General features: G+C 37.5%; 223 protein-coding genes, 11 pseudogenes and 1 riboswitch (1 of these 235 cut by a window edge). Of the genes and pseudogenes, 115 read left to right on the plus strand and 119 right to left on the minus strand.

What is annotated here, in order from left to right:
• Positions 1–672, minus strand: a pseudogene (locus AC5WOE_RS07240) (BclA C-terminal domain-containing protein); the annotation flags it as partial.
• A 142-nt stretch (positions 673–814) separates the two neighbouring features.
• On the minus strand, positions 815–1,726 hold the full coding sequence (gene rnz / locus AC5WOE_RS07245) for a ribonuclease Z (protein ID WP_496049876.1): 912 nt from the start codon (positions 1,724–1,726) through the stop codon (positions 815–817).
• A 102-nt stretch (positions 1,727–1,828) separates the two neighbouring features.
• On the opposite strand from rnz, the gene AC5WOE_RS07250 reads away from it, so the two are divergent.
• Entirely contained in the window at positions 1,829–2,233 is a 405-nt protein-coding gene (locus AC5WOE_RS07250) for an SdpI family protein (RefSeq protein WP_496049877.1), read from the plus strand.
• A 38-nt stretch (positions 2,234–2,271) separates the two neighbouring features.
• Here AC5WOE_RS07250 and AC5WOE_RS07255 read toward each other — a convergent pair whose 3' ends face one another.
• Both AC5WOE_RS07255 and AC5WOE_RS07260 read right to left on the minus strand, forming a co-directional pair.
• Entirely contained in the window at positions 2,272–3,504 is a 1,233-nt protein-coding gene (locus AC5WOE_RS07255) for a cytochrome P450 family protein (RefSeq protein ID WP_496052244.1), read from the minus strand.
• A 204-nt stretch (positions 3,505–3,708) separates the two neighbouring features.
• Positions 3,709–5,100 carry a UbiD family decarboxylase gene (locus tag AC5WOE_RS07260; protein WP_496049879.1) on the minus strand — a complete coding sequence of 464 codons (1,392 nt, stop codon included), beginning with the start codon at positions 5,098–5,100 and terminating at the stop codon, positions 3,709–3,711.
• A gap of 178 nt (positions 5,101–5,278) precedes the next feature.
• On the opposite strand from AC5WOE_RS07260, the gene AC5WOE_RS07265 reads away from it, so the two are divergent.
• Positions 5,279–7,921, plus strand: a complete 2,643-nt coding sequence (locus AC5WOE_RS07265; RefSeq protein WP_496049880.1) for a phosphoenolpyruvate synthase — start codon at positions 5,279–5,281, stop codon at positions 7,919–7,921.
• 109 nt (positions 7,922–8,030) lie between these two features.
• On the opposite strand, the gene AC5WOE_RS07270 is transcribed toward AC5WOE_RS07265, so the two are convergent.
• Positions 8,031–8,354, minus strand: coding sequence for a hypothetical protein (locus tag AC5WOE_RS07270; RefSeq protein WP_496049881.1), 324 nt, complete (start codon positions 8,352–8,354; stop codon positions 8,031–8,033).
• Positions 8,355–8,829: 475 nt separating this feature from the next.
• Here AC5WOE_RS07270 and miaB point away from each other — a divergent pair, with 475 nt between their 5' ends.
• The 14 genes from miaB to glnA all read left to right on the plus strand — a co-directional run bounded on the left by miaB (position 8,830) and on the right by glnA (position 24,260).
• Positions 8,830–10,302, plus strand: a complete 1,473-nt coding sequence (gene miaB / locus AC5WOE_RS07275; protein ID WP_496049882.1) for a tRNA (N6-isopentenyl adenosine(37)-C2)-methylthiotransferase MiaB — start codon at positions 8,830–8,832, stop codon at positions 10,300–10,302.
• A gap of 15 nt (positions 10,303–10,317) precedes the next feature.
• Positions 10,318–10,746 (plus strand): YlbF/YmcA family competence regulator, encoded by a 429-nt coding sequence (locus AC5WOE_RS07280; RefSeq protein ID WP_496052245.1) that lies wholly within the window; start codon positions 10,318–10,320, stop codon positions 10,744–10,746.
• A 213-nt stretch (positions 10,747–10,959) separates the two neighbouring features.
• Complete coding sequence (gene cotE / locus AC5WOE_RS07285; protein ID WP_496049884.1) at positions 10,960–11,535, plus strand: outer spore coat protein CotE; 576 nt, start codon at positions 10,960–10,962, stop codon at positions 11,533–11,535.
• Between the two features lie 168 nt (positions 11,536–11,703).
• Positions 11,704–13,068, plus strand: coding sequence for a putative amidoligase domain-containing protein (locus AC5WOE_RS07290; RefSeq protein ID WP_496049885.1), 1,365 nt, complete (start codon positions 11,704–11,706; stop codon positions 13,066–13,068).
• Positions 13,069–13,176: 108 nt separating this feature from the next.
• Positions 13,177–15,756: a DNA mismatch repair protein MutS gene (gene mutS, locus AC5WOE_RS07295; protein WP_496052246.1), complete on the plus strand. Its 2,580-nt coding sequence runs from the start codon at positions 13,177–13,179 to the stop codon at positions 15,754–15,756.
• Between the two features lie 12 nt (positions 15,757–15,768).
• The gene (gene mutL / locus AC5WOE_RS07300; RefSeq protein WP_496052247.1) at positions 15,769–17,592 is read left to right on the plus strand and encodes a DNA mismatch repair endonuclease MutL; all 1,824 of its coding nucleotides are present in this window, start codon (positions 15,769–15,771) and stop codon (positions 17,590–17,592) included.
• The gene (locus tag AC5WOE_RS07305) at positions 17,593–18,366 is read left to right on the plus strand and encodes a class I SAM-dependent methyltransferase (protein ID WP_496049888.1); all 774 of its coding nucleotides are present in this window, start codon (positions 17,593–17,595) and stop codon (positions 18,364–18,366) included.
• Positions 18,363–19,292 carry a tRNA (adenosine(37)-N6)-dimethylallyltransferase MiaA gene (miaA, locus tag AC5WOE_RS07310; protein WP_496049889.1) on the plus strand — a complete coding sequence of 310 codons (930 nt, stop codon included), beginning with the start codon at positions 18,363–18,365 and terminating at the stop codon, positions 19,290–19,292. The genes AC5WOE_RS07305 and miaA overlap by 4 nt, the downstream gene beginning before the upstream one ends.
• A 34-nt stretch (positions 19,293–19,326) precedes the next feature.
• Entirely contained in the window at positions 19,327–19,578 is a 252-nt protein-coding gene (gene hfq, locus AC5WOE_RS07315) for an RNA chaperone Hfq (protein ID WP_240876902.1), read from the plus strand.
• Positions 19,579–19,679: 101 nt separating this feature from the next.
• On the plus strand, positions 19,680–20,618 hold the full coding sequence (locus AC5WOE_RS07320) for an AAA family ATPase (RefSeq protein WP_496049890.1): 939 nt from the start codon (positions 19,680–19,682) through the stop codon (positions 20,616–20,618).
• Between the two features lie 48 nt (positions 20,619–20,666).
• Positions 20,667–21,896 (plus strand): methionine gamma-lyase family protein, encoded by a 1,230-nt coding sequence (locus AC5WOE_RS07325; RefSeq protein ID WP_496049891.1) that lies wholly within the window; start codon positions 20,667–20,669, stop codon positions 21,894–21,896.
• A gap of 21 nt (positions 21,897–21,917) precedes the next feature.
• Positions 21,918–22,409, plus strand: coding sequence for a DUF456 domain-containing protein (locus AC5WOE_RS07330; RefSeq protein ID WP_496049892.1), 492 nt, complete (start codon positions 21,918–21,920; stop codon positions 22,407–22,409).
• 105 nt (positions 22,410–22,514) lie between these two features.
• Positions 22,515–22,898: a MerR family transcriptional regulator gene (locus tag AC5WOE_RS07335; protein ID WP_496049893.1), complete on the plus strand. Its 384-nt coding sequence runs from the start codon at positions 22,515–22,517 to the stop codon at positions 22,896–22,898.
• Between the two features lie 24 nt (positions 22,899–22,922).
• A complete protein-coding gene (gene glnA, locus AC5WOE_RS07340) occupies positions 22,923–24,260 on the plus strand; it encodes a type I glutamate--ammonia ligase (protein ID WP_496049894.1) in 1,338 nt (445 codons plus the stop codon).
• A 65-nt stretch (positions 24,261–24,325) separates the two neighbouring features.
• Here glnA and AC5WOE_RS07345 read toward each other — a convergent pair whose 3' ends face one another.
• The 3 genes from AC5WOE_RS07345 to AC5WOE_RS07355 all read right to left on the minus strand — a co-directional run bounded on the left by AC5WOE_RS07345 (position 24,326) and on the right by AC5WOE_RS07355 (position 27,398).
• Positions 24,326–25,618, minus strand: coding sequence for an arsenic transporter (locus AC5WOE_RS07345; RefSeq protein ID WP_496049895.1), 1,293 nt, complete (start codon positions 25,616–25,618; stop codon positions 24,326–24,328).
• Between the two features lie 218 nt (positions 25,619–25,836).
• A complete protein-coding gene (locus AC5WOE_RS07350; protein WP_496052248.1) occupies positions 25,837–26,481 on the minus strand; it encodes a YjgB family protein in 645 nt (214 codons plus the stop codon).
• 35 nt (positions 26,482–26,516) lie between these two features.
• The gene (locus AC5WOE_RS07355; protein WP_496052249.1) at positions 26,517–27,398 is read right to left on the minus strand and encodes an NAD(P)-dependent oxidoreductase; all 882 of its coding nucleotides are present in this window, start codon (positions 27,396–27,398) and stop codon (positions 26,517–26,519) included.
• A gap of 252 nt (positions 27,399–27,650) precedes the next feature.
• On the opposite strand from AC5WOE_RS07355, the gene AC5WOE_RS07360 reads away from it, so the two are divergent.
• Positions 27,651–28,628, plus strand: a complete 978-nt coding sequence (locus AC5WOE_RS07360; RefSeq protein WP_496052250.1) for a hypothetical protein — start codon at positions 27,651–27,653, stop codon at positions 28,626–28,628.
• 35 nt (positions 28,629–28,663) lie between these two features.
• Here AC5WOE_RS07360 and AC5WOE_RS07365 read toward each other — a convergent pair whose 3' ends face one another.
• The 4 genes from AC5WOE_RS07365 to AC5WOE_RS07380 form a co-directional block, all read right to left on the minus strand.
• Complete coding sequence (locus tag AC5WOE_RS07365) at positions 28,664–29,602, minus strand: magnesium transporter CorA family protein (protein WP_496049899.1); 939 nt, start codon at positions 29,600–29,602, stop codon at positions 28,664–28,666.
• Positions 29,603–29,808: 206 nt separating this feature from the next.
• Positions 29,809–29,973: riboswitch (M-box (ykoK) riboswitch) on the minus strand.
• A 366-nt stretch (positions 29,974–30,339) separates the two neighbouring features.
• A complete protein-coding gene (locus tag AC5WOE_RS07370; RefSeq protein ID WP_496049900.1) occupies positions 30,340–31,545 on the minus strand; it encodes a glycoside hydrolase family 3 N-terminal domain-containing protein in 1,206 nt (401 codons plus the stop codon).
• Positions 31,546–31,987: 442 nt separating this feature from the next.
• Positions 31,988–33,106 carry an o-succinylbenzoate synthase gene (gene menC, locus AC5WOE_RS07375; protein ID WP_496052489.1) on the minus strand — a complete coding sequence of 373 codons (1,119 nt, stop codon included), beginning with the start codon at positions 33,104–33,106 and terminating at the stop codon, positions 31,988–31,990.
• Positions 33,107–33,111: 5 nt separating this feature from the next.
• Positions 33,112–33,951: a GNAT family N-acetyltransferase gene (locus tag AC5WOE_RS07380; protein ID WP_496052251.1), complete on the minus strand. Its 840-nt coding sequence runs from the start codon at positions 33,949–33,951 to the stop codon at positions 33,112–33,114.
• Between the two features lie 469 nt (positions 33,952–34,420).
• Here AC5WOE_RS07380 and AC5WOE_RS07385 point away from each other — a divergent pair, with 469 nt between their 5' ends.
• Positions 34,421–34,603: a hypothetical protein gene (locus AC5WOE_RS07385; RefSeq protein WP_496052252.1), complete on the plus strand. Its 183-nt coding sequence runs from the start codon at positions 34,421–34,423 to the stop codon at positions 34,601–34,603.
• Positions 34,604–34,696: 93 nt separating this feature from the next.
• Positions 34,697–35,551 carry a sulfurtransferase gene (locus AC5WOE_RS07390; RefSeq protein ID WP_496052253.1) on the plus strand — a complete coding sequence of 285 codons (855 nt, stop codon included), beginning with the start codon at positions 34,697–34,699 and terminating at the stop codon, positions 35,549–35,551.
• 1,745 nt (positions 35,552–37,296) lie between these two features.
• On the opposite strand, the gene AC5WOE_RS07395 is transcribed toward AC5WOE_RS07390, so the two are convergent.
• A complete protein-coding gene (locus AC5WOE_RS07395; RefSeq protein WP_496052254.1) occupies positions 37,297–37,506 on the minus strand; it encodes a hypothetical protein in 210 nt (69 codons plus the stop codon).
• 195 nt (positions 37,507–37,701) lie between these two features.
• Positions 37,702–38,963: pseudogene (locus AC5WOE_RS07400) on the minus strand (Tn3 family transposase); the annotation flags it as partial.
• 396 nt (positions 38,964–39,359) lie between these two features.
• Between AC5WOE_RS07400 and AC5WOE_RS07405 the strand changes: the two are divergent.
• The 3 genes and pseudogenes from AC5WOE_RS07405 to AC5WOE_RS07415 form a co-directional block, all read left to right on the plus strand.
• Positions 39,360–39,920, plus strand: a complete 561-nt coding sequence (locus AC5WOE_RS07405) for a hypothetical protein (protein ID WP_496052255.1) — start codon at positions 39,360–39,362, stop codon at positions 39,918–39,920.
• Positions 39,921–40,050: 130 nt separating this feature from the next.
• Positions 40,051–40,380 (plus strand): recombinase family protein, encoded by a 330-nt coding sequence (locus AC5WOE_RS07410; protein ID WP_496049975.1) that lies wholly within the window; start codon positions 40,051–40,053, stop codon positions 40,378–40,380.
• An 89-nt stretch (positions 40,381–40,469) separates the two neighbouring features.
• Positions 40,470–40,553, plus strand: a pseudogene (locus tag AC5WOE_RS07415) (helix-turn-helix domain-containing protein); the annotation flags it as partial.
• A 752-nt stretch (positions 40,554–41,305) separates the two neighbouring features.
• On the opposite strand, the gene AC5WOE_RS07420 reads toward AC5WOE_RS07415, so the two are convergent.
• The 3 genes from AC5WOE_RS07420 to AC5WOE_RS07430 form a co-directional block, all read right to left on the minus strand.
• Positions 41,306–41,500, minus strand: a complete 195-nt coding sequence (locus AC5WOE_RS07420; RefSeq protein WP_496052490.1) for a beta/gamma crystallin-related protein — start codon at positions 41,498–41,500, stop codon at positions 41,306–41,308.
• A 603-nt stretch (positions 41,501–42,103) separates the two neighbouring features.
• Positions 42,104–42,634: a DUF4309 domain-containing protein gene (locus AC5WOE_RS07425; RefSeq protein ID WP_496049903.1), complete on the minus strand. Its 531-nt coding sequence runs from the start codon at positions 42,632–42,634 to the stop codon at positions 42,104–42,106.
• A gap of 221 nt (positions 42,635–42,855) precedes the next feature.
• Complete coding sequence (locus AC5WOE_RS07430; protein WP_496052256.1) at positions 42,856–43,401, minus strand: TetR/AcrR family transcriptional regulator; 546 nt, start codon at positions 43,399–43,401, stop codon at positions 42,856–42,858.
• Between the two features lie 184 nt (positions 43,402–43,585).
• On the opposite strand from AC5WOE_RS07430, the pseudogene AC5WOE_RS07435 reads away from it, so the two are divergent.
• The 4 genes and pseudogenes from AC5WOE_RS07435 to AC5WOE_RS07450 form a co-directional block, all read left to right on the plus strand.
• Positions 43,586–43,786 (plus strand): annotated as a pseudogene (locus AC5WOE_RS07435) (NAD(P)H-binding protein); the annotation flags it as partial.
• Between the two features lie 67 nt (positions 43,787–43,853).
• Positions 43,854–44,588 (plus strand): annotated as a pseudogene (locus AC5WOE_RS07440) (SDR family oxidoreductase).
• Positions 44,589–44,662: 74 nt separating this feature from the next.
• Positions 44,663–45,493, plus strand: a complete 831-nt coding sequence (locus tag AC5WOE_RS07445) for an SDR family oxidoreductase (RefSeq protein WP_496052257.1) — start codon at positions 44,663–44,665, stop codon at positions 45,491–45,493.
• Between the two features lie 68 nt (positions 45,494–45,561).
• Entirely contained in the window at positions 45,562–45,969 is a 408-nt protein-coding gene (locus AC5WOE_RS07450; protein ID WP_496049907.1) for a cupin domain-containing protein, read from the plus strand.
• A 10-nt stretch (positions 45,970–45,979) separates the two neighbouring features.
• Here the strand turns inward: AC5WOE_RS07450 and AC5WOE_RS07455 are convergent, their stop codons facing one another.
• Positions 45,980–46,384, minus strand: coding sequence for a helix-turn-helix domain-containing protein (locus tag AC5WOE_RS07455; protein WP_496052258.1), 405 nt, complete (start codon positions 46,382–46,384; stop codon positions 45,980–45,982).
• Positions 46,385–46,525: 141 nt separating this feature from the next.
• Between AC5WOE_RS07455 and AC5WOE_RS07460 the strand changes: the two genes are divergently transcribed.
• Positions 46,526–46,771, plus strand: a complete 246-nt coding sequence (locus AC5WOE_RS07460) for a hypothetical protein (RefSeq protein ID WP_496049909.1) — start codon at positions 46,526–46,528, stop codon at positions 46,769–46,771.
• 192 nt (positions 46,772–46,963) lie between these two features.
• On the opposite strand, the gene AC5WOE_RS07465 is transcribed toward AC5WOE_RS07460, so the two are convergent.
• Positions 46,964–47,605: a YczE/YyaS/YitT family protein gene (locus tag AC5WOE_RS07465; RefSeq protein ID WP_496049910.1), complete on the minus strand. Its 642-nt coding sequence runs from the start codon at positions 47,603–47,605 to the stop codon at positions 46,964–46,966.
• A 1,130-nt stretch (positions 47,606–48,735) separates the two neighbouring features.
• Between AC5WOE_RS07465 and AC5WOE_RS07470 the strand changes: the two genes are divergently transcribed.
• A complete protein-coding gene (locus AC5WOE_RS07470; protein ID WP_496052259.1) occupies positions 48,736–48,924 on the plus strand; it encodes a hypothetical protein in 189 nt (62 codons plus the stop codon).
• Positions 48,925–49,202: 278 nt separating this feature from the next.
• Here AC5WOE_RS07470 and AC5WOE_RS07475 read toward each other — a convergent pair whose 3' ends face one another.
• Positions 49,203–50,093, minus strand: a complete 891-nt coding sequence (locus tag AC5WOE_RS07475; protein WP_496052260.1) for a metallophosphoesterase — start codon at positions 50,091–50,093, stop codon at positions 49,203–49,205.
• Positions 50,094–50,325: 232 nt separating this feature from the next.
• On the minus strand, positions 50,326–51,489 hold the full coding sequence (locus AC5WOE_RS07480; protein ID WP_496052261.1) for an iron-containing alcohol dehydrogenase: 1,164 nt from the start codon (positions 51,487–51,489) through the stop codon (positions 50,326–50,328).
• Between the two features lie 166 nt (positions 51,490–51,655).
• Between AC5WOE_RS07480 and AC5WOE_RS07485 the strand changes: the two genes are divergently transcribed.
• The 3 genes from AC5WOE_RS07485 to AC5WOE_RS07495 all read left to right on the plus strand — a co-directional run bounded on the left by AC5WOE_RS07485 (position 51,656) and on the right by AC5WOE_RS07495 (position 55,122).
• Entirely contained in the window at positions 51,656–52,021 is a 366-nt protein-coding gene (locus AC5WOE_RS07485; protein WP_496049913.1) for an ArsR/SmtB family transcription factor, read from the plus strand.
• The gene (locus tag AC5WOE_RS07490) at positions 52,014–54,113 is read left to right on the plus strand and encodes a heavy metal translocating P-type ATPase (RefSeq protein WP_496052262.1); all 2,100 of its coding nucleotides are present in this window, start codon (positions 52,014–52,016) and stop codon (positions 54,111–54,113) included. The genes AC5WOE_RS07485 and AC5WOE_RS07490 overlap by 8 nt, the downstream gene beginning before the upstream one ends.
• A gap of 100 nt (positions 54,114–54,213) precedes the next feature.
• Positions 54,214–55,122, plus strand: a complete 909-nt coding sequence (locus tag AC5WOE_RS07495; protein WP_496052263.1) for a cation diffusion facilitator family transporter — start codon at positions 54,214–54,216, stop codon at positions 55,120–55,122.
• A 31-nt stretch (positions 55,123–55,153) separates the two neighbouring features.
• Here the strand turns inward: AC5WOE_RS07495 and AC5WOE_RS07500 are convergent, their stop codons facing one another.
• Positions 55,154–56,314 carry a CapA family protein gene (locus AC5WOE_RS07500; RefSeq protein WP_496052264.1) on the minus strand — a complete coding sequence of 387 codons (1,161 nt, stop codon included), beginning with the start codon at positions 56,312–56,314 and terminating at the stop codon, positions 55,154–55,156.
• Positions 56,315–56,445: 131 nt separating this feature from the next.
• On the opposite strand from AC5WOE_RS07500, the gene asnS reads away from it, so the two are divergent.
• Both asnS and AC5WOE_RS07510 read left to right on the plus strand, forming a co-directional pair.
• Positions 56,446–57,735 (plus strand): asparagine--tRNA ligase, encoded by a 1,290-nt coding sequence (asnS, locus tag AC5WOE_RS07505; RefSeq protein WP_496049917.1) that lies wholly within the window; start codon positions 56,446–56,448, stop codon positions 57,733–57,735.
• A gap of 28 nt (positions 57,736–57,763) precedes the next feature.
• Positions 57,764–58,459, plus strand: coding sequence for a DnaD domain-containing protein (locus AC5WOE_RS07510; protein WP_496049918.1), 696 nt, complete (start codon positions 57,764–57,766; stop codon positions 58,457–58,459).
• Between the two features lie 43 nt (positions 58,460–58,502).
• On the opposite strand, the gene AC5WOE_RS07515 is transcribed toward AC5WOE_RS07510, so the two are convergent.
• Positions 58,503–59,165, minus strand: a complete 663-nt coding sequence (locus tag AC5WOE_RS07515) for a hypothetical protein (protein WP_496052265.1) — start codon at positions 59,163–59,165, stop codon at positions 58,503–58,505.
• Positions 59,166–59,497: 332 nt separating this feature from the next.
• On the opposite strand from AC5WOE_RS07515, the gene AC5WOE_RS07520 reads away from it, so the two are divergent.
• The 4 genes from AC5WOE_RS07520 to AC5WOE_RS07535 all read left to right on the plus strand — a co-directional run bounded on the left by AC5WOE_RS07520 (position 59,498) and on the right by AC5WOE_RS07535 (position 61,226).
• The gene (locus AC5WOE_RS07520; protein ID WP_496049920.1) at positions 59,498–60,109 is read left to right on the plus strand and encodes a histidine phosphatase family protein; all 612 of its coding nucleotides are present in this window, start codon (positions 59,498–59,500) and stop codon (positions 60,107–60,109) included.
• Complete coding sequence (locus tag AC5WOE_RS07525) at positions 60,106–60,528, plus strand: NUDIX hydrolase (RefSeq protein WP_496049976.1); 423 nt, start codon at positions 60,106–60,108, stop codon at positions 60,526–60,528. The genes AC5WOE_RS07520 and AC5WOE_RS07525 overlap by 4 nt, the downstream gene beginning before the upstream one ends.
• A 489-nt stretch (positions 60,529–61,017) precedes the next feature.
• Positions 61,018–61,071: a hypothetical protein gene (locus AC5WOE_RS07530; protein WP_496052491.1), complete on the plus strand. Its 54-nt coding sequence runs from the start codon at positions 61,018–61,020 to the stop codon at positions 61,069–61,071.
• A gap of 23 nt (positions 61,072–61,094) precedes the next feature.
• The gene (locus AC5WOE_RS07535) at positions 61,095–61,226 is read left to right on the plus strand and encodes a MerR family transcriptional regulator (RefSeq protein WP_496049978.1); all 132 of its coding nucleotides are present in this window, start codon (positions 61,095–61,097) and stop codon (positions 61,224–61,226) included.
• A gap of 166 nt (positions 61,227–61,392) precedes the next feature.
• Here AC5WOE_RS07535 and AC5WOE_RS07540 read toward each other — a convergent pair whose 3' ends face one another.
• Positions 61,393–62,454, minus strand: coding sequence for an acyltransferase (locus AC5WOE_RS07540; protein WP_496049921.1), 1,062 nt, complete (start codon positions 62,452–62,454; stop codon positions 61,393–61,395).
• Positions 62,455–62,783: 329 nt separating this feature from the next.
• Here AC5WOE_RS07540 and AC5WOE_RS07545 point away from each other — a divergent pair, with 329 nt between their 5' ends.
• Positions 62,784–64,613 (plus strand): ABC transporter ATP-binding protein, encoded by a 1,830-nt coding sequence (locus tag AC5WOE_RS07545; protein WP_496052266.1) that lies wholly within the window; start codon positions 62,784–62,786, stop codon positions 64,611–64,613.
• Positions 64,614–64,759: 146 nt separating this feature from the next.
• Here AC5WOE_RS07545 and AC5WOE_RS07550 read toward each other — a convergent pair whose 3' ends face one another.
• The gene (locus tag AC5WOE_RS07550) at positions 64,760–65,263 is read right to left on the minus strand and encodes a DUF4309 domain-containing protein (RefSeq protein ID WP_496049923.1); all 504 of its coding nucleotides are present in this window, start codon (positions 65,261–65,263) and stop codon (positions 64,760–64,762) included.
• 518 nt (positions 65,264–65,781) lie between these two features.
• Here AC5WOE_RS07550 and AC5WOE_RS07555 point away from each other — a divergent pair.
• Positions 65,782–66,471: a GH25 family lysozyme gene (locus AC5WOE_RS07555; RefSeq protein WP_496052267.1), complete on the plus strand. Its 690-nt coding sequence runs from the start codon at positions 65,782–65,784 to the stop codon at positions 66,469–66,471.
• Here AC5WOE_RS07555 and ytaF read toward each other — a convergent pair whose 3' ends face one another.
• A complete protein-coding gene (gene ytaF / locus AC5WOE_RS07560) occupies positions 66,472–67,080 on the minus strand; it encodes a sporulation membrane protein YtaF (protein WP_496049925.1) in 609 nt (202 codons plus the stop codon).
• Between the two features lie 146 nt (positions 67,081–67,226).
• Here ytaF and AC5WOE_RS07565 point away from each other — a divergent pair, with 146 nt between their 5' ends.
• Entirely contained in the window at positions 67,227–67,817 is a 591-nt protein-coding gene (locus tag AC5WOE_RS07565; RefSeq protein ID WP_496052268.1) for a YczE/YyaS/YitT family protein, read from the plus strand.
• Between the two features lie 99 nt (positions 67,818–67,916).
• Complete coding sequence (locus AC5WOE_RS07570; protein ID WP_496049927.1) at positions 67,917–68,453, plus strand: NADPH-dependent FMN reductase; 537 nt, start codon at positions 67,917–67,919, stop codon at positions 68,451–68,453.
• A gap of 111 nt (positions 68,454–68,564) precedes the next feature.
• On the opposite strand, the gene AC5WOE_RS07575 is transcribed toward AC5WOE_RS07570, so the two are convergent.
• Positions 68,565–69,458, minus strand: coding sequence for a LysR family transcriptional regulator (locus AC5WOE_RS07575; RefSeq protein ID WP_496052269.1), 894 nt, complete (start codon positions 69,456–69,458; stop codon positions 68,565–68,567).
• A 202-nt stretch (positions 69,459–69,660) separates the two neighbouring features.
• Here AC5WOE_RS07575 and AC5WOE_RS07580 point away from each other — a divergent pair, with 202 nt between their 5' ends.
• A complete protein-coding gene (locus tag AC5WOE_RS07580; RefSeq protein ID WP_496052270.1) occupies positions 69,661–70,821 on the plus strand; it encodes an MFS transporter in 1,161 nt (386 codons plus the stop codon).
• 73 nt (positions 70,822–70,894) lie between these two features.
• Complete coding sequence (locus AC5WOE_RS07585) at positions 70,895–72,094, plus strand: cytochrome P450 family protein (RefSeq protein ID WP_496049930.1); 1,200 nt, start codon at positions 70,895–70,897, stop codon at positions 72,092–72,094.
• Positions 72,095–72,155: 61 nt separating this feature from the next.
• Here AC5WOE_RS07585 and AC5WOE_RS07590 read toward each other — a convergent pair whose 3' ends face one another.
• Positions 72,156–73,163, minus strand: coding sequence for a UDP-N-acetylmuramoyl-tripeptide--D-alanyl-D-alanine ligase (locus AC5WOE_RS07590; RefSeq protein ID WP_496052271.1), 1,008 nt, complete (start codon positions 73,161–73,163; stop codon positions 72,156–72,158).
• Positions 73,144–74,682: a recombinase family protein gene (locus AC5WOE_RS07595; protein ID WP_496052272.1), complete on the minus strand. Its 1,539-nt coding sequence runs from the start codon at positions 74,680–74,682 to the stop codon at positions 73,144–73,146. The genes AC5WOE_RS07590 and AC5WOE_RS07595 overlap by 20 nt, the downstream gene beginning before the upstream one ends.
• Before the next feature lie 83 nt (positions 74,683–74,765).
• Between AC5WOE_RS07595 and AC5WOE_RS07600 the strand changes: the two genes are divergently transcribed.
• The 6 genes and pseudogenes from AC5WOE_RS07600 (at position 74,766) to AC5WOE_RS07625 (ending at position 79,438) form a co-directional block, all read left to right on the plus strand.
• Positions 74,766–74,921 (plus strand): hypothetical protein, encoded by a 156-nt coding sequence (locus AC5WOE_RS07600; protein ID WP_496049933.1) that lies wholly within the window; start codon positions 74,766–74,768, stop codon positions 74,919–74,921.
• Positions 74,922–76,298: 1,377 nt separating this feature from the next.
• Positions 76,299–77,012, plus strand: a complete 714-nt coding sequence (locus AC5WOE_RS07605) for a 2OG-Fe(II) oxygenase (RefSeq protein ID WP_496049934.1) — start codon at positions 76,299–76,301, stop codon at positions 77,010–77,012.
• Between the two features lie 88 nt (positions 77,013–77,100).
• A complete protein-coding gene (locus tag AC5WOE_RS07610) occupies positions 77,101–77,721 on the plus strand; it encodes a bifunctional transcriptional activator/DNA repair enzyme AdaA (RefSeq protein WP_496052273.1) in 621 nt (206 codons plus the stop codon).
• Position 77,722: 1 nt separating this feature from the next.
• Positions 77,723–78,257 (plus strand): annotated as a pseudogene (adaB, locus tag AC5WOE_RS07615) (methylated-DNA--[protein]-cysteine S-methyltransferase).
• Positions 78,258–78,293: 36 nt separating this feature from the next.
• On the plus strand, positions 78,294–79,112 hold the full coding sequence (locus AC5WOE_RS07620; RefSeq protein ID WP_496052274.1) for an SPL family radical SAM protein: 819 nt from the start codon (positions 78,294–78,296) through the stop codon (positions 79,110–79,112).
• 20 nt (positions 79,113–79,132) lie between these two features.
• Positions 79,133–79,438, plus strand: coding sequence for an Ada metal-binding domain-containing protein (locus AC5WOE_RS07625; protein WP_496049938.1), 306 nt, complete (start codon positions 79,133–79,135; stop codon positions 79,436–79,438).
• A 131-nt stretch (positions 79,439–79,569) separates the two neighbouring features.
• Here the strand turns inward: AC5WOE_RS07625 and AC5WOE_RS07630 are convergent.
• Together AC5WOE_RS07630 and AC5WOE_RS07635 are read right to left on the minus strand one after the other, a co-directional pair.
• Positions 79,570–80,251: pseudogene (locus AC5WOE_RS07630) on the minus strand (DNA alkylation repair protein).
• A gap of 1,963 nt (positions 80,252–82,214) precedes the next feature.
• Positions 82,215–82,646: a hypothetical protein gene (locus AC5WOE_RS07635; RefSeq protein ID WP_496049940.1), complete on the minus strand. Its 432-nt coding sequence runs from the start codon at positions 82,644–82,646 to the stop codon at positions 82,215–82,217.
• A 170-nt stretch (positions 82,647–82,816) separates the two neighbouring features.
• Between AC5WOE_RS07635 and AC5WOE_RS07640 the strand changes: the two genes are divergently transcribed.
• The 3 genes from AC5WOE_RS07640 (at position 82,817) to AC5WOE_RS07650 (ending at position 84,764) form a co-directional block, all read left to right on the plus strand.
• A complete protein-coding gene (locus AC5WOE_RS07640; RefSeq protein ID WP_496049941.1) occupies positions 82,817–83,668 on the plus strand; it encodes a cytochrome c oxidase assembly protein in 852 nt (283 codons plus the stop codon).
• Between the two features lie 12 nt (positions 83,669–83,680).
• The gene (locus tag AC5WOE_RS07645) at positions 83,681–84,007 is read left to right on the plus strand and encodes a c-type cytochrome (RefSeq protein WP_496049942.1); all 327 of its coding nucleotides are present in this window, start codon (positions 83,681–83,683) and stop codon (positions 84,005–84,007) included.
• A 109-nt stretch (positions 84,008–84,116) separates the two neighbouring features.
• Positions 84,117–84,764, plus strand: a complete 648-nt coding sequence (locus tag AC5WOE_RS07650) for a TetR/AcrR family transcriptional regulator (protein WP_496049943.1) — start codon at positions 84,117–84,119, stop codon at positions 84,762–84,764.
• A gap of 17 nt (positions 84,765–84,781) precedes the next feature.
• Here the strand turns inward: AC5WOE_RS07650 and AC5WOE_RS07655 are convergent, their stop codons facing one another.
• The 5 genes from AC5WOE_RS07655 to AC5WOE_RS07675 form a co-directional block, all read right to left on the minus strand.
• Positions 84,782–85,336 carry a GNAT family N-acetyltransferase gene (locus AC5WOE_RS07655; protein WP_496049944.1) on the minus strand — a complete coding sequence of 185 codons (555 nt, stop codon included), beginning with the start codon at positions 85,334–85,336 and terminating at the stop codon, positions 84,782–84,784.
• A gap of 49 nt (positions 85,337–85,385) precedes the next feature.
• Complete coding sequence (locus tag AC5WOE_RS07660; RefSeq protein ID WP_496049945.1) at positions 85,386–86,216, minus strand: aldo/keto reductase; 831 nt, start codon at positions 86,214–86,216, stop codon at positions 85,386–85,388.
• Positions 86,217–86,230: 14 nt separating this feature from the next.
• Positions 86,231–86,716, minus strand: coding sequence for a DinB family protein (locus AC5WOE_RS07665; RefSeq protein WP_496052275.1), 486 nt, complete (start codon positions 86,714–86,716; stop codon positions 86,231–86,233).
• A 94-nt stretch (positions 86,717–86,810) separates the two neighbouring features.
• A complete protein-coding gene (locus tag AC5WOE_RS07670; RefSeq protein WP_496052276.1) occupies positions 86,811–87,719 on the minus strand; it encodes a DMT family transporter in 909 nt (302 codons plus the stop codon).
• Positions 87,720–87,880: 161 nt separating this feature from the next.
• A complete protein-coding gene (locus AC5WOE_RS07675; RefSeq protein WP_496052277.1) occupies positions 87,881–88,720 on the minus strand; it encodes a helix-turn-helix transcriptional regulator in 840 nt (279 codons plus the stop codon).
• Positions 88,721–88,855: 135 nt separating this feature from the next.
• Here AC5WOE_RS07675 and fabF point away from each other — a divergent pair, with 135 nt between their 5' ends.
• Positions 88,856–90,091, plus strand: coding sequence for a beta-ketoacyl-ACP synthase II (gene fabF, locus AC5WOE_RS07680; protein ID WP_496052278.1), 1,236 nt, complete (start codon positions 88,856–88,858; stop codon positions 90,089–90,091).
• A gap of 145 nt (positions 90,092–90,236) precedes the next feature.
• On the opposite strand, the gene AC5WOE_RS07685 is transcribed toward fabF, so the two are convergent.
• Positions 90,237–90,677, minus strand: a complete 441-nt coding sequence (locus tag AC5WOE_RS07685) for a hypothetical protein (protein ID WP_496052279.1) — start codon at positions 90,675–90,677, stop codon at positions 90,237–90,239.
• A gap of 287 nt (positions 90,678–90,964) precedes the next feature.
• Here AC5WOE_RS07685 and AC5WOE_RS07690 point away from each other — a divergent pair, with 287 nt between their 5' ends.
• The gene (locus tag AC5WOE_RS07690; protein WP_496052280.1) at positions 90,965–92,206 is read left to right on the plus strand and encodes an LOG family protein; all 1,242 of its coding nucleotides are present in this window, start codon (positions 90,965–90,967) and stop codon (positions 92,204–92,206) included.
• Between the two features lie 166 nt (positions 92,207–92,372).
• On the plus strand, positions 92,373–92,693 hold the full coding sequence (locus tag AC5WOE_RS07695; protein WP_496052281.1) for a winged helix-turn-helix transcriptional regulator: 321 nt from the start codon (positions 92,373–92,375) through the stop codon (positions 92,691–92,693).
• Here the strand turns inward: AC5WOE_RS07695 and AC5WOE_RS07700 are convergent.
• Positions 92,690–93,229 (minus strand): NAD(P)H-dependent oxidoreductase, encoded by a 540-nt coding sequence (locus AC5WOE_RS07700; RefSeq protein WP_496051564.1) that lies wholly within the window; start codon positions 93,227–93,229, stop codon positions 92,690–92,692. The genes AC5WOE_RS07695 and AC5WOE_RS07700 overlap by 4 nt on opposite strands.
• 503 nt (positions 93,230–93,732) lie before the next feature.
• Between AC5WOE_RS07700 and AC5WOE_RS07705 the strand changes: the two genes are divergently transcribed.
• The 3 genes from AC5WOE_RS07705 (at position 93,733) to AC5WOE_RS07715 (ending at position 95,811) form a co-directional block, all read left to right on the plus strand.
• Positions 93,733–94,584, plus strand: coding sequence for a class I SAM-dependent methyltransferase (locus tag AC5WOE_RS07705; RefSeq protein WP_496052282.1), 852 nt, complete (start codon positions 93,733–93,735; stop codon positions 94,582–94,584).
• A gap of 64 nt (positions 94,585–94,648) precedes the next feature.
• Positions 94,649–95,308, plus strand: coding sequence for a hypothetical protein (locus AC5WOE_RS07710; protein ID WP_496052283.1), 660 nt, complete (start codon positions 94,649–94,651; stop codon positions 95,306–95,308).
• A 209-nt stretch (positions 95,309–95,517) separates the two neighbouring features.
• Complete coding sequence (locus AC5WOE_RS07715) at positions 95,518–95,811, plus strand: Tn3 family transposase (protein ID WP_496051567.1); 294 nt, start codon at positions 95,518–95,520, stop codon at positions 95,809–95,811.
• 52 nt (positions 95,812–95,863) lie between these two features.
• On the opposite strand, the gene AC5WOE_RS07720 is transcribed toward AC5WOE_RS07715, so the two are convergent.
• A complete protein-coding gene (locus tag AC5WOE_RS07720) occupies positions 95,864–97,096 on the minus strand; it encodes a hypothetical protein (RefSeq protein ID WP_496052284.1) in 1,233 nt (410 codons plus the stop codon).
• 303 nt (positions 97,097–97,399) lie between these two features.
• The gene (locus AC5WOE_RS07725) at positions 97,400–97,756 is read right to left on the minus strand and encodes a hypothetical protein (RefSeq protein WP_496052285.1); all 357 of its coding nucleotides are present in this window, start codon (positions 97,754–97,756) and stop codon (positions 97,400–97,402) included.
• 27 nt (positions 97,757–97,783) lie between these two features.
• Between AC5WOE_RS07725 and AC5WOE_RS07730 the strand changes: the two are divergent.
• The 10 genes and pseudogenes from AC5WOE_RS07730 to AC5WOE_RS07775 all read left to right on the plus strand — a co-directional run.
• Positions 97,784–98,203, plus strand: a pseudogene (locus tag AC5WOE_RS07730) (recombinase family protein); the annotation flags it as partial.
• A gap of 32 nt (positions 98,204–98,235) precedes the next feature.
• On the plus strand, positions 98,236–101,187 hold the full coding sequence (locus AC5WOE_RS07735; protein WP_496052286.1) for a Tn3 family transposase: 2,952 nt from the start codon (positions 98,236–98,238) through the stop codon (positions 101,185–101,187).
• A gap of 130 nt (positions 101,188–101,317) precedes the next feature.
• Positions 101,318–101,677 (plus strand): hypothetical protein, encoded by a 360-nt coding sequence (locus AC5WOE_RS07740; RefSeq protein WP_496052287.1) that lies wholly within the window; start codon positions 101,318–101,320, stop codon positions 101,675–101,677.
• Between the two features lie 524 nt (positions 101,678–102,201).
• Positions 102,202–102,663 carry a DUF2269 family protein gene (locus tag AC5WOE_RS07745; protein ID WP_496052288.1) on the plus strand — a complete coding sequence of 154 codons (462 nt, stop codon included), beginning with the start codon at positions 102,202–102,204 and terminating at the stop codon, positions 102,661–102,663.
• 239 nt (positions 102,664–102,902) lie between these two features.
• Positions 102,903–103,340: an Rrf2 family transcriptional regulator gene (locus AC5WOE_RS07750; RefSeq protein ID WP_496052289.1), complete on the plus strand. Its 438-nt coding sequence runs from the start codon at positions 102,903–102,905 to the stop codon at positions 103,338–103,340.
• Between the two features lie 77 nt (positions 103,341–103,417).
• Positions 103,418–104,116: a DsbA family oxidoreductase gene (locus AC5WOE_RS07755; protein WP_496052290.1), complete on the plus strand. Its 699-nt coding sequence runs from the start codon at positions 103,418–103,420 to the stop codon at positions 104,114–104,116.
• Between the two features lie 131 nt (positions 104,117–104,247).
• Positions 104,248–105,114, plus strand: a complete 867-nt coding sequence (locus AC5WOE_RS07760; RefSeq protein ID WP_496052291.1) for an SDR family oxidoreductase — start codon at positions 104,248–104,250, stop codon at positions 105,112–105,114.
• Between the two features lie 329 nt (positions 105,115–105,443).
• A complete protein-coding gene (locus AC5WOE_RS07765) occupies positions 105,444–105,941 on the plus strand; it encodes a GNAT family N-acetyltransferase (RefSeq protein WP_496052292.1) in 498 nt (165 codons plus the stop codon).
• 227 nt (positions 105,942–106,168) lie between these two features.
• A complete protein-coding gene (locus AC5WOE_RS07770; RefSeq protein ID WP_496052293.1) occupies positions 106,169–106,333 on the plus strand; it encodes a hypothetical protein in 165 nt (54 codons plus the stop codon).
• 115 nt (positions 106,334–106,448) lie between these two features.
• The gene (locus AC5WOE_RS07775) at positions 106,449–107,006 is read left to right on the plus strand and encodes a DUF1697 domain-containing protein (RefSeq protein ID WP_496052294.1); all 558 of its coding nucleotides are present in this window, start codon (positions 106,449–106,451) and stop codon (positions 107,004–107,006) included.
• A gap of 159 nt (positions 107,007–107,165) precedes the next feature.
• Here the strand turns inward: AC5WOE_RS07775 and AC5WOE_RS07780 are convergent, their stop codons facing one another.
• Complete coding sequence (locus AC5WOE_RS07780; protein ID WP_496050442.1) at positions 107,166–107,609, minus strand: MarR family winged helix-turn-helix transcriptional regulator; 444 nt, start codon at positions 107,607–107,609, stop codon at positions 107,166–107,168.
• A 117-nt stretch (positions 107,610–107,726) separates the two neighbouring features.
• On the opposite strand from AC5WOE_RS07780, the gene AC5WOE_RS07785 reads away from it, so the two are divergent.
• The 4 genes from AC5WOE_RS07785 (at position 107,727) to AC5WOE_RS07800 (ending at position 112,608) form a co-directional block, all read left to right on the plus strand.
• On the plus strand, positions 107,727–108,314 hold the full coding sequence (locus AC5WOE_RS07785; RefSeq protein WP_496052295.1) for an NAD(P)H-dependent oxidoreductase: 588 nt from the start codon (positions 107,727–107,729) through the stop codon (positions 108,312–108,314).
• A 113-nt stretch (positions 108,315–108,427) separates the two neighbouring features.
• Positions 108,428–109,165 carry a formylglycine-generating enzyme family protein gene (locus AC5WOE_RS07790; RefSeq protein WP_496052296.1) on the plus strand — a complete coding sequence of 246 codons (738 nt, stop codon included), beginning with the start codon at positions 108,428–108,430 and terminating at the stop codon, positions 109,163–109,165.
• A gap of 424 nt (positions 109,166–109,589) precedes the next feature.
• Entirely contained in the window at positions 109,590–111,152 is a 1,563-nt protein-coding gene (locus tag AC5WOE_RS07795) for a Vga family ABC-F type ribosomal protection protein (protein WP_496052297.1), read from the plus strand.
• A gap of 229 nt (positions 111,153–111,381) precedes the next feature.
• Positions 111,382–112,608, plus strand: coding sequence for an epoxide hydrolase family protein (locus AC5WOE_RS07800; RefSeq protein WP_496052298.1), 1,227 nt, complete (start codon positions 111,382–111,384; stop codon positions 112,606–112,608).
• Between the two features lie 334 nt (positions 112,609–112,942).
• Here the strand turns inward: AC5WOE_RS07800 and AC5WOE_RS07805 are convergent, their stop codons facing one another.
• The 3 genes from AC5WOE_RS07805 to AC5WOE_RS07815 form a co-directional block, all read right to left on the minus strand.
• Entirely contained in the window at positions 112,943–113,512 is a 570-nt protein-coding gene (locus AC5WOE_RS07805; RefSeq protein WP_496050447.1) for a GNAT family N-acetyltransferase, read from the minus strand.
• Positions 113,513–113,585: 73 nt separating this feature from the next.
• A complete protein-coding gene (locus AC5WOE_RS07810) occupies positions 113,586–113,915 on the minus strand; it encodes a transcriptional regulator (RefSeq protein WP_496050448.1) in 330 nt (109 codons plus the stop codon).
• A gap of 77 nt (positions 113,916–113,992) precedes the next feature.
• Complete coding sequence (locus AC5WOE_RS07815; protein WP_496050449.1) at positions 113,993–114,175, minus strand: DUF896 domain-containing protein; 183 nt, start codon at positions 114,173–114,175, stop codon at positions 113,993–113,995.
• 58 nt (positions 114,176–114,233) lie between these two features.
• Here AC5WOE_RS07815 and AC5WOE_RS07820 point away from each other — a divergent pair, with 58 nt between their 5' ends.
• From AC5WOE_RS07820 to AC5WOE_RS07835, 4 genes are all read left to right on the plus strand, one after another.
• Entirely contained in the window at positions 114,234–114,893 is a 660-nt protein-coding gene (locus tag AC5WOE_RS07820; protein WP_496050450.1) for a YneB family resolvase-like protein, read from the plus strand.
• A complete protein-coding gene (locus AC5WOE_RS07825; RefSeq protein WP_496050451.1) occupies positions 114,886–115,950 on the plus strand; it encodes a M42 family metallopeptidase in 1,065 nt (354 codons plus the stop codon). Before AC5WOE_RS07820 ends, AC5WOE_RS07825 begins: the two co-directional genes overlap by 8 nt.
• 278 nt (positions 115,951–116,228) lie before the next feature.
• Positions 116,229–116,774: a flavodoxin family protein gene (locus AC5WOE_RS07830; protein ID WP_496050452.1), complete on the plus strand. Its 546-nt coding sequence runs from the start codon at positions 116,229–116,231 to the stop codon at positions 116,772–116,774.
• 106 nt (positions 116,775–116,880) lie between these two features.
• Positions 116,881–117,063, plus strand: coding sequence for a hypothetical protein (locus AC5WOE_RS07835; RefSeq protein WP_496050453.1), 183 nt, complete (start codon positions 116,881–116,883; stop codon positions 117,061–117,063).
• Positions 117,064–117,207: 144 nt separating this feature from the next.
• Here AC5WOE_RS07835 and AC5WOE_RS07840 read toward each other — a convergent pair whose 3' ends face one another.
• On the minus strand, positions 117,208–118,485 hold the full coding sequence (locus tag AC5WOE_RS07840; RefSeq protein WP_496050454.1) for a helix-turn-helix domain-containing protein: 1,278 nt from the start codon (positions 118,483–118,485) through the stop codon (positions 117,208–117,210).
• Between the two features lie 351 nt (positions 118,486–118,836).
• Here AC5WOE_RS07840 and AC5WOE_RS07845 point away from each other — a divergent pair, with 351 nt between their 5' ends.
• On the plus strand, positions 118,837–119,616 hold the full coding sequence (locus AC5WOE_RS07845) for an SMI1/KNR4 family protein (RefSeq protein WP_496052299.1): 780 nt from the start codon (positions 118,837–118,839) through the stop codon (positions 119,614–119,616).
• A 348-nt stretch (positions 119,617–119,964) separates the two neighbouring features.
• Here the strand turns inward: AC5WOE_RS07845 and AC5WOE_RS07850 are convergent, their stop codons facing one another.
• Positions 119,965–120,219 carry a hypothetical protein gene (locus tag AC5WOE_RS07850; protein ID WP_496052300.1) on the minus strand — a complete coding sequence of 85 codons (255 nt, stop codon included), beginning with the start codon at positions 120,217–120,219 and terminating at the stop codon, positions 119,965–119,967.
• A gap of 290 nt (positions 120,220–120,509) precedes the next feature.
• On the opposite strand from AC5WOE_RS07850, the gene AC5WOE_RS07855 reads away from it, so the two are divergent.
• The 6 genes from AC5WOE_RS07855 (at position 120,510) to AC5WOE_RS07880 (ending at position 124,724) form a co-directional block, all read left to right on the plus strand.
• Positions 120,510–121,694, plus strand: a complete 1,185-nt coding sequence (locus AC5WOE_RS07855; RefSeq protein ID WP_496052301.1) for an MFS transporter — start codon at positions 120,510–120,512, stop codon at positions 121,692–121,694.
• An 87-nt stretch (positions 121,695–121,781) separates the two neighbouring features.
• Positions 121,782–122,207: an SRPBCC family protein gene (locus AC5WOE_RS07860; RefSeq protein ID WP_496050458.1), complete on the plus strand. Its 426-nt coding sequence runs from the start codon at positions 121,782–121,784 to the stop codon at positions 122,205–122,207.
• Entirely contained in the window at positions 122,204–122,530 is a 327-nt protein-coding gene (locus AC5WOE_RS07865) for an ArsR/SmtB family transcription factor (RefSeq protein WP_496052492.1), read from the plus strand. Before AC5WOE_RS07860 ends, AC5WOE_RS07865 begins: the two co-directional genes overlap by 4 nt.
• Positions 122,531–122,685: 155 nt before the next feature.
• Complete coding sequence (locus tag AC5WOE_RS07870) at positions 122,686–123,267, plus strand: bifunctional transcriptional activator/DNA repair enzyme AdaA (RefSeq protein WP_496050459.1); 582 nt, start codon at positions 122,686–122,688, stop codon at positions 123,265–123,267.
• Positions 123,257–123,823: a methylated-DNA--[protein]-cysteine S-methyltransferase gene (locus AC5WOE_RS07875; RefSeq protein ID WP_496050460.1), complete on the plus strand. Its 567-nt coding sequence runs from the start codon at positions 123,257–123,259 to the stop codon at positions 123,821–123,823. Before AC5WOE_RS07870 ends, AC5WOE_RS07875 begins: the two co-directional genes overlap by 11 nt.
• On the plus strand, positions 123,783–124,724 hold the full coding sequence (locus AC5WOE_RS07880) for a DNA-3-methyladenine glycosylase family protein (protein ID WP_496052302.1): 942 nt from the start codon (positions 123,783–123,785) through the stop codon (positions 124,722–124,724). The genes AC5WOE_RS07875 and AC5WOE_RS07880 overlap by 41 nt, the downstream gene beginning before the upstream one ends.
• 102 nt (positions 124,725–124,826) lie before the next feature.
• On the opposite strand, the gene AC5WOE_RS07885 is transcribed toward AC5WOE_RS07880, so the two are convergent.
• From AC5WOE_RS07885 to AC5WOE_RS07895, 3 genes are all read right to left on the minus strand, one after another.
• Positions 124,827–126,416 (minus strand): M4 family metallopeptidase, encoded by a 1,590-nt coding sequence (locus AC5WOE_RS07885; protein ID WP_496052303.1) that lies wholly within the window; start codon positions 126,414–126,416, stop codon positions 124,827–124,829.
• Positions 126,417–126,570: 154 nt separating this feature from the next.
• Complete coding sequence (locus AC5WOE_RS07890) at positions 126,571–126,948, minus strand: DUF4383 domain-containing protein (RefSeq protein WP_496050463.1); 378 nt, start codon at positions 126,946–126,948, stop codon at positions 126,571–126,573.
• Positions 126,949–127,085: 137 nt separating this feature from the next.
• Complete coding sequence (locus AC5WOE_RS07895; protein WP_496052304.1) at positions 127,086–127,910, minus strand: cupredoxin domain-containing protein; 825 nt, start codon at positions 127,908–127,910, stop codon at positions 127,086–127,088.
• 162 nt (positions 127,911–128,072) lie between these two features.
• Between AC5WOE_RS07895 and AC5WOE_RS07900 the strand changes: the two genes are divergently transcribed.
• From AC5WOE_RS07900 to AC5WOE_RS07915, 4 genes are all read left to right on the plus strand, one after another.
• On the plus strand, positions 128,073–128,882 hold the full coding sequence (locus AC5WOE_RS07900) for an MBL fold metallo-hydrolase (protein WP_496050466.1): 810 nt from the start codon (positions 128,073–128,075) through the stop codon (positions 128,880–128,882).
• A gap of 121 nt (positions 128,883–129,003) precedes the next feature.
• Complete coding sequence (locus AC5WOE_RS07905) at positions 129,004–130,524, plus strand: MDR family MFS transporter (RefSeq protein WP_496052305.1); 1,521 nt, start codon at positions 129,004–129,006, stop codon at positions 130,522–130,524.
• 843 nt (positions 130,525–131,367) lie between these two features.
• A complete protein-coding gene (gene trhO / locus AC5WOE_RS07910) occupies positions 131,368–132,276 on the plus strand; it encodes an oxygen-dependent tRNA uridine(34) hydroxylase TrhO (protein ID WP_496052306.1) in 909 nt (302 codons plus the stop codon).
• A 133-nt stretch (positions 132,277–132,409) separates the two neighbouring features.
• Entirely contained in the window at positions 132,410–133,168 is a 759-nt protein-coding gene (locus AC5WOE_RS07915) for an MBL fold metallo-hydrolase (protein ID WP_496052307.1), read from the plus strand.
• On the opposite strand, the gene AC5WOE_RS07920 is transcribed toward AC5WOE_RS07915, so the two are convergent.
• The gene (locus tag AC5WOE_RS07920) at positions 133,165–133,920 is read right to left on the minus strand and encodes a hypothetical protein (protein ID WP_496050471.1); all 756 of its coding nucleotides are present in this window, start codon (positions 133,918–133,920) and stop codon (positions 133,165–133,167) included. The genes AC5WOE_RS07915 and AC5WOE_RS07920 overlap by 4 nt on opposite strands.
• Positions 133,921–134,227: 307 nt before the next feature.
• Between AC5WOE_RS07920 and AC5WOE_RS07925 the strand changes: the two genes are divergently transcribed.
• From AC5WOE_RS07925 to AC5WOE_RS07935, 3 genes are all read left to right on the plus strand, one after another.
• A complete protein-coding gene (locus AC5WOE_RS07925; RefSeq protein WP_496050472.1) occupies positions 134,228–135,268 on the plus strand; it encodes a tyrosine-type recombinase/integrase in 1,041 nt (346 codons plus the stop codon).
• 93 nt (positions 135,269–135,361) lie between these two features.
• Complete coding sequence (gene lexA, locus AC5WOE_RS07930) at positions 135,362–135,985, plus strand: transcriptional repressor LexA (RefSeq protein WP_496050473.1); 624 nt, start codon at positions 135,362–135,364, stop codon at positions 135,983–135,985.
• Entirely contained in the window at positions 135,985–136,638 is a 654-nt protein-coding gene (locus AC5WOE_RS07935) for an oxidoreductase (RefSeq protein WP_496052308.1), read from the plus strand. Before lexA ends, AC5WOE_RS07935 begins: the two co-directional genes overlap by 1 nt.
• A gap of 29 nt (positions 136,639–136,667) precedes the next feature.
• Here the strand turns inward: AC5WOE_RS07935 and AC5WOE_RS07940 are convergent, their stop codons facing one another.
• Entirely contained in the window at positions 136,668–137,084 is a 417-nt protein-coding gene (locus AC5WOE_RS07940) for a VOC family protein (protein ID WP_496050475.1), read from the minus strand.
• 148 nt (positions 137,085–137,232) lie between these two features.
• Here AC5WOE_RS07940 and AC5WOE_RS07945 point away from each other — a divergent pair, with 148 nt between their 5' ends.
• Together AC5WOE_RS07945 and AC5WOE_RS07950 are read left to right on the plus strand one after the other, a co-directional pair.
• Entirely contained in the window at positions 137,233–138,096 is an 864-nt protein-coding gene (locus tag AC5WOE_RS07945; protein ID WP_496052309.1) for an SDR family oxidoreductase, read from the plus strand.
• Between the two features lie 254 nt (positions 138,097–138,350).
• On the plus strand, positions 138,351–138,557 hold the full coding sequence (locus AC5WOE_RS07950; protein WP_496050477.1) for a hypothetical protein: 207 nt from the start codon (positions 138,351–138,353) through the stop codon (positions 138,555–138,557).
• 478 nt (positions 138,558–139,035) lie between these two features.
• On the opposite strand, the gene AC5WOE_RS07955 is transcribed toward AC5WOE_RS07950, so the two are convergent.
• From AC5WOE_RS07955 to AC5WOE_RS07980, 6 genes are all read right to left on the minus strand, one after another.
• On the minus strand, positions 139,036–140,226 hold the full coding sequence (locus AC5WOE_RS07955) for a pyridoxal phosphate-dependent aminotransferase (protein WP_496050478.1): 1,191 nt from the start codon (positions 140,224–140,226) through the stop codon (positions 139,036–139,038).
• A gap of 53 nt (positions 140,227–140,279) precedes the next feature.
• Positions 140,280–141,482, minus strand: a complete 1,203-nt coding sequence (locus AC5WOE_RS07960; RefSeq protein ID WP_496050479.1) for an acetate/propionate family kinase — start codon at positions 141,480–141,482, stop codon at positions 140,280–140,282.
• Positions 141,479–141,877, minus strand: coding sequence for a protein-tyrosine phosphatase family protein (locus AC5WOE_RS07965; protein ID WP_496052310.1), 399 nt, complete (start codon positions 141,875–141,877; stop codon positions 141,479–141,481). Before AC5WOE_RS07965 ends, AC5WOE_RS07960 begins: the two co-directional genes overlap by 4 nt.
• A 262-nt stretch (positions 141,878–142,139) precedes the next feature.
• Positions 142,140–143,015 (minus strand): 3-hydroxyacyl-CoA dehydrogenase family protein, encoded by an 876-nt coding sequence (locus tag AC5WOE_RS07970; RefSeq protein WP_496052311.1) that lies wholly within the window; start codon positions 143,013–143,015, stop codon positions 142,140–142,142.
• 17 nt (positions 143,016–143,032) lie between these two features.
• The gene (locus AC5WOE_RS07975; RefSeq protein ID WP_496050482.1) at positions 143,033–144,517 is read right to left on the minus strand and encodes an AAA family ATPase; all 1,485 of its coding nucleotides are present in this window, start codon (positions 144,515–144,517) and stop codon (positions 143,033–143,035) included.
• A gap of 1 nt (position 144,518) precedes the next feature.
• Positions 144,519–145,028 carry a hypothetical protein gene (locus AC5WOE_RS07980; protein ID WP_496050483.1) on the minus strand — a complete coding sequence of 170 codons (510 nt, stop codon included), beginning with the start codon at positions 145,026–145,028 and terminating at the stop codon, positions 144,519–144,521.
• A gap of 196 nt (positions 145,029–145,224) precedes the next feature.
• Between AC5WOE_RS07980 and AC5WOE_RS07985 the strand changes: the two genes are divergently transcribed.
• Complete coding sequence (locus tag AC5WOE_RS07985; protein WP_496050484.1) at positions 145,225–145,404, plus strand: hypothetical protein; 180 nt, start codon at positions 145,225–145,227, stop codon at positions 145,402–145,404.
• Positions 145,405–146,013: 609 nt separating this feature from the next.
• Positions 146,014–147,153 (plus strand): FxsB family cyclophane-forming radical SAM/SPASM peptide maturase, encoded by a 1,140-nt coding sequence (locus AC5WOE_RS07990; protein WP_496052312.1) that lies wholly within the window; start codon positions 146,014–146,016, stop codon positions 147,151–147,153.
• Positions 147,154–148,229: 1,076 nt separating this feature from the next.
• On the opposite strand, the gene AC5WOE_RS07995 is transcribed toward AC5WOE_RS07990, so the two are convergent.
• From AC5WOE_RS07995 to AC5WOE_RS08010, 4 genes are all read right to left on the minus strand, one after another.
• The gene (locus AC5WOE_RS07995) at positions 148,230–148,967 is read right to left on the minus strand and encodes an SDR family NAD(P)-dependent oxidoreductase (RefSeq protein WP_496052313.1); all 738 of its coding nucleotides are present in this window, start codon (positions 148,965–148,967) and stop codon (positions 148,230–148,232) included.
• A 242-nt stretch (positions 148,968–149,209) separates the two neighbouring features.
• A complete protein-coding gene (locus AC5WOE_RS08000) occupies positions 149,210–149,710 on the minus strand; it encodes an ArsR/SmtB family transcription factor (RefSeq protein WP_496052314.1) in 501 nt (166 codons plus the stop codon).
• 449 nt (positions 149,711–150,159) lie between these two features.
• Positions 150,160–150,315: a type II toxin-antitoxin system antitoxin gene (locus AC5WOE_RS08005; protein ID WP_496050488.1), complete on the minus strand. Its 156-nt coding sequence runs from the start codon at positions 150,313–150,315 to the stop codon at positions 150,160–150,162.
• A 13-nt stretch (positions 150,316–150,328) separates the two neighbouring features.
• On the minus strand, positions 150,329–151,192 hold the full coding sequence (locus AC5WOE_RS08010) for an SPFH domain-containing protein (protein ID WP_496050489.1): 864 nt from the start codon (positions 151,190–151,192) through the stop codon (positions 150,329–150,331).
• A gap of 346 nt (positions 151,193–151,538) precedes the next feature.
• Between AC5WOE_RS08010 and AC5WOE_RS08015 the strand changes: the two genes are divergently transcribed.
• The 3 genes and pseudogenes from AC5WOE_RS08015 to AC5WOE_RS08025 form a co-directional block, all read left to right on the plus strand.
• On the plus strand, positions 151,539–152,123 hold the full coding sequence (locus AC5WOE_RS08015; RefSeq protein WP_496052315.1) for a TetR/AcrR family transcriptional regulator: 585 nt from the start codon (positions 151,539–151,541) through the stop codon (positions 152,121–152,123).
• Between the two features lie 123 nt (positions 152,124–152,246).
• Positions 152,247–152,801 (plus strand): DUF6022 family protein, encoded by a 555-nt coding sequence (locus AC5WOE_RS08020; RefSeq protein ID WP_496052316.1) that lies wholly within the window; start codon positions 152,247–152,249, stop codon positions 152,799–152,801.
• A gap of 12 nt (positions 152,802–152,813) precedes the next feature.
• Positions 152,814–153,011, plus strand: a pseudogene (locus AC5WOE_RS08025) (VOC family protein); the annotation flags it as partial.
• Positions 153,012–153,425: 414 nt separating this feature from the next.
• Here AC5WOE_RS08025 and AC5WOE_RS08030 read toward each other — a convergent pair.
• A complete protein-coding gene (locus AC5WOE_RS08030) occupies positions 153,426–154,241 on the minus strand; it encodes a hypothetical protein (RefSeq protein ID WP_496050492.1) in 816 nt (271 codons plus the stop codon).
• An 82-nt stretch (positions 154,242–154,323) separates the two neighbouring features.
• Here AC5WOE_RS08030 and AC5WOE_RS08035 point away from each other — a divergent pair.
• Positions 154,324–154,623: pseudogene (locus tag AC5WOE_RS08035) on the plus strand (Tn3 family transposase); the annotation flags it as partial.
• A gap of 130 nt (positions 154,624–154,753) precedes the next feature.
• Here AC5WOE_RS08035 and AC5WOE_RS08040 read toward each other — a convergent pair.
• Both AC5WOE_RS08040 and AC5WOE_RS08045 read right to left on the minus strand, forming a co-directional pair.
• Positions 154,754–155,703, minus strand: a pseudogene (locus AC5WOE_RS08040) (Tn3 family transposase); the annotation flags it as partial.
• A gap of 457 nt (positions 155,704–156,160) precedes the next feature.
• A complete protein-coding gene (locus tag AC5WOE_RS08045; RefSeq protein WP_496050493.1) occupies positions 156,161–157,903 on the minus strand; it encodes a DUF4145 domain-containing protein in 1,743 nt (580 codons plus the stop codon).
• Between the two features lie 476 nt (positions 157,904–158,379).
• Here AC5WOE_RS08045 and AC5WOE_RS08050 point away from each other — a divergent pair, with 476 nt between their 5' ends.
• Positions 158,380–159,363 (plus strand): hypothetical protein, encoded by a 984-nt coding sequence (locus AC5WOE_RS08050; RefSeq protein ID WP_496052317.1) that lies wholly within the window; start codon positions 158,380–158,382, stop codon positions 159,361–159,363.
• 318 nt (positions 159,364–159,681) lie between these two features.
• Here AC5WOE_RS08050 and AC5WOE_RS08055 read toward each other — a convergent pair whose 3' ends face one another.
• On the minus strand, positions 159,682–160,728 hold the full coding sequence (locus AC5WOE_RS08055; RefSeq protein ID WP_496052318.1) for a tyrosine-type recombinase/integrase: 1,047 nt from the start codon (positions 160,726–160,728) through the stop codon (positions 159,682–159,684).
• A gap of 229 nt (positions 160,729–160,957) precedes the next feature.
• Here AC5WOE_RS08055 and AC5WOE_RS08060 point away from each other — a divergent pair, with 229 nt between their 5' ends.
• Both AC5WOE_RS08060 and AC5WOE_RS08065 read left to right on the plus strand, forming a co-directional pair.
• Complete coding sequence (locus tag AC5WOE_RS08060; protein WP_496052319.1) at positions 160,958–161,509, plus strand: DUF6932 family protein; 552 nt, start codon at positions 160,958–160,960, stop codon at positions 161,507–161,509.
• Positions 161,510–161,514: 5 nt separating this feature from the next.
• Entirely contained in the window at positions 161,515–162,039 is a 525-nt protein-coding gene (locus AC5WOE_RS08065; protein WP_496052320.1) for a helix-turn-helix domain-containing protein, read from the plus strand.
• Between the two features lie 727 nt (positions 162,040–162,766).
• Here the strand turns inward: AC5WOE_RS08065 and AC5WOE_RS08070 are convergent.
• The 6 genes from AC5WOE_RS08070 to AC5WOE_RS08095 form a co-directional block, all read right to left on the minus strand.
• Positions 162,767–162,982, minus strand: a complete 216-nt coding sequence (locus AC5WOE_RS08070; protein WP_496052321.1) for a hypothetical protein — start codon at positions 162,980–162,982, stop codon at positions 162,767–162,769.
• Positions 162,983–163,285: 303 nt separating this feature from the next.
• A complete protein-coding gene (locus tag AC5WOE_RS08075) occupies positions 163,286–168,904 on the minus strand; it encodes a DNRLRE domain-containing protein (RefSeq protein WP_496052322.1) in 5,619 nt (1,872 codons plus the stop codon).
• A 237-nt stretch (positions 168,905–169,141) separates the two neighbouring features.
• Positions 169,142–169,330 (minus strand): trypsin-like serine protease, encoded by a 189-nt coding sequence (locus tag AC5WOE_RS08080; protein ID WP_496052493.1) that lies wholly within the window; start codon positions 169,328–169,330, stop codon positions 169,142–169,144.
• Positions 169,267–169,740 (minus strand): hypothetical protein, encoded by a 474-nt coding sequence (locus AC5WOE_RS08085; RefSeq protein ID WP_496052323.1) that lies wholly within the window; start codon positions 169,738–169,740, stop codon positions 169,267–169,269. Before AC5WOE_RS08085 ends, AC5WOE_RS08080 begins: the two co-directional genes overlap by 64 nt.
• 269 nt (positions 169,741–170,009) lie before the next feature.
• Positions 170,010–170,498, minus strand: a complete 489-nt coding sequence (locus AC5WOE_RS08090; RefSeq protein WP_496052324.1) for a hypothetical protein — start codon at positions 170,496–170,498, stop codon at positions 170,010–170,012.
• Between the two features lie 339 nt (positions 170,499–170,837).
• Positions 170,838–171,383 (minus strand): GNAT family N-acetyltransferase, encoded by a 546-nt coding sequence (locus AC5WOE_RS08095; protein WP_496050495.1) that lies wholly within the window; start codon positions 171,381–171,383, stop codon positions 170,838–170,840.
• Positions 171,384–171,674: 291 nt separating this feature from the next.
• Here AC5WOE_RS08095 and AC5WOE_RS08100 point away from each other — a divergent pair, with 291 nt between their 5' ends.
• Positions 171,675–172,454: a tyrosine-type recombinase/integrase gene (locus AC5WOE_RS08100; protein WP_496052325.1), complete on the plus strand. Its 780-nt coding sequence runs from the start codon at positions 171,675–171,677 to the stop codon at positions 172,452–172,454.
• Here AC5WOE_RS08100 and AC5WOE_RS08105 read toward each other — a convergent pair.
• The 5 genes from AC5WOE_RS08105 to ligD form a co-directional block, all read right to left on the minus strand.
• Positions 172,414–173,061: a DUF4158 domain-containing protein gene (locus AC5WOE_RS08105; RefSeq protein WP_496052326.1), complete on the minus strand. Its 648-nt coding sequence runs from the start codon at positions 173,059–173,061 to the stop codon at positions 172,414–172,416. The two genes, AC5WOE_RS08100 and AC5WOE_RS08105, sit on opposite strands and share 41 nt — an antisense overlap.
• Positions 173,062–173,118: 57 nt before the next feature.
• On the minus strand, positions 173,119–173,670 hold the full coding sequence (locus tag AC5WOE_RS08110; RefSeq protein WP_496052494.1) for a recombinase family protein: 552 nt from the start codon (positions 173,668–173,670) through the stop codon (positions 173,119–173,121).
• A gap of 338 nt (positions 173,671–174,008) precedes the next feature.
• Positions 174,009–175,301 carry an amidohydrolase gene (locus AC5WOE_RS08115; protein ID WP_496050498.1) on the minus strand — a complete coding sequence of 431 codons (1,293 nt, stop codon included), beginning with the start codon at positions 175,299–175,301 and terminating at the stop codon, positions 174,009–174,011.
• 10 nt (positions 175,302–175,311) lie between these two features.
• The gene (locus AC5WOE_RS08120) at positions 175,312–176,811 is read right to left on the minus strand and encodes a DUF6056 family protein (RefSeq protein WP_496052327.1); all 1,500 of its coding nucleotides are present in this window, start codon (positions 176,809–176,811) and stop codon (positions 175,312–175,314) included.
• Positions 176,812–176,896: 85 nt separating this feature from the next.
• The gene (gene ligD / locus AC5WOE_RS08125; protein WP_496050500.1) at positions 176,897–177,778 is read right to left on the minus strand and encodes a non-homologous end-joining DNA ligase; all 882 of its coding nucleotides are present in this window, start codon (positions 177,776–177,778) and stop codon (positions 176,897–176,899) included.
• Between the two features lie 86 nt (positions 177,779–177,864).
• On the opposite strand from ligD, the gene AC5WOE_RS08130 reads away from it, so the two are divergent.
• Complete coding sequence (locus tag AC5WOE_RS08130; protein ID WP_496050501.1) at positions 177,865–178,059, plus strand: hypothetical protein; 195 nt, start codon at positions 177,865–177,867, stop codon at positions 178,057–178,059.
• A gap of 26 nt (positions 178,060–178,085) precedes the next feature.
• On the opposite strand, the gene AC5WOE_RS08135 is transcribed toward AC5WOE_RS08130, so the two are convergent.
• The 7 genes from AC5WOE_RS08135 to AC5WOE_RS08165 form a co-directional block, all read right to left on the minus strand.
• Positions 178,086–178,994 carry an ATP-dependent DNA ligase gene (locus AC5WOE_RS08135; protein ID WP_496052328.1) on the minus strand — a complete coding sequence of 303 codons (909 nt, stop codon included), beginning with the start codon at positions 178,992–178,994 and terminating at the stop codon, positions 178,086–178,088.
• Between the two features lie 3 nt (positions 178,995–178,997).
• Positions 178,998–180,116 (minus strand): GerAB/ArcD/ProY family transporter, encoded by a 1,119-nt coding sequence (locus tag AC5WOE_RS08140; RefSeq protein ID WP_496052329.1) that lies wholly within the window; start codon positions 180,114–180,116, stop codon positions 178,998–179,000.
• An 18-nt stretch (positions 180,117–180,134) separates the two neighbouring features.
• Positions 180,135–181,241, minus strand: a complete 1,107-nt coding sequence (locus tag AC5WOE_RS08145; RefSeq protein WP_496052330.1) for a GerAB/ArcD/ProY family transporter — start codon at positions 181,239–181,241, stop codon at positions 180,135–180,137.
• A 199-nt stretch (positions 181,242–181,440) separates the two neighbouring features.
• Positions 181,441–182,631: a Ger(x)C family spore germination protein gene (locus AC5WOE_RS08150; protein ID WP_496052331.1), complete on the minus strand. Its 1,191-nt coding sequence runs from the start codon at positions 182,629–182,631 to the stop codon at positions 181,441–181,443.
• On the minus strand, positions 182,631–184,142 hold the full coding sequence (locus tag AC5WOE_RS08155) for a spore germination protein (RefSeq protein ID WP_496050734.1): 1,512 nt from the start codon (positions 184,140–184,142) through the stop codon (positions 182,631–182,633). The genes AC5WOE_RS08150 and AC5WOE_RS08155 overlap by 1 nt, the downstream gene beginning before the upstream one ends.
• 658 nt (positions 184,143–184,800) lie before the next feature.
• Positions 184,801–186,006 carry an MFS transporter gene (locus AC5WOE_RS08160; RefSeq protein ID WP_496052332.1) on the minus strand — a complete coding sequence of 402 codons (1,206 nt, stop codon included), beginning with the start codon at positions 186,004–186,006 and terminating at the stop codon, positions 184,801–184,803.
• Positions 186,007–186,633: 627 nt separating this feature from the next.
• On the minus strand, positions 186,634–187,737 hold the full coding sequence (locus AC5WOE_RS08165) for a GerAB/ArcD/ProY family transporter (RefSeq protein ID WP_496052333.1): 1,104 nt from the start codon (positions 187,735–187,737) through the stop codon (positions 186,634–186,636).
• A gap of 654 nt (positions 187,738–188,391) precedes the next feature.
• On the opposite strand from AC5WOE_RS08165, the gene AC5WOE_RS08170 reads away from it, so the two are divergent.
• Both AC5WOE_RS08170 and AC5WOE_RS08175 read left to right on the plus strand, forming a co-directional pair.
• Complete coding sequence (locus AC5WOE_RS08170) at positions 188,392–189,906, plus strand: spore germination protein (RefSeq protein ID WP_496052334.1); 1,515 nt, start codon at positions 188,392–188,394, stop codon at positions 189,904–189,906.
• A 1-nt stretch (position 189,907) separates the two neighbouring features.
• Entirely contained in the window at positions 189,908–191,101 is a 1,194-nt protein-coding gene (locus AC5WOE_RS08175; protein ID WP_496052335.1) for a Ger(x)C family spore germination protein, read from the plus strand.
• A gap of 373 nt (positions 191,102–191,474) precedes the next feature.
• Here AC5WOE_RS08175 and AC5WOE_RS08180 read toward each other — a convergent pair whose 3' ends face one another.
• Entirely contained in the window at positions 191,475–191,666 is a 192-nt protein-coding gene (locus AC5WOE_RS08180) for a hypothetical protein (RefSeq protein ID WP_496050510.1), read from the minus strand.
• 261 nt (positions 191,667–191,927) lie between these two features.
• Here AC5WOE_RS08180 and AC5WOE_RS08185 point away from each other — a divergent pair, with 261 nt between their 5' ends.
• The gene (locus tag AC5WOE_RS08185; protein WP_496050511.1) at positions 191,928–192,101 is read left to right on the plus strand and encodes a hypothetical protein; all 174 of its coding nucleotides are present in this window, start codon (positions 191,928–191,930) and stop codon (positions 192,099–192,101) included.
• A 42-nt stretch (positions 192,102–192,143) separates the two neighbouring features.
• Here AC5WOE_RS08185 and AC5WOE_RS08190 read toward each other — a convergent pair whose 3' ends face one another.
• The 4 genes from AC5WOE_RS08190 to trxB form a co-directional block, all read right to left on the minus strand.
• Positions 192,144–192,518, minus strand: a complete 375-nt coding sequence (locus AC5WOE_RS08190; RefSeq protein ID WP_496050512.1) for a group I truncated hemoglobin — start codon at positions 192,516–192,518, stop codon at positions 192,144–192,146.
• Positions 192,519–192,640: 122 nt separating this feature from the next.
• Positions 192,641–193,675 (minus strand): ribonucleotide-diphosphate reductase subunit beta, encoded by a 1,035-nt coding sequence (locus AC5WOE_RS08195; RefSeq protein ID WP_496050513.1) that lies wholly within the window; start codon positions 193,673–193,675, stop codon positions 192,641–192,643.
• Between the two features lie 16 nt (positions 193,676–193,691).
• The gene (locus tag AC5WOE_RS08200) at positions 193,692–195,896 is read right to left on the minus strand and encodes a ribonucleoside-diphosphate reductase subunit alpha (protein WP_496052336.1); all 2,205 of its coding nucleotides are present in this window, start codon (positions 195,894–195,896) and stop codon (positions 193,692–193,694) included.
• 245 nt (positions 195,897–196,141) lie between these two features.
• Positions 196,142–197,086: a thioredoxin-disulfide reductase gene (gene trxB / locus AC5WOE_RS08205; RefSeq protein ID WP_496050515.1), complete on the minus strand. Its 945-nt coding sequence runs from the start codon at positions 197,084–197,086 to the stop codon at positions 196,142–196,144.
• A gap of 279 nt (positions 197,087–197,365) precedes the next feature.
• On the opposite strand from trxB, the gene AC5WOE_RS08210 reads away from it, so the two are divergent.
• Both AC5WOE_RS08210 and AC5WOE_RS08215 read left to right on the plus strand, forming a co-directional pair.
• On the plus strand, positions 197,366–198,136 hold the full coding sequence (locus tag AC5WOE_RS08210; RefSeq protein WP_496052337.1) for an alpha/beta fold hydrolase: 771 nt from the start codon (positions 197,366–197,368) through the stop codon (positions 198,134–198,136).
• Positions 198,137–198,163: 27 nt separating this feature from the next.
• Complete coding sequence (locus AC5WOE_RS08215; protein ID WP_496050517.1) at positions 198,164–198,361, plus strand: CDGSH iron-sulfur domain-containing protein; 198 nt, start codon at positions 198,164–198,166, stop codon at positions 198,359–198,361.
• A 38-nt stretch (positions 198,362–198,399) separates the two neighbouring features.
• Here the strand turns inward: AC5WOE_RS08215 and AC5WOE_RS08220 are convergent, their stop codons facing one another.
• A complete protein-coding gene (locus tag AC5WOE_RS08220; RefSeq protein ID WP_496050518.1) occupies positions 198,400–198,804 on the minus strand; it encodes a GNAT family N-acetyltransferase in 405 nt (134 codons plus the stop codon).
• 105 nt (positions 198,805–198,909) lie between these two features.
• Here AC5WOE_RS08220 and AC5WOE_RS08225 point away from each other — a divergent pair, with 105 nt between their 5' ends.
• Positions 198,910–199,242 (plus strand): hypothetical protein, encoded by a 333-nt coding sequence (locus AC5WOE_RS08225; protein ID WP_496050519.1) that lies wholly within the window; start codon positions 198,910–198,912, stop codon positions 199,240–199,242.
• 220 nt (positions 199,243–199,462) lie between these two features.
• A complete protein-coding gene (locus AC5WOE_RS08230) occupies positions 199,463–199,984 on the plus strand; it encodes a Pycsar system effector family protein (RefSeq protein WP_496050520.1) in 522 nt (173 codons plus the stop codon).
• Positions 199,985–200,054: 70 nt separating this feature from the next.
• On the opposite strand, the gene ku is transcribed toward AC5WOE_RS08230, so the two are convergent.
• Both ku and AC5WOE_RS08240 read right to left on the minus strand, forming a co-directional pair.
• Positions 200,055–200,858 (minus strand): non-homologous end joining protein Ku, encoded by an 804-nt coding sequence (ku, locus tag AC5WOE_RS08235; RefSeq protein WP_496050521.1) that lies wholly within the window; start codon positions 200,856–200,858, stop codon positions 200,055–200,057.
• Between the two features lie 13 nt (positions 200,859–200,871).
• Positions 200,872–202,248, minus strand: coding sequence for a tetratricopeptide repeat protein (locus AC5WOE_RS08240; protein ID WP_496050522.1), 1,377 nt, complete (start codon positions 202,246–202,248; stop codon positions 200,872–200,874).
• Positions 202,249–202,385: 137 nt separating this feature from the next.
• Here AC5WOE_RS08240 and AC5WOE_RS08245 point away from each other — a divergent pair, with 137 nt between their 5' ends.
• Positions 202,386–203,348, plus strand: a complete 963-nt coding sequence (locus AC5WOE_RS08245; RefSeq protein WP_496050523.1) for a helix-turn-helix transcriptional regulator — start codon at positions 202,386–202,388, stop codon at positions 203,346–203,348.
• Positions 203,349–203,358: 10 nt separating this feature from the next.
• Positions 203,359–203,853: a GNAT family N-acetyltransferase gene (locus AC5WOE_RS08250; protein WP_496050524.1), complete on the plus strand. Its 495-nt coding sequence runs from the start codon at positions 203,359–203,361 to the stop codon at positions 203,851–203,853.
• Between the two features lie 39 nt (positions 203,854–203,892).
• Here AC5WOE_RS08250 and AC5WOE_RS08255 read toward each other — a convergent pair whose 3' ends face one another.
• The 14 genes from AC5WOE_RS08255 to AC5WOE_RS08320 all read right to left on the minus strand — a co-directional run bounded on the left by AC5WOE_RS08255 (position 203,893) and on the right by AC5WOE_RS08320 (position 215,384).
• Positions 203,893–204,633 carry an SDR family oxidoreductase gene (locus AC5WOE_RS08255; protein WP_496050525.1) on the minus strand — a complete coding sequence of 247 codons (741 nt, stop codon included), beginning with the start codon at positions 204,631–204,633 and terminating at the stop codon, positions 203,893–203,895.
• A 143-nt stretch (positions 204,634–204,776) separates the two neighbouring features.
• A complete protein-coding gene (locus AC5WOE_RS08260; protein ID WP_496050526.1) occupies positions 204,777–205,388 on the minus strand; it encodes an alpha/beta hydrolase in 612 nt (203 codons plus the stop codon).
• Complete coding sequence (locus tag AC5WOE_RS08265) at positions 205,385–206,335, minus strand: ring-cleaving dioxygenase (RefSeq protein WP_496050527.1); 951 nt, start codon at positions 206,333–206,335, stop codon at positions 205,385–205,387. The genes AC5WOE_RS08260 and AC5WOE_RS08265 overlap by 4 nt, the downstream gene beginning before the upstream one ends.
• Positions 206,336–206,443: 108 nt before the next feature.
• Positions 206,444–206,884, minus strand: coding sequence for a MarR family winged helix-turn-helix transcriptional regulator (locus AC5WOE_RS08270; protein ID WP_496052338.1), 441 nt, complete (start codon positions 206,882–206,884; stop codon positions 206,444–206,446).
• 281 nt (positions 206,885–207,165) lie between these two features.
• Complete coding sequence (gene panD / locus AC5WOE_RS08275; protein WP_496050529.1) at positions 207,166–207,549, minus strand: aspartate 1-decarboxylase; 384 nt, start codon at positions 207,547–207,549, stop codon at positions 207,166–207,168.
• Positions 207,494–208,408 (minus strand): pantoate--beta-alanine ligase, encoded by a 915-nt coding sequence (gene panC / locus AC5WOE_RS08280; protein ID WP_496052339.1) that lies wholly within the window; start codon positions 208,406–208,408, stop codon positions 207,494–207,496. Before panC ends, panD begins: the two co-directional genes overlap by 56 nt.
• Complete coding sequence (gene panB / locus AC5WOE_RS08285) at positions 208,395–209,246, minus strand: 3-methyl-2-oxobutanoate hydroxymethyltransferase (protein ID WP_496050531.1); 852 nt, start codon at positions 209,244–209,246, stop codon at positions 208,395–208,397. The genes panC and panB overlap by 14 nt, the downstream gene beginning before the upstream one ends.
• Positions 209,247–209,622: 376 nt before the next feature.
• On the minus strand, positions 209,623–210,093 hold the full coding sequence (locus AC5WOE_RS08290; protein WP_496052340.1) for a hypothetical protein: 471 nt from the start codon (positions 210,091–210,093) through the stop codon (positions 209,623–209,625).
• 135 nt (positions 210,094–210,228) lie between these two features.
• On the minus strand, positions 210,229–211,203 hold the full coding sequence (locus AC5WOE_RS08295) for a biotin--[acetyl-CoA-carboxylase] ligase (RefSeq protein ID WP_496052341.1): 975 nt from the start codon (positions 211,201–211,203) through the stop codon (positions 210,229–210,231).
• On the minus strand, positions 211,181–212,422 hold the full coding sequence (locus AC5WOE_RS08300; protein WP_496052342.1) for a CCA tRNA nucleotidyltransferase: 1,242 nt from the start codon (positions 212,420–212,422) through the stop codon (positions 211,181–211,183). Before AC5WOE_RS08300 ends, AC5WOE_RS08295 begins: the two co-directional genes overlap by 23 nt.
• Positions 212,423–213,544: an N-acetyl-alpha-D-glucosaminyl L-malate synthase BshA gene (bshA, locus tag AC5WOE_RS08305; protein WP_496050535.1), complete on the minus strand. Its 1,122-nt coding sequence runs from the start codon at positions 213,542–213,544 to the stop codon at positions 212,423–212,425. It abuts the gene before it with no gap.
• A gap of 12 nt (positions 213,545–213,556) precedes the next feature.
• On the minus strand, positions 213,557–214,255 hold the full coding sequence (gene bshB1, locus AC5WOE_RS08310) for a bacillithiol biosynthesis deacetylase BshB1 (RefSeq protein WP_496050536.1): 699 nt from the start codon (positions 214,253–214,255) through the stop codon (positions 213,557–213,559).
• A gap of 10 nt (positions 214,256–214,265) precedes the next feature.
• Entirely contained in the window at positions 214,266–215,045 is a 780-nt protein-coding gene (dapB, locus tag AC5WOE_RS08315; protein WP_496052343.1) for a 4-hydroxy-tetrahydrodipicolinate reductase, read from the minus strand.
• A 15-nt stretch (positions 215,046–215,060) separates the two neighbouring features.
• Positions 215,061–215,384 carry a nucleotide pyrophosphohydrolase gene (locus tag AC5WOE_RS08320; protein WP_496050538.1) on the minus strand — a complete coding sequence of 108 codons (324 nt, stop codon included), beginning with the start codon at positions 215,382–215,384 and terminating at the stop codon, positions 215,061–215,063.
• A 123-nt stretch (positions 215,385–215,507) separates the two neighbouring features.
• Here AC5WOE_RS08320 and AC5WOE_RS08325 point away from each other — a divergent pair, with 123 nt between their 5' ends.
• Positions 215,508–216,359, plus strand: coding sequence for a YitT family protein (locus AC5WOE_RS08325; protein ID WP_496050539.1), 852 nt, complete (start codon positions 215,508–215,510; stop codon positions 216,357–216,359).
• Positions 216,360–216,393: 34 nt separating this feature from the next.
• Here the strand turns inward: AC5WOE_RS08325 and AC5WOE_RS08330 are convergent, their stop codons facing one another.
• From AC5WOE_RS08330 to AC5WOE_RS08390, 13 genes are all read right to left on the minus strand, one after another.
• The gene (locus tag AC5WOE_RS08330) at positions 216,394–217,080 is read right to left on the minus strand and encodes a sporulation protein YpjB (RefSeq protein WP_496050540.1); all 687 of its coding nucleotides are present in this window, start codon (positions 217,078–217,080) and stop codon (positions 216,394–216,396) included.
• A 129-nt stretch (positions 217,081–217,209) separates the two neighbouring features.
• Positions 217,210–217,836: a DUF1405 domain-containing protein gene (locus AC5WOE_RS08335; protein ID WP_496050541.1), complete on the minus strand. Its 627-nt coding sequence runs from the start codon at positions 217,834–217,836 to the stop codon at positions 217,210–217,212.
• A gap of 64 nt (positions 217,837–217,900) precedes the next feature.
• Positions 217,901–218,695 carry a c-type cytochrome gene (locus AC5WOE_RS08340; RefSeq protein WP_496050542.1) on the minus strand — a complete coding sequence of 265 codons (795 nt, stop codon included), beginning with the start codon at positions 218,693–218,695 and terminating at the stop codon, positions 217,901–217,903.
• Between the two features lie 24 nt (positions 218,696–218,719).
• Positions 218,720–219,391: a menaquinol-cytochrome c reductase cytochrome b subunit gene (gene qcrB / locus AC5WOE_RS08345; RefSeq protein ID WP_496050735.1), complete on the minus strand. Its 672-nt coding sequence runs from the start codon at positions 219,389–219,391 to the stop codon at positions 218,720–218,722.
• Between the two features lie 29 nt (positions 219,392–219,420).
• Positions 219,421–219,912: a QcrA and Rieske domain-containing protein gene (locus AC5WOE_RS08350; protein WP_496052344.1), complete on the minus strand. Its 492-nt coding sequence runs from the start codon at positions 219,910–219,912 to the stop codon at positions 219,421–219,423.
• A gap of 173 nt (positions 219,913–220,085) precedes the next feature.
• Positions 220,086–220,511: a DUF2487 family protein gene (locus AC5WOE_RS08355; RefSeq protein ID WP_496052345.1), complete on the minus strand. Its 426-nt coding sequence runs from the start codon at positions 220,509–220,511 to the stop codon at positions 220,086–220,088.
• Between the two features lie 58 nt (positions 220,512–220,569).
• Complete coding sequence (locus AC5WOE_RS08360; protein ID WP_496050545.1) at positions 220,570–221,118, minus strand: ReoY family proteolytic degradation factor; 549 nt, start codon at positions 221,116–221,118, stop codon at positions 220,570–220,572.
• A gap of 55 nt (positions 221,119–221,173) precedes the next feature.
• Entirely contained in the window at positions 221,174–222,298 is a 1,125-nt protein-coding gene (locus tag AC5WOE_RS08365) for a hypothetical protein (RefSeq protein WP_496050546.1), read from the minus strand.
• 283 nt (positions 222,299–222,581) lie between these two features.
• Complete coding sequence (locus AC5WOE_RS08370; protein ID WP_496050547.1) at positions 222,582–223,451, minus strand: agmatinase family protein; 870 nt, start codon at positions 223,449–223,451, stop codon at positions 222,582–222,584.
• 16 nt (positions 223,452–223,467) lie between these two features.
• Positions 223,468–224,256, minus strand: a complete 789-nt coding sequence (locus AC5WOE_RS08375) for an ABC transporter permease (RefSeq protein ID WP_496052346.1) — start codon at positions 224,254–224,256, stop codon at positions 223,468–223,470.
• Positions 224,246–225,076, minus strand: coding sequence for an ABC transporter permease (locus tag AC5WOE_RS08380; RefSeq protein ID WP_496050549.1), 831 nt, complete (start codon positions 225,074–225,076; stop codon positions 224,246–224,248). The genes AC5WOE_RS08375 and AC5WOE_RS08380 overlap by 11 nt, the downstream gene beginning before the upstream one ends.
• Positions 225,073–226,185 carry an ABC transporter ATP-binding protein gene (locus AC5WOE_RS08385; RefSeq protein ID WP_496050550.1) on the minus strand — a complete coding sequence of 371 codons (1,113 nt, stop codon included), beginning with the start codon at positions 226,183–226,185 and terminating at the stop codon, positions 225,073–225,075. The genes AC5WOE_RS08380 and AC5WOE_RS08385 overlap by 4 nt, the downstream gene beginning before the upstream one ends.
• Positions 226,161–227,210 carry an ABC transporter substrate-binding protein gene (locus AC5WOE_RS08390; RefSeq protein ID WP_496050551.1) on the minus strand — a complete coding sequence of 350 codons (1,050 nt, stop codon included), beginning with the start codon at positions 227,208–227,210 and terminating at the stop codon, positions 226,161–226,163. Before AC5WOE_RS08390 ends, AC5WOE_RS08385 begins: the two co-directional genes overlap by 25 nt.
• Before the next feature lie 387 nt (positions 227,211–227,597).
• On the opposite strand from AC5WOE_RS08390, the gene AC5WOE_RS08395 reads away from it, so the two are divergent.
• Positions 227,598–228,338 carry an IclR family transcriptional regulator gene (locus AC5WOE_RS08395; RefSeq protein ID WP_496050552.1) on the plus strand — a complete coding sequence of 247 codons (741 nt, stop codon included), beginning with the start codon at positions 227,598–227,600 and terminating at the stop codon, positions 228,336–228,338.
• A gap of 55 nt (positions 228,339–228,393) precedes the next feature.
• Positions 228,394–230,022, plus strand: a complete 1,629-nt coding sequence (locus tag AC5WOE_RS08400; RefSeq protein ID WP_496052347.1) for a M20/M25/M40 family metallo-hydrolase — start codon at positions 228,394–228,396, stop codon at positions 230,020–230,022.
• Positions 230,023–230,060: 38 nt separating this feature from the next.
• Here the strand turns inward: AC5WOE_RS08400 and aroA are convergent, their stop codons facing one another.
• A protein-coding gene (gene aroA, locus AC5WOE_RS08405; RefSeq protein ID WP_496052348.1) for a 3-phosphoshikimate 1-carboxyvinyltransferase crosses the window boundary here: on the minus strand, positions 230,061–230,686 show its 3' portion. It continues 658 nt past the right edge of the window; 626 of the gene's 1,284 nt are visible here — the last part of the coding sequence; the start codon falls outside the window, past its right edge — the gene reads right to left on this strand; it ends in the stop codon at positions 230,061–230,063.

The raw sequence follows: 230,686 nt of genomic DNA on the forward strand, positions 1-230,686 counted from the left end.
GGTATTCCCGGTAGCGCCAGTATTCCCGGTAGCGCCAGTATTCCCGGTAGCGCCGGTATTCCCGGTAGCGCCGGTATTCCCGGTAGCGCCAGTATTCCCGGTAGCGCCGGTATTCCCGGTAGCGCCAGTGGCCCCGGTAGCGCCGGTATTCCCGGTAACGCCAGTGTTCCCGGTAGCGCCAGTATTCCCGGTAACGCCAGTATTCCCGGTAACGCCAGTATTCCCGGTAACGCCAGTATTCCCGGTAACGCCAGTATTTCCGGTAGCGCCGGTATTCCCGGTAGTGCCAGTAACTCCAGTATCTCCGGTGGCACCGGTATTTCCGGTAGCGCCAGTATTTCCGGTAGCGCCAGTATTTCCAGTAGCGCCAGTATTCCCGGTAGCGCCAGTATTCCCAGTAGCGCCAGTGGTCCCGGTAGCCCCAGTGGTCCCGGTAGCCCCAGTAGCCCCAGTAGCGCCAGTAGACCCAGTTCCAGTGGCCCCGGTGGCACCAGTAACACCTCTTGGTCCTATTGGTCCAGTAGCGCCAGTGGGGCCCTTTGGACCGATACAACAAGGGAAGTTAAAAGGTTGACAAAGAGAATTACAATTTCCAAATGGATCTGTACTATCTTTATTTATCCATGAATCAAATGCTGTTGCCCATTCATCCGTTTTTTTTCTGTTCGATATAACAATCAACCCTCTTTCTACTAAAAAAAGTCTTTAATAAAGTATATGGAAATCAGAGGAGGGTTGATAGAAATATGCACAGTTATCTAAACCTATTTTTGATAGGAAGGTTGGGTTAATAGTAACAGAATCTTTAAATCTATTAAATTTCATAGAATTGGTGTTCATTTGCTATTTGGGCATTTGGAAAGATACTTCTCACTTCTTCTATCAAATGTTCTTCCATTACTTCATGGTAACGAGGACTCAAGTGGTTAATGATCAGTCGTTTTGCTCCAGCTTCTTGGGCGATAGAGGCAGCCTCAGTAGTTGTAGAATGAAAGTATTGGGATGCCTTATCTTGTAATTCATGAAGTTGTGTAGCTTCATGAATTAATAGATCAGCATTTTTAGCTAATGTGATACTATTTTCACAGGGTAGCGTATCTCCTAATATCGTAACAATTTTACCTGGTGTAGGAGCATCAATGAATTGTTTCCCATCTATTTGTCTGCCGTCTGGTAAAATGACTAGTTCTCCACGTTTTATTTTTTGAAAAATGGGGCCGGGTTTTACCCCTTGAGCCAGTAGTTTTTTGGTATTCAGTTTGCCAGGCTTATCATTCTCTTCTAAACGAAATCCAAAACACGTAATTCTGTGTTCAAGTTGTTTAATGTGAATCGTAAAATGTTTTTCAGCCAAAGTCATCTCATCCATTATTTCTACATAGGCAATTGGATGACTTAAATGAGTTTCACTTATGGAAAGAGTAGTTTCTATAAATTCTTTGATTCCTCTAGGTCCGTAAATGGTGAGTGGAGACTCAGTTTGAAAAGAACGTGTACTGAGTAATCCAGGTAAACCATAAATATGATCTCCATGCAAGTGAGTAATAAATATTCGACTGATTCGGCTCAATTTAATAGGAGATTTCATAATTTGATGTTGAGTTGCTTCACCACAATCAAATAACCAAATATCGCCATTGTATTCGGGTAAGAAGAGTGCTAAGGAAGATACATTTCGGAAATTTGTGGGTACTCCTGCACTTGTTCCTAAAAAGTAAAGTTTCATAAGAAATTTCCTTTTCGTTTTTATCTTTATTTCGAGCTTGTAAACAGATAAAGATATTGTAACAAAAGCCTTATCCGATTTGCCAATAGTATGTTTTTGTACTTGCAAGATGACCTGTCTATTGTTTCATTATTGATGGTTTTGTTTTTTGTATCTATTTCTTTTATTATCTTACTAGCCACAATGGGATTTCCAATTTCGATTGTTACCTGTACAGGGGGATTATTAGGTCTTTTGTTTTTAGTACTTGGAAACTATATGAGACAAATTAGGCAAAATTATATATTTGGAATAAGGACTCCATGGTCTATTGCTTCCGAACAAAATTGGAGAAAAACGCATCAGTTGGGGTCTGTATTATTTGCAGTGGATGGGTTTTTGTTTTTGATAGGAGCAGGTTTTTCAGCATATTGGTGGATGATTATAGGAATAGGTTTTTTGATGTTTACAGTGGTCATTCTCTATGTCTACTCTTACTTGCTCTATAAACAAGAAGAAAAAAGATAAGAACGGAAGCATCGTCTTCCGTTCTTCCTTTTCGGCAGTTAGAAGGTTATAGGTAGGTTTTCCAATGAACGAAGAGTGCTTGTTTGATAATGAAGTTGGTCCATTTTCGTATTCAATCGTAGATGAGGTAATCGACGAAGCAAGGTTTCATATGCGATTTTTCCCTCTAAACGTGCCAATGGAGCACCCAAACAGTGATGGATACCTGTACTAAAAGCTAGGTGTTCCGTTTCATCTCGTGCAATGTTTAATTCATTAGGTTTTGTATACTTGCTGGGATCTAGATTCGTAGAAGCTATGGAAATAAGGATATTATCTCCTCTCTGAATGTTCTGTTCATGAAGTACTATATCTTCTCCGGCAATACGATTGATAATCATAACAGGTCCAGTATAGCGTAATAGTTCTTCCACAGCAGTGGGAAGTAGGGAAGGATTGTTACGCAGCAAATCCATTTGCTCCGGATGTTGTATGAGTGCTAGCATCCCATTTGAGATCAAATTAACAGTAGTTTCATGACCAGCAGTGATGAGTAACCAGATAGTAGAAATTAATTCATTCTCACTTAATTTTTCTCCTTCTTCATGTGCTTTTATTAAGCTGCTAATTACATCATCATTTGGGTTTTTGCGTTTCTCGCTTATTAATGTTTTGATGTAGCCAATAAACTCCTCTAATGTAGCGGCAACCAATCCTGCTTGTTTTGGATCTAAAGAAGCTTTTCCGATTTTTTGAGTCCATTCTCGAAACTGATTTCGGTCATTTTTGGGGATTCCTAGCATCTCAGAAATGACTAAAATAGGCAATGGATAAGCAAAATCTTCGATGAGATCCATTTTTTTCTTATCCATTACCTTGTCCAATAACTCATCTGCTATTTCCTGTATACGGGGTGTAAGATTATTGATCATTCGTGGAGTAAATGCTTTCGATACCAATCTACGTAGGCGAGTATGATCTGGGGGATCAACAGTAAGCATATTTGGCATCGTTCTCAACCATTCTACTAATACACTTACAGAAGCATTTTCTTGGTGTTTTTCTTGTTCTGTTTGCTGAGGCTGAAATTTTCGCATATCTTTTAGAAAACGTTTGTCTTTCAGTATGCTAAGAGCATCATTGTAACGATGTACAAGCCAGGCTTTTCCCATGCCAAAGAAATCATCAATAGGAATAAGTGTTTTCTTTTGAAATTGTATTTTCTCGTGAAATTTAGCGAAATTCTCCATGTATTCTGGAGAGATAAAATCATTACTTGTGATTTTATCCATATCCATCCTTCTTTCTTTTTAATGATAACCATTTGATTGGAAACTGCTCAGCTTATTGACTATATGGTCAATAGGCTTTTGGTTTTATTTTATCTCATATTGACCACTTGGTCAATCGGGTGGGGAGGAAAGGCTAAAATTTTTTAATATTAACAGGATAGAGGTCTTGGAATAAAAAACGGAAGGTTTAAATCATCTCCCGTTTTACTTTATTTCATATTTGTCCAAATCTATTTGTTGGAGTTGTATTCGGTGGAACTTTCGAGGTCGTGGAAATGGTGCAGTAGCATCGATACCAATTTTTGTTACAGTTCCACCTAATGTCATTGGATTTAATTCATGTCCGATCGCTTCTGGAATGACAATGATATCTTTCACGGGATCATGTCTGGTTGCGATTGCCCATTCTACATCAATTGGATCATAAATATTTACATCTTCATCAACAATTGTCACACGTCTTAAAGAAGGAAAAGAGGCAAATGCAGCTAAGATGGCATTTTTTTGCACTCCTTCGGTATTTTTCTTTATTTGCAAAACAGCATGGTAAAACCCACAACCTCCATAAGTTAAAAACACTGCTTGGACACTTGGTACTAGTCGGTTGACATTTCGAAAAATACTCGCTTCAGCCATAAGGCCTACGGCATTATATACTTCCCTACCTGGAATAATGGTATGGAAAATAGGTTCTAGTCGCTTTGTAACCGCTTTAACATGTACCACCCAGCGTCGATCTTTTTTTGCATAGTAGTCAGTTACCTCAGCTGCCGGTCCTTCCCACTCTCGAATTTCTGGTAAAATTTCACCTTCAATGACATACTGCGCATCCGCGATTCCTTCTACAGATACGGTTTGAGATTGTAGAAGAGCTAGGGGCTCTCCTAATATGGTACTGGCTATACCTAATTCATCTTTATCTAGCGATGCGGCATTGCTTGGTGTTACAGCAGCTATATGTACTGCAGGACTTACTCCATTATTTATTGTTATTTCCAATGGTTTTCCCATTTGTTCTGCTCGTTCATAGTAATCACGGAGGTGCCTGCCCATATCCAACTGCATCGTCAATCGATTTGGTCCTGTTACCATAAAACGATGAATGGAAGCGTTACGTATTCCTGATTCCGGATCTTTGGCTATGACAACACTAGATGTGAGATAAGGACCACCTTCTTCTAATCCTTGTATAGGAATAGGGAGTATATTTAAGAGGTCAATGTCTTGAGTATAAACTGCTTCATTTGCAGGTCCTGATGAATGAGTTACAGGAGAAACAGGATTTTGTTGCCATTGTTCGATTGCATCAGCCATCAAAAATGGAAGTTTTTCGGATTTCGTTTGGAACAATCGAGCCAATGCATCTCGATTCCAATAAAGGCCAGTAAATACAGGAGCAATATAAGGGATTACTTTTTCAAAAAGAAGAGCGTTTGTTCCTTCTAATTTTTTTGCGACGCCAGCCATTTCATGAATACGATTTACAGATGTTTTGACCGTAGAAAGAAGTCCTTCTTGTTTCAAAAAACGAATAATACCTTGTAAATCTCCAAGTCCACGACTTGCAAAATCCCAATGATTTGTAGATTTGTGCATAGTATCCCTTCTCTTAAAAAGAATATAAATATACTTAATTATAAACGAGATATATTTGAACAGATAGAAAAGACTCTGAAAGGAATAAGTTAGCAATAAAAAGTGAGTACTCACTTTACTTTATGGGTGATTTGAGCTAGAGTAAAGAAAAGACATTGCTTTTTTTGGAGGGAAGTCCATGTGTGTGAATATCTTATTTTTTGCACAGATTAATGCCAGAAATAGTGGAGAAGTGGGAGGAAAAGGGGCTAATTTGGGAGATTTATTTGCAGCTGGTTTTTCTGTACCTGATGGCTTTTGTGTAACTACTTTTGCTTATCAATCCATCATTGAATCGAGCTCTGAAATGGAAGAACTGCTTAAGGAGTGCACAAAAGTAAATGCAAATAATCTTGATGATATTAAAGATTTAGGAAAACGAATCCGTGAGCATATAGAGAGTTTAGAAATTCCAAGTATTCTCCAAAAAGACATCATAAACGCTTGGAAATCTATTGGGAATAACTATACCTACGCGGTTAGGTCTAGTGCTACAGCTGAAGATTTACCATCTGCATCATTTGCAGGACAGCAAGATACGTATTTGAATATTCAAGGAGAACAGCCCTTATTAGATGCCATTCGCAAGTGTTGGGCTTCTTTATTTACAGACCGCGCCATTGCTTATCGGGCGAGAAATGGATTTGATCACCGCCAAGTGTATTTATCTGTAGTCATACAGCGTATGGTACAACCAGAGATTTCTGGGATTCTTTTTACTGCTGATCCTGTTAGTGGAAACCGATTGGTGACTTCTATTGATGCAAGCTATGGATTAGGAGAAGCCCTAGTATCGGGATTAGTTACAGCAGATTTATATAAGGTAAAAGCAGGCGAAATCATATCAAAGAAAATTTCAGCCAAAAAAATAATGATCGAATCGCTTGAAGATGGGGGGACGAAAAAGAGCGATATTCCAGAGGAAAAGCAGAAGAAACAAGTATTATCCGATACTCAGATTTTGTCCCTTGCTGAGCTAGGAAGCCGAATAGAACAGCATTTTGGATTCCCTCAAGATATAGAGTTCTGTGTAGAAGATGGAAAGTTTTTTGTGGTTCAAAGTAGACCGATTACATCTTTATATCCCATGCCAAAGATAGAATCCGAGACATTACGTGTCTTTTTATCTTTTGGACATATTCAAATGATGACATCACCAATGAAGCCTTTGGGCATATCTATTTTTCAAACGCTTTTCCCATTTGGTAAAGAACCAGCAAGTACAACAAGCAAGTACATTTTGCCGGCAGGTGGAAGGCTGTTTGTTGATCCATCAGATATACTTCGATATCCACTCGCTAAAAAAATTATCCCTAAAATTTTATCCAATATGGACAATAGGATGAGCCTTGCTCTACAAGAGGTGATTAATCGCCCAGATTTTAAAAATGTACCACTTTCTAAAGAAATCGGCAAAGCAGTTAGAAAAAATATTACTCCAGTAGTCACAGAGGTTTATCAAAATGTATTTCGAAGAGACCCTTTTTTGGCAAAAAAACGAGTAGAGACATATATGCAAGAACAACATACGAGATGGAAAGAATCTTTTACAAGGTTAGAAGGGTTCGAACAGTTAGAAAAAATGCAGGAATTATTATCCACTTCTTTGTTATCCATTTTTCAAAATCTGTTTCCCTTCATCGCTCCATTTCTTTTTACAGCTGGCTTATTAAAGAAATATCTTCGTGATTGGGTTCAAGATGATCAAGCCTTACAAAAACTGAGCCAATCTTATGATGGAAATATTTCAAGTGAGATGGGACTGGCAATCGGAGATTTAGCCGACCAATTGCGAGTATTGCCTGATGTAGTGCAATATTTACAAACTGCTGATGACTCTAGTTTTTTGGACGGATTAGATAAAATAGCTGGTGGAAAACAGTTTCAACAGGTGTTTCATGATTTTCTAGATAAATTTGGACAAAGATGTCCTGGTGAGATTGATATTACTAATCCTAGATGGAGAGAGAAGCCAACTCTATTAGTTCCAGCAATTTTGGGGCACATGAGGAGTGTAAAAGCTGGTGAACATAGAAAAAAATTCCAATTAGGGGCAGAGCAAGCAAAAGAAACAGAAATAAGGGTTCTTCAACAATTGAGACGTCATCCAATTCGGTATCGAATCATGAAGAGACTGATAAAATTATACCGTAACTTAGGAGCGCTTCGCGAACACCATAAATATTTCCTTATTACCATACTAGATGAATGTAAAAAAGTGATCATGAAGCAAGCAGATAACTTAGTTGCGAAAAAAGTGATCATGAACCGCGAAGATGTGTATTATTTATCGCTTCCTGAAATCATTCGACTAGCAAAAGGAGAAGAGATAGAAGATTTGTCCCAAATCTTAAAAAATCGAAAAGAAGCATATATTTTGCAGCAGAAATGGACTCCTCCACGAGTGATGACTAGTGAAGGTGAAATAATTACCCCAACATCAAGGTCGGAAGATTTTCCGAAGAATTCCTTAATTGGTACTCCGGTATCGGCTGGTGTTGTACAAGGGAAGGCTCGAATCGTGTATAGACCAGAAGAAGCACAGTTACATGAAGGAGAAATATTGGTAGCACCCTTTACCGATCCAGGATGGACTCCTTTGTTCCAATCTGCTATCGCATTGGTGACGGAAGTAGGCGGATTGATGACACATGGGTCAGTAGTTGCAAGAGAATATGGTATTCCTGCGGTCGTTGGCGTCGAAGATGCACTGAAGAAAATTAAAAATGGTCAAATCATACGTGTGGATGGGACACAAGGGTTTGTAGAAATTATAGAATGAGATTATGGTTAGCCCCTTATTTTCTTAATGATTTTAGGAAATAAGGGTGTTTTTATTTGCAACATAGGCGCCCCCCAACCTATGGGTTGGGGAGCTATCGCCCAAGTACTCAGAGTGAATCACCCTTCACACTGAGAATCCTCTCCTCATCGAAGCGGATCTCGGTTTCGAAGTGGCAGAACCAGTCCTCCTTCGTGACAAGTGTGATGAGTCCTTCTTCTACGATGGCCATTTCGTACTTGCCTTTTCGAGTGGACTCCCTCCTGACAGGGATGCCGAAGATTCGCTTCTCTGGAACGGTGATCTCGTACTCCACACCTACGAGTACGATTCCTGTGTCAGAAGGGTACTTGTAGGTGTACTCCAGACTCACTTCTTTGGGGAGGATGAGCTCAACTTCTGAGATTGTGCTCGGGAGATTGTCAGCAATCATGGATTATTCCTCTCTATTGCTTGTATTAAGTATATCGGATTATATTTTAATATGCGAGAAAATTTTTAATAAACGAGTTTGTTATTTAAATCAAAAAACGGGAATGAATAACTATTGTTTGATCCATCATCTAGAAAGAGAGCAAAAACTTTTTCCAAAGGCAAGTAGGGTCATACGATCTTATGAAAAAAGTGAGATTGTGATTATTATTTCCTATATTTAGTAGGAAAAGGCTGAGTAATTTAAAAAAGATAAGTATAATTTTGTCATTTATTCATTGAAAGGATTGGTATTTTAGCAAAAATAGTAGGAGATAAGAAAAACGTAATATGTTCTTGTTTTTTTAATATTATTATCATAAACAAGTTTGCAATCCAAACTATTTGAAGAAAAAGCATATATCCGATATAATAATCAAGTTACGACGCTGAAATCATTAATCTAATAGATATTTCATATAGAAAGGGTGGAGGCCGTGAGTGGAAAAGATTACAGTCAGTATTTTATTGCTCCTGATCTAAAAGAAGCAAAAAAACGGGGCAAAGAAGACATCCAAGTCTTGCAATTTGATCAGATACCACAAGAGATGCAAGGTATTGGATCAGGTAAGAAGTACATGATTGAAACATATGGCTGTCAAATGAATGTCCATGATAGTGAGACCATTGCCGGGATACTGGAACAAATGGCATATACACGAACTGCATCTCATCAAGATGCAGATATTATTTTATTAAACACTTGTGCAATCCGAGAGAATGCAGAAGATAAGGTGTTTGGGCATATTGGCAGTCTGAAAGCATTAAAAACCGAGAAACCGGAGCTCATTTTGGGCGTCTGTGGATGTATGTCACAAGAAGAATCTGTTGTTTCACGTATCTTGCAAAAGCATCAGCACGTGGATTTAATTTTCGGTACTCATAATATACATCGTTTACCATATCTTTTGTATAATGCATTGATGTCTAAAGAAATGGTAGTGGAAGTATGGTCCAAAGAAGGCGATGTCATTGAAAACATGCCAAAAGTGCGTGCAGATGGACTTCGAGCATGGGTTAATATTATGTATGGATGCGACAAATTTTGTACGTATTGTATTGTACCATACACTCGAGGAAAAGAACGCAGTCGTCGACCTGAAGATGTATTAAATGAGATTCGCAACTTGGCGCGTCTTGGCTATCAAGAGATCACCTTGCTCGGGCAAAACGTCAATGCTTATGGAAAAGACTTTCATGATACCACCTATCGTTTTGGGGATCTGATGGATGATGTGAGAAAGATTGGCATCCCTAGGGTGCGTTTTACCACTAGTCACCCTAGAGATTTCGATGATCATTTGATTGAAGTATTGGCCAAAAAAGGGAATTTAGTGGAACATATCCATCTTCCAGTTCAATCGGGAAGCAGTGAAGTGTTAAAATTAATGGCAAGAAAGTATGATAGAGAACGTTATTTGGAATTAGTGGCGAAATTGAAAAAAGCTATCCCTGATGTTGTGCTTACTACTGATATTATTGTTGGATTTCCTGGAGAAACAGAAAAGCAGTTTGCTGAAACCATTTCTCTGGTAAAAGAGGTGGAGTATGATATGGCATTTACATTCATTTACTCACCTAGAGATGGCACTCCAGCGGCAAAAATGAAAGATGATGTTCCAATGGAAGTAAAGAAACGCCGTCTCGCTGAATTGAATGATGTGTTAAATGAGATGAGTAAGAAGAAAAATGCTCTATTACAAGGTCAAGTTGTAGAAGTTCTAGTGGAAGGAGAAAGCAAAAAAAATCCAGATGTGCTCTCTGGTAGAACCAGAACGAATAAATTAGTTAATTTTGTTGGACCGAAACATCTGATCGGCAAAATGGTTTATGTGTCTATTGAAAAAGCACAAACATGGACATTGAAAGGCAAATGGGTGGAAGAGATATCTAAATCTCCAGTAGCATAAGGTGGGGTGGATAAGATGATAGAACATTCAGTTTTGAAATCTGCTGAGTTTTTCGCTGAAAAAGTACGTACAAGTTCTGAAGTAGAGCGATTTCATATAGCGGAGCAACAAGTCAATGATAGTCAATCCGTACAAAACTTGATTGAGACAATAAAGAAGAAACAAAAAGAATTGGTACATGCCAAACATTATGAGAAAACAGTGTACAGGATGCAAGTAGAAAAAGAATTGGATGAACTGAATGATAAACTGGATCATATGCCTATTGTGTTGGAGTATCAGCAACGGCAAGTAGAGTTAAATGAGTTACTACAAATGATCCAACAAGTAATTGCTCAAACGGTTTCCGGAAAACTAGAAGTGGAAACAGGCGGTGTCGTCGCAAGTGGCTGTGGTAGTGGCGGTGCTTGCGGTTGTGGAAACAAACATAAAAAAACAGGTTAAATCAAGCAGGTAGGAAATTTCCTATCTGTTTTTTTATTAGAAAAGAAAAGACAATTTGCGCATTTGTATCATTTTTTTCTTATTTTTGCGTAATACATGTTATAAGATCAAAATCATTTGTACGGCTTTAAAAAAAGTCTATGGGTTTTTAGCACCCAAGGCAGATGCCCTGCATACATTGGTTTTGAAAGACCGTTGGAGGAGGGAATTTAGGTGCCAAATACAGATAGAGTAGTGGAATATCGTCAGGTTATTACGAAAGCGATAGTTGGGAAAGGGCGCAAATTTTCGCAAGTTACTCATTCTATTGAAACGCCTGACCATGTCCACAATGTTTTAGGCGCATGGGTTATTAATCATCAGTACGAATCTGCAAAAGTTGGAGAAGCAATTGAAGTACAGGGTAGCTATGATGTGAATATTTGGTATTCCACAAAAGGAAACACCAAAACAGATGTGATGAAAGAGACAGTAAAGTATGTGGAACAAGTTCCACTGAGTTATTTTGACCCGCATACGAGAGAATTAAGTGTTTCTGTAAGTGCTGCAGCTACACAAACACCAAATTGTGTAGAGGCATCCATCTCATCCAATAACGATGCGATAATCGTTCGTGTAGAAAAAGAGTTTGCAGTTGAACTTGTAGGTGAAACCAAAATTACGGTTGCCTGTTATCCAGCAGAATATGCAGAGATTGATGATAAAGATTTTGTTTTCCAATCCCAAAATGGGGAAGAAGGATTTGAAGAATTAGATCCAGACTTGATCATTGATGATTTAGAAGATTAATCCCCCCAAAAAGTTTCCCCTTTTTGGGGGTACCAGAGAAGGCGGAGGAAGAGGCCTTCTTTTCTTTTTCGTGGGCAAATTTCGGCAAGATAAAACAAAGCTTTCTTAATAACCTATTTACCTGTTACTACATAAGCTAAGGGTAGTGGCAAAGAAGGGGGAAGGTTGATGAGAGCCGTTACCCTGCGGGAAGAATATGAGAAAAAACAGGGACTATCATTGTCAGATGAACAAGGTAAATTATTTGCTACTATAAAACTTAATGAGCACATCACGTTAAATCCAGCTCAACAAGTTGAACGAGTAGCAGATGAGGCGACAAGAAAACGGGTTTTACGAGCACATGGTATTCTTGTTCAAGACCGAGGCTTTATTATAAGACAATATATCGTATATGTGTGTCAGACCAAAGTTCTATTTATGTACTGCTCAAAATCAGAAGGTCAATGGTTACAAAAAAGACCGGCTCAGGTAAGTTATCAACGAGTTCCGATAACTGTGGAAAAATCAAAAGAAGTGCAAAATGTCCAGAATATGTCGATAAGAGCCGTATATGCACTAGGTCTTGATTACGCAGTTGTAATTTGTGGAGTAGCCTCTGGTAAAAATATTGTAATTCGAAAAGTAAATCCAAGCCCAAAACTCGGTCCACCAATGTTAGATGCCTATGAAAAAGAATTTAAACAACATAAAGAAAAGTCACGCACAACCATATCTGCTGATGAATTGATGATTGGTGCCGATCCTGAATTTGTAATGCGTTCTCAAAATGGAAATATTATACTTGCATCTAAATATTTTCCGTTGCGGGGAAGAGTAGGTTGTGATGCCATTTGGTTAGGGCAAAACCGTTCTCACAAGCCATTGGTAGAAGTAAGGCCACGACCCTCGACAGATCCACGGGTCTTGGTAGAACGCATATACCATTGTTTGTCCTATGCTGCTAGGAAAGTTGCTCATATACCATGCAGCTGGTTAGCTGGTGCTATGCCATTTGCTGGTTTTCCTATGGGAGGTCATATTCATTTTAGTGGAATAGAACCTAATTTTGAAATGCTTCGTGCACTTGATAATTATTTGACCCTTCCTCTTATGATGGCTGAAGATCAAAAAGGAATTAGCAGAAGGCCAAAATATGGTTATTTAGGTGACTATCGAATCAAAAGTCATGGTGGATTTGAGTACCGTACTCCCCCCAGTTGGTTGGTATCTCCTACACTTACTAAAGGTGTTATAGCTGTAGCTAAACTTATCATATTGAATCACCAAAAATTAACTCTCAATCCACTCAGTAATCCTGATCTTCAAATTGCTTATTATAAAGGGGAAAAAGATTCTTTTCGATTTTGGACATCATTACTTATACAAGAATTGAAAGACTTAGATGATTACTCACAATACGAAAAATACTTAGATCCTTATTTTGAATATTTACAGAGCGGGAAGAATTGGGATGAATCCCGTGATTTTCGTAGAGCATGGAGACTTCCGCCATATCGGGAAGGATTTAAGAGAAATCAACCAAATCCTTGATGCAAGTTGGGCATCAAGGATATTTCTAATTCATTATGTTTTATGCCATAACTGCTGTGCTTTTTTATGATACACTAAAGAGAAATTTATTGGTTGGAGGACTTACGATTGGCTAGATATACACCCATGATTGAGCAGTATCTTTCTATAAAAAATAAAAACCAAGATGCTTTTTTGTTTTTTCGATTAGGAGATTTTTATGAATTATTTTTTGAAGATGCTGAAAAAGCTTCGAAAATCTTAGAGATAACATTAACTGCTCGAGATGGTGGAGCAAGTGAAAAGATTCCTATGTGTGGAGTTCCTTTTCACTCCGCTTCTGCATACATAGAAAAGTTAGTAGCAGCAGGGCACAGAGTTGCAATTTGTGAGCAAGTAGAGAATCCAAAGCAGGCAAAAGGTGTTGTGAGACGAGAAGTGGTTCGTGTCATTACTCCAGGGACTGTAATGGAAGAAAATATGCTGTTAGCAACAGAAAATCATTTTTTGACAGCTTTGTATCAAGAGGAACATAGTTATGGAATAGCTGCTGTGGATCTTTCTACTGGAGAGTGTTTTTTAAGCGAGTTACACCAGGCATTGCCAGCTGTTTTAAATGAAATTGCAACTTTTGAACCCAAAGAATTAGTAGTGGTTCATGAGCTGGCTGCAAATTCGTTACTGCATGAGGAATGTAAACGTTTAGGCATTGTAGTCAGTGAATTTGATGATGTAGATTCTGCTTCATCGTTGGAGGAACAATTTCCGAATGTGTATGAAGTTTGTAATACTTCTTTGCTGCTTGGAACATTGCACTATGTCTATCAATATTTATTACAAACCCAAAAACGATCCTTGGGCCATCTTAAGCGATTGAGGCGTTATCATGCTCATTCTTATATGTTATTGGATGAGGTCGCTCGCCGGAATCTGGAATTAACGAGATCTCTTCAGAATGAGAAACGAACAGGTTCTTTACTAGCCCATTTGGATCATACAGCAACAGCAATGGGGAGTCGCATGTTGAAGCAATGGCTGGATAAACCTTTACTTTCTAAACAGGAAATTACACATCGGCAAAATATTGTTTCTCAGTTTATAGACGAGATGATTTTGTTAGAAGAGTTAACCGATCATTTAAAAAGGGTATATGATTTAGAACGGTTAGCAGCCCGTGTCTCATTTGGATCAGCTTCACCACGTGATCTTTATCAATTAAGAAAATCACTGGAGGAAATACCTACGATCAAGGAAAAACTTGCATCTTTTTCATCTGACGTTTTACATCGTTTAGCGGATAGTCTTGATCCTTGTCAAGATGTACAAGCACTTATTGCATCCGCTATTGTCGATGAGCCTCCTATTTCCTTAAAAGATGGAGGAATCATTCGTGAAGGATATCATGAAGAGCTGGACGAGCTTCGTCATATTCAGAGCAATGGGAAGGGTTGGATTGCCAAATTAGAACAACAAGAACGGAAACGCACTGGCATCAAATCGTTAAAAGTAGGTTATAATCGTATCTTTGGTTACTATTTAGAGATTACCAAATCAAATCTCCATCTTGTACCAGAAGAAGGATACATTCGTAAACAGACGTTAGCAAATGCAGAAAGATTTATAACAGCTGATTTGAAAGAACAAGAACAGCTTATTTTACATGCAAACGAAAGATCACTAGAATTAGAGATGGAAACGTTAAAGCAGGTAAGAGATACAATTGCTAATGAAGTTGTACGTTTACAGAATTTAGCTGCAAAAATAGCAGAAATCGATGTTCTACATGCATATGCTGCTGTTTCTATCCGCTACCAATATACTCGCCCTATTATTACAGATAGTGATCGGTTTTATGTTCAAAAAGGCAGACATCCTGTAGTAGAGGCAGCTCAATTTGATAACTATGTATCAAACGATATTCATATGGATTCTGACACGAGACAAGTGCTAATGATAACAGGTCCTAATATGGCTGGGAAGAGCACCTATATGAGACAAGTAGCACTTATCGCTATAATGGCTCAAATTGGATGTTTTGTACCTTCTGATAAGGCAGAGATAGGTTTGATCGACCGGATCTTTACTCGTATCGGAGCTTCTGACGATTTGGCACAAGGTCATAGTACCTTTATGGTGGAAATGATGGAAACATGTGAAGCATTACAAGAAGCAACTCCTAAAAGCTTAATTCTTTTGGATGAGGTAGGACGTGGTACTTCTACTTATGATGGGATGGCTTTGGCTCATGCAATAGTAGAATATGTTCACGAGAAAGTAGGAGCAAAAACGCTTTTTTCCACTCACTATCATGAACTTACCAAATTAGAATCAGAACTTCCCAAATTGAAAAATGTACATGCCAAATGTGTGGAGAAAGATGGGAAAGTAGTATTTTTGCATCGGATTGTTTCAGGAGGGGCAGATCGTAGTTATGGAATACATGTAGCGGAATTAGCAGGACTTCCTGTTCCTGTTATCGAGCGAGCTAAAGAAATTCTTACTCATTTAGAAGAAACGAACACAGCTGAAGCTGAAGTTGCAGTAACCAAAGAAGAAGAACCTCTCACTTTATTTTCATTTCTACCAGAAATTAGCCCGATTGAAGAAGAAGTGACCAATGAATTGCGAGCTTGGGATCTATTGGAGCATACACCTATGGAATCTTTACAGTTTTTACAAACGTTGCAACAAAAATTGAAGTCGAAGTAGGAGGGTTGGAACTTGGCTACGATTCAAATCCTGAGTGATCATTTAGCGAATCAGATTGCTGCTGGTGAAGTAGTAGAACGCCCTGCTTCTGTAGTAAAAGAATTAGTAGAAAATGCGATCGATGCTGACGCGACGAAGATCGAAGTGGATTTGGTTGAGGGTGGAATTACTTCCATTCGGATATCGGATAATGGTATTGGTATGAGCATGGAAGATGCAAAACTTGCCTTTGAACGGCATGCTACCAGTAAAATCCGAAATGAGAGAGATTTATCAACTATTCGTACCTTAGGTTTTCGGGGAGAAGCGCTTCCTAGTATTGCTTCTGTAGCGAGAGTAGAATTAGTCACATCCTCAAATGATTTAGAACTAGCTACCACTATTCAAATAGATGGTGGTAGCAAACGAGAAGCAGCTTCCACTTCAAGAGTAAAAGGAACGGATGTAATAGTTCGCGATTTATTTTACAATACACCTGCACGCTTAAAATATTTAAAAACGATTAGTACAGAAATTAGCCATGTAGCAGACGTAATAGGTAGATTAGCTTTGGCTCATCCTACCATTTCTTTTCACCTCCAACATCAGGGTAGAGAACTATTCAGAAGTACAGGAGATGGAAAACTACTCCATGCCATATTTGCTCTGTATGGAAAACAAGTTGCGGCACAAATGGTAGAAATAAAAGCCGAGGACAGCGATTTTAAATTATCTGGATACATCGGTAAACCAGAAGTGACAAGAGCAAGTAGAAAAGCGATTACACTGTTGTTAAACGGAAGATATGTTCGTAGTATTCCTTTGACTAATACCATTCTAACTGCTTATGGAACACTGCTACCTATAGGAAGATATCCCATTGGTGTATTTCAGATTGAGATGGACCCAAAACTCGTGGATGTAAATGTCCATCCTGCAAAATTAGAAGTAAGATTAAGTAAAGAAAAAGAACTTGCTCAGCTTATGACGAAAGCGATTAAATCTGCTTTTCAACAAAAAACATTAATTCCCATAGCCACTCAACCAAAACAAACTATTTTTCCACCAAAACCCAACGTTGAGCAAATGGAATTGTCTCATGAGCAACCGTATCAAAAGATAGAAATCAAACAGCCTTCACCTATCATACGAGAGACTAGTTCTCTTATTTTACCAAAAGAAAAAGTAGTAGAGGTTGAAGAATATCTTCTATCACCTCAATTAGAGAGTCCCTCAAACGAACTAAAACAACTAGAGGTAAAATCAAACCGTGTTCCACTGCCTGATTTATTGCCATTGGCACAAGTACATGGAACATACATCGTAGCTCAATCAGCAAATGGGATGTACTTGATTGACCAACATGCTGCACAAGAGAGGATTTATTATGAGCAGTTTTTAGCGAAAATGAAGAAAGAAGATCATCACGTTCAGCCTTTGTTAGTTCCATTGACAATAGAATGCACCTCAAGTGAAGCACTTTTATTAGAAAGCTATTTAGAAGAGCTCAAAGATTGGGGTTTAGATCTTGAGCCTTTTGGTGGTAATACGTTTTTATTGCGCAGCTATCCAGATTGGTTTCCTTCCGTTGAAATCCACTCATTACTGTCAGAAATTATTGAGTGGTTAAGGAAACATGGTCAGGTAAACACAACGGAGTTACGAGACGCTTCTGCGAAATTAATGGCATGTAAAGCTGCGATAAAGGCGAATCGCCATCTACGGGTGGATGAAATGGAAGCATTGCTCGGAACGCTTGCGACATGCGAAACCCCTTATACATGCCCACATGGTCGACCTATTCTAGTCCATTTTTCTACCTATGAATTGGAGAAAATGTTTAAGCGGGTGATGTAAATGATTGTAGTCACTACTTCGCATGAACCATCTATAAAGGAAAAAGAAAAGGCAGTAGCGATTGCAGATTCCTTATCTGTTCCTTATGTAGATAGAGATCGTGCGAGTTTGGATAAGATGCATATACAATATGAAGTTGATGGTGTATTAATTGTTACTAAACAAGGATTGCGTTACGAAAGTAGTGGTTATCCATCATTTTTTTTTCACCCAAATTTGTCTGTTGTTCGTTTGAAACAATGGTCAAAAGGCGAAAATGATGCTATGGTGCGAGCTGCGAATCTCTTAGAAGGAGATCAAGTGCTGGATTGTACACTTGGAATGGGAGCAGATGCGATTGTTTCGTCTTTTGTGACAGGTTCTAGTGGGAAAGTGGTGGGTCTAGAAAGCGAACCATTACTAGCTTGTATGGTAAAGGAAGGTCTAAAAAATTATTGTAGTGGAAGACCTGCCGTAGATGAAGCAATGCGAAGAATTGAAGTAATTAATTGCAATTATCGATCCTATCTTGCTAAAAGTAAGAGTGACTCTTTTGATGTGGTCGTATTTGACCCTATGTTTCGTAAAACCGTATATGGATCAAAAGCGATGCAGATGTTAAAACCACTAGCTAATCCGACAGCTGTAGATGAAGAATCAGTTGCACATGCAGTACGAGTTGCTCGTAGGCGGGTTCTGCTAAAAGAGAGGAAAAATAGCAGCGAATTTGTTAGACTTGGTTTTAAGGTGATTCATCAATCTTCAAGTTATGCATGGGGGGTGATTGACCCATGAAACCTGATTTGTTGGTTATTGTTGGACCTACAGGGGTTGGAAAGACAGCCTTGAGCTTAAGTCTAGCAAAATCGTTTCATGGAGAGATTATTTCTGGAGATTCCATGCAAGTATATCAGGGAATGGACATTGGAACAGCAAAGGCTAGTCAAGAAGAGCAAGACTTAGTTCCTCATCATCTGATCGACCTGCTTCAACCAGACGAATCCTTTTCGGTTCAACAATATCAAGCAATTGCAAGACAGAAGATTGTAGAGATACAAAATCGTAATCATCTGCCTATTTTAGTTGGTGGAACAGGACTATATATAGAAGCAGTCATCTTTGAGTATCAAATGGCCAAAGTCACTGAAAATCCAGCTATTCGTCAGGAACTAACTTCGTTAGCAAGTAAACATGGAAACGAATTTTTGCATCAGCGTTTACAACAAGTTGATCCCATTCATGCCAGAAAACTTCATCCTAATGATCTGCGAAGGATCATCCGAGCGCTAGAAGTTTATCAGCTGACAGGGAAGCCTTTATCCGAACAACAACACCGAAGTGCTTCTCCATTTGAAGTTTTATGGATTGGGTTGACAATGCCGCGCACAGAGCTATACGATCAGATTAATCGCAGAGTTGATCAAATGCTCCAAATGGGTCTAGAGCATGAAGTAAGACAATTGCTTGCTACTGGGCGATTTGAACATCATACTGCATCTCAAGCAATTGGTTACAAAGAGATGATTCAATACATAAAGGGTAATATTTCTTATGAAGAGGCAGTATCCTCGATTAAACAGGGTAGCCGAAGATACGCGAAACGGCAGCTTTCCTGGTTCCGTCGCATACCCGAGATTCATTGGTTTGATAAAACAGATGTACATGCGTTCATAGAAATTAACCATTTAGTAGCAGGAAAGTTTCCATCTTACAGAGAATAGGTATCAGATAAGAAGATATGGGAGGTACCACACATTGAAACAATCAATAAATATTCAAGATACATTTTTAAACCAAATTCGCAAAGAATCCGTTCCGGTAACTATATTTTTAGTTAATGGATTTCAACTCCGTGGTTTGATCCGGGGATTTGATAATTTTACAATTGTGATAGATAGTGACGGTAAACAACAAATGGTATATAAGCATGCGATATCTACATTTACCCCTGCTAGACCAGTTTCCCTCATGTCAGCAGATGAGGCTAAAGAAGAACAAAACGCTTAAGCATGGTATGAAAAAGTCCCTTATAAGGGACTTTTTCTTTTTCACCCTTTCTAGGCACTTGCGTATAGTGGAGTGTGGTGAGATGGAAAGGGGAATGATGTATGAGTAGAAAAGTTTTATTGGAGGAGACCAAAAGACGCATTCAAATTGTATTTGACCGAGATGTGGAGCCTACTCCAGCAGATTGGGAAAAAGAACATCAATCACTGACAAAGTGCCTTCATTCCCTGAGACATTTAATCGGTTTAACAGAGATCAGGTCATTTGTGGAAGAGATATATGCTTGGCTGGAAATTGGAGAAAGGCGTAAAAATGCTGGATTGACTCAGGAGCAACAGGTACTTCACATGGTGTTTACAGGAAATCCAGGTACAGGAAAAACGACCGTTGCGAGGATTATCGGCGAGCTCTTTCAAGAGATGGGAGTGCTTACTCGAGGGCATGTTATTGAGGTAGAACGTGCTGATCTCGTTGGGGAATACATTGGCCATACAGCTCAAAAAACGAGAGAACATGTGAAACAAGCATTAGGCGGAATACTATTTATTGATGAAGCATATGCACTTTCTCGTGGAGGAGAAAAAGATTTTGGCAAAGAGGCAATTGATACATTAGTTAAGTCGATGGAAGATTATAAAAATGAATTTGTCCTTATTCTTGCAGGATATTCGCATGAGATGGAGGCATTTATCCGCTCCAATCCAGGATTGCCATCCCGATTTCCTATCCATCTGAAATTCCCTGATTTCTCAATAATGGAATTATTGGAAATTGCCGACTTAATGGTAAAACAGAGAGAATATGTATTTTCAGCAGCTGCAAAAGAGAAAATACGTCAGTTGCTTCAAAGGGAAGCAGAACGAAAAAATCACACGTTTGGGAATGCTAGATTTATCCGGAATTTAGTAGAACAGGCAATACGACTACATGCTGTTCGATTGCTGAAGAAAAAAGAGGCTGATCGTCATAGTTTGATGACTATTTTACCGGAGGATATCTTACTTGAATCCATTGGACGAAAAAATCATTCTTCATGGTAGAATAGAGTTGTATAGAAAAATGATTCTAAGTAGAAAAGATGATAGTGTATGTCAAAAGTTAAAACGCAGCAAAAAACAATTTCTAAAATTGCCCCTATCCTTGAACAGATTGAAGAAAGAGTCGAAAGACATCAAGCAAAACTCTTAGCTGCATTTCAAAAACATAAGGTGAGTGAAACTCATTTACAATCGTCGACTGGATATGGGTATGATGATATGGGTCGAGAAACATTGGAACGAATTGTTGCTGATTTATTTGGGGGAGATTCAGCTTTGGTGCGGCCAAATATCGTTTCAGGTACGCATGCAATAGCTGCATGTCTCTATGGTGTACTCCGTCCAGGGGATGAGTGGATTTCACTTACAGGGAGACCTTACGATACCTTATTTCAAATTATCGGCTCTCCTGATGATGGGACAGGCTCTCTTGCAGATCTAGGTGTGCACTATCATGAGATTGGATTAACAGACGGGCATAAGGTGGATTGGACTAAATTTCAACAAAAAGTAACTAGTAAGACAAAACTAGTAGCAATCCAACGCTCTAGAGGATACTCCAATCGCCCATCTTTCACGATTGCAGAAATCACAAAAATGATCACTCAAGTACGCCGGATTTTACCAAATGCAATCATATTTGTTGATAATTGTTATGGCGAATTTGTGGAAGATCAAGAGCCACTGCATGTGGGAGCTGATTTGATCGCTGGTTCCTTGATTAAAAATCTGGGTGGTGGTTTAGCTAAATCAGGTGGATACATAGTTGGTCGTAAATCGCTGGTAGAGTTAGCTGCATCTCGACTAGTTGCTCCTGGACTTGGGGTAGAAGTTGGCGCTACTTATGGTTATTTAGCTGATTATTATCAAGGATTATTTCTAGCGCCACATGTAGTTGGAGAGGCATTAAAAGGGATGGTTTTTGCATCAGCTCTTTTTGAAGATGAGGGTTATACTGTTTCTCCTACTTATCAAGATAAGAGAACGGATATTATTCAACAGATTCAATTAGGTAAGCCAGAAAAGCTTGTGTCTTTTTGCCAAGCCATTCAAGCTGCATCCCCGATAAATGCATACGTACGGCCTGAACCTTGTGATATGCCAGGTTATAAAGATCCCGTAATTATGGCAGCGGGAACCTTTGTGCAAGGAGCGAGTATTGAGCTGTCTGCTGATGGGCCCCTTCGTGAACCATATACGGTTTATTTACAAGGCGGTTTGACTTTTGCACATGTAAAAGTCGCTTTAAAACAAGCTTTACATTCGTTAAATCAAATATAAAAACTGGATAGGAGAAACGTAATGAGTGTTGCAGATGTTTTTTGGTGGGTTGTCATTGTTTTTTTATTTTTACTAGCATATGGAGGGTTATTCCTTCCAGCATTACCTGATGTACCGTTTATATTTGCAGGTTTCCTTGTTTATCACTTTCTCATTAATGATGGAAAATTAGGTTGGTTTTTTTGGTCCATTACGCTTGTGGCAACGATTGCTTTGTTTTTAATCGAGTACTTTGCCGGCGGGTATGCTGCTTCAAAAGTAGGAGGGTCAAAGTGGTCCATACCGGTTGCTGCCTTAGGTGTAATTGTATTTATGTGGCTTCCAGCAGGATTTCTTATCGGGCCGATCATTACGGTATTTCTTCTTGAATTGGTTTTTATGCGCAGAACACCAGCAGACGCCTTAAGAATATCGATCAGCACTTTAATCGGATTTCTCGGTGGAATGATAGTCAAGTTTTTCTTGATGACTGCAATGATTATCTGGTTCTTAGCCTTAGTATTCTTCTTTTAGAACGCCGAATGGCGTTCTTTTTTTAGGGGGATGTCAGCTTTGTTGACACAAATTTGACAGCGAATATGACATCACCCTATAATGTTTCTCGAAGGAGGCGTTAGCGTGAATGATGATATCCGACGAAACATGTCGTTGTTTCCGATAAGCATCGTGAGTAAATTAACTGAGTTAACCGCGCGCCAAATTCGTTATTATGAAAAACATGGTTTGGTTAGTCCTGCTAGAACGGAAGGTAACCAACGTCTCTTTTCATTTCACGATGTCGATATGCTCCTCAAAATCAAAATACAACTAGAGAAAGGCTATAACTTGACGAGTATCAAGAATATGCTTTTACCTAAGGAGCAAGATAAACTGAAAGAGAAGGGAAAGAAAGAGCTCACTGATCAAGAATTACGTCGTATGTTACATAGGGAATTGTTCTCTGGTGACAAACATAAGACACCGCTTACACAAGGAGAATTATCTCGATTCTTCCGCCCATAATATTTTGAAGGGAGCCGTTTTTACATGGCCAAGCAACTAACGAAGGACGATATTTTACGAATTGCATCAGAGGAGAATGTACAGTATATCCGACTACAATTTACTGATCTGTTAGGGACCATTAAAAATGTTGAAATTCCGCTTAGCCAACTAGAGAAGGCACTTGATAACAAAATGATGTTTGATGGTTCTTCTATCGAAGGCTTCGTTCGTATCGAAGAATCAGATATGTATCTATATCCTGATTATAATTCTTGGGTCATTTATCCTTGGGAATCTGATAATGGTAAAATCGCTGGATTAACTTGTGATATATACAATCCAGATGGCACACCATTTGATGGAGATCCACGTGGTATCTTGAAAAAAGTAATGGAAGAAGCAAAAGAACTCGGTTTTACTTCTTTCAATGTTGGCCCTGAACCAGAATTTTTCTTATTTAAAACCGATGAAAAAGGGAACCCAACTCTTGATTTAAATGACCAAGGTGGATATTTTGACCTTGCACCGCTTGATCTTGGAGAAAACTGTCGTCGAGATATCGTGTTAACACTGGAGCAAATGGGCTTTGAAATTGAAGCTTCCCACCATGAAGTAGCACCAGGTCAACATGAAATTGACTTTAAATATGGTGATGCTGTTACAACAGCTGACAACATCCAAATCTTTAAACTTGTTGTAAAAAATGTCGCACGTAAATATGGTTTACATGCAACTTTCATGCCAAAACCTCTATTTGGTGTAAATGGTTCCGGTATGCACTGCCACCAATCTCTATTCCGTGGAAATGAAAATGCTTTCTATGATGAAAGCGATGAGCTAGGTCTAAGTGAAACTGCAAGACATTACTTAGCAGGTATCTTGACACACGCTCGCAACTTTACTGCTATCACCAATCCATTGGTGAATTCCTACAAACGACTCGTACCAGGTTATGAAGCACCTTGTTATGTTGCTTGGTCTCCTAAAAACCGTAGTCCATTAGTACGTGTACCAGCTTCTCGTGGACTTAGCACCCGTATTGAAGTACGCAGCCCAGATCCATCTGCAAATCCTTATTTAGCATTAGCAGTAATGCTAAAAGCTGGTCTGGATGGTATTAAAAATAAACTTGCTCTTGTGCCTCATACAGATCGTAATATTTATGTGATGGATGAGTCCGAGCGTAAAGATGCAGGGATCGATAACTTACCAGCTAGCATCATCGATGCAGTTAAAGCATTGCAAAGCGATCCAGTTATTTGTGAAGCTCTAGGAGAGCATGCATTAGCACACTTTGTTGAAGCAAAACGCATCGAATGGGATTTATTCCGTACAACCGTTCACGATTGGGAACGCGATCAGTACATTTCACTTTATTAATATCACCAAAACCCCTACTTGCTGTAGACCACAAGTAGGGGTTTTTGCATAAGTGAAAGTTTTAGTTATTGAAGCAAGATTAACCAAAGGTATAGTCCTGTCAATGTAAGAAATAACGTTGGAACAGTAAGTAGGAAGCCAATTTTAAAATAATATCCCCAACTGATACGCACATCTTTCTGTGCGAGAATATGAAGCCAAATGAGTGTCGCTAAAGAGCCGATCGGAGTTATTTTTGGACCGAGATCTGATCCTATTACATTTGCATAGATAAGAGCTTCTCGCATGATACCATGTGTAGGTGTTGCATGTATGGCTAAAGCATTGATCATCAAAGTGGGTAAGTTGTTCATGATGGAAGAGAGGACAGCAGATAAAAATCCTGTCCCTAAGGTAGCAATGTATAAACCACAGTTTGTGAGCCAGGTGATAAATTGACTAAGTTCGTCTGTGAGGCCTGCATTTTTTAAACCATAAACTACCACATACATGCCAATAGAGAAAATAACCACAGACCAAGGAGCGTTTTTCATAATTTTTTTGATTTGAATGGATTTCCTTTTTAGTGAGGCGATAATCAAAATAATAGCAGCTAAACTCACTACAAAAGAAACAGGAATTTCAAAGTATTCACTAATAAAATATCCTCCAAACAATAAGAACAGGGTAAACCAAGTTAGTCGAAATAGTATTAGGTCTTTAATCGCTTCTTTTGGTTGTTTTAGCTGGGATATATCATAGTTTTGTGGGATACTTTTTCGAAAGTAGAGAAACAGTACAATTAAACTTGCACCTATCGAGAATAAATTAGGTATTAACATTCGACTTGCATATGCTACAAATCCAATGTGAAAATAATCGGAGGAGACGATATTTGTTAAGTTGCTAATGATGAATGGAAGAGATGAAGTATCTGCAATAAAGCCACTAGCCATCACAAACGCTAAGACCATTTTGGCTTCAAAATTCAAAATGCGAACCATTGCTAATACGATGGGAGTTAGGATAAGAGCAGTGCCATCGTTCGTAAAAAGTGCAGATACGATAGCACCTAGTAAGATCACATAGAGAAACATCCTTCTTCCGTTTCCCTTAGCTAAACGAGCCATATGGAGAGCAGACCATTCAAAAAAACCGATCTCATCCATGATCAATGAAACTAAGATAATTGCTACAAATGCAAATGTTGCATTCCATACAATCCCTGTTACTGTACCTATATCCTCTAGGCTAACGATGCCAAGTAGCAGTGCTAAGATAGCTCCTGCACTAGCAGACCAACCTATGGATAAACGAAATGGTTGCCAAATCACGAATGTTAATGTAAGAACAAAAACGAAAAATGCTAAGAAAGCCATATATCAATCTCCTTCAAAGAATGGGGTTTAATAGGAAAGTATGGTTTGTTTCGATAGGTACAGGTGAATGGTTTGAGTATATATTTTTATTATACAGAATTATTATAATAAAAATTAGAATATGAATTCTATTGTAAGGACAATTTATTGGAGAGCTATCATCTTCCTCCAAATACTCCTCGTATAAGGCTGGAAAAAAGAAAAAGTGAGGAACAGCCTCACTTTTTCTTTTTGTTCTCTTCTTTTTTTTTGTCGTCTTCTTTTTGTTTCTTGTACGCCCCTTCTGAATAGACCGAAGAATGATGTATAGTTGGATCATCTTTATTGAGGAAGTAGATCAATTTTAATTTATATCCATTTACATGGTAGATATAAATAGATTCGCCGGTATGGTGGGTAATCTCATTTGGTTCGCCTAAAATATTTACTACTTCAGAACGAGTTATCTCCATTAATTTTGGGTCATGGGAACGAACATCATAAATTAGATCCTTTCTGCCTACTCCAAAATCCAAATTGCGTTTGCTATAAATGTAGTAAGGGAAATCTTTGCTTTTTGCGTTAGGCTCTCCATATTCTTTTTTGACATCTGTCAGCGTGTTTTTACCTGCTGCAAAATCACTACCTATTACCTTACCTGATCCAGCAAGAGCTAATGATTGCAACAAGTATTTCTGATGCTCTGGATCAATTTTTTTGGGGATGTTCTCAGGTATGGTTGTTGTTGATGTTGTTTCCTCAAGGGTTTGTGATGTTTCCCGAGTGTTGTTTTCATTTTTCTTTGGCGATGCGAAAATGAAGTCACAGCCATTTAATAAGAAAAAAACAAGAACTGATATACCAATCAGACGAACAAACTTCATTTCATTGCCTCCATAACATCATGTATGTAGGATTTTTATAACTGATTTGCAAGCAATTTGTACAAAGCTTGTGTACCACTGTTTTCTTCGCCTTTTTCCGCTAGTTCTTCATATAATGACTTTGTTAGTTCTAATCCTGGTGTACGTATTCCCATCTCTTTGGCAGAATCCAATGCAATGTTCATATCTTTGATAAAGTGTTTGACAAAAAAACCTGGAGAGTAGTCTTCTGCTATAATCCGTGGACCCAAATTGCTTAAAGACCAGCTTCCAGCTGATCCCGCAGAGATGCTTTTTAAAACTTGTGTTGGATTTAAACCAGCATTTACTGCATACAGAATCGCTTCGCAAACTGCCATCATGCCAGATGCAATTGCAATTTGGTTACTCATTTTGGTATGTTGTCCAGCACCTGCTGTCCCTTGCAGGATTACGTTGGAACCCATGGTGTGTAAGATAGGGGATACAGTTTTGAATGCTGCTTCCTCTCCACCGGCCATAATGGTCAATGTGCCGTTTTTGGCGCCGATATCTCCACCTGACACTGGTGCATCGAGTGCAAAAATGCCGGTTTCTTTCGCTGCTTGATAGATTTTTTTTGCCAATGATGGGGTAGAAGTGGTCATGTCAATGACATAAGTACCAGCATCCGCATTTGCCAGAATTCCAGATAGACCAAAATAGGTCGCCTCTACGTCTTTGGGATAACCGATCATCGTAATAATAACATCTGCTTCTTTCGCAACGTCTGCGACGGTATCTTTCCAAATAGCTCCCATTTGTACAAGTTCATCTGTTTTTTCTTTTGTACGATTGTAAACCAAGAGGGAATAGCCAGCTTGAATAAGATGAGTAGCCATCGACTTTCCCATCACACCTGTTCCAATAAATCCAATAGTAGTGTTTTTATTTAGCATGTATATTGCAGCTCCTTTGCTGGTATAAGAATAATTTACATGTAGGAAAGACAGGAAGCAAGGGGAAGGGGGAGTTCTTCTGTTTTCATTCGAGATTATAATTTAATTTTGTAAAAATTAAAGAATTTCGGGGGATTATGTCGAAAATTAGAAAGCGGATTATAGAATAAATGGATATAACTTTCATTTATCTTGGTCTGCAGAATGAAGAGATATAATTGTATTTTTTCGAAGAACAACTGAGGTGAAGAAATGAGAAAATTGGTTTTTTTATTATCTTTTTTATTGTTAGGAGGAATGGTGGGGTGTAGTGATAATCCTACCCAAGCAGATGAAGCAAATGGACATACGCCAACAGAAGTTGCGGTACGATATCTAACAGCGTGGATTGAGAATAATACACGTAGACAAATGGAGTTAGCAACACCAACACTGCAAGAAAAAATACAAAAGAGTACGGAAGATAGATACCTATATTATTCTCCATACAAGTTGCAATTTGGACCAGAAAACAGGGATCAATTAGATGAAAATTATCAATTGGAAGAGTTTAAACTCAATGATTCAGCCTATTTTTACCGATTTTCTGGTGCGTTTAAGAGTGGAGATACATTGAAAGATAGACTATTAAAAGTAACTCTTTATAAAGGAGATTGGAAGGTCGAGGAAACAGACGCAAAAGATAATTTTCAGGAAAATGAAGGAAAGATGGAGCCAGTAATTATAAAAGAGCCAGATAAAGAGCCTATATTTCAAGAGCAAATAGCAGAGGACTATAAAGAAGATGTAAGTAAAGGTAAGTTAGCTAAAAAGCAAGATGAAAATTATTTTGTATCAGATGGTGAAGTGCTTAAGGGCTATTCTCCTGCTGATGTAGCACTTCTTTATCATGTTCTTCATGATAATGGTGACTTTTTCCGTTTGAATAAAATAATTACACAAGAAGAAAGGGACAAACTTAATAAAGAATACTCCTGGGATTGGTCTTATACAAAGGAAAAAAGTGAACTTCAATCTTTTTACGAGAATGAAATGGATGAAAAAGATTCTGTAGAGGAAATAAAAAAAGACAATAATACATATTTCTATATTGTGGATTCCATTAATTATGTTATAGTGAAAAAAGAAAATGGCGAATGGAAAGCCCAAAATGGCAGGCCAGGCTATACATCACCTAAATGGGACGATTTAGAAAAAAGAGTAGTATTTACTCAGTTAATCATCCCCTGAATATCAAAAAGCTGACCAAATAGGTCAGCTTTTTCTCATAAATACCGCTTTTTCCAAAATACAAACGTAGTAATGCTGGACAATAAAACGGAAGCAATCATAATGACAGCAAAAGCATGTGGGGAGTGTTGAAATGGGATGGGGATATTCATTCCATATACACTCGCGATCATAATCGGGAAAGTCAAAATAATGGTTAAAGATGTTAAGATTTTCATCACGTTATTCACATTGTTAGAGATAACAGAAGCAAAAGTATCCATTAAGCCACTGACAATAGGAGTATAGATTTCTGCCATTTCAATCGCCTGTCTATTTTCGATGATGACATCTTCTAGTAATTCTTGGTCTTGATCATAGAGTCGTAAATGTTGGCCACGTGATATTTTTTGAGTCACCACTTGATTCGTTTTTAATGAAGTGGTGAAGTAGACCAAGCTTTTTTGTAAATTTAGTAGAGAAAAGAGTTCTTGATTTTTTAAGGATTGCCGAAGTTCTTTTTCAATTTCATTCGTTTTTCGGTTAATCTGTTTTAAATATGCTAGGTAGTATGTTGATACTGCATTTAAAAGCTGTAGGACAAAACGTGTTTTCATAAAGGTAAAAAAGTTTTTAACTTTTTTACGTGTGAAATCTTCTAAAATTGGTGTTTCTTTTAGACAAACAGTAATCAAGAAGTCTCTTGTAACGATAATTCCGAGAGGGATAGTAATAAATTTTTCTCTTTTGGTGCCATTTGGTGTCATGATGGGCAAATCTATAATAATAAGGGTGCCTTCATCTTCTTTTTCAATCCGTGATTTTTCTTCTGGGTCTAATGGATCTTTGATGAAATAATCCGGGATTTGAGCAGCTAATACTACATCATTGATTTCTTGCTCAGTTGGATTGATTAAATGAATCCAGGTACCTTTGACGAATTGGTTGACAAGTGCAAGTTGACCTTGCGTGTTGGAACGATACACTTTTAGCATGGATGTTCACCTCTGTTTCACCACATCCAAGTAAAAAGGGAATCACTCTTACTTGGACGCGTGTAATGTTGTTTAACGATCGACGTATCTCCTATAGCCGGATCATCGGTAAGAATGATCCCCACCTCCCTTGATGGATGTAAACAGAAAAACCTTCCACTCAATGAGCGAAGGTTTTAACAGCACAGAAAAAATGCGCAGCCGACAAAACCTACCTCTCGTTGAGTTTTAGCACTGTATAGCATAGGCTTATGCCAGCTACGTTAAGAAAGACCTTAAGCCGATCTTTCCTGTTCTACCCATTGGCGTCTTTCGACATTTTTGGGCAGTAGCTTCTCTCTATACAGGAGCCTCACCTAACGGTAAGTTAATTTTTATTTCCTTCTATACTATACGCGCATCATAGCTGATGCGTCAAATGTTTTCTTCAATAAAGGCTTATTTTTAGAATTTTGTACACATCTTGTTTTTCAAAGTCCTACAGAAATATAACTCCTTATGGAATTTAGAGGAGAGAATGGAAGGATTATAAAAGAGTTGATTTTCCATGAAATGTGTAAACATTGACTTATTTATTGTGCGATTCGGAAGGTTTGAAAAACAACTCAATTGGTATTCGATGAGTTTAGGGTCGTCGTCGAAGGGACTGGTTCATAGAATCCCAGAGGACTGTTGATACGCTGCATGGCCACATAAAATAAAAGGCAACTAAAAAATTAGTCACCTTTATCTTTTCATCAGTTTGTAAATGTAGCTACTACCCTACGTATGGATTTGTTTAGTTCTATTAAATCGGGAGTAGGGATAGTTTGCCGATCTGTAAGTTTGTATTTTTGTTTTAATAGTAAGATACGAAGTACACTTTCATCAATCCGCTTTTCCGTAATCCAACCACTGGCAATACTCTTTTTCAGTGAGGAGATGACTTTTGTCACATTATCGTATCCATGAGCAACAAGTAAAATATCGCTACCTGCCTTTATGGCTTGAACCGCAGCTTTACCAATTCCATAATGTTTGGCGATTGCCCCCATTGTGAGATCATCTGTTATCACAACACCCCTGAAACCAAGTGTATCACGAAGTTGATCGGTAATGATTACTTTAGAAAGCGAAGCAGGGAATTTGCTATCTATTTTTGGAAACAAAATATGTGCAATCATCGCCACATCTGCCCCATTGTGGATTGCACTTTTAAAAGGAACCCACTCAAAAGATTTAAGTTGACTCAAATCCTTATACACAATAGGTAATTCTAGATGGGAGTCAACAGATGTATCGCCATGTCCTGGAAAATGTTTTACTACTGAAATAATGCCCTCTTGCTGTATTCCTTGCATCACCTTTATTCCTGTACGAGACACAACATCTGCAGTTGGGCCATAAGAACGTACTCCAATCACCGGATTGTTTGGATTACTGTTAATATCTAATATAGGAGCATAGTCGACATTCATTCCCATTGCTTTGCATGCTTTTCCTAGATATCGACCAATTTTCAACACATTGGTTGAGCTATTCGACTTTCCAATCACCGAAGCGTTTGGGAATTTTTCTAATTTTGGCAACCGACTTACTTTGCCTCCTTCTTGGTCAACTGAAACAATTAACGATGTTGGATTTCTTCGGTTCCAAGATTTAAGCTGATTCACATATGTAACCAAACCTTTTGGAGTTGTTATATTATTTTTATAGAAAATAACGCCACCCACATACTGTCCCTGAATCATTTTCTTGGTTTGTAAACTTGCTGTATTCCCTTCCATTCCAGCAATAATTAGCTCTCCAAGCTTTTGATCCAATGACATATTTTTTAGTTGTTTTAATGTTTTTTGTTGAGCTATGGTAGCACTAGATTGTGGTTTGACCTTTTCGGTTTCACTATGCTGGAGTTCTTCCGTATGGGATGATGGAGTTGTGTTCTCACCTTTTCGAGTACTCATACAACCTGTAACAAGGCTACATAATACAGTGAATAATGTTATTCTTACTATATTTTTTAAGATGATTCCTCACTCCTTTCTTATTCATGCTTCTATTATGTCCTTGAAAGATAGATGATATTTTAACTGTAGAAACTGAAAAACCATGTATTGTAGCAAGAGAAACAATAGAAGAACTCCGAGGAGCGGTGGGAATGAACTGTTTTCCACGAAAATGAAGATGAATATTTTACTTTGAAGGATTAGTATAACGATACATGGTTATATATTTCAAATTAGTTCCTGTGAAGGATCTTCCTTAGAAATAGCAAAATCCCGTTACCTTCAGTTACGGGATTTTCTTTTTGCGGGAAGGGATTATTCTGTTAATTTAGTAATATTATTTACTTTTTATGATCAACTAATAATTGTTATTTTTCTATGCTTGGGCCTTCAAGACGTATTAACTGATAGAAGAAGTATAAGTTTTACTGTATAAGGTGCATTCTTGGATTCGCTCTAAATTTGGTTCATAACCAATCCCAGGACGATTGGGAACAGTGATTGTACCATTTTGAGCCGTAACTTCAGGATCAATAAGGTCCTGTTCCCAATAACGGGAAGAAGCAGCAGTGTCACCAGGTAAGGTGAAATTGGAAAGGGTAGTAATAGCAATGTTATGAGCACGGCCAATTCCGGATTCTAACATACCACCACACCAAACGGGGATTTGATTTGCTTCGCAGAAATCATGAATTTTTTTCGCCTCTGTTAATCCGCCAACTCTTCCAATCTTAATATTAATGATTTTACAACTTCCAAGTTGCAATGCTTTTCTAGCATCCTCTACGGAATGGATGCTTTCATCCAAACAAATAGGTGTGTTTAGATACTTTTGTAAAGTAGCGTGATCCACAATGTCGTCATGTGCTAATGGTTGTTCGATCATGGTGAGGTGAAAAGCATCTAGTTGTTTTAAATGCTCTATATCATGAAGCGTATAAGCAGTATTGGCATCTGCCATCAATGGAATATCAGGAAACTGTTTTCGGATTGCTGAAAGAGGTTCAATATCCCATCCAGGTTGAATTTTTACTTTGATTCGTTTATATCCTTCATTGATATAATTCGTTACTAATTTTATTAATTGCGGGATGGTATCTTGGATTCCAATGCTGATTCCTACATCAATTTGTTTTTTCTTCCCGTCAAGCGCTTCTGCCAAGGGAATTCCTTTTTGTTTGGCAAAAAGATCCCAAACTGCACCTTCAAGTGCTGCTTTTGCCATATAGTTTCCTCGAATATGTGCAAATCGTGTCGTCACTTCATCTGGATGCTCGATGGGTCTTTCCAGGAGGTGAGGAATGAGAAAATCATTCATAATGCTCCAGTTGGATTGGACCGTTTCTTCCTTATAATAGGGATCAATAGCGGCTACAGATTCTGCCCATCCTGAAATCCTATTTGCAGAACGAATTTCCACTAGAACAAAATCCTTATCATATTCTGTTCCTAAACTGGTTGTAAAAGGAGATAATAATTGCATTTTCATATGACGCAAAACGATATATTTGATATGGATCATTTTTACCACCCCGGTTGTTTGGATAATACGTAGTAATGTACAGTGCTTTGTGACATATCTTTTTTGATAAATCCATCTACTTGCCAGTCATGTTGGAAATAATGCATAAAAATTTCTCTCGTTTTCAAACGCCAATCTTTTGCTAAACCAATATCTGCTTTTTTTAATGTCTGAAAAGATGCTGGCACAGGGACAACTAGGGATTTAGTCGCGTTTGTTTGGTTAAAATCGATCGATTCAATAATAGGATAATTATCTTTGGTTTGGTTGATATGTAAGATAGGGATAGTTAATTTTTCACTAATCTGTAAAGATACCTGTTTTGCTTTTTGAGAAACAGAGTCATTTTTGATCCACCATTGCACCGTGAATCGATCGCTAGGTAATCCGCTATTTAGAGAGTCAGTCATGTCACCATAAAAATTAGGATAATAGGTTTTACAGATCGCCCCTAGTTTCTGTATGTTTAAATATCCATTTGCTGTTTCCAGTGGATCATAGGTCCAAGTGATAAAATCATAGCCTTTACGTAATGCTTCTTCTCGTTGGCGCCATTTGAATCTAGCACCGATCCCAGTGCTGCGATAGGCATTCACTATTCCCATGCTATGAGAGCAGAGATAGACCTTTTTCCCATCAAAACCAGCAAAACTATATTGAAATCCGATGAGTTTTTCCCCATCAAATGCCCCTAAAATAAGACCGCCGTGTTTGGCAGCTGTTGCTGTTTGATGTACGGGAATGGGGTCATCACCATCCCATATCTTAGCTTCTAAATCCCGTACTTGTTTTAATTCTTCTGCTGAAGTTAAAACTCGTATTTTGAGATCCGTAACATGCATAGAAGCAAACCTCCTATGGGTATTTGTCTTCCTTTAGCGTTTTTAAGAAGTTTTCTGTCTTTGGTGAATGGTAACATCTTTCCCCCATTTCTCTCATTTAATCAAAATGACGAGAGTCATTCAAAAAATTAAACAAAAAATTAACTAGGTACTATCAAGATTTTAGCGTTCGGAAAAATAGAAATTTTATAGGTACCGCTTAGATTGTAGAGTTTTCCCCTCTTACCTAGGGAGAATTTTCGAATAAACGATTTGTAAAGACTGTAATAACTAAGATAATATATCATTTGTACTTATCTTCATATTTTTGAAGTTAGTAGTTGATTATAGTGCGTATTTTAGCTAAATTTCGAACGGAGAAAGAAATTTCTATCCCTTATAATCTTAATTACCTTATTAGCAGCTACCTATACCAATGCTTAAGCCTTTCTAAACCTGATCTTTCTAAATGGTTACATTAGAGGAAATCATGCATAACAAGCGTAGTTACAAACCATTAGCCTTCTCCAATCTTCAATTTGTGAAAAAAAGGTTTCAACCAAACTACCAATTAGTTAGCGGAGAAGCAACATTGCAAATCAGTTCCATGAAGGAAGATATTTGTATTGGACCTCCAAGATCGATGGAAAGGTGTTCTGTGTCTTCATTTTAAATTTTTCCAATTAAATGAGACTGCATGATTCATGATAGTGATATACAAATGCTAAAATAAACAGAAGAAAGAATAGGAAGAGATGTGTTAATAATGCGAAGTCATATTGTTTCTATGGAATGGGTAAACGGGCATTTAAATGATCCTAAAATTCTTTTGGTTGATTGTCGTTTTGTACTTGGAAAAATGCACAATGAATTAAAAAAAGAAAACAAAAGATTTATCCCAGGTTCTATCTATTTAGATTTGGAACAAGATTTATCTTCTCCAGTCCAAGAACATGGGGGAAGACATCCTTTGCCATCTATACATATACTGACTGAAAAATTATCGTATGCTGGAATTAATAATGATAAACATGTCATTGCATATGATGACCAAGATGGAGCAATGGCATCTAGGTTGTGGTGGATTCTCACTTACCTTGGACATCAGAGAGTCTCTGTCATGAATGGTAATTTCAGTGATTGGAAAAAATCTGGATATCCATTGACCGATAAACTTGTAAAACGCCATGCTGCTAGCTTTGTTTCTAATATACAAGAAGATTTGCTCATAAATATGGAAGAAGTGAGACAGAAGCTATTTTATTCCGATACCATCTTGATCGATTCTAGAGAAAAAATTCGCTATACAGGAGAATCAGAGCCAATTGACTCCATTGCTGGACATATTCCTAGCGCACACCATTATTTCTGGAAAGATGTAAGGGAAGGTGGGAAATTCCTAGAATGCGATCTAATCCAAGAACATTTCAGTGAAATACCAAAAGATAAAGAAGTCGTAGTATATTGTGGCTCTGGTGTAACCGCAACGCTAAATGTATTAGCGTTAAAAGAAGCAGGATGGAAAGATGTAAAGCTTTATGTAGGAAGTTGGAGTGATTGGATTTCGTACCCGGAAAATCCAATTGAAACAGGAAATCCGAAGAAAAAGAAAACATCTTGACTCATTGAAAAAAGAAACGATTCTTTTTGGAATCGTTTCTTTTCCTAATACAGGGAGATACATGTAAAAATAAGATGCGACATGAGGCCGCATCAGTAGCTGTGGGACATTTTGATTCTGCTCCCAGTTCCCTAACGAAACATGCGTTTAGAGTAATCTAAGGGTTTGGAGCTTTTGGGACAATGAAGCCGCATCAATACGATGGTGTTTAAATCCCGTGAGGGTTGAATGACTGCCAGCACCAAGGCGGTCATGTGCTAGGGATAGATGGTATGGTTAACAAAAGTGAAAATGAGGTCTGCACAGCTCGCTGGGATTTTCTATTCAGATACTTATATCAGTTGAGGTAACATCACCTTATGGATGTGTTGGGTAAAATTCCCTCAATCCCAAAATCAGAGACGGACGTATGATCGTCTTTTTTAATTTTTTTCGTTACCGTGGTAAATAGAAGTCGATAACGCCATTTTCACACTTTAGATATTTTTGGCATTACCAGATGTAAAAACGACGTTCAGAACGGCGTATATTAGATATTTTACACACATATGTTGCAGAAATCATCCGAGTATGTCGAATACTAAGAATTATTTATAGATATATCAAAAAAGTATTTTTCTATGTTACTATTGTAGAGTAAATGTAGGCAAGTTCGAAACCACCCAGAAAAGGACACAACTGTGACCGCTGTGATCACCGAAAGTCAGCAGCAGGAAACCGCAGAGCAGGATGGAGTGACGGGAACGACCCTTCTGGAGGCTCCCCGAACCCTTCGTCCGTGCGCGGAGACCTGCAGTTGCAACGTGAATGTGGCGAATTGCCCTACGCCGGGCTGCCCCATCATATGATCAAGTAGGGGCAGGTGACCGGCCGGAACTGTCTTCGGATAGTCTGGCCGGTCAGTCGTTAACAAGGAAATATGTATAGATAAGGTCATCCCAATGGGTGGCTTTTTTATTTTGTATAAGGAGCGATCACCATGCTCAAAAACAGGAGCCAAAATAAAAATCAGAGATCGAAAGGGGACCATTGTCGATGTTAACAGGGTTACCAAGTGTTATCAGGTGATGTACAGCGAGAAACAAGGGGAGCTTGTTCCGTTCGAGGATGTGAGGTCGCCATTCCATCTATGGAAAACTGACGACCCCCTTCATCTATATAGAATATATTTGCATACGAGCCGGGCAGTTGTGAAGTCTCATCGCAGAGGCGAGAATCTCACACATACTGCTCGGTATCCCTGTTCAATTAGATATTGTCAGAGACAAGATGGACATGAGTTATTCATCCCTTCCTGCGCATAAATGGCACGCAGGAACCGTCCTCCTGTTCTTTTTTTCTATGGATTGGGCAGGTGAATTACCACAGAATGCGCATGTAGACCTAGTCCCCTTCTTGTTCTTGGTCTTGGACATTCATTCTTCTTCACAAGGTTGAAAGGCGGTTGTAAATTATCATATCAATTTTTGAGGAGAATGAAAGTAGAGCCGGGAAGGTTCAGAAAAGGAAGAAAGAAAAAGCCGCCGGTTGTATGAGGAGATTTGATAAGTTCATTAGACATTATTCATTTTTAAGAACTTTACGCCAAGCAAAACCAGCAAACGTGCAACCAAGTGCAATCTAACCAATAAATGGAATTTATCTGACGGACTAGAGTGCGAACCATTTCATTAGGACTAAAATCAGGTGCCCCCTTGCACGTTCACAAGGGGGCTTTTCTGACCATCTCAGCGTGGATGCGTCACTCAGCTAGTGGCGTCGCCACCCACCTGAGTGACGCGTCCGTTACCGCTGACCTTGGCCACCTGGGTGACCTTATGACCAGAACGGGAGTTTGCCACCTGAGTGACCTCACCGTCGCCGTCAATCTCAGCGATCTGGGTGACATCGCCCTCCTTGTTGATCGAGGTGGTAGCGGTGCCATTCCCACGCAGAAGATTGATGAGCCATCGCATGATTTTCCCTCGATTCGAACTCACTGAAAAGGTCATGGAGTACTCGAATGAGTAAACCTATTGCAAATTATATACCATACACTGCATTTTTGCCCATCCCCTCGAAAAGGGTGAATAAGGGGGTCGTTCGAGATAAGTCCAAAAGCGGCACGATAGATAGAAAAAATTGTAAAAAAGCCGCAGAGGCCCTTTCCATCAAGCACTTCCCAACTCTAATTTTAATTTACCATCAAAAGGTTGGGGTTGTTTTTCCAAATCAATGACATAATCACCAAATCGTTTAATATGTTCGGTCAGATAAGGACTCAATGCACTTATATCTTCTGGGTTTACCGGATTCCCTTCTTTTCTTAACTGTTGTATCACTTCTTTTAAATTCACAACATTTTGAAAAATAATGGCGTTTGCAACCAAGTCTCCATAGTTGATGATTTTCTCTTGTTGTTCAGGGTCATTGTTGGCAATAATTCCAAAACCACCAAAGCATAACCATTGGAAAAACCGTTATAAGCTTCTGCTTTGTTTGTTGCTGTTGTGATCGTACAAAGATGGATATCTGCAATGTATTGGAGCAAGAAAATGGTACGAATCAAACGTCCTAGTTCCTGAAATGCCTGATAGAGTTTGTTTTTTTTGCTGTAGTTTCCTAGCTTTCGTAACAACATGGCAGAAGAAATCTTTCCATGTTTGATGGAGAGAACCACACGGAAAAGATCTTTCCAAAGCAATTGGATTAAATCCCAATCGATCGACTCACTAAAAGAGAGAGTCGATGTGTCTATACTTCGTTTCCGGGCTTGGACGAAAGAAGGTAAGTTTTTTGAAATTCCGAATTTGTGGCATGAGTTTGATACCTAGTAGATGAGATAGACCAAATACAGGTGTCGATTGCCCTTGCGTGTCTGCATGAAGAGTATCTGGTTGCACATCGGATTCGTTTTTTAGTAACTCATCTAAAATATAAACGGCTTCCTATACCCAACAAGGAATAAAATGACTGAACAAGGCGATGTAATTATCTGCAAGGTGATGGTAGGCAATTGCCCCATAAATGCCATACCGAATATGATATTCGGCTCAGAGATTCTCTTCATAAACGTTATAGGGAGTGCCATCAGCAGCGGCGGATTTTCCTGTTCCCCACAACTTGGGTAAAGTCAAAGCCGTGATGGTAATGGTTGATGATGTCCTTCATTGCTTGATCAATCTTTTTTTTTGGTAATATGCCTTTGATTGGTATAAGAGAGAACATTTCCGGTTACATCCTCCTGCATATGTCTAACAGCTTGGAAAGGTCCTAAATTGCATCCGTACGCAAAGGTAGTTAAGATATACCGTTCACGGGGATTTTTTAACTTTGGATCAGAGCTAAATGCTGGATAAAAATGACAAAACCAATTTACCCAGTGTTCTACATTGCATAGAATATCCATTAGATTTCTTTCGGGAAGTCGTTTTTAGTAACTTGTTATACTCCGTTTCTTTACTTTTTTTAATACTAATTTCCTGCTTCGTTGATACTAACATGCTCATTATCCGGTTTCAAAGTCCGTCAGAAGGAAATGAGGGGCTTGTTTTTATATGTATGTACGTTTATACGAAACAGTAAGAATTGTATAAGATCATGCTCAAACAGGAGCCAAAATCAAAATCAGAGATTGCACAGGGACCATTGTGGATGTAAATAGGGTCACTACGTGTTATCAAGTGATGTACAGCAAGAAAAAAGGGGAGCTGGTGCCGTTTGAGGATGTGAAAAAAGTTACCATGTGTTTAGTGATATCTGCTATGCTCAAAGTAGAACAAATAGTCAAAATTTATAAAATTTATTTAAGTTTAAGGAGAAAATCATATTGATCGACGAACGGTTTGTAATACTCGGTGCTGTATTACAGTTTATTGGCTCCATGAGTTATCTAATAGATACTTTAAAAGGTAAGACTCAACCAAACAAAGTTACTTGGGCTTTATGGGTACTCGCTCCATTCATTGCATTTAGCTCCGAAATTAATCAAGGTGTGGGTTTGCCAGCACTGATGACTTTTATGGTGGGTTTTGGTCCATTCCTCATATTCTTGGCATCGTTTGTTAACCGTAAATCTTCATGGAAATTGACAGGTTTGGATATTATCTGTGGTGGACTTTCCATTTTCGGTATCATCTTATGGAAAGTAACAGGAAGTGGTAATTTGGCCATTCTTTTTAGCCTTTTGGCAGATGGGCTGGCAGGTGTCCCTACAGTGATGAAATCGTATAAGAATCCAGAAAGTGAAATTTGGCATGTCTTTTTTTTTGCTATGGTCAATGCGATTATTACCTTACTAGTCATAGATATCTGGAATTTCGCTCACTATGCATTTCCTCTTTATATTTTCGCACTTTGTCCTTGTACTTGTCATACTGATCAAGTTTAAAGTAGGTACAAGGTATAAACCTTAAACAAAGATGGATCAGAAATAACGATAAGTGCTAGGCGTTTAAAAAGGTACCACATTCTGGTTCTCATTACGTAACAAAAACGAACAAAATTTAGACAGACAAGAAATTCAACTTCGAGAAGCTGGTTGCGATAAGGTATTTTGGGAAAAAATCAGTGGAACAAATAAGCATAGACCTGAATTAGATCGAATGTTGGAACAGTTAAGAGAAGGTGATACCGTTATTGTTCCAGACCTAACTCGATTATCCAGTAACCTTAGAGACATGATTGAGTTGGTTAATTTATTCGGAGAAAAGGGTTGCCATTTCATTAGTCTAATAGAAGGCTGGAATTTTAATTTAGGAACAGCAATGGGGAATATGCAGCTTCATCTTTTTGGGATGTTGGCACAATATGAACGGGATCTGATTGCAGAGCGTACCAAGAGGGACTAAGGTCAGCAGCAAAGAAAGGACGTTTCCCAGGAAGACCACAAACAGATAGCGATAAAGTCAAATATGCCAGTTTTCTTTTAGAACAAGGGAATATGACTATGCAAGAAATAGCTGATAAAGAAGGAGTTTCCCGAATGACTTTGTATCGAAAACTGAAAGACGGTCAATCATGACCAGTGGTATTTAATGGAACCATAAAATAGGAATTATCTGATGAACTGGAACAGAAACTGTCTCACTATCTCATAAAAAATTAGGTACCCCTCACTCTTCCCAGAGTGAGGGGTACTGGACTGGAGATTTCGAACGCTAACTGGCTGTCAGCGATTCAGGAGAGCTCCACTTGCTAACAGGATTAACAACTGTCTAGCAAATCATCCAGGTTGAACAGCTCGAAATCAGTCATGACTCGATAGAGTTCATTAGACTTATCAGAACTGCTCATTTGGTAAAGCCGTGTCCCTTACAACAATGGATACATAATCGACACCTCTCGCAGAAGACAGTGAATAGTGGTATTCTCCCACAGTTTCTGCAAATAAGCGTCCTACCTGGAGGCATGTTGCTCCTTTCACTATTGTTTGGAACCCTACAAACTAAATTTTAACATTATTTTCTCTATTGTAAAACAGGGTAATCTAAGTTGGGGTAGAACCAGCATCCGTGCAACGAAGTGCAATCTGTCCAATAAATGGAAATTATCGGAAGGACTAGAGCATGAACCGTTTCATTAGGACTAAAATCAGGTGTCCCCTTGTACGTTCACAAGGAGGCACCTGAGTGACCTCACCGTCATCTGGGTGACAGCGTCCTCCTTGTTGATCGAGGTGGTAGCGGTGCCATTCCCAGGCAGAAGATTGATGAGCTGTCGCATGATTTCCCTCGATACAACTCACTGAACAGGTCATGTTTTCTATGTTGCTATTTATTTTATATGGAGTGAGGAAACAACATCATTCCATGATCCGTTGCCTAGTTTTATCATGGTGAAATCAGAGTATTTTCCTGGTTTCAGTTTCAATTTCTGTCCTTTGTAATTGATGTGTTCGTATAACACAACACTATCAACATCGGATACTTTAGCAGATGACGCAACATCATTCCAATTTTTTTGCCGAATTGCAAGATGACTAGTATCCGATCAAAGAACCATAATTTAACCATTGAGCATAAAAAACGCCACTTGTGTAAGTGGCTCTACAAATACAAATAGGAGTACATAACGATCTACCTAGCATTACGATGAGTCGATAGATGTTTGGTTATGATCGAAAGACCATAACAACCAAAACATCTATCGCCCATTCGTAATGGTTTGGTCAATCAAGCAAGATACTCTGTCAGAAACAATCTTTTGGTTATTTTCAACAGAGTATCTTGCTTGATCTTCGCTCACCACATATACACCTTACGGCATATATGGTTGGGCTTAATCGTTATGTACTCTTGACTATATGGTGTCCTAAATCGGAATCATCATGCACAGATACATATATTTTCCAGTGTGGCCCCTCAATGTGCGAATCGTTCACACGTCACCTATTGACTATCTACTGGCCCTGCGCTTTCGGTTACACTGGGCCTATTACAATTTTCGGGTAGATCAGGCTCCTCACGGTGCCTGATCTACCCGAAAAACTAACCAACTACTTGTTCGATAAGCAGTTGGTTAGTTTTTTCTATTAGTTGCTGGAATGACTAAATTTTGAATATATTATAGGAGCTAATGAATAGTAATTTCAATACGGCTACCGAAAATGAATGTAATTTTATTATTACCAGCTTTGTAAATAAGCTCATCTCCATCTTCATATTGCCCTGCTTCATCAGGTTTTCCTAATGCTTTTTGTACCTCTTGTTTGGTGATATCTTGAAGTCTTTCATCTGCACTGTAGAGTTCGACTACTTTGTTATTTTTTAATACAAAATATGCTTTCCGGCTCTCATAATACATTTGATCGACACTTTTTTCATCTTCAGTTCCCCATTTTTTGTTAATTTCACCCCGTAAGGAACCAAGACCAAATCCGTCACTATTGATAGTTTTACCTTCTATAGCTAGTTGTTTTACTTGTTGAATAAGTTGTTGCGTATTTAATTTAGGATTTGATTCTTCTGTACTCGATGGAGGAGAAGTAGATAGAGATGATTTGGATGTATTATTATTGGTTGAATCTGTTGTGCATCCTATGAGAGATAACATTGATAGAATTGCCAGCGCCAAAAAGAAAGGACGAAAAGAAGATTTTGCCATTTTTTAATTGCTCCTTATAATTATTGTTTTGCTTTTTTAGTATAAAAGACAAAACATTAGCTAAAAAGTGCAAAAAGAAATAAATTATTTCCTCTTTTTCTATCTTATAAGGGAAGTAGCGTATATCTAGGTGTGTCGGTACTCCCCCTTAATTTAAGTAACATGTTATAAATTGCGTTTTAAATGCCCTTAGGAGCAGTGTGCAACACTGCTCTGTTTTTTTATAAATTCCTATCTAATAAAATCCCTACTTGTTCTGCCATTTCACGGGCCGTATAAGGCATTCCATTATTAAACCACCATTCTACTAGCCCTACGTAAGAGGTGACAATAAATTGAAGAATAACTTCTTCCTTTATTCCTTGATTTTTCCCTTTTGCTGCATCCACTTCATCTTTAAATTCTTCGATGAGAAATTCTAGGAACTGACTACGAAATGAAGGAGCTCCTTTACTCGCTAACATCGTGGAAAAGAATAAATAATGACCTTCAAGGTATTCGAACCACGGGAGATTTGCATCTATATATTCCAATTCAGATGACGATTCACATATTTCTCGTAGTTTGTCAATATGTTCTGCAATGAGCTTATCCAGTAAATCATATTTATCCAAATAATGAAGATAGATAGTTCCCCGACTAACATTTGCCCTGTCGGAAATATCTTGTAACGTAATTTCATCAAAACTTTTCTCGGACATCAATTCAATAACTGCTTTTTTTATGGCTTCTTGGCTTTTGGCTATTCTTCTATCCACTTTAGACATTGTAAATCTCCAGCTTTCCTAAAGATATTTAACAATTTTATTAGGTTTGTTCATTACTTAACAAATCGTGTTGAATTGACCATTGTAAGTATTTTGTATCTGTTTATAATTATAGACAGATGTCCATTAATTGATCAATGTTTATTTTGTAAGGGTATCTGGATAAAGAAAGGATTGTGTTGAATCCTCTGAACTCGACTATACAATTTTGAGACTAGGCTGGTTTACCTATGAGGATGAAATCGATCATGAGATAACTCAGAAAGGCGAACCATTTAAAGGGCATGTTATATCTCGAAAGAGTGTTGCTGAGGTGATTGTTAAATTAGCAGTAACGCCAGGATTGAAAGCTCTTCGCAGTTTAGGGGTCAACAAACCAGTGTAATCTGGGGGATTATCCATCCCTTATTGCTTGAAGAAATCAAGGTATTTTTAAGAAAGGGTGTTCTAATATGTCAAATATAAAAGATAAAGTTGTCATCATTACAGGCGCTGTGGGATTGGAGAGGCTACTGTAAAGGAACTTGCTTCGAAAGGTGCGAAGTTGGCGCTAGCAGCTTGTCGTGAGGAACGTTTAAAGCAATTACAAGAAGAAATCAAGAACAATGGTGGTCAAGCCATTTATAAAGTGGTAGATGTGACTTCGCATGAACAAATGGAACAACTGGCTGAGTTAGCTCTAAACGAGTTTGGAAAAATTGATGTTTTGGTCAATAATGCCGGAGTCATGCCGCATTCCTTCCTTTACAAGAAAAAAATTGATGATTGGAACAAGATGATTGATGTAAACATTAAGGGAGTTCTTTATGGAATCGCAGCTGTACTTCCAACAATGAGAGAACAAAAATCAGGGCATATCATTAATCTTTCATCTGTCAGGACACTTTGTTGGAGCTGGAAGCACTGTCTATGCCGGAACCAAGTTTGCTGTACGTGCTATTTCAGAGGGTCTTCGTAAAGAAGAAGCTGGAAACAATATTCGTTCCACTATTATCTCGCCTGGAGCAGTTACGACTGAATTGACAAATTCGATTACAGATATGGATCTGAAACCAGGAATCGATAAAATTTATGAAGGTGCAATTGATGCTGAATCAATAGCTCGTGCCATTGATTTTGCTATTGAACAACCTTCCGATGTAGCAGTTAACGAAATGATTATCCGTCCTACATCACAAGAACAGTAATTCATTATAATTTGTTCATTAATGGACAAATTAAGCCAACTGCGGATTATAAATTAAATTAAGGAGGACATGCAATGAAAGACGTTATACTTTTGACAGGTGCAGGACAGATTGGAATGGCGATAGCTAGAAGAATCGGTTTTGGTAAGAAAATTATTATTGGTGATAAGAATCTAGATAATGCCAAAACTATTTCGAAAATTATGAAAGATACCGGATTTGATGTGGTACCTGTCGAAACGGACATTTCTTCCAGAGAATCTATTTTAAATTTGATTGCAGAAGGTCAGAAGTATGGTGAAATCACTGTTCTTATCAATGCAGCCGGCGTGTCACCTAGTCAGGCACCTATTGAAACCATTTTGAAGGTGGATTTGTACGGAACTTCAGTATTGCTGGAGGAAGTAGGAAAGGTCATAGCTTATGGAGGCGTAGGTGTGACAATTTCCAGTCAGTCTGGACACAGAATGCCTCAATTGGGAGTTGAAATTGATGAACAGCTAGCAACGACACCGACTGAAGAACTCCTTAGTTTGGAAATTCTTCGTCCAGAAAATATCAAGGATACGTTGCATGCTTATCAAATGGCGAAACGGTGTAATGTGAAGCGCGTTATGTTTGAATCTATTCGTTGGGGGGAAAGAAACGCTCGCATCAATTCCATTTCTCCGGGGATTATCGTAACGCCATTGGCTATAGACGAGTTCAATGGTCCAAGAGGAGAGTTCTATAAGAATATGTTTGCCAAGTGCCCTGCCGGACGACCAGGAACAGCTGATGAGGTTGCAAATGTTGCGGAGCTGCTGATGATGCCGCAGGGAGTTTTCATCACCGGAACTGATTTCCTAATTGACGGTGGAGCTACGGCTTCTTATTTTTACGGACCACTAAAATCAGCTGAATAATATAATCGTTCGACTGTTGAAGTAGGTTAATAATAAAAAATAAAGCTATTGGAGGAATTAAATTAAATATGACAAAACATGAGGAAGTAAAAAATGGTGTTATTTTTCCAGTAGGCGAAAAAAATGAAGCATTTGCACAATTTTTCGTAGGACAAAGTTATCTTAAAGGATTAGTTTCTGATCCTAAAGTAAATGTTGGTGTGGGGAATGTTACCTTTGAACCAGGATGCCGAAATAACTGGCATATTCACCGTAGTGGATTTCAAATTTTACTTGTAACTGGCGGCGAAGGTTGGTATCAAGAAGAGGGAAAAACAGCTCAGTTTTTAAAAGCTGGTGATGTGATAGTCACTTATGATGGTGTGAAACACTGGCATGGTGCTACAAAAGATAGCTGGTTTGAACACATTGCAATCACTGCAGGAATTCCGGAATGGTCAGAACCTGTTGATGATGAATGGTATAACAAGTTATAAAACTTTTGCATCAAATTAATTGATTCGATGTGTTAGTCACTTTAAAAAGATACATTGTGACTTTATGGGAAAATTCAAACCTGAAGTGATTGTGATGACCATAACCAAGTGTTATTAGAATTAATTGCTGGAGTTGCTGAAAGTAAGAATGCAACTCATAATACTGAGGTGGATAATCCTCGTTTGAAATAATTGTTAACCGGTCTATTCTTAACACTTGGAGGATTCGATTCAACTTCGTTGTTCCAATATCCTGATATTCAAATTTTTCATCCTTTGAAATCTTCATCTGAGAAACACCCAATTTCTCGGTCAGCTGTTCTTGGGTAATACCTCTGTAGACACGCATTTTTTTCAAAAAAGATCCCAATTGACTCATCGTAACGGTTTCTTGATCAAAATCACCCTGTTTCATACATTTCAATGTCATATTTTAAAGAGTAATAAATTTTGTTAATAGCCATGAGTGAAATATCAATTTTTGTTTGATCATACCCTTGATTAGTCAAATTTTCTGTAATATATCTCCTTTTTTATAAAATTCGAGAAATACATCTTGATAATACGACCGTTTGGAACCGTTCGGCTAAAAAAGCCGATGCCCTTTGTCGAAAAGGGAGCGATGCGTGCAACTACAGTTGATGAAGCAGTTTCAACAAGCACAGTAGTAGTCACCTGTGTGTTCGATTACAAAGCATTGAAAGAAATCCTTAATCCTGTAAGAGCCTGCCTCTCTGATCGAGTTATCATCAATCTCACTTCTGGGATATCGGAAGAAGCGCGTGAGATGGCCCTAGGATAGCCTTCCATAGCGGAGATTGTGGATTGTTGAATGGATTTACCGGTGGTGGATTTCACTTTGGAGGCTAGTTCTGTCTGTTTCCATCCTAAATCCAATCGACGATGGAGAATCACTCTTCACAGAGTAACTTTCTATAAAATCCTTTACACTAAACCTCATTTAACACTTGAAAAACATTGTTCACTTTGCATTCTAATCGCTTAACTTCGTGCCGTACGTTTTAGCCATCATTCGTTCCCACAGAGGGATAAACTGTTTGATCAAAGGTCCAATAGTCAGTGCTGTTAGCAGTGTACCGATAGAAACTGGTCCTCCAAACAAAAAGCCCAGCAATGTGACTGTGCATTCAATTCCGATTCGGGTTTTGCTGATGCTCCAGCCCATTCGTTCATGTAAGACCAACATAAAGCTATCGCGTGGTCCTGCCCCGATTCGTGGTGAGATGTACATACCCGTACCGAATGTATAAATAAGCAAACCAGCAGTAAACAAGAAGATTTGTTCGATGATGGTCTCTCCAGAAGGAAGCCATTTTAACCACATGAATAAGTCTATAAACACGCCAAAGAAAAACATGTTTAAAAACATACCTATATTTGGCTTGATTTTACCAATGAAATAAGTCGCGAGTATGATGATGGCTCCCATGATTTGCGACCACATCCCGATGGTAAGTCCAAACGTCTTTTGTAATCCGATATGCAGTGTGTCCCATGGAGCAACACCTAAATTAGCTTCAATCATCATGCCGATTCCATATCCCATGACTGCCAATCCGAGCATGAACATACCATAGCGAACCAACATTGGATGAAGCAAAAACTTTTTTTTCATAATGAATTTCCCCTTCATGAATATCTTTTCTAAAGGTGTAGGGAGGTGATTGAGCAAATACTATTTCTGTTTTTAAATGAATGGTGAGCTGCTTTCTTCTGTTGAAGTATTTTGTTACTTGTTGAACTGTCACAAGGGGAATGATACTTTTTGTACAGGACAATCGCTTTTTGTATGGAATTATTTTAGTTTTAAATTATCTATGCTATTTTTATATAAGGAAGGTTACTTGTCAACATATTTTGGATAATTTAACGTATGGGAAAATAGGATTTTAAAGGTACTATATGGATTGTAAAAGTAGTGGGATTATAGATGATAAGGATTGGCCAAAAAATTAATGGTATTTCAATGTGCGATTTGCAAGAACTGATGCGATGAAGATGAAAACAAATATGTCATGATAAATGGCTGCTTTGTATGTGTGGAATGTGAACAGCAGATGGAGAAGAACAGGTTGAAGGGGAAAACAGACATGAGTGAAGATATGGAGTTCTTTAAGTGCTCTGTGAATTTGTAAAGTTTGCTAGGTATTTTTCTGTAAGAGTGACACCATGATGTAAGTACTGTTATCGCCAGTGACCACACAGAGAGATTCCCCGATGAAAGAGCAGAATTCAGATGTTGTCAGCCTCATTCTTTCGTCAAAGGTGCTGGTTCATTGGAGCTTGAACCCTTGAGGCGACAAACCCAAAAAGCCCATTAGAGTGAGATGTAGATGTATCCCAAGCTTCCATATGGGAAATATTCGGTAATTCTTACAATAAGAAAAATGTTTTTTTGAATAAAATCAAATTATAATAGAATTAACAAAAAGGGATGTCAGAATATGCATTTGTGTGATATTTTTCTAGTTATTTTTTTAGCCTTTGTTTTTGGATATTTGGCTTATTGTGCTTATATTGCGTATAAAACTCTAGAAAACAAAAGCCGATTTAAAGGGTACAATTACTCTCCTCGATCCCAAAGGACGACTACAGTTCGAATGATTCGTATAATAATGATTATTCTGATTAATTTTTGTGCTACACTCGAAAAAACTGATTTAGCTATATCTCCTGAACTACTTAAAGTTGGGGTGTTCCGACAAATTTGTTAAGTCAACTCTACTCCAAAGGAAGTGAAAAAAATTGATTATGGGTGTATTATTTGCTAGTTTTCTTCTGATTTTTCTTATTTGGACAAATGTAGAGAAGCATTCAAAAGCTTCCGTTATTCTTTCTAAGATATCAATCGGAGTCGCTTTGTTGTTTATTATTGGAACTATATTTTTTACCATTATCGCCATTTTTTTGTTCCGATTAGATCCTTTGACTTAATACACTTCTAGTTGACCATAGATGAAGTTTGGTATGCCATGAAGAGCACACCGAATGAGTATTTGCTTTTGATAATGATAAAGCTGGCGCAAAAGCAGTTAAAGTACTTATACTAGAGAAAATTCTTTATGGAAAAGAAGTAATCATCATCATAGATGAATGTTTGCTATGACTAGAGTAATGGATTAGAGCACGGTGCTCTGCTGATAGGTTACGATCAAGGGTAAATATATTTATGCAAAAGATGCGTACTTCTCTGCTTTTCGTATTATTTCTCCTCAGTTTGCAGTACATTTTAATGTAATTATCGTAAGTTCAGGTTTACAATGAAAACGGATAGGCACGCGAGTTAGTCCAATACCTCTTGTCGTATAAACTTGATAGTGGCTATCTTTAACTCTATTTAAACCATAGGGGTATTTTTGTGAATATGGAGGCGTATAAAGAGCTCCTATTAGAGGGATTCGGACTTGTCCGCCATGGCTATGTCCAGATAGTTGTAAATCGATAGGATAGTGATAAAATTCATCTGCGAAATCCGGCTCATGGGATAGAAGGATAGTGCAAGAATCTTTTGGAATACCACGTAATGCTTTCTGTATGTCTGCCTCTCCAACCCAAGGATCATCAATTCCAGCGATATAAAGGTTATCGGTATGTCTATTTATTGATATATGTTCATTTAGCAAAAGTTGAAATCCGGCTTTTTTCAAAACACGTTTAACGGATAGCTGATTGGACCAATTATCGTGATTTCCTAAAACAGCATACTTTCCATAAGGAGCTTCTACTTGAGACAATAGCTTTGTCGTTTTTATGATCTTACTTGGAGCTTCATCAAATAAGTCGCCTGTGAAGCAGATACAGTCAGGTACTTCATTTTGAATAGCGTAGATGAGGGGAGATAGATCGTCTATCTCAAGATGAAAGCCCAAGTGTAGATCACTAAAGTGACAGATGGTAAAATTATGAAAACTGGTGGGCAAGTGTGGAAGAGTAATATCGATTTTGGTTGTTTCCAATTGATATGGTTCAATCCATCGGGAGTATGCACCTGTCAAAGTAGGAATACCTATTACTCCTGCTATATAATAAAAACTTCGTTTGATAAAGTCTCTACGATTAATATTTTGATTTGTTGTTTTGTGTATGGTGGGTTTTAGATTCATTTTCCTGCTTGACCTCGCTTTAGTAGATACTACTATAGGTTATGAATGTTACACGGGTATTACGTCATAAAATCCCAAAATAGTAGCTGTTAGCAGGAAATTAGGAATACTCGGATTAAGTGGAATTTATCAATCAACGAAATAAAGAGATGCTACTGTTAACCAACAAATATCTCTCGACATTTTTGGGGATAGTAGCATCTCTTTACTAATTAGATAATTGTATTTTTCTTTACAAACACATTTTTAGAATTTCGTACACATTTTGCTGGGTAACGGGTTTAAAACGTCCTGTGGTGCCATTTGGCGCAGCTTTTTGGGCCATATCTTGTAGTCGTTCTTCATTAATTTCATAATCTGCTAGATGACTCGGTGCTCCAATACTGTTCCAATAAGCACGGAGTTTTTCGATACCTTCTAGGGCTATTTCAAGATCGGATTTATTGGCAGGATTAACTCCGAAGACACGAATTGCCAGTTGTTTCATTTTCGGAGCAGTAGAATCTAGATTGTATTTAATCCAATTCGGGAAGATGATGGCAAGTCCACCGCCATGAGGAATATCGTAGATAGCTGAAACTGCGTGTTCAATCTGATGTGTTCCCCAATCTCCTATCATCCCCATACTGAGTGTTCCGTTTAAAGCCATTGTACCGCAGTAAAGAATCGATTCTCTGGCCTCGTAATCTTCTGGATTCTCGATTGCTTTTGGTGCTGCTTCCATTACGGTGCGTAGGATTGCTTCTGAAAATCCTTCATTTAATGGAACATTAGGTGAATCGCTAAAATATTGTTCCAATACGTGTGACATGATGTCTACAACACCATAAACGGTTTGATTTTGTGGCACAGAGAAAGTATGTACTGGATCGAGAATGGAGAACCGTGGAAATACATGAGGAGAACCCCAGCCTATTTTTTCTTGTGTTTCCCAATTGGTGATGACTGATCCTGCATTCATCTCCGAACCAGTTGCAGCAAGTGTTAAGACAGTACCGAATGGTAATGCATCTGCGGCATGTGTTTTTTTTGTGATGATATCCCATATATTACCATCAAATTTAGCACCTGCGGCGATCGCTTTTGTCCCGTCGATGACACTGCCTCCACCAACAGCTAAAATAAAATCAATTTTTTCGCTTTTACATATATCAATACCCTTTTGTACAGTGGAAAGTCTTGGGTTTGGCTCTACTCCGCTCAGTTCAAAAACAGAAGCATCGATTTTTGCTAATTGTTCTTGTACTTGGTCATAGAGACCATTTCGTTTGATACTACCTCCACCATAGACAAGCAGTACCTTTGTACCATAAGTTTTTATTTCATTAGATAGATGAGATAATTGACCACGACCAAAAATTAATGTGGTAGGGTTTTGGTAAATAAATGGTTCCATTTATGTTGGTCACCTCTTTCATTTATATGGGTTAATTATATCGTACCCAGGAAGGGAACAAAAATAAACGATAACTCATAATTTATTCAAAAGTTCGTTTGACCGTATACAAAGAAGGAGATTACAATAATATTCAAACAAGTATTTGAATGAAGGGGTCATTTGATTGGATAACGATGTTTGTTCTACTCCTTGTGTAGAAAGTGAAAAAGTAAAAGAGATTTCTGAACGGCTAAAACAGGAGGATTTTGAAGGAACAACAGAATTGTATCGGGCATTGGCAGATGAAAATAGGTTGAAAATTGCTTATGCACTGCTTTTAGAGGAGGAGTTATGTGTATGTGAGATTGCAAATGCAATAGGGACTTCTGTTGCTACAGCTTCCCATCATCTACGTTTTCTTCGTAAAAAAGGCTTAGCAAAACATCGCAAGTTAGGAAAGATGGTGTATTATTCGCTAGATGATGATCATGTGAAACAAATGGTGGAAATAGCTTTTATCCATCGAAAAGAGGGAAGATGTAATGGGTAGAGATGAGCAAGTAGCAGTATACCGAATAGAAGGATTGAGTTGTTCTTCTTGCGCCAAAAAGTTTGAAGATAATGTCAACCGAATTTCAACCGTTTCAGAAGCAAAAGTTAACTTCGGAGCTGCTACCCTAACCGTATGCGGGATTGCAACGATTCGAGACTTAGAAAAAGCAGGGTCCTTTGACCATTTACAATTGGTTCCCAGACATGAAGAATTTGAAAAAAAAGCTTGGTATCGACAAAGACAATACCAACAGCTTCTCCTATCTATTATTTTTTTACTCAGCGGATTTATTACTCATATGATAGATGGGGAGCAAAATCAGTTTGGCATCTTATTCTATATTTTAGCTGCATTGGTTGGAGGAAGTACACTTTTTGTTGAAGGTCTTAAAAATTTCATTCAGCTGCGATTTGATATGACCACTTTAATGACCATAGCAATTCTGGGTGCTTTTGCTATAGGGGAATGGAGTGAAGGTGCTACTGTTGTTATTTTATTTGCAATAAGTGAAACGCTAGAACGTTTTTCTCTTGATCGAGCAAGAAAATCTATTCGATCATTGGTTGATTTGTCACCAAAAGAAGCATGGATAAAAAAAGATGGAGAAGAAAAGTGTGTCCCTATTCTTGATGTAAAAGTAGGAGATATTTGTGTTATTAAGGCAGGACAAAAAATAGCAATTGATGGTAAAGTCATCAAAGGAGTTTCATCTATTAATCAATCTGCGATAACTGGTGAGTCTATTCCAGTAGTCAAACAATTAGGGGACGAGGTATTCGCTGGAACGTTAAATGAAGAAGGATATCTAGAGGTAGAAGTGACCAAAAAAGCAACGGACACTACTTTATCAAAAATTATACAGTTAGTAGAAGAAGCCCAAGCAAATCGTGCACCATCACAGGCGTTTATTGATCAATTTGCAAAATATTATACACCAGCGATTTTAGTTCTCGCTATCTTATTAGCAGTTGTTCCCCCTCTATTTCAAGGAGATTGGCTTACTTGGATTTATCGAGGATTAACAGTACTGGTGGTTGGTTGTCCCTGTGCATTGGTAATTTCCACACCTGTTGCCATCGTTACATCGATTGGAAATGCGGCTAGAAATGGTGTGCTTATCAAAGGTGGAGTATATTTAGAAGAATTAAGTACCATACAAACGGTAGCTTTTGATAAAACTGGTACATTGACTCGAGGAAAACCAGAGGTTACGGACTATCTATCGTTTAGTAATAGGGATGAAAGATCGGTTCTTGAAATCGCCACTACTTTAGAAAGTGGTTCTACACATCCTCTCGCTGCTTCTATTACCCGTTATGCGAATGAACATCATATCATTCCAAAAGAAAATATAGAATCCTTTCAATCCCATACGGGAAGAGGGGTTGAGGGAAGCCTTTATGGGATACGGCATTTCATAGGAAGTCCTTCTTGGTTTGAGAATAAATTGACACCAGAAGTCATCTCAAAAATTTCTTCTTATCAACAACAGGGGAAAACGGTGGTGTTATTAGGTACAGAAAATGAAATTTTGGGTGGATTTGCCATTGCAGATCAAGTCAGAGAGAAGAGCAAACAGGTGATCCAAGCATTAAATCAAGTTGGTGTTGGACATATTGTTATGCTTACTGGAGATAACGAGCAAACTGCCAGAGGAATTGCACATCATTTGGGAATAAAGGAGGTTAAATCAGATTTAATGCCAGAAGGCAAACAAAAATATCTCAAAAGTTTGCGAGATACAGGTAAATCTGTAGCTATGGTGGGAGATGGAGTAAATGATGCCCCAGCATTAGCAGTATCGCATGTAGGAATTGCAATGGGTGGGGCTGGTTCAGATACTGCTCTAGAAACGGCAGATATGGTATTGATGGCAGACGATTTAGAAAAGCTGCCCTTTGTTATTCGTTTAAGCCGATTTACCAAGCGGATAATTGGACAGAATATTACGGTGGCATTAGGTTTAAAATTACTTGCATTGCTTCTCATTATACCAGGGATGCTTACTCTATGGTTAGCGGTGTTTGCCGACATGGGTGCAACTGTTCTGGTTACCTTCAATGCACTTCGTCTCTTACGTGGGAAATAGTTGATTTCCTAACCGAACTTCTAGTATATAACCTCTACTTTTTAGGAAGCATTTTCAACTGATTTGACTGAGAGAGATGAAAATGAAAGAGGTTTAATCAATGAAACTGGCATGGAAATCAAGTATATTTGCAATTTGGGTGAGTTTGATTAGCAATGTATTGTTAGCAATTGTTAAATTTATCGTTGGTATGTATACAAGGAGCCAAGTTCTTATAGCAGATGCACTTCATAATGCTGGTGATGTTATTGCAACAGTCGCTACTTTGACTTCTTCCATGGTTTCCAAGAAGCCTGCTGATGAAGATCATCCTTATGGACACGGTAAAGCTGAAGTAATCGCTTCATTTATTGTGGCAATTATCCTGGCTGTAGCTACTTGTTATATGGTATATCACTCTATTGTTGCATTATTTGAGCAGGCTGTTAAAACCAGTTTGATTGCTTTAGTTGCTGCATTTGTTTCCTTTGTTTGGAAACAAGGTTTGTATCTGTACTGTATTCAATTAGGGAAATCGTCGAACAGTAAAAGCTTAATCGCTACTGCGAAAGACCATTTAGCAGATGTCTATGCATCTCTTGCTGCAATAGTAGGTATTGGAGCCGGATTGTTGGGAGATGCCTTTTCTATACAAGTATTGCAATTTGGTGATCCGATTGCGGGCATTATTGTATCATATTTTGTTTTGAAGTTAGCATATGGAATGGCAAAAGAATCAATTGGTATTTTAATGGAACAAAATGTACCAATGAATGAGTTATCTCATTTTCATCATATCGTCGAGAAAATTCCTGAAGTAAAACGAATCGATCGAATCCGTGCCAGAGATCTTGGTCATTATATTATTGTGGATATAAGAGTGAGTGTGCCAAATCATTTGACTGTGAAAGAAGGTCATGATGTCAGTAGAAGAATCAAAGCATCAATTATTAAAGAAAATCCAAAAGTGGAAGAAGTTTTAGTTCATTTAAATCCTTGGTTTTCAGATACTCCTGAATCTCAAAAATAAGCGATAAAAAGAGCTGCGTTTGCAGCTCTTTTTATCGCTTAGGTGCTAGTATGGGAAAGCTATCTTTCTTGGTTATAATAGACTTTACGTCATTCCAAGACGTCTCCCATTTATTTTTGGTCAGCCCTGGATATGCTTTTAAGTTTCCAGCGGTTTTGGTAGGTAAAGGTACAACTGTGTACTCTGTTTTACCGCTTTTTTTGTATTTGTTGACCAAAGTAGGTAGAAAAGAAGTGTTTGTGAGTTTTATTTTTCCTGTCTTTGCATCTTTCATGATGTCTAAATAGACGATAACACCTTCGTCCGTATAAGGTCTAGACTGATTAGAAATAAAGTTTCCCATCGAATATACAACAAGTTTTTCTTGACCATTTACCATCAATTTCTCTATTTGTTGCTGAACATGGGGATGGCTTCCGAGTATTACATCTGCTCCAGCTTGAAGTACTTTTAAAGCTGTCTTTTTTTGTTTTTCATTTGGATTTCGTTGAAATTCTGTTCCCCAGTGCAAAGAGACAATTACATATTCCGCACCTTGTTGTTTTAGTTGTTTGATATCTTTAGCAATTTTAATGGGATCAATCAGGTTCACGAGATAAGGTTTCCCCTTAGGAACAGAACCATTTGTGCGTTCTGTATAAGCGAGAAACCCTAATTTTATTCCGTTTTTTTCCACTATAACACCTTTACGCTCTTGTTCTGACGGTGCTGTTCCTGTAAGCAGGAACCCATTCTTTTTAATGGTAGAGAAAGTGCGTATAATACCTTTTTCACCTGTATCATTTGCATGATTGTTCGCAGTAGTGAGAATATCTACTCCAGAATATTTTAAGGCATCTAAAATTTGATCAGGTGCATTAAAATTTGGATATCCACTGTATTTTTTGCGGGTTCCAGCCAAAGTCATTTCAAAATTAGCAATTGTTAGATCGGAATTTGATAGGTATGGTTGTACTGCTTTAAAAAACTTACGGAAGTTATAACCGCTGGTTGTTTTTCCAGATTGAATTTGTGAGTCATGCATGATCACATCTCCAATCGCTGCAATTGTTACTTTAGCAGGTGGAGGTGGTGTTGGCTTCTTTTGTTTCTGCTCGTCGGTGTTATGTACGTGCACCAATTTACATGCAGATAAAAGGAGAAATAAGGCCAATATGGATACAATTACGATGGATCTTTTCAGCAGAATCACACTCCAAAAATATTGCTATTACTGTTATACGATATTCTATCAGAAAAAGAGCAAAATTTGTCCCGTTGTTGTCTGTTTGTGAAAATAGTATAATTAGGCTTAATGTAATGAATCGGATGGAGGATTGTTGGATGTTAACAACTATTGCAAATCTACATAAGCATATAGATGAAGAAGTAAAAATGGGAGTTTGGATGTATAATCGCCGTTCCAGTGGGAAAATTCAATTTTTACAATTGAGAGACGGCTCAGGTACAGTCCAAGGTGTTTTGGTGAAAAGTCAAGCTGATGCTTCAATCTGGGAAGAGGCAAAGAATTTGACTCAAGAGAGTTCCCTATATGTCTGGGGAAAAGTGAGAAAAGACGATCGTGCACCATCAGGTTTTGAATTAGATGTTACGAATATTGAGGTTATACATATTGCGGAAGAATACCCCATCGCCAAAAAAGAACATGGTGTTGATTTTTTATTAGACCATCGACATCTGTGGATTCGTTCAGAAAGACAGCGAGCAATTTTAAAAATACGTGCCCAGATCATACAATCTATACAGTTTTTTCTGGATTCAGATGGATTTAGCCTAGTCGACCCCCCTGTATTAACGCCTTCTTCTTGTGAAGGAACTACCAATTTGTTCCACACGAAATATTTTGATGAAGATGCGTACCTTACCCAAAGTGGCCAGTTATATATGGAAGCTGCTGCTATGGCGTTGGGACGAGTATATTCTTTTGGTCCTACTTTCCGTGCAGAAAAATCCAAAACACGCCGACATCTTATTGAGTTTTGGATGATTGAGCCCGAAATGGCTTTTGTGGATCATGAGGGGAACTTGGAAGTACAAGAGAAGCTGGTGACACATGTTGTGCAATCTGTGCTAGCAAATTGCAAGCTGGAATTAAAGGTACTAGGAAGAGATATCAGCAAGTTAGAAAATATCAAAGCTCCTTTCCCTCGCATTACGTATGATGAAGCAGTTGAGAGGCTACAAAAGGCAGGGGTAGATTTTACTTGGGGAGATGATTTTGGTGCTCCTCACGAAACATTATTGGCAGAACAGTTTGATCGTCCTGTTTTTATTACGGAATACCCAACTAATATCAAAGCATTTTATATGAAACCGAACCCAAATCGACCAGAAGTAGTACTGTGTGCAGATATGATTGCACCAGAAGGTTATGGAGAGATAATTGGCGGTAGTCAACGTATCGATGACCCTGAACTTTTGGAGGAGCGTTTCAAAGAACATGATCTTTCTGCACAAGATTATGCATGGTATTTGGATCTGAGAAAATATGGGTCTGTTCCACATTCCGGCTTTGGATTGGGATTAGAGAGAACAGTGGCCTGGATATGTGGATTGGAACATGTAAGGGAAACCATTCCTTTCCCACGTATGCTCAATCGCATGTATCCATAAATTGATTTTATCGACAAGGGGTTTGCAAATGAAGGGAAACAACGATAAGATGCGTACCACTTTGGTACAGCTTCTCCAAAAGGGTACGATAACGTTACCAGTTGCTTTGTTTACTCAATATAAACGCCTTGGTTTACGAGAGACAGAGGTTCTATTGTTAACACAGCTCCTTATTTTTCAAGAAAAAGAGAAAATCGCAGCACCGACTTTTCAAGAGCTTTCACAACGAATGAATCTAACCATACAAGAAATAGCAGATATGGTGGCTAAATTATCGAAAGATGGCTGGGTTGGCATTGGTTCAAGGGGAGAAAAAGGATATGATCTCTCCTTGATATATAAAAGACTTGTTTCTATGCTCGAAGAAGAGGATGAAGAGGTAGTACAAGTAGATTCAAACGAGCACTATCAAACCTTATTTCATTTGATAGAGCAGGAGTTTGGAAGACCTCTTTCTCCAAATGAATGTGAGCATATCATTAAATGGCTAGATGAAGATTTTTATCCTGAAGATTTGATTGAAGCAGCTCTCAGGGAAACTGTTTATTGTGATAAATTATCCATTCGGTATATGGATCGAATCTTAATGGAATGGGAAAGGCACCAAATTCATACTGTGGAACAAGCTATGGAGTTTTCAAAACGATTTAGACAACAGGAAGTTCCAGCTAAACCAAAACGTTCCACTTCTGAGTTTACTTTTTACAATTGGTTAGAAGGTTAACGCGATAAACCCTCCATAAACTTTTTATGGAGGGTTTATCGCGTTATTCAAAAATATCTCCAAACCATTTAGCTGTAGGTTTCCATACATGGTAATGCCACCAGCGGAATGGAGGGGCAATGATATGAAGGTATACCCAACGAGATGGTATCCATATTAGGTGCAAACTTATCCACTTTAGAGGAATCCATATTAAGTTAACTGTAATCCACTTTAGTGGTATCCAGAGTACATAGTACACTGCTTGCCCAAGCATTCGAAAAATCCAAGAAATAGCTGCACTCACCCAACGGGTAACTACAACGATTATTTCATACCATATCCAGCGTAGAATAGCGTAAATTCCGTGTTTCCAAAGCCACGTAACTGGAAAAATAATGAGGTAATATAAGATCGGATATAAAATGTGTTTCCAAAGCCAAACAAATAAATATCGCCATATAAACATGGCAATGGGAGATATCACGTAGTTCCATAACCAATTCATTGGCAACCAAATGACATAATACAAAGGATAGCCAATGATATATTTTATTAGGAATGTAAGAACTGGTTCCAGTATGTTCACCCATAGCCATTGACTAGGGATAGATAGAAGGTAAATCCATATCCATTCCAAGATTTTATAAATCAAATAAAATGGAAAATAAATCACAAATACTATGCCTCGTACGAGAGCTTTCAGCCCTTTCCCTATTTCCTCCATGCGTTCCTCCTTTGATGACTATTTATTGCTTTTTGGATTTTTGTGAAAAAAATATGCGGAAGTATTTAACTATGATAATAGAAAAAAGTTCATCCGAACAGGTAATTTAAAGGGATAAATGTAATAAATAGGATTTTATCCTCTTGTAGATATTTTTAATTGGGATTATTTCGAGTTGAAAGGTAGATGTTCTATTTACTTGTGAATTGCTGTTGTTTGTCTAAGTAATTAGATTAACGAAAAATATTATTCTGTTACTATTTGTTATTTAATATTATTCTGTCAAATTGTAAAATAGGAATGAATATGGATTAAGGAGGTACGGTTTCGTTTTGAATACCACACTGTTTTTTGTAAGGTCAGGAGAAACTGAATGGAATATAAAACAACAAATGCAAGGAAGGAAAGATTCACCGCTCACATCTGTTGGGATAGAGCAGGCGAAAACGCTGGCACAGCGTCTAGAACATATTCATTTTCATGGTATTTACTCAAGTGAGAGTAAAAGAGCTTGTGATGCCGCTTCTTATATATTACATAATCGTAAAATCAAGTTAAAACGAACAAATGATTTAATGGAAATGTCATTTGGTGATTGGGAAGGTCGTACCTTAAGTGATATACAACTTAATTACCCAGATGAATATCATTTATTTTGGAAAAAACCAAATGAGTATGAAGCAAAAGAAAGTAAGGGAGAAACTTTTATAGATGTGCAAGAAAGAGTGATCCCGTTTGTTCAAATTGTTGTAGAAAGACACGTAGGAGAAACTATTTTGCTTGTAACGGATACATGTGTAATTAAAACACTTTTCAATTTTTATTCAGGTGGAGACCTTTCGACATTGTGGGATAGTCCTAATTATGATAATACTAGTTCTTTCATTTTAGAATTTACTCCAAATGAAGTACATCTATCTTTTGAAGGAGAGCGATTAGGATAAGACAAAGAAAAGCAGTTGGAGCAATAGTTACCCAAAATAACGATGTGTTACTGGTTCATAAAGTAAGGTTGATGGATAGGATAAAAGGTTCAAAGGAAATAAAAGGGTATTGGGATTTTCCAAAAGGGGGAGCTTTGGAACAAGAACTCACATTAGAAGAATCCCTACAAAGAGAATTGTCAGAGGAAATCGGTTCAACTGATTTTACGATTGCAAAACAATTCTTTACACCAATTACTTTTCGTTTTTCTAAGGAGACAGCAGAGTCAATTGGTTATCAAAGACAGGAAACTACTATGTTTCATGTGCTTTTTCATGGTGATCGAACTGACTTAAAACCATTAGATAAAGAAATATCAGAAATCAAGTTTTTACCATCAGAACTTATAGTAGTATTTTATTTTAGTGTTCATACATAGTTTTATAAAATGGAAATACAACAATAAGAAAAAGAGGGAAGGAGTCCATCACTTTAGGTGAGGGCTTTTTTCCTTTTTACTGACCAAGATGAGAGAGATTGATGGAAAAAATGCACCTATAAATCCATCATTGACTGGGGCTAATTATTACTCTAGGGGATGGTAAATTAACGCATATTTGTTCAGAAAAAGGATGGAATTGGATATTTATCATTGATTTCTAATTTATTATATGCAAACAAGTTTGCAATAAAAACTTAATTTCCGATATAAACCATACTACAATAAAAGCGTTTCCAATTATACTGTACAAAAAAATATAGAAAGTGCAGTGAGATTAGATAAGTCATCAGAGCTATCTCTTAGGAGGTGGCTTTTTTATTGCAAAAAACGTTTGATCTAGAGTTAACTCTAGGCTCTATACTGAAGCAGGAACTATGAGGTGAGTAGATGGGTTTTACCATTGATTAGATCGCAGAAAACATAGGTTTGTCTATCCATACCTTGCGATATTATGAAAAAGAAGGCATTATGCCCATGTGAAATGAAACGAGAGTGGTAACCGTATTTATGAACCTGAAGATGTTGAAGTTCTTAAGTTTATTTGTTGTTTGAAGGAAACCGGTATGCGAGTAAAAGAAATTAAGAAATTTGTCTCTCTTCTTGTGATGGGAGACGAGCCAATGAGGATAGGGTAACCTTACTAATCAGGCAAAAGGAAAATGTTCAATCACAAGTAGATCAGTTACTATCTTACATTCAAATGTTAGATGGGAAAGTAGAGTTATATCAATCGATATTAGGAAGTAGTAGAAAAGAAAAACGAGTATAAGATAACCCTTATACTCGTTTTTTCCTATTTTGTTAGCTCGATTCCGTTTGGGTATTCAAGTTTTTTATTTGATTTTTTACTTTTGGAATCGGGATAACGTATTGATAATAGGGTACCTTTTCAAACAGTTTCAAGGAAAGGATACTGACTAGTAAATAAAAGAGAAACGTAAAGAAAATAGACGTTGGATTCCAAAAGAATTTTGGCATAAAAGTAGCGTAATAGATAAAGAGAGGATGCATTACATAGATCCCCATCGAGTACTCCCCGATAAAAGTTAACGTCTTATCTACAGCTTTCCACTGCCTGACTATTGGATATATCCCTATTAGTACTATGAAAAGAAGAGGGACACTGATCATATTTTCTAGCCGATATTCAGCAATTGTTTGGATACGGTAAAACGACCAAAGCCCATCCGCCATAACCAAGGAAGCAAGAACAAGATTTGTTTTCGGATGGGATTGTATCCAGTCTCGTATTGGTATCCAATACTGTGCGAGATATCCTCCTAAAATAAAATAATAGATCCAATTAAAGAGATATACTTTTTCCCAATGGAAATAGAGGGGCACTATTTTCAAGAAAATAAGTTGAACAAAGATCGAACTAACTAACATGATGTTCCATTGTTTTTTGCTATTTGACCATCTCTGAAAGAGGGGAAATACCAAATAAAATTGCAATATTAATGAAAAAAACCACAGATGATAGAATCCATTTCCAAGGTAGATCATGGAGTAAAAATAATCGATCGAAAATGTAAAATTACTATATCCGTTATAGAGTGCAGTAATGATTTGATAGAAAATGGTAAAGGCAACAAAAGGAATGATTACTTTACTCGTTCTTGATTTCCAGTAATGTTTTGCATCAAAACCTTTTTGTTTTTTGTGGTAGAACAACAGAAAACCACTAATCATAATAAACAAGTTAATTCCATAGCGACTGATCTGGTTGAAAAAGGAAGTGTACCATACATGGTGTTGATCGTGAATGTAATAATAGGAACCTGTTACATGGATGACTAGGATCATAAGGCAAGAGATGGCTCTGATCATATGAATCTCATAGAGGTAATTACTTTTCTGCAACAGACACACACCTTTTTACAATATTCACTTCTAACAAAAGGAAATAACAACTTCTTTTGTATGATTGAATGAGTTAGTTACGAACCTAACATATTATGAATAAATAGACAAATAGATTTGTAAAATCATTTCATCATGAAAAGGTGTGAAAATAGGAGTATAAAGAAGAAAATAGAGGATTTTTTGATTTTCATTTGGAATGTGAATATATTTTTAAAATCGAAATAAAGGGCAGAAGAGTGAAATTTAACCGAATTGAAATTAACCTCAAGAGAACATTACATGTATACTTGTAAGTAAGTGTTCCAACTATGGGCCAAGGAGTCTAAGTGAAGAGTCTCAAACAGTTCTTCCGAAGTACAACAAGGCAACTAGCTTGGCAGCTTGTGAAAAAACGAAAGCGGATTGTTTTCCTTCTGCTAGTGTGCGTAATTGTCGATTCACTGCTCGACCTCGTGTACCCCTTTGCTATGCAGCAATTGATCGATGGGGCTGGAGAAAAGCAGAATTATGGGAACATGACCATCATCTGGATTTTGATTTTCATGTTCTATGGTACGATCAATAAATTTTTTTTGACCATTGAGAAACAATGGAGAGAAGAACTTACTACAGATGTAGACATGGGTCTGCAAGGGTTTCTTTGGGAAAAGTTTCAGGATGTGTCTTTCCTCAAGATCTTTGCTCAAAAAGATCTTGAGGAGAAGACAAGCGGAAATTCTGATGAGTGTGAAACGAGAAACGAACACCAACTAGCTGGCAGTCTAGTAAGTTGGACCGACGAGGTCTCCCAATTTGTCTCTACTTTCTTCCCAGAACTGCTGACTAGCTTGCTCAGCTTCATCGCTTTGTGGTCGATGTGGAAGATGAACCCCTTGATTACCTGTATGTGTATTGCGGGTTTGGGGACGATGGGGCTGGTAGGATTTGTACTGAAAAAGTACACTCAGTTGAACAGACAGCTATTTCGATATCAGACCAAGCTTACAGGACAGACAGTAGAGTTTGTTCGACAGCTCCCTCTTTTTCAGCTATTTGGAGCTGGGAAGCGTGAAAAAGAGGCTTTTGACCGTGGTCGCATGGAATATCAGGTTCTCCGGGTTAAGACAATGTGGACAGCATTCAAGGGAATTACACTCGTTTCCAGTTTGTCAAACATGGTAATGAGTGGGATGGTTCTTCTCATTGGAATGTTCTATCTCCACATTCTGACGCTTGGTCAAGCGTTTCAATTCCTTTCTTACACCTCCATGTTCGAAATTGGGGTACAGTTTTTCTTTAGCAGTTTTGTCTCTGTATCGGAACTGACTCCCAGTTTGGAGCGTTGCGATGAGTTCCTTCATGAAGAAGAGATCGAAACTGTACCAAATGCGAAGCCTCTCGAAAGAGTAGAGACTATTGAGTTTGTGAATGTGACAGCTGCATATCCTGGTAGTAATAAGCCAGTGATTCGCAATGTCACCTTCACCATTCACTACGGTGAGAAGATTGCTCTCGTAGGTGAGTCGGGTAGTGGAAAGACTACCTTGATTTATCTGCTTGCTAGGCTAATCGAACCGATGTCAGGTGAAATTCGGATCAATGGTCTTTCGATCAAGGAATACTCCTTGGAGTCACTATGGGAGAAGTTTGCTTTTTGTCTCCAGGAAACAAGAATGCTCGACCGTTCGCTAGTCGATAATCTGAAAATTGCAGATCCTGATGCAACCGATGAAAAACTCCTTGAGACGCTTGCCTGTGCAGGTTTCAAGGTGAGGGACAGACGTTTCCTAGCGAAAACGGTTAGAGGCTCTGGCGGCGAGAAGCAACGCTTTAATGTTGCCCGAATGCTATTGAGGAAGTTTGCAGAGGTATTCATCTTCGATGAGTTTACGTCTGCACTTGATCCAATTATCGAAAGTCAGGTGAGGAAGAATCTCAAGAAACGACTCAAGGGAAAGACACAGATCATCATCGCTCACCGTTACTCCACGATTCGAGATGTGGATCGTGTGATTGTGATGGCCGATGGAGAGATTGTGCAGATCGGCACCCTTCCAGAACTTCTCAAGCAAAGGAAGGGGTTGTTCTACAAGCTCTGGAAAGAGCAAATGGGAAGGCTTACCGTGATCCAGATCATTCTTACTTCATTGGCACGGAAGCTGTTCCTGAATAAATGAACAGGTAAATAGGCTTGATTAGAACACTGTTCGGATCGCCGTAACCTGTTTCCGCCCCCGCTGGTGTTAATCAGTGGGGGCGAACACATTTATCACAATGGAAAAAAGCGATTCAAATATGAATCGCTTGATAAGATGAAACCTATTTAGTCGACAATAACATCGACATTTGTGCCAAATACAAAACGCAGAGTATGTTTACCAGCTTTGTAATAGACTTCAGTTCCATCTTCATAATGTTTCACTTTATTTGGTTTTCCTAGTGCTTGTCTCACTTCTTTTTCTGTAATGTTTTGAAATTTTCTATCCAAACTATCAACAGAGGTTACTTTATTTGCTTTTAGTTCAAACTGTATTTTTCTTTTTACATAAAACAATGTGTTTGCATCAGATTCTTCAGGTTTACCCCATTTTTTTACGATTGCGCTTCGAGTAGAGCCAAGGCCAAAGGATTCACTATTGATAACTTTTCCTTCCGTAGCTAATTGCTTCGTTTGTTTAATTAATTTTTGATGGTTCTGTTGTTGTGTATTTTGTTGGTGGGTGGATGTGATAGGGGATGCATAGGCATAGCTGATTTGAGATATGCCAGCTAATAGAGTTCCAACTGTGAAAGTAGTGGCAACAATAGTTTTAATTGATTTGTTCATGATATGAAAACCTCCAAAGAAGTGAATAGGCTTGATACAATACTTATTATAAAGATGTGAGAAAATAGAAAAAGGGTAAAAATAGGAGAGCAATTTTCCGCTTTTTTGAAAAGAAAATGTTTATTGTTCAAACTATTTTTCCATCCAATAATCAGTGTTATGTAACCTTTGACATTTCACGAATAAGAGTAATAGGTTACTTCATTTTATTCATAATATTTAAACTATTATCCGCCGATTGCTTGGCTACCGCGTCAGAAAGGTTTCTAGGTGAACTTAGGGAAGGTTAACCCTAAGAGTTGAATTCGGCCTTAAAGACCTTGTTGTAAGCAGAAGAATGATTTTAATATTTTGATTTACCGAAACGCTGGAATCGAGATGGGATTTAAATTGGAAACATTTAAAATGGATAAATAAAGATCTATCTTTCACTTTGTGTGCATGCAAAAAATAGCATTCGAAAGTAGAGGTATAATGCATCTAGATGAAATAAAATTTGAGAAGTTTGGAGGAAGAAAATGATTCGCTATCTAAGCATCTTTGTCCTATTCATCATAGGATTTGGAATTAGTGAGTACTATGGTGTTATCTGGCATAACTCTATTTTTACGGTAGGTTATGAAGTGAAAGGATTGGATGTATCTCATCATCAAGGAAAGATTGATTGGAAGCAGGTAAAGGAGGTGGGGAAATATAATTTTGTCTTTATAAAAGCAACAGAAGGCAAGGATTATGTAGACGATCGATTTATTTATAACTGGAAAGAAGCTAAAAAGCAAAAGATTCTAACTGGTGCCTATCATTTTTTTTCGATGCAGAGCAGTGGAACGGAGCAAGCAACTCATTTCAAGAATATTGTGCCTGCCCAGTCGAATAGTTTGCCTCCAGTGATTGATGTAGAGATAGCTCTCTATCATGACAAAAAGAAAGTAAGAGAAAATTTGCAGGCAATGCTTAAGGAATTGGAAAAAACATATCATAAAAAGCCAATTGTTTATGTAACATATGCAACCTATCATACATACATGGAACATTACTTTGAAGATTATCACATATGGATTCGAGACATTTGGAAATATCCCTCGATAGATAAGGGTAAATGGATACTATGGCAATATCACAATCGAGGGCATGTCGATGGTATAGCAAGTTTTGTAGATATAAATGTATACAATGGTGAACTCACAGAATTACAGCATTTAAAGTGATTACATAAAGATTTCCCATAATCCCATACCAAGAAGTAACATTCCTGCTATAGAGCTGGCAAATTTACTAAGCCAAGAATACGATAAACGAAATCCCATATGAACTCCGATCATCATCGTACAAAAGGACATACATCCTACTGCTAATCCAGACCACAAAGGGGATACACCAGTGATTCCTCCGCCAATTCCAACTCCAAAGCAATTTAAGGAAAGAGCGAAGCCTAATAGGAAAGATTCTGTTGATGAGATGACTTTGTTATTATCTGTATCTGCTCTTTCTGGATTATCTAAAATTTGTTGAAGATAGTTCCCTTGTTCTGTTTTTTGATGGGATTTCATGATCCGTTGCCAGTCGTTCCATATTGTCCATGCTCCTAAAGCAAAAAGGATTGTTCCACCTCCTATATGTGCTATATTCGGATCAATATAAGCACCAATCAAACTTCCGACCGTTACCGAAAAATAAGTAATCATCGCCCCGATCATGGCGATGATTATATTAGATTTTATGGGAATCTTAGTAGCTTGCACACCATAAGCAACACCGACACCAAGGTTATCTAAATTTGCAGCAACTCCAATCAACATAATGGTTAACCATTGCATATCCAACACCTCCTGGGTTTCTGGACATTTGTATCAGGATATGCAATGGTTAATAAAAGTTGAAAGGCAAAATATGGTACAGTTTGTTCTTCGTTATGCTTGTCATTCATATAATGTGTCATCAAATAAAAATGGATGGATGAGCTATGCTGTTTGTACAATTTATTTTTGGTTTATTGATCAAAACGTTTGGACTAGCTCTAATTATTCGCTCCCATTTGGGTACTGGTGCATGGGAAGCATTTTATATTGGCTTGTCGAAAAATACGGGACTATCCATCGGTTTTTGGATTATTATGGTTGGATTTCTACTTATCTGGTGTAATGCTTGGTTATGGAGACGAAAACCGACCTACTCTTCTTTTGTTACCATTGCTATTGTAGGTTTATTTATTGATTGGTGGTTAGGTTGGTTAGAAATAGCACCCTATAGTCTTCTTTCACAAATGGCAATGTTTTGGATTGGTTTATTCATAGCTGCAATGGGAGCATCTCTTTACTTACTATCTAATTTTTCACCAACACCTATTGATCAGTTGATGTTAGCATTGTCTCATCGATTTCAAGTTTCCCTTATGTCTGCTAAAACAATCGGTGAACTCTTTGCCCTAGTATTTGCCCTTGTTTTTCATGGATCAATTGGACTGGGAACGGTTATATTCACCCTTCTCTTTGGTCCGCTTATTCAATTTTTTATGACCGGATGGAAAAAAATAAGCAATAACCGTGCAGGGTGAATATAAAACCCGTGTTTTATTAAAAAAATTACAAATTATAAACTCTGAAAAATAGTATATAATAATTATGCTTGTATTTTTTGTGAGGAGGCAGTATTAATGCTGAAGATTGGTATCATATTAGGGAGTACAAGACCAGGTAGAGTAAGTCCACAAGTTGGGAACTGGATAAAGGAAATCGCGGATAAGCGTGGAGATGCAAGTTATGAAATCGTAGATATAGCGGATTATAAATTACCCTTTTTTGGTGAGCCTGGAGGCGAAAAGCAGACAGAAGCATGGACCAATAAATTGGATAGTTTGGATGGCTTTGTATTTGTGACTCCTGAATACAATCACAGCATAACTGGTGCATTAAAAAATGCATTGGATTTAGCCCGTGACGAATGGAATAACAAGGCAGCAGGGATAGTTAGTTATGGATCAACTGGAGGTGCTCGAGCAGCGGAGCATTTAAGAGGGATACTTGGTGAATTATTCGTAGCAGATGTAAAAACGCACCCAACTCTATCTCTATTTACCGACTTTGAAAATTTCAGTGTCTTTACACCAGCTGAACTTCATTTGACCAATATCTCTCTGATGCTGGATCAAGTAGTTGCTTGGAGCGGTGCATTAAAAACGCTTCGTTCATGATATATCAGAGGTCGTGGTATCAATCACGATCTCTTTCTTTTGTTGAAAGGAATACTCTGTTAAATGAAGGTAAACCCTTATTAATTAAGGAAAGACAGATGCTATCCTTCTTTAATTAGTAAGGGTTTTTACTTTTTCTTGCTTTTGATAGTAATGAATCAGAAATTCTTGAAATTTATGTGCGGATTTAGATAAATATCGATCTTTCATCCAGACAAGTTGGAAGGTGCGTTTACATACAGGTTCCTCAATAGGTAATAAGATGATTTCAGGATGGGTAACGGCTTGAGTTAAGAAAGCAACACCAATTTCTTTTTGTACAAAGCTGCTAACTGCTGATAATTCTTCCACTTCGCAAACAGTTTGCGGTGTGAATTCGGCTTCCTTACAATAATTGTCCGTGATTTGTCGAAAGTGGTTTCTGGTAGGTAAGCTAATAAAGTCTTCTTCTGCAAATTCAGCGAGACGAACACGTGACCGATTTGCAAGTTTGTGAGATTTGGGGACTCCCAGAAATATTTCTTCCGTAACAAAAGGGTAGCAAATTAAAGCATTGTTATCTATTGGCAGAGATGTGATGTAAAAATCAATGTCTCCATTTTGCAAAAATGTTTGGTTTTGTATTTCGGAGTATGTTTGTTTAATTAGTAGTTTATTATCTGGAAACATGGTTAAAAAAGATCGGACTAACTCTGCATCACATTGGTGATCGGTAGAAGCTAATATCACTCGTCCTTGAATTAGATTGGCTTGATCTGCTATTTGTTGTTTTCCTTCCTCAAGTGCTGTTAATGCAATTTCCACTTGTTTTAAAAAGATTTGTCCATATTCATTTAGGCGAATTTGACGTTTTTGTCGGTCGAATAAAGGGACTCCTAAATCATTTTCTAATCTAGCGATTGTTTTGCTTAGGGCGGGTTGAGCAATACGGAGTTCTTCTGCTGCGCGTGTAAGATGACCAAGTTGTGCAACTTTGCGAAAATATTGAAGCTGTAGCAGCTCCATAGTGTTCACCTCATTCATATACCAAATGGAATGTATCTATATATAAATATATATTTTAATTTATTCTTTTTTCATTGTACCATATAAGCAATCAACAAGTTGTATAAACAGGAGCGAAATAAAATGAAAAAGTATGTTTCATTTTAGGATTCATTCAAACAATATTATTAAGAATATTATAAAAATAATAAGGGTGGTTAGAATGAAAAATTTATCTATTTATTTATTGGCAATTGGCACCTTTTTAACAGGTACTTCAGAAATGATTGTAGCTGGAATTGTAAATATTATCGCAAAAGATCTTCATATAACCGTTGCCTTAGCAGGTCAGTTGGTAACAGCATTCTCGCTTGCTTTTGCGGTAGGTACACCCATAATCGTCACGATCACTTCACGTATGGAAAGAAAAAAAGTATTGCTAGGTTCACTTGGTTTATTTTTAGTTGGTAACCTGATATCTAGTTTTCCTCTTCCTTATTTTATTTTGTTGGCAGCAAGGGTGATTCTGGGAGCAAGTGCAGGTGTATTCATCGTTGTAGCAATGAGTGTGGCCAGTAAATTGGTCTCAGCAGACAAAATCGGAAATGCCATAAGCACTGTTTCTCTTGGATTTGGAACAGCTTTAGTGTTAGGTGTACCAGCAGGAGTAGCCTTAGCAGGGTGGCTGGGCTGGAAGTCGATCTTTATTCTGTTGGCAGTTTTTAGTCTCCTTATTATGATTCCATTGACAAAATTGATACCTTCTCTAGAAGGAGATGAGCCTATTTCTATTCGACAACAACTGTCTATCTTGAAAAATGGCAAGATTTTCAATGGATTACTCATTTTCTTCTTTTTGATCGCTGGTTATGGTTCAAGCTATACGTATTTAACCCCTTTTTTACAAGAAAATCTTCATCTTGATATGAATACGATTAGTTTGAGCATGTTGGTTTTTGGGATCTTTTCTATCATAGGAACTCGATTTGGTGGGTATGGCTCAGATAAATGGGGAACATCGGTAACTATTATCTACAGTGTCTTATTTCATGCTGTTTTCTTAATTACTTTACCTCTCTTTACGGATTCTTTATATGTAACCTTAATTTTAGCAGCATTGTGGGTTGGTGTTTCCAATATAACGATTCCTTCTTTGCAAACGTATTTTATCCAGCAGTCTCCACAGTCCTCGGAACTCGCATTGAGTGCAAGTTCTTCTATGGCGCAATTAGGACTAGCTACAGGTGCTGGAGCAGGAGGTTTGTTAGTAAACGCTTTTGGCACAGTTTCTTATAATCCTTGGTTTAGTGCCCTTGCTGTCATATTGGCTTTTATAGTAACAATATATATGTTTTCTTCCCAGTCAAAAGTTGTATCGCAATAAGATAAGAAATGCGCAAATTTAGTGGTTTCGTTATAATTTCAATATCAGGAAAAGTAAAAATAGGGGGAATAGAATGGGTATTAATATTTTTTCATCAGATTTCAAAGTGAAATCACATCTAGCCTATGCGAAGATGAGAAAAGAACAACCGATTTATCCAATTACACTACCAGGTGGACTTCGAGGTTGGTTAGTAACCAAATATAGACATGCACAAGAGATAATGAATGATCCTCATTTTATAAAAGATCCGCATATCTTTCCTGAACAAAATAATTATCAATTTTTTCCTGATGACTATCGAGAATTTTTTATGAGTCATTTATTGAACACTGATTTGCCGGATCATACCCAGTTGCGTAGATTTGTTCAACCTACTTTTACTCCACAAGCTATCAATCGACAAAAACAAATGATTGAAGAGCTTGCCACTAAACTAATTGATGACATAGAGAAACAAGGCAAAGAATTTTGTTTGATTAAAGATTTTGCATTTCCTCTGCCATTTCTTGTTATAGCCCAAATGTTAGGTATCCCGAGTAAGGATATGCGGGATTTTCAAAAATGGTCCAATATCATGATAGAGGCCATCAATGATCCAGCAGCTATGAAAGCAGGAGAACCCTATTATAAGCTCTTCTTTTCTTATCTGAAAAAATTAGTAGCGATCAAAACAGCCACACCTGAAGAAGATCTTATATCAGCATGGATTCAAGCTAGAGACGAAGGAGAAAAATTATCTCAAGATCAGTTATTCGGGATGATCCTTTTACTCATTTTAGCTGGTCATGAAACGACTGTTAATCTAATTGGGAATAGTATACTTGCTTTGATGCAATACCGAGAACAATGGGATGAACTAATACAAGATAATAAGTTGATTCCTTCTGCTATGGAAGAAGTGCTTCGCTTTTATAGTCCGATTGAGATAGCTACTGCACGATGGGCTAAAGAAGATATAGAATTTGAAGGACAACAGATTCGCCAAGGAGATACGGTCTTTATCGTATTAGCCTCTATAAACCGAGACGAAGAATTGGTATCTGATGGAAATATTTTTAATATCCATCGAAAACCGGTAAAACATATGGCTTTTGGACACGGGATTCATTATTGTCTTGGTGCACCGCTTGCTCGATTAGAGGGAGAAATCGCCCTAAAAGTATTAGTAAACCGTATGCCAAACTTGTCATTGACAATTACAGAAGAACAACTTTCCTATCGTCCGGGGTTTTTATTAAGAGGATTAGTAGGATTACCGGTTCGCTATTAATAAAACTCTTTTTCTTCAGTCTGAATAACCCAACTACGTTCCATAGTTGGGTTATTGTTTTTTAACGCAATGTTTGGACAACCTTTTCTAAATGTAACTTTCTCGAGGCTTTGAAATATACTACTGCATTGGAAGGGACTCTATTTTTTATATGTGTAATCATTGGTGTGTGACGATAGTATGAGAATACTTTATTTGGATTCATGCCATTACGGATAGCACTCAACGCTATTTTTCTTCCTAATATTCCAATCGTAATCAATTGATCAATATTTAATTTTGCGACATACTGACCAATGGAGGCATGAGATTTGTCAGAAATATTCCCGAGCTCCAGCATGTCACCCAGTACAGCAATTTTTGGTCGCTTATATGAGATTTGCTGTAATACATTTAATCCAGCTTTCATAGCAGTTGGATTTGCGTTCCAGGCATCATTGATAAGCGTACGACCTTTTTTGGAAGATAGTACTTGTAATCTCATCTTTGGTGTTCGAAAACGTGCCAACCCACGTTGGATATTGGTTAAAGATATCCCCATGCTTGTAGCAACACCAATTGCAGCTAACGCATTATAGACATTATGTTTTCCATAAGTAGGGATGAAGATGTTTGCTTTTTTGGATTGAATGATCACATCAAATTGAATCCCTTTTGCAGAGTATTTGATGTTTTCTCCTCGAATATAAACATTATCACTCAGGCCGAATGTTCGTATTTTTGCTTTCGTTCGTTTTAGATCGAGACGTTTGGAACGTTCATCATCTGCATTGATGTATAAAACCCCACCAGAACGCACACCTTCCACTAACTCTTGTTTTGCTTTTACCACACGATAGAGCCCACCTAAACTGCCAGCATGGGCTTCGCCCACATTGGTGACAACTCCAATATGCGGTTTTACGATATTACACTGCCGTCGAATATTATTTAAACTTTTCATACCAATTTCAAGTAAAAGTAAGTTGTGTTGATCATTTAGGCGAATAAGGTAATTTGGTAAAAAGGAAAATGTATTAACGTTCCCTTTATGCCAATAAATAATAACACTAAATTTTCGGATAAACAACCAGGGTAAATTGGTCGTTTCGTTGATGTTCTTCTTTTTTATATGTACATTTTTCGAGTACGCTTTTTAGTAAGGAATTTTTTTGTGCTGGATCATCTAATTGATCGTAAATTTCCAACACATGCTTCACACGAGGGATGATATCTTTTTTTGCTTTTAGTCGTTCTTTTTCTTTCGATAGTTCATTCGTGGTCTTTAGTATCGTTGAATGTACTTCAATGATTCGATTAGCAACATGTTGTGATCGTTCTAGATAGGTATCCTCATCATAAATCCCACGCTCTAATAGATCATGTAATCGACCTTTTTGGGATTCCAAGTTCTTTAATTCTTGATTCAAATTATTTAGTGTCGTTTCTTTTAGTTCCAAAATAGAACTTTCGTTATGTGGCTGGTCGGATGAATTCCATTTTAACTCGTATTGTTCTAACCACTGATGAAGTACTGAAATTACCCTATCCTCCACATGAGAAAAACGTGTACTTCTGTTTTTGCATTGCTTCCTCTTATAACAATAGATGTGGGGGGGCTGCTTCGAAAATGTTTTTAATGTCATCGATGATCCACAGTTTTCACATTCAATCAGTCCAGCCAATGGATTTGCAATCTTATTCGAAGACTTGTGGGGGACATGACTCCTATTCTTTAGGATATTCTGTGTTTTTTTGTACATTTCCATTGAAATGATGGGTTCATGTTTACCTTCTACATCAATCCAGTCTTCTTGTGGTCTTTTAACAGAGCCTAGTTTGTTATTCTTTGTTTGAGAAGATTGTGTTTTTTTCCATTGTATCCGGCCAGCATATGCAGCATTTTTTAAGATGTTTCTCACCAAGTATCCATTCCATAACTTATCTTCATAAGTTCGTATTCCCTGGGCATTCAATACATCAGCAATTCTACTTGATCCCAGTCGCTCATTAGGATCATCATTTGTATATAATTCAAAAATCATTTTCACAATTGGAGCTGTTTCTTCATTTGGAACTAAATAACGACTATTCGTATCTTCTTTCACTTTGTAACCATAAGGTGGACGAGTTGCAATAAAGTTTCCTTCCTCAGCTGATCGGATACGTCCACCTTGTAGACGACGAGTAATAATTTTTAATTCCTTTCGAGCCATAAAAGCTTCGAATTCCGAGTATTCTTCATCCCATTCATCATGAAGATCATAGCTTTTACGTGGTGTAATTATCTTTGTATTGGAATTTCGAAACGTTTCTAAGATTAGACCTTGTTCCTTCATGTTTCCACGCCCTAGACGGTCCATGTCCATAACCAGAACAGCTTCATATTTTTCCGCTTCAATTTCTTTTAGCAATTCCATCATCTCTGGGCGATGGAGGAGGCTTTCTCCTGATGCGATTTCCTGTCTGATTTTAACGATATTTAGATTTTGCTGTTCCGCTACTTGCAGTAATGCCTTTTTATGTTTTGCGAGGGTTTCTCCTTCGCCTCGTGCTTCTGCTTCAATATCACTTCTCGATTTCCGGAGGTAAATAGCTACTCGTTCCATTAAGAAAATTCACACCTTTTGAATGATAAATAATGAGATTGTCCTCAGGATGGGATTGCATACGATTTACAGAGGTGATCCATATGCAAGATCATCAATATAGCCAAGTATATCAGATAGGAGGTACAACGATATATGTTGTTGCCCCGCAAATTACGGATGAAGAGAGAATAAAAAGATTAGAAGAAATAAAGAAACAAATATGGTTATTATGGATGAATATGATATCAGAAAAATAAAAGCGATCTTGTTTATTAATATCACTATAAAAGGATTTTCTCATTCATTCAAGTTGGTACAAACTGAATATAAAGACAGCAAAAGGGAGATGGTTAAATCACTGTTACTGGTTCAATTACTCTAACTTCCCATATTGAAATAGATATTATCACGATTAGGAAGCAGAGAAGACCGCATAGAAGGTTGCCGACAAGATCCAAGGGAAGGGGAAGGACGGCAAGTGATCCCCCGGCACAGTGGTGCTAGGTGTTCGTAGTAATATTAGCGGATACTGAGCGTCCGTCGTGTTTTAATCAAAATAAGAGTTGTTATTGTTTATAGAGGTGCATGGATGAAAGAGTGGGCAAGGTTATTTTATAAAGGGAAAGCATGGCGCAACAGTTGTTATGCTTATTTTGTTTCGATATCGTTGATAGATCATGTTTCAATATAAATTAGGTGCTGGGTGGTGAACGAATGCTCACCACCCAGCGTATGTCAGAGAGGGATTCGAGTTTTATTTCTCATTCCCCTGAGTGTTGTCCTCGGAAGTACCGCTGGAGTGCCCCTCCTCGTTGTCCCTTTCATGGGACAACTTAGACGGATGTACCCGTCCGATGGAGATGGCACCAAGACCCTTGGTCTCTTCCTCTGACATTTGTGGTCTCCTTTCTGTTCGGTAACAGACCACATGTTGATAATAAAGAAAAGAATGTATATATACAAGTTAATATATTGTAAAAGTTTAGATTGGAACGATAGGAATACTTGAAGATAATGAACTTGATATCCTATACATTTCTCCAGAGGGCATGAAAAGAGTATTCCGAGAACATACAAAGCAGTTTTTTCATCCATGTTATGATGCTGATAAAAAATTTTATATTTACAACAAACCTCATCGAGCGGAAGACAACAATAGTCACACTCCTGAGTAGTTTGAAGCGCTGGAAAAATCGCTTCAAACAGATGCCAAAACCATTTGGATCGGTTACAAAAAGCTCCTGTGAATGCCGATACTCCAGGAATCATCAAGACAATTAATCGATTGAATGAAATTCGCGCTTTAGGTGCGGAGCAGTGGAAATTCTAAACTGGTTTATATTACAAACATGGGTGTTGTACATAGAAATAACTTTAGTAATCAGGACTGGCATATACTTCTATCAACAACTCTAGTAAAAACAACCTTTGTGTGTTTTTACTAGAGTTGTTGTTTTTATGTATGGATCTTTTCGAGGAAGTTGACCTAACCGAAAACCCTAGAAGTATTTATCACATAATAATCTTTACTAATTTTGTTATCTTGCTATTACATTCTAAAAGCCTTATTTTTTCTTATTTATGGGGTTATAGTGTTAGTTATCAAGAATATTGCTAAATAGGAGATGATAAAAATGGTCCAAGATATAAAAACACGTGTCAAAAGCTTAAATTGGGATTCAATTCAAAACGAATTAGATGATCAAGGATTTGCAAAGCTTTCAGCGATTTTAACAAAAGAGGAATGCGACTCCATCATGGAACTTTATAGTGTGGAAGAGTCATACAGAGCGACAATCAATATGACGAGATATCGCTTTGGGAATGGGGAGTACAAATATTTTTCCTATCCATTACCTGACATCATTCAAAGTTTAAGAGAGTCCTTTTATCCAGAGTTGGCCAAAACAGCAAATCGATGGTTGGGTTATTTAAAGAAATCAGAACAGTTTCCGGATCATCTTCAAGATTTTTTGAAAACATGTGAAGAATATGAACAAACCAGACCGACACCCTTAATTTTAAAATATGAAACAGGTGGGTTTAATTGTTTGCACCAAGATTTATATGGAGAGGTGTTTTTCCCATTTCAAGTAGTATTTGTAATAAATCAACGAGATAAAGACTATACGGGTGGTGAGTCTTTATTAGTGGAACAAATTCCTCGTGCTCAGAGCAGGGGACATGTGATTACTTTAGAACAAGGCAGTGCGCTTATCTTTCCTACTAACCATAGACCTGCTCTTGGCAAAAAAGGATATTACAAAAATAAGGTTCGTCATGGAGTAAGTACAGTTATTTCTGGAGAACGATATGGTCTTGGAATCATTTTTCATGATTCCAAGTAGGTATTAAATTTCAATATCTTGCTATTTTATTCCTAGAATCATCCATTTTGAATTTATAGGGGATATACTGTAAGGAGAGGTGAAGTAAGTGCCGGACAGTACTAATAATAAATACCAAGAGAGTCTTGATTATGGAATTTCGAATGACGCGAAAATCATGACAGACGATAAGTGGCAAGCAATTATAGATAATGATGCATCGTACAATGATCAATTTTTCTATGCTGTAAAAACCACGGGGATTTTCTGTAAACCATCTTGCAAATCCCGTGTTCCAAAAAAAGAAAATGTATGTATTTTTCAAAGCGCAGAACAAGCTCTCCATGCAAATTTTCGCCCTTGTAAACGTTGCAAGCCTACTAATGAGAAATTGCCTGATAGTGAGTGGGTTGCTCTTATCACTGAATACATTGATAAAAATTTTACAGAAAAATTAACTCTAGAAACGTTAGCATATATTGCTCACGGGAGCCCCTATCATTTGCATCGAACGTTTAAAAAAATTAAAGGCATCACACCAGTTGAATATATCCAACAGGTTAGATTAAACGCTGCTAAAGAGTATTTGGTTCACACAAATAAAGCGATTGGGGATATCGCCATATGTGTAGGTATGCCTAACACGCCCTATTTTATTACTTTATTTAAAAAGAAAACCGGACATCCACCAGCGCAATTTCGTCAAATGAGTAAAATGGAGGAAATGTAAAATGGAATCAAAGAATAAACCAACCCTTTATTGGTCTTTGCTAAAGTTTAAGGATTTGAATTTTTATATTGCATCAACATCTAAGGGACTTGTGTTTGTTGGTTCACAGAACAAACCATTCGAGGAATTGTCTGAATGGGCTAAGAAACACTTTACGGGAAGTCCTCTTGTTGAAGATGGTGAAAAAGCTTGAACCCTATGCAGATGAAATTACCCAGTATCTAAAAGGAAAACGGAAAACCTTCACTGTTCCATTTAATTACAATGGGACAGCATTCCAGCTTGCAGTTTGGAATGCACTTTGTGAAATTCCGTACGGACAGACTAAGTCTTATTCAGACATTGCAAATTATATAAATAAACCAGCAGCTGTTCGAGCTGTAGGTGCGGCGATTGGGGCTAATCCAGTATTAATTACTGTTCCCTGTCATCGTGTAGTAGGAAAGAATGGATCATTAACCGGCTATCGTGGTGGATTAGAAATGAAGACACTGCTTTTGGATTTGGAAAGACAAGCATTATCCAACAAGGAGTGATTATTGCCTTACAATGAATGGAAAGGAGGTTCCGTCATGAAAAGTGAATTGTTCTATAAAAACCCAAAAACCATTCTTAATAAAGGTACAGGCTTTCTTTCTGGGTATACTCATTCACTAAATCCTTATACAGGTTGTTCGTTTGGGTGTTCATATTGTTATGTACGCCAAATGCCTGTATCCCTCTTTCGAGAAGGGGAATGGGGAGATTGGGTTGATGTTAAAAACGGAGCTGCGAATTTATTAAGCAAGGAGCTTCATCGCGCCAAAGCCAAAGGGAAAGTAACCATATTTATGTCATCAAGTACAGACCCATATCAACCCATAGAGCATAAAGAAAAAGTGACGCGATCTTTACTAGAGGTTATGATAGAAGATCCCCCTGACTTTTTATTAGTACAGACAAGAAGCCCACTTGTAAGTCGAGATATCGATTTGCTGCAGCATTTAAAAGATAAAGTCCGGGTAAGTATGACGATTGAAACGGATTCGGAAACGATGCGTAAACATTTTACTCCAAAGGCACCTCCTATTCAGGCACGCTTTAAGACATTGGTAAAATTAGTGGATGCGAAAATACCGACCCAAGTGGCGATAGCACCCATATTACCGAGTGGGGACTATTTTCCTGAGAAATTGAAGACATTCGTCGATCGGATATGTATTGACGACTACTTTATGGGCGATGGCAGTGGAGGAAAACGCACAAAAAAACTTGGAATTGAAAAAAAATATGCACAACTTGGTTTAGAAGAATGGTATGGGCCGCAAGCTATTAGAAAAGTATATAAGAGATTTATAGGTGTCTTTCCGGAAAATCAGATTTATGTGAGCCAGACAGGGTTTGAGCCGTAAATATTACAGGATGTGATTACATGTGTAAAAAAAATGCGGAAGGTGCTGAAAATGGAAATGAAAAAAAGACATTTACACTGCTAGGTCCCGATATGCGTCCATATCAAAGTAATACACCAGGTATTTTTGGTGGGTATCGACGGGGGAAATTATATGGTAAATTAGATTGTCCTTCAACACTTCGAACTATAGCAAAAGGTGGATACGTGAAACATCGCGTGTTTTTTGCCGATGAACAGGCGGCTATATCAGCAGGTTTCAGGCCATGTGCAGTTTGCATGCCTGAAAAATATGCACAATGGAAGAAAGAGAAAAGAAAAAGATAAGAGAAATAATGAAATTGTATAAAACACGTGACAAAAAGTTCAGGTTTTTGTAAATAGAATCGCAATGATACACTAACGTACACATTTCATATGCCAACTTGTATCAATTTCATTGCCCTCTTTTTACTTTCTTATCCTCGTTTCATACTGCGGATGAGATTTTTTGTTTCTTTATCCACACGATTAGATTCCGTAATTTTTTGCAAGGCTTTATTATATGTAAAATCATCAAATGTGTTGTTTCTCAAATATTCCATTGTCGAATCGGGAAACTTCACATAACTGATGGAGACAGCCCATGCAACCGCCATTTTTGCATAAAACCCTTCATTCTTTACACAATCCAGGAGATTCAGCACTCTGTCGATGTATTCAGTCTCGATATAAAAGACCAGGAGCATAACCACTCCAAATCGTATCTCATATTCTTTCTTTGAAGATAGATAGGGCTGTAAAAACTCCCATACACACTCTTTATTTTCCTTTGTAAATTTTAGACCTGTACAAAAGCTATCACATACCGACCAATTATCAATTTTTGGCACGAACGAAGCCACATAAGACAGGAGTTCTTCAATATCCGTCTTAACATAGCCAATGACCATACCTTGCAGCATGATTTCCTCAAAATATTCATCTTTTGCAGTTTCAAGGTAAGTTCGCCAGTCCCCCTTTGCAATTTTTTTTGCTATTTTACGAAGCTCTGGGCCGAACACCTAATACATTGTTAATAGTAGGTATAAGTGCGGCCGAAAATTTCTGATAGTCTGTATCAATGAGTTCAAAGATTTGTTTTCTAATTGGATTTTCCATTGTTACACTCCTGTTAGCTTGAATTCGGTAACTTTATGAGCTAAGCTTTGTTGTTATTCTAACAGTTATACTATAACTGATTCTTTTTTGAAAAAGCCAAGAAATGAATATAACAGCAAGATATCGAAATATTATTGATGCAGCAATAACACTTAGTAATTGACCGGTGAAAATGTTCCTCTTGCAAATGTATTCATTTTCTTGTCGGAATCCCTTAATGTTGTAAATCCACATTTTCCTTATTTAGTTGCTCTTGCCAACTGTTTCAGTTTGGTAGGAGAGAGATATTTTTGCAATGTCTGTGAAAATAAATGAAATTCTTCTTTGGTGGATAGATTCATAAAAAACACGCCATCCTTTCCTTTTTTAAATCATTAAAGAAAGAATAGTGTGTTTTTTTGTTTTGGGTGAATGTTCTATTTTATATTAATCGAGCTTTTTAGACTGGGAATCATTCCAAAATTGATTTGGATCCGGCCACTCGCAGACGGAGGGTCTTCTACACCCTCTGCAGTGATGTAGACCGATACATCATTATTCTGCAAAATCTAGCAATTGCCAGACGTCTTAATTGACAGGTACTCTACCCTCCACCCATCCAATATAACTATAGTATACGAAAACAAGAATTTTCAAGTTAATTATTTATGAATTCTAAAAATACATATGACAATGGGAAGTGTGATGCTCTGAACTAGACATCTAGTAGGATAGCTAGTTTACTTTTCTTAGCTTGATAGAACCAGCAAACGGCTACTGAGGGGAAACGGAATCATATTATGGAATCTATCTGATGACATAAAAAAAGAGGGGATTATCCCTCTTTTTCACACTCTCTAAGTTTGTAGCTCGGTAAATATAAGGTTCAAACTTTCTTCTGTCGTGTTCCATTCGTTTGGGCTCAGGATAATTTTTTCGATGGTAAGCACTCCCTTTTTTAGATTTATCAACATTTTTCACTTTCTAAATTTGTAACTCAGCCACTTTAAGACTAAGATTATCTTCCGTTGTGTTCCATTCGTTTGGGGTTTGGGTAGTTATAGTGATTATCTTTCCGGTAGGAAACACTCCCTCTTATAAGTTTACCAACATTTCTATTATATCATTTATTCAAAACAGTTAATATTTTTCTGGGTAAATCCTGTATTTTTGCATTTCTTCTCGAAAAGGTGTAATATCGAATTTTCAGAAATTGGTTATTTTTTCCTAACTCCTTATCTTGGGATGATGAATATGAATAGAGGCTATTTGATTTTTGCAATAAGCTTGATCTTCCTTTTCTAGGCGATGACTATGTCAAACAGGGTTACGGAACCGACTCACGGATTGAGAGGTCGCGCTGGAAAATAATCTCAGTCACCAAAGGATGAATGATAGTTCTTATTTAGGACATCATAAAGTCAAGAGTACATAACGATTAAGCCCAACCATATATACCTTCATAAGGTGTATATGAGGTGAGCGAAGATCATGTAAGATATTCAACAGATATCTTGCATGATTGACCGAATCATTTCGAATGGGCGATAGACTGTTTGGCTATGGTTTTCAACCATAACCAAACATCTATCGACTCATCGTAATGCTAGGTAGATCGTTATGTACTCCTATTTGTATTTGTAGAGCTATTACACCAATTGTCGTTTTTTATACGACTTAAATTTGCAGTAGCTCAGTTAGGCAGATGGCATATGCGAGCTGGACAGGTACAAGTTGAAAACATAAGGAATGTATTACTTTCATATATAGATATACGACTTAGTTAAAAAGATGAGCCCTACCGACTACCGAAAGACGAAACACCGAAACGTTTCGGTAAATCGATGCCTCCAAGAGCTGAGGGTTGGAAGTTTACCATTTGAGTTAGGTAATTTTTCACGAATTCCTCAGGTGATCATCCAAATGGATTTGAGGAGATTTGAAGTTCCTCAATTTTTTATTTAATTTGGTATAAAGTGAATGATTATGTATTTAGATTACCATCAGTTCGAACCATACGAAAGTGCTGACGTAGTATGGATGCTACCATAGCGGTAGTCGTTGATTTTCCCGCACTTCCAGTTATACCAATTACTTTTGGATGGAATTGTTTCCAGTTCCACAAAGCCATTTTCCAGTAGGCTGCATAGGGGTCTTTTGCTCGTATTATAGCTACACTTGCAGGGATACCTTTTGCACTGAAATGATTAGGAATAACAACAGCAGCTGGTCGTACTTTTTGAATTGCTGCTAGTTGTTTTTCCCACTTACTCTGTTTGGTGTAAACATAGATTTGATGGGATTTCAATGAACGAAATCTGGCAAAGTTTATTTCATGAATAGGTAAGTTCGGTTTACCAGACAGTAATTTTCCTTTCATGATGTTTACAGCTTTTCCGAGAGTAGTAGCCCTCACTTTTCTCCCTCCCATATTTCTCTCTTCTGCGCTATCTTATTCGATCAAGTGAAAAGTGGAGATGGGTAAGTACCCAAATTGTTGAGAAAGTTTAACAATGGATCATGGCATTTAGAGATAACAGGTGTTAAGATAGAAAACGATGTATGATGAAGAGAGGAGGAGTCCTTATGAGTGGTTCCCAATTCTTTCAGATTTTTTTATATGCAAATAACTGGGATATTGTTTTAAATTTGGTTTTCATTGCGATTGCATTGGTATATATTTTATTGACTGGTCCATTGGTAAAGTTTATTTCAGGAGCAACACCAGTTTCTGGACTCCATCGTTTTTCTTTTATCGTGGGACTTATGTTTTACTACTTTGCTGAAGGTAGTCCTCTGACCTTGTTGTCGCACGAATTGTTCAGTATGCATATGGCGCAGATGACGATTTTATACATCGTAATGCCGCCCTTATTGTTACTCGGTATTCCAGGATGGTTCGTTCGTCCATTGTTAAAAATAAAAGTTTTTCGGTCTTTGTTGACTTTCTTTACGAAACCTTTAATTATCTTGTTTATTTTCAATGGTCTTCTTTCTGTGTATCATGTGCCAGCTGTCTTTGATATGATTATGGAGAACCATCTATATCATAATATTGCTCACACCATTTTACTTATCACCGCATTGTGCATGTGGTGGCCTATTATTTGTCCTGTAGAAGAGATGGATAAAATAAAACCATTACACAAATTGGCCTACATTTTTGCAAATGGAGTTTTACTGACACCAGCTTGTGCATTAATTATGTTTGCTGATACCACAATCTATCCCATGTACAGTCAGGTTTCACCATTTTCGATCATGACACCCCTGCAAGATCAGCAAACTGGTGGCGTGATCATGAAGATTACACAGGAAGTGGTTTACATTACAGCAATTGCTCTTGTCTTTTCCAGATGGTTTCGCATCCAGCGGGCACAAGATGAAAAAGAGTTAGCAGAATGGAAAAAAAGTCAACTTGCTACAGACAAACCGTAAGGAGAGAAAGTTTTGAAAAAAAGATGGCTCCTCATTCCAATCGTTTCCCTATTTTTACTATTTGCTGCTTGTAGCACTTCAAACAACAAATCTGAGACACCGAAAACAACTCAGCAGTTATCTGCAGAAGAGACTCTCTTTCAAAATCATTGTTCTACTTGCCATGGTGGAAATTTAGAAGGTGGATATGGTCCAGCACTACAACATGTGGGGAAAACATATTCTAAGGAACAAATTTTAACGATAATGAAAAATGGTAAAGGCAGTATGCCTTCCCAATCGTTTATACCAAAAGCAGATCAAGAAAAATTAGCAGCATGGCTATCCAATAAAAAATAGACACATACAGTGTCTATTTTTTATTGGATGTTTGCAATTGATGAATCTTTCAGTTGTTATGATATTATCATGAAGATGAAAATGTGTAACGGAGTAGGTGAACAGCAGTATGGATAGATGGATGCAAGATTTAGCGGAAGACCAAAAAAAATTGACGGAAAAGCAGCAAAATATATTAGAAGCAGCAATTCATCTGTTTGCAGAAAAAGGATACAATGGCACGACTACTAGTGAGATAGCAAAGTTCGCAGGTGTTGCAGAGGCAACCATTTTTAAACATTATCGTACCAAAAAAGGACTGCTCCTTCGATTAGTTATTCCCGTAATCTCAAAGTTTGCTAGCCCCTTTATTTTAAATACACTTGTAGAGATTTTAGAACAAGAAAAGCCAATTGAAGAGATTTTGCAAGACTTGATCGAAGATCGAACGGAATTAGTGGAAAAAAATTGGAAGACGATACGAATTGTATTAATCGAAAGTTTATTTCATCCTGATATTCGTGAAGCATTAAAAGAAAATGTGGGGAAGCATGTTATTGATATTGTTAGTCAAAAAATAAACCGTTTAAAAGCAATTGGAAAGATAAGAGATGATCTACCTAATCGTGTCTTGATAAGGGGTATTATGTCTTCTGTATTCGGTTATTTATTGGCTAAAAATGCAGTTCCAGATATTTTATCAGCAGGTAATGAAGATGAAGAATTAAAGTGGACAGTCGAACTGATGTTACATGGTATAAAAGGAGAAAACAAGTAGAGTCAAAAAAAGCAATTCTACTTGTTTTTTATGAGATTCCAAGTTTCTGTTGTGATTGCGAATATCTCATGATCTTCCCATATCCCAAAAATCTGTACATGATATTTGGACAAACCTTCATTTAGGAATCCATTTTTTTCTAACACTCGGATAGATCCTTTATTATGGGGCATGACTCCTGCTTGTACACGATGGAGACCTACTTCTTCAAAAGCAAATTGCAGAGCAAGTTTGATTGCTAATGTCATGTAACCTTTGCCTTGCATACCCTCTGCTATGGAGTAACCAATAGTACAATTTTGCCACGAAGCCCGCACAATGTTACTCAATGTTAGTCTGCCGATAAGTTGATGGTCGTAAAGGAATATACCAAATCCATAGGATCGATCATTTTCCCAGTCGTTTATTTCGGTTTTAATCTTTTCCAGTTGTCCTTCTATAAGATAGTAAGATTCGGGTCGTATGGGGTTATATGGTTCCAAGAATGCTCGATTTTCTTGCCAATAGTGATAAAGGGAATCTACATCTTTTACGTTTAGGGGACGAATATAAAGACCGTTTGTTTGTAGCATTCATATCACCTTGTTTTGGCTTTTTTAATGAAAATTATTTTCGTTTATTTTAGTACTCAAAGTTATCAGGGTCTTTACCTGCCCGAAGGTTCTCATTAAGTGAATTGATTTGCTCCATATCTTCAGCAGTTAGAGAAAAATCAAAAATATTAGCATTTTCGATCAGGCGTTCTTTTTTAGTAGTCTTAGGTATAGTAATTACGCCATTTTGTAAATCCCATCGTAAAATGACTTGTGCAATGGTTCTGTGATGTTTTGCTGCAATTTCTCTCAAGGTGGGTTCGTCCTGAAGTCTACCTCTCATCAAAGGAGACCAAGCTTCTAATTGAATACTTTCTTGCTGGCAAAAAGCTCGTATTTTCTCTTGGGATAGCTTGGGATGGTATTCTACTTGGTTTACCATAGGTTTTATCGTTCCGATACCCATTACATCTTGTAGGTGATGAATGTGAAAGTTACTTACTCCAATCGCTCTGACTTTTCCTTCTTGGTATAGTTTTTCTAACGCTTTCCAAGTATCTTTGTAAAAATTAGGGACAGGCCAATGGATTAAATAGAGATCTAAATAATTTAATCCAAGGCGTTTTAGACTCGCATCAAAAGCTGCAAGTGTAGATTCATAACCTTGGTCTGTATTCCATACTTTTGAAGTAATGAATAGGTCTTCACGTGAAATAGTAGCTGTCTTTATTGCTTCCCCCAAACTGCTTTCATTTTTATAAAGAGAAGCAGTGTCAAAACTTCGATAGCCCAGTTCAATTGCGGTATGCACTGTAGAAATCAATTCTGCTCCTTCTTGAATTTTATAAACCCCTAAGCCAAACCATGGCATTTTTACTCCATTATGTAAAGTAGTAGTAGAGTGGATATCTTTTATCATTTAGCTGTATCTCCTTAAGGCAAATGTAGGTTTGTCTTTACTTCATTAATTTGTTCCAAATGCCTTTTTTCATGTAATCCTACAAACTCTACCCATTGATGAAAACTCATAGCTTCTCCCAACACTGGATGTCTCATTGATTTTTGTGCAAGTTGATCAGCAGTTAATCCTTCTATGAATAACTCAAAAACATGACGTGAATTGTTTAATTTTTTTCGCAGTGAGTGCAATGTTCGAAACTCATCACTGATTGGAATTGGATATACAAGTTTCCGAGAGCGGTCTAGGGTTAATTGAACGGGTTTTACGATTGGTTTTTCTGTTTTCATTTGAAGGTGCTGTGTCATTTTTTTGGTGATGGTGTCTTCAGTTAAATAAAGATGCTCCAGTATTTGAGCAATGCTCCATCTGTCAGATGATTCTTGTTGATTGATTTGTTTGTCTGTTAAATACATGATGGTATTCCAAATATCGTTGCGAATTTCATTATGTTTAAACAAATTAATCCCCCCTTTATATTTATATTATACAACTGATACTCTGATAGGATTTATTAAAAACACCTTTCCACAACTGGTTTGGTGTAGAAAGGTGTTATTTTGTTTCGCTTAAGGATGTAGAAGAAATAGTAGGATCTTTTTTTGTTTTCCAAGGAATTTCTGCTAGAAGTATTCCAAGAATAATAATAGAACAACCAAATAGCTCTTCATTTGATAAAGTGATACCATTTACATAGTAGTCACCTATTGCTGCAAATACTGGCTCGAGGGTGAAAATGATTGCAACACGTGCAGAAGAGACTTTTTTCTGGACGATTGTTTGTGCTACAAAAGCGTAAACTGTTGCAAGAGCAGATGTAATTAGAATAGCTGTCCAAACAACTGGTTTTCCTATTAAAGCAATTTTTACGGATTCAAAGAAAAAAGATGAAATTCCACTAAGAACAGTGACAGTTATAAGTTGCCAAATGACAAAAGTGTAAGTTCCTACTTTGTTTGTAAAGTGGCCGGTGAGAGCAATTTGGATTGCAAAAGCCAAAGCACATCCTAAAGCAAGTACATCACCCATATTCATTCCTACGATCGATCCTGAAAGAAAATAAAGACCGATAACAGAACAGATGACTCCGATTAAAGTAGGTATTTTTATACGGTGTCGAAAAAATAGGAGTGCGACAAAAGGAACGAAAGCGACATTCATTCCTGTGAAAAATCCAGATTTACCTGATGTGGTGTAAAGCAGACTGAATGTTTGCAAGGCAAATCCAAGGAATAGAAAAAATCCGATCAATGCCCCACTCTTTATAGCTGCCCAGTTCCAGATGTTTTCTTTCACAAAGAGCTTATTGATGAGCCATAACAAAAGGAAGGCAACAAAAAAGCGAATAGCTAGAAAAGAGTAAGGAGGGATTTCTTTGATGGCATTCTGAACCACCACAAAAGTGACTCCCCAAAAAAATGTAACAGAAATCAGAATGAACTCAGGTAAAAAGCGTTTAGACACTTTTCCACCTCCTTCACAAAACTCATACTAAAATAACATAAATAAATATGTTTTGTATATTCAAAATAAAATTTTGTATTTTTAGTATTTATGAGATAATTTCTTCTGGTTGAGATGAAAAGAAAGCATGAAAACACAAGAGGCGAAAGAGTGGCCTCTTTTTATTCATTCAATATCCTCTGTACAATTTGTTCCATCTTTTTTACTGTATTTTTATCAGATGGAGTAAACACGCTACAACGGATGTCAGAGTTTTCTTTTATATCTAAAGAAGTGAGATCAAATAGCATTTTCCCCATTTTTGCGTGACGAAATTCAATAAATACTTCAGGAGATGAACTGACATCATTTTGGTGCCAAAAAGATTGAAAGTCTGCATTTTCAAGAGACAATTTGTTAATGAATTCATTGTACCAAGGGTCACCCATATACTTCCCATAGTAAGAACGAAACAGTGCTAAAAATCCACGTGCAAAGTCCGGCCAATTAACAGCTAACTGTCGTAATTCTCTGCGGGTAAATAGTAACCAGATCATATTACGTTCTTCTTGTGGTACTTGGTCAAAATTAAGAAAGACCCCAGCAGCAGCTTGATTCCACTCAATAATATTACATCTACTGTCTGAGACGATTGTGGGAAAATGGCGTAGTTCTTGAAGGATAGCCTTCATACCACTGCTAATTTCGGGCGTTTTTTCACTATTTGGTACAGTTGGTTGATCTAAAGCCAACATGAACAAATATTTTTTTTCTTCTTCGTTCAGTTGTAGGGCAGAAGATATACTGTTTAATACAGAAGAGGTAAGGGTAATATTTCTTCCTTGCTCAAACCATGTATACCATGTTGTACTTATGCCAGCTAATTGGGCAACTTCCTCTCTTCTTAGACCAGGCGTTCTCCTACGTCCGATAGCAGGCAGTCCGACTTCGTTGGGTTGTAACTTAGCTCGATGTGTCTTTAAAAACTCGGATAAGGCTTTTAATCGAGTATCTTCATTCATATCTCTAAGATCTCCTTTTTAGCAGGTAGATTTTCTGTATGCTAGCATTTATTATACTAGGATAACCTATAACTTGTAATAGGATAATGATCTGTGTCATTCTAAAAGAAAATATAGTGAAATGAGTGAAGAATGATGGGGAGAGTTGTTATTACAGGTATGGGGGTCATATCTCCAGTGGGAAACGATGTAAATACATTTTGGGATCGTATTCGCCATGGAATATCCGGTATATCTACTATTGATACATTTGATACAGCATCATTTTCCACTAAGATAGCCGGTTTGGTTCGTGATTTTGATGCAGCAAGTATTGTAGGAAAAAAAGAAGCTCGGAAGATGGATCGATTTTGTCAATTTGCTGTTGCAGCATCAAAACAAGCCATTGACGATGCTGGTCTCATTTTCGAAGAGGAAAATAGGGATCGAATTGGTGTTTACATTGGTTCGGGTATTGGAGGAATTCAAACGATTTTAGAAAATCACCGTACCATGTTAGATCGTGGACCATCGCGTGTAAATCCCGCTCTTGTACCAATGATGATAGCAAATATGGCTAGCGCTCAAGTAAGCATACTGTTTGGGTTGAAAGGCCCGACCATGGCGCATGTTTCTGCTTGTGCGACTAGCAATAATGCGATTGGAGAAGCTTTTAAGTTAATTCAAAGGGGAGGAGCTGATGTGGTAATTGCTGGGGGAGCAGAAGCAGCTATCACGGATCTAGCACTTGCAGGCTTTGGTAATGCTAGAGCATTATCTACGAGAAATGATGAACCTACTCGTGCTAGCAGGCCTTTTGATCGAGATCGAGATGGATTTGTAGCTTCTGAAGGTGCCGGAATTTTGGTATTGGAATCTTTCGAACATGCAGTGAAAAGGGGTGCCACCATCCATGCAGAAGTAATAGGTTATGGCTCTACTTCTGATGCGTATCATATGGTTGCTACTGATGAAGAAGGATTAGGTGCTTATCAGGCAATGAAAGAAGCAGTTGAAGATGCTAACATTTCTATTGAAGAAATTGACTACATCAATGCACATGCCACAAGTACACCTGTAGGAGATCAATCTGAAACGATTGCAATCAAGAAATTGTTAGGAAAACGTGCTTTTGAAGTTCCAGTCAGTGCAATAAAATCAATGGTTGGTCATATGTTAGGGGCAGCAGGTGGGATAGAGGCTATAGCCTTAGTAAAAACGATCCAAGAGAACATTATTCCACCAACTATAAATTTGAATAATCCTAGTCCGGAATGTGATTTAGATTATGTTCCAAATGAAGCGCGAGAACAACTAGTAGATATCGGGATCTCCAATTCAATAGGTTTTGGCGGACATAATGCAGTTTTAGTTTTGAAGAAGTTAAAATAAGGAGTTTTCATTCACGGTTTAATACCAAAATCTTTTTAATTGGTTTAAATCGTGTTTTTTTATAAATAGGTTGCTCCCCTTGTAAGAAAACATATCAATAAAAACATGTCGTAACACAAGGGAAGAGTAACACAAGCAGATCAAATTAGTCAGAAATTTGTCTACTTTGAATGGTTTGGTCGAACTGATAGGAAAGCACAGGCCTCCTTGCAAAAGTCAACTCGGCAGAAATGGCGCCGAATACATAATCCTGATGCTTGACGACGACAAACGTCGGAAAATAAATGCGTTTTTCCAACATGTCCATATACAGGAGACTTGTCCAAATGGTGAGATTCGGAAAGATACGTACTGTCGCAATTTTATCGGCTACCCAAGAATGTTCGTCCTTCTGGTTGATGTATTTAGCTGATACTTCCAAGCTATCGTGAAGATCAGTGAACATGAGTTTAGGACGCGAATCGTTCAAGCGGCCTTTTTTGTATGCATACTTGCCTTCAGAACGCCAGAGGTTTTCGCATTGTTGGGTACGAAGGGAACCGGGAATAAGAGTAATCCCATTGTTCACTTGAATAGGAGTACTCATAGCTTTCTTGCCAAAGCTGACCGTCTTGATCGCTACAGGCTGAGTAGTTGAACCTACCAAGTTTTCTTGCATTGATTTCCGTTCTTTGATCTGACTTGTGTGACTGAATATGTACTTTATTATATACGATGATGAACTATGAATAAGTAAATCTTCTGTTAAGGGGGGAATGATAACACAGATACCTGTTAATAAATGAACATGAATTTATGGTGCATAAAACTTTATTGGTAAATCAAACTAATTAATAGGATTTATTCTAAATGTCATAAGAAGGGTTGTTCCGTATGAATGAAATTGAACTGAATGGCACGATTTTTTATGAACCAACCACAAATCAATGGACGGCTTCTGGTACAGGTTGGTGGATTGAAAAAACGGACAATCATATGGCCAAGATTACGTTTGAAGAGCCAATTACCTTTGATTCTGGACAAATATCAAAAACAAAAAGTTATAGTCTTTTTATCAGCAATATTAATAAAAATGGGGACGTAGAGACTTATCACGTAGATGAAAACGGTTTTATCATTACTTGGAAGAATTATTCCAATGAGACCTGCATTGCTTCTTTTCAAGTAGTAGGAGTAAAAGCATGTTTCGTTCCAAATGACAGAAATTTGGGCACACAAGAGAGCGTAGCTGATATTTATGCTGCTGAACTTTTATTTAGTTATGAGGCTAAATATGGTGTAATAACTCTTATGGGTTCTGGTACGATTTCATGCAAAGAAATCGCGGAAGAAAAGTTAGGTATATTAGGTTGTCATGCAGACGAAGTGAAGAAAGCACTCGAAAAGGAAAACCATCCGCTTACGAGAAAACTAATGCAGGATCAGTTAAACCAGACAAATATGAGGATGGATCGTCACAAAAAAATGATTGAAAAGAGCGCTAAATACTGGGATTCTGCGCTCAAATTTGGTGAGTTATGGGGACGCTATTCTGCAAATGAACAGGAGAGTGTGCTTGGTGGTTGTTATGTACCGTTATGCACGGGTGGAGGACCTGGAATCATGCGGGCAGCTGCCCAAGGAGCAAGAAATCAAGATGCACATGTTATAGGAATTGATTGTCAGTTTGGAGTAGATAACTTCTTTAATCTCAAAGATACTTACTCTATCCATACCAATCAGCGTCTACGGCTTAATAATTTTTCTATCCGAGAGGGAGTTCTTATTAATTACTCTCATGTTATCCTGTTTTGGCCAGGTGGATTTGGAACTGCATGGGAAGTTTTTGAAACGCTTTCCAAAATACAAACCAATCACCTTCGAAAGCATCGAACAAAGGCAATATTTGTTCATCCGGAGTACTGGGAGCCTGTTTTCAAATGTATTGATAGTATGCGGGAACATGGTTCGATTAACAGTTATGGTGATCGAATTAAAATTCCCGGCGTAGATGATCAATTACCAGAAGAGGCTTACATTGCGGAAGTCGCTAATGGTCCAGTAGAAGCTTTCGCAAAAACAAGGTCATTTGTGGAGGAACTTTATCAAAAGAATCAGCTGACATTGAAAGAATGAAGGAATGGTCTTAGCATCGAATTTGTTTGCAAAAAGAATCAACAGAAGAGTTGATTCTTTTTGCATGAGAGGCAAGTTTACAATTAGCAAGAACCGGATTCATATAATCTCCTGTTTACACTTTTTAATCAAGTTGCTAGTATAAGCATGCAAAGGAGATGGAAACATGGTATCAAAAAACTATCGGTATCCAGTAGAGTACACCTTAAAACTAATCGGAGGAAAATGGAAACTGCTAATTTTATTTATTTTATTGGAAGAAGGAACAAAAAGGTTCAGTGAATTCCACAAGATCATAGATGGCATCACTCAAGGAGTGCTAACTACCCAATTGCGAGAATTAGAGAATGACGGATTAGTTGAACGAAAAACATATGCTTCTGTACCACCAAAAGTTGAATATTCCCTTTCTCCTTTAGGTAAAACGTTATATCCTATTTTAAAGGGTATGTGTGATTGGGGAAGCAAACAGTTGAACCAAAATTAGTGAATCAGTTCTTCTAAGGACTCAGCTATATGTTTTTTGTATTTCTTGGCTTGATTTTGTAGATACTCATCACTGCCTCTACTGGCATTGTATGTGATAAACGACGGTAAAAAGGTTCCATTACAGCGCATAATTGTCGCTTGGATTGGTTTGATTAATTCACTTATCGAAAACCAATTATGTCCGCCGGCTCGATATGAATTCTCTGATCCGCCTGTTGTTATAGCAAGAATAAATTCTTTCCCTTTTAAATTATCTCCTCCTGGACCATATGCCCATCCAAACTGCATGACATCATCAAACCATTTTTTTAAAAGCGGTGGGCAACTGTACCAATAAAATGGAAATTGAAAAACAATGCGATCGAACTCTAATAATAGTTGTTGTTCTTTTTCTATATCTATTATCCAATTTGGATATTCTTGATAGAGATCACGAATAAATATATTTGATTCTTTTGATATTTCTGTCTTCAAAATTTGATTAGCACGAGATTCACCTAAGTCGGGATGTGCGACGATCACCATTATTTTCATGTTTTTCATCCTTTTTCGGTTGGTATAAGAACTCATTGATGATTATGACAGGTTTATAGTTGAAAGATAAGTACTTATATTTTTCGGAGTTAGTATGGTACAGCGTACTAATGCTAGAAATGTAGTCTGAAAGTAAAAATGAATCAAAATGTAGAGAGGAATTTTGAAGTAATAGTTGTCTTCGATCATATTTTAAAAATGGAATGAAGTATCATATATCTGTACTCACAATAAATGAAAACTAGTTTCTTTCGCAAACTAAAACCATGAACGCAGGAGTATTTTTTAATTTTTATGATAAGAAAATCCAAACAGCTTGGGAGAAAATGGAGGGAAGTTCATTTAAAAGAAGCTAGAATACAACACATAGATAATCAACATAATAAGAAGAAAATTTCAGAATCTGTTATATGTAAGGGAATTTATTAAAATAAAAACAAGGTTAACATGGATCAAAAAAACATTGAAAAGTGAGTGATTCGCTCGAAAGGAGAAAGAACAGTATGCATGATAATACTGAACCAGATCACACAGCAGTTCGAGTTGCGTTGTGGCGAGCATTGCATATAGAGGTCGATTCACCACCGTATGTATTCAAAGACGAGATCGGCCTGCAATTGGCAGATCCGGGAAATGGATGGCGTCAACGTCCTGACATGGATCCAGAGAGCACTAGTGGCTTCCGAGCATCGATCGTGGCCCGGGCTCGCTTTATTGAGGAACTGGTCATCGAACAGCTTAAGAAAGGAGTCACTCAGTATGTCATCCTCGGCGCTGGTCTCGACACTTTTGCTCAGCGCAGACCAGAGATAGCCTCTCAAATGCAGATTTTTGAGGTTGACCAGCCTAGTATGCTGGCTTGGAAGAAGCAGCGCCTGAATGTACTCGATTTTGACATCCCCAAGTGGTTACGACTCGTTCCAGTCGATTTCGAGGCTGGCTGGTCCTGGTGGGAACAGCTAAAGATTTCAGGATTCGATGCAAGTCGCCCAGCTGTTGTTGCCTCTACTGGTGTAACCCAGTACCTCACCAAAGATGCGATCGCTGCCACACTGCTCCAAGTTGCAACACTTACCCCCGGCTCCGCATTAGCCATGACGTTCCTGCTACCATCTGAGCTTACTGAGTCCAAGTTGCAGCCTAGTGTTGAGGAGGCGAAGAAGGGAGCGCGAGCAAGCGGCACGCCTTTTGTTAGCTTTTTCAGACCGTCAGAGATGCTGACATTGGCCCGCGAGGCAGGTTTCCAAGAAGTCCAGTACGTGTCATCGGCAGATCTTAACCAGCGCTACTTTACTGGACGAACGGATGGTCTGTGGTTGCCAAAGGGAGAGGAATTCTTGGTAGCTAATACCTAGAATTCAAGTTTTCAATAGACTTTATTACTAGTGGTATAAAGTAGACTTAAAGCAGGTATCTAGCATGCAGAAGAAGAAAATAGAGGTAGGGTTCATCTACTCCCTTAATCTATTAAAAAGGATGTTAGAAGATATGATCTATAATCTATTTGAAAAAGATAAAGAGGAAGATACAATTGAGTCCCGATTGAAAAGACTAGAACTTGATATAGAAGAAGCAATAAATGAAATTAATCCAGACGAAAATATAAATTTCTTAACAAAATTGAGCGATGATCTTTTCTCTATTTCTTGGAAACTAGATAATATCCTAGATGAAATTGAAGACTATAAAGAGACCGTAGAATGGAAAATGAGATCACTTCATGACGCTTACTATCTAGTAACCGAGTTAGGGGTTGAAGATTTAAATATTGAAACATGGAAAAGACAAGTAATTAGCAATCTAAAAATAGTAAATAAATTAGATAAACTTAAGGATCATGTTTTCAATTTAGAGAATGAGCTGGAACTTGGCAGTGGCTTCAACAGAATATTATCCCGAATAGAAGATTGTCTTGATTCAGACTATGAGTCCGATTTCGAAGTAGTTGAAAATAATGCTATAGAGGCAAAGAAATGTTTAAAAGTGATCCTTGAAGCATTACATCCTGTTATTAAGGATGAGAAGCTCAAAAGGTTACAAGATAGAGCATCAAAATTAGGGATACAGTTGGACAAATAATGGGAAGCTTTCAAGAGATGCATCAATGCTTGAAAAAGCTTCTAAAATAAAGAAGAGTCCCTGAATTTTGAGAACTTCTCTTTTATTTATGATGAATAGTAAATAAGTAGATTTCTCACACCGAGCTTTTCCGAGATGGTATACAGCATGGAGTTAGGGGTTAGAGCAAGCAATGGAGTTTATAAAAGCCGATCAAAACGCGAAATCAAATGGTTATTTTTTGGGGGAAGGTGTCACTGCGGAGAATGATGAGAGAAACAACGGAAGATAATTATGTCAACCAATTAGCAGAAAACTGCTTAATCTTCTATAATGTATTTGCCTTGTCCTTTATCTTGCACGAATACCAGCCGAACGGAAATAAAAGCGATGAAGAACTCTTAGGAGTTTTAAGTCCTAATATTGTGGCTCATCTCAATCGGTTTGGAAAATACCAACTAGATCTGAAGCGTCAACCATCTGACTTCATTTCGATGTTCCTAAGACCTCAATATAAATATTGATCCCACTCTAATTCAGCGCTAAGGCGTCGAATTAGAGTGGGTAGCCTCACGTTTACCGATAGGGATACCGATATGTGAGAGCCAGAGATACGGTGCAGAGTAACGCGCCCAGCAATAGGGCTGACGTCAAACCCAGCCACTGCCCGATACCGAACCCAAGGAACGCGGAAATCAGCTGGACGATGGTATCCTGTGACTTCTTTGCCGCTACATACAGCGACGAATTGTTTGTCAGTTGTCTTGCCTTACGGGCCATCCAAATTGGAGCCGTACGACCAAGCACGATGAAGGGAACAGCTACTATCAGAAGTACGCTTTGGGAAGTACTAAGTCCCAGTGCGCTCAAACCGTAGCCTACGACAGCCATACTATGACTCCAGAAAAGCCATCTGTGTACACTCCGCCACCAACTTGGAGTGGGCTCCATTGTTTTCAGTTCCGTCTTCTGGAGCAGATGGATACTGATGAGTGGCGTACACACAGGTACGACTGACAACAGAATCAAAGAACCCCAGCCTTGCATCGCTGAAAGGATCAGAACCGATCCAAAGATGGAAGACGAGATCGGAGCTCCAATTCCGAGGAGTTCGAGTCGAACGGCATTATCGGTACGCCATGTCGTTTTCTCTTTCTTTTGTTTTTTCTCTTTCTTTTGCTCTAGAGTTGTCTCTTTCATCTGCTTGATCGGCACGAGGAGGAGTACAGTGATGACAGCGGGGATGGTTACCCACAGCCAAATCTGCTGGTGTCGTACCAAGAAGAAACCCAGTGCCGTGAGGGATCCCGCCACAAGGCCTCGAATAAGTCCTGACCAGTTGTCGACCTGGAGGCCATCGTCTCCTTCGTTACCCCTCTGTTTCCTCAGCTCCAACCACCAGGCACCAATAGCAACAACCGCCCAAGAGGTTGGCAAGGTGGTAAACGCCTTTGCGTAGAAACCCCAGATCCAGTCCTTTTGTACCAAAACCCCAGTGATCGGATAGGAGAAGATCCACACAATAACTCCCCAGATGATCACCTTTTTCGGACCATAGCGGTTGATGATCCAAGTAGCGCTCGTGGTTCCTGCCAGTTGGAGACCCAGCTGAAAGATCGGCAGAGCTACAACATGACCACCATGTCCTTGCTCCATCAGGATTGCTGGCAGCACTTGATGGATGATCGTTCCCGTTGGAGACAAAAAGAAGGTGAGAGCTAGCAGTGCCCTAGGAGTGGGCGTCCAATACCAACTCCGATGAAATTTCTGAGAAGTCTGCTTGACCCCTCTGAATAATTTCCTGATCATTGTCTCTCTTTCGTGAGACTGGCCAAGCTTATTGAAGGGAGGACCCTTTTGTTCTTCCAGACTCCTCAATTAAGCTTATTAAGTTGCCCTATCTATAGGAAACTATATTCTCTAGATCCAGTCAACAGAGAAAGATGAACCATTTTTCCAGAAACCCTATGTTTCTGAATACAATAGAGACCCCTCGATCTGCAAATAGATTCCGTACCCTGTCCTCAACAGGTGGAAGCGGGTAAATCTAAAAAACGCCAATCTCCTCAATTGGCGTTTTGATCTTTTATTTAAAAAGTTGTGCTTCATGTATTATTCCATTCGCATAGATTCTATGTCATCGTTCCAAGCATCCCCAACATAAGGAACTTCCCCACAAAAAACTGTGCTTTTACCTCCATAATATTGATCTTCATACACCCTAATACAATTTGTCCCAGCACCATTAAAATCATTTACTATAATAGAAGATACTTCGTTATCCCACCAGCCTAGTGAATAATAACCTCCTGAGTCGACACAACCATAATGTCTCCACTCTCCTTCATAATTAGCATGTTCATACAAAGTAACATCAACACACCCGGCTTTTGTGGTGTTATTACTTGATTTAATGACATTGGCTGCGCTTACAGGACTGAATCCAAGTGATAATGTCAAAGCCATCAAAAAACAAACAGTCATCCATTTTTTTATGTTTCGGATCTCACCCGACTCTCTCGTTCGACGAAAGATTTGCTAGAAATTGCGGAACTGATTGCAAAGAAAGGGGCAAATCTCAAAAGTCTAAAAGAATCATGGCTAGATACCACCTCGGCTCATGGGAAAATGCTCTTTACTCTCTTTGCTGGAATGGCCCAATTTGAACGAGATTTGATCGCAGAGAGAACCAAAGAAGGAATTATTGCTGCTAGACAAAGAGGGAAAAATCCAGGTAGACCTCCTGTTGATTCAGAAAAAATTAAATACGCTTTATATCTAGTTGATCAAGGATCTACGATCACCGAAGCCGCTGAAAAAGCAGGGATTTCAAGGATGACACTATACCGTAGAGCCAAAGATGAGCAAGAGTTTTCAAGAGTAGCAAAGATAACTGATGAAAAGCTGTACCTGTAAATAAACCTTAATACTTCTTGAGAGGATACATCATGAAGAGACAATGGGAATTAGATGAACTGATTGAGCATTTTACATTAATAGAGCCTGAGAGACAGTTGGTAGAAAACAAATATTCCAATTCTAGACTTGGTTTTGCTGTTCTGATGAAGTTTTTTCAGCATGAAGCCAGATTTCCAGCTAAACCTACTGATATTCCAAAAGCAATGATTGATTTTATCGCCAAGCAACTGAAAATTCCTTCAGCGATGTTTGATCACTATTCTTGGAGTTCCAGAACCTTGACGAGTCATCGGAGCGAGATTCGTAAATTATATGGATTCCGTGAAGGAACACTCCAGGATGAGAAAGAGGTTACGCATTGGTTGCAGGAGAAAGTATGGGACTATGCTGGGGAGTTTGAACCTTTAAAAGAAGCTTTCTATGTTGAATATAGACGTAGAAAAATAGAGCCGCCTACCAATGACAGGGTTGAGCGAATGGTCAAATCTGCTCTTTGGAATCAAGAACAGCAATTTTACCAAGATACCTATCAAAAGCTTTCTCCTACTTGCCTCTCCCATATGGATGCCCTGATGGAATCTTGGGTAGACATGGAGAACGATGAGACAGGGGATGAGAAAGAGGATAAAAACAAAATCACCTTTCGCAAGATTACACTCGGACCAGGTCGAGTAAGCAAAGATACGTTATTTCTGGAAATCAAAAAGTGGAAAACACTACATATGCTGGAGCTTCCAGAGGATCTATTCCACTCCATCCCACCCAAAATAGTAAAACGATATCGATTACGTGCTGTTTCTGAAGAAAAAAGAGAGCTGCGTAGACATCAACCAGCAGTTCGGTATACACTACTAGCCGCCCTCTTTTGGTCTCGCATTAAGGAGATCACGGACAGCCTCATCGAACTTTTAATCACGCTGATCCATAAGATTGATGCCCGTGCGGAGAAAAAGGTCAATAAAGAACTCATTCTAGAGGTAAAGAAAGTACATAGCAAAAATGACATTCTGATTTCCTTATTAGAAGCGGCATTACAAAATCCAGATGGAATTATAAAAGATACCCTATTTTCTGTAGTGGACACAAACACCTTAGAAAGTATCATTACCGAATTGAAATATAAGAAGTCGATCTATCAAGAAAAAGTATATTGGAAAATACGAAGCTCCTATAGTAGTTCGTATCGATCAGCAGTGACAGAATTGCTAAAAACCTTGGATTTTCGTTCGAATAATCAACATCATCAGCCTCTTATTGAAGCCATTCAGTTGATTCGCAATTATGCAGGTTCTCCTACCGTCAATTTTTCTCTTGATGACGATATTCCTACCAGTAAAGATATCATCCCTGTAAAATGGAGAGAGCACGTCATGGATACCGATTCCAAAGGAAATGAGAAAATCAATCGGATGAATTATGAAATCTGTGTTCTTCATGCTCTGAAAGATAAATTAAAATGTCGCGAAATTTGGGTAACAGGTGCAGATCGTTACCGAAATCCAGACCATCACCTTCCATCTGATTTTTCGAAACGACGGGAAGAACATTATGCTGTATTAAAACTTCCTTTGAACGTAGAAGAAAAGATCACGGAGTTACAAGAGGAGATGCATGAGAAGCTAACCATGCTAGATCAAGGGCTTCCTAAAAATGAAAAGGTATCGATTTCGGAATACAGAGGTGGGTGGATCTCCGTTGCAGATAGTGACATACAACCTGAACCCAAGCGATTAGCTTATCTCAAACAGGAGATTGCCAATCGTTGGTGGATGACCAATCTCACTGATATTTTGAAAGAAGCGGATTTACGGGTCGGTTTTACGGATCTCTTTCAAACGTTAGCTACTTATGAACGGCTGGATCGAAAAACTATTCAAAAACGGTTACTTCTTTGTCTTTTCGGATTAGGGACGAACACAGGCTTGAAACGGGTTTCTGCTGGCAATGCCGATGTGACCTATAAAGACTTGCTATACATCAAACGAAAATATATCTACAAAGATAACATAAAGGCAGCGAATGAACACCTCGTAAATGCCATTTTATCGGACCGACGGGAAGAGATTTGGGGGAAAGGAACAACTTCTTGCGCATCTGACTCTACCAGAGTGGCAGCATATGATCAAAATCTACGAACCCAATGGAACCCACGTCAACGGGGACCAGGAATCTCTGTCTATTGGCATGTGGAGAATAAGTCCATGTGTATTCATTCGTCTGTCAATACACCCAATTCTTCTGAAGTCGCTGCGATGCTTCATGGATTGCTGAATCATAACACCAATAAAGAAGTCGATCGAAACTTTGTCGATACCCATGGGCAAAGTGAAGTGGGTTTTGCTTTTTGCTATCTGCTTGGTTTTAAACTCATGCCACGACTAAAAAACATTCATTCCCAGAAACTGTACCGGCCGAAGACTGGAGTCCATTATCCTCATTTACAACCCGTTCTTGTACAAAAGCCCATTGATTGGGATTTAATTCGCAGGCAGTATGATGAAATGGTAAAATATGCAACTGCTTTACGGTTAAACGTAGCAGACACGGAGGCTATCTTAAAGCAATTTTCGAAAAACAGCTCCCATCCTACCTACAAAGCTTTACAGGAGTTGGGGAAAGTAATAAAAACGATCTTTTTATGCGAATACCTACATGTGGAAGAAGTGCGTATCGAAGTCCATGCTGGACTAAACGTCGTGGAAAACTGGCATTCAGGTGGTGACTTTATCTTTTACGGAAAAGGGGGAGAAATCCAAAAAAATCAACCTCAAGAGCAGGAAATTGCCATCCTAAGTCTTCACTTACTGCAAAATTGCTTAGTCTATATCAATACGCTCAAAATCCAACATGTCCTGCAAGAAAAAGAATGGGCGGATCAGATGGCAGCAGAAGACTATCGGGCTCTTACTCCTCTTATTTACAACCATATCAATCCATACGGTGAATTTCGCATGGATCTGGATCAAAGACTGGCTCTATAGGGAGATACCGTTTATTAATTCTGGCATGGTTGGATCACCTAATGGATTTAATACGTATCTTGTTAAATTGTGAACACATTGATATATTGAAATTAGTAATGTTGGTACCTCAACCCATGGGAAGGTCATGATGACCCAGACCACGCAGACCGTCAACACCACTCCGATCGAGATCAAGAAGGAGGGTGGTCAGCTGAACCTCGAACAGGGAACGGGCACCGCTTCCTTCGGGAAGTTCGTCTCTTCCCAGCTCGCTCCTGTTGTCCAGTCGTACCAGACCGAGTACTTCATGGTCATCGTACAGGCGTACCCGCGCCGGTTCATGGTGTTCCCTCTGGACGCCAGAGAAGCCAAGCACTTCTGCGTGATCAACTCCGCTGCACCCAACTACCGTAGCGAGAAGATCGAATTCGGGAAGTGGCTCCAGTTCGGGAAGGACGGCTACCTGCGCTGGCTCCCGGAGGACGGGAATGGACCGGTAGTGGTCTGACGCGTCTCTGGCTTCTTCCTGTGGAAGAAGGAGGTATCAACCTCGCTCCACTCTTAGAGTGGAGTCCAAATTATAAAGTTCTTTCATTCACATATACAAAACGACTTGAGATGTCTATTAAGAACTTAAGTCGTTTTCCATTTATTGGTCAAATTGCGTTTGGTGACACGGATGCTGGTTCTACCCCATAATAACTCCTCCTATTTTTGTAACATTCCTAATACTGTCTATATTTTACCATAAATGTAATATAAAGTTTCTTGCGAATTATATAGCATGCTTTATATTTACAAACCGATAGTCTGTATATATAATTGCCATATAAGTACTCATGTATGAAGGATGTTTGGCTATCGAATGTGACACTCTATTTCAGTAAGAAAACAATCTTTTAAAATGTATGAATGAAAATCGCTCATGAGTGATTTATTAAAAGCTTAATCAAGATGAGAATATATAGTTATGATCAAATTTTTTTATTGCATTCGTACTTCTAGCGGGCTAACGGAAGGGATATGAGTGAAATGACATTATGGTTATTTATTCACTTAGCTGGAGTGGTATTATCAGTCGGTAATATAATTGTTACTGCATTTTGGAAAATACGAGCAGATTATCAAAAAGATCCAACTCTTATTCATCATAGCGTTAAAAACGTGATGCTTGCTGACTATGTGTTTACCCTTCCAGGTATTATTCTAATTCTGGTATCAGGCTTAATTATGGCAGTAAAATCAGGTATGCCAATGACTGGATTCAATTGGTTAACCTTATCAATGATTCTATTTGGAATTACAGGATTCTTATGGCTTTTTATTCTAATACCAGTACAACGAAAAATGATTAAACAGAGTTCGAAATGGGTTGAAAATGGACAAATAGGAGCAGAATATCAAAAATTATCATATCTTTGGGCCGTCATTGGAGTTATTGCAACTATTTTACCTGTTATGATTATGTATTTTATGATAACGAAACCTTTTTAAAAAATAAATTTCTAAAAAAAGCTATTTAAATTGTAATATGCTTTCATTCTCCTAATTTACAAACTATTATTTTTTTAAACAAATGATCTTTTGGGAAAAAGGAAAGAATATTGCTTTTTGGCTTGGCTGCTATAATAATGGAAAAGGACTTGAGAACTCAGAAACAACTTTCTTCCTGTATCCTCTTGACTTTCCCCTCCAGTTGTAACTATAATTGTTACAACTGGAGGGTGTCCGTAATGAAAATTAGCAGCAGATTTTCCATAGCGGTTCATATTCTTTCATTACTGGCTACTGCCAAGAATGCGCACCATACGTCGGAATGGATTGCCGATAGTGTCGGCACAAATCCAGTTGTCATTCGAAGAATACTTGGACAATTAAAGAGAGCAGGATTGGCAGGAGTACGAGCAGGCACGGGAGGGGCTTTTTTGCTTAAGGGGTTAGAAGAAATTACGTTATTGGATGTTTATCGAGCGGTGGAAGTAATGGAGGAAGGGGAGCTCTTTCACATCCATGAACAACCGAATCCAGACTGTCCAGTTGGTGCAAACATTCAAAGCGTTCTCGAACTGATCCTAAGACGGGCTCAAAATGCAATGGAATCGATCTTAGCTGAAATCACGATGCATGAATTAGTTTTTGAGCTTAACGAGCAGATAAAAAAGCAAACATGAGCCGATTTTTTTTGGAACTGTTGTAACAATTTGAATTACAACACCGTGTTTGAAATAACGGAAAGGATGTAGCTAGAATGAAAATTGAAATTTGTTCCGATTTTGCTTGCCCTTTTTGTTACATTGGAAAAAAACGGTTCGATGCTGCCCTTGATCAGTTTGTGTACAAAGATGATGTAGAAGTTATTTTTCGAAACTTTGAGCTCGATCCGAATGCCCCAAGAGATGTGGATCATGATGTGCATGATATGTTAGCCACTAAATATGGCATGAGCCGGAAACAAGCAATAGAGATGAACCGAAATCTCGAAGTGCAAGCGAAGGAAGTTGGGCTTAGATTCGAGTTTGACACTATGATATTGACGAATACATTTGATGCTCATAGGTTGGCACACTATGCCACTAGTCAAGGCAAAATGAACGAAATGGCACAAGAGTTGTTTCATGCCTACTTTACCGACTCTCAGCATTTAGGTGATCATGAGACGTTAGCTGAATTAGCGGTGAGGGTCGGGTTGGACCGTGATGAAGCTCTCAGGATAATCGTAAATGGTGTTTATTCCGATGAAGTGCGCGAAGATGAAAAAGAAGCAAGCCAGCTTGGTATCAATGGTGTGCCATTTTTCGTCATCAGCCGTAAATATGTCGTATCTGGTGCACAGTCTACTGATATGTTTCTCCGTGCTTTATATACTGTTTGGAAGGAATCGCAGGCGCAGAACGATAACGATATGGAGAGTGAATCTACGTCATCCACTTGTGCTGATGGTACTTGAACACTATCTGCTAAGCCTAAGAAGTAATGTCGAATTAGCAAAAAGCTCCCATTGAAGAGCTTTTATTATATATCTTTGTTGTAACATGTTTTATTACAACGATAAATAACGATTATATAGGAGGAAACATGATGAAAATTTTAGTAACTGGTGCAACAGGGAAATTAGGGTCGAAAGTAGTGGACATTTTATTGAAAAATGTACCAGAAAACCAACTGGCTGTCAGTGTCCGAAATCCAGATAAAGCAGAAGGATTCCGTAATAAAGGCGTTGGGGTTCGACAAGGTGATTTTGATCGTCCGGAAACGTTGGATGCAGCTTTTGCTGGAATTGATAGGATTTTGATCATTTCCGCAGATGGGGAAAATGAAATCCGAATTCGTCAGCATAGAAATGCTGTAAAAGCAGCAGCTCGTGCGAACATCGGTTTTATTGCGTATACAAGCATTGCAAATGCAGCTGAAAGCAAAAATTTTATGGCTCCACCTCATCGAGCTACGGAAAGGGAAATTCTCAAAACCGGTATTCCATACGCTTTCTTGCGCAACAATTGGTATTTAGAAAATGAAATATCGAGTATTCAAGGTGTATTAGCAGGGGCACCTTGGGTGACTTCAGCGGGATCTGGGAAGGTGGGCTGGGCTCTCCAGCAAGAATATGCAGAAGCTGCTGCAGCTGTACTTACAGAAAACGGTCATGAGAACAAGATCTACGAATTGTCTGGCAAACTACTTACTCAAGAAGAATTGGTGTCAGCACTTGGTATTGTTCTGAATAAAGAAGTACCTTTTCAGCAAGTCGACGATTTTACCTATGTTGATATCATGAAAAACGTAGGTGTACCAGACTTCGTTGTTCCAATTCTCGTCGGAATCCAACAAGGAATTCGCGAAGGAACATTGGAAGTGGAAAGTACAGACTTCGAAAAACTGCTTGGTAGACCACTAACACCGATCCAGACAGCTCTAAGTCGACTTGTTCAATCCACAAGAAAATGAAAGTAAGGTGCGAGGTACGAAAGAAGCATCAAGCCATCGGATTGGCTCAAGTATTCTAATTATATGCTGCAAATAGTGTAGCACATTGATATAAAGGCAGGACACCTAGTTGGGGTTCTGTCTTTTTAATATAAAAAAAATAAGGCGTGAAATCATGAAATGAACAGAAGAAAAGCCTTTTTACCGGTTATGATATGGGCATAGTGGTATATTAGGGTATCATTCTAGGTTATTTAGTTTTTTTGATTTTCAAATATCATTGTCCAAGTATTCGTTTGTTTTAACCTCCGAATCAGGAGCAATAAAAAGAGATTAGGAGATGTATAAATATGAGCTCTTCGAAAAAAAGAGAGCAATATGCCATACGATGTTATCAGGATAAAGATATGGCAGCTTGCCTTTCGCTATTCGACAGTAATGTGCCTACATATTTTGCTTCTATGGAACGTAAAGATTTTGTAGCATTTCTTAATGATTTGAAATTCCCGTATTTTGTTATGGAAAATAGGAAAGGTAAAATTGTCGCTTGTGGTGGTTATGCAGCTGATAGAAAAGATCGAACTATTGCTATACTTTGTTGGGGAATGGTTCATCAGGAGCTTCACCACGGTGGACTCGGCCGACAACTTCTTGTTGATCGTTTGAGGCGAATTGTAGCAGAGCAACAATTTTCTGTTGTGATGATTGAGACATCGCAACATAGCTGCGGATTTTTCGAACGATTTGGGTTTACTGTGAAGGAGATCGACCAAGACGGATTCGCACCGAACATAGATCTTGTTAAAATGGAACTTAAGCTTGCCGACGAAGTAACCTTAAAAAGGTAGAAGCACTTATACAAAATTTTCATTATTTTATTAATGGGTATTTGTACGGTATGCCAAACTAACTTCTGATAACGTTCTATTATAATTGGTATTTAATTGAGGTAAACCATATCTTCCAGTTATAAATTTTCCGATCTGAATGAAGGAGAAGCACAGGACTTTCTTTCTCTAGAAAGAATAGTAAGAATGCAATAAAATTTCATTGAAAGTGCACAGGAGGAGTAATTATGTCAGATTGGTTCAAAGCAAAAGAAGATATTAAACCTTCTAATCCGAAATCAAATTGGGCAAAAGGACCAAAAGGAGATTACGATGGTGTTCCACGACAGTATCTAGAAGCTAAGCCTGACAAAGGTTTAGAACCACCACGAAAGAATGCATGGGATAAATAAACTATCAAGACACGATTAGAAGATCGTGTCTTGATTCAATCTTTAGACAGCAATCCTTACTATTTATCGTATTCTAGAAGAGAAGTAAAGTGAAAAAAGTCGAGGTGTTTTAAGTATGGTGTATGTAGCACTGCTTCGAGGGATTAATGTTGGTGGGAAAAATAAAATTGATATGAAAATGCTTAAGAAAGCTTTTGAAGAAGTGGGTATGACCTCTGTTTTAACTTATATCAATTCTGGTAACATTATTTTCACAGCAGAAGAGGTATCAAAAACCAAAATAACACACATTTTAGAGGAAGCCATACATACAAACTTTGGTCTATCTATCAAAGTTTTGGTTCTCCATTTAGATGATATGAAAAGAATCATGCAAGCTCTTCCGGACTCTTGGAAGAACGACCAACTGATGAAAAGTGATGTACTGTTTTTATGGGAAGATATGGATGATGAATCTGTGATAAAACACCTGACTATCAAACCTAAAATTGATACCGTCATATATGTTCTAGGAGCAATTCTATGGTCCATTGACAAAATGAATGTTACCAAAAGTGGTATGAGCAAAATCATTGGAACCAAGTTATATAAGAGAATGACAGTAAGGAATGTAAATACAACTCGCAAAATTTATGAACTAATGCTAGCTAAAGAGCTCGAAGGAGAACAATGAAATACGCTATAGGAAAAGCGTATTTCTACTTAAGTTGTCGATACGGTTCATTAACAAGATTTATAGATTTGCGATTGATCAAGTCTATTCTATTAACGTTTGTGTGTTAATAAGGAAAAACACTACCATAGGGAGTTTAATACTTTACTGCGTTCAGCATTATTGAGCTTTGTTTGAATAAAATACTTTGTTGTAAAGCAAACTTAAAGCTTGATCAATTTCATCCAAATCTTTTTGGGAGGCGCCTTTTAAGCGATTTAATAACTTAGATTCCACTTTTTGGAAGACTTCCTCCATGAGCACTTCCCCTTTTTGAGACAGACAGATATATTGTTTTCGTCGATCTTCTGATACAGATGTTTTTTTGCATAATTTTTTTTCCTCTATTTTTTTTAATTCACGACTTGTATTTGGCATAGACATCTGAAGGCAATCACTAAGTTGACTAAGCGTTACGGGAGAGCTAGCTGCTATATATTCGAGCATTTTGAATTGAACAGGGGTGAGCTCGTCAGGCTTAACATCTTTTGTGATTTCATCGGTTACTTGATGAACAGATATTAAAAAATCCACAAATCTATAAGTAAATAATTTTTTATCCATCGTTTCACCTCACTCCACAGAATAGCAGAGTGATTATCAAAAGACAATTATCATTTGACAACTAAATGTGGAGGTGCTACGATTTATTTATCAAATGACAAGTAATGAGGTGAAGAAATGAAAACACTAGTGATATTTACTCACCCTAATCACCAAAGTCTTTGTTATTCATTTTTGCAAAAAGTCATCCAAGGAAGCAGTGAAAATCCGAATATAACAGAAATAAAAGTGCTGGATTTGTATGAGGAAAAGTTTAATCCCGTTTTGATTTTTAATGAGAAAAAAAGGCGAAGGGATATGCATAAAGATCCGCAACTAGAAAAGTATCGGGAACAAATAATTTGGGCCGAAAAAATTGTATTCATATACCCGATTTGGTGGGGAAGGCCTCCAGCTATGCTTTTAGGATACATAGATCAGATGTTTGCTTCGAATTTTGCTTATAAAGATAAAGGAGGGCTTCTCTCGGAAGGACTATTAAAAGGAAAGTCTGTTGTATGTATTTCTACTATGTTAGGACCAACATACTATCCTTTGTTTTGGCTAAATAATGCACATAAAGTGTTGATGAAGAAAGCTTTGTTTCGTTTTGTTGGTATAAAAAAAGTCAAGTTTTTTGAATTCGGAAATATGGAGAGTCCAAAAGGAAAACAAAAAGAAAAATTAAATAAAATACACCATTATTTTAAGACAACTGCCTGTTAAAAATCACACCGATGTAACTTTAATCATTAATAACCGAAGATTACTAGAGTGTAAGAATTCTTATCATATTTTAGTCCAAAGCAAAACTAGAATCCATTTTCAAGGAAAAATCAATGCTTAATATAAATGATTACGTAAAAGATATGATGGTATATATCCCCAAAGGAGAAACACGTTTACGAGATTATCGAAACGAGCAAAAATGGATTAGTTCCAATTATAAATTTGCAATGCCTGGTATTCGGAAAAATTTAAAAGAAGTTATATGGGATGTAGCGATAGAGCCATTCTATCTTGCCAAATATACAGTAACGGAAGAACTTTATGCAGCAATTATGGGAAAAGAGTTGATCAAAAATGCAGAAGTTCGGAAACCAGTTGTTCGTGTTTCGTGGTACGATGCAGTGAGTTTTTGTAATTTACTCTCTGATGCTTTGGGTTATGATAAGTTTTATAATTCTGACAATAAAAGCAATGAGATTATTTGTAATAATGGTGCGAACGGTTTCCGTTTACCGACAGATGCTGAATGGCAATATGCATGTAAAGCAAATTCAAAAGGATATCGATATGGTGATATAGATGAAATAGCTTGGTATAAAGGTAATTCGAGTGAAAGACGCCATGAAGTAGGCGAGAAAATGCCTAATGAATGGGGCCTGAACGATATGATCGGGAATGTTTGGGAATGGTGTTGGGATTTATATGACCTAGAGACTTTTGGTAATTATCGGATCATTCGAGGAGGGAGTTGGGCGGAAGAAGAGCGAGGTTGTGGAGCCACTTGTCGTCGAAAGAGTATGCCTGATTTTTATACCGATGATATTGGATTTAGAATTGCTAGATCTTGAAAGCCAAATACATGCTTCCAACGGAACTGATACTTTTAATGAACTACACTCTATTTTTCCTAGTCTCTCTTTGTAGGGCGAAATCCTCAACAATTAAGTTAATTGCTCTATCATCATAATTAACTACCCCAAGTAGTAATAATTGACAAACTATTGTTTATGATATAGAGTAAATACATTATTTTGAACGGAAGGGTGAACCGACTAAATGATTAACTAATCCTATTTCGAAAGCAATTAATTGAAGGTTTAACTAGCAGTTTTTTTGTCTGAATTCCTTCAATCATGTTTTCAGAATAGGATTGGTATTCTATAGTTGAACCCAAAAATTGCTGTTATTTGGTGTTTTTCTATTATGCCTCCTATTCTGAAATGGAATAGGGGCTTTTTTTGTCCCTCAAATTAAGGGAATGGGAATGATGGTATGTTATTGATGGAAGCAATTCAACTGAAACATTATATAAAAGATCGTTTATTATTTGAGGTAGAATATTTACAGATTCGTACAAAGGATAGAATTGGGCTAGTAGGTTCAAATGGGAGTGGAAAGACTACATTATTAAATATATTAGCCCAAAAAATAGATCCTGAAGAAGGAAAAGTGAATACACAAGCGCAGTGTGATCTTTTACCACAATTTAAAAATACAGCTACTATAAAGAGTGGTGGCGAAGTTACTCAAGAATATATCAACAAAGCAATTAGTAAGGCTCCAGAAATTTTATTGGCGGATGAACCAACTACAAACTTAGACACCGTACACATCGAATGGCTGGAGAAAAAATTAATGCAATGGAAAAGTGCCTTTGTCGTAGTTTCGCATGATCGTGCATTTTTGGATAATATCTGCACGATCATATGGGAAGTGAATGATAAACAGGTAAAAGTATATAAAGGAAACTTCCGTAACTATGAAGATCAAAAGAAACTGGAGATTCAACAAAAGCAATTGGCATATGAAAAATACGAAACAAAGAAAAAACAGCTAGAAGAAGCATTAAAATCAAAGGAGCAAAGAGCGGAAAGAGCAACAAAAGCTCCCAAAAAAGTAAGTTCTATAGAAGCAAAAAAAACAAAACCATATTTTGCAAAAAAACAAAAGAAATTGCAAAAGACTGCCAGTGCAATAGAAACTCGCCTCGAAAAGTTGGAAAAAGTAGAAAAACCAAAAAAAGATATCCCATTAAGAATGGATATACCAAATGAAGATGTATTTCGTGATCGTGTCATTATTCGTGTAGAGGATGTGATCGGTCGTGTTTCTGGTCGACTCCTTTGGGAGAAAACAAATTTCCATATTCGTGGGGGAGAAAAACTTGCAATCATTGGGGCGAACGGAACAGGAAAAACAACACTTGTAAAAAAGATGATTCATCAAGAGGAAGGCATATTCCTATCTCCATCTGTCAAAATCGGATATTTTAGTCAGAATTTAAATATTGTAGACAAACATCAGTCTATTCTCGAGAACGTCAGCTCCACTTCACATCGAGATGAGTCCTTTATTCGAACTGTACTCGCGCGACTGCATTTCTATCGAAATGATGTACATAAGACGGTAGAAGTATTGAGTGGTGGAGAAAGTGTTAAGGTAGCATTAGCAAAATTATTTTTAAGTCCTATCAACACACTTGTTTTAGATGAACCTACAAATTTTCTGGATATCGAAGCTACTAGTGCTTTAGAATCATTGTTAAAAGAATACAATGGTAGTGTGATTTTTGTTTCGCATGATCGTCGTTTTATCGAAAATCTTGCGACTAGAATATTAGCGATTGAATATAAAAGCATCACTTTGTTCGATGGTAGTTATAAACAGTACAAGGAACAATCGCAATCTAAAAACCAACATAACGATGAAGATCAAAAGCTTTTACTCGAAACAAAAATCACAGAAGTTTTGAGTAGATTAAGTATGGAACCCTCCGCAGAATTAGAAAAAGAATTCCAACTGCTTCTCCAAGAAAAACGAAATTTGAGGAAATGACGAGAATTAATCGTACTTTCGATTTGGCTGGAAACAAAAGAAGATAACAGATGCAGAAGCCTTGAAAAAATAGAAATGAAGTGAAACTCTTTTTACAGAAAGTACTTCGCCCTCATCTGGTATTCGAATTACCAACGTTGAACGAAAAGATTCATAATTAAGGTTGTTCATTTGGGATAACAGACAAACATTCCTATTAACAAATTTAATTGTCTAAGGAGGAATTTTAGTGGCAAAAGCTTCTTTTGCTCTTGAACCTAGTCCAATCTATGTATCGGATGAGTTACTATCTGATCTTCAAAACCGTTTAAAGTATACCAGATGGCCGCTTGATACTGGTAATGATGACTGGTTTTATGGCGTTAATAGGAATTATCTAGAGGAATTAGTAGACTATTGGATAAATCAGTTTGATTGGCGGAAATCCGAAAGTGCGATCAATGCTTACGAGCACTATAAAGTAAATGTGAACGGAGTTCCTGTGCACTTTATGCGTAAACCAGGCACGGGTCCCAATCCCGTACCATTGATTTTATCCCATGGTTGGCCATGGACTTTTTGGCATTGGTCCAAAGTCATTGATCCACTTGCGAACCCTGGTGCATTTGGAAGTGATCCAGCTGAAGCATTTGACGTGATTGTTCCCTCACTTCCTGGCTACGGATTTTCGTCGCCACTTCCTAGCAACCCAGACATGAACTTTTGGAAAATCGCCGATCTCTGGCATACCCTTATGACTGATATTCTTGGTTATGATAAATATGCAGCAGGAGGATGTGATGTAGGAGCGCTTGTAACGGGGCAACTGGGACACAAATATAGTGATAGTCTCTACGCAATACACATCGGATCTGCCCTTAAATTGAATTTTTTTAATGGGGATGATGGATGGAATTTTGCTAGAGGCCGTATCCTTCCGGACAACATTTCTCAAAAAATGAAAGAGAAGATTTTGGAGCTTGATCGTAAATTTGCATCCCATCTAGCCGTACATGTTCTTGATCCTAGCACACTTGCCTATGGATTGAGTGACTCCCCAGTTGGAATGCTTGCATGGATTTTGGAGAGATGGATCAAATGGAGTAATAATAACGGAAACGTTGAGAATGTTTTTTCGAAGGACGACATCCTCACCCATGCAAGCATCTTTTGGGTAAACAATACCATTGAAACGTCCATACGAGTCTATGCGAATAATAATCGCTATCCATGGACACCTGCTCATAATCGCTGGCCTGTTATTGAGGCACCCACTGGTATAACTTTCGTGGGTTATGAAAATCCGCCTGGTATCACGACTGAAAATCGCGTACAGAATTTTCTCGACAGCGATCGTGCTCCCTGGTATAACCATGTCAACATTACAACTCACGAACATGGTGGACACTTTATCCCTTGGGAAATTCCAGATAAGTGGGTTGAGGACTTACGACGAACTTTTCGTGGACGTCGGTGAGTCCTAGTGTCAGTTTTAACTAATCAACAGACAACTTTAGTGGAAAAAAAACCAGACTCCATGTTGCCATGTCCTTTCATGATGTTCGGGTTTTCGAGAGATTATGAGACTATAATAAAGCCCTTCTATAGGATAGTTTACCATGAATTTAGACTATTGTTATAAAGGATCGGAGATATGGTAACCAGATGAACGGACAATAGGTTTTGATAGTAAGGGTGAAGTGTGGGTTTAATTCGGATTTTTAATTGCGAAAAAATTTGATTAATATTTGTTGATTTCCTGCTATTACCCCTCAAATCTAACAAAGTATATGTAAAGATACCGATGGAACTCATTTATTTGTTGAGAAAAGGATGGGGGTTTCATCTAGCGATCGTCTCCAGATCAGATGATCCTTTCCTGGACCCCAAAAGTCCTTGAGCGCAATATTTGGTGTTCCAAATTTATTCTTCCAAATTTTCTGTGCATGTGAATATCCACTATCCAAACAAAATTCTTGGATTCCTCTACTGAGTAATGTAAGTAACATCGAATGAAAAAGAGTACTGCCGATACCTTTTCTCTGATAATTTGGGTGTACGAATACAGTTGCGATTTCTATTAGTTTTTCCCATGATTCATCTGTGTGTTTTGTGATTATGTTGTTAGGAGAGCCGCATTCGACGGTGCCGACAATTTTACTAGAGGTTTGATCGATTGCAATTAAAAAATAACAGATTTCTCCATTACTAGAGAGATCCAATTGTAAGTGATGTTGTTTGCTTCGCACCTCTGTTGCGATATCCTCATCCCAATCAGATAATCCCTCTTTGGTAAATGTATCATGAATGACTTCATCAAAAAATGAATGTAACTCTTTTACATCATTCAAATGTGGTCTTCGAATCTCTACTTTTTGCATATTTTTCTCCCTCTAAAAAAGCGAACCGTGAGAACGGCTCGCTTTTTGTGTGTATGGATACGTCCTAGCATGTTTAAAATGACGTCTTTTGCCATTGTTTCGTTACTTCTCTTATCCTATCAAGTTGTTCCCAATATGCTCGAAGTGCCGCTTCACCTTCATGTGTGATCTGAATAGTGGTTTGCGGGATTTTTTTTCGGATGTAGTTTTTATTGATGAGAAGGTACTCTGCTCTTTCCAATTTGGAGAGATGACTAGATAGATTTCCTTTGGTTAAGCCTGTGAGTTCTTGGAGAAATAAGAACTCTGCCATGGAGCAAGCTTCCAAAGCACTCATAATGGCTAAACGGGCAGGCTCATGAATGAGTTTATTTAATTTGGCCATCTCTTGAAAAGGCATCATCGCAATTCTACCTCCTTAAACTAGTTTGCAGATCAAATCGGAAAAAAATACCGGTTCTTTGGTATAATTAATTATCCTTATTTTTCATCTTCATCTACAAATTTAATGCGGGATAGATGATCATGCATCTGACCACGTATTCCTTGCAAATATATTTCTCTTAATTCTTTTTGTTCTTGTATTTCATCTTCAGACAAGCCAATATCCTTTTTTTTGTTTGCTAGGTAATTAATACGTGCAATTAGTTCAGGTGTTATCACGAATATACACTCCTTCAGTTAGAGTGTAACAGAAGTACAGCAGGAAGGGAACGAAAAAATGAATGCCATTATTTATACCCGAGTGAGTACCAAAAAAGATACACAAGAGTCTAGCTTAGCTCGACAACAAGAGGAACTTAAGAGTTGGGCCCAAGAATTAAAGATGAATGTTCTTCAAGTTATTGAAGAGCAGCATAGTGGATATGATTTGAATAGAGAAGGATTATATCAGATGTTAGAGATAATGAAAAAGAGCAAAGTAGATGCTATTCTAGTACAAGACGATACACGTCTGGGTAGAGGAGAAGCAAAGCTTGCAGTTATCCATCAATTACATCGAGCAGGCTGTCGAATATATTGCAAGCTTCACGGAGGAGAATTAGCGCTTGATGCTGGTGAATCTACTGTATTACATATCATATCAAAAGTAGAAGAGTTGCAGCGTAAAATGATGAATCAAAAAATTAGTTGGGGAATGAAGCGAGCTGTAAAGGAAAAAGGATATAATCCAGCTAAAAACCTTAAAAATCAAGGTCTAGGCGGTAGAGAGAAAAAAGAGATTCCAATCGAACAGATTGTAGCTTTAAAGCAAAAAAAGCTTACATACGAAGAGATTTCCGCTACATTAAAAGGTTTTGGCTATGAAGTTTCCAGGGCAACTGTACATAGAAGATATAAAGAATGGTTAGCTGAACAGGAGGAATTACAGAATGGATGACAATATTTATCAGACATTTACAGAAGCATTTGGACCTCCTAGTTTTGAACAAAAGGTCCAAAATCATATGCGTTATTATCTTAATCGGTATTCAGATGAGATCATTCAAGATCGATTAGGAAGTATTTTTGGAGTAAAAAGAGGGTTATCTCGAGAGCCAAAAGTTCTTTTCGCTAGTCATTTAGATGAAGTAGGCTTCATGGTTGTTCAAATATCGAAAAAAGGATTTATTCGATTTCAAACATTGGGAGGCTGGAGTCCGACTGTTTTGCCGGCGCAACGCGTAGAGATTATGACACAATCTGGAAAATGCATTACAGGGGTAATAGGTTCTGTTCCACCTCATCTCTTATCAGAAGAGAAAAAAGGAAAAGGGATAGATATGGAATCGATGTTTATTGATATTGGAGCACGTTCTGATGAAGAGGTAAAAGAGTGGGGAGTCTCTATAGGTAATCCTATTGTTCCAATTAGTCCGTATACTCCTTTATTGGGAGGAAGACGGATACTTGCTAAAGCATGGGATAATCGTTTTGGCTGCGGATTGATTATTGAATTATTGCGGGCTCTAAATGGCACAAGATTACCAAATACACTATATGCAGGTGCAACAGTACAAGAAGAAGCAGGTCTAAGGGGGGCTGTTACTTCAGCGAATTTGATTAGACCCGATGTATTTTTCGCAGTTGATGTTGGTCCAGCAGGGGACACACCAGGAATTTCAGATGCATTTGGAGAAATTGGAAAGGGTGTATTGATTCGTATCCTTGATCGATCCATGATTACGCATCCGCAAGTTCGTGATTTTTTACTCGATATTGCAGAATCTGAACAAATTCCTTACCAATTTTTTATTTCCAAAGGAGCAACAGACGCAGGAGTAGTTCATTTGTCTGGTGAAGGAGTTCCTTCAGCTGCGATTGGTATATGTGGTAGATATATTCATTCTCATGCAACGATTGTAGATCGAGAAGACATAGAAGCAGCAGAAGTATTTGCAAAGGCAATAGCAAAAAAGTTAGATAAAAGCACAATAGATTCATTTCTTCGATATTAGTTAAAGCCGTTCCTCTCTGGGAGGAACGCAAAGTTATTTAGATCATTACCCGACATTTAGGACATTGGTTTATAGGCTGGTAATTAATATTGATTTCGTGCCAACGTTTGCAATTCGAGCAATATTTTCTAATTTCTCTTGGGCTAAATGGTTTGTAGTTGGGATCGACCTCTCCATGATTCGGCATTTACCCACCACTCCTTTTATTGAATTATTCTCACTCCCTATTATTATAATGAAAAAGAAAGCACAGGCAAAGGAAGAAAGGTTGATCAATTATGAAAGTCTTGGTTATTAACGGTAGTTCTCGAAAAAAAGGGAACTCTGAGTATTTGACAGAAGTGTTATTAAAAGATATCCCTCACTCCACATTATTTTTGAGGGATCATCGTATTAATCCCATTATTGATCAGAGACATGAGGAAAACGGATTCGATGCAGTTGATGATGAGTATGATCAAGTTTTAAAACAAGTCTTAGAACAGGATATCCTACTTTTTGCAACGCCTCTTTATTGGTATGGAATGTCTGGTCTCATGAAAAATTTTGTTGATCGTTGGTCACAGAGTTTGCGTGATAAAACAATGGATTTCCGTGGAGAAATGGCTAAAAAGCAAGCATTTGTATTAATTGTTGGGGGAGACCGCATACATATCAAAGCGTTACCTTTGGTTCAACAATTTCAATACATTTTTGATTTTATGAACATGTCTATGATTGGATATTTGATTGGGCAAGGTACAAAACCAGAAGAAGTTCAAAATGACCGGCGTGCACTTGAGAATGCAGCTACATGGAATAGAAAAATTCAAGAGATGTTGTGAAAAATTGAAAGAGTAGCTTCACAGCTACTCTTTCAATTTTGGAAACTCATTTTCTTTATTTGTTTTTATATCCATTCATGAGAAAAAAATAAGAGGATTAGGTTATTTGCTTGGCAGTTCAGCATATCCGGTTATGAGCAAACAAGTATCCGTCTTTGGATACCATGGTATCAACGGCACAGTCGGTTTTGCTGATCCTGATCATGATCTTTCCTTTGCATTAACAAAAAATTCTCTAGAATGGAATCCCAAAGAAGATCCTATCGAACTACGAATTGCAAGATTGTAAGAACTGCCTTATGGATTTGGGAGGATTTGCATATTCTTCCGAAAAGGTATCTGAAGAAGTACATTCTAAACTTTCTTAGATAGTACTTCTTCAAATTATACTTAGTTGCAAAAAATGATATGCTTATTATCCTAATCCCAATATTCAGTTGTTCATTTGCAATTCTAATTCCAATCTTCTTAATAGAAGTTCTTGTTGGATTTCTTTATTTTTTTCATGTTTGATTAAATGATAGAGGATTTTGTGTTCTAATCTCTTGAGGTCATAGGTCTTAGTTAGTTCCCAAGTCCTGCGATAAACCTGCATGGCTTTTTCTAAGTTGTTTTCGATAAGTATTTTACCTTGTAAAAACAAAGCTTTTGTTAGTTTGTACATATCTTTGTGTTGTTCTGCATTGTTTATTGCTCTTTGGATTTCCGTCTCTGCTTTTTTGTACAAACCAATTTTTGCATAAAGCCTAGCGAGGCTTATATGTGCTTCTGTAATGATGGTTTTGGATTCTAGATTATTTTTAGACAGCAATGCTATCTCGTAGGCTTTTTCGCTGAAATCATATAGATCTCTTACATAGGCAATATCACCTAATTGAACCCACAACTCAAACCCAATGTCAACGAGAGAATTAGAAGTAGTTATTTCAATTGCTTCTTCTAGTATATTTGTTGCTTCATCATATCTACCTCTATACTTTAGCAGGACTGCCATCAGCTTGTAGACTCTTGTCTTGGTTGAAACATTTTCTATTCTGAATCTATTCTCCCAAATCTCATCAAGGGTATAGCCCGATTCCTTTATTCTTCCAAGCTTAAGAAGGAAATGAGCTTTATTGTATATTAAATCATCCTTTACATATTTTCTTTTTCCATTTAGATGAAATGCTTTTTTTCCTTCTTCGGAATATTCCAGTGCAAGGTTAAAATTATTTTCTTTATCTGCGATCAAGCTTAAATCTAAATAAGCAGAAGCTAGGATATTTAAATGCATGTCGATATAGTCGTGATCTTTAGCGTTTATTACTTCATTGTAATGCTGACTTGCCTTTTCTAATTTTCCTCGTTGCAAATAATATTTTCCTTTTAGGTAAATAATGGTTGTCTGAGAATGAAGATAGTTAGCTGCTTCTTTGAAACGTGCTAAAGAATAGACATTTTGTCTAATCATGGATTCAATACCATGAAAAACAAGATCTTGTGTTGCTTGATCTTGCTTTAGTTTTTTAAGCATGCTTGGTATATCCTTAGTTTGAATGTTTAGAATGGAAAATAGCTGTTCTAATTTTTCTTTTCCAAGCGTGCTTTGTCCCCGTTCAAACTTTGATAGCGTACTGGATGAAGCTACTGCTGATAAATCTTTGAGGTTTAATCCTAATTCCTGTCTAGTTTTGCGTACTAGATAACCGATAAAGTAATCCGATATTTCCATAAATATTCCTCACTAATGTAAATCTAATCATTTTCACATTAAAATTGTAAAAGTTAATTTTTCGCAGGATAGTTAACAAAAGAATCTTTCTACTAATTGATCATACATTTATAATTGAAGTTGTTTCATTTACATTATATAGTGACAATTAAGTAGGTGGCACGTCATATTATATCAGATATTTTGGTAGAATTTGGAGTAAGATTATAAATTTTCTGTTCATACATTTTTAATAACTATACTTTAGAACACAAATACTTAAAAGGAATTGTACTGTAAAAAACAGATAGACTGTTTAAATATATTTTTGTGAATAGATAATAACTCGGGAAAGTAGAAGGAGAGTGCACTATGCAGGAAAGATATAAGAAATGGGTAGAAATCTGGAATTCTGCACATGAGAAAATTCTTCCTGTGTTACCAAAGGAGAATATTTATCCACTTACCATTCAACCTCCTGCAACTGTTAAGGAAGTAGAACAAATAGAAGAACAGCTGGGCTATGCATTACCTGCGACTTTTCGACATACACTTCTTCATTTTTCTAAGGGAGTTGATCTTTATTGGAATATGTATGAAGAGGTAGAAGATACGATTCCTGAAGAGTTTGAAGGTATAAGTTCAGGAACCATTCGCTGGGGTATCGATGATTTTAATTTAGAGGATTTAGAATCTCGTGCTGAAAAAATGGATGCCAGAGGAAATGACTATAATGAATATCAATCAGCTATGGAAATAATCTGGCGTGTAACTGGTTCGGGTAATCCAGATGATTATGAAAAATCCACCAAGGAATCTGAGGAAAATTGGAAAAATAGTAAACAATATCGTTCTTCCTTACATAATAAATTAAAGTTTATGTCCGTGGATAATGGAGATGTTATTGCATTTGATTTGCTTACAGAAGGGGAACCACCTGTTGTGTACTGGGATCACGAAACAGAAGAGGTGACTTATCTCTCAGATTCCTTTCATGTCTTTATTGATCAAATAACTTCGCTTTATTGCATTGGCAATGAAAGCTGGCAATATGGTCCTTTCCTAACAGATGAAGGTATAGATGGGGAAGGGGAAACTGCGGAAAAGTGGAGGAAATGGTTTCAATTTTTTGTATCTAAAACAAATGATTGATGTTTGTAGTCTGAAAAATGTGAAGGTAACAAAGAATAACAGGCCCATAACAATTTATTCACTTTTCACTCAAATGTATACCCTTCTGAAGCTAGGGATGTCAGGTAACACACTCCTGTCACCCAACATCCCAACCTACTCTGTTGAAAGCTTTATATTCAATTACAGGCTACATTCATTTATTAACTGGCTAACTCTTGATTTATTTTCTTCGCTTTTGAACGCGGTAGTGTTAAAGCAACGATTAATCCAACTAGCATTCCTATTGCTGCTAAGTAAAAAGTAGTTCATCCTCCTGAGGCTAGAGCGGATATTAATGCTTCTCCAGCCTTTCCCTGAGTCCCAATATTAGCAATCGCAATTAATAGCCATACCTACAGCATTTCCGATGTTTAAAGCAGTTGAAGCCATTGCGGAAGCAACAACTTGCTCCTCATCAGCAACTCCCATTGAAGCAACAATCCACATACAGGTCCAAGTGATCCCTTGACCGATTCCTGAAATGATAAGACCAGGTAAGATTGACCAATAACTACTATCTTGATACCGCCAATTGACAGCAATATGGTTCCAACGATTCCAGTAATAAACCCAATCAATCAAAGTAAATAGCTTGTTTTTTAGCTAATGATTTCACTATAGATCTCTAAGGTCTATAGGCTTTTTTTGTCGAATAAAAAGAGAAACACAAAACAGGAGAAAGAAGGAAGAAATCAACTCGACTAATTGCAATGGCATGTTCCTGAAGATCATTGGTCCGAAATGACACGTACATGTCCTTCAGAACCTTTGCCTTATTTCGGTAGTCGGTAGATTTTTGATGTTTAATTTTAGCAAAAAAAGGAAATATTTCATTTGAAAAGTGTTTTGTTCATTCGTAGGGAGGTGTTGGGTTGTCCTCTAAAAAATTACTGTGGTTAGCTGGACTTGGTTTTTTATTTGATTCGATGGATGTTGGTATACTGTCCTTTATCATCGCAGCAATAAAATCAGAATGGAGTTTAAGTGCCAATGAGATCGGTTGGATTGGTAGTATTAATTCTATTGGAATGGCAATCGGAGCATTTGTTTTTGGATTATTAGCGGATCGAATTGGTCGAAAAGCAGTTTTTATGATTACCTTGCTTTTATTTTCTGTAGCTAGTGGATTAACAGCACTTACCACAACTTTGTGGTCGTTTTTGGTTTTTCGTTTTTTTATAGGACTAGGCTTAGGTGGAGAGCTACCGGTTGCAACTACCTTGGTATCTGAATCAGTATCGCTAGAAAAAAGAGGGAGAATGGTAGTACTTCTGGAAAGCTTTTGGGCAGTGGGTTGGCTGGTAGCAGCAGTCATTTCTTACTTTGTGATTCCTAAATATGGGTGGCAAGTGGCAATGATTCTAACTGCACTGCCCGCTTTTTATGTATTTTACTTACGGAGTCAATTGACTGATGAATCTACTATCACCTCACCAAAAAGACTAGGTATTTGGGAAAGCATTCGTAAAGTTTGGGCGAATCCATATCGAAAACAAACAATAGTGTTATGGGTATTGTGGTTTTGTGTCGTTTTCTCTTACTATGGATTGTTTTTGTGGTTACCAAGTGTATTGGTATTAAAGGGTTTTCCATTAATTAAAAGTTTTCAGTATGTCTTGATCATGACACTAGCACAGCTTCCAGGATATTTAACAGTTGCTTTGCTAATTGAAAAAATTGGTAGAAAACCAGTATTAGTTGCGTTTTTAATTGGTACAGCAGTTAGTGCATATTTTTTTGGAAACGCAGATACACAATATACATTGCTTATTTCCGGAGTTTTCTTATCTTACTTCCATTTAGGGGTATGGGGTGCAACATATGCATATACACCAGAACAGTACCCAGATGACATTCGAGCGACAGGTGCTGGAATGGCTGCATCTTTTGGTCGAATTGGAGGTGTTTTAGGTCCCTTGCTGATTGGTTATTTAGTAGCTGAAAATACAAGTGTTTCTAACATATTCATTCTTTTTAGTATTGCAATCATTGTCTCAGTGTTGACGGTTTTCACATGGGGGAAAGAAAGTAAACCAGTATCAATCAGTAGTAAATAGTACCAAATGTATTTTATTGACTGTAAACCAAATGATTTTATATAATCCGATATGCAACCAAATGGTTTTATTTCTAGGAGGATAATCATGACAAAAACTACACTACCTGCTATAACAAAATCTGTCTTATATGATGCACCAATTGAAAAAGTTTGGGATGTAGTATCTACTGCTGAAGGTCTAGCTTCTTGGTTTATGCCAAATGATTTTCAAGCTATCGCAGGACATACATTTTATTTACAATCCCCATTTGGTCCATCACCATGTAGAGTTTTAGAAATTGATCCACCTAACAAACTAACTTTTGCTTGGGATGAAGATGGATGGGTGGTTTCATTTGAATTAAAAGAGGTATCAGGAAAGACGGAATTCACCTTAACTCATGATGGATGGAAAGGTGCAGATGAGATTGTTCCAAAAGCTAACCAAAAGCATTCCGTTATCCGTAAAACGATGGGTGAAGGTTGGGATGCACTCGTTGAGTCCAATCTTCGTAAAGTAGTAGAAGAATAATGTCAGTAGCATCAAAGTATGATGTTTTTCAAGCAATTGCAGATCCCACGAGAAGAAAACTTTTACAGATTCTCTCCAAACAAGAAATGCCCATTGCAGAAATAAGTAAGCATTTTCCCATGAGTAGAACAGCAGTTTTGAAACACCTTACTATCTTATCAGAAGCTCAATTGGTTAAGGGCGAAAAAAAGGGAAGAGAAAAGAGATATACGTTACATGTTGAACCATTGGTGGAGTTGACGAATTGGTTATCTTATTTTGATCAGTTTTGGGATAACAAATTAAATATGCTCAAATATATAGTAGAGAAAAAAGAAGACTGATTTTGGTCTTCTTTTTTTATATGAAATCCTATGGATATGCAGTTTTTACAACAAAATTTATTCCTCCACTCTATCGAAATCTTGCTATCCTATTGTTAAGTTCTTACAAACAGATATACGAAACAGTATAATGGGATTGACTAGGAGGTATCCTTATGAATCAAGCTATTTTTGAATCCGTTTATGATACCGTTGTGCAGCGAGATACCAAATATGATGGAATTTATTATACGGCAATTAAAACAACAAGGATTGTTTGTAGACCATCCTGTAAATCCAGAACTCCAAAGAAAGAAAATGTACTATTGTTCCAAAGTGTGGAAGATGCAATAAAAGCAGGCTTTCGCCCTTGTAAAAGATGCAGACCTGAACAACTAGGTAATTTAGGGCCAGATGCCTGCATTGCTTATGATGTGAAACGAATTATTTTAGAATCCTATGCAAAATCCGTTACCTTAGAATACTTATCCCGAAAAATGGTTATCAGTCCTTATCACTTGCAACGAGTTTTCAAACATGTGACTGGAATGACTCCAGCTAAGTTTCTTCAAGAAACAAGAATAAAAAAAGCAAAGCAACTTTTGCAGAAAAGTGACTTCTCTATAATAAAGATTTCAAAGTTAGTAGGATTTCAAAGCCCATCGCACTTTTCTATGGTTTTCAAAAGATATACAGACATGTCACCTAACCATTATCGAGAACTCGCAAAGAAAGAAGGGGAAAGCATTGTATTCTAACTCTAAAAAAACAAATGTATATTGGGGAGAAGTAGTCACTCCCTTTTTCCAAAACCGCAAGTTTTATCTAGCAGCAACGGAGAAAGGGTTGTGCAGAGTTCTATGGCCAAGCGAATCATTGGATGATCTAGAAGCTTGGGTTAATAAAATTATTCCTGATGCCAATTTGCAGGAAGGACAACAGGAGGTTTCAGAATATGTGCAACAATTAAAAGATTACTTCCATGGAAAGCGGAAAAATTTTAACCTTCCATTAGATTTGCGTGGTACGGCATTCCGGATCAAGGTATGGAAAGCTCTTGAACAAATTCCACATGGTGAAACTAGAAGTTATGCGGATATAGCTGAAGCTATTGGAAACTCGAAAGCTTTAAGGGCAGTAGGCACAGCCAATGGAACAAATCCCATACCGATTGTAGTACCTTGTCATCGGGTGATAGGAAAAAACAAAACGCTCACTGGATTTGGAGGAGGTCTAGAAATTAAAAAAAGATTACTTCATCTGGAGGGATACGATGACTATATCGACAAAGGGCATTTACGCTTCCAATTTTAGACAAGAGCAGGACTGTGTGTATATCCCACTACCAAAGGAATTTAGTTTTGATGAAGTACTTCGATATTTATCGCGATCATCAATCGAAGTACTCCATTATGTATTAGATAAAAAGGTTTTAAAATTATTAGATATAGAAGGACAATTGATTTTAATAGAAGTAAGCCAACCGAACTCTGAAGAATTGCAAATTCGTTTTGTGGATCAGCACCCAAAGACGGAACAAGAGTTTGTTCTCCTAGTGAACTATATAAAAGATTGGTTAGATTTAGATACACCGCTTCATTTGTTTTATGAACTAGCCACTGGAGATGCCATTTTAGAAAATCTAGTGACTCAATATAATGGACTTCGTATTGTCGGGATTCCTGATTTGTTTGAAGCTCTTAGTTGGGCTGTTATTGGACAGCAAATTAATCTTACATTTGCTTACACGTTAAAAAGAAGATTTGTGGAGAACTTTGGAACACCTTATGAGTGGAATGGGAGAAAGTATTGGAAGTTTCCGAGTCCTGGTGACTTTAAGCACGATACAATTGAGCAGTTACGTAAGTTACAATTCACACAGAAAAAAGCTGAGTATATCGTCGGAATCGCAAAAGAGATAGAAAAAGGAAATTTGTCAAAAGAAAATCTACTACTTGATTTAAAGAAAGCAGAACAAAAATTATTATCGATTCGCGGGATTGGCCCATGGACTGCTCATTATGCCATGATGCGTTGTTTTCGGAGCCCATCTGCTTTTCCAGTAGCAGATGTAGGTCTCCACAATGCCTTGAAAAATATTCTTCAACGAAAAGAAAAGCCGAAAATAAACGAGATTCATAGCCTTTTTATTCCTTGGAAAAACTGGGAGTCCTATGCCGTGTTCTATCTTTGGAGAAGTTTAGATGATTTGTAGATCATTCTTTTTCTATTAGAAGCAGTATAGGTCTATAGAAGGGTTCGTTTTATTGAAACAAAAAACAAGAGGGACGATAAGGTCCTCTTGTTTTTTGTTTTTTTACTCGCTAACCCCTACAGCGTCATATGCTTTACTTACTGATGTTACTTCTTTGGAGTTCGCTCCATAAAGGTCTTTAGCTGATTGAATAGCCGCATCACGCATATCGATAAATTGAGAAGTAGGTGTTAGATAATTTGTAAGTGCACGGTAGTAGATTGCTTTTGTTTTAGCTCTTCCAATACCCTCTACTGTAACACCATATTGAGTTCCGCCGGCTGCGATCAAATAGGCAGCCTTGTTATTTATTCCGCTATTAATATGAACGCCACCATTATCTTGCCAGCCTAAGTATCGATCATCATAGTTGTCAGGTTGATTGTATTTGGTTGGGTCTGCCATGGAACGGAGGGCATCCCCAGGTTTATTTGGCGTATAGATATCTTCACCAAGTAACCAGTCATCGGAATCTACCATTACACCCATAATGTCTGAAATCGACTCATTTAATGCTCCAGGTTCATTTTGATATTCTAAATTGGCGGTATATTGAGTTACTGCATGAGTGAGTTCGTGTGCAATAACATCTAATCCTCCTGCTAGAGAAATAAATGTTTTTCCATCTCCATCACCATAAATCATTTTTTCTCCATCCCAAGCTGCATTATTCCATTTGTCACCCACATGAACATATGACTTGATAGCACTTCCTTTGCCATCAAAGCTGTTTCTACCGAAGCTGTTTTTGTAGAAATTATAGGTTACTTCTGCATATGCATGTGCATCCACTGATGAAGGATCTGAAAAAGTTTTGGTTTTACTAGAAACTAATTTACCTGTAATAACAGGTGAGTTTTCATTTTCATGTTCTGCATCATAAGTGGAAATGTTGCGAATTTGATCTTTGAGATAGTATAAATTACCGTCCTTTGTGATCTCAAAGGTTTTTTTATCTCCTTTTACACCATTTCCTTCTCCATTGATTTCGTGAAGAATATTGATTTTATCCAAAACTTTCCCACTTTTTGCATCAATGAAATATTGCCAAATTGTTGGTTGAGGAGATAAGTAAGCAAGCTTGATCACATAGGCATAAGTAAATGATTTACGGTAAGGAAAAACTACTAGTTGGGAAGTAGGTTGGTACAAATATTGTTTTACTGGCTGGGTTTGTTTTTTTGCGATGGAGATTGCTGTAGAAGTGGAGATATGCTTGATATGTTGAAAAGCTGGAAGGTTAATATTTGGAATTACTTGACCCATGTAGTTAGTAACGATATTTGCACGATTGAAATGTACGGTTTGTTCTGATCCATATACCGGAATACCTAAATGTACTTGTTGCAAGCGATAATGAGACATTCCTAAATTATCTGTATTTTTGCTCTCTAATTGAAAGTTATCTTGGGCTTGATTGGCAAATTTCAAGAGATTTTTTCTTGCATTTAAGTAATCCCATATCAATTCATTAGGAGCTATTGTTCGTTTGGATGATGACCAATTTTCCTCTATAAAGGAAGCTGTTTTATAAACTGGATGATAACGGACACTTAGATTTTCCTTTGCAGTTGCAAAATCAGACCAGGAAGTAAGTGTCAAAGTAGCAGCTAGACAAGCAGATAGTGAAGCAGAAAACCAGCGAATTTTCATTCATTCAACTCCTGATAAATTGTATTTTTTTTACAGATAAAGTATAATCGATTTTAAAAAAGATTTCCAATAATTTTATTTCGCATGTTTATATTTATAAAAATAAGAAAAAAGATGCTAGTGGAAGCTAGCATCTTAATGGGGTGTATTCATTTTACACTGATTCAGTTGTTTTACTTTCCGCTGCAGGCTTGGATGCTTTAAATCCAATAAATAATGCTAGAAGGGCCGCTAAGAAGTGTACGACTTCAATGGTTGGAGTAACGGATACTAGACCGAAGATGTCTGTGGTGAATAAACCAAGTACCGCAACAGCTGCATAAACGATGCCGAAGATGATGGAAACAGTTTTGCTCCATTGGAAACTCCCGCTAACGGCTAAGAAGATAACTCCAGTGAGTAGATGAATGATGTTATGCATCGCTGTTAAATGAAGTAAATCGTGGATAGGACCAGTTGTTGGTAAAAAGAAACCAGCAACTCCTAACAAAAGAAATATTACCCCAAAAACACGCAAAAATCCTTGTACCATACAACAGACACCTCACTTAAATAATAGATAATAAAATCAAACACAGTTAGATTTTACCATATAATATACGCTGTTAACAAATTTTTTATAATATTCTATTTATTAATGTTTTTAATAAATGAAGAAATAGATTCAGTTTATTCTATAGTAAGGGAGCCGTGGTACATTCCCATCCCGCATGTAAAGGTTATTTTTCCTAATTTATCTGGAGTAAAGGATATAACATTATCACCCTTTTTTAATTCTTTGTTTATTCCCAAATCTCGAATCAAAAGATAAGAAAGACAGCCAGATTCAGTTGTTTTTTTGAAATGAAGTTTTGTAAGGACTCCAACTTTGAGCGAAATGCTAGAAGGCGAGTATCCATTCTCGTTCACTTGTACGGTTGCTTCTTGATATCCTTTTTTTTGAATGCCTTTTATTTCTTGGGTTGCAAGCAGAGGTGTTTCTGCACTGGATTGGATAATGGCAAGAATCGTTAAGATCAAACAAATAGGAAGAAACACATACCATGTAAGATTAATTTTTTTTGAAGCAGAAGAAGGTATGCTTTGTTGAATTAGTTGGTAAACAAGGATGATTATAAATACATAGAGCAAAAGAAAAAAACCGATAAACACATTAGGATGACTATTTGTTACCATCAATCCAGTCATCGGACCCATTAATCCTCCCATGATCCCAGCTAACACTCCATCTAACTGTGCCAATATTCCAAATGGGAAACCTATGATATATCCAGTAAATATTCCAACTACCATCATGTAAATAGTGGTAATGGTTGGATCGCTCACAACTCTTAACGATATGGTTATTCCGATAGTAAGAGCAACCATCATCGCTACAGTCATCGCAATCATCATCCCATTCATAGGAGGTATGTATTTTCTCCATATATACACTTGGTAGCCAATAAAAGCAGCAATTATCAATACAATACATATAATTAAAGCGATAATCATTTATCTACCTCCATTTTTATTTATCTATTTCATTTCGACCATTCAGTTGGATAAACCTATTTGTATATACAAGTATTGGAAAATGTATAGGCGTTACACAACGGCCTCTAAATGTTACAATACAGTTAACAAATAAATACATTTCTCCAAAGGGGGATCTCCATGCCGAAATTTATTTGTGTACAATGTGGAACCCAGTATGCTGACTCTGTAACGGAACCTCTTAAATGCTTGGTCTGCGAAGACGAAAGGCAGTATGTAAGGTGGGATGGACAAGCATGGACTACACTTGCTGTCATGCAAAATGACGGATTTGAAGTGGTTCCTTATGAGGAAGAACCTGGTTTATGGGGATTGGAATTAAATCGTTCCTTCGGAATAGGACAACGAGCTTTGTTGGTTCCAGGTGATAAAGGGAATATTTTATGGGACTGTATTCCTTATATTAACGATCGTGCCATTCAAATAGTAGAAGATTTAGGTGGGCTAGAAGCTATTGCTATTTCTCATCCTCACTATTATTCTACCATGGTAGAATGGGCAGATGCTTTTAATGTTCCGATTTATTTGCATGCATCCGATGTGGATTGGATCATGCGCCCCAGTGATAAAATCTCCCTTTGGGAAGGAGAAACTTTTCCGCTAACCCCTGATTTGGATTTGATCCATCTTGGTGGGCACTTTGATGGAGCTACAGTACTTTTATGGAAACAAGGCGCAGAAGGAAGAGGAAGTTTATTAACCGGAGATGTTATACAAGTTAACAGTGACCGCCATTATCTTAGTTTTATGTACAGTTATCCTAATCATATTCCTCTTTCCTGTAATACCATAAAAAGAATTGTAACCAAGTTAGAAACATATGAATTTGATCGAATCCATGGGGCTTGGAGAGAAAGATTTATTTGGGAAAATGCAAAAGAGAGATTAAAAGCCTCAGCTAAACGATATAAAAAATACTTAGAAGCCTAACTCCACAAGTGCTCCTGATAAGGGGGCACTTGTCTATTTTTATAGTTGATTGCTTTTGTTCATGTTCTATTCATAAATTCCCTTTATAGTAGCCAATAGAACGAGCGAAAGGAACGATAATATGGAAAATGTAAGTGTTTCGGCAAATGCGTATATACCTCCTCGAAGTAATCGCATTTTAGTAATGATCGGACTGATGTTAGGTTTGATTTTTTCTGAGCTGGATGAAACGGTTGTTAATACAGCATTGCCAACCATTATTCGTGATTTAGGAGGGTTGCCCTTATATGGTTGGGTTGCTGGCGTGTATATGCTATCCATGTCAGCGTTTATGCCCATTCTTGGTAAGTTGTCCGATTTATTTGGTCGAAGAAAGATTTATCTACTAGCGATGCTTTTGTTTATAAGTGGTTCAATCATATGCGGTTTATCGCATTCGATGACGTTATTATTAATAGGCCGAGGCATTCAAGGGATGGGGGCAGGGGGGTTAATGCCGCTTGCGATGACAATCTCAAGTGATTTATTTCCGATTGAACAGAGGGCAAAGCTCCAAGGGTTCATGGGACCGATTATGTTTATCCCGATGTTGTTAGGCCCGATGATGGGAGGATTCTTTGTTGATCAAATGAATTGGAATTGGATATTTTTTATCAATATTCCGGTAGGTGTTTTAGCAGCTGTATTACTTTTGATTGGTTTAAAAGAAACCACGCAAACAAAAAAAGTAATTATCGATTGGGCTGGGGCGTTTTTGCTTATGGCTTCGATAGTGACATTGTTAATTACACCTGTATTGGTTGAAAATCAAGGATTTACTTGGAGTTCTCCAGTTATACTCGGCTTGATTTTCCTTGGGATCGTCTTAATTGGTATATTTATTTGGGTAGAATCAAAAGTGAAAGAACCAATTATCCCATTGCATTTATTTAAAAACAGAAATATCTTAGTGTTGTCATTAATTGTGTTTGCCGTTGGCGTAGGGCTGATGGGATCTTTTTCATCATTCCCTTATTATGCACAACATGTACTAGGGTTAACACCCACGAATGCTGGTTACTTATCACTACCATTAATGGTAGGTGCAGTCGTTTCGTCTATCATTTGTGGTTTCTTATTGACAAAAGTTCGATATCGTGAATTGATGGCAATAGGATTCATTTTACCTGTTGTTGGTTTTTACTTATTTACTCATATTAATATTTCCACTACTGTAGTTCATATTATTCTTTTCTTCTTGATTACCGGCCTAGGTTTGGGAGTCTTATTTGGTGGAGATAATTTAATTGTTCAAGAATCAGTAGAAGAGAAATATAAAGGAGTAGCATTAGCGACTGTTCCCTTGTTTCAGACCATTGGCGCGACAGTAGGGGTAAGTGTATTTGGGACTTTGTTATCCTCGTCTCTGACAACTCATTTAGATGGCATTGGACATGGTTTAACGAATATAGGCAACATTGCCTCTGGGCAAATTCCATCTAACTTGTCTCCTGATATACTGATCCTGATCAAGACAGCAATCATTGGTGCATTCCAGCATATTTATCTATATGCATTCATTCTCTCTATACTTGTATTTGTTTTGTGTTGGTTCTTAAAGAAAGAAGTACTATTGTCTGAAAAGAAATCGATAGATGAATAGTGAGTATATACAACAGCCGAGTGACTAGTACTGGGCTGCTTATGCTTTTGAATACAATTGTATTTGATTTACCAAAAAGAGGGAGTGGTTGATTTGTCTTGAATAAAAAACATCCAAACATATGATTCTATGAATTTACAAATAGTCAAGAGTGCTAATCACTACTAGGCTAATTCGCTTAATTTATTCTTATTAGATTTCGTTTTTTTCTTTTATTTCTCAATACTATAGTTAACTTTTTCTAAAGAGATGAAATAGGAGGGTTACATGGACATCGAGATGAGTCCAATCTCCTTTGTTTTCTCCCTAATTAACGTTACAAAATTAACATTTTGTAACGTTGTAGCTTGTGGAATAGATACTGATCCAATTTTTTTGTTATTATTTGCTTTTGTCCTATTATTATTGATGCTTTTCCATCCAAAAGAAAGTTCTTAACCTGTGTTTTAATATCTGAAATAAATCAATCAAAGATAACAACCTTACATCCTCTCTCTATTCTTGGAGGAAGAGTGTTTTCCGCTTAATAAAAAACAACCCTAGTAAGAACCTAAGGTTGTTTCGTTTACATCTCATAGTAGATACTTTGCCAGATTTCTAGCTAATCGCAGTTGCATTCATCTTTTCCAGTTTTGGGACATTTCGAACGAATCATCTCATTCACCCCCTGAGTGGGAAATGGAAACACTCAGATGATTTCTCATCTTTTTTATTATACAAAAAAATAAAAATCGCATATACCTATGTTTTTGAAAAAATCAAAATCAGCTCTTCCCCATGCTTTTTTACCTTTCTTGTGGTAAAATGTTGAATGATTTATTTGCATGGAAAGGGAGAAAAATCATGAGTACACTCACAACAACAGAGAAATACCAAGTGTTGTTATATTATAAATATGTTCATATCGAAGATCACGAGACATTCACTAAACAGCATCTAGCTTTTTGTAAAGAATTGAACCTAAAAGGCAGAGTGTTGATCGCTTACGAAGGGATAAATGGTACTGTCTCTGGCACTAAAGAAGATACAGACAAATATATGGATTTCATGCATCAGCATCCTCTATTTCACGATATGAAATTTAAGATTGATGAACATGATGATCATGCTTTTAAAAAGCTTTCAGTCAGACCTCGTAAAGAAGTAGTAACTTGGAGATTGGATCAAGAAGTTGATCCGAGTGAAATCACAGGGAAACATTTGTCCCCGAAAGAGTTTAATGAGCATTTGAAACGTGATGATGTGATCATCATTGACGGAAGAAATGAATTTGAGTATGATCTTGGTCATTTCCGTGGTGCCATCCGACCCGATGTAAACACAACGAGAGAGTTTCCGGAATGGGTCCGCGATAACCTCAATGAATACAAAGATAAAAAAATCATAACCTATTGCACAGGTGGAATTAGGTGCGAAAAACTGACTAGTTTTCTCATTTCTGAAGGCTTTGAGGATGTAGCTCAACTGGATGGAGGCATTATTACGTATGGCAAAGATCCTGAAGTAAAAGGAGAATTATTCGATGGGAAATGCTATGTATTTGATGAGCGGATTTCTGTTCCGGTCAATCAGGTAGCACCTACTGTCATCGGAAAATGTTATCACTGTGATCAACCAGCCGAAACATATATCAATTGCGCTAATGATTTTTGCCATCGACAACACATCGTCTGCCCTACTTGTCAAGATGAACACCAACATTTTTGCTCAAAAAAATGCGAAGAGTTAGTTGTTGAAAAGCAAAAAGCTTGAGTTTCATTATCCTGCTTGTAGCGGGGTATTTTTTATAATAAAACTTGACAAATCTCATTATTTGTGTTATAATTTTGATTCGGATAATACTCTGGAGTAAAATAGTTATATCATTTACTTTGGAGGTAATACAATGTCCAAACTGATTCCACTAAAGTTAACTACTACCATGATGGGTAAAAGTAATACCATCTTCCCTGCTCTTTTGCAAGAAGATAATTTTTCGGTATTGATTGATACAGGGTATCCAGGCCAACTTTCTCTCCTTCAACAAGCACTAGAGAAAGTTGGTTCATCTTTGTCATTTGTTGAAAAAATTATCCTTACTCACCAAGATATAGATCACATTGGTAATGTGTCCAATCTCCTTAACATATCCTCTCATCCTATAGAAGTAATCGCTCCTTTATTAGAAAAACCATATATACAAGGAGAAAAAACATTACAGAAGCTTACACCAGAAGCCATTGCAATAGCGATAAAGAATCTCCCTTCAGATGTTTCTTTACAATGGAAACAAGCGTTTCAACATACATTAGAAAATCCCCCTACCGCAAAAGTAGATAAAACCGTAATAGGCGGGGATGAGCTTCCGTTTTTTGGAGGAATTAAAGTTATAGATACACCAGGACATACGATTGGCCATACAAGCTATTATCATAAGGTTAGTAAAACGCTAATTGCAGGAGATGCTCTGGCAGTAGAGAACAATGAACTAGTTATCCCTTCCCCATTACTCACTTTCGATATGAAAAAAGCAATAGAGTCTATCGGCCGCTTGACTCATTATGATATTGAAACTGTCCTATGTTACCATGGCGGAATATTCGATCTAGACGCTAATGATCGTATACTTGAGTTGTACCATTGTCATAAAAATAAATTGCTTTAATGCTGGTTTTCGATACTCCACATTTTTTCTTTATACCAACTTTTGGCGTGTCGCATAAATAAAACTGCATGTTTTACCATTTCTAATGCTTCGTAGATGGATGTTTCTTTTGGATAATAAGTATTCGCATGGTTATAAAATGCCCTAGCACTCTCTTTAAGTTGCTGTTTCGGAAGACAGTGGATTGCCATGTTTTTTGGCATATTCCATATTTGGATAGCATTTTTATGTTCTATAGCTAATATTTGATATATCAAAGGTGAAACCCTTGTGCATAGAAGTCGAATTAGGTGAGTTAACCGATCTTTGCCATGATCCAATAGTGAAGAAAGATACTCGGGTGTCTCTGTTAGCTTTATCAAGGATTCGTGAGCAGATTGTTTTAGTTGTTCGTTAGTTGCTTCTGGAACTGGTAGTCTCCCTGCTACTATTTTATATGTACCAGCTACTGGCCCAACGTAATCTCTTGGCAATTTTTTTGATAACGCTTTACATTGAATGTATCGAAATGGAGAGGTATTTATATTAGCCAGATCTTGATGGATTTTCAGATATAAATCTAGAGGAAGCATCCCATTTTCCTCAAAAATCTTATCTTCTAAGAACAATTGAAAATCAATATCGCTAGATCCTTTGATAAATCCACCTTTCATCGCTGAGCCATGAACAATAAGACCAATAAAATTGTTACTGGTGTGAGTTCGGTATACTCCCACTACCTGATTAGCGATTTTTTCCACTTCTTTTATCAAACTCTATGCCTCCCTTCTATAATTCAACAGTGACCAAACATATAATTTCTTCTAGCCAAAGGAAGCAGTTTCTTATTGTTAAAAATAAACCGCCTATCATTGGGCGGCTTTGTTTTTATTCTATTATTTTGCAAATAACCTATTTACGTAATTCAAATCTCCTTTGTGGGAACATTTCTACTGCTACTATAACACAGTATGTATATAATAGAAAATTCAAACGATGGACATGGATTTATTTGCAGGTATCTTTTTATTTTCGATAGACTATAGTTACAAAAAGAGTTTAGATAAGGATGATGAGAGAATGTTTCACTCTCGAAGACTACCCTCAAATATTAATCGACTTATTAGTGATTTTCCAGAAGATGTGCAGGATTTCTTTTTAGAAATGATTAGTGCTGAGAGATCACCTTTAACAATCGCCAATTATGCTTACGATTTTTCTTTGTTTTTTCGTTTTTTAAAAGAAAAGAACAAAGACATAGAATCATTAGATGCTCTCACGATCAAAAGGTTTTTTCGTTACATAGAAAATGGATATGAACGTACAATCTATGTCCAAACAGGAAAAGGTGAATGGATAACCAGAAAGCATTTTCACGAGAATACAAGGAGTGGAAAACAGAGAAAAAGAGCTTCTCTTCGTTCGCTGTTTCGTTATATGGTGACTGCACAAGTTCTCGATAAAGACCCAATGCAAGCTTATGAAGATGCTAGCTTGAGAACGAGATCAAAACAAAAAGTGCCTGTCTTCTTAACGATGGAGGAAGTGACTCGTCTTCTTCAAGCTGTTCAAACTTATCACAATCGAAAGACTACTATATCTTGGATTAAAACAAGAGATGTTTCCATTTTATTGCTTTTATTAAACACTGGGATGCGAGTATCTGAGTTAGTCAACTTAGATATGAATAGTTTGCAAAAAGCTGGTGATTCCCTGAGGATTGTGATCATGGGGAAAGGCGGAAAAGAACGGATGTTAAAATTGAATGCAGTTGTAGTTAGTTCTTTAGAGCGATATTTACAAGAACGACCTTCATCTCATGATCCTGCCCTTTTTCTAAATAAAAATGCTAACCGATTGAGCAGAAAAGGCATCTCTGAACTTATTACCAAATATGTTCGTGAAGCGAAACTCCCCCCCAAAGCTGCCAATATATCTCCACACAAACTTCGTCACACGCTTGCAACCATGCTGCTGTCAAATGGAGAGAATTTAAGGGTAGTGCAAGAGATTTTAGGTCATTCTAGTATCCAGACAACACAAATCTATACCCATGTGATCAATACAGAAAAAGATGATGCATTGGATAAGTTAGCATCCATACAAGCAGACATTCTCTAGAACAACCGTTTGATTTTTTAACCTTGTTTCGCTATAATGATACAGACCGATACAATATGTTCGGAATTTTCCGGGAGAAAAGGAGATGAGAGTGTGAAAAGTAATAAACTTTCAGAAAGACAACAAGCTATTTTAAACTATATACAAAAAGAAGTTTATGATAAAGGATATCCTCCTTCTGTAAGAGAGATCGGAGAAGCAGTAGGTTTAGCATCTAGTTCTACTGTACATGGACATCTTAATCGTCTAGAAAAAAAGGGTTATATCCGACGTGATCCAACAAAACCAAGAGCAATCGAGATTTTGGATCAAAATTCTAACGTATTGAAGAAAGATACTGTAATGGTACCACTTATAGGCAAAGTAACAGCAGGTGAACCAATTACAGCTGTAGAGAATATCGAAGACTACTTCCCTCTTCCTACACGAATTGCTGGAGAAGATCAGACTACTTTTTTACTATCTGTTCAAGGTGATAGCATGATAAATGCTGGAATTATGGATGGAGATTATGTTGTTGTCCGCCAGCAGAATACAGCTGATAATGGAGAAATTGTGGTAGCCATGACAGGAGAAGGAGAAGCAACAGTAAAACGCTTTTTTAAAGAAGGAGATCATATTCGTTTGCAACCAGAGAATGATCGCCTGCAACCATTACGTCTACCTCAAGTTACCATACTTGGTAAAGTAGTGAGCCTAATTAGAGAAATTGTATAATGACGAAAAATGCGCTTGTTATAGGAGCGAGCGGGCTAGTTGGTACTTCTTTGACTCGTTTGCTCTTTGATGACAACACACACGATAAAATACATATTCTCGTTAGGAAATCAACAAATTGGAAACATGACAAATTAGTTGAGCATGTCATCGATTTTGAACAACTCCCCCGTTCTTCAGAAATATTTCAAGTTGACAGTATATTTTGTTGCCTTGGAACTACCATAAAAAAAGCAAAAACAAAAGAAGCTTTTTATCGTGTGGATCATGATTATGTCATGGATGTTGGAAAATTAGCTGCTAAAAATAACATAAAATTTCTCGTCATCAGCTCGATGGGTGCAAATCCGAAATCGATGTTTTTCTATAACAGAGTAAAAGGTGAAATGGAGCAAGACTTACAAAAACTAAAGATTCCATCTCTACATGTTTTCCGTCCTTCCCTACTTTTAGGAGATAGATCAGAATTTCGACTGGGCGAAAAATTAGCAACTCCTTTCAGCAAATGGTTTCTTAGAGGTCCATTGAAGAAATACAAACCAAACCAAGTACAATCCGTAGCTCGAGCTATGATTCATGTTTCAAAAGAAGAAACATCAGGTTTTTATATATACGATTCCACAAGAATAGAAAAAATCGCAAAAAAGAACTGACTTATTATGTCAGTTCTTTTTTGAATTTCTTATTCTGTTGTAATTTGCCATTGTACGTCATATTTATCGACTACCATTCCATAGGACTCGCTCCAAAAAGTCTTTTGTAATGGCATATAGACTTTACCATCTTGAGATAGCTTGTCAAAGATAACTTTTGACTCTTCTACACTATTGACGACAATAGCAATCGAAACACGAGAGCCTGTTTGCTGTTGTTGACCTGGGAAAGTATCAGAAAACATCAGATTAGTTTCTCCGACTGTTAATAACGCATGTAAAACGCGATCTTTTGCTTCAGGTGGTAAAGAGAATGATGGATCTTCAGGCATTTCTCCAAAGGTTTGAACAGAAATCACTTTTGCACCAATAGCATCTTGATAAAATTGGATTGCTTCCTTTGTGTTACCATCCAAAGTAATGTATGGATTCATACGTAAAGCCATTGTTATCCCTCTTCCTTTCATTTTTTAACACGCTAGATATGTTACCATAGGAAACAATCAAACACAAACAAACGTTTCTTTTGTATATTTGTATTATTTCAAACCTTTGTTACACTAAAAATGAGACGTTTACATAGGAGGGTTTTCTATGGATTCTTTAAAAAAAGTACTCATAACCGGAGCTAACACTGGAATGGGCTTAGCAACATCTATTGCACTTGCAAAAGAAGGACATCATATTATAATGGCTTGTCGAAATGAAGAACGTGGGAAACGAGCTATAGAAGAAGCATGCATCCAAAGTGGTTCGGATAAAATTGAATTCATGATTCTCGATTTAGCTTCGCTCACAAGTATACGTGCATTTTCAAAACACTTCCAAGAAAAATACGATACTTTGGATATATTAATCAACAATGCTGGGGTCATTACTACCAAGCGAAAAGTAACCGAAGATGGATTTGAATCCATGATAGGAATAAATCATCTCGGACATTTTTTGTTGACCCATTTACTCTTGGAGACATTAAAGCATTCAAAAAGTGGACGAATCGTAATCGTTTCTTCAGGAGCATACAAATACGGAGCAATTCAATTTGATGATATGCATATGGAGAAAAAATTTTCTAATTTTACAGGTTATGGAAAATCTAAACTTGCTAATATTTTATTTACCAAGGAACTAAGTGATCGACTAGAAGGTACGAAAATAACGGCCAATTGTTTACATCCGGGTGCTGTCTCTACCAATATAGGAGTGGATCGGGAAACGGGCTTCGGAAAAGGTATTCATACTCTACTGCGGCCGTTCTTTTTAACACCTTTGCAAGGAGCTCAAACAGCTATTTATTTGGCTAAAAGTCCAGAAGTTGAAGGAGTTTCTGGTGAATATTTTTATAAGAAAAAAATAAAGAAACTATCAGGTTCAGCTACAGATAGTGATTTAGCCAAACAACTTTGGCAGTGGAGTGAACAACAAGTCGGGATTCAGCCTATTGACAAGGTGAAATAATAGAAACATAAAGATACTTTTCGAGTTATTGTCGTCGTTATATCAGGGTGTTGAGGGGTCGTAATAGCCGGCGCCCTATTGGTTACCGATTTTCAAACTAACGAACCCACAACCTTGATCTAACGACAATGGTCCCGTACGATCTCTGAATTTGATTTTGGCTCCTGTTTTGAGTTTTGGCACTATTTTATCAGCCCTTTCTAATTTCTCCATTCATGCTATACTTTAACCAAACGGAAGAATAAGGAGTTTCTGTGCCTCAAATGCGAGCCAGTAACCGCCGTGTGGTAGATGCAGCCACCCGTAGTGCAACAACCCCCGGAACTGGAGGGTCTGCCCATTTGACCGACACTTCGAAGAAGTATAATCGGAGGTCGGAACCGGAGGACCCCTTCAACAGCTTGGGAAGTGACGCTTCGAAGGAACGACGGCAAGCGATCTCCCGTATGAGCAGCACCTGATCCCGTTTTCATGGTAGCTAAAGCTGCCCAGCCCGATCATTAGAATTTGTTTCTGATGGTCGGGCGTTGTTATTTTTGATCTGTTTTAAAGTATGATCTTATCACCTCTCATATAATTCTTACTGTTTCGTATAATCGAGAGAAACGGATTCGAGATTTGTCAACAACTGTCAATGACTTTGAAATGATGCGTGCAAATACAGTTGTCTATCACGGAAATAACCACCATTAGGTCCTTTTTCATCTATTGTAGCTAACCAAACAGCAGTATCTGCTCCTTCTTCTAGGGTATTAGGTGCATCAGAACCTCATTTAAAGCTTTTAATAGGTGATCTCATTCAGGACGATCTTTAATTCTGCTTTATAAATAACAACAGCCACTTGTTTTGAAGAACATTTTTCATATATAAATTTGTTCTTGTGCTAAGGAAATAAATAGAAAAAAGCTGATCCTAGTTAGGATCAGCTTTTTTCAGTGCTATTTTGAAACAAGGGAAGAAGCATTAACGAAATGTTCAATTCGATTAAAAGCCTCTTTTAAGTTATCCATAGATGTTGCATAAGAGATACGTATATAGTCGTCTGCTCCAAATGCAGACCCTGGGACAACAGCTACTAATTCCTCTTTTAGGAGTGCTGTAGACCACTCGTCAACAGATGAATATTTGTTACCAAGAGCTTCTTTTACATGAATAAAAGCGTAGAATGCACCTGGCGGAGTAATACAACGGAATCCTTTAATGTTTTGAATTCGATTGATCACATAATCTCGCCTTTCTTTAAATGCTGCTTTCATTTGAACGACAGGTTCTTGAGGGCCTGTGAGAGCAGCGATGGCCGCATATTGAGATACAGAGGTAGGATTAGATGTACTGTGACTTTGCAAATCAGTCATAGCTTGGATGATTTCTTGGGGACCTGCTGCATATCCAATACGCCATCCCGTCATAGCATAAGTTTTGGATACACCTGTAATGATAATGGTACGTTTGAAAAATGATTCTTCCAATGTAGCGATACTCACATGAGGTTTATTATCATAGATAAGATGTTCATAAATTTCATCAGACACGATCAACAAATCATGCTTTACAGCTATATTTCCTAACTCACGAAGTTCTTGAGAGCTATATATCATCCCGGTTGGGTTGGAGGGTGAATTAATGATAATTGCTTTTGTTTTATCAGAAATAGCTGCTTCTAACTGCTCAGCTGTAATCTTTAAATTGTTTTCTTCTTTAGACTCCACTACGATAGGCTTTCCACCAGCTAGTTTTACTTGTTCTATGTAACTTACCCAATATGGAGCAGGGATAATTACTTCGTCGTCTTCATTTAAAATGACTTGGAAAAGGTTATAGAGCCCTTCTTTTCCTCCAACTGTCACCATAACCTCTTTAGCTGAATACGTAAGTCCATTTTCAGTTGAAAATTTGTCGATAACCGCATCCTTGAGTTCTTTGATTCCGCCTGAAGCAGTGTACTTGGTAAAGCCTTTATCCATAGCTTCTTTTGCAGCAGAAAGGATGTGCTCAGGTGTATTAAAATCTGGTTCACCAGCACCTAATGCTACTACATTGTGGCCTTGTTGCTTTAATGCGTTTGCTGTTGCAGTGATAGCCAATGTAGGGGAGGGTGTTAGTTGCTTTACGCGATCAGAAAGTGTCATATTTTTCTCCTTTATCTCCAATTATCTGGTTTGTTTTCTTTATGATAACACCTTTACTGTTGGTCGACCAGTTGTTTTGCTTCTCTTGCAATCATTAACTCTTCATTGGTCGGAACTACTAAAACTTTCACTCTGGAATTTGGGGTGCTGATTTCTCTTGTTTTTTTGGAGCGAATATTGTTTTCGGAGTTATCTAACTCGATACCAAAAAAACTAAGCTCTCTGCATACCTCTTGCCTTACAAAGGAAGAGTTTTCTCCTACTCCAGCTGTAAAAAGTAATATATCTACACCATTCATCGCTGCAATATAAGATCCAATTGTTTTACGAAGTTTGTACAAATACATATCTATTGCTAATTTTGCTTGTTCATTTCCTTCTTCCATTGCTTGAGTTACTTCGCGCATGTCACTAGACATTCCCGTAACTCCTAATAATCCACTGTGTTTATTCATCATGGATTGAATTTCGCTTAAAGTTAAGTCTTCTTTTGCGATCACATAAGGTACAATAGCAGGATCAATATCACCACAACGTGTCCCCATCATTAATCCTTCTAAAGGGGTCATCCCCATACTTGTATCAACAGATACTCCATGATTGATCGCAGTAACACTGGCACCATTACCAATATGTGCTGAAATAATTTTTAAGTCCACTAATGGTTTCTCTATAAATACAGCAGCTTGTTCAGACACATATTTATGAGAAGTTCCATGAAATCCATAACGGCGAATTTTGTGGCGAGTATACAATACGTATGGCAAAGGGTATAAATAGACATGTTTTGGCATTGTTTGGTGAAAGGCAGTATCAAAGACAGCAACATGAATCGCTTCAGGTAACCGTTGCTCTGCAGCAGCAATCCCTAAAAGATTCGGGGGATTATGCAAAGGAGCTAAGTCAACAGTTTTACGAATAGCTTGTCTTACTTCACTTGTGATCACTGCTGATTCAGAAAAAAACTCTCCACCATGTACAACCCTGTGACCAACTGCAATCACTTCTTTTTCACTAGCAATTACACCATCTTTATTATCCATCAAAAGCCGGAGGACAAGATTTAAGCCCTCACGGTGATCTAAAATCTCTGCTGTTTTCAGCATCTCTTCTTTACCTGTCACTTGATAGGTGATGATAGCACTTTCTGTTCCGATCTTTTCTACCAAACCTTCAACAATTACAGATTCGTCTTCCATTTCAAATAATTCATATTTTATAGAAGAACTCCCACAATTTATAACTAAAATTTTCATTTCTTTCCGCTCCGTTTCTTGGTTCCTTCCATATTATTTATCATAGGCATACGATTGATACTATACTCTTTTTGGCTCTCCATAAGAGGAAAACAAGAACATGAAAAAACAAATCGTCGTTGCCAAAGAGTCTCAATAGCGCGTGGAGAATAGTATTGCCGGACATAGTCAACTGCTAAGTGATTGGGTACACCATCAAGCACTGCAAGACATGCAAGTGCAGTTCCGGTTCGTCCTTTTCCTCCTGAACAAGCGATTTCTAAACGCTCAACTTTAGCACGTTCCCATGTCTCTCGTAACGCTTCAGCAGCTGTAACACAGTTGGAAGGTAGCCGAAAGTCAGGCCAACGAATCCACCGGTTCTCCCATGCTACGGATGGTGGCTGATGTGACAATAGAAAGAGTGCAAATCTAGGTTTGTAACCCCGGCGAATGTGGACGTCTTAGTGCCCGTCCTCGGACGAGTCTTCCGGAAGGAAGTCGTAGCACACCTTCTGAAATGGGGTCCCGTGTATCGATCATAACGCTATCCTCCTACTGAAAATGACCATTTTAACATTATCTTATATGTATGTTTTCAGTAAATGGGATTCAAAACTAAATTCATCAGCAGTTACCATTATGTATAAAAACCAGCTATAGAAAGCTGGTTTTTGGTTACAATCGATTTCCATCTTTATCGTACTTAAAAAACCCTTCTCCGGTCTTAATCCCTAAATGACCTGCCCGAACCATCTTTTTTAATAAAGGAGCTGGGCGGAATTTGGTATCTCCAAACTCCCTGTACAAACGTTCCAATGCTGCTAACACAGAATTTAACCCAAATCTGTCAGCCATTTCAAATGGACCAAATGCAAAATGGTAGCCATGTTTCATGGCAAAATCAATTTCATTCGCTTCAGCAACGCCTTCCATCAATATATAAGTTGCTTCATTAATAAACAGAACAATCATTCTTGTGGTTACAAAACCCGGAGATTCAAAAACCTCTACTCCCGTTAACTGAAGTGTTGTCAACAACATTCGAAGGTCAGCTACGGTTTCTTCAGATGTTTTTAAACCTCGAACTACTTCCACCAAGGGGCGTTTGGTTACAGGATATACAAAATGTAGGCCAACAACTTTTTTCGGTCGATTGGTTACAGCTGCTATCTCAGTTAAGCTCAGTGTGGATGTATTACTTGCTAAAAGCACATCTTCCCGACAAAGCTCATCACATATTTGAAAAACAGCTTTTTTGGTGCTCATATCTTCAACTACAGATTCGATAACAAAATCTGCGTTTCTCAGAAGTTCTATATTTGAAGTAAATACAATTCGGGATAACGTTATTTTTTTCTCTGCGGTTGTAATCCCCCATTTTGATAACTTTTTATCTAGGCTCTGTTCAATTTTCCCTTTTGCATACTGGGCTAATTCTTCTGTCTTTTCTAATAACAAAACTTCATACCCCTTGGAAGCACACAATTCAGCAATTCCTTGTCCCATCGTACCTCCGCCAATAACAGCGATTTGTTGTATTTCATCTGCCAAAACAAGATGCTCCTTCCCTAGCTCACTAGTTCTCGTGCTAACAAATCCCGAAATTGATCTCCGTCCAATCTCTCTTCTATTAACAGGATGTTCAAGCATTCTTGGAGAAATGAATAGTGCTGCTTGGTGATACTTAAAGTCTGTTTATACAACTCATCCAAAATATGAGTAACTTCTTTGGATAATATGTCAGGATCGATCAAAGACATATCGATTATCCCCAAAGAAGAAAGTCCTGTATCAATCATCGTTTTACACAGTTGTATTGCTTGTTCATAATCGTTTTTTGCTCCAGTGGATCGATTTTGATACCATACTTCCTCGGCTGCTGTTCCAGCTAAGCAAATCATGACTTGCTTTTCAAGTTGAGCTTTCGTGTGTAAATAACGATCTTCTTTAGGATGATGTCGGACATATCCTAACGCTTGACCACGGGGGGTAAGCACCACTTGGGCGACAGAATTAGGTTCCAATAACTCAGCAACTAAAGCATGTCCCAATTCATGGATAGCAACCCTTTTTTTATCTTCCATAGAGGTAGAACGATCAATTTGTTCTCCCATTAGAACTTTATCTACAGCTTGGGAAAAATGAATCATTTTAATTTGCTTTGCCTCATCTCTCATCGCATATATTGCTGCTTCATTTACGACACTTGCCAAACCAGCACCAGAAAAGCCAAATGTCTCCCTTGCAATCTTATCAAGATCTACCTCATCATGTATTGGTTTACCCTTAACATGAAGCGATAAAATGTGTTTACGACCTGTCTTATCTGGCAAATCCACTGCTATATGTCGATCGAATCTTCCAGGGCGCGTTAATGCTAAGTCTAACAAATCTTTTCGGTTCGTTGCTGCAATTACAAAAACTGGGATGTCATTCTTCTTTATTCCATCCATTTCCGTTAATAATTGATTGAGCGTTTGGTCATACTCTTTATGTTGAGAGCCTTCCCGTTTAGCACCAATCACATCAATCTCATCAATAAAAATAACTGCTCTATTCTTCTTTTTGCTTTTTGCTGTTTTTCTAGCTCGAGCAAATAATTGACGTACACGATTTGCACCAACCCCTACGTACATCTCAACGAATTCACTACCAGATGCAGTAAGAAAAACGGCATCTGAATAATGAGCTGCTGCTTTGGCCATCAATGTTTTACCTGTTCCAGGCGGTCCAGTTAATAGGATTCCTTTTAGGGGTTGTATTCCATAATCTTTCATCTTTTCTTGTTGGATTAAAAAATCGAGTGCTTCCATTAACTCTTGTTTTGCCTTTGTTTGTCCTCCGATGTCTGTAAATTGGATATTTGGAACAGTGTTACGTTGGTCTTGTGAACTACCTTTATTCCAACGCGATCCGACTTTTGTTCCAGCACTGGAGTAGTACCAAATCGCTATACCAATACCTATGATTACTATCATAGGTAACATTGGCACACCCAAATAAGCAAGAAATAAAAAAGTTCCTAACCCTGCTCCGATGAATGGAATATACATACTATTTCACCACCTTTATTGGTAAAATTCGGACCCATGTTTTATTTTCGTCCTTTAGTGAAAGATAAACATACTGATCATCTATATATAATTGATAAGACAGACGATATTTAGAGGAAATTTGCTTAACAGTAGTTTGAATTAACGTGTACTTTCCGGTCTCTAGTCCTTCTTTTACTCCAAACACCATCTCATGCCATGCCATTTTCACTTTTTTTGATTGAGGATTGGTGAAAGTAATATACCATTTTCCTTTACCAAGATATTTATCCAGTTGTATGGTTACTTCTGGGAATTCATCTGAGAAATCGTAGGTTGGTTTCACGTTTAACTGCACTTCTATACCTTCAGTATCCATTTCTATTTTTGTGAGAGAAATATCTTTTTGAGCATTGATTACATCTCTTATAGGCTTTTCTATTTTAAAGTACTGATAACCTTGGTATCCTCCAAAAAGCACAATTAACGTGACAACCAAACTAATCATAATGACTTTTATTTGTTTTGTCATGATCGTCACGCACCTCCAGTTTTTCGGTATATCAGAAAAATACACTATGTAGTATATCATATGTTATATACATCCGTAGGAAGGAAAGATTGGAAACAAGAAAAAAAGACCGGAAATACGGTCTTTCTAAAATGTGTAAGACATACCTTCTATTCGTAAGGTGATACTATAGATACACCGCAAGGGAGGGTATTAGATGTCTACTTGTTGGTTGTACGATTTGTTGGAAACTCATTTGTCTGAGGTACAACTAGGTAAGGTGGAATCTTTTATTCATGCGGAATCATGGGCCTCCCCCGCAGCCCGATACCGAAATTGGAACGAAGATGAAGATCCACCATTACGTTTTCGATTGGATATTGATGTAGAAACATAACTTTGGTTAGTCTTAGTTTTTCAAAAAATCTTCTACCTATTCCTTCGCCAGTTTTTACCTGTTTTTTATGTACGAATAAGTCCAGAAAATCAATGTTTATTGTGTCCTTTATTTTCGTCTCAATGTATAGTACTCCGCGGGCAAATGGCGGGCATCATTGGGGCAGATGAAAAGCCAGTATCCCTTATTAGACTGGCTTTTTTTGGTCTTTCGACATGCTTTTTACTGTGAGACCATTCTTGGTTGATCCTATATAACAATATGAGATATAAAAACCAGCAAACAGCGACTGAACACTCTTATCCACCTAAACTTCCTCTGTTTTTTCACTCTCGTAGAAAACAAATGGAAACTTTGTTTGCTTCTTTTGCGATGTATTTCGCCTTACTCATTTAAAGCCTAACTCTAATCGGCTATGAATTTGCTTTGGAAGCAATTCTTTTTGCTTCTTCTGTTCTCGTTTATTGAACGATTCTAAAAAATGGAACAGTACCAAATGAATCAATCAGATTTTCAATTAGCACCACAAATTATGTTATAATTATTCCAACTAATCTAGCAATTCTCTATACTTGGTAGGGATGGATCTAGATAGTAGAAAGAGAGAAAATGTCACCTACAGCATATGCATTCAGGGAATTCGTGCTGAAGATATATGAACTATGCAATCTTGCATGCACGTATTGCTTTGTCTACGAAAAAGCAGACAAGAGCTATCAGCGTCGCCCTGTGACTATGTCTGAAAAAGTCATCGCTGACACAGCCATGCGTATTGCAAAGCACGTACACACCCATCAGTTGGACAGCATCAGACTGGTCCTTCATGGTGGTGAGCCATTGATGGCTGGATGGAAGCTACTCATCAAGTGCGTGAGAAAAGTACGTGAGACTGTTGGTGAGCAGTGTTCTGTTATTGTGGTTATACAAACCAATGGGACACTACTCACTGAGCAAATTATTCAAAAACTGGCTTCAGAGAATATTGGTATTGGAGTCAGTCTGGACGGTGGATCTGATACATTCAACCGCCATCGAGTGAACCATGTTGGAAGATCTACATGGAAGAGGACAGCAATGGGTCTAGAGCTACTTAAGCAACACCCTGAGGTATACAACGGTATCCTTTGTGTGATCGACGTAGAAAACGATCCAGTCGAAGTCTATGAATCACTGCTCCGATTCAATCCACCCTCCATGGACTTTTTGCTGCCACTTGGCAATCACTCTGATCCGCCACCGGGATTGCCATCTACCTCTACTCTCTATGGGGACTGGCTTGTCAAACTGTTTGATCGATGGTTTGATGACAAAGCTGAGTACAGACCAGAGATCCGTTACTTTATGGAGATCATGTATCTTCTCCTGGGGGAACCCAGTACGATCGAGTCGCTGGGTCTCTCTCCATACGCAGGAATCGTTGTCGAAACAGATGGAACCATCCAACAGGTCGATGCACTCAAGTCAACCTACGAAGGTGCGCCTGAGACTGGACTGAATGTGCATCATCACGATTTTGACGAGGCTCTAGAACACCCAGGTGTCATTGCTCGTCAAATCGGCCTAAAAGCACTGGGACCTGAATGCCAGGTATGCTATTTGAAAACGGTGTGTGGTGGTGGCTATTACCCCCATCGTTACCAAGAAACAAACGGTTTTCTTAACCGGTCCGTCTACTGTCATGATTTGCAAAGAATCATCGTGCATATCTCGAACCGTCTTCAAGGTGAGATTGCACATATCCCCCTCTAATACATCAGAGAAATAGGTGTGAGAGGTAACAGCCCCCCTTGTATGTTCGTTCAAGGGGGGTAGTCATTTAACTATTTTATTACTAGTTTTGCTCTTATATATATCTTTTTCAATAAAATACAATCGCCCCCTCTCCAATTTCCGTTGGAGAGGGGGCGATTTCCTACCTAGTAGGAGTTCTAGTTCTTAGAGATCCCTCAACTTTCCTCACGGCCCCGACGGGACCTGCTCTGGAAAAGACTGAAGGTTCCTACTCGACCACAGCCGAGTCCTTCAGCGAGGAGGAGCAGAACAGGATGTTCGCTCTGCCTGAGAACCTCTCCGATCTCGGCGCGTGACGGCGCGTCCAGAGATGTCAGAGGTGATGACATCTGAATTTCCCTTCGAAGATTCGAAATCCTGGGAACCTTCTTGGTTCTAGGATTCTTACTTCCCACGCCAGATTTCTCCTTTTCTAATCTACTGACTATGGGTTCTTATTTCATTATATATGGTTAGGAAACGAAAAACAAAACACTTTTGGTGATGCAAGTTTTATACTCAACTTCCCGAAAAATCCATCAAAAGAAAGCGCGGGAGCTGCCAAATATCTTCGTAAAAAGGGACCAGATTTATGAGTATATTCCGTCACTAGCGTACGGAGTTGGAAATCGAAGTGCGCCAAAGACAAATAAGAAATTGCCTTATGTACCAACAGAGGATGAGATGAAGAACTATTATGAAGCCATTATCAAGTTGAACAGACGTGGATTTTCAACGATGCCAGATTCGAGTGAATCAAGGTAAAGGAAAAAAGGATAGAATTGTCCCGTTTCCCTCTACATGCTGATAGCTTGGAGAAAAAAGGGGCCACTTATTTATTTGAGTCTTCTTGGAAGAAAAAAATTCGAATCATGGTGTTCGGAAGATCCTAGAAAAATATACAGATCAGGTTCCCTAGTAAGGCAATGTCCGACTGGTGTGTTGCCCTCTTTTTTTGATCTGAAGATGTTCATTCTTACCAGATGATCGTTATAAGTAGTTCCAAAGGTTTTGTCATTCTTTTTTCCAGCCCTTATGTCTAATTGAAGAATAGATCAAAGCGTAGCTCCGCCATCTACTACAAGGGTGGAACCTGTAACAAACGAGGATTCATCGGATAATAACCACAAAATACCGTTGACAATTTCTTTTAACGAACCTATTCGTTTCATTGGAATCATATTGGTTAAATGAGTGAGACGAGTTTCATCTAGTTGTTCCGCTTTTTCTGTTTTGGTTGGCCCTGGGGCAATTGAATTAATTCTTATATTCTGAGAAGCTACTTCCAAAGCTGCTGATTTGGTGAGCCCTTCGATTGCAAATTTTGAAGCTGAATATGCTGTAGATGAAGCAAGAGCTTTAATTCCTGTGATGGAAGAGACATTAACGATTGATCCAACTCCGTTTTTCAGCATATGTTGAATTTCATATTTCATACATAGAAATGTACCAAGCACATTTGTTTGTAACACATTTTGAAAAACCTCCATTTTTGTCTCGATCAAAGCAGTAGGTAACTGAGCTATACCCGCATTATTTACTGCAAGATCAAGTTTTCCATATCTATCAATAATGGATTGAATAACTTGTTTCACATTTTCTTCCTGACTAATATCCAATTTGACGAATTCTGCTTTATTACCACTCATTTGAATCCCATTAACAACTTCTTGTCCCACTTTTTCTCGACGAGCTCCGATTACAACTGTGGCACCTTTTGCTGCTAAGGTGATAGCAGCTGCTTTTCCTATACCGGTTGTTCCACCAGTCACAAAAACTACTTTGTCTTTCATCTCTATCGTTCCCTTTACTATTATGGGTTAGTTTTCACTAAATTTGACATAAATGGAGGCGTTTTCGTAGAGTTGCCACGCGTTATGACAAATTAGACAAGTCTGTTTTGTCGTTTGTTTATATTGCTTCTTTTTTCAAACTGACTCAATGATTGGTTTTTAAACACATCCTAGAGCAATTTCTTTTTATTTATTCCAAAATGTACAAATCGGCGACGTACATACCCCTTATGCCTCTTTCATCACAATCGTATATGCCAATTTTCGGAAATGAAATTTTTCTGCATTTCTTCTAAGTATTGAATGAGAACCGAAGAGTTTACAGAATAGTACACCCTCTTTCCTTTTCGATGTTCCTTAATTAAATTCACTTCGCGCAATTGTTTGAGATGGTAAGACAATTTTGATGGTGAAATATTTTTTAACTTTTTATGAATATCTAAGTAGGGGCAAATTGCTTGTGGATATTCTGGATGTGGTGGAGACTCACAAGTATCATCATGCCCTTTAGCAATTAAGTTTAGAACTTCCAAACGAATTGGATCACCTAATGCCGCTGATTTTTTTGCAAATGCTAAAATGTTATTTTCCATAAGAGAAGTATAACACAAACTAATTGTCATTCCAAAAAAAATTGGTATATCATTAAGGGGACTAACTGTAGGAGTCATTGCGTTAATCTCATTTGCTGTAACCCAATTACGAACGGAGCATCCCATATTAGAATTGCGTGTTAATTTCACAAATTTATGATCGATTTGGAGTGCGTGGTTTAGCTATCATTGGTTTAGTAATTTTAGAGGAAAGAAGCTGATTTACACTATCCTATAGGTAGTGTAAATCAGCTTCTTTGAGCTAGATATAAAGATAAGCTGGAGCATCGGCAGAGGGAATTTACTCGAACATATCACTGCGTTGCACCTTTACTGAGCAATTTCTAGAATTTCTTAGGAAACACGAAACACTCTGTTTTATCTGAAGATGTGCCAATCTTCATTATTTTTCTCAGTTCCAGAGTACCAGTTATATGAACGGTAACTATGTTTGCACCAGGAGTAAAATAATAGATTTAAATTTTTTCACTATATTCCGATTTCCTGTTTGACTGCTCCTTAACTCCTTTATTAAGAGATTGGAAACTATATGGGTTTTCCATATTTCGGTTTAAGGGATCATAAACGGGTAAAAAACTTTATTCTTTTTTCATTCTTCCCGCTTTTTTTGCTGCTTCTTTTAAAATGACTTCGATTTGAGCATTCACACTTCGCAAATCATCCTGAGCCCATTTTTCTAGTATTTCATATAGTTTTGGATCAATTCGAAGCGGAAATGCTTTTCGTTTACTCATTTACGACACAACCTCAGTAGATACTGCCTGTGTTAATAATAGGCTGTGTTCCCTTCTCAGAAACAATGGCTACCATCAGATTATTGACCATCTGTGCTTTTTTCTCTTCATCCAACTCGACAATTTCTTGTTCTTGAAGCTGATCAATCGCTGCTTTTACAAGCCCTACTGCCCCATCGACTATCACTTTACGAGCAGACAAAACGGCATTCGCTTGTTGTCTTTGCAGCATAGCAGAAGCTATTTCGGAAGAATAGGCCAAATGCATAATCCGCGCTTCAATAATATCGACACCGGCAACATCCATTCGCTTTTGTAAATCATGTACAAGAACCTCTGCTATTTCATCACTATTTTGTCTGAGGGTAAGGGTGTTTTCTCCTTCCTTTTCGTACGAATCATAGGCATATCTACTTGCAATATGACGAATTCCCGTTTCACTTTGGATTTGAATGAATTTTACATAGTTTTCAACATCAAACAACGCTTTTGCTGAATCATTTACTTTATAAACCACCACTGCGGCAATTTCAATTGGATTTCCTTCTAAATCATTTACCTTTAATCGTTCACTTGTAAAGTTGGTGACCCGTAACGATACGCTTCGTTTAAAAGTGAAAGGAATCGTTGCCCACAATCCTTGATCACGAATGACACCTTTATACGTACCAAAGAGCGTTAATACTTTTGCTTGGTTTGGCTGTACGATAGTTAAACTTGTGAAAATAATCAAACCTAAAATGAATACCACGATTCCGCTTGCTTCTCCTCCGAATGAAAAGGAATGGCTAACTAAGTTAACTCCACCAACAATACATACTAGTGCAATGATTAGTGCTGCATAACCATTGATTTTAAAAATTGATTTTTCCGTCATTCTGACCCCTCCGTGATATATAAATGATATCATTTATATATCATTATAAAGCGATTGTGAGACAAAGTAAATAGGGGCACCGGGGAGATACGTGTAAAAACAGGACATATTCTAGGGATCACCGTATCCAGAGAAGAAAAACACACACCAAGACATATTTTAGACACAACTTAGCCGACTACCTTACACGTGAAGAGACGAAAACGTCATGAAAATTAACTTTTACGTCATTAATTCGTTTAAAAACAAGAATTACTAAACCTTGAATTCAATATCTCGACTTCTCGCCATATTGTGCTATGATAATGATAGTTACTAATAACTAACATTGATAAGTGGTGGAATGATGCAACAATCAGAAACAAGCAACGCAGACCGCATTTTACAGACAGCCATACAACTGATGAAGGACAAAGGTTTTAAAGCAGTTACCATTAAAGAAATTGCACAAGGTGCACAAGTAAGCGAAATGACGATTTTCCGGCATTTTGAGACGAAAAAAAGGTTATTGGAAACCGCAATTGAAAAACACTCCATTGTTACGTCATTTCAAAATCTTTTTGAAACCCAAATTACGTGGGAGCTGGAAAAAGATTTGTATCTAATCGCTTCGACTTATTTGGATCAAATGGAAGCAAACCGTTCTATTTTCCTTATTTCTGTTCAAGAACGAACGACAATGCCAGAGTTAAGTCATCACGTCTCCCATAATCCAAAAAAACTAAAACAATCCTTAGCTCACTATTTTCAAGTGATGTGTGAAAAAAAGAAAGCAAAGATCAAAGACCCAGATAAACAAGCAATCTCTTTCTTAACTTTCTTATTTGGATATTTTGCTTCTCTCACATTCCTAGGAAACCAATTTATTACGGATTCAAAGGAAAATTTTATCCAACATTGTGTGCAAACCTATTGCCGTGGTATCACTTAATTTTTTTTGCTTAGAAATGTTAGTGACTAATAACTATCATTTATTCCTGCTGTCTCTTGTCTCTATCATCCATTGGTAGACAGAAGAGGTGGAAACGCCAATCTCTTTCAGGAGTGATGTGTCATGACTGCAACACTTGTTTCCTATCTCGAAAAAAATCAAAATAGAGCCAAGATTTTTGCTGTTAGCCAATTTCTAGAAAATCATGTAACCGAAAACTGGGATGTTATCTTAACAGAGAAGAAAGCACAGTTGGACCATGCATTTGCAACCGTAGGTGAACCTTCGTATGGAACTTATTTAAACTTCCTCTACCAAAAAATCCATTCCCAGTTGAAAGATGCTGGGCTACGAGTTTCTACCCGACTGCCTGGTGATATGGAAATTTCGAGAGAATGGGGAACAAACCCAGAAGAAACAGATCAGTATCGCTGCATGTGGAGTACATTGTATGAACATGAAACTGATGAGCCACTTGGAACCATCGTCACTGTTTTGCCACATGATCATACACAGTTTCGCGTACCAACAAAACCGCCTGTCTTTGTTTTAGAAGAAACAACCAAAGATGAAGTTGTAGCAACTCTGTCCAAACGGTATGCAGCATTTGATTTTGCTAACCTTCCTGAATTCCATGTTTATATCGCTCAGTTAAGAGCCAATCAAAAGAATCAATAGTTTATCCTTCACCTCACTCTATCAGGTGGGTCATCGATTCAATATCCAAAAACTTTTCATGTGGGGTTCGGTCAAGTAAGCAAAGATCAAGTGATTATCAATCAACGTTTAAAAGAAGATAGATTTTCAATAAAACCTCCAACACAATTGCATACATGGACGTTTTATGTTGAAGCACCAAGTAATTTTACGGTTGAAGTCTATCATTAAGTAGATCGAAATAAGCGTTGACGAAAAAAATTCCTTCATAGACAACTTTAAAATGCGGTATTTCACATTATATTTCAATTATTATTAAAATACAGTAGAGTTCAAAGCTGAAAAGGAGATCGACAAAATGAGTCCATCCTATTGGGCCTAGAACCAGCATCCGTGTCGCGAAACGCAATTTGGCCAATAAATGGAAAATGATTGAATTTCAAAGTGATATGTAGTGTCACAAAAAGGATCAATCCTTTTTGTGACAGTGAGTATGTTTAGTATATATCAATACTACATCTTTTTAAATTTCGGAGGATTTCTTACTATGGAGAATTATAGTCATAATATTATGACTATAATTTGCTGGGGGTAACTAGTAGCAATCCTACATGCTTCTAGTTACCTTCCCAGCGACTTTGTTGTTCAGTTCATGAGTTCTCGAATCTTCTCCACCACAGTGGTGAGGTCCGACTCCGTCATGATTTGATCACGTGGGGAACCCCCGATTCCTTGTTTGCCACCGCCACCCTCGGGCCAGATGAGCCTAGCGACAGCACCGCAGTCGAAGCTACCATCTGCACATGAGATGATGATGGCACCCCGTGACGTGTTCAACGTCACGATCACGGGAATGATCTCCTCACGCTCCGGGCTGTAGTACGCTGCGTTGCAGAAAACCTGCTCGGTTTCGAAGACTCGAACCTTGTTGTCCTCTTCGACCAAGCATTCCTCCACGGCTTGCCACCGCTTCTGGTCCCACTCGATCCCTTGAGCAACAAGATCATGGTCACCTCCGATAATGCGGTTAAGCACCTCGATGTGCTCCATGACAAGCTCGGTCACATCCTCTTTGTGAGGAACGGTCGGCTTCCCCCACAGTTCTTCCGCGTACGCCCAATACGCGAGGAGCTGATAACGGGTAACATCGTTCAGCTCATGAAGGTGATGCGATCCGTTCGAAGTGATGAACCGCTCGGCTTCCCAGAACTCAGGAGCGTTCGGACGGATTCCGAGAAGATCCGAAACCCAGAACAGCGTTCCGAGATCGATGTGAGTGATCAGAATAGTTGTGTTGCTCTTCAGAATGGGCAGAGGACGGTTGTCATCCGGCAGACCCACTCCAAGCGTCGCCATCGTGCCGCGGACAACCTTGTCCGACCCACCGAAGGTGGCCTCGACCGTCACAGCAGCCGAGATGGCACGGGCAGCATACTCGTCAGTCGCACGAATGATCTTCACGATTCCCCCTATAGGAAAAGTCGTTGGGTGTTAATTATAGAATAGCATATTTTTAAATCTCTTGTTATTGTGAATATACAAAGCTGGACTAAATGTCGTGGAAAACTGGCATTCTGGTGGTGACTTTATCTTTTATGGAAAAGGGGGAGAAATCCAAAAAAATCAACCTCAAGAGCAGGAAATTGCCATCCTTAGTCTCCACTTACTGCAAAATTGCTTAGTATATATCAATACGCTTAAAATCCAACATGTCCTGCAAGAAAAAGAATGGGTGGACCAGATGGCAGCAGAAGACTATCGAGCTCTTACTCCTCTTATTTACAACCATATCAATCCATACGGTGAATTTCGAATGGATCTAGATCAACGACTGGCTTTATAAGAAATCGGAAAATGATTTGTTACTTTTCGATCTATTCAGTAGATTTAATTGCTATTTGTTGTGTTTTTAGTACAATTATTTGTCGCTAATCCTATCAAAGAAGCTGCTCTTCCTTACAAAGGCAGCTTCTGTGGACTTCGATACGCACTTCTTCTACATGGAGGTATTCACATAAAAAGATAGTTTTTACCGCTTTCCCCAACTCCTGTAAAGCTTTATAGGTAGGATGGGAGCTGTTTTTAGAAAATTGCTTTAAGATGGCCTCCGTGTCTGCTACGTTTAATCGTAAAGCAGTTGCATATTTTACCATTTCATCATACTGCCTACGAATTAAATCCCAATCAATTGGCTTTTGTACAAGAACAGGTTGCAAATGAGTATAATGGACTCCAATCTTAGGCCGGTACAATTTCTGGGAATGAATGTTTTTTAGTCGTGGCATGAGTTTAAAACCAAGCAGATAGCAAAAAGCAAAACCCACTTCACTTTGCCCATGTGTATCGACAAAATTTCGTTCGACTTCTTTGTCGGTGTTGTGATTCAGTAATCCATGGAGCATCGCGGCGATTTCAGAAGAATTGGGTGTGTTGACGGACGAATGAATACACATGGACTTTTCCTCCACATGCCAATAGACAGAAATTCCTGGTCCACGTTGGCGTGGGTTCCATTGGGTTCTTAGATTTTGATCATAGGCAGCCATATTTGTAGAATCGGATGCACAAGAAGTAGTTCCTTTCCCCAAAATTTCTTCCCGTCGATCTGCTAAAATGGCGTTTACGATGTGTTCAATTGCTGCCTTTACGTTATCTTTGTAGATATATTTTCGTTTGATGTATAGCAAGTCACATCAGCATTACCAGAGGCTACTCTTTTTAACCCTGTATTGGTTCCTAGACCAAAAAGACATAGTAATAAGCGTTTTTGAATGGTTTTTGGATCTAGCCGCTCATGAGTTGCTAATGTTTGAAAGTGTTCCGTAAATCCAACTCTTAAATCGGTTTCTTTTAATATGTCGATGAAGTCGGTCATCCACCAACGGTTAGCGATCTCTCGTTTCAGATAAGCTAGTTGTTTTGGTGGTCGTACCCCTGAAAGAGCTGTCTTTTATAGAGGTATCAGCAATATTTTGTAATAAACTTACGTCAAGCGAATTTACATCGTAGAGCTGTAGTTCTACGATGTAAATTGAGTATATCGGATTAAGAGAAGGGAAAACAACCCATTATTCTTAGAAATTTCTATTTCAGTATGTCTAAGAGTAGACGAAAAGCTTATTTTTACTAAATCAGTTCCTTAGTGTAGATTTTCGCAACCCATGCTGACTTCTACACTTTAATAAATTCGGTAACCAGTGGGGAGCCTTTGAAGAGGGTAGTCCTTCATCTTGACTGATCGGAAAGTTTTACAGCGTTGCCGAGTCATCCGACCACTAAGTGAGGTCCTAACATTACTTCTTTTTATATATCAATCACAATTAACAAACAGCACCAATTACTCACATGAGTCTTTTGGTTTTCTCAGAACAGCGTACCAATCATTCGAACTTGGTGATGACAGTATCCGGATTTTCTTCGTATTCACCCTGATCAAGCAAATCAGTTGACCAACTATCTATGGACCAACTTTTTTTTATTTTGTCATAAACAAGTCGCAAGCCACCATCCAAGGTCTCTATTTCTCCGTCCGTCTCGTATTTGATATAAGCACTTAATTTAAAAACAAGCACAGGATCGGAAAATAAGGACTCATAGATCACAGGTTTTGAATTTTTAAAATCAATTCCTGTTTCAATTAACTTCTCATTATGATCAAAAAAAGATACACCTTCACACATATCGCCAATATCTCCTGACACAAGTGTAATAAGATCAGAGTTATCTTCCCGTTTTGACTGAACGCATTGTTTGGCGAATTTATTAAAAAAATCAGTCAGTTGCTTTTGCAACTGTGGATCTGCCTTTGGATAAATTACCATGGATTCAGGTTTTTCTACACGCTGTGTATCACTTTTCATTTGACCCCAAGGAAAGGTCCATTCTGCATGAATATTGGAGCCAATCTTAATATCCTCGGCAACAGAATTATCTGGAATAGTAATGAGTTTATTGTTTATATACAAAGTCGAATTGTAATCATCCAAAAAATCATCATATAAATCGAAATGGATAGAGTCGTTTGACGCAGTTTTTATAGTCTCTGTATTTTCTGTTGCATCACTGGGTGGATATAAAGAGTAATCAATATCCGAACTTGACGAAGTTTTTATAACCTCTAACTGTATGAGTAGCCCTAGTACACCAATCAAGAAAACAAACCAAAGCATACAACCTATCAAGAGATGTCTTTTTCTATCCAACTTTATAAGACTCAATATGTAGATGATAAAGATGATCGCAGCACCGCTGGCCCATCCAACGCCAAAATATATCCCAATAAACGCCTCCAACAGAATAAAAGCCGTAAGGGAAATCATTAACATAGTGAAACTCGGAGATTTATTTTCTCCTATAGGAGTTTGTTCCTGTGTATTACCATGGGGTTTCATCTCTTTACTACCCTTATTTTTTACATAGTGCTCTACAAACCAAGAACTAAGATCGGACGCCTGCATCAGCAGTATACTAGCTTCTTCGGTCGTACCTTCTCCTGCATGTGCCGCTCTATTGCCTGCTTTACGAATATTGTGAAAGATATTCAATATTTCTGCCGGTAATCGTTGTTCTTCCTCTAGTTTACTTAGTTTATCAACTTGATGATCCGTTTCTAAGACAATTATTTCTTCTAAATTGAGAATCTCATCTATCATCCTTTCTGCAAATACACGAAGTTTAAATAACGCCACACTCGGATCACTAGTCACGTATTGTTCTGCTTCTCGTCTGAATTTACCAAACGAATGATTGTTTTCTACATAACGCTCTACAAACCATGAACTAAGACAAGACGCCTGCTCCAGTAGTATACTAGCTTCTTCGCTTGTACCTTCTCCTGCATGTGCCGCTCTATTGCCTGCTTTACGGATATTGTGAAACATTAGCAATATTTCTGCGGGTAATAGTTGTTTTTCCTCTAGTTTACCCAGTTTATCAACTTGATTGTCCATTTCTAGGGGATCAATCCCCTCAAAACGAAGGATCTCATCTGTCATTTTTTCCGCATATAACCGGAGTTTAAATAACGCCACACTCGGATCACTAGTTACATATTGTTCCGCTTCCTGTCCTAGTTTACCAAGCGACTGCCATTTATCTGTCAATCGATCAAAATTACTGTTCATGTTGTCCACCGTTCGTGTTGTTCACCGCCTACATGTTGATTCTTAGCAAATTCAAATAATTTTAATAATACCACATTTGGTTATCTTTGTTATACTTTCAAATGAAATGAATTGGTTCGTATACAGAATAACTTTTAAGGAATTTCAGTTGTTAGTGAAAATGATGGAATACCACCAAGGTGTTACCTTGCATGATCCAGTAAAATGGGATGTTAGAGATTGTAAGAATGGCAAAGCAGTTTATATTGGCTGTTTCACTTACAAGGAAAATTGCATATGTGTTAGAGGATATTTCGAACATATGGGAAAGATCAGGGAAATCCCTTACCACAAGAAGATTCCATGCTGGACAATAAAGTTAAATGATGATGTCCAATATTTGCTGCTTATTATGAAGATATAAAAACCTCGAACAACTTCTAGATTTTTAGGGTTATACTTAAGCTATAAGTGCAAATTTAAAGGAGTTTATTTACATGAAGCAAAATGAAAAAAAGACAACTACTAATAGATCACTTGAATTCGGACTTAAAATGAAAATCCCTGTTGAAAATATGAGGTTATATTATTTGGCTCAACGGGCATATCTTCTGCATACAAAATTAAATATGCCATCTTTTCAAAAATCTATTTTTAATCTTTTAACACAGGAATTATTCAAAGATGTGACAAGTCAAATCGAACAAATGATAAATTTCTCTAAGCATCTTCCCTTTATTATGGAAAAAGACTTGAGCAAGATTAAATGGAAGATTTTTGACGCTGAACAAGAATACCGAATCTATTATTGTTTGTGTAAGTTGACCGAACAAGCAGAAAAGCTCGATAATTTATTAGATGAAGTCACCTTTAAGCTCTATCATTCCTATCATCACTTTTATATATCGATACAGAAATTAGATACAGAATCTCAGTTAACTAAAAAGTTAGAATATGTTGTTGTTTTTGCAGCATCGGATTTTCACACAGTACCCAAAGAATCGATTGAAAGAAAAGAGAAGTCACCTGAAGAATTAATTGAAAGAAAGGAGAAATCACCCGAAGAATTGACTGAAAGAAAAATTGAATCACCCGAAGAAACATTTGAAACAAAAAAGGAATTACATGGAGATTCATTCAATACAAAAACAGTAAAACCTCATAGAAGATCTGCAAGCATATTTTTTGTAATCTTATATCCAATACTAGCAGCCATCTATCTTATTGATGGTTTCAAAACTAACGGTTGGGCGGAACTAATAGTTGGTTTCACTTTTCTAGTCGCAACCATTTTAGACATATACTTTAAGCATGATCATAATATATTAATCATATGGATTCCTTTTGGAATCATATTCATTTTACAAGGTGGAAGGTTTGTTGGACATCCTGATTTACGTATGTCAGGGGCACTATACATCGTGATAGGTATTATCATTATTGTAGTAGGAAGCATTCTGGACAAAAGGAGCAGATTCTAGTGTATTAATCCAAAAGTATGTTTTTATGAGAAGCTCGCTTTAGGGGAGCTTTTTTGTTCATTCATAGAATTATCATATACTGGCTCCATCATAAGCAAACACCCCAAGAAGATGGAATGAAAAAGTTGTTATATATAATAGAAGAAACTCGTCAAAAAAACATTTACTGCATTAAAAAATCCTGTGGAAACAGAATAGCTTCCCTATGAGATGCAAGTTTCAGACCACCAATATTGGTTATTTGGAGAACACATACTGCATAAATCGATCAAGATAATCATTTAGAAATCCTGATCTGGATTTATTTCAGACGAGTCCCTAATATAATCCCTTGGTAGCACTGTTTTTTTCTACATCAATCATTTCTACATATCCTTTTACTGTCTCAAACCGTTTATGTCCTGTATGTTGCATGATCGTAACCATGTCTAGGCCACTTTCACGAGCATGAGAGATATATCCACGACGCATAGAATGTCCAGAAAATTGGGAAGGATCTAAACCAGCTTTTCCCACTCGATCTTTGATGATTCTAGCAATAGATGCAGGATTTATTCGATTATCTATATGATCTCCTTTACGTATTCTGCGGAATACGGCTCCTTCTCGAATTTTCGATGCTATCACCCATTGTTGAATTAATCGAACAGGGCAAGTGTTTTTTGATTTTCCATAAGCTATATGCTTCCAAGTCCCTTGTTGTTTCTGATCCGTCTTTGATTTTGGGAGATAAAGTACGATTCCTGAGTCTTTAAAAGTAAGGTGATCCATATCGATCCCTGCTAATTCTGATCTTCGAAAAGCACCAGCAAATCCTAGTGCAATTATAGCAGCATCTCTTTTATCTGCTAGAGATGTTCCTTTAATCTCATTGAGTATGATTTCCTCCACATCTAAAGTGATGGCTCGTTTCTGTTTAGGTGCAGTTCCTAATCTCCGTTGAATTCCTTCGATTACGTCCTCGATCTTTTTTCCAACTGTAGGATTTTTTAAGGGAAAAGGGGTAGTTTCTACTACATATCCAAAAAAGTCACGTAGTGCAGAAAGATGCCGCAAAACAGAGGAGGCTTTCAATGGTTTTAACGGTTTTTTATTTTCATCATTTTTTCGTTCATTACTTGTGAGGTAGGAAAGATAATTGCTTACCATAGCTTGATCTACTTTTAAGCAATCATTTTGGTTTTTTAGATTAAGATTATGTTTTTTGAGCATGTACTTTTGAAACAGCTTCATAGAGTGACGATAATTTGCAAGTGTATTTTTCGATTTACTCGCTTTTACATATTCCATGGCTAGATCGGTTAGTGGTGTTTCTTGGGGAAGCATAATTTCAGACTGTTCGGTATGTATAATTTTATTTTCCATCAGCAATCCCTCGTGTTCATTTTACGTTCTATAATGTAGATTATTGTACATAAAAAAGAGGGTTTCATCATTCTTTTTTTCAATATAATCATGTTGTTTTTCATGTGATATTTTTTCGTGATTTACTTGACGAAAATTAAAAAATGTGATAATTAAAATTCATGACATCAATATAACCTATAGGTTATGCTGGAGTAAAATAGGGTATAATGAAAGTGAGGATCACTTTTTGTATTTTAACGAATATGGATATCTCCCTGATGAGGAATACGAAATGACCATCCAAGAACTTAAAAATTCTTTACTGGTTAAAGGTGATGAGACAACACCTTTATGGAATGAACCTTGGAGACGGTTTTTAGTTGATAATCTGGAGATATTGCTGCAACCGTTGTGGATGATCGGAATAAAAGCAGTCTATTTAGATGGTTCCTTCTGCTCGAACAAAGAGAAACCTGGGGATATTGACGCTTTTTTTGAATACGAAACCGAGCTGAAAGATCGCTCCCAAGTTATTGAGGAATTGTCTGTTCTTGCTCATGAATTAAACTCGCGAATGAACTACCCCGATCCGGTTTGGAATTGGTGGGAACAGAGACCAGATAGTTATGGAAAACAAAAGAGTGAAATGTGGCATCATTTTCGATGCGAGATTTATCCCAATAGCTTTGGGGTTTATGCTTATCAAACAGCTGATGGAAGAGCGTTAAAATTTCGAGAGTTATTTCGGAAAGACCGATATGGAATAGAGAAGGGTTTAGTAAAAATCATCAAGGGGTGATTTGGATGAAAATTAATTCGGAACAACAATACAAAAGAGAGAAGAAAAAATTAGAGCATTTAGAGCAGCAGCGTAAGGACATTACAGAGGATTTAACTAATCGGGGTTATGATCAATTAAAAATCGATATTTCACTCATGGCTATTAACAAAATATATTACTCTTTAGAATATGACATTGAAATGTATGAAAAAGCTAAACAAGGTGATTTTGATCAAGAAACAGTCACAATGGGCCAATTGGGATCTTTTTTAATAAAAATGCGTGTGTACAAAGGTATAACACAAGAACAGCTGGCTGAGAAATTGGGTATTTCCCAGGTACAGATTTCAAAGGATGAGAAATTTGAGTATCAAGGGATAGGAACCACAAAGTTGAATCGAATCCTTCAAGTGTTAGGAGTAGAAAGATTAACGATAATCTCAAAAGAGGATTATCCACCTCAGTATTATGATTGGTTGGAAAAACAAAAAGCTCTTCAGGAAATAGGTAGTTCAAAAGGAGAAATATCATCAACTAAAGTTGGATAAAGAAAAGCTCAACTTCTCCCAGAGTATAGAGAGGTTGAGCTTCTTTAACTTCTTGCGTTTCGTTATAAATATTTTAATGCTAATACAAGTAAGATAAAAAATATCCCAGCTAGAATGTAAAATAATCTCGTGATAATAGAAGGTGTTTTTGCAGTTAGAATAGTAACTAGTAATGCTGCTGGATTGAATATTTCTGGAGTATTTTTTTCATTTCTTCACATCTTCTACTTGTTTTTTTGACATAAATAATCCCATGCCAATAAGTACTACCCCAACCAAGATGAAAAAAATTTCTCCGATACCCATTTAAATGTCGTCTCCTAATTTGCTGTTTAGAGAACAAAAAATGCCAGGTAAATAGCGACAATAGCAATTACAAAAAGCCTATTTTAGCTACATAATAAGGGAATGAAAGCAAGGAGATTTCGAAATTCTATATCTAAAAATACATCTATTAATAACTTTGGTTTCTCTCGTCTATGATGGTTTTTGTTATAGAATATACCAACTAATAATGAACTAATACCAATCATTAAACCTAAGACTTCAACAGCTCTCATATTTTCCTCAGTTCTTTTCTTGAATAACTGTTATCCCCTATTCTTCTTTTAAACAACTTTTTTAATGCAGAGAACCATGCAACCATATAAGTTAATTTCATATACGTTTATGAAACAAGCACTCCTATTAAAATAAGAATGCTTGCCCCATAATCTTGAAGTTTACATTATTTAAAAAATCGAAGATAGATCGCATAAAGATAGATACCAATATAAACAAGGCTTATTATTTTGCCAAAGAAAGTGAAAAATCCTTTCTCACTAAACATGATCACAAAATAACCAATACAGATAACCACCATAATAATAAACATCGGAGAGAAAACAAGCTGTGACAATAAAGAAGACAAATCTGTGTTTTCTAATCCAGTTGATGGATTCATAACTTACTCCTTTTTAACAGTTTAGAGAACCTTTATATAAATATAAATTGTCAGCACCACAACAAGTAAGCTTAGGAGAAACTCTATAAAGAATTCCTTTTTTACAGGGTAATTGGTTCTTCTATAAATGTAGTTTATCAGCAAAAATGATGATACCCCTAACAAATGAGGTATACCAGATAATTCATTCGTTACCGGATTTGTAAACCAGCCGATGGAAAGGAATAGTATAATACTATAGAGAATAACTCGTTCTAATTTATCCATTCAATAGGTGTCTCCTTGATTCAATGATTAATTCTTTTAATATCGTTTGTATTTATTGAAATATCCATCATAAAAACCATAACCAAGATCCCATACATCTCCAAACCATGCTCCCCACCATATCGTGTGGAACCCTATTTTCATAGCTGCCTTTAGTGCTACTCTCCTAGCTTGTTTTAAAACAGAAGCAGTAAAAATTCTTCTAGGGATAGAGTATGCTAACTTCGCAGCACTTTTATATGCTGTTCTATAAGCAGTTTTTGCGGCTTTCGTTCCTTGAACAAATGCGAGGACTGTAGCAACAATTCTTGCCCCTGCTTTCCATCCTACATATTGGGATAACCAATACTGGATTGCATATCTTAGAGAATATTTAATGCGTCTTAGACTATTTCCGTCTGGGTCAGTATTCATAATAGGATTGTTTTGAACATAAGTATACTTGTTTAAACTTAATGGTTCACTTTCATTGCCATCACTACTATCCATAGTTATAAATCGACCTGATTTGGGTTGATAATAACGGTTTTGCAAATAATACAAATTAGTTTCTTTATCAAATCTATAACCTGCATATAGATATGGGTTTACCACTGTACCTGTTTGTTTCACAATATTACCGAAAGCATCATACTCATAAGTGTTTACAATCCCACCTGTAGAATTCGTTAAAGCTACTACATCTCCATGACCATTAAGCTGGTAATAATACGTTTGACCCCCACGCGTCATACTTACAGGTTGATTCTCATTCCATGTATAACTTGCGACTACATTGTTACTACTATCTGTCTCATAAGCCACATTGTTATTCTCATCATAGTGGAAAGTGATAGTGCCAGATGCTGTAGTCATCGTTTTTCTCATACCCTTGGAGTCATAAGTAAAGGATGCAAGGGTATTTCCACTACTATCTTTTACAGCCGTGAGCCTATCTCCATTGTCATAGACGTAGGTTTGGTTTCCATCACTTATTAAATTTCCATTGTCATCATAAGTATAACTTGTCCCATTGACATCTGTAATCTGATTCGTATTATCGTAGTGGTAGGTTGTCGTGGTTGCACTACCTCCACTTGGAGTGACCGTCATGGTGAGTCGATTCCCTACTTCGTCGTACGTATAATCATAGGTAGTACCATCTGGGCGCTTTTCCTGCTTCAATTGATCCAACTCATCATATACATAACTGGTAGTACCAGCGTTAGAGATAACGGAAGTAATTCTTCCTTTATTATCGTAGACATAACGGAAGCTATCTAATATCGTTCCGTTTGTATTGTAATTGGTTTGTTGGATTAAGTTGCCTACTCCATCATATTTGTACAAAGAAACAGTACCATCTGCATTTTTCTTACTAGCCACACGATTGGCTTCGTCATACGTAAAGGAAGCTTTGGTATTACTATTTTCTTGAATTTTAGTTAATTGATCCAGAACATCAAATGTATTATCTTGGGTGAGGGTTGTACTCCCGGCTACATATTTTCGTTGTTGTACATTACCATTTTTATCATACGTATAGGCAACAGTGTTGCTATTACCCTCATCCTTGGTTTTTAGTTTGTTGTCAGAGTCATAGGTAAAGGTAGTGACTTGATTATTATTTGATTTATCTGTTTCTTTTGTTATATTCCCATTGGGATCATACTCAAAGGTGTAGCGAGAAACTCCATCATAGGAAATGGAATCCTGGCGATCCACCGAATTATAGCCATATTCAATCGTGTGATTATCTGGTTTGGTGACTTTGGTTACATTTCCATTCAAATCGTAGTCATATTGGGTAACACGATTTAATGCATCTGTAGCCTTTTTTAACAAGTTTATTTCATTATAATCATAGGTAGTCTCGTGATTCTTTGCGTCTATTACTTTTGTTTTGTTTCCATTGTTATCATATTGATACTTGGTTATGTTGTTTTTGGCATCGGTGACTTGGGTTAATTGATCCAATCCATCATAGGTATACTGGGAAGTATCACTACCCATTTTCTCTGTTTTTACGTTCCCAACCGCATCATAAGTTTTATCTACGGTATTTCCTAATGCATCTGTTGTCTTGGTTTCGTAGTTTCCACTCGCATCATAGGTATGTTGGGTACGAATCGAACCAACGGTTATTTTTGCAGCATCAAACCAAGCCGTTCCCGTTTGTAAGCTATATTCATAGTAGACTCGGATATGGTCAAATGCTTTGGTTGTTTTAATGGTAGCAGCTAAGTTTTGCCAGTCATGTGATTTGGAGCTGTCGAAGTTATAGGTGAACTTCTCTTGTAAGGTATTGGCTGCATCATAGGTATTGATGATATATCCATATACTTTCCCAGCTGTAGGTCCTGTTACTTTGGAAACACCAGCTACGGTAAAGGTTGCTCCTACCCCGCCGCTTACCTGAATATCTTGGTACACCGACTTATAACTGGATGGATCTCCGACCAGTTTAACCGTATTGTTTCCATCGTATTTTTCTACGGTATTGATTCCTTCCCCAGAAGATACATTCCCTACTAAGGTCCAGCGGTCTGGAATACTGTCGGTAGGATCGGTATCCCGTTCAAAACTACTATTTTCCAGCGTATTATAGGCTCCATAGTAACCCTCTTCTACCTGTAATCCATCAAACCAATAGGTTCCGGAGCCAGAAGTGGTATATCCACGAATCTCCAATTGATTGGTACCCGCAGGTAAATCCCCCGGATTGATTACTACGTGTAAACGAGTGGTGTCTTGTGTCCCGGTAATATAACTACTGGGAATAGCGACATAGGTTCCATTGGTCGTATTAAAGCCAAATGCATAAATCATGGCTCGACCTGTTGCACCTGATGTCTTGGCATAACCACTAAACACATATGTTTTGGTAGCATCATAGGGAATACGATCACTGTCCACTGCTGTTGTGCTGGTTGGGTTCGTGATTTTCAAGCTCTTTTTCCCAAGGGTAATCCCATCCGTCGTTAAACCTGTTGAATCTACACTGATTGTTGTAGCTCCTGTTGGCGTTTTGCTCCAGTTGTCTGGCCAACCATCACTATCCCGGTCAATCTCCATGCTGCCATTGATCGCAAGGTTTTTCCCGACACTCATTTCTTCTGTTTCCTCGGTTACATTTCCATATGTGTCGTATTTCGTAGCAGCAGATTTGTCAGCAGCATCGGTAGTTGCTGTTTCATTTCCTTCATCATCAAACTCATTGGTGGTTTGATTCCCTTTTGGATTCGTTTCCGTAATGGGATTATTGTTGGAATCGTACGTGGTTTGCGTTGTTTCATTCAACGGATTGGTTTCCGTTAGAACGTTTCCTTTGTTGTCATACGTATAGTGTGTAGTAGCAGTACCACTTGCTGCATTGGTATTGGCATCCTTGGTATCCGTTAAATTGTTGTTTCCATCGTACGTATAAGTCGTTGTATAATTTAATCCCCCAGAATCTTGTACCATTGTCACGACATTCCCATTGTCATTGTTCGTATACTTGCTTATATGATTTTTGGGATCGGTAACGGTGGTAACGTTGTTAGCAGTATCATAAGCAATTGTGGTAGCTGCGGTTTGTACTGTCCCTCCGACTGTAATGGGATGACTCATCGAGGTAACTTTATTGGCTGTATAGGCAATGGTTTCTTTGTTGTTATTGGGATCAGTAATACTTGTTAATTGATGAGCAGTATCATAGTCATACTGATCCACCGATAAGGTACTTCCATCGGTATCTTTATGAGTAACCGTTTGTAAATTTCCATTCGCATCATATCCATACGTGATGGATCGATTTGCAAAATCCGTAACGGTTTGTACATGATTATTCGCATCGTAAACAATGGTAATTGTCCTGCCAGATGCGTCGATAATACTGGTGGGCAGATTATTGGTATACCCCAAACTCCATACATTGGCATTGGAATCCGCTATTTGCCAAAGTTGTCCGGTGCTTTTAAACTTATAAATGGTTTGATCTTTATCCATAATGGTATAAGTGCCATCCGAATTTTTATAAAGATCCAAGTACACACCGCTTGGGTGACTATATACCCCATTTCCACTCGTAGGTGGAGTAAAGGTATGATACGTTCCATCTCCATCTTGGTATAAGAGTGGTCCATCTCCACTATCGGTGATTTTTTGTTCGATATTGGTTGTCCATCCATAACCAAAAATTCCTGCATTTCCAGAACGGCTATTGTAGGATCTCGTCAATTCTAACCTAGGTCCACGCCCCGAAATAGAGACATCATTTTTTTCTAAGTAGAAGTTTCCGTTATAGGTATTTACATTGGAACTAGCCGTTGTCCAAAAATCTTCTACTCCGAGAGGTTCAATGGTATAGGTTATCGTTAACTTTGGTTTTTGTGTGGTGTCGGTAGCATAGTCACTGGATCGGAATCCTTTGCGATCACTGGTTTCGGTGTCCTGTTTGAGCATGACCCCATAGTTTTTTGCAGTTCCGCTGTACCAGCCTTTTGCCAGCGAAGTAACGTCAAAATCGTAGGCCCCTGTTAATCGAACACTCGTCGTACTGATCTTGGAGCTGATGGTGGGTTGATTGGCCCAAGTAGCGGTATTCGATGCCCATTTGGATGTAATGGGATACACCCCAATCGATGCGGTATTCGTATTGGTTAAATGCTGATTCAAGGTGATTTTTGCTGATTGAATTTGTGCTCCACTTAGTAGTGGGGAAAGTTGAAATTGAAGCAAGGAACGGGTAATCCCATAAGTAGGATCGGTTCCTGCATAGATCGATATATCGCTATGTAAATCACTATTTTGGTAAGCGGTTCCATTTGCGATAAAGGTGTCTAGTGTAGTTTGTGTTCCTTGCACCACAAGCGTAGGATCGACCACGATGGGATATTGCCGTTTTTCATCTTGTAACCACTTCTCATCTACTTTTACATCCAAGTAGGTTTTTCCTTGATCTTCTCGCAGTTGATAGGCAATATCTCCTGTTGTTGCATCTGCTGCATCATAAATGGACGGCTTTGGTATGCTAAAAACTTCTGCTCCTTTATCGTTTAGAAAGGAGACAGATCCGTCTTTATTTGCTTGCGCCTTTACATTGGTAGTATTTAATTCAACGGAAAAAGTAGAACGATTGGAGGGCTTTTTGAGGAGCCATTCTTCTTTTATTCCTGTACTGGTAACGGTATAGATAAGGTCTACTCCATCATAAATATTCGGATACGTGATGGTATCTCCATCTACTATTGCCGTAACATTGGATGAATCTACTGGCGCAAACTCGACTGTTCCGCCTCCAGCCTGAAACTTAACAAGATTCTCGGTTGTGGTACTTTTGGCAAAACCTACTTGAAACTGATCCGTAGCGTTGCTATACACGTGATCGGTATCCATAGCCTTGGATTGAATGGTGTTATCGATGGGAACCCATTCCCCAGCTTTTTTATAGTGGATTGGGTCTAAATATGCCTCTGTCACATAGGTTTTTCCATCTGGTTTGACAAAAGTTTTGGAATTTTTTGTTCTTAAATCTTTTACCTCTACCGTTGTTTTCTTTGAAGTGGTGTCTGCGGCATTTGCCGATCTCCAATTCCAAGGTGGGCCATAAGTAACAAAAATGGATAAAACAAGTAAAGAAAAAAATGCGCGTCGATGCCATATGTACTTCTTGGCAAATAAAAAAGATACCATAAATCCCTTCCCTTCCTAATATAGTAAAAAATAGATTACTAGATTAGTATAGGGAGCATATTACCAAAATACAATAATTTTATTTTTAAATAATATAAATTTATATGTTGACAACTAGTTATTCCTTGATTTTCTCGATGAAGAAGCAACCTAGTAATAAAGTTCTCTCCAAATCGAAAAAACATTCCACAACTAATGCAGAATGTTTTTTATCATTTGGACACTATCAACAAGTTTCTATTTTATTAAATTATTTTTTCTAGCTAATTCAACAACCTCTGAGATTGGAATAATCTCATTCGGAACAACCCCTTTTTCAGTTGCCCCTCTTACAGCAATACCTATAACTTCATTTCTTTCATTTACAATAGGTCCTCCACTATTACCACCATGTATAGTAGCAGAAATTTCATAGTGTGTATGTATGTGTCATGCACTCTTTTACCTTGAACAAATCCTTTTTGAATTCTAATTTCTTGACCTGTCCTGTATTCAGGATATCCAATAAGAATAATGGATTGTTCTTTCTCAAAAGAGAAGTTGTAGTTGTATCCTTCTTTCAAAATATCTAAATCTGAAGTTGATAAAATTGCAATGTCTTTGACTTCATCATAACAGACGATTTTCCCCCACTTTTTAATATGGAATTGAGTAGAGGTATGGAATTCAATATAAAATTCACGGTCAAATTTATAGCATTTGGGGCAATAAAATGTGGATTGACTACTTATTTTCACAGCGTCAACTGCTTGTATTTTTTGAAATTCTTCATTTAAAGCAATAGGGAAAGAGTCATCATACGTTGCTTTGCCATCAGATAAACGGGCTTGATCCATTATAGTTTCACTCCAATCTCGAATTCTAAATATTTCTTAATTTTAAGAATATATTTTTATTCATATATCGTCAATATTTATAAGAGATTACGATTGTTTTCCAAAAATGGCTTGATTTCTATTTGGATGAAAAAAGACTTAAGGTTGCGTTCTTTGTCTCCACTTTTAGGAAAAAATACTTTTAGTTGTACTAGGTCTAAACAACGAAACCGACTTCCATAGTAAGAAGTCGGTAAATAAAAGCCAATATTTTTAGAGATATATTAATCTCAGTATTTTTTATCTGCAGATTCAGTTTTTATCCCAAATTGAAAATACTTGCTTAATAAAGCTGGAGCATCTGTTGGCAATTTTTTCATCATAAGCTGCCTGTTGAATTTCCCCTCGATATCGAAATGACAGATAAGACCATGATCAGAAGGATTGATATTAGTCATTTGCGAGGGTTTTTTATCATAATCCTGTAATTTCCACTTTATAAAGGATTGGGATAATCTTCGATCGATGTATATTGCAATATCATCTCTTAGATCTTCACCAGGCAGAGATCCTTCTAATAAATATTCAAGTTTATTAGTGTGTTGAATCCCCTTTTTATCTGTATAAACGAGAGATTCAAGAAATTTCTGTGCGAGTTCATACCTGCAAAACGAATTTAACTCATTTGAGGTAGCCTTTCCTGCTTTAACAATCTCATGTGAAATATATTGCCCTAGTGCAATCACAAACTTCTGTCTATTTATCAAATACGAAAACAATTATATACCCTCCTGAAAGTAGATACATCCATCTATATGGATGGAATAACATGACACCCGAAGATTTTAGGGGATTGTCTCCCTTGTTTTATCATCATGTGAATCCATATGGAACTTTCAAACTGAATATGGAGAAGCGGATACCAATTAAATTAAATGTTGCCTAGTCACAGGAATATATGAAGCCAAATGTCTTTCCATCAAAGAAGGTGCAAAAATGGAGACAGAAACTATAGAAAAGGACCAGTTTTATTATATCTATTGGATTGAATGTCCCCATCTCCAGATTCGAAATATTTGAATTGGTAACAGTTAGCTAGTATTTATGCAAGTTTGTGTTTATAACTTTGTCCAATCTTCCACTAGCATTCCATAAACCACAGTATCAACGTAATGGTCATAAATCCACTCGCCTTGCCGGATACACCCCTCTATTTGAAATCCTAATCGTTCAGGGATGGACCGGCTTTTCTTATTCTCCGTAGCTACTCGAATTTCTACACGATTTAATCCTAGATCATAAAAAGCATGATTAATTAAAGCCCGACAAGATTTTATCATAAGTCCATGACCTTGAAACCCTTTTCCTAACCAATAGCCGATACTGGTAAACCGGTTAGGCCAATTAATCTCACGCAAACAAATAAATCCAGCCAATTCTCCTTTATACCAAATACCCGCGTCAAATCCATTGTTTTCAGCGGATTTCTTCATTGTTGACTCAATAAATGATCGTCTATCCTCTACAGATTGAGTAGAATCCACCCATGGAAGCCACTCGCGTAAATGCTCTCTAGATTGATCAATCAAAGTAAACAAATTTTCTGCGTCACGTATTTCTAACTTTTTTAAAAAAACACCTTCATTTATTTTATGTGTAAACAAATAGATGATCCCCCTCATCAAGTAAGAACATGTAGTTGGATTTATATTAACACTAAAATCTATTTAATTTTATAGTTTACACAAATTAACATTTTCTGCATCAAAATGTACCTCTTTGAAACATAACATCATTTATGTTTACTTTTTTTACCATTTCAGCTACGATATTTATCAATAAGGAAACATAATTTATCAGAAGAAGATCTTCTTCTCTCTTTTGAACAATGTTTGATCTCAAATAGAAAATCTCCTAACACGATTTCCTCCTATCTATCTTCTGCGAAAGCATACATGTGGTGGTTTCAAGATCGATTTCAGAGGGTTCCACAGCAGTTGTTTATGGAGAATGTAGCAGATTATAAAGTTTTCCTTCAGCAAAGAGAAATTGCTCCGAGTACGTTTAACTCTCATCTGGCTGGTTTGCGTTCTTGGAATGAATATCTGATTCAAACAGGGAAACAAAATTACTTTGTGATCCAGAAAGAGGATTGGAAGAAGGTTCACCATGGGTATGCATCGCCAGCAGTGCATAGTGAAGCTGATGTACAACGATTTATTCAGATGGTGTTAGAATCGAAAAACAAACGTGATTATGCTCTGGTGAATTTACTGGCTTATACTGATCTGCGGATCAGCGAGTCTCTTTCATTGATGATCCATGATCTTCATTTGGAATCACAAGAGTTGCTAGTGAGAGATGGGAAGGGAAAGAAATCTAGAACCGTTTTTCTATCGGACAAGGTGGTTCGATTACTGCGAGAATACCTAAAACAAGAGAGATCCAAGTATCGACTGGCAGAAGTTAGTCCATATGTATTCCTTAGTAACCGTAGCCAACGACTCTCCAGAATCACTGTTTTCAAGTCTTTTAGCAAGTATAGCAAGTTATCTGATATGGAGACGGCTATTTCTCCACATGATCTACGACATTTCTTTTGTTCAAATGCATTAGAAAAAGGATTAAATGTCCATGAAGTGGCATCCATCGCTGGACATAGTAACATACATACCACTTTGCTTTATACCAATCCTAGTCGGAAAGCGATGCTAGATAAGTTAAACCATCTCTAAAGAAGGGCTGGTTCTTCGTTTTACATATTATGTAAACTATCTGACGGACTAGAGCAGGAACCCTGTCACTGGGCCTACATGAAATGGAAGTGGGAGAAAGCTTTTGATAGGTATCTTGGTAAAATTGCTGCTCTTGATTCCAAAGGGCAGATTTGACCATTCGCTCAATCCTGTCATTGGTAGGAGGTTCTATTTTTCTGCGTCTATATTCAGCATAGAAAGCTTCTTTCAATGGTTCAAACTCCCCAGCATAGTCCCATACTTTCTCCTGCAACCAATTTGTAACCTCTTTCTCATCTTGAAGTGTCCCTTCACGAAATTCATATAATTTCCGAATCTCTGTCCGATGATTCGTCAACGTTCTGGAACTCCAAGAATAGTGATGAATCATCTCGGAAGGAATCTTCAGTTGCTTGGCGATAAAATCAATCACAGCTTTTGGAATGTCGCTAGATTTAGCTGGAAATCTGGCTTCATGCTGAAAAAACTTCATCAGAACAGCAAAACCAAGTCTTGAATTGGAATATTTGTTTTCTACCAACTGTTTCTCAGGCTCGATTAAAGTAAAATGCTCAATCAGTTCATCTAATTCCCATTGTCTTTTCATGATGTATCCTCTCAGAAGAAATTACGGCCTATCTTACATTTTCATCTGCTATCAAAGTTACTCTTTAATAACCTCTTGTTCATCTTTGGCTCTACGGTATAGCGTCATTCTTGAAATCCCAGCTTTTTCAGCGGCTTCTGTGATCGTAGATCCTTGATCAACCAGATATAATGCGTATTTAATTTTTTCTGGATCGACAGGAGGTCTACCCGGATTTTTTCCTCTTTGTCCAGCAGCAATAATTCCTTCTTTGGTTCTCTCTGCGATCAAATCTCGTTCAAATTGGGCCATTCCAGCAAAAAGGGTAAAGAGCATTTTTCCATGAGCAGAGGTGGTATCTAACCAAGACTCCTTTAAACTTTTGAGATTCGCTCCTTTCTTTGCGATCAGTTCCGCAATCTCCAACAAATCTTTCGTCGAACGGGAGAGACGGGTGAGATCTGTAACGATGACGGTATCTTCAGAACGAAGGAACTCTAAAAGTCGCTCTAGTTCAGGTCGATTCCGCTTTGTGCCCGTCACCTTCTCGAAAAAAATACGTTCACAGCCTACTTCTCTTAATTGTTTCTCTTGCCGATCCAAATGTTGATCCATGGTGGAAACTCGCATATAACCAAACTTGACTGAACTCAAAAAATCCCTCCTGATCATGGAAACGATGTTCCAATTGTACCAAAAAGGGAGTTTAGGAAGTATAGTGACAAAATAATATTGTTATATATTTTTGTGACAATCATTTTGCGGGTTTGAAGGTTTGAGTAGGATTCGTGCAACACAATTATAACCAGGAACGAATTCAGGAAAAATTAAACTACCTGTCTCCCTTTGAGTATAGGAAACAGGTAGGATAGGTGTTTTTTCTTTGTCCCAAAAACGGGGTTCAGATCAAGATATGGGGAGTTTTTCTATAAATAAAGGAGTAGGAAACCGTAATATTTGTAGATAGTTTAAATGGTAAGATCAAAGAAAGATTGATTAGCTTCTGCACTTACTTTTTCTTCATCAATTGTGGTCAACTCTTTATTTCTCATCAGTGCTTTACCGTCTACAAACACATCTACAATATCACTGCGAGAAGAAGCATACACAATATGTGATACGATGTCATGAGCAGGCTGCATATGGGTACCCGTTATATCTATCGTGATAAAATCTGCTTTTTTTCCTTTACTTAAGGTTCCGGTTATGTTTTCTAAAAATAACGCTTCAGCTCCATATGCTGTTCCCATGAGTAGAGCCGTTCCTGCCGGAACAGCAAGTGGATTTTGGTTGACACCTTTATGGATAAGAGCTGCCAATTGGATTTCTTCCAATAAATCTAAATTGTTGTTACTAGCTGAACTATCCGTTCCAAGAGAAGGTCGTATACCCGCATCTAACATCTTGGTAATAGGTGCGATACCACTTCCTAATTTTAAATTGCTTCCTGGATTATGAGAAACCTTAACATTTTTGGAGACAAGTAGATCAATTTCTTCTTCAGTTAGATGGACTGCATGAGCAACCAAAGAAGGAAGATCGAAAAACCCGAGAGAATCCAAATGCTCCACTGGCCTTTTTCCGTAATCTTCAACATTTTGGGCTACTTCCCTTGCTGTTTCAGACATATGTGTATGGATAGGTACCCCGATCTCTAGTGCCTTTTCAATAAATTGAGCGATATAGTCTGGTGTACATGTGTAGGGAGCATGAGGAGACATCATGGTACTAATGCGTCCCCCTGCTGCTCCATTCCAATTTTTTGCAAAGTTTGTCGCTTCCATTAATTTGTTTTTTCGTAAGGCATCATCACCAAAACCAATACAACCTCGACAAAGCGATGCCCGAATTCCTGTTTGCTCTACCAATTCTGCCACTGCATCCATATGATCATACATGTCTAAAAAGCAAGTGGTGCCAGAACGAATCATTTCCGCAATAGACAATGCAGTACCAGCAGTGACTTGTTCCCGTTTGTATTTTGCTTCCAAGGGCCACATTTTTTCTTCTAGCCATTCTTGTAGTGGTAAGTCATCCGCATAACCGCGTAGTAAACTCATTGCAGTATGGCCATGAGTATTTATGAATCCAGGGAGTATAACTTTATTACCCATATCCACTGTATGATCAACAGCCATTGGAAATGATTTCCCTTCAAATACCCCTAAAATCGTATCATTTTCAATAACAAGTGTTCCTAAAAAAGGAGAAAAATTAGGTTCCATTGTCAATATTATTGCATTCATATAAGCTGTTTTCATGTTACCTCCATTATTTCAAAAGAATGGTGACATTCTCGTTTATCCGATAATAATTTTTGAAACCTCGCATTACATATTCTTGGTCGTTTAGTTCATAACCTGCAGCAGATCGATTCTTCAATTTTGGTAATACTAGCTCCCCTGTTCTCATGTTTTGGTGTTGTTTTATAATAGAAAGTCTTTTTTCTTGGGTATTAGCATTATGACGATATTCATAGTATAAGTTATGATAATTGAGCATGGCAAAAAAAAGAAGTAGTATCATCAGTTGTTTTTTGATTCCCAAACTATGTATCGCTTGAAAAAGTAAAATAATACTTCCCATTGCAAGAGGGATTGCAGGAAAAGCAACTCTCCCACCTGTTAGACTTGGGGTAAATATAGTAGCTATGTTAATTAAAATAAACCCTGATGGAAATATCAAATACACATAATTTCGCAATCGGACAGTTACATAAATAGACATCGCAACTAGTGTACAAATTAGTATGATACCATATAAGCTCAAATAACCTTTATGCAAAAACCAATGATCAAATGGATTAGCTTGTCCAAAAAACGGTATGGACATTAAAAACGGGAGTAATATGATAGGAGCTGCTAGTAACCAATACCATTTTTTCGAAATTTGGTACCCGATTATGGCAAATAAGATTATGACAAGAACAGTAAAAATTGCTTGTTGATGAATAAAAGAATTGATCATAGCTGGAAAGGTTTGTTTTAATTTTACAATAGCAGATAACTGATTGTAAGTAGCAATTGCTTTTGATTCACCACGTGCTTGTACGCCTGGAGATAAGTATAATCCAAAAAAACCAATTAAACTGGTGAAAAAAAACGCTGCATATAATAATTTTATTTTTCTGTTTATTATATACTCTTTGCAAATCCAAAAAATTATGAAACCTAAAGTCAATAAGGACACTTGCTCTTGTGACCAACCTAAAAGAAAAGCAAGGCATAAAAATAAAGTGATAATAGCCTTATGTTTAATAGGCTTGTGGTTATCAATGCGACGGAAAAAAGTAGCTAATAGCATCAATCCCAACATAGGATAAACATAATTAAATGATCCTACAGCATAAAATAAAGTTTGTCTTGCGATATAAATATGGACCAAAAAAAACAAGGACACCAAGGTCCACGCAACCATTTCATCTCCATTTCTAGGAAAGCGAACAAAAACAGCATAAAAAATAACATATGCTAAAAGTGTAAGGAGAAATGGATTTACCCATCTCCAAAGTTCAATACCATGAACAAGCATATAGATGGTAGAAATATTAATAAAAAAACGACCATTTACATGGGTATAGTCATACATCTGGTTTTCAATGACTTGTGTAAATGAAAAAGTACTACCTCTAAAATGAGGAAACAAACTAAAGTAAGTAGCATATCGGTAATCGTCACCATACATGTATATAAAGCGGCTAATCATGAACATGCATATAAAAAGGAAAAAGAATGGAACATGAGGAAGAATCCGCTGGCAGTTTATTTTCATTTACACTCTCCTATCAATAAAACTGAGCTTTGAGAATAAACTTATCACATATAAGTAAAAAGTAATCAAAATCTAACAAATTTTTTTAAAGATGATCTTTCATTAAATGTAACATTGGGGAAAGATTGTATTTTGATCCATTATAGATAGAAGAAAATAAATCTCCTTTATTCTGCAAACGTTCGGCAATATTCATCAGAGTAAAATCAGTTGGTAAAATATCTGTCTCTAATTCGTTCCATTCAAGTGGTGTAGATACGGTAGCTTCTTTTCTAGATCTTGGTGAATAAGGGGCAATTAGTGTTTTTCCTCTCCAATGCTGTAAGTAATCGAAATATACTTTTGTTCCTCTGTCTTTTACTCGTCGTTCGATAGTAATTAAATTTGGATATTTCTCTGATAAGTAACGAGCCATGAACGAACTAACTTTGCGAGTCTCTTCAAATGTATGAATCGGCTCTAAAGGTATATAAATTTGTAAACCACTCGCTCCTGAAGTTTTCACTACCCCATCTAAACCCATTTCTTTCATCAATGATCTTGTATGTAATGCAACTTCTTTTACTTGTTCAAAAGGTGATCCTGTTGGATCAAGGTCAAAAACCAATTCAGTTGGTACATTTATATCACTATATAGGTGAAAAGAGGTATGAAACTCTAAACAAGCAAGATTAGCTAACCATATTAATGTTGGTACATTTTGTAACATTATATACTGCGTGTTTTCTGCTTTCGAAGTTGCTACAAAATCCGGCTTAGATGCGGGGACATTTTTTTGATAAAAGGATTCTCCGAAAACTCCATCTGGAAAACGGATGGTTGTCAATAAGCGATTATAACAGTATTTTAATAAGTAGGGACTTAAGATACCAAGATATTGGACATAATTCCATTTTGTTATGCCTGGAAAAAGTTCTTTATCTGGATTAGAGATTTTTACTTCTTCATCCTGTATTCGAACATACATATCGCCTAATTACCTGCTTTCCATGAGCAAAATAGATATTTATCACATACACTGCTGTATATACCCAAACCAAGGAGGAGTTTCTTATGTTCAACAAAACAATCGACTATGATGCTTTATGGGACGAAATCGAAAATGAAGTAGACACAGACGTAACAATCGATGAATTTCAAGAACATCAAGACATCTATCCATCTCAATATGTACCAGGTTATTATCGTCCTGTTGCTTATGATCCTGTACCCTTTATCTTTTTCCCACATCGTCGTCGTTTCTTTTAAATAAATAGCACCTATAGGGGTGCTATTTATTTAGCCAACTGAAAACTTTCAATTACTGGATTTCTCAATGTCAAATCCGGTGTCCATTCTAAAAAACGAATTTTAACCTGCATATTTGGTGGAAACCAGCGGATTTCTTCTTCCCGAAAAGGGGGAATAGCTGTTATAGGATTAGGGATAGCTAAAGAACTACTGTACATGGTTAATATTCGTTTTTCTTCTGCACTCAATCCAGAAGACACTCTTCCTATATATTTCCAATTCCCTTCTTCTTTTATTCCTAATAGCAGGGAATACACACTTCCTGATTTTAAAGTTACTCCTAAGATAAATGCATTTATGTATTGAAAATGTTTTACTTTTTTCCACGTGCTATGTTTTTCTCCTATGTGATACTTTCCTTCCCTTTCTTTTATTACGATACCTTCTAATCCAAACTCTTTTGTAAACTTAAATAAGGCATTCCCATCATCTGTTGTAGGACATATTTGTATTTGCTCGGATGCATCTAGTATATTTTGCAAAATGGAGAGACGTTGATGTAGAGGCTTGTCTACTAGCCAATGATCATATTGCAGAACATCAAATATCACATAGTTGACTGGTATTTTTGAAATAGATCGTTCAATCTTACTTTCTGTTTTCATTCGATCTCTTTTTGCTACGAGAAAAAAGTTAGGTTTTCCATTTTGGAGGGCTATCATTTCTCCGTCTAAATAAATTGTTTGATTGGCAAACTTGTTTGCAAGTATAGATGCTATTTCAGGATATATTGCAGTACGGATATTGCCATGTCTCGTATGTAAATTTACTTTCCCGTTTTCTATTTTTGTTAAGATTCGTATGCCGTCCCATTTTATTTGATAAAGATAATCTGATTCTAACAAGAGTTCTTTAGACAAAATTGGTTCCATGGGTTTTATAAATACTGTCATTCCTTAATTCCTTCCACTCTTCTTTAAAAATCGTAAACGTATCCACCCTATCCCTATGATAAGTATAGGCAGAATCATAAAAATTAAGATTAAAAGTCCTATCAGATGTGTGACTGTAGTAAGGTAAGTTGCTACATTTGGAGTAAACCATAAAGATACAGGTATTAATAACATTCCAAAAGGAATAGAAACAATAGATCTATCTTTTAGATGAAATATTTGTTTTACACTGGTTGTTGTCACATGCATCAGAATCGACAATTTGAAGAAAATGGAGATAAACCATATTCCAGCCATAATGACTTCTACTCGTTGAAACACAGCAGCAAAATCAATTTTCTTTGCCAATGTATAGGCTGGATACGTTGTCCATATAGCTGCTCTAGGTCCAAGAATCAGAATAGAAAACAGCACAGTAATCAAGATGATTATCCCGCCCAATATTGCACCTGACATAAAGTAACGCTTTATTTTTTTATGTTGTTCTTTGCTCTTTTTGATATAAGGTATAATCATAAAAAAAACAAATAACTCACCAAATACAACGATCATATATTGTATACTCGATTCCCATACAGGATACATTCCAAATTCTAGTATTGGTTTTATATTATTTATTTCTATTTGTGGTAACAAACCAATAGTAAACAACCCAAATAAAATTAAAAATAAAGGTAATAGAGCTTCAGCTGCTCTTGCTAATACCTCTATTCCTAAAATATTCCCAAATACTACTAAAGCTACAAACATATACTCAATCGGAACAATTGGAGTATAAATCAATATTGTGCTACTAATGAAATGACCAATATTCATTAAAACCAAAGAAGATAAAATAACCAAAAAAACAACAAAACATAAAGAAATGATGGAACCAATCCACTTCCCCAAAACCAATTGCATCATTTCTACTAATGTTTTTTCCAAAAAGTGTTTTCCTAAAGTAGTATATATCCAGATAAGTACTGTACCCATTAGTAATCCTAAAATCGCTGAAATCCAACCATCTTGATATGCAATAAGTGTTGCTAATCGCGGGCCAACAATAATAGAGGTACCGATGGTAAAAAGAAGTACCAAAATAAAAAACTGCCTTATCCCTATTTGCTGCTGGTTAAGCATATACTTCCTCCTTTCTATTTAGGTTTTTTTATTTTTTTCACTCCATTTTTTTCTAACAAAAAAAACTCCCAATGTAAGAAAAGGAATTGCCATAATAGAATAAGTAAAATACATCATCCAGCGTTCCGTGTGGATTTGAAAATCGGCTGCATTCGGGCTAAACCATTGCGATAGTGGGACAAGACTAAGTGCAATCGGGATGAACAAGCAGTTTATATCACGAAGACGAAATAATTGTTTTATACTAAGGGAAGTCGTATAAACACCTATCGATAATTTCGCAAAAATTGAAAACATCCATATTCCTGCCACTATGACTTCTATTCGCTGAATAACTCCCCCAATTTCGATATTCTTAGCGATAGTAAATGCTGGATAGGTGTTAATAGCTGTTCCTTCTCCACCTAAACTTAGAATGGATAAAATGATTACTAATATGAGGACTATCCCTGCCATGAAAGCACCTAATACATATCCTCTTACAATTTTTTGTCGTTTCACAATGAATGGAGTAAGCATAAGAAAAAGAACTAATTCGCCAAATGGAAGTGAAATAAATCCATAGCTCGCTTGAAAAATATCATAGAAACTATGTTCGAAAATTGGTCTTATATTATCAATCGAAATTTGAGGCAATACAGCGATGATAAGAAGAAAAAACAATATGCTAAAAATGGGAATCAAAGCTTCCGTTGATCGTGCTATTGTTTCAATTCCTAAACGCACACCAAACACAATTACAACAATAAAAATATATTCCACTGCATCTAGTGGAGTACCTACAAGCAATCGAGAATTGACAAAATTACCTATGTTGGAAAGAACCAGACTTGACAATACTATCCCAAAGCTAGTGAAAAAGAGTCCTATCACAAAACCTAAATATTTGCCAAAAGAAAAATTTATTGCTTGGATTAAAGTTTGATCCATAAAATATTTGCCTACAGCTCCAAAAGCCCATACAATAAACAAAGCAACCGCAAATCCGAAAAGACCAGAAATCCAACCATCTTGCTTCACAGAAGCTGCGAGCAGACTTGGAGAAATGATGATAGAAGGTCCAATCGTAAACAGAAAAACAAGTATGGCGAATTGTCGATGCTCAATTTTTTCTTTTCCTATCATATTCTATCCTCCATTTACTACCTAGCATTTAAAAATAAAGAAATTTCATCACATTTGCAGCTGTTGCTAGGAGGAGAAAAAAAGAGAAGAACCATATTTCTTTGATATATCCTAATTTCTTCAATCGTGGTACCTCAAACAAAGCCACTATTATAGCCACAAGAGAAACAAATACAGATTGCCACAATGCTCATCACCCCTATTCTAAACTAGGTGTAGTTTTATTTACCTTACCAAAGTTACGTATCTCCACTTTTACCTCTATCTTTACAGGCATGGTAGAGAACGTTTTGCCCCAATCTTTCTTTAGTTTTTTCCACTCTTTTGGATTAGATTGATGAATATTGTTCCCAAAACCAAAAATATCAGCATGGTATACTTTTTGGGCCTTTTGCAAAGCTTTGACTATCTGATGTTTAATTTCTTTTTCTGTTTTCGTTTCCAGAATATCAATCACATTTCGTTTCAATAAATCCGCTTGACATTGGAGCTCTGCAACATTTGCTTCTGTATGAACTTGTACTATGGCTGATGGTTTATGATTCTTTACTCGTGTTCGTATTGTCGTTTTAGAATGAATAATTTCGGTAACATCTTTGTGATATTTGCTGCAAGGCATATCAATCACAGTACTTTTCACTTTATTGATGACATATTTGTAGCCAGAAGCTTCTGTTTCCTCCAAAAAACCAACCAACTTATCCTTGCGAAGTACTCCTAAACTGGTATATTGCAAATAATTTTTTAATGCTATGTTCTCTACATTTTTCTTCTGTTCCCCTTCTTTTAAACTTCCTTTTACTTCGATTGCTGAGATAACAGCTTCTTTTCCATCACTTGCAATATCATTATCCAATTGATCAATTTTTTGCGTCGTGTATGCGGTCCAATATTTTTCTGCATGTTGAAGCATTGTATACATATAAGTCGATGGTACTTTCTCAAGAGGTGTGACCATCGTTAGTACATCTTGTGCTTTGCTATTTCTTGTCATGATGATAAAAAAATCATTTCTTAATTCATGATCCCTTGTTATAAAATCGAGTACAGGAGCTGTTCCATCTTTTACGACAGATTCCCCAATTACAAACATACGTAGATGGGATAAGTATAATTTTCGAGGTGTAGAGCTTGTCAGCTTTCGGACTGCACCTATTAAAGTACGTGCTCTTGTCTTGTAGGTGACTACAGGAACCCTTCCGCTGCCTCCTTTTGAAGCAATTTCACCTGGATCTACTACTTGGGTAGATAAAATATAGTCTTCTCCAACTTTATCTACACCTAAACCGATTACTAGAGCTATGTCATTTAGTTCCTTACGACTCCAACATCCAGTTACCATCACAGACACTATGAGAATTAGTATTAGAAGGAGATTTTTTATTCTCATCATTTACTCTTCCCTTTTGCTTTCTGTTTCGTAGGCGGTGAGTTATTTCCACGTATCACATCTTCGGAAACCAAGCTGGTTGGACGCTTATCCATCATCCAATGAGGCAGCCGTACGACACTATCTTTAAATTCAGAGGAAATATATGGTCCATAAGGTGTCATATATGGAATACCAAAAGAACGAATGCTGCATAAATGAAGTACAATCACAATAATTCCAAGCATCACACCATACAAACCAAATCCAGCCGCAATCATCATAAGAATAAAACGCAATATGCGTAATGCGATTGACATGTTATAGGCTGGAATAACAAAACTAGAAATCGCAGTAATCGCTACCACAATAACCATTCCTGCGGATACAATCCCTGCTTCTACTGCTGCTTGACCAACGACTATCGCACCAACAAATGAGACGGTTTGACCAACAGCTTTTGGTAATCGAACTCCTGCTTCCCTGAGAATCTCAAACATGAGCTCCATCATAAATGCCTCTACAAAAGCTGGGAAAGGAACTGCTTCCCTTTGCACCATTAAGTTTACAAGCAGTGGGGTTGGTAACATCTCTTGATGGAAAGTAGTTACTGCAATATAAACTGCTGGTGCCAGTAAGGAGATAAATAAACAAATAAAACGAAGAATCCGAATCAAACTAGAAATAAGTGATCGTTCATAATAATCTTCTGCAGCTTGAAAAAACTGGTTAAACAACGCTGGCACAACTAAAACAATTGGAGTACCATCCACAATGATTGCTACTCTACCTTCTAATAAAGCAGCAGCTACGACGTCTGGTTTTTCTGTGTTATGAATTGTCGGAAATGGAGAATATGCTTCGTCTTGGATCAATTCTTCTATGTATCCACTTTCTAAAATCCCATCAATCTCAATTCGATCAAGACGCTTATGTACTTCGTCTAAAACCTTATCATCGACTAGTCCATCGATAAACATAATGCTTATCTCTGTTTTTGTAATACCCCCAATGGTCTTCCCTTCTACTCGCAAACGCGGACTATTGATTTTCCTTCTGACTAAAGCAGTATTTGTTCGCATTGTTTCACTAAAACTTTCCCTAGGCCCACGAACAACACCTTCAACTTCTGGTACTCCTCGGTCTTTCCAGGATTTAAAGCATAATCGGTACCCTATTTTGCTTCCTTCCAAAAGGAAAATAATCTCTCCAGAAAGCATGGAAGTAAACAATTCATCAAAGTTTTCGACTTGTACTATCCCACCAACAGGCATTAGCGACCTTTGTATAAACGGAAACCATGATTCAGGAGAAACATCAAAGTTCTTCCAATCATTTTCTTTTAGATATATCATCAGAGGTTCTAAAACGAACTGGTTGAAAGCGTTGGAATCAGTCAAACCTTGAGTAAAAAAGAAACAAGCGCTTAATTTTTGTTTTTCTCCAAAATGAATCTCTCTAACAACAATATCCTGACTTCCCCCCGTTTCTTCCTTTATATACCGAATATTAGTACGTAACGAAGCGGATATAGGCTTTGATTTTTTTTTTTCTTCCTGTCCTTCTTCCTCTTTCTGAGATTTATCACTTGTTTCTGAACCCTCTTGGTTTGTATTCTCTTCATTTGGATCTTTTTCTTTGATTGATTGATCATCGGATGTGTCTTTGGTACTACTTTCTAGATTTTCTTGCTTCTCAGTGTCATTTTTCAATCCACTATCTTTGGTCAATTGCTCATCAGTTATATCTTCGCTGTTACTTTGTCCTTGCTCATGCTCTGGACTTATTTCACTTTGTTTGTTATCTTTGTCTATCTGCTCATTAAATTTATCATTTGAATAACTTCGTGCATCTTCTTCGGAATTTGATGGATTTTCCGTTTTATCTTGCATTTTCTTCCCTTTAAAAAGTGCCTTGGTTCTCTTATATAGGTTTTCATTATTACTTTTATCATTAATGGTTATATCTTGTGACGTTTTATGTGGTTTATAGGGTGATTTTAAACGTTTTTTCTCTCTTTTCTTGTTCTTGTCTCCATTTGATTTCATACCGATCCCTCATGTTCTATATTTTCATAAGAAGTTACATAAATTTTGCTCCAGATGAAGAAATTTCATGCATCGAATGATTATCGAATATATTCATGAAAACAAAAAAAGCCTGCTCCTTGTAAGGAAACAGGCTTTGCATCTAATTTAATTCCATCATATATTTTCGTCCAGAGTAAAGTACTAATAATCCAACCAATACAGCAAATGCTCCAAAATAAAATGGAATATGCGGATTAAACCATTCGGATAATTTTCCCGCTAACCAAGGTGCTATTGCCCCTCCAACAAATCGAACAAAACTATATGCAGAAGAAGCGACAGATCTTTCAACAGGAGAGACTTCCATCACAGCCGTTGTGATCAGCGTATTGTTTATTCCGAGTAATCCACCTGACAGAACAATACATATAATAAGTACTGGAACATATTTTATTGATAACCCCATGACTAAAAGAAGTATCGAAAATAGCAATAAGACCATGTACATAACTTTTTTCGTACCAAAACGTTCTTGAAGTTTTGGAGCAATCACTACAGACGATATCGCTAAGAAAACACCCCAAAAGAAAAAGACAAACCCAATTCCGTGTGCATCTAGACCAAGAACGAAAGGTGAGAAAGCGAGTAGAGTAAAGAAACCAAAATTATAAAACAACGCTGTAAGTCCGATCGATAATAATCCTCCATGTCCCAATGCACGGATAGGATCGAGAATAGAGCTTTTCTTTGTAGGCTTTGGTACTTTGTCCAATAAAATAAACACTGCCACAAAACCGATAACCATCAAAGCTGATACACCTATAAATGGACCTCTCCAACTAATACCTCCTAAAAGTCCTCCTAGTAATGGTCCTACTGACATACCTAAACCGAGTGCTGCCTCATATAAAATAATGGCACTTTCAGTCCCACCAGCTGCCACACTGACAATTACTGCTAATGCAGTAGAGATAAACAAAGCATTACCAAACCCCCATCCAGCACGGTAACCGACAATTTGTCCAACCGTCTCCGACAGACCACCAAGTAGAGAAAATAAAACAATTACAAAAAGCCCCACAAGTAGAGTAGCCTTTGGCCCAATACGACTGGACAGCCAACCAGTAATAAGCATCATCACACCAGTAACTAGCATGTAGCTAGTAAATAATAAGGATACTTGACTTGGAGTAGCATGAAGCTGCTTCCCAATTGCTGGTAAAATGGGATCCACCAAACCTAGACCCATAAAAGCAACCATACAAGCAAAAGCTACTGCCCATGCTGGTTTTGGTTGCTTAAAAATAGATTTGAGTGAATGTGGTGGCTCTTCCACCACTACCACTGTTTTTTCTGCTGCTTCCATATGACAAAAACCCTTTCTGTATACAAATATTTCGGTTTGCTAAATTAATTATAACATACATTTTTGTAGTTTATTATTACTTCATCACGTCTTTTTATTGGAAACAATTTTCCCAAAGAAAAAAGCAAACAACAAATTCATTGTCTTGATACCACAAAAAAAGAGCCCTGATAGGACTCTTTGGTTTTCCGATCCGCCCCTTGAACTTCAGTCCAAGGGGCGGGAGTCACCTTACCATGATCACTTCATTGTGTGATCCGTAGGGTGACACATGAGACACTTTCCACATCCTCTAACGCTACACACCCTGGCACTGTTGTTACAGCCAGAGCACCTGCCGAATTCGGCGAGCGTAGTGATCCCTGGGTTCTGCAAGACAACTCCTATTGGAGTCGGAGAACCTGCACTGAGTAGAACCGGTATACCGGCCCCCTGTGACAGAGGTAGTGGAGTGTACAAGGTTGCGCCTTTCCTCGCATGGAAAGCGATTTGCTCTCCATCTTCTATTATATTCAGAAATTTCATTTTACAGAAGACCTTATACAATTTATTGTAAAAATAAAGAATACGCTATGAAATAGACTTATTGGGGTAATACCAGCGAACATAGTCTGTGACCGGTTACGGTCATGATTGTTTTGTTTTCTTAGATTTCTTGCACCAGAACCCAATTAAGTAAATCAAAGGAATCAGTTTGATAAATAATAAAAATCCTTGAAAATAAACAGAGATAACAAAAGCATGAAAAAACATAGCTTTATTCGAAAAAATAATGGCAAAAATGCTACTGAATATAGCCAAGATAAATAGAAGATATTTGCTTCCTCTTTCTTGTATGTGAAAAGCATTTGCCAAGAGTTTTGTGGCAATATAAAGTAATAGGCATAATTTAATGAATATGGTAAATAACAAAACCGTCATGGGAAATTGATCGATATTTCTCAAAAAATCTCCTGTAGTAAGAAGGCGAAGCCATTCTATAAATGAAAATTGTAGACGTTTCCCCAAATGAATTCCAAACGATAGAAAAGTAAACAACCATATCATAGCAATAACAAAAAAACCTGAGGAAACGGCTATCATTAAAGCTATGATCGGCGATTTTTTGGTTTTAAACTCCGGTGCCAAAAATAAAAACAGAATCACGTCTCCTGTCCAACTCAACAAAAATAAGGAAGAGTGGTCGATCTTATTCCAATCAAAATGGAGGACCATTCTAAGCATTGAATAGTCAAGTTCAGGTATTTTCAAAATGAACACGATACTAACAATATTAGTTACACCAATAATAAGGAAAAGAATATCGAGTACGTAAATGACTGATTTTAACCCAGGAGATACAATAATTGCTACACAAACCATCAATGCGATCTCGAAAATGTAGTTGGGGATAGTCGGGAAATAGATTGAAGTAAAAAAGTCAATGCCCTGTTGCATTAGGACTGCGCTAAATGTAAGACAATATAGAACTACCATCAAAATAAAAAATCCATGTAACTGCCTACCGAGTAGATTCTTCCCGTAATCGATCCACTCTTGATTAGGATGTAGTTTCGCCAAACAAAATACAACATAGGATAAAAAAATACTTCCAATAAATGCAAAAAAGATAGAAATCCAACCTTCATATCCAGCCATTCGAAACAAGTCCGGCAGGATAAATAATGTAGAAGAATGGATATACGTAAAAAATAGTCTACCTAATTGTCCTGAAGAGAATTTTATTTTCATGGGATCTCCGTATATTTTGCTAATAATATTTATTTTTCCCCAAAAAGGTATACACCTTACTTAACAAAAGAAACTTCCCCACATTAATCTATTAGATCTGTTCAAAAAGCACTCTCTCCGTTTGAAGACAAATGAGAAATCCAAAGTTGGAAAAAAGGTAGGATACAATCAAGAAATCCATTCTGGTTGGTGTATATTTCTTTTTTTCATACCGTACTTATGTACCACAGATGATGAAAATAGATAGAAATCCTTTCCTACTGGGGTTCTGGTGATGTTTGGCATGAAAGTCGCTTAAATAATTGCTTCACAATCATATGAGCCCTATTGTTCTATCAATAGTATCCTTTTTACCATCGCAGTGTTGACAGGTACAATGATCCCGAAACAGTACGTATTCTCTTACATTACTGAATCCTAGTTTCTCCCCATGCTGGTATTCTTAATCTGGAATAGTAGGATTTTTAATCTTTTGAATATCAAATGTGCTATTTCTACCGTAATATTGAAAAAACTCCCTTCGTTTTGCTGCTAGAAAGATTTTCTCATGGTGGTTTGATTTTCAGAGGTGGGGAGAGTTTGGTGCTTACGTATATTGTGACCTCTATATCCATAAGCTACCCATTAAATAATATTGTAAGGAGCTGTGTTATTTTGAAATGGTCATTTAAAAACAATCATCCATCCATTATGAATGATGGATCAGAAAAACCAAATGATCATCCTCCAAATACCCCTTTACTTGAGTATATACGCATAAAATTAAACTTTTGTTCTGACATTAATTACCATAAAATTCAAATACCAGATGAATTACATTGTACACTTGTTTATTTTGATACGATTATTGATGGGAAAGTCTTGAAAGAGTCTATCTTGACGCCTCTTGTGAATCAAATACAGACCAATCAAGACATGTACTCACTAATTACCCAAATTAGTAATGGATCTATTTTTCCTCTTCAGTTAGAAATTATGGATGATCCAGATAAAGTAATCGCTGCTATTTTAGAAGGTAATGTAGCCCTATTCTTTGAAAAACGCGATTTTGTTTTTCTCTTTCCAATAAAAGATTATAAAAAAAGGGCTATTACTGAGTCAAAAACTGAGTTGGTAGTAGAAGGGCCACAGGACGCCTTGATCGAAGATTTAGATTCCAATCTATCATTGCTTCGGTCTCGACTGAAGCATCCTAATTTTAAAGTGAAAAATCATATTATAGGCGAATTTACCAAAACATCCATTTGTATTCTCTACATAGAAGGATTATGTCAACAGGATCTCTTAGAACAAGTAGAAAATAAATTAAATCAGATTCAAATTCAAGGTGTATTAGGAGTAGCTTACTTAGCCGAGTTTTTAAAAAACACTTCTCATTCTCCTTTCCCAGAGATTCAATATTCCGAACGTCCTGACACCATTGTAGCTGCATTGCTGGAAGGAAGAATTTCTATGCTTGTAGATGGTGTTCCCATTTCGATGATTGCTCCAGTTACTTTTGCCTCTTTACTGCAAGCTGCTGAGGATTATCATCAACACTATATTATAGCCACATGGGTTAGATGGGTACGTTTCCTGTTTGTCATTGTTTCGTTTTTGATGCCTTCTGTTTATGTAGCCATTGTTACATTTCACCCTGAGATGATACCTCCAGATCTGCTTATTACAATTGCATCTGCGAGAGAAGCGATTCCATTCCCTACATTATTGGAAACATTGATCATGGAAATTACTTTTGAGGGTTTACGTGAAGCTGGCAGTCGTGTCCCGAAACCAATTGGTCAAACAATATCAATTCTTGGAGCAATCGTAATTGGCCAAACCGCTGTGCAATCCGGAATCGTTTCTTCTTCAGTCGTAATCATTATTTCCATCACGGGGGTTGCATCTTACATTATTCCTCATTATGAATTAGGCTTAGTCTTTCGCTTGCTCCGTTTTCCCATTTTACTTTTAGGCGGATTCTTGGGGTTATTTGGAATCGTACTTGGTATACTTCTACTCTTAGGTCATTTAGTTAACCTTAGCTCTTTTGAGATTCCCTATATGAAACCTTTTGGTCCCTTTGATTGGCAAGGGATGAAAGATGCAGTGATACGATCTTCATGGAAGAAAATGAGACAAGGAAATCAATTTTATACAGATAATAAACAGAGGCAGCGACCATAAAATGAAAGTAAGAAAAATAATGACTATTGTAATAGTTTTAGTTTTTTTTGCATTTTTTTTGTCAGGTTGTGGATGGGGTCAAGAACTCAATAATCGTACATTCGTCACAGGAATTTTTGTCGATCAATCAGAATCACCTAACCAAGTGGAAATCACCATAAGTTCGCTTCTACCGAATAGACTAGCTTCCACAATTCAATCAACAAGCAATCAGGGAAAATCCTATTCATCTGTTACTAAATCGGCTAAAACTATCCCAGAAGCAATCGATAAAATTCAAATAGACCTTAGCAGATCCCTTACTTGGGGTCATACGAAAGTTATTGTGATTGGAAAAAAATATGCAGAAAACAATGGTGTATCTCCTTTGTTTGATTGGGTTGCCCGAGACCCTTCCTTTTTTATCAAAACTCCTATTTTTGTGGCCTCAGGAAAAGCTAAGGATGTGATCAGTATGGCCCCTGTGTATGAAAACACCCCTTCAGAAGTACTTAGTAATGTAGCGAGACTGAATATGACTTTCACATCGACGATAAGAGATTTTCTAATCGGTACTATTCAAAACCAAGGGGCCACTACTACTTATCTCTCTTTGAGTAAAACACCTTTAGTAAGTGAAGAAAAACAGTTAAGTAAATGGACAGGAATACAAGGGGGCGCCCTGTTTTCTTCTAACAAAATGGTGGGAACAATCAATGAAACACAGGTGAAACTGCTTGCATGGGTTAGCAATAGGCTTAGAGAGAAAATTACGGCACCCGTTTTAGTGGTTTCGGTAGGGGGAGAGAACAAGTTTATTAATATTGGATTAAGAAAATTTAAAAGTTCAGTTCGTCCAATTTTGAAAAAAAATCGAATTCATTACCACTTCAACTTGGCTGCCGAGGCTGAAATTGTATCAGGAGATATTGATTTGCAGGATTTAAAAGAACCAGATTTCTCAAGAATAGAAAACCAAATCAAAAAAAAATTATCGAATGAGCTATTTAAAGCTTTAAAGAAAAGTCAAAGACTTCAGGCCGATGTACTCCAATTAGGAAATCGCTTGGAAATATACAATCCAAAAAAATGGGAAGAACTAGAGTCTAGATGGAAAAATATTTACCAAAATCACGTAGATTTTGCTATAGATATAAAAATACATCTGCAACGGATCGGGGCAATGTCTGCTCCACTTACTTCTAACGAAGAGTAAGCGTCCATAGCCCTCACCGAATACACAGGTGTGGGCTTGGATCTGATCCCCGTCTTCAGTTGTTACTGTCCATAAATGAATCAAATGATTCATGCAATTGATACTCGGTATACTCAGTTTGGAATAGGCAGATGCAAAAAACCTTTCTTCAAATGAATGAATAATGGAACGAAGAAAACAGATCATCATCCTCCTACAAAAGGAAAAAAAACAAAAGAACACATATTTCTAAAAATTAAAATAAATGGAATCTACTTTGCGGGTAATGACACGTTCGCTGGTATTACCCCTTATTAACATTTGAATTTTTTGCTTTTGATACATAAAAAAGCAAGGGATTTATTTCCCTCACTTTGCATTCAACTAAAATCCTTTATTCACTCTTTTGGGCTTTCTTTTTTTCTTTGAGTTCTGCTAGTCTCTGTTCAAATTCAGGCCGATATGGATTTAGTTCCGGCCGATCACTATTGAGCAACTTTTCTAGTTTTCGTATCATTTGTTCTTCATCTTTACCTTCATAGTCTAATAAGTCAAAGAACTTTTTATCGTCCATTCTATCAGCCATTGATAACACCTGTCCTTCCCTGTGAAATCTCATAATCCTCAAAACCTTAATAGCCATTTTATCATAATGAGCAACCTTTTTTGTTCCATCAAACACATTTTAAAACGAATTTTATCTTTCTTATTCTTTATATGATTTCTCTTTTTCTTATGCCCGATCACTTTTGTAGAATATTTCATATTTTATAATGGGAGTATTTTGTTTCCCATTACTCATAATTCATCTGTAAATTGAATAAATTGCCTTAGGAGGTGAATGACAATGCCATTGCTCTTATTACAACTTTCTCTAATTGTCATCTTTATTCATGCTGTTTATCATGCTGTTCTTGATGTTCAAAATGGGTTAAAAACATTTTCTGATTGGATTGAATTCCTGTATCAACTTGCTATTGCGGTTGCAGCTGTTTGGTTTTATTATGCATATACGTTTTGACAGTAAAAAAATGCAATTCTCCGAAAAGGAGAATTGCATTTTTTATTGATGTACAATAAAATATTTCAGAGTTCGCATACGAGCAACAAAAGCTGCACGATCCTCAAGATCAAGGTTAAAATATCTGCAAGAATCATCTAAATGCTGAATAAATCGATTAAAATGATCTTCGGTTACACCTAAGTTAGTATGGGCAGATTTTAAATTCGCACCATTATATGATCTTTTTGAACCTAGTATGTAAGACATAAACAATACTTGGTGTTTCCGTAGAACATTCATATCTACGCCTACAAAATAAGACGCGAGTTCCGAGTCACTCAATATTCGATTGTAACAATCATTCACTATCGCAGTTATCGTTTGAACCCCATACTTATCATATAGAGTAGATGCAAAATTGCTTAAGGGTTGCAATAAACTTCCCTCCAGAGACTTGAAATACAGTTAGAAATAAATATTTATGAAAACAATACAATTATACTACTGACCTACAAAAAAAGAAACGGATAAAGCGGTATCCGTTTCTTTTTTAGCTCTTACAGATCATTAAAATCTAAAGAACTCGCTTTTGTATAATTGGTCACTTTTTGTTCAAAGAAATCTGTTTTGGTTGCATTTAAGTTAGAGAAACTCTCTACCCAGCGCATCGGATGTGCAGTGATTTCTGGATATAAGATTGGAAGACCTAACCGACCTAATCTTTCGTTAGACAGGAATTTAATATATTTCTCAATTGTCTCATTGTTTAAACCAGCTATTTGATTTGCTGTAATATATTGACCCCATTTAATCTCGTGTTCCACTGCTGTTCGAGTCATTTCCCTTAGTTCTTCTTTAAAGTTGTCATCAAATAAATCTGGATTTTCATTTTGCAACTCTTTAATCATGTTTTGAAAAAGAACAACATGGGTTAGCTCATCCCTTTGGATATATTTGATGATTGTTGCAGTTGCAGTCATTCTACCCTGACGTGCTAGTGCATAGAAGAAGGAAAATCCACTATAAAAATACAAAGACTCTAAAAGGAAGTTAGCCATACAGGTACGAATAAATTGTTTATCATCTTTCTGGTGAACGAATTGCTCGTACAAATCGGCAATAAATCGGTTACGTTCTAATAAGTGTTCATCATTGCGCCACTCATCGTAAATATTTTCACGGGTTTCAGGAGAACAGACACTATCCAAAATATAACTGTATGATTGGGCATGTATCTCCTCTTGAAAAGCTTGAATATTCAATAAAGACGAAACTTCTGGTGCAGTTACATACTCATTGATGTTCGGCAAGTTTTCTCCTTGAATGGAATCCAAAAAATTAAGAAATGAAATCGTCTTATCAAAAGCGTGTCTTTCTGCTCCTGTTAATTGTTGAAATTCTTTAGCATCACTTGCTAAAGGGATTTCTTCTGGAATCCAAAAGTTGTTTAGCATGGTACGATATAACTTATGTGCCCAATCATATTTGATGCGATTCCATTCCCTAAGATTCGTTGTATTACCATTGATCAAGCGCTGTGTGCCACGTTGGCCTGATTCATTAAATATTTTTTTTCGATTTAGTTTTTCCATTTTTATGCTCCCTCTCTTATGACGAACAACTTACACATTCTTCAATTTCAACAGATTGGTTTCGAACATAGTAGACTGTTTTTAATCCTGCTTCCCATGCAGTGATATACAACTCTAAAAATTCTTTTGCATTAGTTTCTGGAGTGATATATAGGTTAAATGATTGAGATTGGTCAATATGCTTTTGTCTCTTTCCAGCTGCTTGTATGCTGTACCACTGATTGATTTTATGTGCTTCTTTGTAATACCAAGTGGTGCTTGGAGATAGATTCGGTGCTGTCTGGGGAATAGAAGCACCACGTTTTTCTTCTACAAAATACTTAGCATATACCGGATCAATCCCAGCGGTCGAACCTGCGATAAGTGAAGTGGAGCCAGTAGGTGCCACTGCAAAAACCCAAGCATTTCGCATGCCATTTTCTTTAATTTCATTTTCTAATTCTTGCCAACGTTTACTTGTATAGTTACGACGTTCAAAGTACTCTCCTGTTTCCCACTCACTACCCTCGAATACAGGATAACTTCCTTTTTCTTTTGCTATCTCCATAGAAGAACGAATGGCTTGATATGCCAGCTCTTCAAATAATTTGTCCGCTTCTTCTAGATGTTCTTCCGATTCCCATACGATCTGATGTTGAGCAAGATATTGATGGTATCCACTTGTTCCAAGTCCAACAGCCCGATATTTTTTATTAGTACGTTCTGCTTGTTTAACAGGATACATATTCAAATCAATGACATTATCCAACATCCTCATTTGAACAGGAACTACTCGGGCAATATCTTCATATGTACGAACCTTACCCAAGTTTATGGAGGAAAGATTACATACTACAAAATCTCCAGGTTTCTGCTTTGTAATAATTACTCCATCTTCTAACTCTTCACTTACTAATTCAGTAGGTGCCATGTTTTGGCAAATTTCTGTACATAAATTAGATGAATAGATCATACCTTGATGCTTATTTGGATTTGCTTTATTAACCGTATCACGGAAAAAGAGAAAAGGGGTTCCTGTTTCAAAGGCACTAACCATCACACGCTTCATGATATCAATTGCAGGAATTTCAATCTTTTCAATCCCTGGATGCTCCACACATGCCAAATAACGATCTTCCCACTCTTTCCCGAAATAATCTTCTATGGAAAAGCCCATTACTTCCCGAACTTCATGTGGGTCTAATAAGTACCAATTCTCTCTTGCCCTCACCTTTTCCATAAATAAATCTGGAATACAGACACCTGGAAAGATATCATGTGCTTTTAAACGGTCATCTCCATTGTTCGTTTTTAAATTTAGAAAATCAAAAATATCCGCATGCCAAACATCTAAATAAATGGCAAATGCACCACGTCGAACACCTAATTGATCTACTGCTACCGCAGTATTGTTGTAGTTTCGAATCCATGGCACCACTCCACCTGATGCACCTTTGTGTCCACGAATTTTAGAACCTTTGGAACGCACTTTACCGAGATAAATTCCAACTCCACCACCGTACTTGGATACTTGGGCAGTAGATGAGTTTGTTTGGTAGATGGACCATAGAGAATCGTCCACTGTATCAATAAAACAAGAAGATAGTTGATGTAGAGGCTTTCCAGCATTAGCTAATGTTGGAGTTGCTACTGTTAGCTCTAAATTGGAAAGAACTTCATAAAATGCTTTTGCCCAGCGCACCCGATCTGCTTCTTTCAAAGCCAAATGCATGGCAATGACCATAAATCTCTCTTGTGGTAACTCCATTACTTGACTGCCAAATGTCCGAACCAAGTACCGATCAGCTAACACCTTAATACCAATATAGTTAAATAATTTATCTTTCTCTGGGGAAATCGAGCGCCCTAATTCTTCGATCTCTGCTTTTGTATAAGTATCCAATAAATAAGTGCCATATAACCCACTATTTGTTAAGGTATGTAACAAAGAATAAAAATCGCCATAAGAGCTTGTTTCCATATAATTTCGGTTTGCTGCAGCCTGTTTGTACAATTGATAATGAAAAAGACGAGCTGCTACAAACTGCCAATCTGGTTCATCTACACTTGTTTTTTCCACTGCTACTTGTGTCAAAACAGCAAGCATCTCATCATTTGATTTTTTATTCAATAATTGGAGTCTCGCTTCCTCGATTAACTCCTCCATCGACAAATGAGGAAAATCTGCACATGCTGCCCGAACTTGCTCTTCATATGTAACTTGGTCTCTAGCCTCAATCATCTCGTTCACGTCCGATCTATATATAGTTGCTATTAGAGTATAACTCATACCATATCTTGTGGAAAGACGAAAATTGAACGAGAAAAATCTCTTTTTGTGTGCAAAATCAGATTTACCGTTTAATATGTAACTCAATCTCTTTTGTTCATCTTTTTTTAATAGTTGACGAAAACACAGAACATAAGTTTCTACATATATAAAAGAAAGCCTACTTCTCACACAAGAGAGTAGGCTTTCTTTTTCACTTAAAGGGATTTGCTCCAGTCATGAACCGCACTACCTTCTAAAAACCTTTCGCAATCTAAAGCTGCCATACACCCTGTTCCAGCAGCGGTAATTGCTTGGCGGTAGACATGATCTTGCACATCACCACATGCAAATACCCCTGGAATATTGGTTTCAGTGGTACCAGCTTTCACGTCTATATATCCCAATTCATCTAATTTGATTTGTCCATCCAAAAACTCCGTGTTAGGCTTATGTCCGATAGCTACAAAAATACCTTCGGTCTCTATTAGCTCTTCTTGGCCAGTTTCATTGTTTTTTACTTTTAGTCCTGTTACCCCGTTTTTGTTACGAACAACTTCAAGAGGAGTTTTATTTATGCCCCAAGTTATTTTCTCATTTGCCCGAGCACGATCTTGCATAATTTTGGATGCACGCAATTCTTCCCGGCGATGGACAATATGAACTTCTGATGCAAAACGAGTTAAGAAGTTCGCTTCTTCCATTGCCGAATCACCGCCACCTACGACAATAATCTTTTTCCCTCGGAAGAAAAATCCATCACAAGTTGCACAAGTACTTACACCAAGCCCAATGTTTTCACGCTCTCCTGGAATACCAAGCAATTTCGCTGTTGCGCCAGTAGAGAGAATCAAGGACTCTGTTTGGATTTTTTCTTCACCTAGAAATAAGGTAAAAGGCCTCTCCGATAATTCTACTTTTTTGACCCAGCCTCGACGAAAAGTTGCTCCAAAGCGTTCTGCTTGTTTTCTCATATTTTCCATAAGTTCTGGACCCATAATACCTTCTGGGAAACCAGGAAAATTTTCTACCTCTGTAGTGGTTGTAAGTTGGCCACCTGGCTCAGGGCCTTCAATTACCAATGGTTCTAGATTAGCACGTGCTAGATAAATTGCTGCTGTAAGTCCTGCTGGTCCGGTACCCAAAACGATTGCTTTATACATAAGATGATTATCCTCCTAGACGAAAAATAAAAAATTTCCACTCCACATTTATACCCTATTTTATAGGTAGTAAACCAGCCCTACTTTTTAAGTAATTTCCACAATTCCTCCAGTAATCTGTTTCGAAGCCTGTAAGATTATCGACTAATTGAACAAGAGCATCATCCAAAGTTCGGATAAAATCTTTTCCTATTAACACTTCATGACCTAACAAAGGGATAAGTCGAGAAGAAAAACGATAAAATAATATTGCATAATATCCAACTAGGAGTTTTCAAAATGCCTACACTTGAAGTAAACAATACCAATTTATATTACGAAGTAATTGGAAATGGAGTACCGATTATTTTCATTCATCCTCCTTTGTTATCCAGTTCTAATTTTTACTATCAGCAGCTAGAACTAGGGGAACAGTTCAAAATTATCACCTTTGATATTCGTGGACATGGCAAAAGTTCTTCTGGTAGTAAAAATCTTACATACCCCCTAATTATCGAAGATATGGTGGGATTATTGGATACTTTGCAAATCGAACAAGCATATATAGCAGGTTATTCTACAGGTGGTTCTATCGCACTGGAAGCAATGCATACACATAGTAACCGGTTTTGTGGTGGAATCTTGATCAGTGCAATGGTAAAGCCATCAGGCTTTTATCTAAAAAGCATTATTCAATTGGCTGCAATTCTTTCTAATAAGGCAACCCTTTCAATATTAGCTAAAGCCATATGCAATAGTAATTCTGACTGTATATCTACCTATCAAAGGTTATATTATGAAGCGATAAAAGGAAATCCTAATCGAATACAAGAATACTACCACTATAGCCTTTCCTTTGATTACAGTGGAAAACTTTCAAATATTGAACAGCCTTCTCTTCTTTTATACGGTGGAAAAGATAAAAATTTTCAAGCAGACAAGCAATCGCTCCAAGAAAAACTGTCAGATCATACACTCGAAATGATAGAAAATGTTACCCATCAACTTCCTACAAAAGCAGCGAAAACAGTGAATGCATCTATTGCTAATTTTATCCACCATCATGCATAATAAAGGAACAGATATAGGAGGTAAAAGATGAGTAAAGCAAAAATCACCGTTCGTGACAATGGATCTTTGTTAATACAAGGAGATTTTGAATTAGTAGATGCGCAAGGGAATGAATTTGAAACGAAACCAGCTATTTCCCTTTGTCGATGCGGTTTGTCTGACAATAAACCATTTTGCGATGGTAGTCACAAAGGAAATTTCGAAAGCGTTGTCAGGGCAAAATAGTACATACAAAAAAACACCTTTATGAAAAGGTGTTTTTTTCATCCTTTGCGCATTAACAAAGTGGTTGGTAAAGTCGCAAATCCTAACTTCTCATAAAAAGCTACTTTGTCCTCTTTACAATACAGTTCTACCCGCTCAATATGAGAAGTTTCATCTATAATATTATTCATTAATTTCTTTCCTACTCCAGAGCCTCGCAAATCTTCATCCACTATCACATCAAAAATGATAGCACGGTAGACATGATCGGTCAGCACTCTTGCAAATGCTGCTAATTTATCCACTTGCTTATCCCAATATGCAAATAGCAAATCACTAGAAGCAAGCATCTTTTTTATATCTGCTAGAGTCCGCTCGCTTGTCCACCATTGACGAGTATATAGTTCATGTAACTGTGGAATTTGTTCTTCTTCCAATTGACGAAGTAATTGATAACCGGACATGTCTAACCTCCTCTGCACATAATCATATTTAGTGTAGACGATATCCACATGATTCGAACAGATCACAAAATCTGCCATCTTATCATTCATAAAAGGAGGAATGGTATGAAACATATAAAAGTTTCTCTTATTGGTACTTTTGTTTTTGTAAATCTTGTTTTAATCCTTTTCTTATGGGAAAGAAATGCAGTCCACATAGAAAGTGATGTACCTTCGATAGCAGAAGTAAATACACCTACAACTAGAAGTGAAATCCTATCCGAGAAGGTGAAGACTACAAAACAAGGAGATTACATTGTTGAGGATTACGAAGCAATCGAAGTTTGGTATGACCAAAAAGGAAAAGAAATAAAACGAAGTCCGACTGGGGATCACACTTATTTGCGTTATTGGAATTCCAAAAAAGGAAAAGTCATCGTAGATGATCAAGGAGAATAAGAAACCAGACCAATTTATATTGATTGGTCTGGTTTCATTATATGTATCCAAGCAAAACGTCTCAATCCACTTGAAAATAAAAAATCCAACGAATTACAAATAAGGAAATGTTGTAAATTAATAATTTATTTTGATATTTGGTTCTGAATTCATTATAATGAATATGGTATTTGTAATCACCCTTTGACAGCATGGGTGACGGACTCTCTCGGAGACAATCATGACTGATCGGAACGTCGACTTCTCCAGCCTGAACCTCCAGCAGATGCAGGAGTCGATCGAGAACGTGCAGAAGGCCGTCCAGAAGGAACTGGAAAACATCCGCGCAGCAGATTCGAAGGCAAACTTCCTGGGTACCGTAGGCGGTACCGTCGCTATCGCTGTTGCGACTCTGGTCGGCAGCTCTCCCGACAGCCTTTCGAACCTGATGAAGGGATTGCTGCTTGCATCTGCCTTGATCATGATGGTGGCTGTTGTAGCCACCCAGATCGCGGTTGACCCGCGAACGAAGGGGATGTCCAACAAGATCTCCAAGGAAGACCTCAGCAAGCAGATGCTCGCGAAGAACACGACTTCGCACCTCGAAAACAAGTACGACAACCTGCTGAATGAGTGCCTCTACCTCACGACGCATGTCTTCCCGACCAAGAACAAGTGGATCAGGATCAGCATCCGGATCGGCTGGATCGGAATGTCCGTTCTGGCAGTAGCCATCGTGATTTGGTGGACCGCCCTCGTGTGAGCCACCTCCCCCGATGCTGTCAGAGGGCCGCCGCGTATCGATCTCATCGGTATGCGGCGCCTGCTTTTTATTAGGAACTCGCTCGCTGTCCCTCATCAGATGGCTTCTTTTTTGCTGCTTCTAAGCTAGCTTTTAATGCTTCCATCAGATCCACCACTTTTTCATCCCGTACTTCTTTGACTTCTACTATCTCCTCCCCTTGGATTTTCTTCTCAATAACTTCTTCTAATGCAAGGCGATATTCATCTTGGTACTTACTCGGATCGAACTCAGTAGTCAATTGTTCAATTAACTGATTCGCCATCAAAACTTCTTTTTCATTGAGCTGTAAATCTTGTGGAACATCAGGGACTAACCCAACATCACGGACTTCATCTGGATAAAAAATAGTTTCCATGACCAAACAATCCCCATAGACCCGAACAACAGCTAATGTTTGTTTGGAGCGGATCGTTATTTGGGCAATAGCTATCTTCTGTGAATCTTGTAATGCTTTTCTCAGCAGAGCATACGCTTTACTTTTTGCATCTTGCGCACCTAGGTAATATGTTTTTTGATAATAAATCGGATCTATTTCTTTGAGGTCGACAAAATCTAATATTTCTATCGTTTTCCCTTGATCAGGTAATAATTTTTCTAACTCCTCTTTTTCCATTACCACAAATCGATCTTCTTGGTATTCATAGCCTTTGACCACTTCAGACCAAGGGACTTCTTTTTTACATTTTGGACAAGTGCGCTCCATTTTGATAGGAGTTTGACATTCTTTATGCAGCGATCGAAATCGCACAGGCTTCTCTTCCGTAGCAGCGTACATTTTCACAGGAATATTGACAAGACCAAAACTGATAGAACCTTTCCACATCGTATGCATTTTTGATCATTCCTTATGTTATATTGAGCTGTTCCCAGCATGCTAATGTTTGCTCTGGCCTGCCCTCTAGCAAATGACAAACCCCTTCGTAAAATAATGGTTCTTGCCACTTTGCTGCCCTTTGTCTCGCCAACTGAAAATGCTCCATCGCTTGAGGAATTTGGCCAATTTCTAGCATCGATCTTCCTTGATGATAATATCCCATCGCCTGAACCATCGGTTTCTCCTGATCAATTAACGATTGTGCCATCTCCTGCACTTCTTCATGCCTACCTGATTTAGTGGAAATACGCATTTTCATCGCTTGCCAAATGGGTTCTGTTTTCACTTCATCCGGTAACATCTCGTAAGCTTTTTCAGCTCGCTCTGTATTACCTTCGGCAAGTTTGATCCACATAAAAGTAAAGAGTAAATCAGGATCATTCGGATATAGAGTTAAACCTTTTTTTACCCATAACTCCGCTTCTGTCTTCTTTTTCATGGTCCAATAATTCCAACTCAATCCGTGATATGCTGCACGTTTATGCTCTGAATGAGCCAATAATTTTCGATACCAGATGATAGCTTGATCAGCTTGATCCATTTCTTCATAATCATGAGCTAAAGATAACATTACTAAAGGATGGTTCGTTTTCTCTAAAGAGGCTAATCTCCAATAAGTCACGCTCTTCCATTCTCCATAATGGCGATAACAACTAGATAAATAATACATCGATTCCCAATCATGCTCATTTAACGCTAAACAATGATAAAAAGCAGGGATTGCATCCGAATATAGTTTCAAACGAAAATATGCAGCACCTAAATTAAACCATGCATCGACATTTTCTTTATCCTGTTCAATTGCTTGTTGAAAGGAGCGGATCGCAGCCGTTTCATTCCCTTGTTTTACACGAATACATCCGATCATATGATGAGAAAATGCCGAGAAAGCTGCCTGCGTAGCTGTAGCTGAAACCAATTGAAAATGCTGTAATGCCATTTCCCATTCTTTTCGATGAAATTGACTTAATCCTAAATATACACGACCTAGCAGAAAATCAGGTTCTTCCTCTACCACTTCTGAAAAAAAGCCTTCTGCTTCTTGAAACATCGTTAAACCATAATAGCCTTGCCCCTGTCGGAATTGCCGAACAACAGACTCATCTAACCAAAATTCCTCTTCTAACTCTATCTCTTCTTCACCAGATAATTCAGGATGTTCAGCTGTAATCGCTGCCATTTTATCTTCTATTTTTGCCCATGTTTCCAATAACAAATGAGAAGCCTGTTTTAACTCAGAAAAACGTTTCCGCCATTTACATTTGTCGTCAGAAGAAGAATGAGGATATTTTTTCTTTATTTCGTCAATCTGATCTTCCATTTCTTGAAGCCAACTTTCATAAATCATTACTTACCCTCCCGTACAAACTACTGATTATAAGAAAGTATCTCCTTTATGAAGAAATGTATGCTGCTTGTTTGTTGTAGGGAGTATGAATGTTATGTATACTTACGGAAAGTAGACACATAGAACGAGGGAATATGATGGCAAAAGCAGATAACATGCTAGCAATTCTGTGGTTATTGATTTCCAGACATCGAATGACTGCATCTGAGCTCGCTGAACGCCTAGAAACAAGTGTACGTACTATTTATCGTTATATTGATTCTTTATGTGCTAGCGGAGTCCCCATCATTGCAGAATCTGGGCATGAAGGTGGGTATCGATTATTTAACAAGTTTATAGAAACTCCTTTGTTTTTTGATACAGACGAGCGAAAAGCCCTATATTACGCTTCCCTATTCGCCAAACAAGCTGGCTATCCGTATGAAGGCTCACTAGAAAACGCACTTCAAAAAATTAAATATCAAATGAGCGAAGACCAACAAAAAGAATTATCTAATTATACTCGTGGATTTGATGTCGTAACTTCAGCTATCATGAAGATAGATGATCAATTATTGCGTACGATAGAAGAAGCAATTGCGTCTTCCAACAAGCTAACACTCCATTATCAAAAGACAGGATCTAATTCTCTTGAAAATAGACAAATAGACCCTTATGGTATCATCCATTGGAACCGAAAATGGTATTTGGTTGGTTATTGTCACTTACGTGGCGAAAATAGAACCTTTCGATTAGATAGGATAGCAAACTTAGAAATAGAACCATCCACTTTTAACCGTCCAGCAAACTTTGTGGCAGCGGATTTTTTTTTAAGTTGGCTTGCCCCTAAACAAAATCAAGGAAATTTTGTACCATTGACAATTCATGGAAAAAAAGAAGCCATTGCGTACCTGCGCCATCATTGGCAACTGCAATATTATTTCGTCCATCAAACTGAAACAGAAATTCAATTTTTAGTAGAACGAGAAAGTTTGGAAACGTATATTCCTGATTTTTTATTCACCTATGGAACTTCTATAAAAGTAATAGAACCTGTTTCTTTAAAAAAATCATTAGTCGTACTCGCTCAAAAATTAACCAAACACTATCAACAGGATTAGGAGTAATGACATGGATAAACTTCAGCTAGAAACTTGGACCGAAGAGTGTCTTTCCCTGCTCTATCTCCAAAACACACCTAAAATGACAAAACACTTGGGAGGACCAGAAACAGAAGATCAGGTTATCTCTCGACATAATCGGTATTTGAATATGGATGATACTGGAACCTTCTATCGCATCATTTTCGAAAAAGAAACAATTGGTTCAGTTGGCTACTGGGAACATTCATGGAAGGGTCAGATGATTTATGAAATAGGTTGGGCCATACTTCCCGATTTTCAAGGAAAAGGTTTAGCAACACTTACAGTAGTCAAGGCTATCGAAAAAGCAAAACAAGAGAATAAACATAGCTTTATTCACGCTTTTCCCTCCATAAACAATCCAGCATCGAATGCTATATGTCGTAAACTACATTTCACACTTGTAGAGCAATGCGAATTTGAATATCCGATTGGCCAATTTATGCAGGCAAACAATTGGCAACTCCAAATATTGGGTAAATAATTATTGTTATTAGCCTCTTTGCAGAGGCTATACTTCTTATTATCTACGTAAAAACCCACCCTCTGAATGAATAACCTGTCCTGTTATCCAGCCAGCTTCTTCACTTGCTAGAAACGCTATTAGACGTGCTGCATCTTCTGGCTGTCCCAGCCTGCCCATAGGAAATTTTGTAGTGAGTTCCCCCTTTATTTCATCTGTCATCCAACCCGTATCTGTAGGACCAGGGTTGACTGCATTAACCGTAATACCAAGATGAGCTAACTCTGCCGATAAAGTTAAAGTAAAAGCCGTGATAGCACCTTTAGAAGCTACATAAGCCAATTCATTTAACATCGGTCCTTGTGCTTGTCCGGAGGTAAGGTTAATGATTCTGCCCTCCCTGATAGTTGATTTTTCTAATTGTTTCGCAAACTGAACACTAAGTAAACAAACCGCACGAATATTTACTTCATAATGCCGATCTAATGTATCTGCATTTAGCTTTTGATAACCATCTAAACTTGAGTAAGCAGCATTATTAACTAATATAGTAGGTGTTCCTAAGTGAAGGATGACTTGATCCATAATAGTATCAGCTGCCTGTTTATCTCCCAGATTGATTTCGAATGATTTACATCGAACACCTTTGTTTCTAATCTCATCAGTGAACATATTGGGCCAATTTTCATCTGCTTGCCAATAGGTAAAAAAGATATCAACACCATTTTCAGCGAGCCTTCGACAAATAGATGCCCCAATTCCTTTAAAATGACTGACACCTGTAACAATAGCTATATCCATTCCACGCCTCCATGCATAAATTAGTCGTCTAAATCAAACTTGTCTTATATTTAGTTCTATATTACAAAAAGTAAACAGAATAAAAATATAATCACTAAAAATGAAAATAAAAAACAGAGAGTACCATGTACCCTCCGTTAACATTACTTTGCAAAATGCTCTTTATACCATTTTGCAGCAGCAAGTACTTCTGATTGAGTTAACTGGTGTCCAAATGTCTCCCAATGAACACTGACAGAAGCTTTAGCTTCTAGTAATAATTTTTCTAATTCCTCTGTCTCTTGTGGAGCACAGATGGGATCATTCATTCCTGCACCAATGAAAATGTTGGTACCTGATAAATCAGGCAGCTTGAGTCCTCGAAGGGGAACCATAGGATGGTGTAAAATTGCTGCTTTTAAAGCGTTTTGATATTGAAAAAGTATACTAGCAGCGATATTTGCCCCATTAGAGTATCCTAAAGCAACCACATTGCTTCGATCAAAAGAGTATTGCTCTGCTGAAGTGTCAATAAACTCCTTTAGTTCTTTTGTTCGAAACTTCAAGTCTTCTTCATCGAATATTCCTTCAGCTATTCGTTTAAAAAAACGAGGCATACCATTTTCGAGCACATTACCTCGCACACTTAGTACGGAAGAAGTTGGCGAGATGATCTCAGCGAGAGGAAGCAAGTCCCTCTCTGTTCCCCCTGTACCATGTAAAAAGAGAAGTACAGGAGCCTGCTTATTTGAGCCTTCACGATAAATATGTTTCACTGAACATCCTCCTCTACTGTTCTAACTTCAATATCTGGCAAGTTGCTTTCGATTTCATGACGATATTTTTCAAACCAAGCTGGAAGCATCAATTTTTCACCCAAGTGTTCTGTCGTTTCATCGTTTGCAAATCCAGGAGGATCTGTTGCGATCTCAAACAAAATTTCTCCATGCTCACGGAAATAAATCGCATGAAAGTATTGTCTATCAATGATTTTCGTTGGATGATATCCACTATTTTCTACATGTGTTCTCCATAATGTGTGCTCTTCATCCGTTTGAGCTCTCCAAGCAATGTGGTGAACAGTACCAGCACCACCTATCCCAGCATAGGTCACTGATCGATCAATATCGATAATATTGCCAATATCTCCTGTAGCTTGATAACGGACGAATGAGCCTTCTTCGCCAATTCGTTCTAATCCCAGTACACTTTCCAAAGTTTCAGCTGTTTTTTCGGGAGCTTTGCTATAGAGAACGGCTCCTCCAAACCCTTTAATTGCTTTATCTGTTGTTACATTCCCAAATGACCAGTTGCTATTTTCACCACTTTCACGTTCTACTATCTCAAGGAGCAACCCTTCTTTATCTTGAAATTGAAGATATTTTTCTTGAAATCGCTCTACTTCCGTCACTTTTACGTTAAAACTCTCCAATCGCTGTTTCCAAAAATCCAAAGAATTTGGAGGAACTACATAAGTTGTAATACCAACCTGTCCCCCGCCAATCTGTCCTTTTCGTGACCCAGCCCATGGAAAGAAGGTAATAATTGTTCCAGGCTTGCCGTTTTCACTACCGAAATACAAATGATATACCTCAGGAGCATCAAAATTAATAGTTTTCTTCACTAATCTTAATCCCAAAACCCCCGAATAAAAATCTACTGTTCCTTGTGCGTCTTGTACGAATGCGGTGATATGGTGAATTCCTGCTGTTGGTTGTCTCATGTTAAACACTTCTCTCTTTTTATTTTTAGGATATCCAAAAGAAATCTCAAATATTTCATGTTTGAAAATCTTAAATTAAAGATATTAGACAATAAAAATATCCTAGTACTAATAATGCTCCTGTGCATATAAACCTAACTTTTTTAATAACTGACTTACAGTCTTTTGTTCTTCCTCTGTGAGTCCTTTTACTGCATTTTTAATCACTTCTGTATGATGAGGGAAAACTTCTTCGATAAATTTTGTTCCGTTATCAGTGATTTCTGCATAAATAAGACGACGGTCACTAGATGAAGACTTTCGACAAACTAAATTTTTCTTTTCTAACTTATCGACTACATAGGTGATATTTCCACTGCTCATTAACACTTTCGTACCAATTCTTTGCAAGGGTTGTGGACCTCTATGATACAATAATTCCAAAACTCCAAATTCAGTGCGGTTTAATCCTAACCTTTTAATATCCCGGTCAGCATGAGCATTTACCCACTGTTGAGCACGAGATAAAGCAATGTATAGGTTTAATGCGTTGTTATTGGTTGTATCCATCAGAGTCACTCCCTTTCCTTACGACTTTGTTTATTTATCTTAAATTTAAGATATAACAATTGAGATTAATTGTCAAGCACTAAATTTCACTAAAATAAAAAGTTTCATCGTTGATATAGTATAACATAAACAAATAACACAATATATGTAATAACTGCGCTGACCATTTACACTAACATTTAACGATCTCAGATTGCCTCTGGTTGTGTAAATATCTCAAGAATTCCACAAAAAATACAATCAAGATTTCATTCAAAATGGAAACCTTGATTGTATTTAGCTCAGCAACTGGTTCCTGCAATTTCTTGGCCTAGAATTTGTTCAATTTGATTATTCTCATTAAGAATTGCAACTTTTGGATGGTGTTTTCTCGCTTCTTCTTCACTCAACATAGCATAACCGATAATAATGACATTATCTCCAGGGTGAACGAGTCTAGCAGCTGCACCATTGAGACAAATAACGCCACTGCCTCTTTTCCCTTTAATCACATAAGTTTCAAATCGAGAACCATTATTGTTATTTACAATTTGAACTTTTTCATTAGGCAGCAAGTCCACTGCATCCATTAAGTCTTCATCTATGGTCACACTGCCTACATAGTGAAGATTAGCTTCTGTTACGGTGGCTCGATGCAATTTGGATTTCATCATCGTTCGAAACATGACTTTCCCCTTCTGCTGAGAATAAAATATTGTCAATGAGTCTAGTTTTGCCAAAATAAATGGAAAGGGCTATTATAATTTGTTTGTCATACAAACTAGTTGGTATTTGTAAATTCGGATGTTCCAATGTCTCTATGTATTGTAGTTTTGCTAATGATTTCGTAGATATTCTACCTCTTACATATTGATTTATTTCATCTGGTGTATTCCATTTTCTTGATATTAATCCATCACGAACTTCAATTAGTGTTTGAGAAAGAATAGAAGCTTGCTCTCTCTCCTCTTCAGACAAATAAACGTTTCGCGAGCTTAATGCCAAACCATCTTCTTCTCTCACTGTCTCGCAAGGTACAACTGTTACCTGAAATGACAAATCTTTGACCATTTGTGTAATAATCGCCAGTTGTTGTGCATCTTTTTGACCAAAATAAGCACGATCTGGGTTTATTTGATTAAACAATTTAGCTACAACAGTTGTCACTCCATCAAAATGGCTCTCACGATATTTACCACACAATACATTGGAAATTTTATCCGAAACTTTTGTCGTGATCAGCGGTTCACTTGGATACATCTCTTTGACATTAGGATGATACAAAACATTTACACCAGCTTGACGAGCTAACTCAAAATCGCGCTCTAAATCTCTTGGATATCTATCTAAATCTTCGTTTGGACCGAATTGCAGCGGATTTACAAATATGGACATCACAATAAAGTCACATTCTTTTTTTGCTTTTTTAACTAAACTCAAATGCCCCTCATGCAGATATCCCATTGTTGGAACAAAGCCAATGATACTATTTCGGTGCATTCGTAAGGCATCATTTAATTCTTCTACTGTTTCAACTAGTTCCATCCACTCTTCCCCCGTATAAAGCTAATTTTACTTCTTCATTTAAATGGATAACGTGTTCTTCACTAGGAAATGTTTGGCCCTTTACTTCTTTTACATACTGATTCAACCCTGTTTGCATAGACTTACCCACAGAAGCAAACCGTTTTACAAATGACGGTGCCCAATCTCCTCCAATGCCTAAGAGATCATGTACCACTAACACTTGACCATCTGTATATCTCCCTGCCCCAATTCCGATAACTGGAATAGACAACATATGACTAATCTCTTCTGCAATTTCCTCAGGAACACACTCCAATACCAAAGCAAAAGCTCCTGCCGCTTCTACTGCTTTTGCATCTAATCTCAACTGTTTAATTGCAGGCTCTTCTCTTCCTTGTATGACATATCCACCTAGTTGATTTACCGATTGAGGAGTAAGCCCAAGATGTCCCATTACAGGTACACCTGCTTCCGTTAACACTTCAATCTTACCTATAACAGGCTGTCCTCCCTCCAGTTTCACACCATAAGCGAAACCTTCTTGCATCAGTTTACCAGCCGCTTTTAATACATCATCATTAGAAAGATGACCAGTAAGAAAAGGAAGATCTGTAATTACCATCGATTGTTTTGCTGCTCGTGTAACTGCTTTGGTATGATGCAACATATCTTCTAATGTTACTGGAATAGTAGAATCATAACCAAGCACTACCATTCCAAGAGAATCTCCAACTAAAAGTATCTCCGCCCCTGCTTCTTCCGCAATCTTTGCAGTTGGAAAATCATAAGCAGTTACCATAGCTATTTTTTCACCTTGTAACTTCTTCTTATCTAACGTTCTTCTTGTTACACCCATCCGAAAAACCCTCCTAAGGCAATATGCGAACCTATGGGAAATAAAAAAAGCTCTTCCCTTTAAGGCGAGAGCTGGCTGGTGCAAGTAGCCGATACATACGGAACCTGTGTAGTAAAAACAGATTAAACCAGTAATGCATGTTTTGTGTATCGCTCCATTATTGGATGCAATCACCTGCTCTATGCTTAGAGTAGCCAAAATAGCATAAAAAAACAATAGGAAATTATTATTTAATTGGTTGAAATTATCATTTTTATAAATAAAAGTAATACCATCTCCTTTAGAAAGATGATAACACTTCTAAAAATAGATCTATATCTTCTATCATTGTAATCTTGCGACCACGAGGAGAGAAATCCTCGTGGTCGTGTGGCGATCAGGAACAGACAGGACACACTTCCCCATTCACATCATCGATCTCACGCCTCAAGTCGACATGATACGCCAATCCAGTGAAACTAAGCCATGCATTGGCCTGCTTGGCAAAGATTTGATCTGGATAGTGCGGAGGTGCCGTCCTACGAGAGCTCACTCGATAACCAGAGATGGAAGTGAAAACCTCTCTCACACAGTACTGGTTTTCTTCGCGATCTTTACCGTAGATGTGAAATCGTTTCCTGTGGAAAAAACACCCTTCCTCACCAGAAATAGCACGTCGTGAGTAGACCTCAGTGAATCCAAGGAAGTATCGCAACGCTTCCGCCGGATTCTGGTAAGAACCTTTCTGCATCGGTTTTAAAGATGTGATCCTGTATTCGTGCTCAGGAGAGAAGATTTCCATAAGGCAGATCTTCTCTCCATTACTGTCTTCGCCACAAATGTGAAGTCGCTGTTTATGCTGCTTCATCAGAGTACCTCATCTTTCGATCAGCGGACTCTATCTTTTATATTATCAAAGAACTAATTTTATATTCAATTCAAATCATATATTCCCATTATATTGAAAAAGAGCACACTTTCGTTGTGTACTCGTTCATTTTATCTACTTATCAATATCAGCAGAATATATCTTAATTAATTCTTCTCCAGATCTCACTAGGAGGGACCCATCCGAACTCAAACTTTCTGCTACTCCCACTACTTCTTTTTGAGGGGTTCTAGCTGTTATTTTTTTCCCGATTAAGTTTGATAAAGACTCCCACTTATTACGGATCGGTTCAAATCCTTTTTCTAAATAAAGATGATAATAATACTCTAACTCTTTCATCACTTCTGCAATGAGACTTGCCCTCGAAAAAATATGATTTCCTTCAACAGCCAAAGAAGTCGCTACTTCTCTTAACTCGGATGGAAAATGTTCTGCTTGTTGATTTACATTTATTCCCATTCCCAGAACGACATAATCAATTTTATCTTGATCCCCACGCAACTCTGTTAAAATGCCACAAACCTTTTTCCCATGTAAAAGGAGATCATTTGGCCATTTAATTTGGATCGGTAGATTGGTTTGATTCATAATTGCCCTACTTACACCAACAGATGCCAATAGAGTAAGATGAGAAGCCTGTTGAATCGGAATAGATGGACGGAGAACAAGACTCATCCAAACACCTGTCTTTGGTGGAGAATACCAAACACGGCCAAGTCTTCCTTTACCTTCTTTCTGCTCATCAGCAATGACGAGTGAACCTTCCAGTGCCCCAGCTCTAGCCCACTGATGAGCTAAGATTTGCGTTGATTTTGCTACTGGTTCATATCTTATTTGTTGTCCGAAAGCCAAAGTTTGTAATTCATTTTGAATCTCTTCTGCTGCTACCCGATCTGGTCGATAGATTAACTGATAGCCTTTTCTTGGTTTAGCATCTATCTGATATCCTTCATTTCTTAATTCTTTAATGTGCTTCCAGATCGCAGCCCTGCTAACTCCAACTCGTTTACTAATCTCTTCTCCAGACAAGAATGTAGTACTATCTTTCAGCAGGACGGATAAGATTTTATGACGTAATTCCTGCCCCATATTTTCCGCCTTCCTTTTCTAAAACCTGTTTCTGATTTTGAATATAACCAAATGCTACTTGATGAAATAAATACTGTAAAGTCTCTCTTATCCAAGGACCAGGAGTTCGTTCTGTAACTCGTAATAAATCATTTCCGTTAATAGCTAATTCGGAAAATTGATGGACAGGCATTTCCATCCACCATTTTTCCAACGGCAGAGATGATTTTCTCTTTGAAATAATTTGCCATAATTTTTCTGCTAATTGTACCCTTTTAAAGTAATGCTTTAATAATAGAAGTTTTCCTTCTTCCACTTTTATATACGGGTTCCATGATGCAATCAGGTTAATTGTGTTGAATATTGCTTTTTTCTCTGAATTGGAGAATTTGAATTTCGGCAAAATATCGATTACGTTTGTTTCGCAAACCTGTCTGCAATCTTTATTCTCGCGAAAAACAAGATAAAAAAAGTAAACCCATTTTTCCAAATTGGATTCAAATCTATCGAGATTTTTCCATTCTATCTGCTGAATATCTGGCAATATCGATGTGTCACAAAATGGTGGCAATTCGCCCAACAAACCTGTTTCCAATAAAGGGATTAAACTTTTAGATGGGTGATTTGTTTTCCAGATTTTCGTAAACTCTGCTACAATTCTTTCTACTGCTAAGTGATTTGCAAAACGTCTGCCAGTTTTTATGGCTACTTTTGTTGATTCTTCAATTTGAAAAGAAAGTTGTGCTGCAAAACGACATGCCCTCATCATTCGAAGCGCATCTTCCTCAAACCTCTCTGTTGCTTTTCCAACTGTTCGAATTAATCCCGTTTTCAAATCTTTACGACCATTAACATAATCGATCACATTTCCATCTCGATCCATCGCCAGCGCATTGATGGTAAAATCCCTTCGCATCAAGTCATCCTTCAGATTAGAAACGAACTTCACATCCTCTGGCCTGCGGTGATCTTCGTATATTCCATCTACTCGAAAAGTGGTAACCTCTACAACTGTTTTATTTTGTATCACACTTACTGTACCGTGTTGTAACCCTGTAGGAATAGTCCGTGGGAATATTTTTTGTACTTCCCTTGGAAAGGCATTAGTTGTGACATCATAGTCTGCTGGTTCTCTATTAAGCAAAGTATCACGCACACATCCTCCCACCAAATATGCTTCATACCCAGCTTTTTCTAAGGCTTCTAATACTTTTTGGGCAGCTATAAACTGCTCACTCATTTATTCTACTCCTAACACACGCTTGTATAGTGCTTCATATTGATCTACGATCCGATCTGCACGAAACTCTTGGTCTACTCGATGAAGACCATTTTGCACAAATAGCTTATGTTTGGACTCATCCTGTAAAAGATGAATAGCTTGTTTTGCCATATCATCTACATCTCCTAGTTCAGAAAGAAATCCTGTTTCTCCATGCACTACTACTTCCGGAATTCCACCAATACGTGCTCCTACAGTAGGCACGCCACAAGCCATTGCTTCCAACGCAACCAATCCAAAGCTTTCTTTTGCAGATGGTAATAGAAGTAAATCTGCTATAGACATAAACTGTGAAACATCATCTTGTCTTCCAAGAAAATTCACTTTATCTGTTAAATCGAGTGATTGCACTAACTGATGAATAGCCGACCATTCAGGACCTTGCCCAACAAGTAATAATCTTGCCGGCATTGCTTTTTGGATTTGATCAAACACACGTATGACATCTTGAGGTCGCTTTACAGCCCGGAAATTAGAAATATGAATGATTAATTTTTCATCAGGGCAAACATAATTATCTCGCAAGTATTGAACGTTTCGAGGATGATATATTCGTTGATCCACAAAGTTATAAATTCGTTCTATCTTTTGTTCAGCAGAAAATAGGTCTCTTGTTTGTTGTTTTAAACTTTCGGAGACAGCTGTGACAGCATCACTTTGTTTCATGCCAAAACAGATAATGTTGTGTAGTGTTGGATCTTCCCCCAGTACCGTAATATCCGTTCCGTGCAAAGTAGTGACTATCTTTAATTTTTCTCCAACCATTTGTTTAGCTAAGAAAGCAGACACCGAATGCGGAACAGCATAATGCACATGCAACAGATCCAACTCATATAATTTGGCTACTTGAGCCATTCGACTAGCCAAAGTTAAATCATATGGGGGATATTTAAATAACGAATATCGGCTTACCTCCACCTCATGGTAAAAAATATTTTGTTGAAAGCCTCCTAATCGAAAAGGCATATCGTACGTAATAAAATGAATATCATGGCCACGTTCTGCTAATAATTTTCCAAGTTCTGTCGCAATAACACCAGAGCCACCGTGGGTGGGATAGCAAGTAAAACCAATTTTCATGACGGATTCCCCTTATAAAAGGTAACTTAATGAAATAGGGCGTGCACTGACCAAGGCTTCACCATACATCACGCCGATTTGTTGTCCCCATAACCGATCTCGTCCTTCGATCATTCCAAAAAAGTTTGGTGTATTTAAAGGTGTTTTAGCATTGTTTCCCTGTTGTCCAAATTGGCTTTTATATGCTTGAAAAGCTGCAATTTTTTGTTGGTACACAGAACCAATGTCTACAATGACATCCGCATCACCGAGGTCATTGATGAAATAGTGATACACTTTTGTCACACGATGTATTTCTTCATCCCCAGGAGTAATAATTTTTTTAATAGCCGCATCAAAGATAGCTTCTTTTACTAATTGATTACATGCTACATGATCAGGATGGCGATCTTTAAAATAAGGTGAAAAGATTATTTTAGGTTGAAGCTGGCGTATAATCTGAGTTATCTTTAAAATCTGTTCTTTTGACCCAGTGAGACCTCTATCAGGGAAACCTAAACAATACCTTGCTGTCAAGCCAAGTGCATGCGCCGCTTTTTCTGCTTCCATTTGGCGATTCTCCACTGTACCATTGGAAGACAGATCTGCATAAGTAAGATCGCAGATTGCAGTTTTAAATCCTGCCCTTGCATGTTTTGCTAGAATTCCACCTGCGCCCAATTCCACATCATCAGGATGTGCTCCAAATGCTAATATATCAATTTTATTCATAATACTACCCCTATACTTCTAAAATATTTTCTAAACCATATATCAGTTCATTTAATTTTAATACTCTCTCTACAGCTAATTGTACCCCGGGCATAAAAGACTCACGATTCAAAGAATCATGACGAATTGTCAATAACTGCCCTATTCCTCCAAATAATACTTCTTGGTGTGCAACCAATCCCGGTAAACGAACACTATGGATGCGAAATCCATGATACTCTGCTCCCCTCGCTCCTTGCCACATCTCCGTTTCGCTTGGATGACCTTGTTTTAATTGCTTTCGACTCTCCGTAATCAATTCAGCCGTTTTAAGTGCTGTCCCGGATGGTGCATCCAATTTACGATCATGATGAGATTCGATGATCTCTACATGAGGCAGATATTTTGCTGCTTGAGCAGCAAATTTCATCATGAGAATAGCACCTATGGCGAAGTTTGGCGCGATTATTCCACCCAACTTATTTTGTTTGAACTCTACCGTTAATGCATTAAGTTCATCCCCCGTAAGACCTGTAGTTCCTACTACAGGTCTTACCTGATAAGCACAACAAATTTGTAAATGTTTCATAATCGTTTCTGGGCTAGTAAAATCAACTACCACATCTACTTTAGTAGCTTCGATTCCTTCTTTTAAAGTCGCATAATACTTTGCATCTGAGGTTATTTCTTGTTCAGCGTATGTACGTGAAACAGCCCCAACTAACTGAAAATGTTCGGTTTGTTCAATCAGTTTAACAACCTCTTGACCCATTTTCCCTGAAGCGCCTGCCACGATGATGCGAATCGTCATGATGTATATCTCCTTCTATTTTCTCGTCCATCGATCTTTATCTCGAGTATTGTATTTTTGCATAACCTGTTCAAAAGAAGTCTCTAAATTAATTTCTAGTGAGTTGGCAAAACAGGAAATAATAAAAAGTAGATCTCCTAACTCTTGTTCAATCGTATTTTCATCTTCACTCGCTTTTTTTGGTTTTTCACCATATCGATGATTTACCTCTCGAGCGAGTTCTCCAACTTCTTCCGTCATTCTGGCTAACATGGACAATGGATGAAAATACCCTTCTTTGAACTGGCTTATATATAGGTCAACATCTTTTTGCATTTCATTTATTGTTTTCTGAGCCATACATTCTCCTCCTTACCCATCCATGTTAGACCACTAATTCCATCTCGGCAACCATATTGCGTGGAATTTTGGGGAATCTATAGTAAAGTAAATAGGTAACAGCATAAGGAAGGGGCGAAAACGTTGCAAAAATTTCTCATTCATCTACGTAATATATTAACCATTTTTGTTGGAGGTTTCATCTATTCTCTTGGAATCAATAGTTTTGCTCTTGCAAATAAGCTAGCAGAAGGTGGCTTTACAGGAATTGCTTTGATGCTTTACTATTTTTTTAAATGGTCTCCTGGTATAGTAGTATTCCTTTTGAACATTCCTTTGCTTATCGTTGGATACAAAGTTTTTGGCAAAAGAACATTTTGGTATACTGTCATAGGCATATCATCCGTATCGGTATGCTTGGAATTAACCAAAACTTGGCAAAAACCTACCGATGATCTCCTGCTTGCCGCTCTATTCACAGGTGTCTTAGTAGGTATAGGTGCTGGTATGATGTTCCGTGTTGGAGGTACTTCAGGTGGTGTTGATATAATTGCTCGTTTGATGGATCGATATTTTGGCTGGAACTTAGGTCGTACATTCTTGATGTTCGACTGTACGGTTATCCTCATATCTATATACTTAATTGGACTCGATAAAGCAATGTACACCTTAGTAGCCGTTTTTGTGGGCTCCAGGGTCATAGATTATGTGGTCGAAGGCGGGAAAACAGCAAAAGCTGCCTTTATTATATCCCATTCTCCTCAAACAGTAGCAGATCAAATTACAGAAAAAATGGATCGTGGTGTGACAATGTTAAAAGGAACTGGCGGTTACACCGGACATGAAAAAGAAGTACTATATGTAGTTGTATCCCTTAGGGAAATGCCGAAGCTAAAATCAATTGTACATAAAATCGATCCACAAGCGTTTATTGTTGTAAATGATGCCCGAGAAGTTCATGGTGAAGGTTTTTCCTTTGAGCGGACATCGATCTAAAAAGATAGGCTGAATTAGCCTATCTTTTTTAATATCAAGCAACAGTAGACTGCATTTTTTTTCGCCAAGAAACAAAAGTCAAAATCCCAATAATAATAACACTAATAATCGATAAGAAAGTAGAAACAGGTACTTTACCATCTGGATTTGTAACTGCTAATACATCTTGTTCAGAACCATAAAACAAAGGATACCAGAGCATACGGAGTTGATTTAATGCTGCCAATTGATGATCTTTATTTAAATCACGTTCTAAAAAAAGAAACAAAGAATCCACTTTCTGTACGGTAATAGGCGTTTTTGTTACAACTAATGCAGGTCGTAAAATCACATAATGATTATGCAAAATATTTCGTTCTTCTCTTATGTCTTTCCCTTGTTTAATATCCGAAATCATTTTATCAACTTGTCTTTTCAATATAGGATAATAAGATTTCCACATTGGTTGATAAGGATGACCTATTGCATCAAACGTCATTAATAATCGCTTTGCATAAAAGTTTAACTCACTTGGATTTGGTGTTATTCGATTTAATCTTCCTTCTAAATCGATGATAGAAGTTGATAAAGCTTGAATAGCTTGGACACTCAACTCTTTTTCTGCAAAATTCGAATGAGAAAAATGTTTTGCTAACTCCTCTAATTTTTGCCTTGCTTCTACATATCGACCAGCATCTACTTCTTTGGCAATTTGTGTAGCAGAGGACACCCACAACTGCATGTCGGATTCACTCCACATTTGCTTAGCCTGTACGAAATTTGGATAAAGAAACAAACTCATCATTACCATACAAAAAAAACGTACCAATAAGATCACCTTTTTCGGCCTTATTGATACAAATTTATGCTTCTATGTCTCGAAATTAGAAGTCATATTTGCTTTTCTTTTTTCTATAAAAATCGAAAACAGAAAAATAGTGGTGAAACTCAGTAATAATGTAAACCATCCGACTAAATGATCATAGACCTCTAATTCAGGAGTAAGCCAAGGATGTATATCTAAGCCATAGTCTAAAGCATCATTTAATAATGTCCAAATAGATGCAATCACTAACTGACGATACCCAAAACGAAAAATGGGAGCATAGAGTAATGCTTGTACAGCCATACCAAGGTGAGAAAACATCAACATATAATGTTCCCAAGTGAGAGAGGAAATAAAACCGTTTGAGTCTAAAGCTGCTCCCCATAAAATCATTACTACTGCCCAGATACCGTATTTGAATAACGTTATTGCTGCAAATGCCTCAAGTAGTTTGCTTTTCTTATTTAAAATATATAAGAATATAACCACAGTAAAAAATAAGCTAGCTGTAGGACTATCTGGAACAAAAATAAGTAGTTTCCAATCTGTCTGCTGCATTTGGTTTCCATACCAATAATATCCATAGATTGTACCTAAAAAATTAATAACAAAAAGCGTCCATAAAAACCAACGCTGCTGCCTCCAACTGAGAAATACCTGTAATGCATACATTTTATTCTCTCTCCTATTAGAAAGAAACCCCGGAAAATCCGGGGTTTTTGTCAAACATATTTTGTTACTTCTGTTTTTGTTTCATCAACCAATTTACTAATATCTGCTGTTGTTCAGGTGAGCCTTGGAACATTCCAGCTGGCATTACGCCACCTTTACCATCGTTGATATACTCGTTAATCTGTTCCGCAGTTCTACGATTACCTACTCCTAATAGAGGAGGTCCGTTTTTACCTTGGAGTTGGTCACCATGGCAGCGGATACATGCATTTTCTTGGTAAAGTTTATGTCCTTCCGAATCTGCATCTACAACCTGCTTATTTTTAGTAGGACTACCTACAGCAGATTCTAATTGTGTTTCATGCTCTGCTTCTGCTGCCCAAGTGAGAGCGCAAACAGAAACGATGCAAACAATCATCAAACCAATGGTGACTGGTCGTTTCGATGGACGACGCTCTTTACTTCGATCTAACCAAGGTGCAAGAATGAGCGATGTAAACAAAATTCCTGGTAGTACGAGTGTGCCAATTACTACAAATGGACCTGACGCCCATTTATATTTTAATAACTGATACATAAACAAGAAATACCAGTCTGGTACTGGTAAAAATCCAGTATTAGTTGGATCGGCAATATCACCAAGTGGCGGATCTTCAGCCATTACTAATGTCATAAAACCTACTAAAAATACAGCTGCTACCATCCACTCTTTCAGAAGAAAGTCGGGGAAAAATGCCTCCGATTTATGAGGAAACTCCGTATAGTCCGGGGGATACATCTTCTTCCGGTTAGCACGTACGCGAGAGTCTCCGACATAGTGGACTTGTTCTTTATGGTTTCCATCTTGATTATGTGCCAAGTGGATTCCCTCCTCCCGCGAAGTTTATAGTGGTCCGGAAATTCCTTGACGACGAATAAGTATAAAGTGTGCTCCAAGTAGCGCAAGAAGTGCTGCAGGGAAGAAAAATACATGTAGAGCGAAGAAACGAGCAATTGTCTGAGCACCTACAATGTCTCCACCTTGCAAAAATGTAGCAATGTAGGGTCCAAGATATGGAACTGATGCAGCAATCTGCACCCCTACTTTAGTTGCAAAATATGCTTTGTTATCCCATGGTAAAAGATAACCTGTAAAACCAAGCCCTAACATCACAAAGAAAATCAACATGCCTACTACCCAGTTAAATTCACGTGGGTGTTTGTATGAACCTGTAAAGAAAACTCGAAGTGTATGTAGGAATAACATCACTATGGCCACACTCGCTCCCCAGTGGTGCATACCTCTAACAATTGCGCCCATAGCTACTTCATTTTGTAAAAACTTAACACTCGCATGTGCATTAATAATATCAGGAACATAATACATTGCTAGAAACATTCCAGATAAAATCTGAATGACGACAACAAAAAAAGTCAGTCCGCCAAAACAATAAATAAACGCCGAAAAGTGATGGGCTGGGTTCACGTGTTCAGGAACCTCGTGATCTGCAACATCACGCCAGAGAGGCGTAATATCTAATCTCTCATCCACCCAGTCGTAAATGGCGCGTATCATAAGCATGTCACCTCCAATCAGAAGAACAATTATGTCTGCATTAATGGTCCAATCAAAAGTTTTCCATTAGCTTCTTTCGTTTCATATCGGTCAAGTGGCTTCGGTGGTGGCGTTCCAGGAACGTTTGTACCATCTTTGGTATAACGACCAAAGTGACAAGGACAGAAAAAAGTATTAGGATACTGTGGATTTGCTTCCCAAGACACCGTACATCCAAGGTGCTTACAAATAGGAGAAAGAGCAATAATTTTACCTTGATCCCGTAAAACCCATGCTGTCAATACCTCGTCAAAAGAATACCAGCCATCTTTTTTGTGTACTTTAAACTGAACTGATTTTGGTTTATCTGTTACTTCTGATAGTGGTAAATTCACATCTATAAAATTACCACCTTGTCCCTTTTTTAGAGCAGGGTCAACAGCAAAACGCACCATAGGAAACAGCATTCCCGCACCTAGGAAACCCGCCGTACTGCCTAATGTATACGTTAAAAACTGCCGACGGGAAATTTTCTTGCTCACAACATATCTGACCTCCCTCTATAACAACATCACCGTCCAACGGACTGGAACCTTACTTTATTAGGACACGTAAATACTTTACTAGGACATATCCATGATAGCGAAACGATAAAACAAAATCAAGGAATCCGACAGGATGTTTTCAAAAATGAAAAATGATATTTTTTCTTTCTTTAAACAGATTGCCAGATATGTAAAATTTCTTCATACAATCGTCCCAGTTCCACTTCTTTGTCGACATCTTTTTGAACTGATAGCAGATGAAAAGATGTATCCAATTTATTTTTGCCCCAAGTTTCTTCTAGTATTACCAAGAACCTATAATGAAATCCACTATGTACTCCCAATTCTTTATCAAAACTTGTAATAACAGTTTGCAATAGCTTTTCATCTTGACCTATCAAACTATAAGCTGGTAATAACAGCATTCTTCCTATTAATTTTTTTTCTAATTCCTCTGTTATATACTCGATCAAATTCGCTTCTTCCAAATGTAACTTTTTTTGTATCATTTGATACTGATATACAGGCAGACAAACCGTATCCAAAAAAGGAGCGATAGATGTCCAGTTTGCCTCATTTTGTTCTAGTAGTCTCATGCAGTATCCTCCGAAAAAACAAGCAAAGCTCAGCTATGCTGAGCTACTTGTCGTTTGCTTACTTGCTCTCATCAAGCAGTTTATTTAATTCTGTGCTTAATTCTAGAAACGCATTTTTATCTTGATTTTTTAGTGATTCATCTATTCTAGCGTACAATTGGTTTTTTTGGAACCGGCGTACCGCTTGGTCGAGAAGCATCTCCGCAAACAGACTAAGCAATTGGTCTTGCACCAAGTCTTGTCTTTCCATGGGATTACCCTCCAATACGGCGGCAAATTTAGGACATGTCGTCCTATCCTGAAAATACAACCCAATGTATATCTCTTCATCCGGGAAAAGCTGTAGATCATAAAATACAGATTCTACATCTGTACCAACACGCTTTTTTCGAGAAAACTGAAAAGGTGGCATGTCTGAACATCTCGTTGAAATAACGATTGATTTTGGCAGTTGAGAAACATGTTCTACAAAATGAACTCTCTCAAGTAATTCATCCTTAGACGATAAATAACTTAGCAACCATGCAACTTCCCTTTTTCGGAGTTCATGATGCCCTAAAAACCAATGAATAAACTCCTTTTTCTCTGAAACGCTTATGATGCTCAATACCCACCCTCCCAAATGATAGTCACCAGTAGTTATTTATTCGACAATTAACGATTCAATCCCTACCTTGAATAAAAGCTACATCGATGACTTTTTCTTGGAAAGCGGATACATCTGAAAAGATCTTTATACCTGTAGGAGTGAGTGTTAAAAACCGTTCGCCTGTACTTTCCTCTCCGATTTTCAGTACGCCTAAATGAGCGAGCATCTTGAGAAGTCGAGTAAACAGCGATTCTTCTGTTTCATAATAAAAGGGGCGAATCCAAGGGTGAACTACCTTCTTGATTGTCTCTACAGGAAACCAACCTAAGTGTGCAAGTGACCCTATCCATTTCAATATAATTGGCAAGTTAGGAATGGGACGTTTATACAATCGAATCCAAAACCGGTAAAGGGATAAAATCAAATCTGCCTCATCGGTATTGGATATATTCCCGAAATTTTGTTCTGCTAAACACAAATATCCGCTGGGAGCCTCAACTAAATATTTTTCATAAAAAGCGAAATCATACAACAGAGAAAAACGATCTGGATATAGGTGATAACTTCTTCCGAATCCGAATCGAGGACCCCTGCCATTTAAAATCTCTTCTGATACAGAAAAAGTATCCATCATCTGCCGCAATTGATTCCTGTAAATCCCTCCCCCATCTGTTGTACGAACAATGTGCTTTCCTAGAAATTCTAAAAACATTTTTAAGTCATGTATCATTTGTTGTTCTTCATCTCGATAGTACAATGGAGGTCGAATCATTACTTCTTCATAAAAGGGACTGAGGAAACAATCAATCATTTGCTTTCTTGTATCGCTAGGAACATAATAAAGATATTGTGTATGATGGGAGTAACCTTGAAATAACCAACCTCTTTTGACTGCCTGTACCACAAGTGAACGTGGTTCTCCTTCTCCCTGACAAAGCGCAGCCCTTCCTTTGGCGAGCAATTCTTCCATCGTAAAGGAGGGGGAGGTGTCAAATACAAGTAACTGCAAAAAACGATACTCTATGTCCGATAGTATACTTAATTGTTCTTGATAGCTTCCTTTTCTTCCTAACTTAGGTAATAAAGAGCGAATCAGATCATACTTAGAATGTGTAATTAACTCTTCACCATGATAAGTTCTGCTAATTTGCCTAAGTTGTTCCATACTGGTATACGTTAACCATTCTGCGATACGCATATTGATACTCCCTTCCGACCAAAGCTTCACAGCACCAGTTTGGCCGAAAAAGCGGAAAACTAGACAAAAAAAGAACCGCTTCTTCCGAAAACGGTTACATTTATATGTATTATGGAAAGGAATAGAGAGAAACCATACTGTAGGGAAAATTATAATGGGTATATTGGGAAAAATCAAGATATTATTTTTAAAATTGGCGATCTCTGCCCTAAATAGGGCGAAGATCAGTAAGGTCATAATTAGTATGTGATATGAACACAGCCAAATGTAATTGAACACCCTATTATCTTTTGGTAAAGCAATCAAAGAGTAATTTAGCAGCAATACTAACCGTTATATCTTGATGATCATATAACGGATTTACTTCAGCGATATCCATCGCATGTATATGTTTGTACAGACCATCTAATATTTCAAAGCACTGCACTGGTGTTAGACCACCAGGTTCATTTGCTCCTGAACCTGGAGCGAATGCAGGGTCTAATACATCAATGTCAAAGGTTAGATAAATGGCGTCTACACCTCTACAAGCATATAAAGCCTTAGCTATAACCTCCTGAGATGACATATGATGAACTTCTCTTGCCGTTATTTGTACAATTCCTTGATCTGCTAAATATTTAGCATACCAAGGGTAATTGTAACTTCTAACTCCAATTTGAACGATATTTTCAGGAGATATATTTGGCAGTTCAAGTGCCCGACGCATTTGGCTGCTTTGCGAGTATTTTCCTTGGATTGGAGAATCATCTACCAAATCAAGATGAGCATCAAACTGAATAATACCTACATTACCATTCGAATAATCATGCAAAGCTTTTATTCCAGGATAAGAAATAGAATGGTCTCCACCTAATATAAAAGGAAAAGCACCATCTCTTAATATTTGTTCCACTTTTTTTTCTGCATTTGCAAAGGTCGATTCGGTACTATATGCAACAATGTCAATATCCCCATAATCAATCATCTGCAAGTCTTTTAAATCAATTAATTTTCTGCTTTCCACATCATAAATTTGGTTATCGGTTATTCGATTATGTAGCCACTTTGCCGATTCTCGAATTGCTTTTGGTGCGTATCGGGCTCCTGGTCTCCCTAAAGAAGCACCTCCATCCCATGGAAAACCTAAAATCCCAAAGTTTTTCTGCAACATATTCTTGACCCTCCTATTATAGATACTTATGGATATTGAGCCTCTTTTCTAAGATAGTAATAAGTACAAAGGCAAGCACTACCATAACACTTGCAAGTGCAGTTACAACTGGATTAATATCTACAGATACAAATTGATATATTCGCAGAGGAAGAGTGATGGTGTCAGCTTGTGATAAAAATACCGTTACTGTATACTCATCTAACGAAACTAAAAAAGATAAGATTGCTCCTGAGAAAAGGGCAGGTGTTAACTGCGGCAGAACAACTGTTAAAAAAGTATACCAAGGTGTAGCACCATGTACGATTGCTGCTTCTTCTTGAATCGGATCAAATTGGCGCATTGAAGCGATTAAAATTCGTACCATATAAGGAGAAATAACAACAGAGTGTGCTAATATGATGGCCAAAGGAGTTCCCGCTATCCCTAATGGGACGAATATCAGTAAAAATCCAATACCTGTTGTAACCAATGGCACAATCAAAGGGCCTAGAAATAAAGTTTCGAATATATGCTTCCCTGGTAGTCTTCCTCGTACAATTCCAACTGCCGCACATAAGCCGATTAGGCTAGCAATTAAAGTGGCTACTATACCGATTAAGACACTCAGTCCAATAGAAGAAAGTATACGATCATCTTGGAAAAGCTGTGTGTAGTTATCCAAACGAAAATTATCTGGAGGAAATAAAAACATATTGGTCGGATTAAAAGAAACGAAGAGAATCATCAATAGAGGAGCTAAAATAAAAATAAGGATAAGACTTATATAAATAAAAGTAAAAGCCTTATTCATCTTAGTTAACATGTTGTCCCCTCCTCTCCAATGCACTCATCCCCATTAAAACGATCACAATGATGATCAGCAGTACAAAAGAAATAGCCGATCCTAATCCCATGTTTCCAACTGTTATTGTCGAATTGTAAGCAATATTGGACATAAGACTGTCTTTCGGCCCTCCCAGTACTGTTGGCACAAGAAAAGTGCTTGCTGCTAGTGAAAAAGATAAAGATGCACCAGCGTATACTCCTGGTAAAGAAAGTGGAAAGATCACTTTCCAAAAGGTGCGAAAAGCTGATGCGCCTAACATAATAGAAGCCTCAGAAAGTGTTGGATCTATTTTTTTTAGTGCTGTATATATATTCAGCACCACAAAAGGTAAGACAAAATGTACAATCCCAATTATTACAGCAGTTGGAGTAAACATTAGTTTCAGGTCAAATATATCTCCAAAGAAAAAATGAAATAGTTTTACTACAGGACCTTGTTCCCCAAGAACAATCATCCAACCAAATAATCGAACAGTTAAACTCATAAACATCGATGCAATAACGATCATCAGCCAAAATCCTTGTTGATTTGCAGGTCGTTTGGATATAAAGTTTGCTAAAGCATATCCAACTATAAGTGTAATGACAGTACTAATCATGGAGATCCAGAGTGTCTTTATTAACACTTGTGTATAAAGTGATGTAGCAAAAATCTCCTTGTAATTCGCTAAAGAAAATTGTCCATTTATCCATACACTTGTCATTACCACTTTTAGAACAGGATAAATAAACATTAGACACATATACAAAACAGCAATCCAACCTAGGATGGAATAGAATCTTAGCATTCGATTCATGATAAACTGTCTCCTTTATAGAAACAGATTGAATCTCTTAAAAATTGTACGTGTACGCGGTCTCCTTCTAAAGGCAGTGGAGTTAACATTTGTGTCAGTTTCACAGTCAATTCTTGTTGGATAGAGCCTAATATAAACAATCTAAGTTCCGTTTCATCACCTAAGTAACGACAATCGCGAATTTCTGCTTCCGTCCACAACTGATCAGTTGATGATTCACCTTGGAACTCTAAAATTCGAATAGAATTCAAACGCAATAACAAAAATCCTTGATCATTAGGCTTAACATTTCCCCCTAAATGTCCAATAGGAATCTTTACATCTCCAATTTGAGCAGTTTCCTCATTAACCAAAATCGCGTGATCCAGTCGGTTTGTGTATCCAAAAAAATCAGCAACAAATGCAGTAGCTGGATTTTTTAATATCTCTTCTGGAGAGGAGAATTGTTCGATCTTCCCTTTATTAAGTACTGCGATTTTATCTGACAAATATAGTGCTTCATTTTGATCATGGGTCACATAAATAGCCGTAAAGCCTAGTTCACGATGTAGATTGCGAATTTCCTTTAACATTTGTTCCTTTAAGCGAACATCTAGGTTTGAAAGAGGTTCATCAAACAATAACACTACTGGCTCTACCGATAGAGCACGCGCAAGACTCACTCTTTGTTGCTGACCTCCAGATAACTCTCGAGGTTTTCGTAAAGACAGATGTTGCAAATCAACGAGTTCCAAATATTTCAGTACTTTCTCTTTGATTTGCTTCTTTGGTAATTTCCGCGCTTTTAACCCATAAGCAACATTCTCTTCAACTGTCATATGCGGGAAGAGTGCATACTGTTGAAATACCATTCCCATATTTCGCTTATTAGGGGGAGTGAAACTAATGTCTTTCCCCCGAAGTATTACCTTACCTTTATCTGGAGTAATTAATCCCGCTACCATCCTCAAAAGAGTTGTCTTTCCTGATCCACTGGGACCTAATAAGGACAGAAATTCCCCTTCTTTTAACTCCAGATTGATATGATCAATAACCGTATTTTGTTGATATATTTTTGTAATGGAATCTAATGAAATAGAAGTACTTAACGAGATGTAACTTCCTGCCATTTTAGCAACCATTCCTCTCGTTTTGTAAAAATTTTGTTCCAATCAGGAGTAGTTAAAGCACTAATTTTATCTTTCCCATAAACAACATCTTTGGCCAAAGAATTGTCTAATTTAACAGTAGAATTCGTCGGACCATAGTAAAGCTCTTTTGCAAATCCCTGCTGAGCTTCTGGACTCATTGCGAAGTCAATCAGTTTTTTAGCCAATTCTTGCTTCGAACTACTTTTTAATACACTCATCCCACTTCGAATCAGGATGCCGCCTTCTTTTGGAAGAACAAAATCAATAGGAGTACCTGCTTTTTTCAAAGCTAATGCCCGACCATCAAACCATGAAGCCATCACTACTTGATTGGACTTAAATAAGGCTTCCGGAGCAGAAAAAGAGTTGTAATATTGGGCAATTGATGGGGTAATAGTACGATATGCACTCCATACAGGTTCCATATTCTCCATCGTTGCATTTGTTGCTTTTTGTGTCATTAGGATATCAGGAATCCATTGGCTCATCATGGCCACTTTGCCTTTCACATCTGATCTCCATAAATCATTCCACGAGGTAGGCTTTTTTGTTTTTTCTGGGTTGTAGGCAATCCCCCATGCTCCAAATACGTTCGTCAATCCAAATACCTTGTTTTCTTTACTATTTAAAAATGCTTGTGGATAAAGCTTGTCCCAATACGTAAAATCTTTTTTCTCTAAAGGAGATAGGAGACCTTTATTCGCAGCATCAATGATATCGAAATCATCTAGCTGTACAACATCAATGGAAGAACCTCCTCCCTGCGAAAGCTTAGCAATTCCTGTATAAGGAGCCAATTTCACCTTTACGCCGGGATTTTTCTCTTCAAATGGTTTTACCACATATTTGGTAAAAACTTCATCATACTTACCCCCGAAAGAAGTGACAACAATTTCTTGTGTATCAGAAGACCCGCAGGCTGTAAGCGTCAACATAATAGCCACCATAATTCCAAAAACCAAAGACCAGTGCTTCAGTTTCATTTTTTCTCGAATACGATGCATGCTTTTATCTCCTTTTTTATAAACAGTTTGTACAATTATTTTCTCTGAAGCCACTTTCTGATATGCGGAAAACCATTCTGATAGGTGGATAAAAAAACACTTCCTCTCTCCAGTGATCAAGAACCTAGTTAAAGTAACTAGATTCTTTTGAAATTATTGCTGTCTTATTTTTCTAACAAAAAATTTATATTCATTTCGTTAATAATATTATACAAAAAAGAGGTAGTCAATTCAAAAACCCTCGTAAATTTATCATCTTCTTTGTAGATTTATTATTTTTTTATAATTTATTAAATATTTTCACGATAAATACTTATATTGATTTTGAATATGAGTATGTGTTACAAAGAATAGGAGCAATACAATTTTATTCAAAGGGGTAACATAATGGTTCAATCCATTGATCGAGCGATGAAAATCATTCAACTCCTGATTTCTAATCCACATAAGCCTTCTTGGCAAATTTCTGAAATAGCTGACCATGCTGAACTTCCACTAAGCACTACTCATCGCCTGGTCAGCAGTTTGATTCGTTATGAATTAGTCACTCAACTTCCTGAAACAAAACAATATAAAATCGGGAACAAATGGATGGAAATAGGTCTAGGAATGTTGGAAAATCTAGATTTTCGTGTAGTTGCTCGGCCTTATATGGAGCAATTAGCACTCGAAGTAGAGGAAAGTATCTACTTGAATATCCCCAATCAAACCGACTCTATTATTATTGAACGAGTAGATAGTCCTCTAAAGGTAAGAATCATTGATAACTTAGGAGAACGCATCCCACTAAACGTCGGTGCAGCAAACAAAACCATTTTAGCCAACATGCCAAAAGATAGAGTAGTTGGAATTTTGAATCAATTGATCAAAGACTCTCTTACTCGTACAACATTTATTGATCAGCTGAACAAGATCCATGAATCAGGATATGCACTGAGCTATGGGGAAAAAACAGAAGGAACCGCATCTGTTGCAGCGCCGATCATCGGATATCATAATCAAATTATTGGTGCACTAAGTATTGGAATTTTGAGTTATACCATCACAGAAGAAAGACTATCTTACCTTATTTCACAAGTTCAAAAAACAGCAAGCGAGATATCTGTGCGGCTAGGGAAACAAAAATAATTTTTTTAGTCATATAACGGAAATTGTTTCCGATATTCGGAAAAGGAGAGAGAAAATGAGTAGATGGCAGACCAAAGAGCAGTTAATCGATCTTCTATGTGATTTAGTTGCAATTCCCAGTGTGACTGGAACCGAAGCAGAGATCGTATTTCCGAAATATGTACACCAACAATTGAACTCCTTATCTTATTTCCAGCAACATCCCGATCATCTACAGTTATATCCAACAGGTGATGGGCGGGAGTTTCTTGTCGCAATGGTTAAACCAAAACCAAATATCCAAAAAACCGTTATTCTCGTCAGTCATTTTGATGTAGTAGACGTTGATGATTATGGCCTTTGGAAAGAAAGCGCTTTCGACGCGAAACATCTCACCCAAATGTTTTATGAAGAGAAAGAGTCATTACCGGAAGATATTCAAAACGAAATGAATGCTAGTGAATTGCTTTTTGGTCGAGGCACAATGGATATGAAGTGTGGATTAGCCATTCATATGTCAATGATGGAACAAGCTATCGAAGGTGAATTCGATGGAAATCTTATTTTGTTAACAGTTCCAGATGAAGAAGTAAACTCAGTTGGCATGAGAGCTGCCGTCCCCGCTCTTTTGGAACTAGCTCAAACCTATCAATTAGATTATAAAGCAGTATTGAATTCAGAATCGATGTTCACCCGTTTCCCAGGAGACCAAAATAAATATATTTATACAGGAACAATAGGGAAAGTACTCCCAGGATTTTTGTGTTATGGAGATGAAACACACGTGGGAGAACCATTTTTAGGATTGAATGCCAATTTCATGGCATCTCAGCTCACCTGTGAATTAGAATTAAATACCGACTTCTGTGAAGTAGTAGAAGGAGAAGCATCTCCACCTCCAACTAATCTCATTCAGAAAGGGCTAAAAAAAGACTATTCCGTTAAAATCCCTCACCGGGCTGTTACTTTATTTAATCTTTTTGTCTTAGAGAAAAAAATGGATGAAATTGTCCATTCTTTATTAGAGAGCGCACAAAAAGTGGCAACAGACATTAAAAGAAACTATGAAAGACAAGCAAAAAGTTATGTGCAATATGAACCATATACGCCACAATCGGTTGAAATACGAACTCTTACTTATCAAGATTTGCTGCAATATGCGATCAACAATCATGGACTAGAGCAAGTCCAACAAATCGAAAAACGCGTAATGAACCAAAAAGTCCAAGAAAACGATGAGAGGGATTTAACAATTGAATTAGTAGACCAATTAGCTATTTTGTGCAAAGAACTAGCACCAATGATCGTACTTTTCTTTGCACCTCCCTATTACCCTGCCATTTGCTCACGTGATAATAGCTTAATAAAACAAGTTACATCTGAGATGATAACCTACGCAAGAGAAAAACATGATATCTCCTTGCAGAAAATTAATTATTTTGGTGGTATCTCGGACTTAAGTTATGTTGGTTTACAATATCCAATTACTTCTATACAACCCTTTGTTATCAATATGCCATTATGGGAAAAGGGATATTCCGTCCCACTTAAAGAATTAGAACAATTCAACGTTCCTGTCATTAATTTAGGTTCAGTCGGAAAAGATGCTCACCAACGAACAGAACGTCTTGATGTAACCTATACAGTAGAAATATTAACGGACCTACTTCCTACTTGTATTCGCAAGCTGTTAGCAGCCACGTAAATAAAACCCCCGAATTATAGGGGGTTTTTCTTGTATCATTATAGTTGTTTCAATAACTCATAAAAACCTGGGAAAGATACTTGAATCGCCTCAGCACCATCCACTACTACTGGTTCCTCGGCTGCAAGCCCAGAAATTGCCATTGCCATTCCAATACGATGATCTCCATGACTACTGCAAATAGCTCCATGAAGTGGAGTTTTTCCTTCAATGATCAAACCATCCTCGGTCTCCTCCACTTGAGCCCCTAGTTTCCGCAATTCATTTGCAGTAGTAGAAATTCGGTTAGTCTCTTTCACCTTTAATTCTGCTGCGTCTCGAATAATTGTTTTTCCTTTTGCTTGAGTTGCTACTACTGCAATAATTGGTATTTCATCAATTAACCGAGGAATAAGATCCCCGCCAATTTCAATACCTTTTAATTCCTCACAAGTTATGGTGATGGAACCGATTGGTTCACCAGAGGATTCTTGTTGTTCCTCCACTGTTACCTTTGCACCCATTGCTTTAAACACATCGATAATACCAGTACGTGTCGGATTTAATCCAACTTTCTCAATCGTTATCGTGCTTCCTGGTACCATTAAAGCAGCTGCAAGGAAAAAGGCAGCTGAAGATATATCTCCTGGTACGATAACCCTTGTAGCTGTAAGCCCTTGCCCAC

This window comes from Shimazuella sp. NTD248, assembly GCF_059510395.1.

Coding starts and splice junctions, on each gene's coding strand:
- AC5WOE_RS07455 (WP_496052258.1), bottom strand. CDS start 46,384: ATGAAACAGGGTGATTTTGATCAAGAAACCGTTACGATGAGTCAATTG.
- AC5WOE_RS08160 (WP_496052332.1), bottom strand. CDS start 186,006: ATGGAAGCAGCAGAAAAAACAGTGGTAGTGGTGGAAGAGCCACCACAT.
- AC5WOE_RS07790 (WP_496052296.1), top strand. CDS start 108,428: ATGCTTAATATAAATGATTACGTAAAAGATATGATGGTATATATCCCC.
- AC5WOE_RS08400 (WP_496052347.1), top strand. CDS start 228,394: ATGAGTAGATGGCAGACCAAAGAGCAGTTAATCGATCTTCTATGTGAT.
- AC5WOE_RS07765 (WP_496052292.1), top strand. CDS start 105,444: ATGAGCTCTTCGAAAAAAAGAGAGCAATATGCCATACGATGTTATCAG.
- AC5WOE_RS07925 (WP_496050472.1), top strand. CDS start 134,228: ATGTTTCACTCTCGAAGACTACCCTCAAATATTAATCGACTTATTAGT.
- AC5WOE_RS07555 (WP_496052267.1), top strand. CDS start 65,782: ATGATTCGCTATCTAAGCATCTTTGTCCTATTCATCATAGGATTTGGA.
- AC5WOE_RS08380 (WP_496050549.1), bottom strand. CDS start 225,076: ATGAATCGAATGCTAAGATTCTATTCCATCCTAGGTTGGATTGCTGTT.
- AC5WOE_RS07715 (WP_496051567.1), top strand. CDS start 95,518: ATGGTTATTTTTTGGGGGAAGGTGTCACTGCGGAGAATGATGAGAGAA.
- AC5WOE_RS08065 (WP_496052320.1), top strand. CDS start 161,515: ATGAAAATTAATTCGGAACAACAATACAAAAGAGAGAAGAAAAAATTA.
- AC5WOE_RS07325 (WP_496049891.1), top strand. CDS start 20,667: ATGTCAAAAGTTAAAACGCAGCAAAAAACAATTTCTAAAATTGCCCCT.
- AC5WOE_RS07755 (WP_496052290.1), top strand. CDS start 103,418: ATGAAAATTGAAATTTGTTCCGATTTTGCTTGCCCTTTTTGTTACATT.
- AC5WOE_RS07710 (WP_496052283.1), top strand. CDS start 94,649: ATGCAGAAGAAGAAAATAGAGGTAGGGTTCATCTACTCCCTTAATCTA.
- AC5WOE_RS07720 (WP_496052284.1), bottom strand. CDS start 97,096: ATGATCAGGAAATTATTCAGAGGGGTCAAGCAGACTTCTCAGAAATTT.
- AC5WOE_RS07985 (WP_496050484.1), top strand. CDS start 145,225: ATGTCTACTTGTTGGTTGTACGATTTGTTGGAAACTCATTTGTCTGAG.
- AC5WOE_RS07890 (WP_496050463.1), bottom strand. CDS start 126,948: ATGGTACAAGGATTTTTGCGTGTTTTTGGGGTAATATTTCTTTTGTTA.
- AC5WOE_RS07280 (WP_496052245.1), top strand. CDS start 10,318: ATGATAGAACATTCAGTTTTGAAATCTGCTGAGTTTTTCGCTGAAAAA.
- AC5WOE_RS07510 (WP_496049918.1), top strand. CDS start 57,764: ATGAAGGGAAACAACGATAAGATGCGTACCACTTTGGTACAGCTTCTC.
- AC5WOE_RS07355 (WP_496052249.1), bottom strand. CDS start 27,398: ATGCTAAATAAAAACACTACTATTGGATTTATTGGAACAGGTGTGATG.
- AC5WOE_RS07270 (WP_496049881.1), bottom strand. CDS start 8,354: ATGATTGCTGACAATCTCCCGAGCACAATCTCAGAAGTTGAGCTCATC.
- AC5WOE_RS07350 (WP_496052248.1), bottom strand. CDS start 26,481: ATGAAGTTTGTTCGTCTGATTGGTATATCAGTTCTTGTTTTTTTCTTA.
- AC5WOE_RS08055 (WP_496052318.1), bottom strand. CDS start 160,728: ATGGAAAATAAAATTATACATACCGAACAGTCTGAAATTATGCTTCCC.
- AC5WOE_RS08085 (WP_496052323.1), bottom strand. CDS start 169,740: ATGGATCAAGCCCGTTTATCTGATGGCAAAGCAACGTATGATGACTCT.
- AC5WOE_RS07775 (WP_496052294.1), top strand. CDS start 106,449: ATGGTGTATGTAGCACTGCTTCGAGGGATTAATGTTGGTGGGAAAAAT.
- AC5WOE_RS08395 (WP_496050552.1), top strand. CDS start 227,598: ATGGTTCAATCCATTGATCGAGCGATGAAAATCATTCAACTCCTGATT.
- AC5WOE_RS07425 (WP_496049903.1), bottom strand. CDS start 42,634: ATGGCAAAATCTTCTTTTCGTCCTTTCTTTTTGGCGCTGGCAATTCTA.
- AC5WOE_RS07640 (WP_496049941.1), top strand. CDS start 82,817: ATGAGTGGTTCCCAATTCTTTCAGATTTTTTTATATGCAAATAACTGG.
- AC5WOE_RS08140 (WP_496052329.1), bottom strand. CDS start 180,116: ATGCTTAACCAGCAGCAAATAGGGATAAGGCAGTTTTTTATTTTGGTA.
- AC5WOE_RS07600 (WP_496049933.1), top strand. CDS start 74,766: ATGCAAGATCATCAATATAGCCAAGTATATCAGATAGGAGGTACAACG.
- AC5WOE_RS07845 (WP_496052299.1), top strand. CDS start 118,837: ATGCAGGAAAGATATAAGAAATGGGTAGAAATCTGGAATTCTGCACAT.
- AC5WOE_RS07940 (WP_496050475.1), bottom strand. CDS start 137,084: ATGGCTTTACGTATGAATCCATACATTACTTTGGATGGTAACACAAAG.
- AC5WOE_RS07330 (WP_496049892.1), top strand. CDS start 21,918: ATGAGTGTTGCAGATGTTTTTTGGTGGGTTGTCATTGTTTTTTTATTT.
- AC5WOE_RS07685 (WP_496052279.1), bottom strand. CDS start 90,677: ATGAGTACTCCTATTCAAGTGAACAATGGGATTACTCTTATTCCCGGT.
- AC5WOE_RS08245 (WP_496050523.1), top strand. CDS start 202,386: ATGGCAAAAGCAGATAACATGCTAGCAATTCTGTGGTTATTGATTTCC.
- AC5WOE_RS07605 (WP_496049934.1), top strand. CDS start 76,299: ATGGTCCAAGATATAAAAACACGTGTCAAAAGCTTAAATTGGGATTCA.
- AC5WOE_RS07840 (WP_496050454.1), bottom strand. CDS start 118,485: ATGGAAATATCGGATTACTTTATCGGTTATCTAGTACGCAAAACTAGA.
- AC5WOE_RS07945 (WP_496052309.1), top strand. CDS start 137,233: ATGGATTCTTTAAAAAAAGTACTCATAACCGGAGCTAACACTGGAATG.
- AC5WOE_RS08370 (WP_496050547.1), bottom strand. CDS start 223,451: ATGTTGCAGAAAAACTTTGGGATTTTAGGTTTTCCATGGGATGGAGGT.
- AC5WOE_RS07475 (WP_496052260.1), bottom strand. CDS start 50,093: ATGAATCTAAAACCCACCATACACAAAACAACAAATCAAAATATTAAT.
- AC5WOE_RS07385 (WP_496052252.1), top strand. CDS start 34,421: ATGCATAACAAGCGTAGTTACAAACCATTAGCCTTCTCCAATCTTCAA.
- AC5WOE_RS07975 (WP_496050482.1), bottom strand. CDS start 144,517: ATGTATATTCCATTCATCGGAGCAGGGTTAGGAACTTTTTTATTTCTT.
- bshA (WP_496050535.1), bottom strand. CDS start 213,544: ATGAAAATTGGTTTTACTTGCTATCCCACCCACGGTGGCTCTGGTGTT.
- AC5WOE_RS07870 (WP_496050459.1), top strand. CDS start 122,686: ATGAATCAAGCTATTTTTGAATCCGTTTATGATACCGTTGTGCAGCGA.
- AC5WOE_RS07255 (WP_496052244.1), bottom strand. CDS start 3,504: ATGGATAAAATCACAAGTAATGATTTTATCTCTCCAGAATACATGGAG.
- AC5WOE_RS07860 (WP_496050458.1), top strand. CDS start 121,782: ATGACAAAAACTACACTACCTGCTATAACAAAATCTGTCTTATATGAT.
- AC5WOE_RS08295 (WP_496052341.1), bottom strand. CDS start 211,203: ATGGGGCAGGAATTACGTCATAAAATCTTATCCGTCCTGCTGAAAGAT.
- AC5WOE_RS08195 (WP_496050513.1), bottom strand. CDS start 193,675: ATGGAAAAACTAAATCGAAAAAAAATATTTAATGAATCAGGCCAACGT.
- AC5WOE_RS07655 (WP_496049944.1), bottom strand. CDS start 85,336: ATGCTACAAACAAACGGTCTTTATATTCGTCCCCTAAACGTAAAAGAT.
- AC5WOE_RS07290 (WP_496049885.1), top strand. CDS start 11,704: ATGAGAGCCGTTACCCTGCGGGAAGAATATGAGAAAAAACAGGGACTA.
- AC5WOE_RS07660 (WP_496049945.1), bottom strand. CDS start 86,216: ATGATAAAAGATATCCACTCTACTACTACTTTACATAATGGAGTAAAA.
- AC5WOE_RS07700 (WP_496051564.1), bottom strand. CDS start 93,229: ATGAAAATAATGGTGATCGTCGCACATCCCGACTTAGGTGAATCTCGT.
- AC5WOE_RS07465 (WP_496049910.1), bottom strand. CDS start 47,605: ATGAAAAAAAAGTTTTTGCTTCATCCAATGTTGGTTCGCTATGGTATG.
- ligD (WP_496050500.1), bottom strand. CDS start 177,778: ATGTATGTTCGAATACAGGATGAAGAAGTAAAAATCTCTAATCCAGAT.
- AC5WOE_RS08220 (WP_496050518.1), bottom strand. CDS start 198,804: ATGTCCGGTTATCAATTACTTCGTCAATTGGAAGAAGAACAAATTCCA.
- panD (WP_496050529.1), bottom strand. CDS start 207,549: ATGTTTCGAACGATGATGAAATCCAAATTGCATCGAGCCACCGTAACA.
- AC5WOE_RS08175 (WP_496052335.1), top strand. CDS start 189,908: ATGAAAGTAAGAAAAATAATGACTATTGTAATAGTTTTAGTTTTTTTT.
- AC5WOE_RS07735 (WP_496052286.1), top strand. CDS start 98,236: ATGAAGAGACAATGGGAATTAGATGAACTGATTGAGCATTTTACATTA.
- ytaF (WP_496049925.1), bottom strand. CDS start 67,080: ATGCAATGGTTAACCATTATGTTGATTGGAGTTGCTGCAAATTTAGAT.
- dapB (WP_496052343.1), bottom strand. CDS start 215,045: ATGACGATTCGCATCATCGTGGCAGGCGCTTCAGGGAAAATGGGTCAA.
- AC5WOE_RS08145 (WP_496052330.1), bottom strand. CDS start 181,241: ATGATAGGAAAAGAAAAAATTGAGCATCGACAATTCGCCATACTTGTT.
- AC5WOE_RS08050 (WP_496052317.1), top strand. CDS start 158,380: ATGAAGCAAAATGAAAAAAAGACAACTACTAATAGATCACTTGAATTC.
- AC5WOE_RS07900 (WP_496050466.1), top strand. CDS start 128,073: ATGCCGAAATTTATTTGTGTACAATGTGGAACCCAGTATGCTGACTCT.
- AC5WOE_RS08320 (WP_496050538.1), bottom strand. CDS start 215,384: ATGGCTCAGAAAACAATAAATGAAATGCAAAAAGATGTTGACCTATAT.
- AC5WOE_RS07750 (WP_496052289.1), top strand. CDS start 102,903: ATGAAAATTAGCAGCAGATTTTCCATAGCGGTTCATATTCTTTCATTA.
- AC5WOE_RS08150 (WP_496052331.1), bottom strand. CDS start 182,631: ATGAGAATAAAAAATCTCCTTCTAATACTAATTCTCATAGTGTCTGTG.
- AC5WOE_RS08210 (WP_496052337.1), top strand. CDS start 197,366: ATGCCTACACTTGAAGTAAACAATACCAATTTATATTACGAAGTAATT.
- AC5WOE_RS07905 (WP_496052305.1), top strand. CDS start 129,004: ATGGAAAATGTAAGTGTTTCGGCAAATGCGTATATACCTCCTCGAAGT.
- AC5WOE_RS07595 (WP_496052272.1), bottom strand. CDS start 74,682: ATGGAACGAGTAGCTATTTACCTCCGGAAATCGAGAAGTGATATTGAA.
- bshB1 (WP_496050536.1), bottom strand. CDS start 214,255: ATGAATAAAATTGATATATTAGCATTTGGAGCACATCCTGATGATGTG.
- AC5WOE_RS08365 (WP_496050546.1), bottom strand. CDS start 222,298: ATGCGTATCGCAGAATGGTTAACGTATACCAGTATGGAACAACTTAGG.
- AC5WOE_RS07550 (WP_496049923.1), bottom strand. CDS start 65,263: ATGAACAAATCAATTAAAACTATTGTTGCCACTACTTTCACAGTTGGA.
- AC5WOE_RS08240 (WP_496050522.1), bottom strand. CDS start 202,248: ATGATTTATGAAAGTTGGCTTCAAGAAATGGAAGATCAGATTGACGAA.
- asnS (WP_496049917.1), top strand. CDS start 56,446: ATGTTAACAACTATTGCAAATCTACATAAGCATATAGATGAAGAAGTA.
- AC5WOE_RS07390 (WP_496052253.1), top strand. CDS start 34,697: ATGCGAAGTCATATTGTTTCTATGGAATGGGTAAACGGGCATTTAAAT.
- AC5WOE_RS08005 (WP_496050488.1), bottom strand. CDS start 150,315: ATGAGTAAACGAAAAGCATTTCCGCTTCGAATTGATCCAAAACTATAT.
- AC5WOE_RS08180 (WP_496050510.1), bottom strand. CDS start 191,666: ATGGCTGATAGAATGGACGATAAAAAGTTCTTTGACTTATTAGACTAT.
- glnA (WP_496049894.1), top strand. CDS start 22,923: ATGGCCAAGCAACTAACGAAGGACGATATTTTACGAATTGCATCAGAG.
- AC5WOE_RS08225 (WP_496050519.1), top strand. CDS start 198,910: ATGAAACATATAAAAGTTTCTCTTATTGGTACTTTTGTTTTTGTAAAT.
- AC5WOE_RS07585 (WP_496049930.1), top strand. CDS start 70,895: ATGGGTATTAATATTTTTTCATCAGATTTCAAAGTGAAATCACATCTA.
- AC5WOE_RS08335 (WP_496050541.1), bottom strand. CDS start 217,836: ATGTATGCATTACAGGTATTTCTCAGTTGGAGGCAGCAGCGTTGGTTT.
- AC5WOE_RS07305 (WP_496049888.1), top strand. CDS start 17,593: ATGATTGTAGTCACTACTTCGCATGAACCATCTATAAAGGAAAAAGAA.
- AC5WOE_RS08385 (WP_496050550.1), bottom strand. CDS start 226,185: ATGGCAGGAAGTTACATCTCGTTAAGTACTTCTATTTCATTAGATTCC.
- AC5WOE_RS08045 (WP_496050493.1), bottom strand. CDS start 157,903: ATGAACAGTAATTTTGATCGATTGACAGATAAATGGCAGTCGCTTGGT.
- panB (WP_496050531.1), bottom strand. CDS start 209,246: ATGGGTGTAACAAGAAGAACGTTAGATAAGAAGAAGTTACAAGGTGAA.
- AC5WOE_RS08075 (WP_496052322.1), bottom strand. CDS start 168,904: ATGGTATCTTTTTTATTTGCCAAGAAGTACATATGGCATCGACGCGCA.
- AC5WOE_RS07320 (WP_496049890.1), top strand. CDS start 19,680: ATGAGTAGAAAAGTTTTATTGGAGGAGACCAAAAGACGCATTCAAATT.
- AC5WOE_RS07345 (WP_496049895.1), bottom strand. CDS start 25,618: ATGGCTTTCTTAGCATTTTTCGTTTTTGTTCTTACATTAACATTCGTG.
- trhO (WP_496052306.1), top strand. CDS start 131,368: ATGAGTACACTCACAACAACAGAGAAATACCAAGTGTTGTTATATTAT.
- AC5WOE_RS08290 (WP_496052340.1), bottom strand. CDS start 210,093: ATGAAGCAGCATAAACAGCGACTTCACATTTGTGGCGAAGACAGTAAT.
- AC5WOE_RS07705 (WP_496052282.1), top strand. CDS start 93,733: ATGCATGATAATACTGAACCAGATCACACAGCAGTTCGAGTTGCGTTG.
- AC5WOE_RS07370 (WP_496049900.1), bottom strand. CDS start 31,545: ATGAGTACTCGAAAAGGTGAGAACACAACTCCATCATCCCATACGGAA.
- AC5WOE_RS07580 (WP_496052270.1), top strand. CDS start 69,661: ATGAAAAATTTATCTATTTATTTATTGGCAATTGGCACCTTTTTAACA.
- AC5WOE_RS08130 (WP_496050501.1), top strand. CDS start 177,865: ATGTTCAACAAAACAATCGACTATGATGCTTTATGGGACGAAATCGAA.
- AC5WOE_RS08120 (WP_496052327.1), bottom strand. CDS start 176,811: ATGAAAATAAACTGCCAGCGGATTCTTCCTCATGTTCCATTCTTTTTC.
- AC5WOE_RS08265 (WP_496050527.1), bottom strand. CDS start 206,335: ATGAGACAACCAACAGCAGGAATTCACCATATCACCGCATTCGTACAA.
- AC5WOE_RS07995 (WP_496052313.1), bottom strand. CDS start 148,967: ATGAAAGACAAAGTAGTTTTTGTGACTGGTGGAACAACCGGTATAGGA.
- AC5WOE_RS07880 (WP_496052302.1), top strand. CDS start 123,783: ATGACTATATCGACAAAGGGCATTTACGCTTCCAATTTTAGACAAGAG.
- AC5WOE_RS07935 (WP_496052308.1), top strand. CDS start 135,985: ATGACGAAAAATGCGCTTGTTATAGGAGCGAGCGGGCTAGTTGGTACT.
- miaA (WP_496049889.1), top strand. CDS start 18,363: ATGAAACCTGATTTGTTGGTTATTGTTGGACCTACAGGGGTTGGAAAG.
- AC5WOE_RS07565 (WP_496052268.1), top strand. CDS start 67,227: ATGCTGTTTGTACAATTTATTTTTGGTTTATTGATCAAAACGTTTGGA.
- AC5WOE_RS07830 (WP_496050452.1), top strand. CDS start 116,229: ATGAAAGTCTTGGTTATTAACGGTAGTTCTCGAAAAAAAGGGAACTCT.
- AC5WOE_RS07395 (WP_496052254.1), bottom strand. CDS start 37,506: ATGCGATGGCTCATCAATCTTCTGCGTGGGAATGGCACCGCTACCACC.
- AC5WOE_RS07380 (WP_496052251.1), bottom strand. CDS start 33,951: ATGCATGTTACGGATCTCAAAATACGAGTTTTAACTTCAGCAGAAGAA.
- ku (WP_496050521.1), bottom strand. CDS start 200,858: ATGCATACGATGTGGAAAGGTTCTATCAGTTTTGGTCTTGTCAATATT.
- AC5WOE_RS07495 (WP_496052263.1), top strand. CDS start 54,214: ATGAAACTGGCATGGAAATCAAGTATATTTGCAATTTGGGTGAGTTTG.
- AC5WOE_RS07740 (WP_496052287.1), top strand. CDS start 101,318: ATGACCCAGACCACGCAGACCGTCAACACCACTCCGATCGAGATCAAG.
- AC5WOE_RS07745 (WP_496052288.1), top strand. CDS start 102,202: ATGACATTATGGTTATTTATTCACTTAGCTGGAGTGGTATTATCAGTC.
- AC5WOE_RS07265 (WP_496049880.1), top strand. CDS start 5,279: ATGTGTGTGAATATCTTATTTTTTGCACAGATTAATGCCAGAAATAGT.
- fabF (WP_496052278.1), top strand. CDS start 88,856: ATGGGGAGAGTTGTTATTACAGGTATGGGGGTCATATCTCCAGTGGGA.
- AC5WOE_RS08070 (WP_496052321.1), bottom strand. CDS start 162,982: ATGAATCCATCAACTGGATTAGAAAACACAGATTTGTCTTCTTTATTG.
- AC5WOE_RS08135 (WP_496052328.1), bottom strand. CDS start 178,994: ATGACAGTATTTATAAAACCCATGGAACCAATTTTGTCTAAAGAACTC.
- AC5WOE_RS07490 (WP_496052262.1), top strand. CDS start 52,014: ATGGGTAGAGATGAGCAAGTAGCAGTATACCGAATAGAAGGATTGAGT.
- AC5WOE_RS08355 (WP_496052345.1), bottom strand. CDS start 220,511: ATGAGACTACTAGAACAAAATGAGGCAAACTGGACATCTATCGCTCCT.
- AC5WOE_RS07450 (WP_496049907.1), top strand. CDS start 45,562: ATGACAAAACATGAGGAAGTAAAAAATGGTGTTATTTTTCCAGTAGGC.
- AC5WOE_RS08300 (WP_496052342.1), bottom strand. CDS start 212,422: ATGAGTGAGCAGTTTATAGCTGCCCAAAAAGTATTAGAAGCCTTAGAA.
- AC5WOE_RS07770 (WP_496052293.1), top strand. CDS start 106,169: ATGTCAGATTGGTTCAAAGCAAAAGAAGATATTAAACCTTCTAATCCG.
- qcrB (WP_496050735.1), bottom strand. CDS start 219,391: ATGATACGCGCCATTTACGACTGGGTGGATGAGAGATTAGATATTACG.
- AC5WOE_RS08375 (WP_496052346.1), bottom strand. CDS start 224,256: ATGTTAACTAAGATGAATAAGGCTTTTACTTTTATTTATATAAGTCTT.
- AC5WOE_RS07780 (WP_496050442.1), bottom strand. CDS start 107,609: ATGGATAAAAAATTATTTACTTATAGATTTGTGGATTTTTTAATATCT.
- AC5WOE_RS08250 (WP_496050524.1), top strand. CDS start 203,359: ATGGATAAACTTCAGCTAGAAACTTGGACCGAAGAGTGTCTTTCCCTG.
- AC5WOE_RS08255 (WP_496050525.1), bottom strand. CDS start 204,633: ATGGATATAGCTATTGTTACAGGTGTCAGTCATTTTAAAGGAATTGGG.
- AC5WOE_RS08105 (WP_496052326.1), bottom strand. CDS start 173,061: ATGAAAAGACAATGGGAATTAGATGAACTGATTGAGCATTTTACTTTA.
- AC5WOE_RS07360 (WP_496052250.1), top strand. CDS start 27,651: ATGAGAAAATTGGTTTTTTTATTATCTTTTTTATTGTTAGGAGGAATG.
- AC5WOE_RS08165 (WP_496052333.1), bottom strand. CDS start 187,737: ATGAAAATAAAATTCTCTTCAGGACAATTAGGTAGACTATTTTTTACG.
- trxB (WP_496050515.1), bottom strand. CDS start 197,086: ATGTATAAAGCAATCGTTTTGGGTACCGGACCAGCAGGACTTACAGCA.
- AC5WOE_RS08270 (WP_496052338.1), bottom strand. CDS start 206,884: ATGGATACAACCAATAACAACGCATTAAACCTATACATTGCTTTATCT.
- AC5WOE_RS08200 (WP_496052336.1), bottom strand. CDS start 195,896: ATGATTGAGGCTAGAGACCAAGTTACATATGAAGAGCAAGTTCGGGCA.
- AC5WOE_RS07795 (WP_496052297.1), top strand. CDS start 109,590: ATGTTATTGATGGAAGCAATTCAACTGAAACATTATATAAAAGATCGT.
- AC5WOE_RS07445 (WP_496052257.1), top strand. CDS start 44,663: ATGAAAGACGTTATACTTTTGACAGGTGCAGGACAGATTGGAATGGCG.
- AC5WOE_RS07625 (WP_496049938.1), top strand. CDS start 79,133: ATGTGTAAAAAAAATGCGGAAGGTGCTGAAAATGGAAATGAAAAAAAG.
- AC5WOE_RS07980 (WP_496050483.1), bottom strand. CDS start 145,028: ATGACAAAACAAATAAAAGTCATTATGATTAGTTTGGTTGTCACGTTA.
- AC5WOE_RS07575 (WP_496052269.1), bottom strand. CDS start 69,458: ATGGAGCTGCTACAGCTTCAATATTTTCGCAAAGTTGCACAACTTGGT.
- AC5WOE_RS08230 (WP_496050520.1), top strand. CDS start 199,463: ATGACTGATCGGAACGTCGACTTCTCCAGCCTGAACCTCCAGCAGATG.
- AC5WOE_RS07480 (WP_496052261.1), bottom strand. CDS start 51,489: ATGGAACCATTTATTTACCAAAACCCTACCACATTAATTTTTGGTCGT.
- AC5WOE_RS07675 (WP_496052277.1), bottom strand. CDS start 88,720: ATGAATGAAGATACTCGATTAAAAGCCTTATCCGAGTTTTTAAAGACA.
- AC5WOE_RS08390 (WP_496050551.1), bottom strand. CDS start 227,210: ATGCATCGTATTCGAGAAAAAATGAAACTGAAGCACTGGTCTTTGGTT.
- AC5WOE_RS08215 (WP_496050517.1), top strand. CDS start 198,164: ATGAGTAAAGCAAAAATCACCGTTCGTGACAATGGATCTTTGTTAATA.
- AC5WOE_RS07570 (WP_496049927.1), top strand. CDS start 67,917: ATGCTGAAGATTGGTATCATATTAGGGAGTACAAGACCAGGTAGAGTA.
- AC5WOE_RS08020 (WP_496052316.1), top strand. CDS start 152,247: ATGACTGCAACACTTGTTTCCTATCTCGAAAAAAATCAAAATAGAGCC.
- AC5WOE_RS08185 (WP_496050511.1), top strand. CDS start 191,928: ATGCCATTGCTCTTATTACAACTTTCTCTAATTGTCATCTTTATTCAT.
- AC5WOE_RS08110 (WP_496052494.1), bottom strand. CDS start 173,670: ATGCGAGTTTCCACCATGGATCAACATTTGGATCGGCAAGAGAAACAA.
- AC5WOE_RS07825 (WP_496050451.1), top strand. CDS start 114,886: ATGGATGACAATATTTATCAGACATTTACAGAAGCATTTGGACCTCCT.
- panC (WP_496052339.1), bottom strand. CDS start 208,408: ATGGAACTAGTTGAAACAGTAGAAGAATTAAATGATGCCTTACGAATG.
- AC5WOE_RS07955 (WP_496050478.1), bottom strand. CDS start 140,226: ATGACACTTTCTGATCGCGTAAAGCAACTAACACCCTCCCCTACATTG.
- rnz (WP_496049876.1), bottom strand. CDS start 1,726: ATGAAACTTTACTTTTTAGGAACAAGTGCAGGAGTACCCACAAATTTC.
- AC5WOE_RS07260 (WP_496049879.1), bottom strand. CDS start 5,100: ATGCACAAATCTACAAATCATTGGGATTTTGCAAGTCGTGGACTTGGA.
- AC5WOE_RS07785 (WP_496052295.1), top strand. CDS start 107,727: ATGAAAACACTAGTGATATTTACTCACCCTAATCACCAAAGTCTTTGT.
- AC5WOE_RS07990 (WP_496052312.1), top strand. CDS start 146,014: ATGTCACCTACAGCATATGCATTCAGGGAATTCGTGCTGAAGATATAT.
- AC5WOE_RS07810 (WP_496050448.1), bottom strand. CDS start 113,915: ATGATGCCTTTTCAAGAGATGGCCAAATTAAATAAACTCATTCATGAG.
- AC5WOE_RS07430 (WP_496052256.1), bottom strand. CDS start 43,401: ATGTCTAAAGTGGATAGAAGAATAGCCAAAAGCCAAGAAGCCATAAAA.
- AC5WOE_RS08330 (WP_496050540.1), bottom strand. CDS start 217,080: ATGCAGTTGTGGGTGTCCTCTGCTACACAAATTGCCAAAGAAGTAGAT.
- AC5WOE_RS07365 (WP_496049899.1), bottom strand. CDS start 29,602: ATGCTAAAAGTGTATCGTTCCAACACGCAAGGTCAACTTGCACTTGTC.
- AC5WOE_RS07620 (WP_496052274.1), top strand. CDS start 78,294: ATGAAAAGTGAATTGTTCTATAAAAACCCAAAAACCATTCTTAATAAA.
- AC5WOE_RS07895 (WP_496052304.1), bottom strand. CDS start 127,910: ATGATTATCGCTTTAATTATATGTATTGTATTGATAATTGCTGCTTTT.
- AC5WOE_RS07650 (WP_496049943.1), top strand. CDS start 84,117: ATGGATAGATGGATGCAAGATTTAGCGGAAGACCAAAAAAAATTGACG.
- AC5WOE_RS07805 (WP_496050447.1), bottom strand. CDS start 113,512: ATGCAAAAAGTAGAGATTCGAAGACCACATTTGAATGATGTAAAAGAG.
- AC5WOE_RS08010 (WP_496050489.1), bottom strand. CDS start 151,192: ATGACGGAAAAATCAATTTTTAAAATCAATGGTTATGCAGCACTAATC.
- AC5WOE_RS07690 (WP_496052280.1), top strand. CDS start 90,965: ATGAATGAAATTGAACTGAATGGCACGATTTTTTATGAACCAACCACA.
- AC5WOE_RS08015 (WP_496052315.1), top strand. CDS start 151,539: ATGCAACAATCAGAAACAAGCAACGCAGACCGCATTTTACAGACAGCC.
- AC5WOE_RS07515 (WP_496052265.1), bottom strand. CDS start 59,165: ATGGAGGAAATAGGGAAAGGGCTGAAAGCTCTCGTACGAGGCATAGTA.
- AC5WOE_RS07695 (WP_496052281.1), top strand. CDS start 92,373: ATGGTATCAAAAAACTATCGGTATCCAGTAGAGTACACCTTAAAACTA.
- AC5WOE_RS07915 (WP_496052307.1), top strand. CDS start 132,410: ATGTCCAAACTGATTCCACTAAAGTTAACTACTACCATGATGGGTAAA.
- AC5WOE_RS07885 (WP_496052303.1), bottom strand. CDS start 126,416: ATGAAAATTCGCTGGTTTTCTGCTTCACTATCTGCTTGTCTAGCTGCT.
- AC5WOE_RS07760 (WP_496052291.1), top strand. CDS start 104,248: ATGAAAATTTTAGTAACTGGTGCAACAGGGAAATTAGGGTCGAAAGTA.
- AC5WOE_RS07960 (WP_496050479.1), bottom strand. CDS start 141,482: ATGAAAATTTTAGTTATAAATTGTGGGAGTTCTTCTATAAAATATGAA.
- AC5WOE_RS08115 (WP_496050498.1), bottom strand. CDS start 175,301: ATGAAAACAGCTTATATGAATGCAATAATATTGACAATGGAACCTAAT.
- AC5WOE_RS08100 (WP_496052325.1), top strand. CDS start 171,675: ATGTGGTGGTTTCAAGATCGATTTCAGAGGGTTCCACAGCAGTTGTTT.
- AC5WOE_RS07820 (WP_496050450.1), top strand. CDS start 114,234: ATGAATGCCATTATTTATACCCGAGTGAGTACCAAAAAAGATACACAA.